At 64.5% G+C, this 228,694-nt stretch carries 215 protein-coding genes, 1 tRNA gene and 4 pseudogenes (2 of these 220 cut by a window edge); 111 read left to right on the top strand and 109 right to left on the bottom strand.

The features are described from left to right. The 13 genes from uvrA to ACQCSW_RS11375 all read left to right on the top strand — a co-directional run. Positions 1-804, top strand: the final stretch of a protein-coding gene (gene uvrA, locus ACQCSW_RS11435; protein ID WP_426985987.1) for an excinuclease ABC subunit UvrA. 2,124 nt of this gene lie to the left of the window's left edge; only the last 804 of its 2,928 coding nucleotides appear in the window; its start codon lies off the left edge, out of view; the stop codon is at positions 802-804. Positions 805-882: 78 nt separating this feature from the next. Beyond that, positions 883-1,596 (top strand): HAD hydrolase-like protein, encoded by a 714-nt coding sequence (locus ACQCSW_RS11430; RefSeq protein ID WP_426985985.1) that lies wholly within the window; start codon positions 883-885, stop codon positions 1,594-1,596. Next, on the top strand, positions 1,583-2,254 hold the full coding sequence (locus ACQCSW_RS11425) for a lysophospholipid acyltransferase family protein (protein WP_354251697.1): 672 nt from the start codon (positions 1,583-1,585) through the stop codon (positions 2,252-2,254). The genes ACQCSW_RS11430 and ACQCSW_RS11425 overlap by 14 nt, the downstream gene beginning before the upstream one ends. Positions 2,255-2,263: 9 nt before the next feature. Beyond that, positions 2,264-4,270, top strand: a complete 2,007-nt coding sequence (gene uvrC / locus ACQCSW_RS11420; protein ID WP_426985983.1) for an excinuclease ABC subunit UvrC — start codon at positions 2,264-2,266, stop codon at positions 4,268-4,270. Between the two features lie 71 nt (positions 4,271-4,341). Beyond that, positions 4,342-5,265 (top strand): RNase adapter RapZ, encoded by a 924-nt coding sequence (gene rapZ / locus ACQCSW_RS11415; RefSeq protein WP_426985981.1) that lies wholly within the window; start codon positions 4,342-4,344, stop codon positions 5,263-5,265. Beyond that, positions 5,265-6,284: a gluconeogenesis factor YvcK family protein gene (locus tag ACQCSW_RS11410; protein WP_426985979.1), complete on the top strand. Its 1,020-nt coding sequence runs from the start codon at positions 5,265-5,267 to the stop codon at positions 6,282-6,284. The genes rapZ and ACQCSW_RS11410 overlap by 1 nt, the downstream gene beginning before the upstream one ends. Positions 6,285-6,293: 9 nt before the next feature. After that, complete coding sequence (gene whiA / locus ACQCSW_RS11405; RefSeq protein ID WP_426985977.1) at positions 6,294-7,274, top strand: DNA-binding protein WhiA; 981 nt, start codon at positions 6,294-6,296, stop codon at positions 7,272-7,274. Between the two features lie 111 nt (positions 7,275-7,385). Continuing rightward, complete coding sequence (locus tag ACQCSW_RS11400) at positions 7,386-8,012, top strand: superoxide dismutase (protein WP_426985975.1); 627 nt, start codon at positions 7,386-7,388, stop codon at positions 8,010-8,012. Between the two features lie 264 nt (positions 8,013-8,276). Then, positions 8,277-9,287, top strand: a complete 1,011-nt coding sequence (gene gap / locus ACQCSW_RS11395; RefSeq protein ID WP_058932523.1) for a type I glyceraldehyde-3-phosphate dehydrogenase — start codon at positions 8,277-8,279, stop codon at positions 9,285-9,287. Between the two features lie 10 nt (positions 9,288-9,297). After that, positions 9,298-10,524: a phosphoglycerate kinase gene (locus ACQCSW_RS11390; RefSeq protein ID WP_426985972.1), complete on the top strand. Its 1,227-nt coding sequence runs from the start codon at positions 9,298-9,300 to the stop codon at positions 10,522-10,524. 87 nt (positions 10,525-10,611) lie between these two features. Beyond that, the gene (gene tpiA, locus ACQCSW_RS11385) at positions 10,612-11,427 is read left to right on the top strand and encodes a triose-phosphate isomerase (RefSeq protein WP_426985970.1); all 816 of its coding nucleotides are present in this window, start codon (positions 10,612-10,614) and stop codon (positions 11,425-11,427) included. A gap of 50 nt (positions 11,428-11,477) precedes the next feature. After that, on the top strand, positions 11,478-11,735 hold the full coding sequence (gene secG / locus ACQCSW_RS11380; protein ID WP_307075424.1) for a preprotein translocase subunit SecG: 258 nt from the start codon (positions 11,478-11,480) through the stop codon (positions 11,733-11,735). Positions 11,736-11,845: 110 nt separating this feature from the next. Then, positions 11,846-12,241: an RNA polymerase-binding protein RbpA gene (locus ACQCSW_RS11375; RefSeq protein WP_426985968.1), complete on the top strand. Its 396-nt coding sequence runs from the start codon at positions 11,846-11,848 to the stop codon at positions 12,239-12,241. Here ACQCSW_RS11375 and pgl read toward each other — a convergent pair. The 6 genes from pgl to tkt are packed head-to-tail and all read right to left on the bottom strand — an operon-like array spanning position 12,194 to position 20,424. After that, the gene (gene pgl, locus ACQCSW_RS11370) at positions 12,194-13,012 is read right to left on the bottom strand and encodes a 6-phosphogluconolactonase (RefSeq protein WP_426985966.1); all 819 of its coding nucleotides are present in this window, start codon (positions 13,010-13,012) and stop codon (positions 12,194-12,196) included. The two genes, ACQCSW_RS11375 and pgl, sit on opposite strands and share 48 nt — an antisense overlap. Next, a complete protein-coding gene (locus ACQCSW_RS11365) occupies positions 13,002-13,943 on the bottom strand; it encodes a glucose-6-phosphate dehydrogenase assembly protein OpcA (protein WP_426985964.1) in 942 nt (313 codons plus the stop codon). The genes pgl and ACQCSW_RS11365 overlap by 11 nt, the downstream gene beginning before the upstream one ends. Further along, positions 13,940-15,511: a glucose-6-phosphate dehydrogenase gene (gene zwf, locus ACQCSW_RS11360; protein ID WP_426985962.1), complete on the bottom strand. Its 1,572-nt coding sequence runs from the start codon at positions 15,509-15,511 to the stop codon at positions 13,940-13,942. The genes ACQCSW_RS11365 and zwf overlap by 4 nt, the downstream gene beginning before the upstream one ends. Positions 15,512-15,526: 15 nt before the next feature. Beyond that, complete coding sequence (locus tag ACQCSW_RS11355) at positions 15,527-17,161, bottom strand: glucose-6-phosphate isomerase (RefSeq protein ID WP_426985960.1); 1,635 nt, start codon at positions 17,159-17,161, stop codon at positions 15,527-15,529. A 6-nt stretch (positions 17,162-17,167) separates the two neighbouring features. Then, positions 17,168-18,283 (bottom strand): transaldolase, encoded by a 1,116-nt coding sequence (tal, locus tag ACQCSW_RS11350; RefSeq protein WP_426985958.1) that lies wholly within the window; start codon positions 18,281-18,283, stop codon positions 17,168-17,170. A gap of 23 nt (positions 18,284-18,306) precedes the next feature. Beyond that, positions 18,307-20,424: a transketolase gene (gene tkt, locus ACQCSW_RS11345; RefSeq protein ID WP_426990673.1), complete on the bottom strand. Its 2,118-nt coding sequence runs from the start codon at positions 20,422-20,424 to the stop codon at positions 18,307-18,309. 512 nt (positions 20,425-20,936) lie between these two features. On the opposite strand from tkt, the gene ACQCSW_RS11340 reads away from it, so the two are divergent. Further along, complete coding sequence (locus ACQCSW_RS11340; RefSeq protein ID WP_426985956.1) at positions 20,937-21,896, top strand: heme o synthase; 960 nt, start codon at positions 20,937-20,939, stop codon at positions 21,894-21,896. Between the two features lie 181 nt (positions 21,897-22,077). On the opposite strand, the gene ACQCSW_RS11335 is transcribed toward ACQCSW_RS11340, so the two are convergent. Genes ACQCSW_RS11335 through ACQCSW_RS11325 form a run of 3 tightly spaced genes read right to left on the bottom strand, consistent with a single transcriptional unit; the run spans position 22,078 to position 24,765 of the window. After that, entirely contained in the window at positions 22,078-23,022 is a 945-nt protein-coding gene (locus tag ACQCSW_RS11335; protein ID WP_426985954.1) for a COX15/CtaA family protein, read from the bottom strand. A 7-nt stretch (positions 23,023-23,029) separates the two neighbouring features. Then, positions 23,030-23,800, bottom strand: coding sequence for an ABC transporter permease (locus ACQCSW_RS11330; RefSeq protein ID WP_354251681.1), 771 nt, complete (start codon positions 23,798-23,800; stop codon positions 23,030-23,032). Then, on the bottom strand, positions 23,797-24,765 hold the full coding sequence (locus tag ACQCSW_RS11325) for an ABC transporter ATP-binding protein (protein ID WP_426985951.1): 969 nt from the start codon (positions 24,763-24,765) through the stop codon (positions 23,797-23,799). Before ACQCSW_RS11325 ends, ACQCSW_RS11330 begins: the two co-directional genes overlap by 4 nt. A 115-nt stretch (positions 24,766-24,880) precedes the next feature. Between ACQCSW_RS11325 and ACQCSW_RS11320 the strand changes: the two genes are divergently transcribed. The 6 genes from ACQCSW_RS11320 to ACQCSW_RS11295 all read left to right on the top strand — a co-directional run bounded on the left by ACQCSW_RS11320 (position 24,881) and on the right by ACQCSW_RS11295 (position 30,095). After that, a complete protein-coding gene (locus ACQCSW_RS11320; RefSeq protein WP_426985949.1) occupies positions 24,881-25,714 on the top strand; it encodes a helix-turn-helix transcriptional regulator in 834 nt (277 codons plus the stop codon). Beyond that, positions 25,714-27,177, top strand: coding sequence for a Fe-S cluster assembly protein SufB (sufB, locus tag ACQCSW_RS11315; protein WP_354251678.1), 1,464 nt, complete (start codon positions 25,714-25,716; stop codon positions 27,175-27,177). The genes ACQCSW_RS11320 and sufB overlap by 1 nt, the downstream gene beginning before the upstream one ends. 2 nt (positions 27,178-27,179) lie before the next feature. Further along, positions 27,180-28,466, top strand: a complete 1,287-nt coding sequence (gene sufD / locus ACQCSW_RS11310; protein WP_426985947.1) for a Fe-S cluster assembly protein SufD — start codon at positions 27,180-27,182, stop codon at positions 28,464-28,466. A 19-nt stretch (positions 28,467-28,485) separates the two neighbouring features. Continuing rightward, positions 28,486-28,845 carry a non-heme iron oxygenase ferredoxin subunit gene (locus ACQCSW_RS11305; protein WP_056339825.1) on the top strand — a complete coding sequence of 120 codons (360 nt, stop codon included), beginning with the start codon at positions 28,486-28,488 and terminating at the stop codon, positions 28,843-28,845. 113 nt (positions 28,846-28,958) lie between these two features. Further along, positions 28,959-29,750, top strand: coding sequence for a Fe-S cluster assembly ATPase SufC (gene sufC / locus ACQCSW_RS11300; protein ID WP_426985945.1), 792 nt, complete (start codon positions 28,959-28,961; stop codon positions 29,748-29,750). A gap of 12 nt (positions 29,751-29,762) precedes the next feature. Continuing rightward, positions 29,763-30,095, top strand: a complete 333-nt coding sequence (locus ACQCSW_RS11295) for a metal-sulfur cluster assembly factor (RefSeq protein ID WP_111908059.1) — start codon at positions 29,763-29,765, stop codon at positions 30,093-30,095. Between the two features lie 130 nt (positions 30,096-30,225). Here the strand turns inward: ACQCSW_RS11295 and ypfJ are convergent, their stop codons facing one another. Next, positions 30,226-31,107 carry a KPN_02809 family neutral zinc metallopeptidase gene (gene ypfJ / locus ACQCSW_RS11290; protein WP_426985942.1) on the bottom strand — a complete coding sequence of 294 codons (882 nt, stop codon included), beginning with the start codon at positions 31,105-31,107 and terminating at the stop codon, positions 30,226-30,228. A 61-nt stretch (positions 31,108-31,168) separates the two neighbouring features. Here ypfJ and ACQCSW_RS11285 point away from each other — a divergent pair, with 61 nt between their 5' ends. Together ACQCSW_RS11285 and ACQCSW_RS11280 are read left to right on the top strand one after the other, a co-directional pair. Then, the gene (locus tag ACQCSW_RS11285; RefSeq protein ID WP_426985940.1) at positions 31,169-32,575 is read left to right on the top strand and encodes a class I adenylate-forming enzyme family protein; all 1,407 of its coding nucleotides are present in this window, start codon (positions 31,169-31,171) and stop codon (positions 32,573-32,575) included. 19 nt (positions 32,576-32,594) lie between these two features. Then, positions 32,595-33,794: a thiolase family protein gene (locus ACQCSW_RS11280; protein WP_426990672.1), complete on the top strand. Its 1,200-nt coding sequence runs from the start codon at positions 32,595-32,597 to the stop codon at positions 33,792-33,794. Between the two features lie 26 nt (positions 33,795-33,820). Here the strand turns inward: ACQCSW_RS11280 and ACQCSW_RS11275 are convergent, their stop codons facing one another. The 3 genes from ACQCSW_RS11275 to ACQCSW_RS11265 are packed head-to-tail and all read right to left on the bottom strand — an operon-like array spanning position 33,821 to position 35,794. After that, positions 33,821-34,444, bottom strand: coding sequence for an energy-coupling factor transporter transmembrane component T family protein (locus ACQCSW_RS11275; RefSeq protein WP_426985938.1), 624 nt, complete (start codon positions 34,442-34,444; stop codon positions 33,821-33,823). After that, on the bottom strand, positions 34,441-35,157 hold the full coding sequence (locus ACQCSW_RS11270; protein ID WP_426985936.1) for an energy-coupling factor ABC transporter ATP-binding protein: 717 nt from the start codon (positions 35,155-35,157) through the stop codon (positions 34,441-34,443). The genes ACQCSW_RS11275 and ACQCSW_RS11270 overlap by 4 nt, the downstream gene beginning before the upstream one ends. Positions 35,158-35,164: 7 nt before the next feature. Beyond that, positions 35,165-35,794 (bottom strand): biotin transporter BioY, encoded by a 630-nt coding sequence (locus ACQCSW_RS11265; RefSeq protein WP_426985934.1) that lies wholly within the window; start codon positions 35,792-35,794, stop codon positions 35,165-35,167. A 282-nt stretch (positions 35,795-36,076) separates the two neighbouring features. Here ACQCSW_RS11265 and ACQCSW_RS11260 point away from each other — a divergent pair, with 282 nt between their 5' ends. Then, entirely contained in the window at positions 36,077-37,675 is a 1,599-nt protein-coding gene (locus ACQCSW_RS11260; RefSeq protein WP_056339851.1) for an ABC-F family ATP-binding cassette domain-containing protein, read from the top strand. A gap of 169 nt (positions 37,676-37,844) precedes the next feature. Here the strand turns inward: ACQCSW_RS11260 and ACQCSW_RS11255 are convergent, their stop codons facing one another. The 3 genes from ACQCSW_RS11255 to ACQCSW_RS11245 are packed head-to-tail and all read right to left on the bottom strand — an operon-like array spanning position 37,845 to position 39,445. Then, on the bottom strand, positions 37,845-38,738 hold the full coding sequence (locus ACQCSW_RS11255; RefSeq protein ID WP_426985932.1) for an SURF1 family protein: 894 nt from the start codon (positions 38,736-38,738) through the stop codon (positions 37,845-37,847). Then, a complete protein-coding gene (locus tag ACQCSW_RS11250) occupies positions 38,739-39,014 on the bottom strand; it encodes a hypothetical protein (protein ID WP_426985930.1) in 276 nt (91 codons plus the stop codon). Next, positions 39,011-39,445 carry a DUF3099 domain-containing protein gene (locus tag ACQCSW_RS11245; RefSeq protein ID WP_426985928.1) on the bottom strand — a complete coding sequence of 145 codons (435 nt, stop codon included), beginning with the start codon at positions 39,443-39,445 and terminating at the stop codon, positions 39,011-39,013. Before ACQCSW_RS11245 ends, ACQCSW_RS11250 begins: the two co-directional genes overlap by 4 nt. 143 nt (positions 39,446-39,588) lie before the next feature. Between ACQCSW_RS11245 and fabG the strand changes: the two genes are divergently transcribed. Then, positions 39,589-40,314, top strand: a complete 726-nt coding sequence (gene fabG / locus ACQCSW_RS11240) for a 3-oxoacyl-ACP reductase FabG (protein ID WP_426985926.1) — start codon at positions 39,589-39,591, stop codon at positions 40,312-40,314. 26 nt (positions 40,315-40,340) lie between these two features. On the opposite strand, the gene ACQCSW_RS11235 is transcribed toward fabG, so the two are convergent. Further along, entirely contained in the window at positions 40,341-40,514 is a 174-nt protein-coding gene (locus ACQCSW_RS11235) for a DUF5655 domain-containing protein (RefSeq protein ID WP_426985924.1), read from the bottom strand. A gap of 365 nt (positions 40,515-40,879) precedes the next feature. Here ACQCSW_RS11235 and ACQCSW_RS11230 point away from each other — a divergent pair, with 365 nt between their 5' ends. From ACQCSW_RS11230 to ACQCSW_RS11215, 4 genes and pseudogenes are all read left to right on the top strand, one after another. After that, positions 40,880-41,632: an SDR family oxidoreductase gene (locus ACQCSW_RS11230; protein ID WP_111908070.1), complete on the top strand. Its 753-nt coding sequence runs from the start codon at positions 40,880-40,882 to the stop codon at positions 41,630-41,632. A gap of 42 nt (positions 41,633-41,674) precedes the next feature. After that, positions 41,675-41,803 carry a ParB family protein gene (locus ACQCSW_RS11225; RefSeq protein ID WP_426985922.1) on the top strand — a complete coding sequence of 43 codons (129 nt, stop codon included), beginning with the start codon at positions 41,675-41,677 and terminating at the stop codon, positions 41,801-41,803. A 595-nt stretch (positions 41,804-42,398) separates the two neighbouring features. Beyond that, a pseudogene (locus ACQCSW_RS11220) lies at positions 42,399-42,626 on the top strand (Fic family protein); the annotation flags it as partial. Between the two features lie 239 nt (positions 42,627-42,865). Beyond that, positions 42,866-43,474 carry a Fic family protein gene (locus tag ACQCSW_RS11215; protein WP_426985920.1) on the top strand — a complete coding sequence of 203 codons (609 nt, stop codon included), beginning with the start codon at positions 42,866-42,868 and terminating at the stop codon, positions 43,472-43,474. 221 nt (positions 43,475-43,695) lie between these two features. Here the strand turns inward: ACQCSW_RS11215 and ACQCSW_RS11210 are convergent, their stop codons facing one another. Then, the gene (locus ACQCSW_RS11210) at positions 43,696-43,881 is read right to left on the bottom strand and encodes a hypothetical protein (protein ID WP_426985918.1); all 186 of its coding nucleotides are present in this window, start codon (positions 43,879-43,881) and stop codon (positions 43,696-43,698) included. A gap of 438 nt (positions 43,882-44,319) precedes the next feature. Here ACQCSW_RS11210 and ACQCSW_RS11205 point away from each other — a divergent pair, with 438 nt between their 5' ends. Further along, complete coding sequence (locus ACQCSW_RS11205; RefSeq protein WP_426985916.1) at positions 44,320-45,519, top strand: MFS transporter; 1,200 nt, start codon at positions 44,320-44,322, stop codon at positions 45,517-45,519. Between the two features lie 723 nt (positions 45,520-46,242). On the opposite strand, the gene ACQCSW_RS11200 is transcribed toward ACQCSW_RS11205, so the two are convergent. After that, positions 46,243-46,800: a TetR/AcrR family transcriptional regulator gene (locus ACQCSW_RS11200; RefSeq protein WP_426985914.1), complete on the bottom strand. Its 558-nt coding sequence runs from the start codon at positions 46,798-46,800 to the stop codon at positions 46,243-46,245. Positions 46,801-46,915: 115 nt separating this feature from the next. Between ACQCSW_RS11200 and ACQCSW_RS11195 the strand changes: the two genes are divergently transcribed. The 6 genes from ACQCSW_RS11195 to ACQCSW_RS11170 all read left to right on the top strand — a co-directional run bounded on the left by ACQCSW_RS11195 (position 46,916) and on the right by ACQCSW_RS11170 (position 50,607). Beyond that, positions 46,916-47,107, top strand: a complete 192-nt coding sequence (locus tag ACQCSW_RS11195) for a hypothetical protein (RefSeq protein WP_426985912.1) — start codon at positions 46,916-46,918, stop codon at positions 47,105-47,107. After that, positions 47,107-47,682: a DUF2269 domain-containing protein gene (locus tag ACQCSW_RS11190; RefSeq protein WP_426985910.1), complete on the top strand. Its 576-nt coding sequence runs from the start codon at positions 47,107-47,109 to the stop codon at positions 47,680-47,682. Before ACQCSW_RS11195 ends, ACQCSW_RS11190 begins: the two co-directional genes overlap by 1 nt. Beyond that, positions 47,679-48,092, top strand: a complete 414-nt coding sequence (locus ACQCSW_RS11185) for a hypothetical protein (RefSeq protein ID WP_426985908.1) — start codon at positions 47,679-47,681, stop codon at positions 48,090-48,092. Before ACQCSW_RS11190 ends, ACQCSW_RS11185 begins: the two co-directional genes overlap by 4 nt. A 260-nt stretch (positions 48,093-48,352) precedes the next feature. After that, positions 48,353-48,817, top strand: coding sequence for a hypothetical protein (locus ACQCSW_RS11180; protein WP_426985906.1), 465 nt, complete (start codon positions 48,353-48,355; stop codon positions 48,815-48,817). Positions 48,818-48,951: 134 nt separating this feature from the next. Continuing rightward, the gene (locus ACQCSW_RS11175) at positions 48,952-49,422 is read left to right on the top strand and encodes an N-acetyltransferase family protein (protein ID WP_426985904.1); all 471 of its coding nucleotides are present in this window, start codon (positions 48,952-48,954) and stop codon (positions 49,420-49,422) included. 399 nt (positions 49,423-49,821) lie between these two features. After that, positions 49,822-50,607, top strand: coding sequence for a VOC family protein (locus tag ACQCSW_RS11170; protein WP_426985902.1), 786 nt, complete (start codon positions 49,822-49,824; stop codon positions 50,605-50,607). 45 nt (positions 50,608-50,652) lie between these two features. On the opposite strand, the gene serB is transcribed toward ACQCSW_RS11170, so the two are convergent. Then, entirely contained in the window at positions 50,653-51,546 is an 894-nt protein-coding gene (gene serB / locus ACQCSW_RS11165; protein WP_426985900.1) for a phosphoserine phosphatase SerB, read from the bottom strand. A 167-nt stretch (positions 51,547-51,713) separates the two neighbouring features. Between serB and ACQCSW_RS11160 the strand changes: the two genes are divergently transcribed. The 5 genes from ACQCSW_RS11160 (at position 51,714) to ACQCSW_RS11140 (ending at position 55,705) form a co-directional block, all read left to right on the top strand. Further along, entirely contained in the window at positions 51,714-52,499 is a 786-nt protein-coding gene (locus tag ACQCSW_RS11160) for an ABC transporter ATP-binding protein (protein ID WP_426985898.1), read from the top strand. Between the two features lie 18 nt (positions 52,500-52,517). Continuing rightward, positions 52,518-53,303: a sulfite exporter TauE/SafE family protein gene (locus ACQCSW_RS11155; protein WP_426985896.1), complete on the top strand. Its 786-nt coding sequence runs from the start codon at positions 52,518-52,520 to the stop codon at positions 53,301-53,303. 7 nt (positions 53,304-53,310) lie between these two features. Then, positions 53,311-54,135, top strand: coding sequence for a TrmH family RNA methyltransferase (locus tag ACQCSW_RS11150; RefSeq protein WP_426985894.1), 825 nt, complete (start codon positions 53,311-53,313; stop codon positions 54,133-54,135). Between the two features lie 122 nt (positions 54,136-54,257). Then, positions 54,258-54,515: a type B 50S ribosomal protein L31 gene (locus ACQCSW_RS11145; RefSeq protein WP_111909496.1), complete on the top strand. Its 258-nt coding sequence runs from the start codon at positions 54,258-54,260 to the stop codon at positions 54,513-54,515. Between the two features lie 98 nt (positions 54,516-54,613). Continuing rightward, complete coding sequence (locus tag ACQCSW_RS11140; protein ID WP_426985892.1) at positions 54,614-55,705, top strand: lipoate--protein ligase family protein; 1,092 nt, start codon at positions 54,614-54,616, stop codon at positions 55,703-55,705. A 210-nt stretch (positions 55,706-55,915) separates the two neighbouring features. On the opposite strand, the gene ACQCSW_RS11135 is transcribed toward ACQCSW_RS11140, so the two are convergent. The 6 genes from ACQCSW_RS11135 to ACQCSW_RS11110 all read right to left on the bottom strand — a co-directional run bounded on the left by ACQCSW_RS11135 (position 55,916) and on the right by ACQCSW_RS11110 (position 63,530). After that, the gene (locus tag ACQCSW_RS11135) at positions 55,916-56,362 is read right to left on the bottom strand and encodes a hypothetical protein (RefSeq protein WP_426985890.1); all 447 of its coding nucleotides are present in this window, start codon (positions 56,360-56,362) and stop codon (positions 55,916-55,918) included. After that, positions 56,359-57,582 carry a signal peptidase I gene (locus ACQCSW_RS11130; protein ID WP_426985888.1) on the bottom strand — a complete coding sequence of 408 codons (1,224 nt, stop codon included), beginning with the start codon at positions 57,580-57,582 and terminating at the stop codon, positions 56,359-56,361. Before ACQCSW_RS11130 ends, ACQCSW_RS11135 begins: the two co-directional genes overlap by 4 nt. Positions 57,583-57,603: 21 nt before the next feature. After that, entirely contained in the window at positions 57,604-58,227 is a 624-nt protein-coding gene (locus ACQCSW_RS11125; protein ID WP_426985886.1) for a SipW-dependent-type signal peptide-containing protein, read from the bottom strand. A 5-nt stretch (positions 58,228-58,232) separates the two neighbouring features. Beyond that, positions 58,233-58,862, bottom strand: a complete 630-nt coding sequence (locus ACQCSW_RS11120; RefSeq protein ID WP_426985884.1) for a SipW-dependent-type signal peptide-containing protein — start codon at positions 58,860-58,862, stop codon at positions 58,233-58,235. A gap of 973 nt (positions 58,863-59,835) precedes the next feature. After that, positions 59,836-62,487 carry an aminopeptidase N gene (gene pepN, locus ACQCSW_RS11115; RefSeq protein ID WP_426985882.1) on the bottom strand — a complete coding sequence of 884 codons (2,652 nt, stop codon included), beginning with the start codon at positions 62,485-62,487 and terminating at the stop codon, positions 59,836-59,838. Between the two features lie 53 nt (positions 62,488-62,540). Further along, entirely contained in the window at positions 62,541-63,530 is a 990-nt protein-coding gene (locus tag ACQCSW_RS11110) for a putative sulfate exporter family transporter (RefSeq protein WP_354252727.1), read from the bottom strand. Positions 63,531-63,734: 204 nt separating this feature from the next. On the opposite strand from ACQCSW_RS11110, the gene ACQCSW_RS11105 reads away from it, so the two are divergent. The 3 genes from ACQCSW_RS11105 to ACQCSW_RS11095 all read left to right on the top strand — a co-directional run bounded on the left by ACQCSW_RS11105 (position 63,735) and on the right by ACQCSW_RS11095 (position 67,141). After that, positions 63,735-65,291 (top strand): circularly permuted type 2 ATP-grasp protein, encoded by a 1,557-nt coding sequence (locus ACQCSW_RS11105; protein ID WP_426985880.1) that lies wholly within the window; start codon positions 63,735-63,737, stop codon positions 65,289-65,291. 75 nt (positions 65,292-65,366) lie between these two features. Continuing rightward, the gene (locus tag ACQCSW_RS11100) at positions 65,367-66,293 is read left to right on the top strand and encodes an alpha-E domain-containing protein (protein WP_426985878.1); all 927 of its coding nucleotides are present in this window, start codon (positions 65,367-65,369) and stop codon (positions 66,291-66,293) included. Further along, the gene (locus tag ACQCSW_RS11095; protein ID WP_426985876.1) at positions 66,290-67,141 is read left to right on the top strand and encodes a transglutaminase family protein; all 852 of its coding nucleotides are present in this window, start codon (positions 66,290-66,292) and stop codon (positions 67,139-67,141) included. The genes ACQCSW_RS11100 and ACQCSW_RS11095 overlap by 4 nt, the downstream gene beginning before the upstream one ends. A 29-nt stretch (positions 67,142-67,170) precedes the next feature. Here the strand turns inward: ACQCSW_RS11095 and ACQCSW_RS11090 are convergent, their stop codons facing one another. The 3 genes and pseudogenes from ACQCSW_RS11090 to glgC form a co-directional block, all read right to left on the bottom strand. Next, complete coding sequence (locus ACQCSW_RS11090; RefSeq protein WP_426985874.1) at positions 67,171-67,713, bottom strand: pyridoxamine 5'-phosphate oxidase family protein; 543 nt, start codon at positions 67,711-67,713, stop codon at positions 67,171-67,173. Between the two features lie 45 nt (positions 67,714-67,758). Further along, a complete protein-coding gene (locus tag ACQCSW_RS11085; protein ID WP_426985872.1) occupies positions 67,759-69,222 on the bottom strand; it encodes an SDR family NAD(P)-dependent oxidoreductase in 1,464 nt (487 codons plus the stop codon). A gap of 61 nt (positions 69,223-69,283) precedes the next feature. Continuing rightward, positions 69,284-70,700 (bottom strand): annotated as a pseudogene (gene glgC, locus ACQCSW_RS11080) (glucose-1-phosphate adenylyltransferase). Between the two features lie 101 nt (positions 70,701-70,801). Here glgC and glgA point away from each other — a divergent pair. Next, the gene (gene glgA / locus ACQCSW_RS11075; RefSeq protein WP_426985870.1) at positions 70,802-71,998 is read left to right on the top strand and encodes a glycogen synthase; all 1,197 of its coding nucleotides are present in this window, start codon (positions 70,802-70,804) and stop codon (positions 71,996-71,998) included. A 116-nt stretch (positions 71,999-72,114) separates the two neighbouring features. On the opposite strand, the gene ACQCSW_RS11070 is transcribed toward glgA, so the two are convergent. Both ACQCSW_RS11070 and ACQCSW_RS11065 read right to left on the bottom strand, forming a co-directional pair. Next, positions 72,115-74,292 carry an acyl-CoA dehydrogenase gene (locus ACQCSW_RS11070; RefSeq protein ID WP_426985868.1) on the bottom strand — a complete coding sequence of 726 codons (2,178 nt, stop codon included), beginning with the start codon at positions 74,290-74,292 and terminating at the stop codon, positions 72,115-72,117. Positions 74,293-74,345: 53 nt separating this feature from the next. Beyond that, a complete protein-coding gene (locus ACQCSW_RS11065) occupies positions 74,346-75,038 on the bottom strand; it encodes a TetR/AcrR family transcriptional regulator (protein ID WP_426985866.1) in 693 nt (230 codons plus the stop codon). A gap of 61 nt (positions 75,039-75,099) precedes the next feature. On the opposite strand from ACQCSW_RS11065, the gene ACQCSW_RS11060 reads away from it, so the two are divergent. Genes ACQCSW_RS11060 through ACQCSW_RS11050 form a run of 3 tightly spaced genes read left to right on the top strand, consistent with a single transcriptional unit; the run spans position 75,100 to position 78,725 of the window. Then, a complete protein-coding gene (locus ACQCSW_RS11060) occupies positions 75,100-76,467 on the top strand; it encodes an acetyl-CoA C-acetyltransferase (protein WP_426985864.1) in 1,368 nt (455 codons plus the stop codon). A gap of 9 nt (positions 76,468-76,476) precedes the next feature. After that, positions 76,477-77,817 carry a 3-oxoacyl-ACP reductase gene (locus tag ACQCSW_RS11055; protein WP_426985862.1) on the top strand — a complete coding sequence of 447 codons (1,341 nt, stop codon included), beginning with the start codon at positions 76,477-76,479 and terminating at the stop codon, positions 77,815-77,817. Continuing rightward, positions 77,814-78,725, top strand: a complete 912-nt coding sequence (locus tag ACQCSW_RS11050) for a MaoC family dehydratase (protein ID WP_426985860.1) — start codon at positions 77,814-77,816, stop codon at positions 78,723-78,725. Before ACQCSW_RS11055 ends, ACQCSW_RS11050 begins: the two co-directional genes overlap by 4 nt. Here the strand turns inward: ACQCSW_RS11050 and ACQCSW_RS11045 are convergent. The 5 genes from ACQCSW_RS11045 to ACQCSW_RS11025 form a co-directional block, all read right to left on the bottom strand. Next, positions 78,722-79,234, bottom strand: a complete 513-nt coding sequence (locus ACQCSW_RS11045; protein WP_426985858.1) for a hypothetical protein — start codon at positions 79,232-79,234, stop codon at positions 78,722-78,724. The genes ACQCSW_RS11050 and ACQCSW_RS11045 overlap by 4 nt on opposite strands. Further along, positions 79,219-79,839 carry an FUSC family protein gene (locus ACQCSW_RS11040; RefSeq protein WP_426985856.1) on the bottom strand — a complete coding sequence of 207 codons (621 nt, stop codon included), beginning with the start codon at positions 79,837-79,839 and terminating at the stop codon, positions 79,219-79,221. The genes ACQCSW_RS11045 and ACQCSW_RS11040 overlap by 16 nt, the downstream gene beginning before the upstream one ends. A 27-nt stretch (positions 79,840-79,866) precedes the next feature. Continuing rightward, on the bottom strand, positions 79,867-80,976 hold the full coding sequence (locus tag ACQCSW_RS11035; protein WP_426985854.1) for a serine hydrolase domain-containing protein: 1,110 nt from the start codon (positions 80,974-80,976) through the stop codon (positions 79,867-79,869). A 270-nt stretch (positions 80,977-81,246) separates the two neighbouring features. After that, positions 81,247-82,509, bottom strand: a complete 1,263-nt coding sequence (locus tag ACQCSW_RS11030; protein ID WP_426985852.1) for an IS701 family transposase — start codon at positions 82,507-82,509, stop codon at positions 81,247-81,249. Between the two features lie 171 nt (positions 82,510-82,680). Continuing rightward, the gene (locus ACQCSW_RS11025; protein WP_426985850.1) at positions 82,681-83,424 is read right to left on the bottom strand and encodes a M50 family metallopeptidase; all 744 of its coding nucleotides are present in this window, start codon (positions 83,422-83,424) and stop codon (positions 82,681-82,683) included. Positions 83,425-83,554: 130 nt separating this feature from the next. Between ACQCSW_RS11025 and ACQCSW_RS11020 the strand changes: the two genes are divergently transcribed. Continuing rightward, the gene (locus tag ACQCSW_RS11020) at positions 83,555-84,019 is read left to right on the top strand and encodes a GatB/YqeY domain-containing protein (RefSeq protein ID WP_426985848.1); all 465 of its coding nucleotides are present in this window, start codon (positions 83,555-83,557) and stop codon (positions 84,017-84,019) included. Between the two features lie 111 nt (positions 84,020-84,130). On the opposite strand, the gene ACQCSW_RS11015 is transcribed toward ACQCSW_RS11020, so the two are convergent. The 3 genes from ACQCSW_RS11015 to ACQCSW_RS11005 form a co-directional block, all read right to left on the bottom strand. Next, a complete protein-coding gene (locus tag ACQCSW_RS11015) occupies positions 84,131-84,433 on the bottom strand; it encodes a DUF4193 domain-containing protein (protein ID WP_056339942.1) in 303 nt (100 codons plus the stop codon). 264 nt (positions 84,434-84,697) lie between these two features. Then, a complete protein-coding gene (locus ACQCSW_RS11010; protein ID WP_426985846.1) occupies positions 84,698-84,823 on the bottom strand; it encodes a hypothetical protein in 126 nt (41 codons plus the stop codon). Between the two features lie 74 nt (positions 84,824-84,897). Beyond that, positions 84,898-84,980, bottom strand: a tRNA-Leu gene (locus ACQCSW_RS11005). A 172-nt stretch (positions 84,981-85,152) separates the two neighbouring features. Here ACQCSW_RS11005 and ACQCSW_RS11000 point away from each other — a divergent pair. Together ACQCSW_RS11000 and ACQCSW_RS10995 are read left to right on the top strand one after the other, a co-directional pair. Further along, positions 85,153-86,457 carry a M20/M25/M40 family metallo-hydrolase gene (locus ACQCSW_RS11000; RefSeq protein WP_426985844.1) on the top strand — a complete coding sequence of 435 codons (1,305 nt, stop codon included), beginning with the start codon at positions 85,153-85,155 and terminating at the stop codon, positions 86,455-86,457. A 12-nt stretch (positions 86,458-86,469) separates the two neighbouring features. Then, the gene (locus ACQCSW_RS10995; RefSeq protein WP_426985842.1) at positions 86,470-87,630 is read left to right on the top strand and encodes an acyl-CoA dehydrogenase family protein; all 1,161 of its coding nucleotides are present in this window, start codon (positions 86,470-86,472) and stop codon (positions 87,628-87,630) included. A 23-nt stretch (positions 87,631-87,653) separates the two neighbouring features. Here the strand turns inward: ACQCSW_RS10995 and ACQCSW_RS10990 are convergent, their stop codons facing one another. After that, complete coding sequence (locus ACQCSW_RS10990; protein ID WP_426985840.1) at positions 87,654-87,887, bottom strand: DUF5703 family protein; 234 nt, start codon at positions 87,885-87,887, stop codon at positions 87,654-87,656. Positions 87,888-87,926: 39 nt separating this feature from the next. Here ACQCSW_RS10990 and ACQCSW_RS10985 point away from each other — a divergent pair, with 39 nt between their 5' ends. After that, entirely contained in the window at positions 87,927-88,193 is a 267-nt protein-coding gene (locus ACQCSW_RS10985; RefSeq protein WP_111907589.1) for a hypothetical protein, read from the top strand. A gap of 57 nt (positions 88,194-88,250) precedes the next feature. On the opposite strand, the gene ACQCSW_RS10980 is transcribed toward ACQCSW_RS10985, so the two are convergent. Then, positions 88,251-89,186, bottom strand: a complete 936-nt coding sequence (locus ACQCSW_RS10980) for an aldo/keto reductase (protein ID WP_426985837.1) — start codon at positions 89,184-89,186, stop codon at positions 88,251-88,253. 50 nt (positions 89,187-89,236) lie between these two features. Between ACQCSW_RS10980 and ACQCSW_RS10975 the strand changes: the two genes are divergently transcribed. After that, the gene (locus ACQCSW_RS10975; RefSeq protein WP_426985835.1) at positions 89,237-90,070 is read left to right on the top strand and encodes an undecaprenyl-diphosphate phosphatase; all 834 of its coding nucleotides are present in this window, start codon (positions 89,237-89,239) and stop codon (positions 90,068-90,070) included. A gap of 15 nt (positions 90,071-90,085) precedes the next feature. Then, entirely contained in the window at positions 90,086-91,363 is a 1,278-nt protein-coding gene (gene mshC / locus ACQCSW_RS10970; RefSeq protein WP_426985833.1) for a cysteine--1-D-myo-inosityl 2-amino-2-deoxy-alpha-D-glucopyranoside ligase, read from the top strand. On the opposite strand, the gene ACQCSW_RS10965 is transcribed toward mshC, so the two are convergent. Continuing rightward, positions 91,360-92,265 (bottom strand): PAC2 family protein, encoded by a 906-nt coding sequence (locus ACQCSW_RS10965; RefSeq protein ID WP_111907593.1) that lies wholly within the window; start codon positions 92,263-92,265, stop codon positions 91,360-91,362. The two genes, mshC and ACQCSW_RS10965, sit on opposite strands and share 4 nt — an antisense overlap. A 198-nt stretch (positions 92,266-92,463) precedes the next feature. Between ACQCSW_RS10965 and ACQCSW_RS10960 the strand changes: the two genes are divergently transcribed. The 18 genes from ACQCSW_RS10960 (at position 92,464) to ACQCSW_RS10875 (ending at position 112,865) form a co-directional block, all read left to right on the top strand. After that, positions 92,464-93,153 carry an HAD family hydrolase gene (locus ACQCSW_RS10960; protein WP_354250312.1) on the top strand — a complete coding sequence of 230 codons (690 nt, stop codon included), beginning with the start codon at positions 92,464-92,466 and terminating at the stop codon, positions 93,151-93,153. Next, positions 93,150-94,316, top strand: a complete 1,167-nt coding sequence (locus ACQCSW_RS10955) for a site-2 protease family protein (RefSeq protein WP_426985831.1) — start codon at positions 93,150-93,152, stop codon at positions 94,314-94,316. Before ACQCSW_RS10960 ends, ACQCSW_RS10955 begins: the two co-directional genes overlap by 4 nt. A 113-nt stretch (positions 94,317-94,429) precedes the next feature. Next, a complete protein-coding gene (locus tag ACQCSW_RS10950; protein ID WP_426985829.1) occupies positions 94,430-95,491 on the top strand; it encodes a tRNA (adenine-N1)-methyltransferase in 1,062 nt (353 codons plus the stop codon). An 82-nt stretch (positions 95,492-95,573) separates the two neighbouring features. Next, positions 95,574-97,325 carry a proteasome ATPase gene (gene arc / locus ACQCSW_RS10945; protein WP_426985827.1) on the top strand — a complete coding sequence of 584 codons (1,752 nt, stop codon included), beginning with the start codon at positions 95,574-95,576 and terminating at the stop codon, positions 97,323-97,325. After that, positions 97,322-98,995, top strand: a complete 1,674-nt coding sequence (gene dop / locus ACQCSW_RS10940) for a depupylase/deamidase Dop (RefSeq protein ID WP_426985825.1) — start codon at positions 97,322-97,324, stop codon at positions 98,993-98,995. Before arc ends, dop begins: the two co-directional genes overlap by 4 nt. An 85-nt stretch (positions 98,996-99,080) precedes the next feature. Beyond that, on the top strand, positions 99,081-99,284 hold the full coding sequence (locus ACQCSW_RS10935; protein ID WP_056339984.1) for a ubiquitin-like protein Pup: 204 nt from the start codon (positions 99,081-99,083) through the stop codon (positions 99,282-99,284). Between the two features lie 81 nt (positions 99,285-99,365). After that, positions 99,366-100,184: a proteasome subunit beta gene (gene prcB, locus ACQCSW_RS10930; protein WP_426985823.1), complete on the top strand. Its 819-nt coding sequence runs from the start codon at positions 99,366-99,368 to the stop codon at positions 100,182-100,184. Position 100,185: 1 nt separating this feature from the next. Beyond that, a complete protein-coding gene (gene prcA / locus ACQCSW_RS10925) occupies positions 100,186-100,917 on the top strand; it encodes a proteasome subunit alpha (RefSeq protein ID WP_111907599.1) in 732 nt (243 codons plus the stop codon). Between the two features lies 1 nt (position 100,918). Then, on the top strand, positions 100,919-102,283 hold the full coding sequence (gene pafA / locus ACQCSW_RS10920; protein ID WP_426985820.1) for a Pup--protein ligase: 1,365 nt from the start codon (positions 100,919-100,921) through the stop codon (positions 102,281-102,283). Between the two features lie 110 nt (positions 102,284-102,393). Beyond that, entirely contained in the window at positions 102,394-103,326 is a 933-nt protein-coding gene (locus ACQCSW_RS10915; RefSeq protein WP_426985818.1) for an FKBP-type peptidyl-prolyl cis-trans isomerase, read from the top strand. A gap of 41 nt (positions 103,327-103,367) precedes the next feature. Then, positions 103,368-103,763 carry an FKBP-type peptidyl-prolyl cis-trans isomerase gene (locus ACQCSW_RS10910; RefSeq protein WP_426985816.1) on the top strand — a complete coding sequence of 132 codons (396 nt, stop codon included), beginning with the start codon at positions 103,368-103,370 and terminating at the stop codon, positions 103,761-103,763. Positions 103,764-103,867: 104 nt separating this feature from the next. Next, positions 103,868-105,853 (top strand): helix-turn-helix transcriptional regulator, encoded by a 1,986-nt coding sequence (locus tag ACQCSW_RS10905; RefSeq protein ID WP_426985814.1) that lies wholly within the window; start codon positions 103,868-103,870, stop codon positions 105,851-105,853. Positions 105,854-105,863: 10 nt separating this feature from the next. Continuing rightward, a complete protein-coding gene (locus ACQCSW_RS10900; protein WP_426985812.1) occupies positions 105,864-106,217 on the top strand; it encodes a hypothetical protein in 354 nt (117 codons plus the stop codon). Between the two features lie 32 nt (positions 106,218-106,249). Then, on the top strand, positions 106,250-106,525 hold the full coding sequence (tatA, locus tag ACQCSW_RS10895) for a Sec-independent protein translocase subunit TatA (protein WP_426985810.1): 276 nt from the start codon (positions 106,250-106,252) through the stop codon (positions 106,523-106,525). 48 nt (positions 106,526-106,573) lie between these two features. Next, positions 106,574-107,368: a twin-arginine translocase subunit TatC gene (gene tatC / locus ACQCSW_RS10890; RefSeq protein WP_426985808.1), complete on the top strand. Its 795-nt coding sequence runs from the start codon at positions 106,574-106,576 to the stop codon at positions 107,366-107,368. Positions 107,369-107,392: 24 nt separating this feature from the next. Continuing rightward, on the top strand, positions 107,393-110,302 hold the full coding sequence (locus tag ACQCSW_RS10885) for a DEAD/DEAH box helicase (protein ID WP_426985806.1): 2,910 nt from the start codon (positions 107,393-107,395) through the stop codon (positions 110,300-110,302). A gap of 49 nt (positions 110,303-110,351) precedes the next feature. Continuing rightward, the gene (locus ACQCSW_RS10880) at positions 110,352-112,004 is read left to right on the top strand and encodes an amidohydrolase (protein ID WP_426985804.1); all 1,653 of its coding nucleotides are present in this window, start codon (positions 110,352-110,354) and stop codon (positions 112,002-112,004) included. 117 nt (positions 112,005-112,121) lie between these two features. Then, entirely contained in the window at positions 112,122-112,865 is a 744-nt protein-coding gene (locus tag ACQCSW_RS10875; protein ID WP_426985802.1) for a polyprenol monophosphomannose synthase, read from the top strand. Positions 112,866-112,997: 132 nt separating this feature from the next. On the opposite strand, the gene ACQCSW_RS10870 is transcribed toward ACQCSW_RS10875, so the two are convergent. The 4 genes from ACQCSW_RS10870 to ACQCSW_RS10855 form a co-directional block, all read right to left on the bottom strand. After that, the gene (locus ACQCSW_RS10870; RefSeq protein ID WP_056627246.1) at positions 112,998-113,345 is read right to left on the bottom strand and encodes an RNA polymerase-binding protein RbpA; all 348 of its coding nucleotides are present in this window, start codon (positions 113,343-113,345) and stop codon (positions 112,998-113,000) included. A 248-nt stretch (positions 113,346-113,593) separates the two neighbouring features. Continuing rightward, positions 113,594-114,544, bottom strand: coding sequence for an SPFH domain-containing protein (locus tag ACQCSW_RS10865; protein WP_426985799.1), 951 nt, complete (start codon positions 114,542-114,544; stop codon positions 113,594-113,596). 32 nt (positions 114,545-114,576) lie between these two features. Next, the gene (locus ACQCSW_RS10860; RefSeq protein ID WP_426985797.1) at positions 114,577-115,041 is read right to left on the bottom strand and encodes an NfeD family protein; all 465 of its coding nucleotides are present in this window, start codon (positions 115,039-115,041) and stop codon (positions 114,577-114,579) included. Positions 115,042-115,143: 102 nt separating this feature from the next. Next, positions 115,144-116,031, bottom strand: a complete 888-nt coding sequence (locus ACQCSW_RS10855) for a methyltransferase domain-containing protein (protein WP_426985795.1) — start codon at positions 116,029-116,031, stop codon at positions 115,144-115,146. A gap of 101 nt (positions 116,032-116,132) precedes the next feature. Between ACQCSW_RS10855 and ACQCSW_RS10850 the strand changes: the two genes are divergently transcribed. Next, complete coding sequence (locus tag ACQCSW_RS10850) at positions 116,133-118,130, top strand: S9 family peptidase (RefSeq protein WP_426985793.1); 1,998 nt, start codon at positions 116,133-116,135, stop codon at positions 118,128-118,130. A gap of 12 nt (positions 118,131-118,142) precedes the next feature. On the opposite strand, the gene ACQCSW_RS10845 is transcribed toward ACQCSW_RS10850, so the two are convergent. After that, entirely contained in the window at positions 118,143-118,808 is a 666-nt protein-coding gene (locus ACQCSW_RS10845; RefSeq protein ID WP_426985791.1) for a peptide deformylase, read from the bottom strand. A gap of 43 nt (positions 118,809-118,851) precedes the next feature. Between ACQCSW_RS10845 and ACQCSW_RS10840 the strand changes: the two genes are divergently transcribed. Beyond that, positions 118,852-119,271, top strand: a complete 420-nt coding sequence (locus ACQCSW_RS10840; protein WP_426985789.1) for a nuclear transport factor 2 family protein — start codon at positions 118,852-118,854, stop codon at positions 119,269-119,271. A gap of 26 nt (positions 119,272-119,297) precedes the next feature. Here ACQCSW_RS10840 and ACQCSW_RS10835 read toward each other — a convergent pair whose 3' ends face one another. From ACQCSW_RS10835 to ACQCSW_RS10820, 4 genes are all read right to left on the bottom strand, one after another. Continuing rightward, on the bottom strand, positions 119,298-120,440 hold the full coding sequence (locus ACQCSW_RS10835) for an FAD-dependent oxidoreductase (protein ID WP_426985787.1): 1,143 nt from the start codon (positions 120,438-120,440) through the stop codon (positions 119,298-119,300). Further along, positions 120,433-121,125 carry a class I SAM-dependent methyltransferase gene (locus tag ACQCSW_RS10830; RefSeq protein ID WP_426985785.1) on the bottom strand — a complete coding sequence of 231 codons (693 nt, stop codon included), beginning with the start codon at positions 121,123-121,125 and terminating at the stop codon, positions 120,433-120,435. The genes ACQCSW_RS10835 and ACQCSW_RS10830 overlap by 8 nt, the downstream gene beginning before the upstream one ends. Positions 121,126-121,137: 12 nt before the next feature. Continuing rightward, positions 121,138-122,319 (bottom strand): type III polyketide synthase, encoded by a 1,182-nt coding sequence (locus tag ACQCSW_RS10825; protein WP_426985784.1) that lies wholly within the window; start codon positions 122,317-122,319, stop codon positions 121,138-121,140. Between the two features lie 166 nt (positions 122,320-122,485). Continuing rightward, complete coding sequence (locus ACQCSW_RS10820) at positions 122,486-122,644, bottom strand: hypothetical protein (RefSeq protein WP_426985782.1); 159 nt, start codon at positions 122,642-122,644, stop codon at positions 122,486-122,488. Between the two features lie 621 nt (positions 122,645-123,265). Here ACQCSW_RS10820 and ACQCSW_RS10815 point away from each other — a divergent pair. The 10 genes from ACQCSW_RS10815 (at position 123,266) to ACQCSW_RS10770 (ending at position 132,225) form a co-directional block, all read left to right on the top strand. After that, on the top strand, positions 123,266-124,372 hold the full coding sequence (locus ACQCSW_RS10815; protein ID WP_426985780.1) for a tyrosine-type recombinase/integrase: 1,107 nt from the start codon (positions 123,266-123,268) through the stop codon (positions 124,370-124,372). Next, positions 124,369-124,710, top strand: a complete 342-nt coding sequence (locus ACQCSW_RS10810) for a helix-turn-helix domain-containing protein (RefSeq protein WP_426985778.1) — start codon at positions 124,369-124,371, stop codon at positions 124,708-124,710. The genes ACQCSW_RS10815 and ACQCSW_RS10810 overlap by 4 nt, the downstream gene beginning before the upstream one ends. Positions 124,711-124,771: 61 nt before the next feature. Continuing rightward, positions 124,772-126,184, top strand: coding sequence for a site-specific recombinase (locus ACQCSW_RS10805; protein WP_426985776.1), 1,413 nt, complete (start codon positions 124,772-124,774; stop codon positions 126,182-126,184). A gap of 331 nt (positions 126,185-126,515) precedes the next feature. Then, on the top strand, positions 126,516-127,280 hold the full coding sequence (locus ACQCSW_RS10800) for a TnsA-like heteromeric transposase endonuclease subunit (protein WP_426985774.1): 765 nt from the start codon (positions 126,516-126,518) through the stop codon (positions 127,278-127,280). Further along, positions 127,277-128,107: a hypothetical protein gene (locus tag ACQCSW_RS10795; RefSeq protein ID WP_426985772.1), complete on the top strand. Its 831-nt coding sequence runs from the start codon at positions 127,277-127,279 to the stop codon at positions 128,105-128,107. The genes ACQCSW_RS10800 and ACQCSW_RS10795 overlap by 4 nt, the downstream gene beginning before the upstream one ends. Further along, a complete protein-coding gene (locus ACQCSW_RS10790; protein WP_426985770.1) occupies positions 128,098-129,123 on the top strand; it encodes a TniB family NTP-binding protein in 1,026 nt (341 codons plus the stop codon). The genes ACQCSW_RS10795 and ACQCSW_RS10790 overlap by 10 nt, the downstream gene beginning before the upstream one ends. Next, the gene (locus ACQCSW_RS10785; RefSeq protein ID WP_426985768.1) at positions 129,120-130,007 is read left to right on the top strand and encodes a hypothetical protein; all 888 of its coding nucleotides are present in this window, start codon (positions 129,120-129,122) and stop codon (positions 130,005-130,007) included. The genes ACQCSW_RS10790 and ACQCSW_RS10785 overlap by 4 nt, the downstream gene beginning before the upstream one ends. Positions 130,008-130,265: 258 nt before the next feature. Continuing rightward, positions 130,266-130,925 carry a hypothetical protein gene (locus tag ACQCSW_RS10780; protein WP_426985766.1) on the top strand — a complete coding sequence of 220 codons (660 nt, stop codon included), beginning with the start codon at positions 130,266-130,268 and terminating at the stop codon, positions 130,923-130,925. A 128-nt stretch (positions 130,926-131,053) separates the two neighbouring features. Beyond that, positions 131,054-131,665, top strand: coding sequence for an RNA polymerase sigma factor (locus ACQCSW_RS10775; protein WP_426985764.1), 612 nt, complete (start codon positions 131,054-131,056; stop codon positions 131,663-131,665). Next, positions 131,662-132,225 (top strand): hypothetical protein, encoded by a 564-nt coding sequence (locus ACQCSW_RS10770; protein ID WP_426985762.1) that lies wholly within the window; start codon positions 131,662-131,664, stop codon positions 132,223-132,225. Before ACQCSW_RS10775 ends, ACQCSW_RS10770 begins: the two co-directional genes overlap by 4 nt. Positions 132,226-132,945: 720 nt before the next feature. Here the strand turns inward: ACQCSW_RS10770 and ACQCSW_RS10765 are convergent. The 3 genes from ACQCSW_RS10765 to ACQCSW_RS10755 form a co-directional block, all read right to left on the bottom strand. Then, the gene (locus tag ACQCSW_RS10765; RefSeq protein WP_426985760.1) at positions 132,946-133,677 is read right to left on the bottom strand and encodes a hypothetical protein; all 732 of its coding nucleotides are present in this window, start codon (positions 133,675-133,677) and stop codon (positions 132,946-132,948) included. A 133-nt stretch (positions 133,678-133,810) separates the two neighbouring features. Further along, on the bottom strand, positions 133,811-134,728 hold the full coding sequence (locus ACQCSW_RS10760; protein ID WP_426985758.1) for a peptidase M56 family protein: 918 nt from the start codon (positions 134,726-134,728) through the stop codon (positions 133,811-133,813). Further along, complete coding sequence (locus ACQCSW_RS10755; RefSeq protein WP_426985756.1) at positions 134,725-135,318, bottom strand: RNA polymerase sigma factor; 594 nt, start codon at positions 135,316-135,318, stop codon at positions 134,725-134,727. Before ACQCSW_RS10755 ends, ACQCSW_RS10760 begins: the two co-directional genes overlap by 4 nt. A gap of 150 nt (positions 135,319-135,468) precedes the next feature. On the opposite strand from ACQCSW_RS10755, the gene ACQCSW_RS10750 reads away from it, so the two are divergent. Continuing rightward, positions 135,469-135,804, top strand: coding sequence for a PadR family transcriptional regulator (locus tag ACQCSW_RS10750; RefSeq protein ID WP_426985754.1), 336 nt, complete (start codon positions 135,469-135,471; stop codon positions 135,802-135,804). Then, positions 135,801-136,343, top strand: a complete 543-nt coding sequence (locus ACQCSW_RS10745) for a hypothetical protein (protein ID WP_426985752.1) — start codon at positions 135,801-135,803, stop codon at positions 136,341-136,343. Before ACQCSW_RS10750 ends, ACQCSW_RS10745 begins: the two co-directional genes overlap by 4 nt. Before the next feature lie 228 nt (positions 136,344-136,571). Here the strand turns inward: ACQCSW_RS10745 and ACQCSW_RS10740 are convergent, their stop codons facing one another. Continuing rightward, positions 136,572-136,877, bottom strand: a complete 306-nt coding sequence (locus tag ACQCSW_RS10740) for a DUF2247 family protein (RefSeq protein ID WP_426990671.1) — start codon at positions 136,875-136,877, stop codon at positions 136,572-136,574. 22 nt (positions 136,878-136,899) lie between these two features. Between ACQCSW_RS10740 and ACQCSW_RS10735 the strand changes: the two genes are divergently transcribed. Next, positions 136,900-137,076, top strand: coding sequence for a hypothetical protein (locus ACQCSW_RS10735; RefSeq protein ID WP_426985750.1), 177 nt, complete (start codon positions 136,900-136,902; stop codon positions 137,074-137,076). 1,121 nt (positions 137,077-138,197) lie between these two features. Continuing rightward, complete coding sequence (gene bioB, locus ACQCSW_RS10730; RefSeq protein WP_426990670.1) at positions 138,198-139,184, top strand: biotin synthase BioB; 987 nt, start codon at positions 138,198-138,200, stop codon at positions 139,182-139,184. A 758-nt stretch (positions 139,185-139,942) separates the two neighbouring features. On the opposite strand, the gene ACQCSW_RS10725 is transcribed toward bioB, so the two are convergent. The 4 genes and pseudogenes from ACQCSW_RS10725 to ACQCSW_RS10710 form a co-directional block, all read right to left on the bottom strand. After that, positions 139,943-140,899 (bottom strand): ferritin-like domain-containing protein, encoded by a 957-nt coding sequence (locus tag ACQCSW_RS10725; RefSeq protein WP_426985748.1) that lies wholly within the window; start codon positions 140,897-140,899, stop codon positions 139,943-139,945. A 754-nt stretch (positions 140,900-141,653) separates the two neighbouring features. Beyond that, a pseudogene (locus ACQCSW_RS10720) lies at positions 141,654-142,431 on the bottom strand (type 1 glutamine amidotransferase domain-containing protein). 225 nt (positions 142,432-142,656) lie between these two features. Beyond that, positions 142,657-142,782: pseudogene (locus ACQCSW_RS10715) on the bottom strand (VOC family protein); the annotation flags it as partial. A gap of 23 nt (positions 142,783-142,805) precedes the next feature. After that, positions 142,806-143,201 carry a VOC family protein gene (locus tag ACQCSW_RS10710; RefSeq protein ID WP_426985746.1) on the bottom strand — a complete coding sequence of 132 codons (396 nt, stop codon included), beginning with the start codon at positions 143,199-143,201 and terminating at the stop codon, positions 142,806-142,808. Positions 143,202-143,334: 133 nt separating this feature from the next. Between ACQCSW_RS10710 and ACQCSW_RS10705 the strand changes: the two genes are divergently transcribed. Continuing rightward, positions 143,335-143,730 (top strand): DUF3054 domain-containing protein, encoded by a 396-nt coding sequence (locus ACQCSW_RS10705; RefSeq protein WP_426985744.1) that lies wholly within the window; start codon positions 143,335-143,337, stop codon positions 143,728-143,730. A 120-nt stretch (positions 143,731-143,850) separates the two neighbouring features. After that, positions 143,851-144,132, top strand: coding sequence for an Lrp/AsnC family transcriptional regulator (locus ACQCSW_RS10700; RefSeq protein ID WP_056340053.1), 282 nt, complete (start codon positions 143,851-143,853; stop codon positions 144,130-144,132). A 69-nt stretch (positions 144,133-144,201) separates the two neighbouring features. Here the strand turns inward: ACQCSW_RS10700 and trpD are convergent, their stop codons facing one another. After that, positions 144,202-145,260, bottom strand: a complete 1,059-nt coding sequence (gene trpD, locus ACQCSW_RS10695; protein WP_426985742.1) for an anthranilate phosphoribosyltransferase — start codon at positions 145,258-145,260, stop codon at positions 144,202-144,204. A 111-nt stretch (positions 145,261-145,371) separates the two neighbouring features. On the opposite strand from trpD, the gene ACQCSW_RS10690 reads away from it, so the two are divergent. From ACQCSW_RS10690 to ACQCSW_RS10675, 4 genes are all read left to right on the top strand, one after another. After that, complete coding sequence (locus ACQCSW_RS10690) at positions 145,372-146,046, top strand: cytochrome c oxidase subunit 3 (protein ID WP_426985740.1); 675 nt, start codon at positions 145,372-145,374, stop codon at positions 146,044-146,046. Positions 146,047-146,133: 87 nt separating this feature from the next. Beyond that, a complete protein-coding gene (locus tag ACQCSW_RS10685; protein WP_426985738.1) occupies positions 146,134-146,922 on the top strand; it encodes a c-type cytochrome in 789 nt (262 codons plus the stop codon). Between the two features lie 99 nt (positions 146,923-147,021). Next, a complete protein-coding gene (locus ACQCSW_RS10680) occupies positions 147,022-148,092 on the top strand; it encodes a Rieske 2Fe-2S domain-containing protein (protein WP_426985736.1) in 1,071 nt (356 codons plus the stop codon). Then, positions 148,070-149,743: a cytochrome b gene (locus ACQCSW_RS10675; RefSeq protein WP_426985734.1), complete on the top strand. Its 1,674-nt coding sequence runs from the start codon at positions 148,070-148,072 to the stop codon at positions 149,741-149,743. The genes ACQCSW_RS10680 and ACQCSW_RS10675 overlap by 23 nt, the downstream gene beginning before the upstream one ends. Positions 149,744-149,856: 113 nt before the next feature. On the opposite strand, the gene ACQCSW_RS10670 is transcribed toward ACQCSW_RS10675, so the two are convergent. Then, positions 149,857-150,597: a GntR family transcriptional regulator gene (locus ACQCSW_RS10670; protein WP_426990669.1), complete on the bottom strand. Its 741-nt coding sequence runs from the start codon at positions 150,595-150,597 to the stop codon at positions 149,857-149,859. Positions 150,598-150,834: 237 nt separating this feature from the next. Here ACQCSW_RS10670 and ACQCSW_RS10665 point away from each other — a divergent pair, with 237 nt between their 5' ends. Continuing rightward, a complete protein-coding gene (locus tag ACQCSW_RS10665; protein ID WP_426985732.1) occupies positions 150,835-151,128 on the top strand; it encodes an HPr family phosphocarrier protein in 294 nt (97 codons plus the stop codon). Positions 151,129-151,256: 128 nt separating this feature from the next. Here the strand turns inward: ACQCSW_RS10665 and ACQCSW_RS10660 are convergent, their stop codons facing one another. From ACQCSW_RS10660 to ACQCSW_RS10640, 5 genes are all read right to left on the bottom strand, one after another. After that, positions 151,257-151,658, bottom strand: a complete 402-nt coding sequence (locus tag ACQCSW_RS10660) for a cytochrome c oxidase subunit 4 (protein ID WP_111907625.1) — start codon at positions 151,656-151,658, stop codon at positions 151,257-151,259. Beyond that, positions 151,655-153,382 (bottom strand): cytochrome c oxidase subunit I, encoded by a 1,728-nt coding sequence (gene ctaD / locus ACQCSW_RS10655; protein WP_426985730.1) that lies wholly within the window; start codon positions 153,380-153,382, stop codon positions 151,655-151,657. The genes ACQCSW_RS10660 and ctaD overlap by 4 nt, the downstream gene beginning before the upstream one ends. A gap of 10 nt (positions 153,383-153,392) precedes the next feature. After that, the gene (coxB, locus tag ACQCSW_RS10650; protein ID WP_426985728.1) at positions 153,393-154,265 is read right to left on the bottom strand and encodes a cytochrome c oxidase subunit II; all 873 of its coding nucleotides are present in this window, start codon (positions 154,263-154,265) and stop codon (positions 153,393-153,395) included. A 187-nt stretch (positions 154,266-154,452) separates the two neighbouring features. Beyond that, on the bottom strand, positions 154,453-154,842 hold the full coding sequence (locus ACQCSW_RS10645; RefSeq protein WP_426985726.1) for a HesB/IscA family protein: 390 nt from the start codon (positions 154,840-154,842) through the stop codon (positions 154,453-154,455). A 184-nt stretch (positions 154,843-155,026) separates the two neighbouring features. Beyond that, positions 155,027-156,472 (bottom strand): dipeptidase, encoded by a 1,446-nt coding sequence (locus tag ACQCSW_RS10640; RefSeq protein WP_426985724.1) that lies wholly within the window; start codon positions 156,470-156,472, stop codon positions 155,027-155,029. Positions 156,473-156,526: 54 nt separating this feature from the next. Here ACQCSW_RS10640 and ACQCSW_RS10635 point away from each other — a divergent pair, with 54 nt between their 5' ends. Then, entirely contained in the window at positions 156,527-157,129 is a 603-nt protein-coding gene (locus ACQCSW_RS10635) for a DUF3043 domain-containing protein (protein WP_426985722.1), read from the top strand. 87 nt (positions 157,130-157,216) lie between these two features. Here the strand turns inward: ACQCSW_RS10635 and ACQCSW_RS10630 are convergent, their stop codons facing one another. Continuing rightward, the gene (locus ACQCSW_RS10630) at positions 157,217-158,290 is read right to left on the bottom strand and encodes a quinone-dependent dihydroorotate dehydrogenase (protein ID WP_426985720.1); all 1,074 of its coding nucleotides are present in this window, start codon (positions 158,288-158,290) and stop codon (positions 157,217-157,219) included. A 75-nt stretch (positions 158,291-158,365) separates the two neighbouring features. Here ACQCSW_RS10630 and ACQCSW_RS10625 point away from each other — a divergent pair, with 75 nt between their 5' ends. Further along, complete coding sequence (locus ACQCSW_RS10625) at positions 158,366-159,376, top strand: alpha/beta hydrolase (protein WP_426985718.1); 1,011 nt, start codon at positions 158,366-158,368, stop codon at positions 159,374-159,376. Here the strand turns inward: ACQCSW_RS10625 and ACQCSW_RS10620 are convergent. The 3 genes from ACQCSW_RS10620 to leuA all read right to left on the bottom strand — a co-directional run bounded on the left by ACQCSW_RS10620 (position 159,331) and on the right by leuA (position 162,740). After that, complete coding sequence (locus ACQCSW_RS10620) at positions 159,331-160,161, bottom strand: isoprenyl transferase (RefSeq protein WP_354250250.1); 831 nt, start codon at positions 160,159-160,161, stop codon at positions 159,331-159,333. The two genes, ACQCSW_RS10625 and ACQCSW_RS10620, sit on opposite strands and share 46 nt — an antisense overlap. A gap of 2 nt (positions 160,162-160,163) precedes the next feature. Then, the gene (gene recO / locus ACQCSW_RS10615) at positions 160,164-160,916 is read right to left on the bottom strand and encodes a DNA repair protein RecO (protein ID WP_111907633.1); all 753 of its coding nucleotides are present in this window, start codon (positions 160,914-160,916) and stop codon (positions 160,164-160,166) included. An 84-nt stretch (positions 160,917-161,000) separates the two neighbouring features. Further along, a complete protein-coding gene (gene leuA / locus ACQCSW_RS10610) occupies positions 161,001-162,740 on the bottom strand; it encodes a 2-isopropylmalate synthase (protein ID WP_426985716.1) in 1,740 nt (579 codons plus the stop codon). A 254-nt stretch (positions 162,741-162,994) separates the two neighbouring features. Here leuA and ACQCSW_RS10605 point away from each other — a divergent pair, with 254 nt between their 5' ends. Next, on the top strand, positions 162,995-164,947 hold the full coding sequence (locus ACQCSW_RS10605) for a M13 family metallopeptidase (protein ID WP_426985714.1): 1,953 nt from the start codon (positions 162,995-162,997) through the stop codon (positions 164,945-164,947). A 72-nt stretch (positions 164,948-165,019) separates the two neighbouring features. Here the strand turns inward: ACQCSW_RS10605 and ACQCSW_RS10600 are convergent, their stop codons facing one another. The 5 genes from ACQCSW_RS10600 to ACQCSW_RS10580 all read right to left on the bottom strand — a co-directional run bounded on the left by ACQCSW_RS10600 (position 165,020) and on the right by ACQCSW_RS10580 (position 170,538). Beyond that, a complete protein-coding gene (locus ACQCSW_RS10600; RefSeq protein ID WP_426985712.1) occupies positions 165,020-166,594 on the bottom strand; it encodes an LCP family protein in 1,575 nt (524 codons plus the stop codon). Between the two features lie 102 nt (positions 166,595-166,696). Then, positions 166,697-167,671: a GTPase Era gene (era, locus tag ACQCSW_RS10595; RefSeq protein ID WP_354250246.1), complete on the bottom strand. Its 975-nt coding sequence runs from the start codon at positions 167,669-167,671 to the stop codon at positions 166,697-166,699. Further along, positions 167,655-168,986 carry a hemolysin family protein gene (locus ACQCSW_RS10590; RefSeq protein WP_426985709.1) on the bottom strand — a complete coding sequence of 444 codons (1,332 nt, stop codon included), beginning with the start codon at positions 168,984-168,986 and terminating at the stop codon, positions 167,655-167,657. Before ACQCSW_RS10590 ends, era begins: the two co-directional genes overlap by 17 nt. Further along, positions 168,983-169,456: an rRNA maturation RNase YbeY gene (ybeY, locus tag ACQCSW_RS10585; protein WP_426985707.1), complete on the bottom strand. Its 474-nt coding sequence runs from the start codon at positions 169,454-169,456 to the stop codon at positions 168,983-168,985. Before ybeY ends, ACQCSW_RS10590 begins: the two co-directional genes overlap by 4 nt. Further along, the gene (locus ACQCSW_RS10580) at positions 169,453-170,538 is read right to left on the bottom strand and encodes a PhoH family protein (RefSeq protein WP_111907640.1); all 1,086 of its coding nucleotides are present in this window, start codon (positions 170,536-170,538) and stop codon (positions 169,453-169,455) included. Before ACQCSW_RS10580 ends, ybeY begins: the two co-directional genes overlap by 4 nt. Positions 170,539-170,912: 374 nt before the next feature. On the opposite strand from ACQCSW_RS10580, the gene ACQCSW_RS10575 reads away from it, so the two are divergent. Next, complete coding sequence (locus ACQCSW_RS10575; protein ID WP_426985705.1) at positions 170,913-171,869, top strand: GerMN domain-containing protein; 957 nt, start codon at positions 170,913-170,915, stop codon at positions 171,867-171,869. 21 nt (positions 171,870-171,890) lie between these two features. Here ACQCSW_RS10575 and ACQCSW_RS10570 read toward each other — a convergent pair whose 3' ends face one another. The 3 genes from ACQCSW_RS10570 to hrcA form a co-directional block, all read right to left on the bottom strand. After that, complete coding sequence (locus ACQCSW_RS10570; protein WP_426985703.1) at positions 171,891-172,673, bottom strand: 16S rRNA (uracil(1498)-N(3))-methyltransferase; 783 nt, start codon at positions 172,671-172,673, stop codon at positions 171,891-171,893. A gap of 2 nt (positions 172,674-172,675) precedes the next feature. Continuing rightward, positions 172,676-173,803 (bottom strand): molecular chaperone DnaJ, encoded by a 1,128-nt coding sequence (gene dnaJ, locus ACQCSW_RS10565; protein WP_426985701.1) that lies wholly within the window; start codon positions 173,801-173,803, stop codon positions 172,676-172,678. A gap of 77 nt (positions 173,804-173,880) precedes the next feature. Continuing rightward, a complete protein-coding gene (gene hrcA, locus ACQCSW_RS10560; protein WP_426985699.1) occupies positions 173,881-174,894 on the bottom strand; it encodes a heat-inducible transcriptional repressor HrcA in 1,014 nt (337 codons plus the stop codon). Positions 174,895-175,041: 147 nt separating this feature from the next. Between hrcA and ACQCSW_RS10555 the strand changes: the two genes are divergently transcribed. Continuing rightward, positions 175,042-175,890, top strand: coding sequence for a DUF3097 domain-containing protein (locus ACQCSW_RS10555; RefSeq protein WP_426985697.1), 849 nt, complete (start codon positions 175,042-175,044; stop codon positions 175,888-175,890). A gap of 128 nt (positions 175,891-176,018) precedes the next feature. Beyond that, positions 176,019-176,438 carry a DUF4870 domain-containing protein gene (locus tag ACQCSW_RS10550; RefSeq protein WP_426985695.1) on the top strand — a complete coding sequence of 140 codons (420 nt, stop codon included), beginning with the start codon at positions 176,019-176,021 and terminating at the stop codon, positions 176,436-176,438. Between the two features lie 71 nt (positions 176,439-176,509). On the opposite strand, the gene hemW is transcribed toward ACQCSW_RS10550, so the two are convergent. Beyond that, entirely contained in the window at positions 176,510-177,739 is a 1,230-nt protein-coding gene (hemW, locus tag ACQCSW_RS10545; RefSeq protein ID WP_426985693.1) for a radical SAM family heme chaperone HemW, read from the bottom strand. 36 nt (positions 177,740-177,775) lie between these two features. Continuing rightward, positions 177,776-179,629 carry a translation elongation factor 4 gene (gene lepA, locus ACQCSW_RS10540; RefSeq protein ID WP_426985691.1) on the bottom strand — a complete coding sequence of 618 codons (1,854 nt, stop codon included), beginning with the start codon at positions 179,627-179,629 and terminating at the stop codon, positions 177,776-177,778. Between the two features lie 161 nt (positions 179,630-179,790). Between lepA and ACQCSW_RS10535 the strand changes: the two genes are divergently transcribed. Then, a complete protein-coding gene (locus ACQCSW_RS10535) occupies positions 179,791-180,339 on the top strand; it encodes a type II toxin-antitoxin system PemK/MazF family toxin (RefSeq protein WP_426985689.1) in 549 nt (182 codons plus the stop codon). A 169-nt stretch (positions 180,340-180,508) separates the two neighbouring features. After that, positions 180,509-180,769, top strand: coding sequence for a 30S ribosomal protein S20 (gene rpsT, locus ACQCSW_RS10530; protein ID WP_056340153.1), 261 nt, complete (start codon positions 180,509-180,511; stop codon positions 180,767-180,769). 120 nt (positions 180,770-180,889) lie between these two features. Here the strand turns inward: rpsT and holA are convergent, their stop codons facing one another. The 5 genes from holA to leuS form a co-directional block, all read right to left on the bottom strand. Next, the gene (holA, locus tag ACQCSW_RS10525) at positions 180,890-181,906 is read right to left on the bottom strand and encodes a DNA polymerase III subunit delta (RefSeq protein ID WP_426985687.1); all 1,017 of its coding nucleotides are present in this window, start codon (positions 181,904-181,906) and stop codon (positions 180,890-180,892) included. After that, positions 181,840-183,852 carry a ComEC/Rec2 family competence protein gene (locus tag ACQCSW_RS10520; protein ID WP_426985685.1) on the bottom strand — a complete coding sequence of 671 codons (2,013 nt, stop codon included), beginning with the start codon at positions 183,850-183,852 and terminating at the stop codon, positions 181,840-181,842. The genes holA and ACQCSW_RS10520 overlap by 67 nt, the downstream gene beginning before the upstream one ends. A 1-nt stretch (position 183,853) precedes the next feature. Continuing rightward, on the bottom strand, positions 183,854-184,741 hold the full coding sequence (locus tag ACQCSW_RS10515) for a helix-hairpin-helix domain-containing protein (protein ID WP_426985683.1): 888 nt from the start codon (positions 184,739-184,741) through the stop codon (positions 183,854-183,856). Between the two features lie 77 nt (positions 184,742-184,818). Then, positions 184,819-185,838: a DegV family protein gene (locus ACQCSW_RS10510; RefSeq protein ID WP_426985681.1), complete on the bottom strand. Its 1,020-nt coding sequence runs from the start codon at positions 185,836-185,838 to the stop codon at positions 184,819-184,821. A gap of 57 nt (positions 185,839-185,895) precedes the next feature. Continuing rightward, a complete protein-coding gene (gene leuS, locus ACQCSW_RS10505) occupies positions 185,896-188,430 on the bottom strand; it encodes a leucine--tRNA ligase (protein ID WP_426985679.1) in 2,535 nt (844 codons plus the stop codon). A gap of 766 nt (positions 188,431-189,196) precedes the next feature. On the opposite strand from leuS, the gene ACQCSW_RS10500 reads away from it, so the two are divergent. The 4 genes from ACQCSW_RS10500 to ACQCSW_RS10485 are packed head-to-tail and all read left to right on the top strand — an operon-like array spanning position 189,197 to position 196,879. Next, complete coding sequence (locus ACQCSW_RS10500; RefSeq protein ID WP_426985677.1) at positions 189,197-192,346, top strand: efflux RND transporter permease subunit; 3,150 nt, start codon at positions 189,197-189,199, stop codon at positions 192,344-192,346. Continuing rightward, positions 192,343-192,798, top strand: a complete 456-nt coding sequence (locus tag ACQCSW_RS10495; RefSeq protein ID WP_426985675.1) for a hypothetical protein — start codon at positions 192,343-192,345, stop codon at positions 192,796-192,798. The genes ACQCSW_RS10500 and ACQCSW_RS10495 overlap by 4 nt, the downstream gene beginning before the upstream one ends. A gap of 1 nt (position 192,799) precedes the next feature. Continuing rightward, complete coding sequence (locus ACQCSW_RS10490; RefSeq protein WP_426985673.1) at positions 192,800-195,943, top strand: efflux RND transporter permease subunit; 3,144 nt, start codon at positions 192,800-192,802, stop codon at positions 195,941-195,943. Positions 195,944-195,976: 33 nt separating this feature from the next. Continuing rightward, entirely contained in the window at positions 195,977-196,879 is a 903-nt protein-coding gene (locus ACQCSW_RS10485) for a hypothetical protein (protein ID WP_426985671.1), read from the top strand. A 116-nt stretch (positions 196,880-196,995) separates the two neighbouring features. Here ACQCSW_RS10485 and glpK read toward each other — a convergent pair whose 3' ends face one another. The 3 genes from glpK to ACQCSW_RS10470 form a co-directional block, all read right to left on the bottom strand. Next, complete coding sequence (glpK, locus tag ACQCSW_RS10480; RefSeq protein WP_426985669.1) at positions 196,996-198,510, bottom strand: glycerol kinase GlpK; 1,515 nt, start codon at positions 198,508-198,510, stop codon at positions 196,996-196,998. Positions 198,511-198,553: 43 nt separating this feature from the next. Continuing rightward, the gene (locus ACQCSW_RS10475; protein ID WP_426985667.1) at positions 198,554-199,306 is read right to left on the bottom strand and encodes an MIP/aquaporin family protein; all 753 of its coding nucleotides are present in this window, start codon (positions 199,304-199,306) and stop codon (positions 198,554-198,556) included. Between the two features lie 94 nt (positions 199,307-199,400). Then, positions 199,401-201,212 carry a glycerol-3-phosphate dehydrogenase/oxidase gene (locus ACQCSW_RS10470; protein ID WP_426985665.1) on the bottom strand — a complete coding sequence of 604 codons (1,812 nt, stop codon included), beginning with the start codon at positions 201,210-201,212 and terminating at the stop codon, positions 199,401-199,403. 125 nt (positions 201,213-201,337) lie between these two features. Here ACQCSW_RS10470 and ACQCSW_RS10465 point away from each other — a divergent pair, with 125 nt between their 5' ends. From ACQCSW_RS10465 to ACQCSW_RS10450, 4 genes are read left to right on the top strand one after another with little or no spacing between them, the layout of a single operon-like run. After that, positions 201,338-202,312, top strand: a complete 975-nt coding sequence (locus tag ACQCSW_RS10465) for a sugar-binding domain-containing protein (RefSeq protein ID WP_354250223.1) — start codon at positions 201,338-201,340, stop codon at positions 202,310-202,312. 10 nt (positions 202,313-202,322) lie between these two features. Continuing rightward, positions 202,323-203,192 carry an aldo/keto reductase gene (locus ACQCSW_RS10460; RefSeq protein ID WP_426985663.1) on the top strand — a complete coding sequence of 290 codons (870 nt, stop codon included), beginning with the start codon at positions 202,323-202,325 and terminating at the stop codon, positions 203,190-203,192. Positions 203,193-203,203: 11 nt separating this feature from the next. Further along, complete coding sequence (locus ACQCSW_RS10455; protein ID WP_426985661.1) at positions 203,204-204,133, top strand: alpha/beta fold hydrolase; 930 nt, start codon at positions 203,204-203,206, stop codon at positions 204,131-204,133. Beyond that, complete coding sequence (locus ACQCSW_RS10450; protein ID WP_426985659.1) at positions 204,130-205,206, top strand: glycosyltransferase family 4 protein; 1,077 nt, start codon at positions 204,130-204,132, stop codon at positions 205,204-205,206. Before ACQCSW_RS10455 ends, ACQCSW_RS10450 begins: the two co-directional genes overlap by 4 nt. A 22-nt stretch (positions 205,207-205,228) precedes the next feature. Here ACQCSW_RS10450 and ACQCSW_RS10445 read toward each other — a convergent pair whose 3' ends face one another. From ACQCSW_RS10445 to pyrR, 13 genes are all read right to left on the bottom strand, one after another. After that, positions 205,229-207,370: a primosomal protein N' gene (locus tag ACQCSW_RS10445; RefSeq protein WP_426985657.1), complete on the bottom strand. Its 2,142-nt coding sequence runs from the start codon at positions 207,368-207,370 to the stop codon at positions 205,229-205,231. Between the two features lie 11 nt (positions 207,371-207,381). Beyond that, a complete protein-coding gene (gene metK / locus ACQCSW_RS10440) occupies positions 207,382-208,617 on the bottom strand; it encodes a methionine adenosyltransferase (protein WP_111907677.1) in 1,236 nt (411 codons plus the stop codon). Between the two features lie 78 nt (positions 208,618-208,695). Then, positions 208,696-209,946 (bottom strand): bifunctional phosphopantothenoylcysteine decarboxylase/phosphopantothenate--cysteine ligase CoaBC, encoded by a 1,251-nt coding sequence (coaBC, locus tag ACQCSW_RS10435; protein ID WP_426985654.1) that lies wholly within the window; start codon positions 209,944-209,946, stop codon positions 208,696-208,698. A gap of 28 nt (positions 209,947-209,974) precedes the next feature. Then, on the bottom strand, positions 209,975-210,235 hold the full coding sequence (gene rpoZ / locus ACQCSW_RS10430; protein WP_111907679.1) for a DNA-directed RNA polymerase subunit omega: 261 nt from the start codon (positions 210,233-210,235) through the stop codon (positions 209,975-209,977). Positions 210,236-210,274: 39 nt separating this feature from the next. Next, positions 210,275-210,847 carry a guanylate kinase gene (gene gmk, locus ACQCSW_RS10425; RefSeq protein ID WP_426985652.1) on the bottom strand — a complete coding sequence of 191 codons (573 nt, stop codon included), beginning with the start codon at positions 210,845-210,847 and terminating at the stop codon, positions 210,275-210,277. 47 nt (positions 210,848-210,894) lie between these two features. Then, positions 210,895-211,212, bottom strand: coding sequence for an integration host factor, actinobacterial type (gene mihF / locus ACQCSW_RS10420; RefSeq protein ID WP_426985650.1), 318 nt, complete (start codon positions 211,210-211,212; stop codon positions 210,895-210,897). A gap of 110 nt (positions 211,213-211,322) precedes the next feature. After that, positions 211,323-212,195 carry an orotidine-5'-phosphate decarboxylase gene (gene pyrF, locus ACQCSW_RS10415; protein ID WP_426985648.1) on the bottom strand — a complete coding sequence of 291 codons (873 nt, stop codon included), beginning with the start codon at positions 212,193-212,195 and terminating at the stop codon, positions 211,323-211,325. Continuing rightward, complete coding sequence (gene carB, locus ACQCSW_RS10410) at positions 212,188-215,532, bottom strand: carbamoyl-phosphate synthase large subunit (protein WP_426985646.1); 3,345 nt, start codon at positions 215,530-215,532, stop codon at positions 212,188-212,190. The genes pyrF and carB overlap by 8 nt, the downstream gene beginning before the upstream one ends. After that, on the bottom strand, positions 215,532-216,791 hold the full coding sequence (gene carA / locus ACQCSW_RS10405; protein WP_426990668.1) for a glutamine-hydrolyzing carbamoyl-phosphate synthase small subunit: 1,260 nt from the start codon (positions 216,789-216,791) through the stop codon (positions 215,532-215,534). Before carA ends, carB begins: the two co-directional genes overlap by 1 nt. Beyond that, positions 216,772-217,293 carry a hypothetical protein gene (locus tag ACQCSW_RS10400; protein ID WP_426985644.1) on the bottom strand — a complete coding sequence of 174 codons (522 nt, stop codon included), beginning with the start codon at positions 217,291-217,293 and terminating at the stop codon, positions 216,772-216,774. Before ACQCSW_RS10400 ends, carA begins: the two co-directional genes overlap by 20 nt. Next, the gene (locus ACQCSW_RS10395) at positions 217,293-218,639 is read right to left on the bottom strand and encodes a dihydroorotase (protein WP_426985642.1); all 1,347 of its coding nucleotides are present in this window, start codon (positions 218,637-218,639) and stop codon (positions 217,293-217,295) included. The genes ACQCSW_RS10400 and ACQCSW_RS10395 overlap by 1 nt, the downstream gene beginning before the upstream one ends. After that, positions 218,639-219,682 carry an aspartate carbamoyltransferase catalytic subunit gene (locus tag ACQCSW_RS10390; RefSeq protein ID WP_426985640.1) on the bottom strand — a complete coding sequence of 348 codons (1,044 nt, stop codon included), beginning with the start codon at positions 219,680-219,682 and terminating at the stop codon, positions 218,639-218,641. Before ACQCSW_RS10390 ends, ACQCSW_RS10395 begins: the two co-directional genes overlap by 1 nt. Continuing rightward, entirely contained in the window at positions 219,679-220,266 is a 588-nt protein-coding gene (pyrR, locus tag ACQCSW_RS10385) for a bifunctional pyr operon transcriptional regulator/uracil phosphoribosyltransferase PyrR (RefSeq protein ID WP_426985638.1), read from the bottom strand. Before pyrR ends, ACQCSW_RS10390 begins: the two co-directional genes overlap by 4 nt. A gap of 100 nt (positions 220,267-220,366) precedes the next feature. Here pyrR and ACQCSW_RS10380 point away from each other — a divergent pair, with 100 nt between their 5' ends. Beyond that, entirely contained in the window at positions 220,367-221,629 is a 1,263-nt protein-coding gene (locus tag ACQCSW_RS10380; protein WP_426985636.1) for a PrsW family intramembrane metalloprotease, read from the top strand. A gap of 77 nt (positions 221,630-221,706) precedes the next feature. Here ACQCSW_RS10380 and nusB read toward each other — a convergent pair whose 3' ends face one another. The 8 genes from nusB to mltG form a co-directional block, all read right to left on the bottom strand. Further along, positions 221,707-222,117 carry a transcription antitermination factor NusB gene (gene nusB, locus ACQCSW_RS10375; protein WP_056340263.1) on the bottom strand — a complete coding sequence of 137 codons (411 nt, stop codon included), beginning with the start codon at positions 222,115-222,117 and terminating at the stop codon, positions 221,707-221,709. Next, complete coding sequence (gene efp / locus ACQCSW_RS10370; protein ID WP_056340266.1) at positions 222,117-222,680, bottom strand: elongation factor P; 564 nt, start codon at positions 222,678-222,680, stop codon at positions 222,117-222,119. The genes nusB and efp overlap by 1 nt, the downstream gene beginning before the upstream one ends. A gap of 177 nt (positions 222,681-222,857) precedes the next feature. After that, positions 222,858-223,376 carry a tetratricopeptide repeat protein gene (locus ACQCSW_RS10365; protein WP_426985634.1) on the bottom strand — a complete coding sequence of 173 codons (519 nt, stop codon included), beginning with the start codon at positions 223,374-223,376 and terminating at the stop codon, positions 222,858-222,860. Next, positions 223,376-224,467, bottom strand: coding sequence for a 3-dehydroquinate synthase (aroB, locus tag ACQCSW_RS10360; protein ID WP_426985632.1), 1,092 nt, complete (start codon positions 224,465-224,467; stop codon positions 223,376-223,378). The genes ACQCSW_RS10365 and aroB overlap by 1 nt, the downstream gene beginning before the upstream one ends. Beyond that, positions 224,464-225,033 (bottom strand): shikimate kinase, encoded by a 570-nt coding sequence (locus tag ACQCSW_RS10355; RefSeq protein WP_426985630.1) that lies wholly within the window; start codon positions 225,031-225,033, stop codon positions 224,464-224,466. The genes aroB and ACQCSW_RS10355 overlap by 4 nt, the downstream gene beginning before the upstream one ends. Next, a complete protein-coding gene (aroC, locus tag ACQCSW_RS10350; protein ID WP_426985628.1) occupies positions 225,033-226,232 on the bottom strand; it encodes a chorismate synthase in 1,200 nt (399 codons plus the stop codon). The genes ACQCSW_RS10355 and aroC overlap by 1 nt, the downstream gene beginning before the upstream one ends. 26 nt (positions 226,233-226,258) lie before the next feature. Next, positions 226,259-227,119, bottom strand: a complete 861-nt coding sequence (locus ACQCSW_RS10345; RefSeq protein WP_426985626.1) for a shikimate dehydrogenase — start codon at positions 227,117-227,119, stop codon at positions 226,259-226,261. Further along, positions 227,116-228,694, bottom strand: the 3' portion of a protein-coding gene (gene mltG / locus ACQCSW_RS10340) for an endolytic transglycosylase MltG (RefSeq protein WP_426985624.1). Its footprint extends 134 nt past the window's final position; the window shows 1,579 of its 1,713 coding nt (coding positions 135-1,713); the start codon falls outside the window, past its right edge; the stop codon is at positions 227,116-227,118. The genes ACQCSW_RS10345 and mltG overlap by 4 nt, the downstream gene beginning before the upstream one ends.

Genomic DNA, 228,694 nt, shown 5'->3' with positions numbered 1-228,694 from the left:
AGCATCATGGGCCTGGAGCACCTGGACAAGGTGGTGCACGTGGACCAGAGCCCTATCGGGCGCACCCCACGGTCCAACCCGGCTACGTACACCGGTGTCTTTGACAACATCCGCAAGCTCTTCGCCGAAACCACCGAGGCAAAGGTCCGCGGCTACCTGCCAGGGCGGTTCTCGTTCAACGTTAAGGGCGGGCGCTGCGAAGCTTGCGCAGGTGACGGCACGCTGAAGATCGAAATGAACTTCCTGCCGGACGTCTACGTTCCCTGCGAGGTGTGCCACGGAGCACGGTACAATCGCGAGACCCTTGAAGTGCACTACAAGGGCAAGACCATCGCGGATGTACTCAACATGCCCATCGAAGAAGGTGCGGAGTTCTTCGCAGCCTTCTCGCCGATCGCCCGGCACTTGAACACCCTCGTGGACGTGGGCCTCGGCTACGTACGGCTGGGACAGCCGGCTACCACGCTGTCCGGCGGTGAGGCCCAGCGTGTCAAGCTTGCCGCGGAACTGCAGAAGCGCTCCAACGGACGCAGTGTGTATGTTCTCGACGAGCCCACCACGGGCCTGCACTTCGAGGACATCCGCAAGCTCCTGATGGTCCTTCAGGGGCTGGTGGACAAGGGCAACACGGTGATTACCATCGAACACAACCTGGACGTCATTAAGAGCGCCGACTGGATCGTGGATCTTGGCCCGGACGGCGGTTCGGGCGGCGGCCAGATCGTGGCCACCGGCACTCCAGAGCAGGTAGCGAAATCCACCAAGAGCCACACGGCGTCCTTCCTCGCGGAAATACTGAGCTAGGCGGTTGGCCTCCGAGGACGTATGCCGTGTCGGGCATGCGAGTTTCGGGCTTGCTCGGTGTCGTGAGAAACTAAGCCGGTGACTCAAACAACAGTGCCCGTGATCTTTGACCTGGACGGCACTCTTGTCGATCCGGCCGGCGGAATATCCGACGGAATCGCAGCAGCCCTTGCCGCCGCAGGTCTGCCGGTTCCTGGCCAGGACGTCCTGAACTCGATGATCGGCCCCAAACTCAGCGACGCACTCCTGAGTGTCTGCAAGGTTCCGGCCGAGATGCTCGACGAGGTCATCCGGACGTACCGGCAGTACTATCTGGCTACGGGGATAGCCCAGGGCCGGCTGTACCCCGGGATCAAGGCAGCGCTGGAGAGCTTCGCGGCGGAAGGCAGGCCAGTGGCCGTCGCCACGCAAAAGCCCGAGGGGCTGGCCCAGATCGTGCTGGGCCACCACGGCATCGCCGGCCTGTTCCAGTCCATCAGGGGTTCGGCAGACAACGAGTCGTCAACGGACGGTCCGGTGGGGAAGGCAGACATCATCGCCGCGGCACTGACTGACCTGTCCACCCAGCGTGCCGTCGTGGTGGGTGACCGTGCCCAGGATGTGGCGGGAGCCATCGCGAACGGGCTTGACTGCATCGGCGTGGGCTGGGGATTCGCTCCCGACGGCGAACTCGAGGAAGCCGGAGCCGTCACCGTGGTGGACACTACCGCGGGCATGGTTGCCGCCATCGGGCGCCTCGAGGCCATCCACACTGCCGCGATGAGTGAGGTGCGCAACGATGGCGCTGTTTGATGCAGTCCGCTGGACAACACGGGGACTGATCGCTGGCAGCTGCCGGCCCACCGTCGTCGGCCTTGAAAACGTCCCCAAGGACGGCCCGTTCATTGTGGCGCCGAACCACCTCTCCTTCTTTGACAGTGTCATCGTCCAGGCGCTCATGCCGCGGCCAGTGGCCTTCTTCGCCAAAGCCGAGTACTTCACCACCGGTGGTGTCAAGGGCAAAGTCATGAAGTCCTTTTTTCAGTCCGTGGGTTCCATCCCGGTGGAGCGGGGCGAGCAGGCAGCCAGCGTCCAGGCCCTCAAGACCCTCCTGGACATCCTTGAAGCGGGCAAAGGCATAGGCATCTACCCCGAGGGCACACGCTCACGGGACGGCATCCTCTACCGCGGCCGTACGGGCGTGGGCTGGCTCGCCCTGACCACCGGGGCGCCTGTGGTTCCGGTCGGCCTGATCGGCACGGAGAGCCTGCAGCCGGCCGGCGAGAAGGGCTTCAAGCCGCATCACTTCACCATGAAAGTGGGGGAGCCCCTGTATTTCGACAAGACCGGCCCGGATCATTCACTGCCGGCGCGGCGCCAGGTGACGGACCGCATCATGGATGTGATCGCCGAACTCAGCGGCCAGGAACGCTCCACCAGCTATAACCAGAGCAAGACCACGGATCAGTAGAATGAAGTAGTGGCAGATCCAGCAACTTACCGGCCCCAGGCGGGTGAAATTCCCACGAACCCCGGGGTGTACCGGTTCCGCGATCCCCACGGCCGGGTCATCTACGTCGGCAAAGCCAAAAGCCTTCGCTCCCGCCTGAACTCCTACTTCGCGAACCCGGCTGGCCTGCTGCCCAAAACCCACGCAATGGTTCACACGGCCAGCAGCGTCGAGTGGACAGTTGTTGGCAGCGAACTGGAATCGCTGCAGCTTGAATACACCTGGATCAAGGAATTCAAGCCACGCTTCAACGTGGTCTTCCGCGACGACAAAACCTATCCGTACTTGGCCCTCACCATGAGCGAGAAGCTCCCCCGGGTCCAGGTCATGCGGGGGGACCGCCGCAAAGGCACCCGGTACTTCGGTCCCTACACTGCCGGCGCGATCAGGGAAACCATGGACACCTTGTTGCGGGTTTTTCCCGTCCGCAGCTGCAGCGCTGGAGTCCTCAAACGGGCCCAGGCCAGCGGCCGTCCCTGCCTTCTGGGCTACATCGACAAATGCTCCGCCCCCTGCGTTGGCCGGGTGACCCCGGAAGAACATCGGGTCCTGGCGGAGGACTTCTGCGCGTTTATGGGCGGCGAGGCCAAGCGCTTCATCACCAAGCTCGAAAAGCAGATGGCCGACGCCGTTGGCACCCTCGACTACGAGCGTGCGGCGAGGCTCCGTGATGACATCTCCGCCCTACGGAAGGTCTTTGAGCGCAACGCCGTTGTGCTCGCCGATGATACCGACGCCGATGTCTTCGCACTGTACGAGGACGAGTTGGAGGCCGCCGTCCAGGTCTTCCACGTCAGGGGCGGCCGGATCCGTGGCCAGCGCGGCTGGGTGGTCGAAAAAGTGGAGGACGCCACCACCCCGGATCTGGTGGAACACCTGCTGCAGCAGGTGTATGGGGACGACGGCGACAGCCATGGCAGGCTGCCCCGTGAAGTCCTGGTGCCCGTCGAACCCAGCAACGCTGCGGAACTGACGGAATGGCTCGGCGGCCTGCGGGGAGCCAAAGTGGATATCAGGGTGCCGCAGCGCGGCGACAAGGCTGCCCTGATGTCCACCGTCCGTGAGAACGCCGAGCACGCGCTCAAACTGCATAAGACCCGCCGCGCCGGGGACCTCACCGTGCGTTCCCAGGCTCTGCAGGAGCTGCAGGAAGCCCTGGACCTGCCCGTGGCGCTCCTGCGGATTGAATGCTTCGACGTCTCCCACGTCCAGGGCACCAACGTTGTGGCATCCATGGTGGTGGTCGAAGACGGGCTGCCCAAGAAGTCCGATTACCGGAAATTCTCCGTCACCGGGGCCGCGGCTGCGGATGACACCGCCGCCATGCACGATGTCCTGACGCGGCGCTTCCGGCATTACCTGCAGGATAAGTCGGCGCAGGTCGAGGCGTCCGCCCTGCCAGGGCACCAAGCCGCATTGGAAGCGGCCGCCGACGCGGCGGTCCTGGACACCACTACTGCCGCGCCGCGGGCAAAATTCGCGTACCCGCCCAACCTGGTGGTGGTCGACGGCGGCAAGCCCCAGGTGAACGCCGCAGCCCGGGCGCTGGCGGACCTTGGTATTGAGGATGTGTACGTGGTGGGCCTGGCCAAACGGCTTGAGGAAGTCTGGCTGCCGGACAGCGACTTCCCCGTGATCCTGCCCAGGACGTCCCAGGGACTCTATCTGCTGCAGCGGATCCGCGACGAAGCCCACCGCTTCGCCATCACTTTCCACCGGCAGAAGCGCGGCAAGGCCATGACCGTCTCGGCGCTGGACGGAGTGCCTGGCCTTGGTGAGTCCAAACGCAAGGCCCTGCTCACCCACTTCGGGTCCGTCAAGGGTGTGAAAGCTGCCACCGCGGCCGAGCTCACGGCCGCCAAGGGCATTGGACCAGCCCTTGCCAACGCCATCGTGGCCCACTTCAGCGGCGAAGACGGGGCCGGCGATGCGGTTCCAGCCGTGAATATGGCGACCGGCGAAATCATTGAAACCTAGGTAGGGTAAGGAACGCAGGTTTCCGCTTTGCGGGTGCCTGCCTTCATCTGGACAGAAACGGGGCGGAACGAATGGCAGACTCTACGGCGGAATCCGGGACAGGGCAGGACGGGCTGACGCCGGTCAAGCCCCTCGAAGCGGAACTGCTGGTGGTCACCGGTATGTCAGGGGCGGGACGCAGCACCGCCGCTGACGCACTTGAGGACCATGGCTGGTATGTCGTGGAAAACCTGCCGCCGCAGATGCTCGGCACCCTGGCCGAGATTGTCTCCCACGCTCCGCAGTCCATTCCGCGGCTGGCCGTGGTGATGGATGTCCGCAGCAAAGGCCTCTTTGTCGACGTCCGTGCGGCCCTGGGGGCCCTCGCCGCCAGTGGTGTCACGTTCCGGGTCCTTTTCCTCGACGCCAAAGACGACGTCCTGGTCCGCCGGTTCGAGCAGGGCCGCAGGCCCCATCCGCTCCAGGAAGGCGGCCGCATCCTCGACGGCATTGCAGCCGAACGGGAGGTGCTCAAGGAACTGCGCGACAGCTCCGACGTCGTACTGGATACCTCGACCTACAACGTCCACGCCCTGGCTACCGCCATCACGGAACTCTTCAGCGAGACCGGCCCGGTGGCACTGCGGCTCAACGTCATGAGCTTTGGCTTCAAGTACGGCCTGCCGGTGGATTCCAACTACGTTGCTGACGTCCGATTCATCCCGAATCCGCACTGGGTCCCGCAGCTGCGCCCGCATACGGGCCTGGACAAGGACGTCAGCGATTACGTCCTCGAGGCGGAAGGTGTAAAGAACTTCGTGGACCGCTATGTCCTGGCGCTCGAGCCCGTCCTGGACGGCTACCGGCGCGAAAACAAGCACTACGCCACCATCGCCGTCGGCTGTACCGGCGGCAAGCACCGGTCCGTGGCAGTCGCCGTCGAGCTTTCCAAGAAACTGGCACAGTATCCCCGCGTGACCGTCACCACCACCCACCGGGATCTGGGCCGCGAATAATGGGGATGCTTACGGGGCCGCTGCCGTTGGTACCGGTTTCAGGCGGAACGGCAGCCGGCCAGCAGGACAAGGGCCCCAACGTCGTGGCGCTCGGCGGCGGGCACGGACTGTCCGCTTCGCTCTCGGCGCTGCGGCTGCTCACCTCCGAGCTGACCGCCATTGTCACTGTGGCGGACGACGGCGGGTCTTCAGGGCGTCTGCGCGACGAGTACGGCGTCCTCCCGCCCGGAGACCTGCGCATGGCGCTGTCCGCCTTGTGCGATGACACGGACTGGGGCCGCACGTGGCGCGACGTGATGCAGCACCGTTTCCGGCCCGGCCAAGGCCGCGGCGGATCGCTGGATGAGCATGCAATGGGTAACCTGCTCATCGTCACCCTTTGGGAGCTTCTGGGCGACACCGTGGCCGGACTGAAGTGGGCCGGCGCCCTGCTCGGTGCCCGTGGGCAGGTGCTGCCCATGTCCACCGTTCCGCTGACCATCGAAGGTGACATCCGCGTCACTGCACCTGACGGCACGTCTGCGCTCCAGACGATCCGCGGGCAGGCGCGGTGCGCCGTTGCGGGCTCGCTGGAACAGGTCCGCCTCCTGCCCGAACAGGCGCCGGCCTGTGTTGAGGCCCTGACAGCCATCGAACTGGCTGATTGGGTCATCCTGGGGCCGGGGTCCTGGTACACGTCCGTGCTGCCGCACCTGTTGCTCCCGGAAATGCGTGCCGCCCTGAGTGCCACGGCCGCAAAACGCTGCCTCACCATGAACCTGGCCACGGACACCAAGGAGACCACGGGCATGTCTGCGGCCGACCACCTCCACGCACTGCGCCGGTACGCGCCGGACTTCAGTGTCGACGTTGTCCTGGCGGATCCCGCGTCGGTGCAGGACCGGCAGGAGTTCGAGAAAGCCGCCGGGATGATCGGCGCCGAGGTTGTCTTGGGTAAAGTGGGGGCGTCGGGCCGCCGACCCGTCCATGACCCCCTGCGTCTGGCAGCGGCGTACCACGACATTTTTGGGAACAGTTAGGAAGGTGCCATGGCACTGACATCATCGGTCAAGGAAGAACTGTCCCGTCTGGACATCAAGAAATCGTCAGTCCGCAAGGCAGAGGTCTCGGCTATGCTGCGCTTCGCCGGCGGCCTGCACATCATCTCGGGGCGGATCGTGATCGAAGCCGAGGTTGACCTCGCATCCACGGCGCGCAGGCTCCGGGCTGCCATCGCCGAGGTTTACGGCCACCAGAGCGAGATCGTCGTTGTCTCCGGCGGGGGACTGCGCCGCGGCAGCCGGTACGTGGTGCGGGTAGTCCGCGACGGCGAGTCCCTGGCCCGGCAGACGGGGCTCCTGGACGGCCGCGGGCGGCCGGTGCGGGGGCTTCCCTCGGCCGTGGTCAACGGCTCGGCCGCTGACGCCGAGGCAGTGTGGCGTGGTGCTTTCCTGGCCCACGGTTCCCTCACCGAACCGGGCCGTTCGTCATCGCTGGAAGTCACCTGCCCGGGTCCCGAGTCCGCGCTTGCCCTCGTTGGCGCCGCCCGCCGTCTCGGCATCCAGGCCAAAGCCCGCGAAGTCAGGGGAGTGGACCGGGTAGTGATCCGCGACGGCGACACCATTGCCGCCCTGCTCATCCGCATGGGGGCCCATGACGCCCTGATGGTCTGGGAAGAGCGCAGGATGCGCAAGGAGGTCAGGGCCACGGCCAACCGGCTCGCCAACTTTGACGACGCCAACCTGCGGCGCTCCGCCCAGGCGGCCGTGGCCGCCGGTGCCAGGGTTGACCGGGCACTGGAGATCCTGGGCGACGACGTCCCGGACCACCTCAAATATGCCGGCGAACTCCGGGTGGCCCACAAACAGGCGAGCCTGGACGAGCTGGGGCGCCTGGCAGATCCGGTAATGACCAAGGACGCCATCGCCGGCCGCATCCGCCGGCTTCTGGCCATGGCGGATAAACGAGCCATCGGTTTGGGGATCCCCGGCACTGATGCCAATGTGACGCCTGAGATGCTGGACGAGTAGCGGCGACCCTAGAATCAGAGCGTTCACCCTGATCTTCCGGATGCCAGTCATCCGGATGCACAATCCGAGAGTTACAACCCGGACAGACCGTCCACGACATTGGAGGATTTTGTGACCGAGTACGCACTGCCAGAACTCAGCTACGACTACGCAGCGCTTGAGCCGCACATTTCGGCGCGCATCATGGAGCTGCACCACAGCAAGCACCACGCCGCGTACGTTGCAGGTGCCAACAACGCCCTTGCGCAGCTGGCAGAGGCCCGCGACAAGGGCGACTTCGCCAACATCAACCGCCTTTCCAAGGACCTCGCGTTCCACACCGGCGGCCACATCAACCACTCGGTGTTCTGGAATAACCTGTCCCCGGACGGCGGTGACAAGCCTGAGGGTGAGCTGGCAGCTGCCATCGACGACGCCTTCGGTTCCTTCGACGCCTTCCGTGCCCAGTTCTCCGCTGCAGCCCTTGGCCTGCAGGGATCGGGCTGGGGCTTCCTGGCCTACGAGCCGATCGGTGGCAACTTGGTCATCGAGCAGCTCTACGACCAGCAGGGCAACGTGGCTCTCGGCACCACGCCGCTGCTGATGCTGGACATGTGGGAGCACGCCTTCTACCTGGACTACGTCAACGTCAAGGCTGACTACGTCAAGGCCTTTTGGAACATCGTCAACTGGGCCGATGTCGCCAAGCGCTTCGATGCTGCACGCACCAACGCCACGGGCCTCATCACCCTGCCGTAGTGACCCGCAGTACATGAGCGTGTAACAAACTTCACATTTCGGCGTGATTTCGGCCGGAATGTGGAAGGTCCGCCCCCGCACTTGCGGGGGCGGACCTACTTAAACGTAAGATGGATCACGGAAGGCGGTCTGCCTTCAGCAATGTGGCTGGTCGCCCTCCGATCTGTTAATCATCTCTGCCCAATGGCGTGCGGGATCTGTTAGTTGGCTTCAACGCCCGCTCAACTAGTTTGTGCTTAATCAAGCACCAAGGAGACTGAACAAGTGACGACCCGTATTGGTATCAACGGCTTCGGCCGCATCGGCCGCAACTACTTCCGCGCAGCCCTCGCACAGGGCGCGGACCTGGAGATCGTTGCCGTCAACGACCTCACCAGCCCTGAGGCACTGGCCCACCTGCTCAAGTACGACTCCGTCGGCGGCCGCCTGAAGGAAACCGTTGAGGTCAAGGACGGCAACATTGTTGTCGACGGCAACGTCATCAAGGTTCTCGCCGAACGCGATCCCGCCAACCTGCCCTGGGGCGAGCTGGGCGTTGACATCGTCATCGAGTCCACCGGCTTCTTCACCAAGGCCGCTGCCGCGCAGAAGCACATCGACGCAGGCGCCAAGAAGGTCCTGATCTCCGCACCTGCCTCCGACGAGGACATCACCATCGTGATGGGCGTCAACGAGGGCCTGTACGACAACGCGGCGCACAACATCATTTCCAACGCGTCCTGCACCACCAACTGCCTGGGCCCGCTGGCCAAGGTCCTCAACGACACCTTCGGCATCGAGCGTGGCCTGATGACCACCATCCACGCCTACACGGCTGACCAGAACCTGCAGGACGGCCCGCACAACGACCTCCGCCGTGCCCGTGCCGCCGCCATCAACATGGTCCCCACCTCCACAGGTGCGGCCAAGGCGATCGGCCTGGTCCTGCCCGAGCTCAAGGGCAAGCTGGACGGCTTCGCCATCCGCGTGCCCGTCCCCACCGGCTCAGCCACCGACCTCACCGTCACCGTCTCCCGCGAGACCACCGTCGAGGAAGTCAACGCGGCGCTGAAGAAGGCTTCGGAGTCCGACGAGTTCCAAGGCATCCTGACCTACACGGACGCACCGATCGTGTCCTCGGACATCGTCGGGGACCCGGCGTCGTCGATCTTCGACTCGGGCCTGACCAAGGTCATCGGCAACCAGGTCAAGGTTGTTTCCTGGTATGACAACGAATGGGGCTACTCCAACCGCCTCGTGGACCTCACGGAGCTCGTCGCAGCCAAGCTGGGCTAGGGTTAGACACATGACATTCCACACCCTCAACGAACTGATCGCTGAAGGTGTCCGCGGGCGGTACATTCTTGTCAGAAGTGACCTGAATGTGCCGCTCGACGGCTCTACAGTGACTGACGACGGCCGTATTAAGGCCTCTCTGCCAGTACTGGGAAAGCTCACGGACGCCGGTGCCCGCGTGCTGGTAACAGCCCACCTCGGACGCCCGAAGGGCGCTCCGGAGGACAAGTACTCCCTTCAGCCTGCCGTAGCGCGGCTCGCAGAACTTGCCGCCTTCAAGGTCTCGCTCGCGCAGGACACTGTGGGCAGCTCCGCGAAGGAACTCGCTGCCTCGCTTCAAGACGGCGAAGTCCTCGTCCTGGAGAACGTGCGTTTCGACGCCCGGGAGACCAGCAAAGACGACGCCGAACGCGGCGCGTTCGCGGACGAACTGGTGGCCCTGTCAGGGGCCAACGGCGCCTACGTTGACGACGCCTTTGGTGCCGTACACCGCAAGCACGCCAGTGTCTACGACGTCGCCACCCGGCTCCCGTCCTACCAGGGCGATCTCGTACACACCGAGGTGGAGGTGCTGCGGAAGCTGACGGCTGACACGCAGCGGCCCTACGTGGTGGTGCTCGGCGGCTCCAAGGTCTCCGACAAACTGGCGGTCATTGACAACCTCATCGGCAAAGCCGACACCATCTTGGTGGGCGGCGGCATGCTCTTCACGTTCCTGGCGGCAGAGGGCCACAGCGTGGCCGGCAGCCTCCTGGAAGAAGACCAGATCCCGGTTGTCCAGGACTACCTGAAGCGGGCTGCCGGTGCCGGCACCGAATTCATCGTGCCCACCGACGTTGTGGTGGCCAGTAAGTTCGCGGCCAACGCAGACTACGAGACCGTCCCCGCGGACGGCATCGAGGCCAGCAGCTTCGGCGCCCAGGGCATCGGCCTGGACATCGGACCGGACTCTGCAGCCGCCTTTGCGGACCGCATCAAGGGCGCCAAAACGGTGTTCTGGAACGGACCCATGGGCGTCTTTGAATTCGAAGCATTCTCCGGCGGAACCCGCGCCGTGGCCAAGGCCCTGACTGAGGCCGATGCGTTCACCGTGGTAGGCGGCGGGGACTCCGCTGCCGCCGTGCGGACGCTCGGCTTCGCTGACGACCAGTTCGGGCACATTTCCACCGGCGGCGGCGCCAGCCTCGAATATCTCGAAGGCAAGGAACTCCCGGGACTCAGCGTCCTGGACCGTTAGGAACCTGGACTGCCAAGTCCTCCGGCCGGCAGGGTGCCCGCGGGCACCCTGCCGGCCGCACACATATCAAGTACTTTTGGAGAACACGTGACTACGTCAACGAACGGCGCTTTTGACCGCACGCCTCTCATTGCAGGCAACTGGAAGATGAACATGGACCATGTCCAGGGCATCACCCTCCTGCAGAAACTGGCCTGGACCCTGTCCGACGCCAAGCACGACTACAGCCGGGTTGAGGTGGCAGTCTTCCCGCCATTCACCGACCTCCGCGGCGTCCAGACCCTCGTCCAGGGCGATGAACTGGACATTGCCTACGGCGGCCAGGACCTCTCCCAGTTCGACTCGGGCGCTTACACCGGCGACACCTCCGGCCAGTTCCTGAACAAGCTGGGCTGCCGCTACGTCCTGGTGGGGCACAGCGAACGCCGCACTATCCACCAGGAATCCGACGAAGTGCTCAATGCCAAGGTCAAGGCAGCGTTCAAGCACAGCGTCACTCCGGTTCTTTGCGTAGGCGAAGGCCTCGAAATCCGCCAGGCCGGCACGCATGTCGAGCACACGCTGAAGCAGCTCCGGGCGAACGTCGCCGGACTGACGGCCGAGCAGGCGGCAGAGCTTGTGGTGGCCTACGAGCCCGTCTGGGCCATCGGCACCGGTGAAGTGGCCGGGCCGGAGGACGCCCAGGAAATGTGCGCCGCCATCCGCGCGGAACTGGCCACCCTCTTTGGCGACAATGTTGCGGCGAAGATCCGGCTGCTCTACGGCGGCTCGGTCAAGGCCAACAATGTCGCCGCGATCCTGAAGGAACGCGACGTCGACGGCGTGTTGGTCGGCGGGGCAAGCCTCGATCCCGCGGAGTTTGCTAATATTGTCAGGTTCGAGAGTCACCTGGTGACGGACTAGTCCGTCATCAGCTCCAGGCTCCCGCATTTCCAATCTTCTGAAAGGCCGTCGTGGACGTTCTTCATGTCATTCTGCAGATTCTCCTGGGCATCACCAGCCTTCTGCTGACCCTGCTTATCCTCCTCCACAAGGGACGGGGTGGCGGGCTGTCGGACATGTTCGGCGGCGGTATGAGTTCCGGCCTCAGCTCCTCCGGCGTCGCCGAGCGGAACCTGAACAGATTCACTGTGATCCTGGGCGTTACCTGGGGCATTGTGATCATCGCCCTTGGCCTGATCATGCGCTTCAGCGGCGCAGGGGACTCATAGCCCCTGAAACTGATCGTCGCCCGGCACTGCCGCGATGAGGATCTCCGAACTAAACTGTGGCTGTTGGCTTCCAACAGCCACAGTTTTTGTTTAAGCAGCCAGGAGACCCGATGGTACATAGTGCGTCAGCGTTCCGCGGCACCCGGGTGGGTGTGACAGAAGGAGCCGGTCCCAAGAACCAGTCAGAAGCTGCCTCGGGCGAAAGGGTGCCCCGCATCCGGTTTTCGTTTTGGTGCGCCAAGGGGCATGAGACCCAGCTTGTCTTCCTGCGGCTGCCGGACGAGCAGATTCCCGCCGTCTGGGACTGCCGGCGGTGCGGGGCTCCGGCATCACGGGACGGCAAGGAAGCCGACCTCCCCGACCCCCTGGACGAAGGCTTCAAAAGCCATCTTGAATACGTTAAAGAACGGCGCTCCGACCAGGACGCCGAAGCTGTCTTGGCCGGAGCGCTGGAAAAACTACGCGCCGGTGGCGTCCTTCCGGACGAGCTGCTGCGGGACACGTGACGCTGCGTTTTCATCGATAAGCCACAGGGTGCGTGATGTTCCGCGCGGGCCGGCCGCCGGAACCTGCACCGGGTTGGCGCCTGCCAGGGCCAGGCCAACCGCGCCGGCCTTGTCCTCGCCGGCCACCACCATCCAGACCTCGGCGGCAGTATTAATGGCGGGAAGCGTGAGGGAGATCCGCTGCGGCGGCGGCTTGGGGGAATTGCGGACGCCAACTACTGTCCGCTCCTTCTCCCGGATTCCGCCCTGCTCGGGGAAAAGCGAGGCCACGTGGGCGTCCGGGCCAACACCCAGCAGCACAACATCCAGCCGCGGCAGAACTCCCGGTTCGTCCGGACGGTCGTCGGACATGTCAGCAGCGTGCTCGGCCTGGGCTGCTTCCCGGAGCCTGCGCGCATAGTCCTCGGCGGCTTCCTCGGGCGTGTCGAAGTCATCCGAGGAGGCTGGCTGGTTGATCCTTGCAGGATCAACCGGAATGCTCGACAGGAGTGCATCAAAGGCCTGCCTGGTGTTCCGATCGGGATCATCCGCAGCAACAAAGCGCTCGTCACCCCACCAAAAATTCACCCTGGACCAGTCGACGGCGGGCGCCGCCGGCGAATCCGCAACAGCCTTCAGCGTTCCGATGCCTACTGTGCCGCCGGTCAGCACCACCGTGGCCTCACCGTGCTTGTCCTGCACATCCACCAGCTTGGTGATAAGGCGGGCCGCGATGGCGGCCATCAGGACGGAGGAATCAGGATGGATGCTAACTCTTGGCTCAACGCTCACTGGGTCGGACGCTCCTTAGATTGGTACGTGGCAGTCCAATAGTAATCACTTCGCCGAACACTTCGTCGGGGTCGAGGCGGCGGAGCTCTTCGGCGAGGCAGTCCTTGAGGCTGCGGCGTGGCAGCGAGATGCGTTGGGCGGGCTGTCCGGGCTGGGTGAGTTCCGCGACGGAGAGTCCGGGACGGAACAGCTGCACGTCGCCGCTGTGACGGGTGAGGCGGACACGGCGGATGCCGGTGCCCGCGGGATCCGCGACGATCGTCACGGGCGCGTCCAGGGCCAGGGTCAGCCAGGCCGCGAGCAGGATCGTGGATGGGGAGTCGGAGGCGCCTTCGACGGCCACGGCGGTGACGGGCGAGGAGTCCACCTGGTCCAGGACGGCGGCGAGCTGGATCCGCCAGTTGGTGAGCCGGGTCCAGGCGAGGTCGGTGTCCCCGGCCTTGTAGGTGGCCCGGATGTTTTCGAGCGCCGCCTGGGGGTCGGTTTCGTTGGCGGAGTCGGTGATGCGGCGGTGCGCGATCCGGCCCACGGAGGTTTCGCAGGCGTTCTCCGGCGCCCCGTGCGGCCACCAGGCCACGATCGGGGCGTCCGGCAGCAGCAGCGCCGCGACCAGGGATTCGCTTTCGTGTGCGAGCTCGCCGTAGCCGCGGAGCACAATGACCTCGGACGCGCCGGCGTCACCGCCCACCCGGATCTGCGCGTCCAGCCGGTTCGGGGCGGCCGCCCCGGCATCGGCGAGGACGATGATCCGGCAGGGGTGTTCCCGGCTGGCCTCGTTCGCGGCCTCGATCGCTTCTTCCTCGAGCCCGGACCGGGTGACAACCACCAGGGTCAGGACCCGGCCCAGCGCGATCACACCGCCCTGCTCACGCAGGGACATGATCTTTTTCGAGATCTTCGAGGTGGTGGTGTCCGGTAAATCTACAATCATGGCCTTCTCCAGGTTCGTCCGTCGCGGGCCAGCAGTTCGTCCGCCGAGGCCGGGCCCCAGCTGCCCGGAGCGTAAGGCTCCGGCTGCTCAGTCAGCCCGGCCCAGTAATCTTCAAAAGGATCCAGGATCTTCCAGGACAGCTCCACCTCCGCGTGCCGCGGGAACAGCGGCGGCTCGCCCAGGAGCACATCGAGGATGAGCCGCTCGTAGGCTTCGGGGCTGGACTCGGTAAAGGAATGCCCGTAGCCGAAGTCCATGGTCACGTCGCGGACCTCCATCTGCGTGCCCGGGACCTTGGACCCGAACCGGATCGTCGCACCCTCATCGGGCTGGACCCGGATCACCACGGCATTCTGCCCGAAGTCATCCTCACCATGGTCACGGAACAACAGGTTCGGGGCGCGCTTGAACACCACCGCGATCTCGGTCACCCGCCGGCCCAGGCGCTTGCCAGCACGCAGGTAGAACGGCACACCGGCCCAGCGGCGGGTGTGGATGTCCACCCGGATCGCCGCGAATGTCTCGGTCTTTGAATCGGCCGGGATACCTTCTTCTTCCAGGTAGCCCTGGACCTGTTCCCCGCCCTGCCAGCCGCCGGCGAACTGCCCGCGCGCCGAGTGGGTGGACAGATCCTCCGGGAGCTTGACTGCGGCGAGGACCTTTTCCTTCTCCGCGCGCAGGTCATCGGCGTTGAAGGAAATGGGCTCCTCCATCGCGGTCAGGGCCAGCAGCTGCAGCAGGTGGTTCTGGATCACGTCGCGGGCCGCGCCCACGCCGTCGTAGTACCCGGCCCGGCCGCCCGTGCCGATGTCCTCGGCCATGGTGATCTGGACGTGGTCCACATAATTCGCGTTCCACAACGGCTCGAACAACTGGTTCGCGAAACGCAACGCCAGGATGTTCTGCACCGTTTCCTTGCCCAGGTAGTGGTCGATCCGGAACACCGCATCCGGCGGGAACACCGACTCCACGATGTCGTTCAGCTGCCGGGCGGACTCCAGGTCATGCCCGAACGGCTTCTCGATCACCACCCGCCGCCACTTGTCCCCGTCAGCCTGCGCGAGGCCGTGCTTGGACAGCTGCCGGCAGACCTGCTCGAACGCCTTCGGCGGGATCGAGAGGTAGAACGCGTGATTACCCCGCGTTCCGCGCTGCTCATCGAGCTCAGCGATCGTGTCACCCAACCGCTCAAAGGCGTCATCGTCGTCGAACTCGCCCTGGACAAAGCGGATACCCTCAGCGAGCTGGTTCCACACCGCCTCATCAAACGGCGTCCGTGAGTACGCCTTCACCGACGCCTTCACCTCCGCGGCGAACTCCTCATCCGTCCACGGACGGCGACCGAAACCCACCAACGCGAAACTCGGCGGCAACAGGCCCCGGTTCGCGAGGTCATACACGGCCGGCATGAGCTTCTTGCGGGCAAGGTCACCGGTCACTCCAAAGAGCACCAACGAGGACGGACCGGCAATCCGGTTCAGGCGGCGGTCACGCGGATCCCGGAGCGGATTACGCCCTGACCGTCCTGAACGCGTCGCGGAATTCCTGCCGTTTTCAGTTTCTGGCATGTTTGCTGTTGAGCCTTAGTTTTCGGTGACGGAAGCTGACCGGGCTGCAAGTGCTGCAATGATCTCCTGCAGCTGTGCAACGCCGGCGGCGCGGTCGGTCAGGTGCAGTCGCAGGACGGGGCGGCCATGGCCGGCGAGGACCTGGGCATCGCCCGCGGCCTGGGCGGAGATCAGTTCCCCGAACGTGAATGGACGGTCCGGGATGGCCAGGTCTTCCGCAGGAGCGGCCGTGACCTGGAGAAAGACTCCAATGGCGGGTCCGCCCTTGTGGAACTGTCCGGTGGAGTGCAGGAACCGCGGCCCCCAGCCGAACGTGACGGGGCGGCCGCTGACGCCGGCAAGCGGGTCGCGGATGCCTTCCAGCTCTGCGAAGGCCAGCCGATCAAGGTAGGCCTGGACACTGAGGTAGCTGTCGTCGTCGAGCGTTCCCAGGAGGGCACCGACGGCTTCCTCCGCAGTGGCCGCACCACGGAGCCAGTCCCCGCCGCGGACCTCGATGGCGCCGTCCACGAAGGCGGCAGGGGTCGGTTCGGGCTGGGCGTCCAGCAGGCCGCGGGCGGCAACCTTGGCTGCCTCCACGTCCGGCTGATCATAGGGGTTGATGCCCAGCAGGCGTCCGGCCACGGCGGTGGCAAACTCCCACACCATCATCTGGGTGGCGAGGCCGCCTGCGATGGCTACCTCGTTGTCACCGAGTTCGACGTCGGCATCCGCGGCTACCAGCCGCACTACCAGGACGTCCGCGGCGCCGGAGGTGGCCTCCGGCGACGAGGGTCCGGCCACAACCGGCAGGACGCCAGTGCCGAGCTTCCCGGTGGATTCGGCGATGAGCTGTTCGGCCCAGTCGGCGAACCCCACAATGCCGGAGCCGTCCTCGGCGATGACAATCTTGTTGCGCAGCGGGTTGGTGCCGCCCAGGGCCGTTCCGAGGGCCAGCCCGATGTTCTCGGCGGCGTCCTCGTTCAGGATCTCGGCGGCTTCCTCGGCCTCGTCCAGGAATGCCTGGATGTCCACACCGGCCAGGCCCGACGGGACCAGACCGAAGGCGGTGAGGGCTGAGTAGCGGCCGCCCACGTTCGGATCCGCGTTGAAGACGGCGCGGTAGCCAGCCTCACGCGATGCCTTATCCAGCGGGGAACCGGGATCGGTGACAATGACGATCCGGCTCTTAGCATCGATGCCGGCCTCGGTGAAGGCGTGCTCGAAGATCCGGCGCTGGGAGTCTGTCTCCAGGGTTGAACCGGACTTGGACGAAACCACAATCGCGGTTTCGGCCAGCCGGTCTGCGAGGGCAGCACGGACCTGGTCGGGGTCGGTGCTGTCCAGCACTGTCAGCTCGACGCCAGCGGTGCCGGCGATGACCTCGGGAGCCAGTGAAGATCCGCCCATGCCGCAAAGCACGAAGCGGGTCACGCCGTCAGCCTTGAGGGCATCACGGAGTTCGAGGATGCCGGCCACGAGGGCCTGTGAGACGGTGGCCGCCTCAACCCAACCGAGGCGGACAGCGGACTCGGACTCGGCGTCGGGACCCCACAGGGTGTGGTCCTTGGCGAAGATCCGCGTGGCAATGCGGTCCGCCACGAGGGCGGGCAGGTGCTGCTCGAGCGCCTGCTGCGCGGCACCGGTGGCGTCGTAGCTGAGAGTGCTCATAGTGGGTTAGGAAGCCTTCCGTGCAGCGGAAAGGGCACCTTCGACGTCGCCCAGAAGTTCCTTCCAGCTGGCCACGAACTTGTCCAGGCCCTCTGATTCGAGGAGTGCGACAACCTCGTTGTAGGAGATGCCCAGCGCGTCCAGTGCGTCCAGCGTCGCGTTGGCCTCCGCGTAAGTGCCGGAGACGGTGTCACCGGTGACGACGCCGTGGTCGAACGTGGCATCCAGGGTCTTCTCCGGCATGGTGTTCACTACGCCGGAGGCTGCCAGTTCGGTGACGTACAGGGTGTCGGGGTATGCCGGGTCCTTGACCCCTGTGGAAGCCCAGAGCGGACGCTGGGGGAGCGCGCCGGCTTCAGCCAGCAGTGCCCAGCGCTCGGTGGCGAAGAGCTCCTCGTAGACCTGGTATGCCAGGCGTGCGTTGGCCACGCCGGCCTTGCCCTTGAGTGCTTTGGCCTCGTCGGTACCGATGGCGTCGAGGCGCTTGTCGATTTCGGAGTCCACGCGGGACACGAAGAACGAAGCGACCGAGTGGATCTTGGACAGGTCGTGGCCGTTATCCTTGGCCTGCTCCAGGCCGGACTGGAAAGCGTTGATGACGGCGCGGTAGCGCTCGAGCGAGAAGATCAGGGTCACGTTGACGCTGATGCCCTCGGCCAGCGTCGCGGTGATCGCTTCGAGGCCTTCAAGGGTTGCCGGGATCTTGATGTGGACGTTGTCCTTGTTGACCTTCTTGTACAGGTGCTTGGCTTCGGCAATGGTGCCGGCCGTGTCCCAGGCGAGGCGCGGGTCAACTTCGATGGACACCCGGCCGTCAACACCGTTGGTGGCTGCTGCCACCGGTGCGAAGAGGTCGCAGGCGTCGGCGACGTCGGTGGTGGTGATTTCGAAGATGGTCTCCACGACGCTGGCGCCGGCTGCGGCCTGGGCCGCGATGATGGCGTCATAGTCCGTGCCCGCCGTGATGGCGGCATGGAAGATGGACGGGTTGGTGGTCACGCCAACAACGTTCTTCTCGTCGATCAGCTTCTGCAGCGTGCCGGTTTCAAGGCGGCTGCGGGAAAGGTCATCGAGCCAGATGGAAACTCCGGCGTCGGAGAGCTGCTTGGTGGGGGTAGTCATGGTGATATCTCCTAAAATCTGGTTCAGGCCTGGAGGCCAGCGAGGGAGTCCTTGGCAGCGGCGGCGACAGCCTCCGCGGTGATGCCGAACTCCTGGAAAAGGCGCTTGTAGTCGGCGGAAGCGCCGTAGTGCTCGAGCGAGATGGAACGTCCGGCGTCGCCGACGAATTCCCTCCAGCCCAGGGCCAGCCCGGCCTCGACGGAGACGCGGGCCTTGACGGCAGCGGGGAGCACGGACTCGCGGTAGGCAGCGTCCTGCTTGTTGAACCACTCGACGCACGGCATGGAGACAACGCGGGCAGCGATGCCTTCAGCCTGGAGGGCTTCGCGGGCCTGGACGGCCAGCTGGACCTCGGAGCCGGTGCCGATCAGGATCACGTCGGCCGGCACGGTAGCGCCGTCCTTGGAAGCTTCAGCCAGGACGTAGCCGCCCTTGGCGACGCCGGCAACGGAACCGAACGTGTCGCCGTCGGCTTCGCTTTCACCACGGGCGTAGGTGGGGATGTTCTGGCGGGTCAGCACAATGCCGGCCGGGTTTTCGTGGTTCTCCAGCATGGTCTTCCATGCCACCGCGACCTCATTGGCATCGCCGGGGCGGACCACGTCCAGGCCCACGATGGCGCGCAGGGAAGCGAGCTGTTCCACCGGCTGGTGGGTGGGGCCGTCTTCGCCCAGACCGATGGAGTCGTGCGTCCAGACATACAGGGACGGAACACCCATCAGGGCGCCGAGCCTGATGGCGGGCCGCTGGTAGTCGCTGAAGATCAGGAAGGTGCCGGAGAATGCGCGGGTCCGCCCGTGCAGGGCGATGCCGTTTACGATCGATGCCGCGGCGTGCTCACGGATACCGAAGTGCAGGACCCGGCCGTAGGGGTTGCCGGACCAGGTATCGGTCTGCTTGGAAGCAGGCACGAACGACGGCGAGCCTTCGATGGTGGTGTTGTTGGACTCGGCGAGGTCGGCGGAGCCGCCCCAGAGTTCCGGCATGACCGGTCCGAGTGCGTTCAGCACCTTGCCGGAAGCCGCGCGGGTGGAGACGTCCTTGCCGGCCGGGAAGACCGGAAGCGCGGCCTCCAGGCCGTCGGGCAGTTCGCGGGCCTCGATGCGCTGCAGGAGTGCGGCGCCTTCGGGGTTGGCGGCCTGCCATGCGTTGAAGGACTCTTCCCACTCCTTCTTGGCAGCGGCACCGCGGTCCACGACCGAGCGGGCGTGGGCCAGGACTTCCTGGTCAACGTCGAAGGACTTGGCGGGATCGAAGCCCAGGACCTCCTTGAGGGCTGCGACTTCCTCTTTACCCAGTGCGGAACCGTGGATCTTGCCCGTGTTCTGCTTCTTGGGCGCCGGGTAGCCGATGATGGTGCGCAGCGAGATGATGGAGGGCTTGGACGTCTCGGCCTTGGCCGCGAGCAGTGCAGAGTAAAGCTCCTGCACGTCCTCTTTGTATTCGCCGGTCTTGGTCCAGTCGACGCGCTGGGTGTGCCAGCCGTAAGCCTCGTAGCGCTTGAGGACATCCTCGGTGAAGGAGATGTCGGTGTCATCTTCGATGGAGATGTGGTTCTCATCGTAGACAACTACGAGGTTGCCCAGTTCCTGGTGGCCGGCCAGCGAGGAAGCCTCGGAGGTGACGCCCTCCTGGAGGTCGCCGTCGGAGGCGATGACCCAGATGGTGTGGTCGAAGGGGCTGGTGCCGGCGGCAGCATCGGCGTCGAACAGGCCGCGTTGGCGGCGCTGGGAGTAAGCGAACCCGACCGACGAGGCCAGGCCCTGGCCCAGCGGCCCGGTGGTGATTTCCACACCGGCAGTGTGCTTGTACTCCGGGTGGCCCGGCGTCAGGGAATCCCAGGTGCGGAGCGCCTCGAGGTCCTTCAGTTCCAGGCCGTAGCCGGACAGGAACAGCTGGATGTAAAGGGTCAGTGACGTGTGGCCGGGAGACAGGATGAAACGGTCGCGTCCCAGCCAGTCCGGGTTGCGGGGGTCGTGGCGCATGAGCTTCTGGAAGAGAAGGTATGCGGCGGGCGCCAAGCTCATGGCGGTGCCGGGGTGGCCGTTACCGACCTTCTCCACGGCATCCGCGGCCAGAACGCGGATGGTGTCCACCGCGCGCTGGTCCAAGCTGGTCCATGACAGTTCTTGCTCTTCCAAATGTGGCACGAAAACCGGGCCCCTCTCTGTGCTGATGGTGGGCGGTACACGGGATCCGTTCCGGGGCACGCTGTGGCGCCCGCTGCGGTGTGTACCAGCCGTTCACCATCGAAACGTTGATCTATGCATTCAGCAGGGCTGTGGGAACGCGTTTTCCAACGCTTTTCTGCCGCGTGCTGATCTGGTGACAGCTTAGCTCCATTCCACTCTTCGGTCAGCGCAAATCTCACCTTTTGGACGCAATTTCCCCTTATGTGAATCGCCATTTCGTGAGGGTGAGTTAATCTGCTCGAATCACCCTGCGCGCAATCATCAGGGCCTAATCATGGGGCATCTGTTACAAATGCGCACGGTATGATATTTGGAGGCCGACGCCGGTAGCCGAGCCCTTTAAGGGCGGCGGCATACCCCGGGCGTTGCCGGGACCTTCTTCTGATGACCATTGGCAGGCTGCCCGGCGAACGGCCGCAAGACTCAGCTGCACCGCCAGACAGAACTGCCAACCAGAACGGGTGACTGCCACCGTGAGCACAACAGATACGCCGCTTAATGCTTCCCGCACCGGAGGGGGAGCCGGGTTCGCCCGTAAGGCCAAGGCGTATTTCGCCCTCACCAAGCCGCGTGTCATCGAGTTGCTGTTGGTCAGCACCCTGCCCACCATGATCTACGCCGAGCGCGGGTTCCCGCCGATCGGGCTGATCCTGGCCACGCTGGTGGGCGGCGCCTTTGCTGCCGGCAGTGCCGGTGCCTTCAACTGCTACCTTGACCGCGACATCGACAAACTGATGCACCGGACCGAGAACCGTCCGCTCGTCACCGGCGAGGTGACGCCTCGCGAGGCGCTGGTTTTCTCCTGGCTGCTCGGGGCGGCCGCCATCGTTATTCTCTGGTTCGGCGCCAACCCGCTGGCCGCGTGGCTCGGCTTGGCCGCGATTTTCTTCTATGTGGTTATCTACACCATTATCCTCAAGCGCCGCACCGCACAGAACATTGTGTGGGGTGGAGCCGCGGGCTGTTTCCCGGTGCTGATTGCCTGGGCTGCCGTGACCAACACTGTCGAGTGGCCGGCCGTCATCCTGTTTATGGTCATCTTCCTGTGGACGCCGCCGCACTACTGGCCGCTTTCCATGCGTTACGGCGAGGACTACCGCAACGCCAACGTGCCCATGCTGGGCGCCATTGCCGGCGCCAAGGTGGTTTCCGTCCAGGTAGTCCTCTACGCCTGGGCCATGGTGGCCTGCTCGCTGCTGATGGTCCCGGCCGGTGGTGCGGGCTGGGTCTACACGGCCACCGCAGTGCTGGCGGGGGCCTGGTTCCTGTACGAGTCGCACTCCCTGTACAACCGGGCGCAGCGCGAGGACATCTCGGACAAGCGCGCCATGAAAGTCTTCCACGGCTCCATCAGCTACCTGACGCTGCTGTTCATCGCACTGGCCGTGGATCCGTTCGTCGGATCAGCGATCATCGGTTAGCAGCACCCCCACCCAACGCTCTCGCAGTTCCTGCAGGTTTTCCAAGGACCCTCTCTTGCTCAGGTGAGAGTGGGTCCTTCATTTGTATGCCGGAAGTGAGAGAAGTCCTTAAATGCGGAGTGCCACGGTTCGCCTTGAACCGTGGCACTGCGTCGTTGGGTAAGGCCGGTGGCGGTGGAAGCTATGTGACCGGGCTCGAGCGGGCGAGGTCGGCGGTGTTTGTTGCCGCGATCATCAGCAACGCCGCGCCGAGCATGTGGGCGCCCACCAGCAACGCGGGGATGCCGTTGTAGTACTGGGTGAAGCCGATGACGGCCTGCAGCACGGTCACAGCTAGGAGCAGCAGGACGGACGTGCGGAACGGGCCCTGGATTCGGCGGACAATTACCAGCACGAGTGCGAACAGTGTTCCGGCCGTGATCACGTACGCCGGAACGGCATGGATGTGGGAGAACAGGTCCCAGTCGAGGCCGTTGCGGGGAGCATCGGCGTCACCGGCGTGGGGACCGGAGCCGGTCACCACTACACCGAGCATCACGGCGAGTGCGGAGAAAAGCCCGACGGCGGCAGCCGCCGGACGCAGGACGCCCGGCAACGCGGGGAGCTGGATGCTGGCATGGCGGCCCGTCCTGCCGTAGGCCCGGTTGACGAGCAGTGTGGCGATTACCACGAGGGCCATGGAAACGAGGAAGTGCAGGCCCACCACCCACGGATTGAGGTTGGTCAGCACGGTGATGCCACCGATCACCGCCTGTGCCGGAATGCTGGCCAGCAGGCCCAGCGCCAACAGGAAGAGGTCCCGGCGCTCCTTGCGAAGGTTCCACAAGTACACGAGCATGGCCAGCGCAACCGCTGCCAGAGCAAACGTCAGGAGCCGGTTGCCGAACTCAATGAAGCCGTGGATCCCCATTTCGGGAGTGTTCACCAGGGAGGTGTTCGTGCAGCGCGGCCAGGTGGGGCAGCCCAGGCCCGACGCGGTCAGCCGCACGGCGCCGCCGGTCACCACCAGCAGCGTCTGGCCAACCAGGGACGCCACCGCGAGGCGGCGGACGCTGGCGTCCACGGTACGGGGCAGCCTCGCGATGAGGCGGCCGGCGATTTGGGGGAGGCGTGAAGCCGTGCTCACGGATATCTCAATTCCACTTGAACCAACGGATGGCTGCTGCTCCGGCAAGAACTGTCCAAAGCAGCAGGATAAGCGCGGCGCCGCCGTTCAGCGAGCCGTGCAGGAAAGCTTCGCGCATGGCCTCGCCGAGTGCGCCGGAGGGCAGGTAGTGGACCGCTCCCTGCGCAAGTGCGGGCAGCCGTTCCGCGGGAATAACTATCCCTCCCAGGGCGCCCAGCAGGATCCACAGCAGGTTGGTGATAGCGAGGGTTGCCTCGGGCCGCACGGTGCCGGCCACCAGGAGCCCCAGCGCGGTGAACGCAACGGCGCCCAGGGCTAGCAGCGACAGCCCGGGGAGCCAGCCGGAGGCAGGCGGCTGCCAGCCCAAAGGAAGCGCCACCAGTGTCACCACTGCGACCTGGAGGCAGAGCACCGCCAGGACTGCCAGCACCTTACCCGCGATGAGGCCTTCGCGGCCCAGGGGTGTGGTGGACAGGAACCGGAGAACCCCGTACCGCCGATCGAAGCCGGTGGCGATGCCCTGCCCGGTAAAGGCCGTGGACATCGCGCACAAAGCCAGGATGCCGGGGACCGCCACATTGATGCGGCTGGCTCCGAAGCCGTCCAGGAAGGGAGTGACAGTGAGCCCCACCAGCGCAAGCAGCGGCAGGACGACTGCGAGGATCAGCTGCTCGCCGTTCCTGAGCATGGTCAGTGATTCGTACCGGCCCTGCAGCAGGATGCGGCGCAGCAGCGTGGCAGGTGCTCCCTGGGTGGCAGTGGCTGCAGGAGCCGTCATCGGATGTCCTTTCCCGAGATGTCCAGGAAGACATCTTCCAGGCTTCGTGCCGCCAGGCTCATGGAACCGGGCATAACGTCGTGGGCTGCCCACCATGCGGTCAACGACGCGAGATCGCGGGGTGTCAGTGCACCCGAAGCCACGTAACTTCCGGCCCGTGTTTCAGAGATGGCGATGGCATCGGGCAGCACGCCGGTGAAATCCAGCCCGGGGGGCGCCTCGAACACCAGCGTGCGGACATGGTCCGTGCCGGCCTCCACCGCCGGGTCCCGCTGCAGCAGCTGGGGAACTGTTCCCTCGGCGACGTTCCTGCCGGCGTCGATGATGTACACGTAGTCCGCCAACCGCTGGGCGTCGTCCATCAGGTGCGTTGTCAGGATAATGCCCATCCCGGCTGCCCGCAGTTCCGAGATCAGCTCGAAGACCAGCTGCCGGGACTGGGGATCCAGGCCGGCGCTGGGCTCGTCCAGGAAAAGGACTTCCGGATTGCCGATCAGGGCCGCTGCGAGTGCCAGGCGTTGCTTCTGCCCACCGGAGAGTCTGCGGACGGTGGTCCTGGCGAAAGTATGAATACCGAGCCGTTCCACCAGTGCGTCAACGGAGCGCGGCCTCGCGTACATTCCGGCGATGTGCCGCAGGAGCGGGATGGGACGGGCCGACGGCGGGAGGCCGCCGTCCTGAAGCATCACGCCTACGCGGGACCGCAGGTCAGCGCCTGAACGGCCCGGGTCCTGGCCGAGCAGCGAGATGCTGCCGCCGCTGCGCTTCTGCAGGCCCTGGGCGCATTCGAGGGTGGTGGTCTTTCCGGCTCCATTGGCGCCCAGGAGGGCCGTGACCTGGCCGCGTTCGGCCATAAGGGATACGCCGTTGACCACCCGCAGCATTTTTCCGTCCAGGCTGGCCAGCGGACCAACATCCTTGATTAACCCGCTGATGGACAGGACCGGGGATTCGGGGGATCGCACCCCAGCATTCTACGCGATGTAGTACTGGCGGGGCCGCAGGGGACTCCGGCCGCAGGTCAGCCTGACCTTACTAGAACGTTGGACTAAATTAGGACATGATTGTGTTGTGTATTCCATGACCAATGCTACTGCTGTGCCGTTTGCCGGGCACGGAGCGCCGCGTACTGTCGCTGACCGCGGCCACGTGGCCGCTGTGCCGGTAGCGGACTCGGACGAGCGTACCCGGGACCGGGTCCTTGGTGCCGTGCTGGAGCATGGCCCCATCAGTGCGGCCGAACTCGGCGACATGCTCGGTTTCACACCAGCCGCTGTCCGGAGGCATCTTGATCATCTGGCCCGCAGCGGGGTTATTGAAGTCAAGCGCGTGGCCAAGGCCGGTGCCGGCGCGGGGCGTCCCGCCCGTCGCTACGTCCTGAGCTCGCAAGGCCAGTCCACTCTTGGCAACGACTACCTCGACATCGCCACCCTCGCGCTCAAGCAGATCCAGGCAGTGGCGGGAGACGACGCCGTCCGCGCGTTCGCCGTCGAACGTTTTGCCGACATGGAGCGCCGGTACGCACCGGAGGTCGAACAGGCCGGACCGGACATCACCGCCAGGGCGCAGGCGCTCTCTGCGGCGCTGAGCCGGGATGGCTTCGTGGCGTCGGCCGCCTCGATCGAGGCCAAGGCCCCGCTGCCGGCAGCACTGTCCAGCGTCCAGCTGTGCCAGGGGCACTGCCCCATCCAGCAGCTCGCAGCCCAGTTCCCTGTCTTCTGCGACGTGGAGACCGAAGTGTTCTCCCGGCTGGTAGGCGTTGACGTACGCCGCCTGTCCACGCTGGCGCGCGGTGGACACGTCTGCACCACCCACATACCCACAGGCCGGCTGGCCGCCCGGGGACCCCAGGTCCCGCAGGCAGCCCCCGCCAGCCTGGATGAAGTAACCAACCATCAGCAAGAAAGGCCGTGATGACGGACCAACTATCAGAGAAAGCGGTAGCCGAAGACACTGTGATCTCGGAGATTCTGGAAAAGAATCCCGAGCTCCACGGCATCGGCACGTACGAGTACGGCTGGTCCGACAAGAACGACGTCGGCGCCAACGCCCGCCGTGGGATCAATGACGAGGTCGTCCGTGACATTTCGGCCAAGAAGAACGAGCCGGAATGGATGCTCGACCTTCGGCTCAAGGGCCTGAAGTACTTCGACCGCAAGCCCATGCCCACGTGGGGTGCGGACCTCTCCGGCATCGACTTCGACAACATCAAGTACTTCGTGCGGTCCACCGAGAAGCAGGCCGCAACCTGGGAAGACCTCCCCGAGGACATCCGGAACACCTACGAGAAGCTGGGCATCCCGGAAGCTGAGCGCAGCCGCCTCGTCTCCGGTGTCGCAGCCCAGTACGAGTCCGAGGTTGTGTACCACCAGATCCGTGAGGACCTGGAACAGCAGGGCGTCATCTTCCTGGACACCGACACCGCGCTGCGCGAACACCCGGAGATCTTCCAGGAGTACTTCGGCACCATCATTCCCGTGGGCGACAACAAGTTCGCGTCGCTGAACACGGCCGTCTGGTCCGGCGGTTCCTTTGTGTACGTCCCCAAAGGCGTCCACGTGGACATCCCGCTGCAGGCATACTTCCGCATCAACACGGAAAACATGGGCCAGTTCGAGCGCACCCTGATCATCGCCGACGAGGACTCCTACGTCCACTACATCGAAGGCTGCACCGCGCCGATCTACACTTCGGACTCGCTGCACTCCGCCGTGGTGGAAATCATCGTCAAGAAGGGCGCCCGCGTCCGCTACACCACCATCCAGAACTGGTCCACCAACGTGTACAACCTGGTGACCAAGCGTGCCATCTGCGAAGAAGGCGCCACCATGGAATGGGTTGACGGCAACATCGGCTCCAAGGTCACCATGAAGTACCCGGCCGTCTACCTGGTAGGCGAGCACGCCAAGGGCGAGACTCTGTCCATCGCCTTCGCCGGCGCCGGCCAGCACCAGGACACCGGCTCGAAGATGGTGCACATCGCGCCGAACACGAAGAGTTCCATCATTTCCAAGTCCGTGGCCCGCGGCGGCGGGCGTGCTGCCTACCGCGGCCTGGTCCAGGTCCGTGAAGGTGCGAAGCACTCGGCGAACACCGTCCGTTGCGACGCGCTGCTGGTGGATACCATCAGCCGTTCGGACACCTACCCGTACATCGACATCCGTGAGGATGACGTGGTGATGGGCCATGAAGCAACTGTTTCCCGGGTCAGCGAAGAGCAGCTCTTCTATCTGATGTCCCGCGGCATGCGCGAAGACGAGGCCATGGCGATGATCGTCCGTGGCTTCATCGAGCCCATCGCCCGCGAACTTCCGATGGAGTACGCACTTGAGCTGAACCGCCTGATTGAACTGCAGATGGAAGGGTCCGTCGGATAACGATGACTGAAATCACTACTGAAAAGGCCCGCATCGGCGCGCCCTCGGCCCAGCCGTTTATTAACGGTTTCACGGAAGAAGGCGAAAGCCTGTCTCCGATCAATTCGGCCACTTCCAAGGCCCCATTGGCCGGCGAAGCGGTCAAGCGCCACTCGCACGGCGGCGGCGTCGGCATTCCGGACAGCTCACGCGCCGGCCGGCTGACCTCGTACAACCTGGCGGACTTCAAGCCGCTCACCGGGCTTGAGGAAGACTGGCGCTTCACCCCGCTCAAGCGCCTGCGCGGCCTGCACAGCGAAGTCCTGTCGGGAGCGGCTCCCACCGTGACCGTCAGCGGCCCGGAGCAGGTCACGGTTGAGACCGTGGCACGCGGCGATATGCGCATCGGTTCCGCCGGCATCCCGGAGGACCGCGTGTCCGCCAACGCTTGGGAGAACTTCACCGAAGCCACCGTCGTCACCATCCCGGCCGAGTTTGAAGCCGACACCGAGATCACCGTCGTGATCGAAGGCACCTCCACGGAGGCAGCTGCCCAGCACCTGGTGATCGTCGCGGAGAAGTTCTCCAAGGCCATTGTGGTCCTGGGCCACCAAGGTTCGGCTGTTGTGTCCGAAAACATCGAAATCGTTGTTGAAGACGGCGCCAACCTCACGGTTGTTTCGCTCCAGGAATGGAACGACGACGCCGTCCACGCCTCCTCCCAGCAGGCAAAGATCGGCCGGGACGCCAAGCTCAAGCACGTGGTGGTCAGCCTCGGCGGGGACCTGGTCCGCGTCACGCCGTCGGCCCGTTTCACCGCCCCGGGCGGCGAAGTGGAAATGTTCGGCCTGTACTTCGCCGACGCCGGCCAGCACCTTGAGCAGCGGCTCTTCGTTGACCACGCGGTGGCCAACTGCAAGTCCAACGTGCTGTACAAGGGCGCGCTGCAGGGCCGAAACGCCCACGCCGTTTGGGTAGGCGACGTCCTGATCCGCAAGGAAGCCGAAGGCACCGACAGCTACGAGGCCAACCGCAACCTGCTGCTCACGGACGGCGCCCGCGCCGACTCCGTGCCGAACCTCGAGATCGAAACCGGCCTGATCAAGGGAGCCGGCCACGCTAGCGCCACCGGACGGCTGGACGACGAGCACCTGTTCTACCTCATGGCCCGCGGCATCCCCGAGGATGTTGCCCGCCGCCTGGTGGTCCGCGGCTTCCTGCACGAGATCATCCAGCAGATCAAGGTACCGGCCCTCGACGAGCGCCTGACCGAGGCTGTTGAGCGCGAACTCGCCGTGACGAACAACTAGACGGCGCGTGAATACTCAGATGACTGACCAGCCAAAGGGCGAATTTGTCTGCAAGACGGATGAAATCCAGCTCAAGCAGGCGCTGCGGATCCTGATCGATGACTACCCCGTAGCCATCGTGAAGGACTCCATGGGAGATATCCACGCCATCGGGGACACCTGCTCGCACGCGGACATCTCACTGTCCGAGGGCGAAGTGGAAGGGTGCATGATCGAATGCTGGGGCCACGGCTCCCAGTTCGACCTGCGCAGCGGCGAGCCGCTCCAGCTGCCCGCCTACGATCCCGTCCCGGTGTTCGCCGTCGAGATCGTCGGCGACGAGGTCTATGTGGACTTCACCAACGTGCTCAACGGAGCGGAAGCCCCGAACTTCAGCTAGCAGCATCAGCCGGACAGATCAGCCGCCAGCGGCAATACCAAGCAACAGAACCAAACTTCCAGATACAGACCGCACCACCGCCGGAGGGCGCGGTGCAGAGGAGAACAAGACCTATGTCTACTCTTGAGATCAAGGACCTGCACGTCAGCATTGACACGGAGCAGGGCACCAAGGAGATCCTGAAGGGCGTCAGCCTGACCATCAAGACCGGTCAGACCCACGCCATCATGGGCCCCAACGGTTCGGGCAAGTCCACCCTGGCATCCACCATTGCCGGGCACCCGCGCTACAAGGTCACCAGCGGAACCATCACGCTCGACGGCGAAGATGTCCTGGCGATGAGCGTCGACGCGCGCGCCCGGGCCGGCCTCTTCCTGGCCATGCAGTACCCCGTGGAGGTCCCCGGCGTGAGCATGACCAACTTCCTGCGCACCGCCAAGACTGCCATCGACGGCGAAGCACCCAAGCTGCGTACGTGGACCAAGGAAGTCAAAGCCGCCATGGCCCAGCTGCGCATCGACGCCGACTTCGCCGAGCGCAACGTCAACGAAGGCTTCTCCGGCGGCGAGAAGAAGCGTGTCGAGATCCTCCAGCTGGAACTCTTCAAGCCGAAGTTCGCCATCCTTGACGAGACCGACTCGGGCCTGGACGTTGACGCCCTCAAGGTTGTCTCCGAAGGCGTCAACCGTGCACACGAAGCGGGCAACATGGGCACGCTGCTGATCACGCACTACACCCGCATCCTGCGCTACATCAAGCCTGACTTCGTCCACGTATTCGTTGACGGACAGGTTGTCGAAGAGGGCGGCCCGGAGCTCGCTGACCGCCTCGAAGAAGAAGGCTACGACCGCTACGCCACGGGCTCCGGCGCAGCCACCATCGCCGCCGCCGCCGCACAGGCCTAGTTAGGACTTGCCATGACCGAAATCAATACGGCCCGCACGGGCCTCGAGGATGTCGAAGAGGCACTCAAGGACGTCATCGACCCGGAGCTCGGCGTGAACATCGTGGACCTCGGGCTGCTGTACGGCCTGAAGTACTCCGACGACGACGGCGCGCTGCTGATCGACATGACGCTCACCACGGCCGCCTGCCCGCTCACCGATGTCATCGAGGAGCAGGTAGGCAAGTCCCTTGACGGTGTCGTCGACGACTGGCGCCTGAACTGGGTGTGGATGCCGCCATGGGGTCCGGAGCGGATCACCGACGACGGCAAGGACCAGATGCGTGCCCTCGGCTTCAACATCTGATTTAGCCTTACCGCATAAGTACGACGACGGCCGGTTACCTCCCCAGCGGAGGTAGCTGGCCGTCGTCGTTCCCCACCGGCCCCCTAACCTCGCATGCTCGGCCAGGGAACCCTGCCGGCGTGGGCCCAGCTCAGAGGTTGGGTGCGGAGAACGTGTCGCACTGGTTGATGTCGCCGGTGGTGTAGCCCTGGGAGAACCACTTTTGGCGCTGTTCGCTGGAGCCGTGCGTCCAGGCCTCGGGCGAGACCCGGCCGGTGGCGGCTTCCTGGATTCGGTCATCGCCCACGGCTGAAGCTGCGGACAGGGCGTCGTTCAGGTCCTGCTGGGTGATCGGTTCAAGGAACGGCTGGCCGTTGGGTCCGGGCTGGGTTGAGGCGTGCTTCACCCAGAGGCCGGCATAGCAGTCGGCCTGGAGCTCCACTCTGACGGCACCGGACTCCGGCCCCTGCGGATCCTGCTGCGCACGGTCGAGGTATCCCAGCACGTTCTGGATATGATGGCCGAATTCGTGGGCCACCACATACTCCTGTGCCAAGGGACCTCCCGAGGATCCGAAGCGGTCCACGAGATCCTGGAAGAAACCGGGATCGAAGTAGGCAGTTGTGTCGGTGGGGCAGTAGAACGGTCCCACCGCGCTGGAAGCCGTCCCGCAACCAGTGCTGACGGCTCCATCGAAGATCACCGTTTCCGGCTGGGGGTACTGGACGTTGTAGTCCTGGAGATATACCGGCCAGAACGCGTTCAGGCTGTTGACCGTGCCGGTGATCCGGCAGTCCAGCCGTGCGTCAGCGTCGGCCCCCGTGGCGCAGGCCGGTGACGTGCCCTGGCTCTGTTCAGCCGTGCCCGCCCCTCCGGACAGGCCTTCGAGGAAGGCGGGGTTGACGCCAAGGAGGACTGCAATGAGCACGATGATCCCGCCCCCGATGCCGCCGCCGACTTTGGCGCCACGGCCCATACCGCGCCTATCCTGGACCTGGGAAGGGTCCAGCTGGACGTTGTCATTGAAGCTCATGAAGTCACAATAGCCCTCACCGGCACCACCGAAGCGGAGTCCGCCCGGTAAAGTTGGGACGATGCCTTTTCTCGACAGAATCCAGCGCTGGGCCGAAGAACGCCCCCATGACACCGCCGTTGTGGTGGCGGGCCGGCGCCTGCGCTGGGCTGAGCTCCGGGACGCCGCCGCGGCCGCACTTCCAGAGACGGCAGGTGTCACAGTCCTTGCGGAGGCCAACTCCGTAGACTTCGCAGTGAGGTTCGCCGCAGCCGTTGCCGGCGGGCGGCAATGCGCCGTCCTGGATCCGACCTGGCCGGCGTCCCTGCACCAGGAGATCGTTCAGCGGCTGGCGGAATCAGCCAAGCCGGGCAGAGTTTCCGCAGCGGATGCCTTGGCGGACGGGCCGCCGGACTCGACGTTCCTGATCGGACTCACGTCCGGCACCACCTCCGTGCCCAAGGCGTTTACCCGGTCGAGGCAGTCCTGGCGGCAGTCCTTCGACGCGTCCATTGACTTCTTCGGCCTCGCCCAGGACGATGTCACGCTCGCGCCCGGACCCCTCGCCGCCAGCCTTAACCTCTACGCCCTCGCTGAGTGCCTCTACGCGGGCTCGGAATTCCAGACGCTGGAGAGTTTCGACGTCGGTGATGTCCACGCCGCCATGACGCACGACGGCGTGACCCGGCTGATCCTCGTGCCCACCATGCTGCGGCTGCTGAGTGAGCGCGGCCTGACCGGCGGCGTCGATGCCTCCGGCATCCGGACCATCATCTGCGCCGGCTCGAAGCTGGACGCACGCACGCTTGAAGCGGCCCGGCGCTGGGCGCCGAACGCCACCATCTTCGAGTACTACGGCGCATCCGAATTGAGCTTTGTCTCGGGTGTGGGGCTGGCGGCGGGGAAGCTGCTGGACGCCGGGGGAACAGGCATCGGACACCCGTTCCCGGGCGTGGACGTCAGAATCCTGGACGATGACGGTTCCGAACTGCGGGACGGCGCAGCCGGCAATATCTGCGTGCGCAGCGGCATGGTCAGCAACGGCTACCTGTGGGGTGACGACGGCCAGGCGCTGCGCTCCTTCAACGGCTGGTTCACGGTGGGGGACCAGGGCTACCTCGCCGATGGCGAACTGCACATCCTGGGCCGGCGCGCCGACATGATTCTGACCTCGGGAAAGAACGTGTATCCGCACGAGGTGGAACTTGCCCTGGCGGCCGTGCCGGGAGTGGCTGCTGCGGTGGCTGCCGGAATCGCCGATGATCTCCGGGGCCAACGGGTGGTTGCAGGCGTGGTTCCGTCGCATGGCGGAGTCACGGCCATGCAGCTGAAGGCCGGACTCGAGAACATCCTGCCGCGGGACAAGCGGCCCCACCAGTACTTCGCGCTCTCCGAACTTCCAACCACGGACCGCGGCAAGGTCAGCCGGAACATCCTGCTGGACTGGATCGGCTCGCATGACCCAAGGGCGCGGCACCTTGACCGCTGACCTGCAGCCCCATGGCTTGATGTCCGGCGACCTGTTGCCCGCGGACCGGCAGCCCGTGATCATCGCGGCGCGGCGTACCGCGGTCCGGCGCGCGAACGGTGCGCTGAAGAAACTGCGTGCGCACCAGCTTCTCGCGCCGTGCCTGGTCGACCTCCTGGCAGACACTCAGGTGCCGGCCGAAGCGGTCACGGATGTGGTGATCGGCAACGCCGTGGGCGGTGGCGGCAACGTGGCCCGCCTGGCCCTTCTTGAGGCGGGCCTGCCGGTCAGTGTGCCGGGACTGACCATCGACCGCCAGTGCGGGTCAGGCCTCGATGCGATTGTCCTGGCCGCCCGGCTGGTGGCCGCTGGCGGCAACCCCGTGTATCTCGCCGGGGGAGTGGAGAGCATCAGCACGGCTCCGCTGCGGGCCTACCGGGACGACGACGGCGAGCCAGACTTTTTTGCCCGGGCCCAGTTTGTGCCGCACAGCTTCGGCGACCCGGATATGGGGGTCGCGGCCGAGAACGTGGCTGCCCGGTTCAGGGTCAGCCGGAAGCGGCAGGATGCCTCCGCGCTGCGCAGCCACCAGCGGGCACTGGCCGCCGCTAAAGCAGGATATTTCGCCGCAGAAATCACCACGCTGGAAACGCCGGCTGGACCCATCAGCGCCGACGACGGCCCCCGCGCCGGCCTGAACGCCGCCGTCCTGAACCGGTTCCCGCCCGCTTTTGTGCCAGGGGGGACCGTCACCGCCGGGAACTCATGCTTCGACGCGGACGCCGCTTCCGCCGTCGTCGTCACTTCATTGCAGCGGGCCCGGGAACTGGGAGCCACAGACGGGCTCCTGGTGCTGGCCACGGACACTGCAGGCGTGGATCCCGGGCAGTTGGGGATCGGCGCAGCGGTTGCCGCGGAGCGGCTCCTGCAGGCGAGGGGACTATCCGCGGCCAGTGTTGACCTGGTGGAGTTCAACGAAGCCTTCGCGTCCCAGACACTGGCCTGTCTGGACCAGTTGGGCATCGATCCGGAGCGGGTCAACCTTGATGGCGGGGCGCTGGCATTGGGCCACGCCTACGGGGCGTCCGGGGCGGTACTGGTGACCCGGCTTCTCGCGCAGGCTCGGCGTGCCGGGCATCATGGCTCCCTGGGGCTGGCCCTGATCAGTATTGCTGGCGGCATGGGCACGGCGGCGCTGCTGCGTTATGAGTTGCTGACCGGCAACCAACAGGTCCCCTAAGCCACGCAAGGAAGACGAACGGCCCGTCAGTCCTCCGCATCGCCCAGCCCGCGTGCGGCCAGCGCTTCGCCGGTCTGGCGGGCGAAGGCCACGGTGGTGATGAAGACGGGCAGCACGAGGGCACGCGGGTTGCGCTCAAGCCCGCGGGCCCGGGCGGAATCCCTGACGTCTGCGAAGGCGCCGGCGATATACGGGATGCTGCGGAGCATGATGGCGATGGTCAGCGCAAAGCGCTCAGGGTCCGCGCCAAAGCGGCGGAACGGAGTGGCGAGCGACACCACGCCGTCCAATATCCGCTGCATGGGCGTGGTGGCCGTCAGCAGGGACGCCGCCACCACGCAGACCAGGATGTTCATGACAATCCGGGCAGCCGTGGGTCCACCCAGCTGCCACCACTGGAACAGGCCGATGACCACCAGTACCAGGCCAACAGGACGGACAGCACTCACGAGCCGCTGGGGTCCGGCGCCCGTCAGGAGAAACAGTGCGCCGAGCGCGGCCAGCACCGCGGCGGAGACCAGCCAGTCGACCACCAGGAAAGACACCAGGCCGCAGCCCACCACCAGCAGGAACTTGCATGCCAGCGGCGTGCGGTGGATGACGGAATTCCCCGGGACGTAGTTGGCCAGCAGGAAGCCGTGCCCTCTCACGGCGCGGCCAGGCCGTTGGTGACCAGCGCCCGGTATGCGTCGACGGCCGCGGCAGGGCCGCCGTCGAACATCACGCGTCCCGCCTCCACCACCAGCACGCGGTCCATCTCCAGGGCGAGGTCGAGGTCGTGCGTGGACATCACGATCTGCTGGTCGAGGCCGGAAAGGGTGCGGCGCAGGAGTTCACGGTTCCGGAGGTCCAGGAGGGTGGACGGTTCATCCAGCACCAGCACAGCTGGGTTCACGGCCAGTACAGCGGCGAGGGCCATCAGCTGGCGTTCACCGCCGGAGAGTTCGTAGATGCTTTGGTCCGCGAGCGGCAGCAGGCCGAGGCGCTCCAGGGCCGATTCAGCCAACCTGCGCCGCTCCGCCCCGTTGCGCACCGGGCGGCGCAGCGAAAGCTCCACGTCCTCGCGCCCCGTAGGCATCACCAGCTGCGACAAGGGATCCGTGAAGACGAACCCCACCTGCCTGCGGACCGCCCGCACGGCTCGGACAGTATCGGCTCCCTCCACCGACACGGTGCCGGAACTTGGCTGGACCAGGCCGTTAATCAGCCGCAACAGCGTGGACTTGCCGGATCCGTTGGCCCCGATCACGCCGATGCGCTGTTCGGTCAGCTCAAGCGTGACGTCCTGGAGCAGGGGCTTCGGTTCCGGGCGGTTGTCAACGGCAACGGCCACTGAGGCCTGCCGGAAAGAAATAGTTGCCATAGCCGGACTAGTTGTTGATCCGCTTCACCCGGCGGACCAGGACGTCGGGAAACGCCCGGTGCAGTGCCACGGCGATCGCCGCGGCGAGGATGTTCTTAATCACGTCGCCGGGGTAGAAGATCAGGTCTGCAAGGAAGGCGTCACCCAGTGACGCTTTGGTGTTCAGGGCGATCCCGGCAACTCCGAGCGTGTGCACGACGGCGATGCTGGTGACCATCGCCGACGCGAAGAACCACAACGCCCGGGCACGTGAGGTGCGCCGGATCACTACGGTCGCGAGCCACCCGACCACGGCTGCTGCGATGGGGAAAGCAATGATGTAACCGGCCGACGGTCCGGCCAGAATGCCCAGGCCGCTGCGGCCCTGGCTGAAGATCGGCAGGCCGGCAAGGCCCAGGAGGGTGTACAGGCCGACGGCGGCGAAACCGCGGCCGGGGCCCAGCATCAGTCCGGTGAGCATCACCGCAAGGGTCTGGAAAGTGATGGGGACGCCGAACACGTTCGCCGCGATGCCGGGCACCATGGCGGAGCCCGCAACGAGCGCAGCGAAGACGGCGATCAGGCCCAGGTCGGTGGCGTTCCAGCGGCTCCGGAGGCGGGAAGCGGTGCCGGTCACGGCGGTGTCAGTCTGGCTCATGGGGTGTTCCTGTCGTGGTTGTACAAGCGAAGCATGGGGGTGATCCCGACGATACCGGCCGCCGTCGGGCGCCATTTTGTAGGGGACCTACTAAGCGGGACACCCGGGACTGACGGCAGGGCACAAACGTGGAGCCAACGCACGACGGCGGTGCAGCGGTTATGGCGTCAAGCTGGGGCCGGTAGACTTGGATAGGCCGTTCTGTCGGCCATTCTGCCGGCTGCTTCCAGACATCATCCGTTGAGCTGCGGCGTTTCCCTGTTGTGAAAGGCCTTACCTGCTGTGATTACTGTCCAGGATCTTGAACTGCGCGCCGGCGCCCGGCTCCTGATGGACCAGGTGAGCTTCCGCATCGACAAGGGCGACAAGATCGGCCTCGTCGGCCGTAACGGCGCAGGCAAGACTACCCTGACCCGGGTGCTCGCGGGCGAAGGCCAGCCCGCCGGCGGCAAGGTTACCCGCAGCGGCGAGATCGGCTACCTGCCGCAGGATCCCCGGACCCCGGACATGGAACAGCTGGCCCGCGACCGCATCCTCTCCGCCCGCGGCCTGGACATCGCCGTCAACAAGCTCAAGCAGACGCATGAGGACATGGCCAGCGAGGACACCGAGATCCAGCGCAAGGCGATGAACCGCTATGACCGGCTGGAATCCGAGTTCCTGGCCGCCGGCGGATACGCGGCCGAGGCCGAGGCCGCCGCGATCTGCTCCAACCTGGCCCTCCCGGACCGGCTGCTGAACCAGCCGCTCAAGACTCTGTCCGGCGGCCAGCGCCGTCGTGTGGAACTCGCCCGGATCCTGTACTCGGACGCCGAAACGATGCTCCTCGATGAGCCCACCAACCACCTCGACGCGGATTCCATCACCTGGCTCCGCGAGTTCCTGAAGAACCACCAGGGCGGCCTGATCGTGATCAGCCACGACACCGAGCTGCTCGAAGCCACCGTCAACAAAGTGTTCCTGCTGGATCCCAACCGCGCCAAGGTCGACTTCTACAACATGAACTGGAAGCGCTACCTGCTCCAGCGCGAAACGGATGAGCGCGCCCGCAAGCGTGAGCGCGCCAACGCTGAGAAGAAAGCCCAGGTCCTCATCGACCAGGCCAACAAAATGCGAGCCAAGGCCACCAAGGCCGTCGCAGCGCAGAACATGGCCAAGCGTGCCGAACGTCTCCTGGGCGGCCTCGAAGCCGTCCGCGCGACCGACCGCGTGGCAGCCCTGCGCTTCCCGGATCCGTCACCCTGCGGCAAGACCCCGCTAACCGCGGACGGACTCAGCAAGTCCTACGGCTCTCTGGAGATCTTCACCGACGTGGACCTGGCCATCGACCGCGGCTCCAAGGTGGTTATCCTGGGCCTCAACGGCGCCGGCAAGACCACGCTCCTGCGGATGCTTGCCGGCGTCGACAAGCCGGACACCGGCGAGGTCGTGGCGGGCCACGGCCTGAAGGTGGGCTACTACGCCCAGGAGCACGAGACGCTCGACGTGGACCGCACCGTCCTGCAGAACATGCGCTCCTCCGCCCCGGACATGAACGACGCGGAGGTCCGCAACATCCTGGGCTCGTTCCTGTTCTCCGGAGACGACGTCGACAAGCCTGCCGGTGTGCTCTCCGGCGGCGAGAAGACCCGGCTGGCCCTGGCCACCATCGTGGCCTCAAGCGCGAACGTGCTGCTCCTTGACGAGCCCACTAACAACCTGGACCCGGCCAGCCGCGCCGAAATCCTCGGGGCCCTGAGCAACTACACCGGCGCCGTCGTCCTCGTAAGCCACGATGAAGGTGCCGTCGAAGCGCTGAACCCCGAGCGCGTTGTGCTGCTGCCCGACGGCATCGAGGACCACTGGAACGAAGACTACCTGGACCTGATTACGCTCGCCTGAGTTTTCGTTCTCTGTTGAGCCCGCGCCGAAGGCGGGTGATTTGCCGCTTGCTGGCTCGTTCCTCGCCTCTGACGCGCGCTACACAAATCACCCGCCTTCGGCGCTTTTGCGTTAGTCGCCGATCAGCTCGGCCCAGTCGTCAGCGCACCTTGAGGTCCTCTTTCGAGCGTCAGTAGCCCTGGGCGTCCAGGAGGGCGTCTTCCTCTTCTTCTGCGGTCGCCTTCTTGCGCTTGCGGGCAACGGGCGGACGACGTCGGGCTGCCGCAGCGGCGGAGTGCATCGGGCTGCCCGAGTCGCGCGACCCGTCCTCACCCTCAAGCTCATCCTCGGCGTCGATCGCGGCATTCCTGGCCTGCTGCCGTGCGGCGTACCCGAAGCCCACAAACATCAGCACGCCGAACGCGAACCACTGCAAGGAATAGGACAGGTGCGTGCCTTCTTCGGTGGCCGGCTTCGGGAACGGGAACGGCATGTCAGCGGGGGCGGGAGATTCAGACGCGAGCTGTCCGTAGGCGCCAGTGAGCACGGGATATCCCAGTTGGTCCGCGTAGGTGGGGAGATCGATGGAAGCAAGCTGGCCGGCGGGGGCGCCACGGTCCAGTTGGGGTTCCCCGTGCTTGAGGCGGACGACGGCGGTCACGGGGCCGGCGGGAGGCGCCGGGACGGAATCGGGGCTGCCCGGGTTCTTGTTGCCGATGGGCAGCCAGCCGCGGTCAATCACCACGGTTTCGCCGGTCTCCAGCTTGAACGGGACAACCACCTCATACCCTGGCTGCCCGTTCAGCGGACGGTTGCGGACAATGCGCTGGCCGTCGGGATCGTAGGTGCCTTGGAGTTCCACCTGGGTCCATTCCTTCGACGGGTCCAGCGCAGAGAACTCGTCCCTTGCCTGGCCGAAGGAGATGGGTGTGGCGGAATAGTTGGTGACAACGCGGTTGATCTCCGCGAGGGTCTCTGCGCGGCGATCCATCTGCCAGCGGCCAAGGAAGACGCAGGCAGCGGCAAAGATGGCGGCCAGCAGGAGGTATCCCAGCCACTTGCTGGAAAAGAGGAAGCGGTACATTCAGCCGTCCTGCCCGACCGGCGCCTGGCCGGCGTCCTGCCCCGAATCCAAGATCAGGGTTTCCTTCCAGAGCCCGCGGGTCTGGAGGTAGTCTTCCAGCCAGTCACGGTGGTCGTCGCAGGCAAGCCAGGTTTTGCGGCGTTCCGGCGTATGGAGTTTGGGGTTGTTCCAGAGCAGTTGCCAGGAAGCTTCCGCGCGGCAGGCCTTGCGGGAGCACATGGCAGCCATGGCCGGCGGGGGACCAGCGGTCCCTGCAGCCAGGTCAAAAATGTTCATGAGGCGCGCCGTTCCTGTCCTTGCGTGGGGTCGTCGTCGTCATCAATGAGCTCGCCCTGGATGACCGCGGACGTGGAGCTGTCCTGTTCCGGCGGCCCGGACGGGCTTTCCAGCTCGGAAAGCGGAGCCGAGTCCAGCAGCAAGTCGCTGTGGACCTCCGCCTGGTCGCTGCCGTTCGCGATCACCACCGCGATCCACGGGAGCAAGACTGCACCGGCGACCATGACGAGCTTGAGCCAGCCGTCCACCACAAAAATGAGGATGAGGCAGACCATGCGGATTCCCATGGCAAGCGCGTACTTGATCATGCGCTGGCGCATGTCCTCCGAGTGGGCAGCCGCCGCGTCCGTAATGCTGTGGACCCCGGCATCCCCAGAGAACCTTTCGGGATCTCCGGGCACGGACTGTCCAGCATGGTTTTCAAGGGTCACGGCTGATTGATCACGCTCCAAAGGCTTGCCTCAATTCTCTCACCATCGGCAGTGGCGCCCAAACGCGGGCTAAGATCGGAGGCAGCAAAATCACACCCCGTCCTACCCGCGGCTGCACATGCCGCAGAATCCCGGAGCGTTTAATGTCTGAAGCAGCTACAGCGGCCCGCAGTGTCCTGATCACCGGTGGAAACCGCGGCATCGGCCTGGCCATCGCGCAGGCATTTGTGGCCAACGGGGACAAGGTGGCCGTGACTTACCGGAGCGCGTCGGAGCTGCCGGCCGGGATTCTTGGCGTGAAGGCCGATGTGACTGACGAGGCCTCTGTGGATGCGGCCTTCGCCGAGGTGGAAGCTGCGCACGGTCCCGTTGAGGTCTTGGTGGCAAACGCGGGAATCACCAAGGACACGCTCCTGATGCGTATGAGTGAAGATGACTTCACCTCGGTGATCGACACCAACCTTACTGGCGCCTTCCGCGTCATCAAGCGCGCCTCGAAGGGCATGATCCGGATGCGCAAGGGCCGCGTGGTCCTCATTTCCTCGGTCTCCGGCCTCTATGGCGCGCCGGGTCAGATCAACTACTCCGCCTCCAAGGCCGGTCTTGTGGGCATCGCCCGGTCCCTGACCCGCGAGCTGGGTTCACGCGGAATCACAGCAAACGTTGTGGCCCCCGGATTCATTAACACGGACATGACGGCGGAACTGCCCGAGGCCACACAGAAAAGTTACCTCGCCGGTATTCCTGCCGGCCGGTTTGCCGAGGCTTCGGAAGTGGCGAACGTGGTCCGTTGGATTTCCAGCGACGAGGCGGCCTACATTTCCGGCGCCGTCATTCCCGTTGACGGCGGACTTGGCATGGGCCACTGACCACGGAACACTAACCAAGAGGGTGCTCAGGCGGCGTCGTCGAACGCTTCCCTGAGCCAGGCAGTGACCCCGGCGTCGACGTCCCCAGGGGTGTTCAGTTCCAGGTGGTGCATCCACACGCCGTGGGACGGATGGGCCACTTCCTTGAACCGGGACGACTCAACCTGCCGGGAGAGTGCGATGGAGAGAACCGCCGGCACCCTGGTCTTGAGGTGCCGGCGTGGATTCCAGACGCATGCGAAGCCGCGCCGGTTCTCCGGAAGGCCACCTGGCTGGTTGTGGTGCGCACGGTGGCCGCCACGGCGTTCATGACGGCGTCGTGGGCTGACTGGCAGAGTGGAAGTCCGACAGGTGAGTCGCTGAAGACCTTCTCCGGTGTGGACGCCGTGCCGGCTCTGCCCGTCATAGTGGGAGCATACGCCGGGCGGAACGCCGCCGGGAGGCTTCGCGGAACTAGCGTGAACTGCCTTCTTTGTGGGGGTCACACAAGCGAATGCGGGGCAGTCGCTGGCATGATGGACTCCAGACCTCAAGCGATTTAGACGTTTCAAACAAAGGAGCCCATATGGGACTGCTGGACAACAAAACCGCCATCGTGACCGGATCCTCACGGGGAATCGGCGCGGAAGTGGCCAAGAACCTCGCTGCTGAGGGCGCCGCCGTCGTAGTTAATTACCGCCAGAAGGCGCCGCGCGCCAACAAGGTTGTCGCAGGAATTGAAGCTGCCGGCGGCCGCGCCACGGCCGTAGGTGCGGACCTCACCAGCCAGGAAGGCGTGCAGGCACTGGCCAGCGCGGCCATGGAGAACTTCGGTTCGCTGGACGTCCTGGTGCTCAACGCTTCCGGCGGCATGGAGTCCGGCATGGAAGATGACTACGCCCTGAAGCTGAACCGCGATGCGCAGGTCAACATGCTCAACGCTGCCGTGCCCCTGATGAAGGAAGGCTCACGCGTGGTCTTCGTGACCAGCCACCAGGCCCACTTCATCAACTCCGTGCCCACCATGCCCGAATACGAGCCCGTGGCCCGCAGCAAGCGTGCCGGCGAGGACGCCCTGCGTGAGCTCCTGCCGAACCTGGCGGAAAAGGGCATCTCGCTGGTGGTTGTGTCCGGCGACATGATCGAAGGCACCGTCACGGCGACGCTGCTGGACCGCTCGAACCCGGGCGCCATCGAAGCCCGCCGCGCCGAGGCCGGAAAGCTTTACTCCGTGGAGGAGTTCGCTGAAGTTGTGGCCAGCATGGCTACGGCCGACGTCGAATCCGGCCACACGGAGTACGCCGGCGGCGCCGACTACTTCGGCAAGGGCGCCGAGTAGCGCTTCCGGGCATCCCATAAAGGGCCAGTTGTCCACGCGGCAATGGATCGGAGCTGGTCCGACTTCATCTCCCGGGCTGTCCTTATGGAAATGGAACGACGCGAACGCCTCTATAACGGGGGCAGGGCGGCTGCACAGTCTTTTGTGCGTGGGCCGCGTCTTAACATGTGAGACGAACGGGGTCGTGGCTGTTAAAAGATGAGAACCCCTGTGAATCCAGATGGTGTCTAAGCCGCTGGATTGCCAGGAGTTCTCGCCTGTCATCGTCTCATCCTTGCCCTTTTCATTGACGAATTCGCTGCGGTAGGTGTGGCGGGGGTTGATCCGGGCAAGGTTCTTGCTGCTTTGTGTGGTTTGTACGCTAAGGCCGCGTCGAGGCAGGTAACCACTGGGCCGCAGCTTGTCGATGGAAGCTGGCCATGGTGTGGTCCGAGTGCGTCGTTGATCTCTCCACGGCGCCACTTTTGCTGCACGCTCGTAAGTCGGATCTCAGCGGCCATTGCCCTTTTTCGCTTCTCTGGTCGCCGAGGTCTCGCCAGCTTTGGAAGGTGCTTTTCGCGAGATCCGGGAGCCGGCGTTTGGAATAACGCAGAAGACCGAGAAGTCATAACAATGGATAAGTGAATAAGCATTGGTAAACTCGATCCATGTCCAGGTTTGAGGAGAAGTCGCCCTGGCCGTCGCTTGGCTATGAAGAACGGCCCTGGCACAGCGTCCAGACGAGTATGGCTCACGAACGCAAAAGGGTCTGGCCGCGGGTCCGTACTTGGCGGCGGTCCCCGCATTCATCGCCGATCAGTCAATCTCGCTCGATAGCGAGCTGCACGCGCTGACTGAAGAGGCCGCGAGCGAGCTGGCCCGTTTCGATGCAGAAGTAGGTCAAATTGCGGCACCATTCGCGTCCGTTCTCCTGCGCACCGAGAGCGCCTCCAGCTCGGAAATCGAGAACCTCACGAGCGGCGCACGGCAGATCGCCTTGGCGGAGCTCGGTGAGCACGCCTCGAAGAATGCGCAGCTCATCGTCGGCAACGTCCGAGCCATGCAGGCAGCTCTTTCCCTGTCCGAGTCCATCGACGGCCACGCCATCCTGGAAATGCATCGCGCACTGCTTGAGCAAAGCAATCCAGACATCGTCGGCCATTGGCGTGACCAGCAGGTCTGGATTGGTGGCGGGAGCCTCGGACCGCACACCGCGCAGTTTGTCCCTCCCCATCAGGATCGGGTCCCGCGCTCATGGACGACCTCTTCGCCTTCGTTAATCGCGTCGACCTTCCCGTTCTCGTTCACACCGCGATCGCTCACGCCCAATTCGAGACAATCCACCCGTTCCTCGATGGCAACGGGAGGGTCGGTCGCGCCCTCATCCAGTCGATGCTGCGCGGCGGGCAGCTCACTCGAAACGTTGCCGTTCCTGTCTCCGCAGGTTTGCTCCACAACACCAGCCAATACTTTGATTCCCTGGGTTCGTACCGGTCCGGCGACATCGCCCCGGTTGTTCGTTCAATCGCCGAGGCATCCTTCGCGGCGGTGCACAACGGCCGTATCCTCGTCGACGACCTGGAAATCGTGCAGGTCGAATGGCGCGGGCGCATCAGCGCGAGACGAGACTCGGCAGCCCACCGGCTCGTGGACGTTCTCCTTCGCCAACCCGTGATGGGCGCAGCCGCAGCCGCAGCTCAGCTTGGCATATCGACCGTCAACGCTCAGGTCGCTATCGACCGCCTCGTTGACGCCAACATTCTGACCCAAATCACAGACGGACGACGAAACCGAATTTGGCTAGCGAAGGACGTCGTTCAGGTCCTTGACGAGTTCGCCGCCCGAGCAAAGCGGCGCCGATAGTCGGACGGTGAACGGACGCACTCTGAGCCGACCGAGCGCTGCCCGGTTTGGAGTACAGCTCCTGCCCGCAACGGAACCTTAACCGGGCACCTTCCACAGCCCAAAGCGGACGTCTCATTCCAAGGAACTGGGAGGCCGTTAGGAAGCCTCAGCTCAGAGGAAGCGGATTGCCGGGTGAAGCAGGGCAAAAAGCCAGCGCCCTGCCTCACCCGATGAGCAGGTTAGGAAACCTTGCGGAAATGATCTACTTCCACATCGTTCTCTGCGACACCGAAGCCCGAGAACATGCGCAGGTGGTGCTTGCCGAGGTAGATGTCTTTCTTCTCTTCGAAGAAGTCCATGTCGTACCAGACGACGCCGAAGTCTACTTTTCCGCCTTTCGACGCCCTGCTTCGTTTCTGCTTCAACGAAGGTCCAGTCGTATGCTGCCGGCGTCTCGGCCAGACGGTCATCAGAGGCGGCCAATTCGGCCAGGCACTTCTCCATGGCGGCATCGGACGGAAGGGTGATCGAGATCTTTGAGTGTGCGACAGCCTTGCGGCCGCGGATCCGGCTAGGTACCGAACCTCCCCATAGCCACGATTTCGCGCTTCACGCCGGTGTAATCGATCACGTCTGTCATTTGGGTCCTTTTCCCTTGGATGAAGAGTGAGCCAGCCGGCCCCCTGTCGAAGGCCAGGAGAACCCACATATCGGTTCGTCAATGGAATGGACAAACATTCGATATGACAGTTTCGTTTGCACAAAAGCATGTAAAGTTCGGCTCGACGGCGGCCCCTTTAGGAAGTTGAGAGTGCGTGGAAACCCAGAAATCTAGGACCGGCAGCGGTGCGAAGTTGAACCTCTTGGCTTTTAGCCAGGGCCTGTCCAGCCTCGGGGGATCCATGACGACAGTGGCGTTGATGCTGGCCTTCCAGACAGTTGGCGCCTCGACCTGGGCAGTGACGTTGCTTCAGGTACTGAGCCTGCTCCCGAGCGTGGTTCTTGGCCCCTTGGTGGCCCCATGGCTGGATCGAATTGAAATCACGAAGATCCTGACGGCGACTCTGACGCTAAGAGGGTGTATCGGAATTGCCATCGCTTTCACCACCGACGTCACAGCCCTGCTCGTGCTGCTCGGAACCGCCTCCGTCGTCTCCGTCATAGATGGACCGGCCATGACTCTGCTGGTGCCTAAAGTTCAAAAGCCAGGCCTCGAACCAGTCACCGCCTATGCCCGTATGGAGACGTTCCGCAGCATGGGCATAGTCTTGGGCCCTTTGCTGGCAGGCCTGCTCGTGGACCAGCTGGGAAGCCGTATCGTGTTACTGCTCGACGCCGGATCGTTCCTGCTGGTCGCTGCAGTCATTGTCTTGCTTGGTGTGCGCCGGTACCCGCCAGAGAACAAACGGCCAACCCAACCCTCCTGGTTCGCGCAGGTCGCCGCCGGCCCGCAATCAGTTGGCAAAGATGCCCTTGTTCGGACCGCGACGCTTTCCTTGGCTGGAGCGATCATCTTCACCGCGCTCTTGACTGTCGCGCAGCTCTACTTTGTCCGTACCGACCTTCAAGCCTCGGCAACCATCTACGGAGGCATCGTAGCGGTGCACGCGCTAGGACGTTTCCTGGCCGCCACGTTCATCGCTCCAAAGATTCCGGTGGTCCACCAGCCCAAGATGCTCTTCTACTCAGGAATGCTGATGGGTGCTGCTCTGCTCACCGTAGCCCTTGGCCACAGCATCATCTTGGCCTTCGTCGGATTCCTCCTCACCGGCGCTGCCAACTCCCTTCAAGCCCTGGCCATCCGGAGCATCGTCCATGACCGCCTCGATCACTCAACGCTGGGCAGGGCCTTCTCCTCCATAGGAGCACTGAACAACGGGGCGACACTCCTCGGAGCAACCGCAGGTGCCCCACTAGTAGCCATCCTGGGCGGCGCAGGAACCCTCGCGATCGCAGGTCTAGGAACGATGGCAGCAACCCTCGCAGCCGGGCCGCGCCTCATCCGCAAACCAGCACAGAAGAAAACAGATGCAGGAGAGCGAGATCCTCAACCTGTTGGCTAGGGGTGCGGGGTGTCCCGCCAAAAAAATGTTCCGGTTCCAAGGAACTGGGACGGTGCGCGGCGGCTACTCCCCGGCGGCGCTCTGATCGGTCGGTGGCGGGTGTCATGCCCGATAGACGATCGGCTTACAGGCAGGTCCTGCTCACGTGATGCTATTTCAGAGCGCAGTGACATTCCTACTTTCTTTGTGATCCAGAGTTTATGCAGCGGTTCCCGTTCGCTTCCCTGGGAAGTGGTGATCCCGTGCGCCCTCAGAGGGGACTCCTCAGCGAGTTCCCCGAGCACCCGGCCCCTCACCGAACTCACCCAGAGAAGATCACATGCCCTTCACATCACAAGACTCCACTGCGCCCTCTTCACCCGTACTGAACAGAGAGTCGTTGCGCCCTGATTGCAGCAACTGCTTCGCACTCTGCTGCACGGCCCTTGGCTTCTCCCGCACAGCGGACTTCGCCCTCGACAAGCCCGCAGGAACTCCCTGCCAGAACGACAGTCTGCGGCCACGGGGTTTCCGAGGATGTACAGTCTTCGACTGCTTCGGAGCCGGCCAGAACGTCTCCCAAAACCTCTTCCAAGGGACCAGTTGGAAAGCAAGCCCAGAAACAGCAAAGGAGATGTTTCCGGCGTTCAAGATCGTGGGCAACCCGACCCTGCTGGAGCGCTGGGGGCAGCGGCTGAACCATTTCTCGACGCCGGGCATGCCGATGAGGATCAGGGTGGCGGCTCAGGACCTCGGCCGCAGGCTGTCCAGCGTAAGTTGGACGAGTCGATTCACGGCTGCCCTCGACGGCGACTCTGCGGCCGCTGTGAGGGCGTGGAGACAGTAGCTTGCGAGTTCCTGTGGTGCCATGTCGTCGCGGATAGCCCCGGATTCGGCGGCGCGACGCACTACGTCCTGCATGAATATATCTTGTCGTTGCCGGACACCGTCGTGGTGCATGATCGCGGCCATGGCCGAATTGTGGTGCTCGTAGGTCATCAGGGCGTGAATGTGGAGCACTGCCTCCAACTGGTGGCCCGCATCGCCTCCCGCCTGCGTGACCGCGGAGAGGTGTTCGAGGTGGCCGGCAACCTGGCGGTCGTGCCGGGCGAGAAGTATTGCTTCGACATTCGGGAAGTACTTGTAGAGGGTCGCGCGCCCGATACCGGCTTCCTGGGCGACCTGCGACATGGTCACCGACAGCAGCCCATGTTCGGACACCAGGGCCGCCGCGGCGTCTAGGATCGCCTCCCGCACCGCACCGCGGTGCGCCTCGATTGTCTCGTTCCACAGCTTCGGCACCACCCCAGTATACGAGACGGCGACGGCGTGACACTCTGTCTTGATTGAGACAAAGTGTCGCGATAAAGTAGTGCCAGCGCAGTAAAAACCGCGCATGGCAGAAGAGGATACCTCCATGGCTGACTTGCCCCCTGACTCCGACACCAGTGATGGCTCCAACCCCGACACCGGAGTGAGGCGCCATCGCGGACCGGTCGCCGGCGCACCACGCTGGGTGAAGGTGTTTGGAATCATCGCCATCGTCCTGGTTCTGTTGTTTGTCATCAGTCACCTCGCCGGCGGCGGAATGGGCGGCCACACGCCGTGATGACCATGACACCCCGCCTCCGCAAGGTCGCGCTCACCGCGCATGTCCTTTCCTCAGTCGGCTGGTTCGGCGGGGTCGCTGCCTTCCTGGCTCTCGCCGTCGCCGGCCTGACCAGCCCGGATGCTCAGGTCGTGCGGGCCGCCTATCTCGCGATGGGGCTGACAGGCTGGTTTGTCCTTGTCCCGTTGGCACTCGCATCGTTGTTCACCGGGGTTGTCTCTTCCCTGGGCACCACCTGGGGCTTGTTCCGGTACTACTGGGTCTTGATTAAACTCCTGATAACCGTCCTGGCTACGGTCGTTTTGCTGGTGCACATGGGACCAATTAGCGGTCTTGCAGACGCTGCGGCAGAAACGACATTGTCCGGTGCCAATCTCCGCGGGCTGAGAATCCAGGTCGTGGTCCAGGCCGGTGCCGCCCTGATGGTTTTGCTCGTGGCAACGGCGCTGTCGATATACAAACCGCGTGGCATGACCCGGTACGGGCAACGAAAGCAGCGTGGAGTACTCCAGCCCGCAACCGATGCCGACCAGGCAATGCAGAAGCACCACAACCCCAAAAGGAGAATCCAATGACCCTCAACAGCAATCCAGGCGAAACCGCCACCCAAGTTGTCGGCATGATCGCCGCCCTCTCCCACATCGACAGCGCTGGCTTCCATGGCATCGACACGGAGCTCCGGGGAGAATCGCCCACCATCGACGAGTTTTGGTCCAGCCGCGCACGGGCCGCCCAGATCGCGGCCGCCTCCATTTCCTGGCCAGACGAACTCCGGCCGCAGGCGAAATCGTTCAGTGACGCCGCCGGGCGGCTGGCCGCGGCGCTCAGTGCGGGCGATGCCAAAGCTGCCGCTCACCCCGCAAGGGAAGCCCACGCTGCCTGGCACACCCTGAACACCCCGGCCTGGAGCTACCTTGCGAAGACCGCCGGCCTTCAGAAGGCAGGCGACACGAACCAACACCAGCATCAACATCAGGCGCCGTAAGTGATCGAACCGTTCCCCACGCGTGCTTTGTAAGGCTGGTCCAGTCGGCTGAAGTTTCATCGTCTCGGACCCAAATCGCCCGTTTCCGCTACAAACCCGCCAGCTCGTTGAAGAGATTTGTGAATCGCAGAGGTATTTGGCGTGGGCGCCGCGTGTTCGTGGATGCGAGGTGGAGGAGTGTTCATCGCATGGGGCATGGCAGCCGTTGGATCATGGGGGCAGACCGCATTCCCTCGCGCCGGACTCTGTAGTCTGTGCACATGTCGACTGTGTATGTGGTGGGGCTCGCCGTCGTTGTCCTGTCGTTGTTACTCTCGCGGCTTCTGGTGCCGGGACTGCCCCCGAAAAGGCTGGCAACCCAGCTCACCCCCGTGGAGCTGGGCCTGACAGCGGCAGGTCTGGCGGGTCTGATTCTCCATTGCGCTTCGATGTTCTTCGAGCCGCTGGTTAGCGTGATTCCGGGAAGCGCAGCCGTGATCACCCAGATCAATGCGATGGGCCCGGCAAGCGTGGCCTGGTACGCCGTTCCGTCACTGCTGCTTCTTTCCGGCCTTCGGCGAGAAAACAAGGCGGTCACCGCGCTCTTTGCGGCCGCGCTGCTGACAGTCGGTATGACCATGTACAACGGTGCGGCACTGTGGATTCACTTGGCCGCCGTCTTTGCGGCCGTTGTCGTGACTTCGGCGATCCTGCTGCTCCTCACCAGGCCTCCGCGGCGGGCCTGAGCTACGGAAGCGTCAGCAGAGGTCGGTGCGGGGCCGGTCCCGGTGTGGGAAACGAGCCGCGTTACCATCATCGAAACGGGAACCGGGGACGGTCCAGAACGTTGTCAAAGGGCGGTAGTGTCGGCTTCGTGGGCGTGAACGAACCGGCATATCTGCTGCGCGAGGCTCGGACCGATGACCTCGCCGGCGTGGTTGGGATCTGCCGGGACAGCGGAGGATCGACATGGACTGCCGAGATGATCGCCCGGGAGCCGATCAGGACGGTCGTCGTTGCCACCGTAGGCGGGGACCTGGCCGGCGTTGCGAAGACTCATCATCATCCCGAGGCCGACGGAGCGGCTCCCGAGGGGCACTACCTCGGAGGGATCCTTGTGGCACGCCAGTGGCGTCGCCGGGGTATCGGAACCATCCTCACCAAAGCGAGGCTCGACTGGATCTGGGAACGGTCGGACATGGCTTTCTACTTCGCCAACAAGCACAACACCGCTTCGATCCAGCTCCACAAGACGCTGGGCTTCCAGCCGATCGCCACGGCCCCGACCTTCCACGGAGTCACCGCCGATGGGCAATCACACCTGATCCTCTTCTCGGCCAAAAGACACTGAGGGTTCCCCCGGTGAGAAGATCCCTCAACGCAACGCCTCGCCGTGCAGCGGCCGATTGGCGCTGCGAAAAGCGCGCCAAATAGCTCTGTAAGTCACAACCAACCTCCGACGCACCGGCCGTCCCGTCTTGAACAGGATCCTTTGCTGAGATGGCATTGGACGAGTGGCCGGGGTCCGTCAGCTCCTAAATCGCAACTGACTACCAGCCAGGGAAGACCAAAACCCATCATCACGACGAGCTCCGGGCAGCACTTCCTGCCCGGAGCCCTTGTCTGTCGCGAAGCCCAAACTGTGCGTTTTGAGGGCGTTGTCTACGGGGGCAAGGCCGCCTGGAGTTTTATGCATGACACAGCAACGAGAGGTGACGGGCCGTAGCTATCCGGCGGGTTTTCCCTGTGGGTGGGCACCCAGCAGCCTGGCGTGGAGGCCGCCATGCACTTCTACGGCGGACTCTTCGGGTGGGTGTTCGAGGACACCGCCCCGTCCGGCGCCACTGGCAGGTATGAACTAGCCACCCTTGACGGCCAGGAGGCCGGCGCGATCACGGGCCCCGGAACCGGTGTCGCCGCATGGAACACCTACGTCTCCGTCGACGAAGCGGATGCTGCCACGCGCCACCTGCTCTCTGTCGGCGCAACACTGAAATCGGCTCCTGCCCATACGGGCTCAGGAGGCGTGCCGGCGGTGCTGGCGGATCCCGAAGGCGCCGAGTACCGTATTTGGCAGGCCCGCGGGCGACCCGGTGCCCAGGCGGTCAACCTTCCCGGCGGATGGAACTTCAGTGACCTCCACACAACAGACACCGAGGCAGCGGCCGCCTTCTACACGAAGGCATTCGACTGGCAGTTCGACAACCTCGACTTCGGAACGATGATCCGCCGCCGCGGATACGGTGATCACCTCGAGGCCACCGTCGACCCCAACATCAGGGTTCGCCAGTCGGGCGACCTCGTCCCCGCGGCTTCGAGGACGCTGTTGCCTGGCTTGTCTCGGCGGCGCCCGGTGAGCGACCGCACTGGCACGTGCCGTTTACTGTCGCAGACCGGGACCGTACGGCCAGGGATGCGGAGCGCCTCGGCGCCGTCATTCTGGGGCAGGACGATACCGAGGACACGCACCGTCCTGATCCGGGATCCCGGCGGAGCCGTATTCACCGCGAGCCAGTACACGCCGCCGACAGGCTGAGCGGACCCGGTTCGTGGACCCGGCCGGCGGGACGGAGCCTGAGGCTCAAACGCCGGCGATGTGGCGCACGGCGTCGAGATACGGCATGTTGATCGCAGAGTCCGCAACTGCCCGGACCGCAGGTTTGGCATTGAACGCCACTCCCATCCCGGCGGCCCCGAGCATGTCCAGGTCGTTGGCGCCGTCGCCCACGGCAATGGTGTGTTCCATCGCGATTCCTTCTGCGGCCGCCCACTCGCGCAGGTACTTTTCCTTCGCCGCACGGTCGATGACGGCACCGAGCACCTTGCCGGTCAGGGCGCCGTCCACAATCTCAAGTTCGTTCGCCAGCCAGTAGTCCAGGCCCAGATCCTCCGCGATGGGACCCAGGATCTGGTTGAACCCGCCGGACACCACGGCCACCACGTGGCCTGCAGCCTTGAACGCCGCAACCAGCTCAACGGCACCTTCGCTCAGCTTCACTTCCGCCCGGACGGAATCGACGACGGCGGCCGGCAACCCTGCGAGCACGGCCACCCGCGCGTGGAGGCTCTGCGCGAAGTCCAGTTCACCGCGCATCGCCGCTTCGGTGACTGCCGCCACCTCCTCCCGCTTGCCCGCATAGGCCGCCAGGAGCTCGATGACTTCCTGCTGGATCAGCGTCGAATCAACGTCCATGATCAACAGCTTCCGCGGAGCCGCACGCAGGCCAGCGGGAACGATGGCGGTGTCCAGGCCATCCTGCGCCGCCTCGGCCACCGCCCTGCGGAGGGCGGAAATGCCGGCGTCCGTGCCATCCGCGACGGCGAGTTCGGCAGTGTGGACCTCAAACCGGCTGTCCCCGCCCCTTGATTCGGATTGGAGCGTGGCACCACTGCCCGTCAGGGCGGAGCGCAGTTTGTCGAGCCCGGAGGCAGTCAGTTTTGGGCCATAGCTGACCGCAGTCACGTTCGAAGTCATGGCTGCAATCTTAGCCAGCGGGGGAGAGCCGCCCGAATTGATTGCGCCACGTTGATGGCGAACCCGTGGGCCAGCCAGCAGACGGGCCGTGGCCGGGACTGTGACAAGCGTCGCTGTCCACGTTTCAGTTATCAGTCCGTCCCTGTTTTGTCCTAGTGTCTACTCCTATGAGTGATGTTCTTGAATTGGCCGCCGTCAGCGTTGTCCGTGGGTCTAAGACGCTCCTGAACAAGGTGGACTGGCAGGTCAAGGAGGGCGAGCGCTGGGTCATCCTGGGACCCAACGGCGCGGGCAAGACCACTCTCCTTCAGATTGCTGCAGCCCGTCTTCACCCCACCAGCGGCATGGCCGGCATCCTGGAGGAAATCCTCGGCTCCGTGGACGTGTTTGAACTCCGTCCCCGTATTGGACTGTCTTCCGCCGCACTGGCCAATCAGATCCCCGGGCACGAAACGGTCCTCAACGTCGTTGTCACCGCGGCGTACGGCGTTACGGGGCGCTGGCGTGAGGGCTACGAAAAAGCTGACGAACGCCGGGCCTTCCGACTGCTGAATGACTGGGGCATGGGTCCGTTCCTGAACAGGGCTTTCGCGTCCCTGTCCGAGGGTGAGCGCAAGCGCGTCCAGATTGCCCGTGCCCTGATGACTGACCCGGAACTCCTCCTGCTGGACGAACCTGCCGCCGGCCTGGACCTGGGTGGGCGCGAGGACCTGGTGCACCGCCTCACCGAACTGGCCCGTGATGACGCCGCTCCGGCCATTGTCCTGGTCACCCACCACCTCGAAGAAGTGCCGCCCGGCTTCACCCACGCGATGTTGCTCCGTGAGTCCAACGTGGTGGCGGCCGGACCCCTTGAGGGTGTGCTTACGGCGGAGCACCTCAGCAAGACCTTCGGCGTGGAACTCGACGTCACCGTCAACGCTGGCCGCTACACCGCCACCGCCCGCCGCTAGGCCCCGGCGCCGCCCACCGTGGATCTTCTCAGCAGCATCTTTGTGTTTTTTGCCGGCCTGTGGGCCGGCACCATCAACGCCGTTGTAGGCTCCGGCACCCTGGTCACCTTCCCGGTCCTGATCGCCCTCGGCGTCACTCCGGTGGTCGCTTCCATGAGCAACGCGATGGGCCTTGTGGCCGGCACCGCAGCGGGGGCGTGGGGCTACCGCCGCGAGCTCAAGGGCCGCGGCTTGCAGCTGCTGAAGCTCCTCCCGGCGTCGCTGCTGGGCGGCATCACCGGAGCCTGGCTGCTGCTGCACCTGCCGGAGAAGGTCTTCCACTACGTCGCGCCGGTCCTCCTGGTCCTTGCCCTGCTGATGGTGGTGTTCCAGCCGCGGCTGCAGGCCTGGGTCCGCAATCGCGAGGAGAACCCCGAGCATGCCGTGCGTGACAAAAGGCACGGCGTCCTCCTGATTGTGCTGGTGTACCTGGCCGGCGTCTACGGGGGCTACTTCGTGGCCGCCCAGGGCATCCTCCTGGTGGGCATCCTGGGCGTGTTCCTTACCGGCACCATCCAGAACGCCAACGCCATGAAGAACATCCTGGTCCTCGGCGTGAACCTCGTGGCCGCGGTTTCCTACCTTCTCTTCGCCTTTGACCGGATCAACTGGCTGGTGGTGCTCCTGATTGCCGTGAGCTCCACGATCGGCGGCCTCCTGGGATCCAAGGTGGGACGGCGGCTGTCCCCGGCTGTGCTGCGGACTGTCATCTTTGCCCTCGGCCTGATGGCGCTGGGCTTTATGATCGCCAACCTGATGAAATAATCAGCCCGTGACAATCCACTACCTTCAATCGGCCGAGGATCCCCGGGTCTCCGACTACACGCAGCTGACGGACGTTCACCTGCGGAAGCTCCGTGAACCGGCTGAAGGAATGTACATCGCCGAATCCTCTCGGGTCCTGCGCCGGGCGTTGGCGGCCGGCCACCGGCCAAGGTCGTTCTTCCTGGCGCAGAAATGGCTGGCTGACCTGGAGGATGTCCTCAGTGCCTATCCGGACGTTCCCGCATTCATTGGCAGCGCCGCCCTGCTCGAAGAGATCACCGGATTCCACCTCCACCGCGGCGCCATGGCAGCCATGCAGCGGCCGGAACCGGTGCCGCTCCACGATCTGCTTGCCGGCGCACGCCGGGTCGCGGTCCTGGAGGACATCGTGGACCACACCAACGTGGGCGCCATCTTCCGGTCGGCCGCGGCCCTGGACATCGATGCCGTCCTGATTTCGCCGCGCTGCGGCGATCCGCTCTACCGCCGCAGCGTCCGGGTCAGCATGGGAACGGTCTTCCAGGTGCCCTGGGCGCGGCTGGAGTCCTGGCCGCAGGACCTGTCGCTGCTCAAGGAAGCCGGCTTCACGGTGGCCGCGCTGGAACTCACCGAAGACGCCGTGGACGTGGACGGGCTCGCCGCGCGCAATCCGGACCGGCTGGCCCTGGTGCTCGGCACCGAAGGCGCAGGCATGAGCGCAGAGACGCTTGCCGCCGTCGATCTCGCCGTGAAAATCCCTATGCGCACCGGCGTGGACTCCCTCAATGTAGCGGCGGCCTCCGCCGTGGCGTTCTGGGAACTCCGGCCCCGCGGTTCGCAGGGTCCGGATTGATCAGCTATTATTAACAGCTGGCTGTCCTGCGCTTCTTGCCTTGCGGCATTGAAGCAGACACCAGCCATCCCATTCATACCTGGCAGCTGGCAAAATCCAGTTGTGCGAACAAAGGCCCCATTATGAAGTCTGATATCCACCCGAAGTACGAAGCTGTTGTTTTCAACGACCTGGCTTCCGGCGTCAGTTTCCTGACCAAGTCCACCGTGTCTTCCAAGAAGACCATCGAGTGGGAAGACGGAAACACCTACCCGGTTATCGACGTCGAAATCTCCTCCGAGTCCCACCCGTTCTACACGGGCAAGCAGCGCATCATGGACTCTGCAGGCCGCGTCGAGCGCTTCAACGCTCGCTTCAAGGGCTTCGGCGGCGCGAAGTAATTCACTTCACCCCCCAGGTTCTTTGGAAAGCCCGCACCGGCAACGGTGCGGGCTTTTTGCGTTTCGGGAGGCGCTGATCGTGGGGCAGGATGGATGCCATGACTGCCTCACCATTTGCCGCAGAAGACCGCCCCCGCAGCCGCCACGGTGAGTACAAAGTCCCGGGCGGCAAACTTGTGGTGGTGGACTTCGACGTCGTGGACGGCGTCCTCGCCGACGTCTCCCTCAGCGGCGACTTCTTCCTCGAACCCGATGAGGCGCTGCCGGCTATCAACCGGGCGCTCACCGGCCTCCCGGAAAGCGCGACGGCGGCGGAGCTTTCCGCGGCCGTCACCGGTTCGCTGCCTTCCGGCGCTGTCCTGTTCGGCTTTTCGGCCGATGCCGTGGCCGTCACTGTCCGCCGTGCCTTGGCGAGGGCAACGTCCTGGACTGATCACCACTGGAACATCATTGCCCCCAGGGTGCTGCCTACGTACGTCAACGTGGCCCTGGACGAGGTACTGACCGAAGAGGTGGGCGCAGGCCGTCGCAACCCCACCCTGCGGTTCTGGGACTGGGAGGAGCCCTCTGTGGTGATCGGCAGCTTCCAGTCCTTTCGGAACGAGTTGGATCCCGACGGCGTGGCCCGGCACGGCATCAGTGTGGTCCGCCGGATCAGCGGCGGCGGAGCGATGTTCATGGAGGCCGGCAACTGCATCACCTACTCCTTGTACCTGCCGCAGACGCTGGTGGACGGGATCAGCTTCGCGGACTCGTATGCGTTCCTGGACGCCTGGGTGATGGCCGCCCTCGAGAAAATCGGGGTGACGGCGTTTTACGTACCCCTGAACGACATCGCCACGGACCAGGGCAAGATCGGCGGAGCTGCGCAGAAGCGCCTCGCCAACGGGGGCATGCTGCACCACGTCACCATGAGTTACGACATCGACGCCGACAAGATGGTGGAGGTGCTGCGCATCGGTAGGGAGAAACTCTCGGACAAGGGGACGCGCAGCGCCAAGAAGCGGGTTGATCCGCTGCGCAGGCAGACCGGGCTGGCCCGCACGGAGATCATCGCGGCCATGATGGACGTGTTCAGCGAACGGTACGCCGCCACCCCGTCGGAACTCACCGCCGCCGAACTCACTGCCGCCAGGGACCGGGTGGCCACCAAGTTCGGCACCGAGCAGTGGCTACACCGTGTCCCTTGACGCGGGTTTGTGCGGGCACGCCATGCTGGATCTGCCAAGAGGGCGCGGCTTGTGAATTCGTGAAATATCCGACGCTAAGGGCGGGTGGGCGTCGGAGCGGGGCAGTCCCAAACCAACCGACTGTCTGACATCCGTGACACACCTCAAACGCGACGCCCGCCAAATATGGGGCAGCACGCTGGAGACCCGGACACGGGCATGACGGAGGTGTCAGGGCACGCTGCAGCTGTATACAAGTCCGGTGAATGCAGAGACGGTTCCGGTTACGGGGATTGATGTCCAGCCGCCGGGCCCGGTGGCGGTGAGTGAGAAGGTGCCTGAACCGATGCTGAGGATGCCGGAGGGCAACGTCACGGACGTCGCGCTCGGGGCGAGGGTTCCGTTGCCGGAGGGGCCTCCTGTCGTTGTCGCCGTCACGGTCCAGGCGTATCCGCCCCTGGTGAGTCCGCCCGTAGGGGCGGTCCAGGTGAACTTGGGGGGCGATAGGACTCCGGCCGTGCAGGCGAGTGAGGTTGCCGGGGCGACCGTTCCGGCGGTGAACGACCCGGAGCCGTATTGCGGGTAGGTCCACGAGGCGAGGCTCTGCCGGGGAGGAGCGATTGTCAGTGCGGCGGCCATGACCAGCAGTCCGGCTCCGACAAGGTACCGGCGTTTCATGGCGTCACCCTGGCTCTCCGGCGCTGCCGGGCGCCGGGGAGCCGGGCGGATGAGGCGAGTATGAGCCCGGTGGTGACTGCGCCCAGGGCCGCGAGGAGTGGTGGCCACAGGTCGGCGCCCGTTGATGCGAGGGAGCTGACACTTCCGCCGGTCGATAGTTCGTCGCCGACGCCGCTGGCCGTGAGGTTGAAGGTGGCCGATCCGGTCGGAAGGATTCCCGTGTTGGCGGGCAGGGCCGCGTCGATGAGGATCCAGCGTTGCTGGCCGGAGGGCATCGACGTCAGCACGAGAGGGCCGGGGATCAGGGTGGAGGCCGGGCCGGGCCCAAGAAGTACGGTCCCGCCGCTCTGGCATCTGCCGCCGGCCCAGCGTACCTCGCACATGCTCACGGTGAGCTGGAGCCCGTTCGGATCCGCGGCGAGGCCACCCTGCGCCGTCAGCGAGATACTGACGACGCCGGGGTCGTCCGGGTGCGCTGCGACTCCGATCTGCCACGGCACGGGCGCCGCAGGCACCAGTTGGGCCATGAGTGTCTTGTCCCCGACCGATGTCAGTGTCAGGACCGGGCCCTGGATCACCTCGTCCGTGACGGCCGCATTCGCGGGAGCCGCCGCGTTGACGACGGGTGCGGATAGCGTGAGGAGCACGATCAGGGCGAGTCCGCCGGTCCCGGCGGCGTGGCTTCGGGTACTGCGGCGCCGGGCGCCGCGCCGCGGGCGGGGTGCCGGGTCACCGTGTGGCCAGAACGCCCAGGTTACGAGTCCGGCGGCACCGATGGTGATCCCGCCGAGGGCGAGGGGATTGGAGACGGCATTCACGGCGTAGGCGAGTTGCGGGACGGAGAAGAGCACGATCCTCACGTTGCTCACGACATATGGCGCGGGGTCCTCCGCGGGGTTCGCGTCCCCGCGCAGGGTGATGATCCTGGTGTCGCCGGCTGCCGGGGATACGGAGGTGACGCGGTGTGTCACGGGCAGGGCAGGGCTCCGGTCGACGGTGACGACGTCGCCGACGCGGATGTCGGAGGCGGGAATCTGTTTGACGATCGCGAGTGAGCCGGCGGGGATCGTCGGGCTCATCGATCCGGTCTTGAACATGATGAGTGTGATGTCGAAGAAGAACGCGATGAGTACCAGAACGATGCAGACGGCGCCGCCGATCGCGGCGACGGTCAGCAGGGCGTTGCCGGCGCGGCCCCCAAAGCCGCCCCGATCGGTCACGTGCGAGTCCATCTCCGGGCCCTAGGAGGAGATTCCCGAGAAGAGCCAGGTGACCGTGCCCGTCCCGCCCTGGTAGGTGTTGGCGGCTCCGGACTGGATCCTCACGTCGTAGCAGTAACGCAGTTCCCCGCCCGGGGATGTGATCGCGGACGCGACGGGTGTGGCCGGAACGGTTGTCACCGCAAGGTAGGTCGATGCCGAGCCCGCGATGTAGGTGGGCGTTCCGGAAAAAGCGGTGGAGTCGCACGTTGTGCCGGTTCCCGACGTGCGTACCGCCCGGTATTCGAGCACCGGTACGAGGGTCCCCGACGTGGTCGAGCCCGCGAGCGTGATCGTTCCGCCGGCCGTCGAGGCGGCCGTCGTGCGGATGTTCACCCAGGCGTACTGCGAAACGGTCGGTGACATCGCCGTGGCGTTGAACACGAGCGAAGCCCCAGGGGGAGAGATGTTGCCCGCCCACACCCCACCCACGGTGCTGGACTCAGTGTTGAAGATGCTCGCCGTGAACGACCCCGTCGCGTACTCGGAGTCGGTCCAGGCCGCGAGGGTCACGGTGGCGCCCGCGCCCAGGACAAGGGCACCGGCGAGAACGGCGCGCACCCGGGTGAGGGCGCGGCCCCTCACCCGTGCGAGATGCCTGGGCACGGTGATTACGGAGTTGAGGTCGCGAGGAATTCCCAGGTTCCGACGGCCGAGGTGTCCTGTACCAGCGATGTGCTCGAGGTGACCTGGATGCACAGGAACACGTCAGCTCCGGTGAGCGTGCCGAGACTGGTCGACCTGGCCAGGCTGAAGGTCGAAGCGCCGGCCACCGAGTTCAGTGCAGTGCCCGCCGGAACGATCGTGGCCGTACCCGTTGCCGTTGGCGTGCACCCCGCGACCGAGGCGACCTTAATGATCTTGTAGGTGAGCTGGCCCGCAGCCGTGCCGGACGATGCGGCCGAGTTCATCGATACCGTTGCGTCGAAGTTCGTGGTCGTGTCCAGCTGAAGGACATAGGGTGCAGCGACGGTCTCGCTGGGGCTCAGGTTGTTGAAGCCGGTCGTGAAGCTCAGCGCCGCGGGCGAGCCGGCAGCGTGGTCACCGAACGTCGTACCGTCCGCGCTGCCCAGCACATTGAAGTGACCAACGCCGAACGTGCCCGTCACGAACTCCGAGTCGTTCCAGGCCGCGAGCGTGACCGCAGCCCCAAGGCCAAGGACGAGACCACCGGCCAGGATGGCTTTGACTTTCCGGTTCTTCGAACGATCAACAGTCTGCGTGGTTTCCGAATTGGACATCTGATTCCCCCATGATCTGACCCGTACCCGGGGCCGTGTGCCAGCGCCGGAACAGCACACCGGTAAAACAAACACAGGGGGCCTCGCGGAACGTAGCCCCTCCACCGCGACTGTACGCCCCAATCCGTCTCTTAAGTGCGGTTCAATGGCACTGCGGCCGATTCCATGCCTGGAATCGTCGATCGGATGTCAGATTCGGGGACCTCGGCAACAAAGGCTATGACCGCCTGCGTCTTCCAGCGTCTTTAAAATCGGCAGGACAATGCATGGAGTCGATTCAGCGCATTCAGGCCGGCAGAGGACCGCTCACAACCGACGAGACGGGCCTTCCCCGGGTTTCGTTTGACTCTCGGGGTTTAGTGTTGCGCGGCGGCTTTGAGGCCGGGTTCGGGGGTCGGGTCCAATTTGCCGGAAACTGGCGCCAAGGCATTTCCAGAGTGTCGGGTAACGATCGTTCCCAAGACACCGTTTGAGATCCCTCCGGGCCCAAGGAATACAAGGGCCCGCCGTGTAACGGTTGCCGCGTACACACCATCGCAACGGATACCTCCCTTCGCGATACACCAAATCCGCGAAGGGCTTCTTGGCTAAGAACCGGGCCGGTCGCCACGGCCCACGGCTGATTTCTGGTGAAATATTCGCGCTAACGTCGGATATTTCACTTTTTCACAAGCCACCCCAATAGGATCGTGAGAGTGAATCGGCAACCATGGCACCGTTTGCTTGCCTGGGTGATCGACTGGACTTGCATACTCGCCTTCGTACCGACGTGCGCTCGTCCGCAACACGCTGAAGATAGCCGTTCTTTGGACGATAGGACGTGCAGCCGTCTTCGCTATTGTTGCGTCGAACGCGGAAGGTGCCGTGCCTCCCGGGATCTGGGTGGCCACGGCGTTCGCCTGCGTATTGCCGGTCGCTTACGTCGCGTCACTATTTTCCGGCACATCCGTCACCCTGCATTCCCCGTAGCGGTTTACAGGACCGGGAGGCCAGCTTCCGGCGCCGGAACGGACTGCTGCTGTGCGGTGAGCGCCCGCAGCAGGTGGCTCCGCTGTTCCACAATGATCCGGCGCAGCGCCCGGGGTGCGTCAGTGTTGCCCGTCAGCCAGGCATCCGTGCGGAGCATCACGGGGTGCCCCGCAGGCAGCGTCCCCGCCGGCAGATCCTGCGCCAAGGGATACAGCCCCCGGACGATCCGGCTGGCGATTTCAATGCTCCGGTTGTCCCAGACACCGCGGAGGCACTCGAAATACGGCTCCACATAGGGTTCCAGGAGGGCAGCGGGAGCGGTGGTAAATCCAACGATGGTGGCGCTGAGAAGCTGGTTCGACAGCTCCGTCCCCTCCACGGCGTTCTGCCAGGCGGCGGCCTTGACATCAGGCTCCGGACGGGCGGCCAGCGCCGTGGCGTGGCCCGCCCGGCCCGAGGCGGTGGTGTCCCGTTCGAGCTCTGCGTCCAGCTCTTCGGAGGTGGCCTGCCCGTTGGCCGCCAGAGCGTGCCAGAGGCTCCAGCGCAGCTCGGCGTCCACGGCCAGGCCATCCACCACCACCGTGCCGTCCAGAAGGCCCCTGAGCCGGGGGAGGAGGGCAGCGTCGTGACGGCTGACAGCGGAGAGCGTCCGCGCCCAGGCCAGCTGGTGGTCCGAGCCCGGCGCTGCCTTACCCAGCTGGGCGTCGGCCGCCGCCAGGAAGGAGCCACGCACCGCGTCGCGTCGGGCCAAGGGGGTGTAGCGCTCGACGGCGGTGGAGGCGTTCTCGAGGATGTTCAGCAGCACGCCGACTCCCGTTTCGGACGGTCCGAACGACGTCACGGCCGCCACATAGCGGGAGGCCGGGCTTTCCCCGTCGCGGGCGGAGTTCCACAGCGCCGTCCAGCAGAGGGCGCGGGCCATGGGATCGGTGATCCGGTCCAGGGATGCCAACACCGTCGCCTCCGACACCGCGTCCAGCCGCACTTTGGCGTAGGTGAGGTCATCATCGTTAACGAGCAGCAGGGCGGGCCGCGGCTGGCCGGCCAGCTCCGGGACGTCCGTCCGCGCTCCGGCAACGTCCGTTTCGACACTCCCGGTGCGGACCAGCGCGCCGTCGGCGTCGAAGTTGTAGGAGCCCACGTGCAGCCGGTGCGGGCGCAGTTCCTCCCGTCCGGTAACGGGGTCCACGGCATCCTGGACGATCGTCGCGGCGCCGAGGACGCCGTCGTGCGTGTCGGTCTCCAGGGACAGTGTGGAGATGCCGGAGGTCTGCAGCCAGGCGGCAGCCCAGCCGGCAAGGTCGCGGCCAGAGGCAGCACGGAGCGCCTTCAGGAGGTCCGCCAGGGTGGTGTTTCCATAGGCGTGGTCGCGGAAGTACTGCCGTGAGCCGGCGATGAACGCGTCAAACCCCACGTACGCCACCAGCTGCTTCAGCACGGAAGCCCCCTTGGCGTAGGTGATGCCGTCGAAGTTCTGTTTGGCCGCCTCGAGGTCCGGGATGTCGGCAACGATCGGATGGGTGGTGGGCAGCTGGTCCTGGATATAGGCCCACGCCTTGCGCTTGTTGGCGAAGTTGACCCAGGCTGTCTCCCAGTCCGTGGCGCGGTCCACCCCGAGGGTGCCCATGTAGTCCGCGAAGGACTCCTTCAGCCACAGGTCGTCCCACCACTGCATCGTGACCAGGTCGCCGAACCACATGTGCGCCATCTCGTGCATCAGCGTGTTCGCGCGGGCCTGGTACTGCGCGTCGGTGGCGCGGGATGTGAACACATAGCTTTCGGTGAACGTGACCAGCCCCGGGTTTTCCATCGCGCCCAGGTTGTATTCGGGGACAAAGGCCTGGTCGTATTTCCCCCAGGGGTACGGGAAGTCGAAAAGCCGGTTGAAGAAGTCCAGCCCGTTTTTGGTCAGGCGAAAGAGCTCCGCAGCATCGAACGATTCCGCCATGGAAGCCCTGCAGTACAGGGCCAGTGGCACCTCCAGCGGCGTGCCGTCGTTGAGCGTTGCGCTCCAGTGGTCCTGGGCTTTGAAGTACGGCCCGGCAAGCACTGTGGTGATGTATGTGGACATAGGGCAGGTGGCGGCGAAGTCCCAGCGGCTGGTGGCCGGATCGCTGGTCAGCTGCGTGCGGGCAGCTTCAACTCCGTTGGAGGCGACCTCCCAGTCTGACGGTGCCATGACGTGGAACGTGTACTCGGCTTTGAGGTCAGGCTGTTCAAAGTTGGCGAACACGCGCCGGGCGTCGGCGGGCTCGTACTGCGTGTAGAGGTAGCACTGGCCGTCGGCCGGATCCACAAAGCGGTGCATGCCCTCACCGGACCGGCTGTACAGGGCGGTGCCGGTGACCGTTACCTGGTTCTCTGCCTGCAGGTTGTCCAGGCGGATCCGGGAACCATCCACAACGTCGGCCACGGGAAGCCCTTTGCCGTTGAGGAACACACTGTGGACTTCGCCGGCGATGAAATCCAGAAATGTAGACGGTACCTGCCCCTGGCCCGGCTCGGCGGCGGAGAAGTTGATAACGCTGCGGCTGGTGTAGCCCGCTACGTCCGGGTCCGCTGCCTGCCGCACATCCAGCGAGACGTCGTAACTGTGGGTGCTTATCAGGGCTGACCGTTGAGCGGCTTCATCGCGCTGCAGATTCTCATGTGACACTCAGCTATCTAATCACGGGACCCGGGCCCGCAGCGCACCATCCCCGCCTCGGCCTAGGCGGTCATCAGCAGGGCCGCTGCCAGGCCCAGCAGCGCGATCAGCAGCCACGCCGCCAGCGCCGCGAGAAGTGCCCTCGCTCCGGTGTGCAGCAGGGTGCGGATCCGCACGGCGGACCCGAGCCCGAACAGCGCCGCCCCCAGGAGAATGTCCTGCAGTCCGGCGCCGGCGTCGAGCCAACCTTCGGAGAGCCAGCCCGTGGACCGAAGCGCCACCATGGCCACAAATCCCACTACAAACAGGGGCACCAACGGCGGCAGTGCGTGTTGTCCTGAAGTGCTCATGCGGTGGTGCACGCCCGCCACAGCAACCACCGGTGCCAGGAGCAGCACTCGGGTGAGCTTGACGACGACGGCGATGCCCAGTGCCGCGGTGCCGGCAGTTTGCGCCGTGGCCACCACCTGGCCGACGTCGTGCACCGACGCACCTGTCCAGGCGCCGAAAGCGAGGGGGCTCAATTGCAGGGGATGCATCAGCAGCGGCAGGATGCCGATCGCCAAGGTGCCGCACAGTGTCACCAGCGCCACCGGCAGCACGGTATCCGCATGCCGGATCCGGCGCACTGCCGCCATGGCTCCGATGGCGGACGCCCCGCAGATCGAAAAGCCGGTTGCCACCAACAGCGCGGTCTCACGCGGCAGCCGGAACAGCCGCACCAGCATGTACGTGCCGCCGAAACTCAGAAGCACCACGCCAGTGATCAGGACCATGGCCAGCCAGCCCAGGCCCAGGATGTCCATGATGCTTACTTTGAGGCCCAGCAGGACGATGCCGCCCCGCATCAGGTGCTTGCCCGCGAAGTCCAGGCCCGGACGCGCCCGGCCAGCGATCCAGACGGCCGTGCCCGGCAGGTTTGCGGCGAGCAGGCCCAGCGCAACCGCAATGGTCATGGCCGGCAGTGCCGGCACCACGGCATGTACAGCGAAGGCAACGGCCAGGGCGGGGGTGGCCGTCAGGAGGCCGGGCAGGAGCCTGCGGGAACGCATTGTCACACCACGAAGGCGGGCCCGCAGTCCGCTGCGGCGGCCGCTGTTCCCGCCGTCTCCGGAGCTCCCGGGATTACTTGTCTCTGGCACTCACTAACCTTGCCGGATAGAACACGGATTCAACGAACCGCCGTTGCCTCCGGCAACACGCCACAATGGACGGCAGTAATGATTTCGAAACAAAAAGATGGTTGGCTAAAGGACATGTCAGACCTATTTCAGGAGTACTCCGAGGCCGCCGGGCGCACCGGCGCCTACGACGAGATGTTCACCCCCGGCCAGGAGGCCCGCGATTCGTACGCGGAGGTGGCGGACGCGCTACGCAAGCTCTCCCTCGCCGACGTCAGCGCCCGGGCGGATTCCATGGCACGGACCTTCCTGGACCGCGGTGTGACCTTTGACTTCGCGGGGGAGGAGCGGCCGTTTCCGCTCGACATCGTCCCCCGCGTTATCCCCGCTGATGAGTGGACCGTGCTGGAAAAGGGCGTGGCGCAGCGCGTCCGGGCCCTGGAAGCCTTCCTCAACGATGTCTACGACAAAATGAACGTGGTGGCCGACGGCGTCATCCCGCGCCAACTCGTCACCACCAGCGCCCACTTCCACCGCCAGGTGCACGGCTTCGAGCCGGCCGGCGGAGTCCGCGTCCACATCTCCGGCATCGATGTGGTGCGCGACGCAGCGGGCACCTTCCGTGTCCTGGAAGACAATGTGCGGGTGCCGTCCGGCGTCAGCTACGTTCTGGAAAACCGGCGGGCCATGGCCAAGGGCCTGCCCGAAGCATTTGGCCAGCAGCTCATTCGGCCCGTGGAAGAGTACCCCCGCCGGCTGCTGTCCGCCCTGCGCAAAACGGCGCCCGCCGGCGTCGACGATCCCACGGTAGTGGTGCTGACCCCCGGCGTCTTCAACAGCGCCTACTTTGAACACACCCTGCTGGCCGGCCTGATGGGCGTGGAGCTTGTGGAAGGCCGCGACCTCATCTGCCGCGGCAACCGCGTCTATATGCGCACCACGGCCGGTGAGCAGCGCGTGGACGTGATCTACAAACGCATCGACGACGAGTTCCTGGATCCCCTGCAGTTCCGCTCGGATTCCATGCTCGGCTGCCCGGGGCTGGTCAACGCCGCCAGGGCCGGCGGCGTGACCATCGCCAACGCCGTGGGTAACGGCGTGGCCGACGACAAACTTGTCTACAGTTACGTTCCGGACCTCATCCGCTACTACCTCAGCGAGGAGCCCGTCATCGCGAACGTGGACACGTTCCGGCTTGAGGAGAAGGAAGCCCGGGAATATGTCCTGGATAACCTGGCGGAGCTCGTGGTGAAGCCCGTGGACGGCTCCGGCGGCAAGGGCCTGGTTATCGGGCCGGACGCCTCCAAGGATGAACTCGAGGCCCTGCGCCAGCGGGTCGTCGCTGACCCGCGGGGCTGGATCGCGCAGCCGGTCCTGCAGCTTTCCACGGTGCCTACCCTCGGCGGGGATAAATTCGGCCCGCGGCACGTGGACCTGCGCCCCTTTGCTGTCAACGACGGCGACGACGTCTGGGTACTTCCCGGCGGACTCACCAGGGTGGCCCTCAAGGAAGGCTCCCTCATTGTGAACTCCAGCCAGGGCGGCGGCTCCAAGGACACCTGGGTGCTGGCAGACTCACCCCAGGTGCCGGTGGAAACTGTTCCTCGGCCCACCATTTCCATCCGTGAGCGGGTATCGGTCTGGCCAGTGGAGAGCAACTGGCGCGACCGCCAGTCGGAGCAGCAGCAGTGAGCCGGACCATCGAACCGGCACAATTGTTCACGGGTTCATGCCCACAGATTTCGGACGCGCAGGAGGTCACCGCGAATGCTTAGCCGTATTGCTGAGTCCCTATTTTGGATCGGACGCTATGTGGAACGGGCCGACGGCACCGCCCGCATCCTGGACGTGCACCTGGAACGCCTGAACCACCTCCCCATGGACGAACGCCGCAGGGTGGCCCAGGAACTGCTCGCAGTGATGGGCGCCCGGCCGCAGAGCGAAGACTTCGGCCTGCCCGAACTCCTGCACGCCCTGGCGTACGACAAAACCAGTGCAACGTCCATCGCCGGGTCGCTGGGAGCTGCGCGTGAGAATGCCCGCCGCGCCCGAGAGACCGTGTCCTCGGGCCTATGGGAGAGCCTCAACACCACGTACTACGGGCTGAGCCAGCACCGCAAGGACGTGGTGGGGACGTACCGCTTCTGCAACTGGACGCTGGAACGTACGGCCATGGTCAGCGGTCTGGCCGACACCACCGTGAGCCATGATGAAAGCTGGCTGTTCCTGGTATTGGGCCGGTCGCTGGAGCGCGCCGACATGACCGCGCGTATGCTTTCCACCCGGGATGTCCTCTCCGCAGGCATGTCCTGGGTCAACATGCTGCGCTGCGCGGGAGCTTATGAGTCGTTCCTGCGTACCCGTCGTGCTGCCTTCGGGGACCAGCACGCCGCCGAGTTCCTCCTGCTCGACCGGTTGTTCCCGCGGTCCATCGTCTATGCCCTGAGTGACGCCGATGAGTGCCTCGCCAAGCTGGACCCGTCGGCACAGCGCGTGGGCTTCATCAACGATGCCCGACGGATCGTGGGCCAGGCCCGCACCTTCCTCGAGTTCCACCGGACGGACGATCTGATGTCCGAACTGCCCGAGCACATGGAACGCGTGCAGAAGGCCGTCTCGCAGGCCTCGGACGCCATTTCCCGTAAATACTTCAATCAGGCAGACGAACTGGCCTGGGTGGGAGAAGTTTCATGACCCGGCTGAGCATCATCCACACCACGGCATACAAGTACAATAAACGCGTCACGCTTTCGTACAACGAGGCCCGCATGACGCCCCTGACCGATCCCCAGCAAGTGGTCCTTGAATCCGTGCTCAAGGTCTCACCTTCGCAGGCGGCCGTGAGCAACTACCGGGACTACTGGGGCACACGGGTCACCGCCTTCGACATGCAGATGCCGCACGACCACCTCGAGGTCGTCTCCAACATCACTGTTGAAGTTCACCGGGCTGAAAAAATCCCCGCTGACGCTGACATCGCGGGCTGGGACGTCCTCGCATCGAAGGAGTCGCTGAATACGTTCAGCGACTGGCTGCCGCAGTCCCAGCTGAGCGGTCCCGGTCCCGAGGTGCTGGGCATCATTCCAGGCGTGGTCGAAGGCAAGAACCCGCACGAGGCTGCGATGGCCATTTTCGAATGGATGCGCGGCGAGATGACGTACATGTCCGGTTCCACCGCGGTGACCACCAACGCCGAGGAAGCCTGGGGCCAGCGGCAGGGCGTCTGCCAGGACCTCGCACACCTCGCCATCGGCGCACTGCGCAGCTGCGGCATTCCCGCCCGCTACGTGTCCGGTTACCTGCACCCACGGTCGACGGCGGCCATCGGCGAGACAGTCGCCGGCCAGTCGCATGCGTGGCTGGAGTTCTGGGACGGCGAGTGGCGTAGCTGGGATCCCACGAACCACAAACCAGCAGGGGACTACCACGTCACCGTCGCCCGGGGACGGGATTACCGGGATGTTCCCCCGCTAAAGGGCATCCTGTCCGGTGGTGGCGGGTCGGCGCTGAGCGTAAGCGTGGAAATCACCCGACTCGCCTAGGCGGGGGCGTTTCCCCGTCCTGCCCAGCGCTACTCCGGGGCTGTCTTGGCCGCTCCGCTGAGCTGGGTCCACCAGGTCATGGGCGCGGTGACTTTGAACCGGCGCCCGGTCACAGTGCCCGGGCTCACCCGGACAAACGTGTCCTTCCGCCCGGCCTGCCAAGGGAAGAGGTACAGGGCCGCGGAGTCCAGGATGTTCTCGGTTCCTGTGATGGCCTTTGCCGGTCCTTTGACTACCACGCTCCAGGCGAGGCCACTGACGGCATCCACGCCGTCGGCCTCCAACGCCACAGCGGCACCACCGGAGGCGGCGGCCAGCTTGGTTCCTGCGCCGGTGCGGAAGACTAATGTTCCGCCATCCACCGTGTAGTTGATGGGGAAGATGTCGGGCTGGCCGTCTACGAGGACGGCCAGCCTGCCTACCGAAACCGTCCGCAACAGGGCCCAGCATTCGTGGTGTTCCAGGTTCTCGACCTGGGACGTTGACTCGCCGGAGTTGGACTCTCGGGACGTTGACTCGTTGGACGCTGGGTCACCGGACAGTGGTTCACCGGACATTGGCTCGCTGCTCATGCCGCCGAGCCTACGCCCAACACCCCGGCCAGGACAGTGTCCGTCCTACCAGGGGCTGGGCTTGTAGTCCTTCAGGAAGACCCCGTACTGGTCCTCGCCGTTTTCGCCCATCACGATCGGATCGTAGACGCGGGCGGCGCCGTCCACCAGGTCCAGGGGTGCGTGGAAGCCCTCCTCCATGAGCCGGACCTTGGTGAAGTGCGGGCGTTCGTCGGTGATCCAGCCGGTGTCCACCGCGGTCATCAGGATCCCGTCGGCGTCCAGCATTTCCTGGGCGCTGGTCCGGGTCATCATGTTCAGGGCTGCCTTGGCCATGTTGGTGTGCGGATGTCCGGGGCCTTTGTAGGCGCGGGAGAACTGGCCTTCCATGGCGGAGACGTTGACAATGTACTTCCGGTGCGCCGTGGAGCGTTTCATGGCGTCCCGGAGCCTGCTGACCAGCAGGAACGGGGCCGTGACGTTGCAGAGTTGGACTTCCAGCATTTCCAGGGGGTCAACCTCGTCCACCACCTGGGTCCAGCTGTTGATGTCGGCCAGGTCCGGAACGAGCCCGCCGGCGTCGATCGCAGTACCGGAGGCGATCCGCTCCAGCGAGGCCGAGCCGGTGGAGAGCGCCAGTGAGGTGATGGCGTCGCCGGCCAGCACCGGGTGATCGGTGACACTGCTCGCCAGGGCGAGGGGGTGTTTGTCGTGGGCGTGGCCGAACGTCACCAGTTCCGGTCCGCCGTTGGCCGGCTCCAGCGCGGCGGGCAACGGCTCGTCCTCGGCGTCCACCAGGGGTTTGTAGGCGTTGCCGGATCGGCGCACGGTCTGGGCGGCGTTGTTGATAATGATGTCCAGGGGGCCCGCGGCGTTGAGCGAATCCGTCAGGGCCATCACCTGTGACGGGTCGCGCAGGTCGATGCCCACAATCCGGAGCCGGTGCAGCCAGTCGCCGCTGTCTTCCATGGCCGCGAAACGGCGCGCGGCGTCTTTGGGGAACCGGGTGGTGATGGTGGTGTGGGCGCCGTCCCGGAGCAGGCGCAGCGCGATGTACATGCCGATTTTGGCGCGCCCGCCGGTGAGCAGCGCACTCCGGCCTGTCAGGTCGGTGCGGGCATCCCGCTTGCTGTGGCTGAAGGCGGCGCATTCCGGGCAGAGCTGATGATAAAAAGCGTCCACCTGCGTGTAATGCTTCTTGCAGATATAGCAGGGGCGGGAACGGATCAGGTGCCCGGCCACCTTGCCCGTCGCCGAGGTCTCCAGCTTGTTGCCGCGCGTCTCGTCGTCGATGCGGTCCGGTGCTGCGGTGGCCGTCTGGGCCAGGACCGCCCGGTCGGCTTCGGAGATCAGGTCGCGTTTGGTGACACGGCGGTGACGCTTCACGGCCTTGAACATTTTTCCAGTGGCACGGCGCACCGAAACATAGTCCGGGTGTTCCTCGTCGTAGACGTGGATGGTGTTCAGAACCTTGAGGCAGGCCTGGATTTCCTCAGGCGTCAGTCCGGCTGGCAGATCGGGGGAGCTCATTGCCCCAATTTTACAGCCTACGGGGAGCCCGGCCCGACGGCGCCGGGCGCCCGGCCGGGCGCTACGCCTTGGTTGACCGTGAGCCCGGGATTGTCACGCCGACGGCGGCGGCCTGGACTTCGGCAACCTTGTCTACCGACTCCTGCAACTCGGGCCACATTTCAGTGGCGGCCCTGACTGCATCCGGCACAAGGATGAGGTTGGCAGCCGACAGGGCGCGCTCGGCGTCCTCCGGTTCGGGGACTACCTGCCCCTTCGACAGTACGGTGATGCCTGAGTCGGTGACCTTGAAGCCGCGGGACCGGTCAAGCTCAGCATCGAGGCCGATCGCGGCGCCCGGCGGGATTTTTACGTATTTGTCGATGATGGCGCGCTTTACGACGGCACCTTCGCCGATGTTGACCTTGTCCATCAGCACTGAGTCGAGCACGCGGCTGGACCTGCCGACAAAGACGTCATTGGAGAGGACGGAACCCTCCACTATGCCTCCGGAGATCACGGTCCCGCTCGCCACGATCGAATCCAATGCCGAGCCGACTGTGTTGCCCTCGCCGCGGACGAACTTAGCAGGCGGCGAGATGCTCTGCCGCGTGTAGATGGGCCATTCCGAGTTGTACAGATTAAAAATCGGCACGGGCGAGATCAGGTCCATGTGTGCGTCGTAGAACGAGTCGATGGTGCCGACATCGCGCCAGTAGGTGCGGTCACGTTCGGTGGAACCGGGGATGTCGTTGAGGGTGAAGTCGTAGACTCCCGCCTCACCCTGGCTGACGAAGTAGGGGATGATGTCCCCACCCATGTCGTGCTTGGTGTCGAGCCGTTCGGCGTCAACGTGAAGGGCATCCACCAACGCGTCAGCGTCAAAAACGTAGTTGCCCATGGAGGCGAGGAACTGGGTGGGATCAGCGGCGAGCCCAGGAGTGGTGGCGGGCTTCTCCACAAACGCGGCGATCTTCTGCGGGTCCTCCTGGTCCACCTCGATCACACCGAACTGGTTGGCCATGTTCAACGGTTGGCGCACTGCGGCCACTGTGGCCTTGGCGCCGCTGAGCACGTGCTGCTCCACCATCTGGGCGAAGTCCATGCGGTACACGTGGTCCGCGCCAACAACGACGACGATGTCGGGGTTGGCGTCATGGATCAGGTTCAGGGACTGGTAGATGGCATTGGCGCTGCCGAGGAACCAACTCTTGCCAACGCGCTGCTGCGCCGGCACGGACGCCACATAATTGCCCAGCTGTGTGGACATCCGCCAGGTCTCGGAAATATGGCGGTCAAGGCTGTTGGGACTTGTACTGGGTCAGGACCACGATCTGCAAGTAGCGTGAATTCACCAGGTTGGACAGCGCAAAGTCGATCAGCCGGTAACTGCCGGCAAAAGGCACTGCAGGTTTCGCCCGGTCTGCCGTCAGTGGCATTAGCCGGTTTCCCTCGCCGCCTGCGAGGACAATGGCCAGGACTCTTTTATTCAACGGCATGGTAGTAGCTCCTGTACGCCTTCGTAACTCCCCAAACAGTCCGGCACGCCCGGACTCCTTCACACTAGAACAGATAGTGCGGAAGGACTACCTTGGGTAACGTGCGAATAGACATTGTGACTAAAGAGTTCCCGCCGGAGATTTACGGAGGCGCCGGAGTCCACGTGGCCGAATTGAGCAGGGTGCTTAGTAAGCATGTTGACCTGCAGGTTCGTGCCTTCGGGGCACCACGCGACGCCGATTACCACGGTGCCGGGGTGACCTCCTACTCAGTTCCCGAAGACCTGGCCTCGGCCAACGCCGCCGTCCAGACGCTCGGGGTGGACCTGCGCATCGTGCCGGACGTGGCAGGCGCCGACCTGGTCCATTCGCACACCTGGTATGCGAACATGGCCGGCCATTTGGCGTCCCTGCTCCACGGCATCCCGCACGTATTGAGCGCCCACAGCCTGGAGCCCTTGAGGCCGTGGAAGGCCGAGCAGCTTGGCGGCGGCTACGCATTGTCCTCCTGGGTTGAGAAGACTGCCTATGAGGCAGCAGCGGCGATCATCGCCGTTTCGGAAGGCATGCGCCAGGACATCCTCCGCAGCTACCCCGACGTTGACCCTGCCAAGGTCAGGGTGGTCCACAACGGCATCGACGTCGAACTGTGGCAGCGGGATGAAAACCAGGACGCCGTTCGCGCCCTGGGCATTGACCCGGACAAGCCCAGCGTGGTGTTTGTCGGTCGCAACACGCGTCAGAAGGGTGTGCCGTACCTTCTGCGTGCCGCTGCGAAGCTTCCGGCCGATGTCCAGCTGGTGCTGTGCCTTGGGGCGGCGGATACCCCCGAGCTCGCAGCCGAGACTGCACGCCTGATCGAGGAGTTGCAGAGCCAGCGGACCGGCGTCGTCCTGATTGAACGGATGCTGCCGCGGAACGAACTCATCCAGGTCCTCAGCCACGCCACAGCGTTCGCCTGCCCGTCCATCTATGAACCGCTGGGCATCGTCAACCTCGAGGCGATGGCCTGCGGTGCTGCCGTGGTGGCCAGCGCTACGGGTGGCATTCCTGAGGTGGTCCAGCACGGCGAGACGGGGCTGCTGGTGGACCTTGAGCAGGTCACCGACGGCACCGGCACACCGCTTGATCCGGAGAAGTTCGTCACGGAATTTGCCGCCGCACTCACGGAGGTGGTGTCCGATCCCGAACGGGCGCGTGCCATGGGACAGGCCGGCCGCCGCCGCGCGGAAGAGCACTTCTCCTGGGATTCCATTACCGAGACCACTCTTGAGGTCTACCGCTCAGTGCTTGCCTGACGGACGGCAGGAACATCAGCACTTCTGACCAAACGACGCACGACGGCGCCGCTCCCCACCGAGGGGGAGCGGCGCCGTCGTGCGTTTACCTCGCCAGAGGAACGCGGGGCGGGCGGTCAGTTCCGCTGGGTGCGGCCGCCGGCTGAGGTGCGCGCCAGCAGCGATTTTTCGTCGACGGGTGCGCTGCCGCTGGCCCGCTGTGCCCTGCCGTACGCACGGGCCTCGTCCTGCCGGGTCTTCTCGGCACCGGTGGCGATCGCTGCCCGCACGTGGTCATCGCCATACCCGAAGGCGTCGACAAGATCCAGGGCGTGTGGCCTGATCTTGACCAGGAGCCGGTTGATGTAATCACCCACAGTGCGTGCCCGTTGCATGGAGAGCCGGCCGTTCATCAGGTACCAGGACAGGTTATTTTCGATCAGCGAAAGGCCGAAAAGGTCGCGCAGCCATGTCAGGACCCGTTTAGTGCCGGGGTCCGTGGCATCTTCCAGGGCCTCCGTGAACGCCTCCCATTGCAGGAGCTCGGCGTGGGCCTGGGCAGCATCGATCAGCTCGTTCTGATGCTGGTTGAAGAGGGCCGCTCCCTTTTCGACGGGCAGCTTGTTGGCGCCTTTCAGGGCCGCCCCGACGTCGGCCACCATGGTCTGGACGCGGTCCGTGAGGAGGGCGCGCTGGCCTTCCTCGTCCCGGAGGGCTATGGCAGCCTTCTGGACCGATCCGGTATCGGCCACAAACTGTGCCACCTGCCGCAGGCCGGTGCGATGGATCGCGACGCCCGTTGCCTGGGCCACGACGTAGCGGGCCAGGACGCCGAAATCGACATTCCTGAACTCCTTGGCGTAGTCGGCCAGTAGGCGCTTGGCCACCAGCTGGAGCAGGACGGTGTTGTCGCCTTCAAAGGTGACGTAGACGTCCAGGTCCGCCCGGAGGGAGGCGAAGCGGTTTTCGATCAGGAAGCCGGCGCCGCCGCACGCCTCACGGCATTCCTGCAGGGTGTCCAGGGCGTGCCACGTGCTCAGCGGCTTCAGGGCTGCGGCGAGCGTCTCAAGGTCCTGCCGGTCCTCATCGGTATCGTGGGCACCGGAAAAGACGTCGTCGAATTTCTGGAGGAGCTGCTCGTGCGCGAAGCCCGCGGCATACGTCGTGGCCAGCCGGGTAAACAAGCGCCGCTGGTGGCGCTGGTAATCGAGCAGGACCTCTTCGTCCGTGTGGGACGACGCGTTGAACTGGCGGCGTTCGGTGGCGTAGCGGATGGCTGCCGTCAGGGCGATCTTCGACGCCGCCACTGCCGCGCCGTCCAGCGAAACGCGGCCCTGGACGAGGGTTCCGAGCATGGTGAAAAAGCGGCGGCCGGGGCTGGCAATGGACGACGTGTACGTCCCGTCCGGTGCCACATCGCCGTAGCGGTTCAGGAGGTTTGTGCGGGGGATGCGGACGTTGTCGAAATGCAGCCGGCCGTTGTCAATCCCGTTAAGGCCCCCCTTGACGCCGTCGTCCTCACCACCGATCCCGGGCATGAACTCCTTGGTCTGGGGGTCCCGGAGGTCAACGTAGAACGCATGCACGCCATGGTTAACGCCCCGGGTCACGAGCTGGGCGAAGACGACAGCGCCGAGGCCGTCGATGGCTGCGTTGCCGATGTAGTCCTTCCACGCAGCACGGAACGGTGTGTGGACCACAAATTCCTGGGTTTCGGCGTTGTACGTCGCCGTGGTGGCAATGCTGGCCACATCGGAACCGTGGCCGGTCTCCGTCATGGCGAAGCAGCCGGGGATCTCCAGGCTCATGATGCCTGGCAGCCACTTGGTGTGGTGCTCCTGCGTGCCCAGGTGCATCACGGCCGAGCCGAACAGGCCCCACTGGACACCGGCCTTGATCTGCAGGGACGGGTCGGCGGTGACCAGTTCCTCGAACCCGGCCACGTTGCCGCCATGATCATCGGCACCGCCCAGTGCCGCCGGGAAGGCCCGGTGCACGGCGCTGTTGTCCACGAGGAACTTCAACTGGCCGAAGGTCCGCGTCCGGTGTTCGGTGTGCGTCAGGCCCTCGGTCTTGTGCAGTGCAGGGCTGCTAGCCAGTGCGCGCGCGTGCCGGCGGGCGTCCGCCCATTTGCCCAGGAGCTGCTCGCCGAGGGCGGCAACGTCGACGGCGGGCTGCGCAGCCGTTCCGTGGTTGGCGCTGGGGCTGGTGACAGCTGGGCTGGTCACTGTTGTGTTAGTGGCGGCTGTATTGGTTATGGCTGTATTGGTTATGGCTGCGTTCTCGCCGGTGGGGCGGTCCACTACTTCGGTCATGTCAATGTCCTTCGTTGGTTCTGACAGGAGGGTCTGAGGTTGTTTTGGCGGAGTCATGGCGCGCTGGCAGGGTCAAGCTCGGGGGCGATTCCCACGCATAACCATGCCGTGATCTGGCGGGCCATGGCTGCCTGGTCCGGCTTCGCTGCCGAATCCGGCGTGCTGAGCCACTGTTCGCCCGCATTCCGGACCAGGCCGATGGCCGCCGTGGGCCAGTAGCCGATCACCGCTTCCTTGCCATCGCCCAGGTGGGTCCGCATTGGTGCGGCAATCATCTCCGCGATGGAATCGAAGAAGTGGCCCAGGGCTCCGGAAATGGCCGCCGATCCCTGGGGGCCATCCGCGTCCACTGGCGCATAGCGGGTGACGAAGCTGTAGACGTTGGGGCTGGTTTCCGCCATCTGGAGATACGCCGAGATCATGGCCAGCAGCCCTTCCCGAGGCGTCTGGGCACCCTGGGCCGCTTCGCGGATCTTGCGCTGCATCTGGCTCAGGACAACTTCCCCGACAGCGTGCTGCAGTCCTGCCTTATCGCCGAAATAGCGATAAAAGACTGACTTTGATGTGCCGGCGGCCGCCGCAATATCCTCCATTGAGGCATCGCTGCCCAGTGCGTGGACCGCCCGACGTGCGGACTTGATGAGCTCCCGACGTCGTTCCTCCCGGTGGGTCTGCCAGCGGGCCGAACGGCCGTCGGCATTTCCGCCGGCAGCCGGCGTCGGGGCTTCTGAGAGGAGGATGTTCACGATACTCAGCGTATCAGGTACGCTGGGTATCGGTAACCGTCGCAGATCAGAGGAGTCACCCATGTCCGTCAATGGACAGTCCGGCACCGGACCCCACGAATTCGCCAGCCAGTCGACTTCCGGCGCAGCGCGTCCAGTCCGCCGGGCCGTGATTGTGGGTGGTAACCGGATCCCGTTTGCCCGGTCCGGCGGGGCCTACACAAAGTCTTCGAACCAGGACATGCTCACCGCCGCACTGGACGGTCTTATCGCCAGGTTTGGCCTCCAGGATGAGCGGATCGGCGAGGTTGCGGCGGGGGCCGTGCTCAAGCACTCCAGGGACTTCAACCTCACCCGCGAGGCAGTCCTGGGTTCAGCGTTGTCGGCGGAGACCCCCGCCTACGACCTGCAGCAGGCGTGTGCCACCGGCCTGGAGACGGTCCTGGGCCTGGCCAACAAGATCAAGCTGGGCCAGATCGATTCCGCGATCGCGGGCGGGGTGGACTCAGCGTCGGATGCTCCCATTGCTGTCAGTGAAGGTCTCCGCGAGGTGCTCCTGGACCTCAACCGCGCCAAGACCCTTCCCCAGCGCCTGCAGGTGCTCAGCCGGCTGCGGCCCAAGGACCTGGCCCCCGATGCTCCGAACACGGGGGAGCCACGCACCGGCCTGTCCATGGGTGAGCACCAGGCGCTGACCACCGCGCAGTGGAACATTTCACGCGAGGCGCAGGATGAACTGGCTTTCAACAGCCACCGCAACCTTTCCGCCGCGTATGACGCGGGTTTCTTCGATGACCTCCTGACGCCGTACCGCGGCCTCGCCAAGGACTCCAATCTGAGGGCGGACACCACGCTGGAGAAGTTGGCTACACTCAAGCCCGTCTTCGGAAAGAACCTGGGCGCCGAGGCCACCATGACGGCGGGAAACTCCACGCCGCTGACCGACGGGGCGTCCACGGTCCTGCTCGCGTCCGAAGATTGGGCTGATGCCCATGACTTGCCGAAGCTCGCCACCGTAGTTGATGGAGAAGCTGCCGCCGTGGACTTCGTCCACGGCAAGGACGGCCTGCTCATGGCCCCGGCGTTCGCGGTCCCGAGGCTGCTGGCCCGCAACGGACTGACGCTGGATGACTTCGACTTCTTTGAGATCCATGAGGCCTTCGCCGGGACTGTCCTGAGCACACTGGCCGCCTGGGAAGATGAGGAGTTCGGCCGCACCCGGCTGGGACTGGACGGTGCCTTCGGCAGCATCGACCGCACCAAGCTGAACGTCAACGGCTCCTCCCTGGCCGCAGGCCACCCGTTTGCAGCCACCGGCGGACGCATCGTCGCCTCGCTGGCCAAGATGCTGCAGGCCAAAGGCACCGTCGACGGAAGGCCGGCACGTGGTCTCATTTCCATCTGCGCCGCCGGCGGCCAGGGCGTCGTCGCAATTCTCGAAGCACTCTAGGGGCACCGGATGACGGATAAATACACCACCCTGGTCAACCAGGGTGTGGGCAGGAACATCGCTAAGCGCCTGGGCCTGCCCCAGCCTGCGCTGCTGCGCCGCTACAAGCCGGGCCAGCCCCTGGCCGCCGGTCCCGTCCTGGTCCAGGGCAACACCGCCGGAGCCGACGAACTGGCTGCCACGCTGCTCTCTTGGGACCTGGACGTGCGGCGTCACGCCGTGCCCCGCGAAAAGCTGGGCGCAATCATTCTGGTCCTGGATGAGCTGTCCCGGCCCGAGGACCTTGAAAAGCCTGTGCTGTCCGCGGCGTCCTCCCTGCGTGATCTCGGACCGAGCGCCCGCGTCGTCACCATCTCCCGGCCTGCCCCCGAAACCGGGTCCCCTGCACAGTCGGCTGCCCGGCAAGGCGTGGATGGCTTCCTGCGGTCCCTGGCCAAAGAACTCCGGGCCGGCGCAACAGCGAACGGCATCCTCCTGGCAGAGGGGGTCCAGAGCACCAGCCCCAGCGCTCTTGCCGCCCTGCGGTTCTTTTTGTCCGGCCGGTCGGCATTTGTGGACGGCCAGTTCCTTACTGTCGCATCCGAGCAGGGCCATCTGCCCCCTGACTTCGAGAAGCCGCTCGCCGGCAAGGTTGCCGTGGTCACCGGCGCCGCCCGCGGCATCGGTGCGGCTATTGCCCGGACGCTCCACCGGGACGGGGCCACCCTGGTCCTCGTTGACATCCCGGCAGCCGGGGACCATTTGGCTGCTGTTGCCAACGAAGTCCGCGGCACGGCGCTTCAACTGGATATCAGCAGCGCAGATGCCGGCCAGCGGATCATCGACCACGCCGTTCAGCGTCACGGCCGGCTGGACATCGTCATCCACAACGCCGGCATTACCCGGGACAAGCTGCTGGCCAACATGGACCACGCCCGCTGGAACTCCGTCCTCAACATCAACATTGCCGCCCAGCTCAGGATCAACGAAGCGCTCCTCGCCTCTGAACACTTCCGCAACGAACCACGGATTGTGTCGGTTGCGTCCACCAGCGGCATAGCGGGCAACCGCGGCCAGACCAACTACGCTGCGTCCAAGGGCGGGGTGATGGGTATGGTGCGCGCGTCTGCACCCCTTCTGGCGGCGAACGGAGGGACCATCAACGCGGTGGCGCCCGGCTTCATCGAAACAGACATGACAGCGCGGATTCCGTTTGCCGTCCGCGAAGTGGGCAGGCGGCTGAACTCCCTGCAGCAGGGCGGCCAGCCGTCCGACGTCGCGGAGGCCATCGCCTTCCTGGCGAGCGACGCCGCCGGGGGCATCAACGGCGACGTTCTCCGGGTCTGCGGACAGAACCTGGTGGGGGCATGAATACGGTCCAGCCGGTCATCCTGGGGGAGATGCCGTCCCTGTCCAAGCTGTACGTCAACGCCGCCGCGCAGGCGGCTCGACGCCGCGTGCTGGGGACCCACAACGGATCCAGCCTTCCGGCGACCGGCCACGAAGTGCGCGGGGTAACGGCCGACGTCGGCAACCTCACCGCGTACCAGCACCTCATCGGGCTGACTGCCAGGGACACCCTGCCGGCCGGCTACCTCCACGCACTGGCATTCCCGCTGGCCATGAGCGTGATGAACCGCGACGATTTCCCGCTGCCGCTCCTGGGCATGATCCACCTCAGCAACCATGTGGAACAGAGGGCGCCGGTGCTCTTCACCGAAGCCCTGGACATCCAGGCCAGGGTGGAGAACCTCCAGGGCCATCGGGCCGGCACACAACTCGACGTGGTCGCCGAGGTCCGTGGCGCCGGTACGCCCGACATCAAATGGACCGGGCGCTCCTCCTACCTGGCCAAGGGTGTATTCCTCCCCGGCATCGACAAGCCGACGCCCCACAACGGCCAGGCCGAATTCACGCCTCCGGACCCCACAGCGATATGGCATTTGGGGGTCGATACCGGCCGGGCCTATGCCGCCGTTTCAGGCGACTTCAACCCGATCCACCTGAGCGTACTCTCGGCCAAAGCCCTGGGCATGCGACGCTCCATCGCGCACGGGATGTACCTTGCATCGAGGGCCCTCGCGGAAGTCGGGCCGGCCAAGGGCGAAACGTTCACATGGGAGGTCACGTTCGAAGCGCCAGTCTTCCTGCCGGCCCGCGTTGCCCTGGATATCTCCACTGGGCAGACGCCTGGCGAAGGCTGGCAGCGGTCCGAATTTGTGGCGTGGAACCACCGCTCTGGCCGCCGCCACTTCAGCGGCTCCGTGGCACCGCTCTAGGACGCCGGCCGCACAGCGCGGAGAACCCGGTGGAGGCTCAGAAGGATGGACTCGGACGCTGTCACGGCCGAATCTGTCTGGGCCCGCTCCGCAACCGCTGCCATGCCGGCCTCCACCGCTGACTTCGCGGCAGCGAAGAGCCGCCGCTGCTCTGCTTCATCCCCGCCGTCGAACGAGGCCAGGAGTTCACCAGTGGCGGTCATGGCTGCTGCCAGCGGTGAACTTTCTTTGAAAGGCACCGTGTAAGGTGCGTCGTCTGTCCAGATCACATCGGCCAGGACTTCTGTCATGTCCTGGATGTGGAACGTCACCCGCTCCAGATCACGAAGGTTGCGGTAGTCGAGATCCACATCGCGAGGATGGAACCGCCGGCGCGGATTGGCGCGGCGGCTCGCGTCAGCCTCTTGGACCCGATGACGGACGGTGCTTGCTGCTTCGGCCAGCTCGGTGGACCGGCGGGACCAGTCCTCATGCTCGGGAGGCCACTTTTCAGTCAGGGCCGTTCCCATGTCAGATAGTTGCCGCCCGAGGGCCAGCGTAGTTTGCCCAGGCTGGTGGCTGCCGCATTGAAGTGCAGCGGAGGAAAGACCAGGAAGTTGACGGCGATGCCCACCGCGACGCCGACGCCCATCTGAATGAGGTAGCCAAAGGAAAAATCGTCCCGGTTGCTTCCACCCACCAGCAGTACCAGCAGCGCCGCCGTCGGAATCCAATCGCTGCCGGAGCCGATCCGGGGAAGGCCGCCGAGCAGCACACCGATTCCCATAAAGACCGCGACAGCCAGCGGTGACGGATCACCGATACTGACCAGTGCGAAGGCGAGTCCGATGCCCAGGGCGAGACCGACCAGCGCCTGGAGACCCTGACGAACGGATCCGACCACGTTGTGGTACATGGACACCAATGCGCCCAGCGGTGCATAATACGGATACTCTGCAGCGGATCCCGGCATCCGGGGAGCAATAGCAAAAGCGAGGCCGGCGGCTAAAGCTGCCTTCGCCGCCAGTTGCAGGCGATGTACCGTGAATGCCGACGAGAGACCGGCCACCGAATTCCTCAGGAGGCGGGTTCCAACGGCTGGCCGGCGCTGCGGCTGCGCGTGAGTGTCACCCATCCGCCCCACACTAAGTGCAGCCGTCTGCTAGGACAAGGCGGACGCGGCCCGCCGGACTTCCGCAGCCAGCCGATGCGCTTTGCCCTGCGTACGTCCGTCTTCCGCCCGCTGCGGAATGTATCCGAAACCGAGACCGTAGGCGGGATCGGCGAAACCCAGGGCAGCGTTTGCTCCTTCGTGGCCGAAGGCGCGGTGGCTGCCGAAATTCCGCGACACGTGTGGCTTCATAAAGACCACGGCGAAGGCGTTGTCCAGTCCGGACATGCGGTCCAGACCCCACACCTGCTCCTGGGACATGGCGCTGGCAGTCTCAGGGGTCAACAAGGGGGACCGTCCGTCCACGCCGGTGATGGCCGTGGCGTACAGCCTGGCCAGGCCCTCCGCCGTACCCACACCGCCGGCGGCACTCATCCCCGCGGCGCGCACGGCCCGTTGATTGGGAAGTTCCATGATTGAGCTGACTGCCGCGTTGCTGTTAAGCCCTTCCAGACTTAGTGGATCCAGCCACGGCTGCAGGGGATCGACGTCGTAGAGGACGTCGCGGTAGCGCGGTTCCAGCTCTTCGGGCAGTCCCAGGAAGAAATCGATGCCATAGGCCGTGCGGATGCGGTGGTCAAAGAGGCTCTGCAGGCTGGTTCCCGTTACCCGCCGGCAGAGTTCCTCCATGATGATTCCGATGGTAAGGGCGTGGTAGCCGAAGCAACTGCCGGGACGCCATGCCGGACTCGCCGCTGCCAATCTTGCCGCGGCCCTGGAAGTGGTGAATTCGGCCAAGGCGAATCCACCCACGACGCCGATCAGACCCGCCTGATGGGACAGGGCTTCACGCACCAGCAACCGGTCCTTGCCGTGGACTCCGAACTCGGGCCAGTAGTAGGCCACTGCCCGGTCAAGGTCCAGCAGCCCGTCCTGGACGAGTAGGGAAATTACCAGGGCCGCCGCGCCCTTGGAGACTGAGTACGCCCCGGTGATGGAGTCGGCTGTGATGTGGGGCCCGCCAGCCAGGTCCAGTATCTTCACGCCGTCCCGGTAGGCGGCCAGTTGGGCGCTATATTGCGGATCGGCGGCGAGCAGGGCCTCAAACAGATCCGAAACACCTTCGTAGCCGGGCGCCGCAAAGCCATGAGATTTCTGCATGGACCTAGCCTACCCTGTCGGAAAGCGCTTTCCTGATGTGTGGCCGCTCCGTGCCCGGGGGCAACGTCTTCGCCAGGGCGCTCGCCATTGACGCCGGGGCGGCCGTCGTGGGTGATCCGGTCCTTAATGTAACTGGTGTCCCGGTTGAATTCGGCACCGCCGGTCACCTAGTAGTACTTAGTTAGGTTGGGGATCGTGGCTGGCAGTAGGGGCAGTATCCGGTCCGGACGGCGACGAGGTGTTGGAGCTCGCCGAGGATGCCGTAGAGACTCAGGCCGCCCCAGGCGCTTTTGGGCGTGTCAGGCGCAGTGTGGTGATGAATAAATGGGCCGCGGTGACGAGCGTGGCGTGGTGGTGCCAGCCGAGCCAGGTGCGGCCTTCGAAGTGGTCGAGCCCGAGCCCGGTTTTCAGTTCGCGGTAGTCGTGCTCGATGCGCCACCGGATTTTGGCGATCCGGACGAGTTCCTTCAGCGGTGTCGTCTCCGGCAATGTGGAGAGCCAGTAGTCGGTGGGTGCGGGTGCGCCTTTGGGCCATTCGGCGAGCAGCCACTCGGCGGGGAGGGAACCGTCCTCGGCGCGGGGGATGTCGCGGTTGGCTGCCCGGACCCGTTGTGCGATGAACCGGGAGGTCATCGAGGCGTGTTTGTTGCTGGTGGTGGACTTGGTGCCGTGCCTCCAGGTGACCTGATGTAGCTTCCGGCGGCCGGCGTCCATGACGAGGTCTTTCAGTGATGTGGGGGCGTCCAGGTAGCGGCGCTGGTGTGAGCGGGGGCCTTTGCCGGCGTACTCGGCCACGCCGATGGGAGTGTCTTGGAGGTGCGCGGTCGTCGAGTGCTTGACGGCGACCATGTAGGGGATCGCCCGTTCGCTGAGCCCGGACCGGAACGCGGTGATCTCCCCATAGCCGGCGTCCCCGACCATGATCGGGGGCCGGTAGCCCCAGGCGCCGAGTTCGTCGATCATCTCCAACGCCATCGCCCACTTCGTACGATGGCGTTGGCCCTCGGGGATCTGCGCCTTGGCCCGGCGGGCGGCGATCATTTCGGCGTGGGCGTTCGTGTCTGCGGACGTGTCATCCCAGGCTTCCGGCACATAGAGGCGCCAGTCCAACGGGCAGGACGCCTGGTCGGTGGCCGCGTGGATGCTGACGGCGATCTGGCAGTTGCCGATCTTGCCCAACGTACCCGAATACTGCCGCGCAACACAGGGAGAGGAGCTGCCGTCCTTCTTGAACCCGGTATCGTCGACAACCCACGCGTCGGGGCCGATCACCTCGACGGCCCTGCGCACCAGGACCCGGCGTACCGGCTCGAGCTTCCACTGCGAGGACGAGACGAACTGCTGCAGCTGCTGGTAATCGACCCCGAGCCGGCCGCCCATCGGCTGCATCGATTTCCGCCGCCCGTCCAGCATCAGACCGTGCAGATACAGGTTCCCCTTGTTCCGCTGATCCTTACGCGGAAGCGACGCCAACACATCCTGAACGAACGCTTCCAGTTCCGCTTTGGTCTCGGCAAGCTCATCCGGTTTCATGCCTCGAAAATTAACAGGATCGGTCAGGGATTAAAAGCCGCCACGCCGACCTAACTAAGTACTACTAGGCGCGCCGCGGGTGTTGTGTTCGGTACTGGTGTCCGTGGTGTCGGCAACGGTGGCGTCATGGCCTGCGGCCCGCTGGAAGATTCCCGGCTCATGCGGACCAGCCTAGGCTCCGGCGGCCAGGATTGCCGAGACGGGCTGCCAGGCGACCAGCCAGGACCCGGCAATAACGGCGGCAAAGAGCGAGATCCAAATGCCGGAGGGTATGGACGTTGCGCGGTACAGCAGATAGGCGTCGGAACTGGCCAGCCCGTCACGGCGCCGCAGGTGCACATTGGTGAGCTTCGCGAGGTCCCGGACGGCGGCCACCAGCAGTGCCACGCCAAGAACGATTGCAACGTGGCCAGTGAAGTTGCTCGGCACAACGAGGACCAGCAACCCGCCCCCTGCGACGGCAAGGCCGGTGATCAGCAGCCCCGCGAAGTTCCTGATGAACAAGAGTGAAGCCAGGAGGATAAGGGTTCCCGTGGCCAAGGCAGCCGGACCCCAGCCGGCAAAACCGGAGGTGACCAGGGCGGCGCCGGTCAGGGCAGGAACAGGATAGCCCCAGAATCCCGACCAGACGGCGGCAGCCCGGCCACGGCTGTAACTGGTGGTTGTGCCTGAGTGGTCCAACCGGAGCCGGATCCCGCTCAGTCGTTGGCCGCTCATGACGGCGGCGAAGGCATGGCCTAGTTCGTGTGTGGCGGTGGCCAGGAGTCCAAAGTACTTCCAGGTGGCCCGGGGGATGGAGAGTGCCGTTGCCAGCGCCAGTACCACAGCCAGTTCGGCCACCGTGACATGGGGGATGGCGGCATGGCTGAAGGCTTCAATGATCCGTTGCCACAATTGATCGGGAATCACGGTCATTCCCCGCCGGACCCGGAGTAGTGCCCGGAGTAGTGATTGTCAGCCATAGCCCTCTACGGTACTAGAGGGATGGTTCACCGCTGTCCTGCTGCCCTGCCGGCTTGGGGCGCTCAACGAATCGAGGAATGCCGTGACCACTTTGAAGGAACGCCTGCACGCCGATGTTGTGATGCACATGAAGGAGCGGAACAAAACCGCCCTGACAACGGTGCGCAATGTCCTGGGCGAGATCGAGACACGGGAGAAGTCGGGAAAGGCGCCCATTGTCCTGGACGACGCCCAGGTGACGTCGCTGTTGCAGAAGGAGGCCGCCAAGCGTCGCGATACAGCAAGGATCTACACTGACGCCGGCGAACCCGAGCGGGCGGCGGCTGAGATCGCCGAGGCGGAAATTATTGAAGCCTACCTGCCGCAGCCGTTGACAGCCGCTGAAGTCGAGGAGATTGTTGACGAGACGATCGCCGGGCTGAGGAATGAAGGCGTGGAGCCCGGCATCCGTCAGCTGGGTGCCGTGATGAAGCCTGTTACGGCCAAGGTCGCCGGGCGCTTCGACGGTAAGGCGGTCAGCGAGATCGTCCGCAGCCGTCTAGCCTGAGCCGTCAGATGAAGCCTGTTAGCAGGAAAGGCACGCCTACTGAATGTGGGCGTGCCTTAACTTCCTGTTGGCGGAACCGGCCCGCCACGGAATAGTTCCGGTGTTCTTGAATCAGCCTTCGCAGTCAGTGCAGTAGCTGTGTCCGTCTTTCTGCCGCGCAATCTGGGAGCGGTGCCGGACCAGGAAGCAGGAGTAGCACGTGAACTCGTCCTCAGCCTGCGGGATAACCTGCACGACCAATTCCTCGGCAACGAATTCGCCCCCGGGAACGCCGGCGCCATCCAGCCCGTCGGCCTCATCGAGCTCGAGGACGACACTGCGGGCGTCCGGTGCATTGGCGGACTGCAGTGCCTCGAGTGAGTTGTCCTGCGACTCCTTGACGTCGGAGCGAAGTTCGTCGTAATCGGTTGCCACTTAGGTGTATCTCTTTTCTTTGGTTCGTCTGTCGCGTATGCAACGTACAGCATCCGGCGGGTATTCCCCAATAGTCTGGCAAGAAAATTTCTCTGCGTCGCCTATATTTCCGTGCGGACACCTGCTGGGATCGGCGTCGGGTGACATTGGGCACGCTGGTGCCCAGGATTGAAAAAGACCAGCGAACAGCCGCTGCCAGTTGGGGCTCAGATGGGTTCCTTAGCCAACGTTTTGGTCTGCGGCGGAGTAACCCGTCCTAGGCGCTCATCGAGCGTCACGCGCAGCGATCAGGACAGCCAAGGGTCCAAGCCCGGCAAGGATCACCCACCAGTCGGCCGGCCCGGAGTGGACGACGACTTCAAGCGGGCCAGGCGGCGGGGTTGGATTCACGGCTCCAGCTTGGGCCGCGGATGGAACCAGAAAAAACCCCTGAAATCCATGGATTTCAGGGGTTTTCCCATTTGTGCGCGGAGGGGGACTTGAACCCCCACCCCCTTTCGAGGACTAGCACCTCAAGCTAGCGCGTCTGCCATTCCGCCACCCGCGCAGGTGGTAATTCGGACAACGTCTACGCCTTTCAGCGTTTCGCTTTTCTCCGAAGCAGCGAGAAAAACTCTAACACGAACTTTCCGGAAACATGGAATCGGGGCGGATGGGTAGGCTGAAGGCACACGAGAACGCAGGTTGTTTGCAGCCTTCCCACTGCCCAAGGAGTTTCTATGTCTAACATCCGTGCCGAGGATGAAGTTGTCCGGATCTGCCAGGAACTCATCCGGATAGATACCTCGAACTACGGTGACGGTTCGGGGCCGGGGGAGCGGGTGGCCGCCGAATACACAGCCGGGCTGATCGAGGAAGTAGGCCTCTCTGCCGAGATCTTCGAGTCCGCGCCCGGCCGGGCAAGTGTTGTCACCCGGATGGCCGGTGAAGATCCGTCCGCCAGCGCGTTGGTGGTGCACGGGCACCTTGATGTTGTTCCCGCCCTGCGTGAACAGTGGTCGGTGGATCCTTTTGGTGCTGAACTCAAGGATGGACTCATCTGGGGCCGCGGAGCCGTGGACATGAAGGACATGGACGCCATGATCCTTGCCGTGATGCGGGATTTGGCCAGATCCGGGCGCAAGCCCAAGCGCGACATTATCTTTGCCTTCTTCGCCGACGAGGAAGCCGGTGGTGAGTACGGTGCCCGCTACGCCGTCGACAAGCGGCCCGAGCTCTTCGAAGGCGCAACCGAAGCCATCTCCGAGGTAGGCGGCTTCTCGGCAACCATCGGCGGGCAGCGCACGTACCTCCTCCAGACGGCTGAGAAGGGCATCTCCTGGCTCCGCCTGGTGGCGCACGGCCGGGCTGGCCACGGCTCCCAGATCAATACGGAGAACGCCGTCACCCGGCTGGCTGCTGCGGTAACCCGGATCGGCGAATACAAGTGGCCAATTGAGCTGACGCCCACCACGCGGCAGTTCCTGGACGGCGTGACCGAACTCACAGGGGTGGAATTCGATCCGGACAATCCGGACCGCCTGCTGGACCAGCTCGGCACCGTGGCGCGTTTTGTGGGGGCAACCCTGCAGAACACCACCAACCCCACGCTGCTCAAGGGCGGCTACAAGCACAACGTCATCCCGGAATCGGCTGAGGCCCTTGTGGACTGCCGGACGCTCCCGGGCCAGCAGGACCACGTGCTGGAGGTTGTGCGGGAGCTTGCCGGTTCCGGTGTCGAAGTCAGCTACGTGCACAGCGACGTCTCGCTCGAGGTCCCGTTCGCCGGAAACCTGGTGGATTCCATGATTGACGCCCTGCACACCGAGGACCCTGGGGCGAAAGTACTTCCCTATACGCTCTCCGGCGGCACGGACAACAAATCACTGAGCCGGCTGGGTATCACCGGCTACGGCTTCGCTCCCCTCCAGCTGCCCGACGATCTCGATTTCACCGGGATGTTCCACGGCGTGGACGAGCGGGTCCCGGTGGACTCGCTGAAGTTCGGCGCCCGGGTGCTCAACACGCTCCTCACGAATTACTGAGCCGGCCCGGACATGACTCCCGAGGAAGTCCTGCCGGAGCCCTTGCTCGAGGCCATCCGCGGCCGTGCTGCGGGCTATGACCGGGACAACAGCTTCTTCTTTGAAGACCTTGCGGAGCTGTCCGCCGCCCGCTACCTCAAGCTCTTTGTGCCAGCGTCCGACGGCGGCCTGGGGCTTGGGCTCGAGGCGGCAGCGCAGTGCCAGCGGCGGCTGGCAACGGCGGCCCCGGCCACCGCCTTGGCCATCAACATGCATCTGGTCTGGACCGGCGTCGCCCACGTCCTCGCCGCAAGGGGGGACCATTCCCTTGACTTCGTCCTGCAGGAGACTGCCCACGGCGAGATCTTTGCCTTCGGCAATTCCGAAGCCGGCAACGATTCGGTCCTCTTCGATTCAAAAACGGCAGCCGTCCCCCTGCCGGGCGGAGCGTACAGCTTCACGGGTACCAAGATCTTCACGAGTCTTTCGCCCGCCTGGACCCGCCTGGGAATCTTCGGCAAGGACGCCCAGGCCAGGGGAAGCGAAGGGGAATTGGTGCACGGCTTCATTATCCGGGAGGCCGCGGGCTACTCCATCCTGGATGACTGGAACGCCTTGGGCATGCGTGCCAGCCAGTCAAGCACCACCGTCCTGGACGGCGTCGAGGTCCCGCCGGAGCGGATCTTCCGCAAACTCCCGGTGGGACCCAACGCCGATCCGTTCATTTTCGCCATTTTCGCTTGCTTCGAGTCGTTGCTGGCTGCCGTGTACACCGGCATCGGAGAGCGTGCCCTGAACCTCGGTGTTGAGGCTGTCAAGCGCCGGACGTCGTTCAAGTATGCCGGCCGAAGCTATGCGCAGGATCCGGACATCCGCTGGAAGATCGCGGAAGGCGCCATGGCCATGGATATCCTCTACCCCCAGCTGCTGACCGTAACCCGCGATGTCGATGCGCTCGTTGAGCACGGGCCGCAGTGGTTTCCCAAACTTGTGGGGCTGAAGGTTAACGCAACTGAAACGGCCCGCCGCGTTGTGGACCTGGCCATCAGGGTCAGCGGCGGGTCTAGCTACTTTCGTGGGTCGGAACTTGAACGCCTGTACCGGGATGTGCTGGCGGGGATGTTCCACCCGTCAGACGATGAGTCGGCGCACAACACCGTGGCGAACGCCTGGCTGGGTCCGTTCGAGGCTTGAACGGGCCGCTGGCCGGTGAATCCCTACACGGTCCGATGGACCTGCATGACCCGGCGGCGGAGCCAGAAGCGCCTGCCCCCGCCCAAATACAGCTTGCTGCGTTCCAGCTCCCACTTGCCGTACTCGGAGTGCTCCACGAGCCGGCGCCTGGCGTCGGGCAGTGAATCGTCAGGGCTGACCGTCAGAACGAGGTACTCGTACTGCCTCAGAATGTCCCGTTCCCGCTGGACCGAGCTGGTGAGAAAATGTTCCTTCATTGCTCTCCATTTTCGTCCTTTTCCGGCTAACGTGAAGTCATGAGCATCGATCCGCGTGTCGCGCTTCAGTCCTTGACAACCGCCTTGGAAGAACACCTTATAGCAGCATCCAACCGGCGTGGCGATGGCGATCCCGCGGTGGAAGCGGCTTTTTTTGCGGTCGCGGATGCGTTCGAGGTTTATGAAGACGCACTCTACGAGGCTTACAGCGAAGTTACACCCCTTCAGGTCTTCGATGATGAAGAAGATGACGACGATGAAGCCAGCATCGACGACGACGAAGACCTGGAAATCCTCAAGGACTGAGAACTCCACGCCACCAGCGCCGGGCAACGCCCTAACGCGGCGGCCCTGAACGGCGTGTCAGCCGGGCAGGGAAACGTCCTCAAGCGCGCCGGCAATTTCAGGCGGCAGCCGGGTTAGTTGGGCGGCCATGATTTCTTTAGCCTGCACGGGAGTCCTGGGCCCGATGATGGCCGTGGCCACGCCATGCTGGGACAAAAGCCAGCTCAGCGAAACGTCCAGCGGTGTGCGGCCCAGACCCTTGGCAGCCATCGACACGGCTTCCACAACGCTGGACGGCTGCGCCGCCAGGTACGGCTCTACGTAGGGTGCGGAGTCTGTTCTTGCCGCACGGGAATCGGCCGGGATGGCGCCACGGTACTTGCCGGTCAGGACGCCGCGTCCCAACGGCGCCCAGGCCATCAGCCCCAGACCGGCATCTTCGACGGCGGGAACCAGTTCCGCTTCAGCTTTTCGCTGCAGCAGTGAATATTCAGCCTGCGCGGCTACGAGCGGAAACCCGGCCACTGCCGCGGCTTTGGCGCTTTGCCACCCGTTGAAGTTGGAGATGCCCGCATAGCGGGCGCGGCCGCTCCGGAGCGCGAATTCAAGCGCAGACAGGGTCTCGTCCAGCGGGACATTGCCGTCCCATGCCTGGGCAAACCAGATATCCACGTAGTCAGTCCCCAGTCTCGCCAGGCTGGCGTCCAGGCCGGAGAGCATCGCATTGCGCGACGTGTCCACCGTGCGCCGGCCGTCCGACGTCGACATCCCCGCTTTGGTGGAAATGCAGACTTCAGTGCGGGAGACAACGTCACCCAGGAGGGAACCGATCATCGCCTCTGCGCGGCCGTCGGCGTATGACGCCGCGGTATCTATGAGTTTTCCGCCACCATCGATAAATGTCCGCAATATTTCCGAGGCGTCCTGTTCGTCGGTATCGCTGGACCAGGACATGGTGCCGAGGGAAAGGGCGGAGACTCGCAATCCACTGTTGCCGACGTAACGCTGCTGCATAGCTGCAAGCTTACGGGGAATCTACAGGGTCAATGACGTAGGGTCTTAGCGTGAACTGGTTTGAGGCGGCCCTGCTGGGCCTAGTGCAGGGACTGACCGAATTTCTACCGATTTCATCGAGCGCGCACCTGCGGATTGTGGGGCAGTTCCTTCCCAAAGCGTCCGATCCCGGGGCCGCGTTTACCGCCATCACGCAGCTTGGTACCGAAACGGCGGTGGTGATCTATTTCTGGCGCGACATCGTGCGGATCGTCAGGGCGTGGGCGGGATCGCTGGCCGGAAAGGTCTCCCGGCAGGACCCGGATGCCCGCATGGGCTGGCTGGTGATCCTGGGCAGCCTCCCCATCATCGTGCTGGGTCTGCTGTTCCAGGACCAGATTGAGTCGGTGCTGAGGAGCCTTTGGCTCGTGGCGACGATGCTGATTGTTTTCGGTCTCATCCTGGCAGTGGCTGACGCTATAGGAAAGCAGGAGCGTGATCTGTCCGGGCTGACGTACAAGCACGGAATCCTGTATGGCTTTGCGCAGGCGCTGGCTCTTATTCCTGGGGTTTCGCGATCCGGCGGCACCATCACCGCGGGTCTCCTTATGGGCTACACACGCGAAGCCGCCGCGCGGTATTCGTTCCTGCTGGCTATCCCGGCGGTCTTCGGCAGCGGCCTTTACCAGCTGTACAAGGTGGTCTCCAAGGATGGCATCACCGGCCCTTACGGTCTTCCGGAGACGGCGCTGGCCACCGTCATCGCCCTTGTGGTGGGTTACATGATCATCGGTTGGTTCCTCAAATTCATTTCCACCCGAAGCTACCGGCTCTTTGTCTGGTACCGGATCTTCCTGGGCCTGGCCCTGTATCTTTTGCTCGGTTTCAATGTCATCAGCGCCTAGCCGTAGGCTTAGGCTGTGAAATCCTGGACCTCCCGCCCTGTCCCTGCGCTGCCCGGCGCCATGCCTGCCATCCGGCTGTTCGACACCGCCAAGGGGAGTGAGGTCACGCTCCGGGCCGGGGGAGAGCAATCCATGTACGTCTGCGGGATAACTCCCTATGACGCGACGCACATGGGCCATGCGGCCAGCTACGTAGCGTTTGACCTCCTGAACAGGGCCTGGCGTGACGCCGGCCAGCAGGTTTCCTACGTCCAAAACGTCACCGACGTAGACGACCCCCTGCTGGAGCGCGCGACTGCCACCGGTGTGGACTGGCGGGACCTGGCCGCGAGCCAGATTGAACTCTTCCAGACCGACATGGAGGCCCTGAACGTCCTCTCGCCGGACCACTACGTGGGTGCCGTCGAGTCAGTTGACATCATTGTTCCGGCCATCGAACGGCTGGTCCGTGTGGGTCTGGCCTACCGCGTGCCGGGAGCGGCAGGGGAGCCCGACGGCGACGTCTACTACGACGTCGAAGCTGCCGGAAAGCAGACGGTCGCCCCTGACGCCTGGACCCTGGGCTCCATCTCCCGCCTCGGTGAAGCCGAAATGCTTGAACTGTTCGCCGAACGCGGCGGCGACCCAGGCCGGGCCGGCAAGCGGCAGGCGCTGGACCCCCTGCTCTGGCGGGTTGCCCGCGACGGCGAGCCCAGCTGGCCGGGCGGCGAGCTGGGCCAGGGCAGGCCTGGCTGGCACATCGAGTGCACGGTCATCGCGCAGCACTACCTGCCGGCTCCCTTCACTGTCCAGGGCGGCGGCTCAGACCTCATCTTCCCCCATCACGAGATGGGCGCCGGTCACGCATATTCCCTCGCCGAAGTGCCGCTGGCCCACCACTATGCCCATGCCGGCATGGTGGGCCTGGACGGCGAAAAGATGAGCAAGTCCAAGGGCAACCTGGTCCTGGTGTCGAAACTTCGGGCCGCGGGTGAAGATCCAGCAGCCATCCGCCTGGCCATCCTGGCCCACCACTACCGTTCAGACTGGTCCTGGACCGCGGACGGGTTTGCGGCTGCGAAGGACCGGCTGGCTGCGTGGCGCCGCGCACTCGCCACTGCGCCGGAAGGATCGGCGTCCGGCCTGATCGCGGAAATGCGGTCCGCCCTTGCGGCTGACCTGAACGCCCCGGCCGCACTGGAAGCTGTTGACCGCTGGGCCGCCTCGGCAGACGCCGCCGCGGCAGCGGGCTGCCAGCATGATCAGGCGCTGGTCAGTGACACGCTGGACGCCTTGCTCGGCGTCGTGCTTTAGGGTTTGTCCCGGCCACGACGCTTGAGGTAGCGCTCGAACTCCCGTGCGATGGATTCACCGCTCGCCTCCGGGAGGTCGGCGGTGTCCTTTGCCTCTTCCAGTTGCCGGACGTAAGCGGCGATCTCCGGGTCCTCGGTAGCCAACTCATCGACGCCACGCTCCCACGCGGCGGCCTCTTCGGCCAGTTCGTGGGTGTCCAGCGGGACCTGGATCAGCTCCTCGACCCGGTGGAGGAGAGCCAGTTGCGCCTTGGGTGACGGGGCTTGGGCCACGTAATGCGGGACTGCGGCCCAGAGGGAAACAGTGGGAAGGCCTGCCAGGAGTGACACTTCGGACAGTACTCCCACGATGCCGACGGGACCTTCATACTGGGAGGCTTCAAGGTTGAGGCGCTCCCGCAACACGGCGTCGTCCGAGGATGTGCTGACCGGAATCGGTCTGCTGTGCGGAATGTCTGCCAGAAGGGCCCCCACCAGGACCACGTAGTCCACCTTCAGCGCTTCTGCGTGGACCAGCAGCTCCGCCGTATAGGCCCGCCACTTGTAGGACGGCTCAATGCCCTGGACGAAAATGACGTCCACATTCGAATCCGGCGCACTGGCCTTGTAGATCCGCGTGGATGGCCACTTGATCTTGCGTTCACCCGAGGCGTTCCTGCGGACCGTGGGACGGGTGAACTGGAAATCGTAGTATTCGTCGGCGTCAATGGACGCGACCTTCTTGCCGCCCCAAATCCTGTTCAGATAGCGCAACGAGTCACTGGCGGCTTCGCCGGCATCGTTCCAGCCTTCAAATGCGGCCAGCATCACAGTAATGCGCTCCCCGTCCGCCACTGGCAGCAGGAACTGCTCCGTTTCAGGTGCGGCACCCGGTTCCGTGGTGTCTCCGTCGAAGCTATTCATCCCATTACCCTACGTCCAAGAACCGGCGGGACGCATCGAATGAAGGGCCAAAAGGCGCGCCGGGGCTCATGGGCGCCCGAACGCAATGCTGATATTCGCCGAGGGCGTACCGCACGGCCTGCGTTCAGGTGCGCCCCGTAGACTGAATCCATGCGATCCTCACCCCCCGTTTCCCCGCTCAAAGCCGTTCTTTGGGATATGGACGGCACCATTGTGGACACGGAACGCTATTGGATTGCGGCAGAGCACGCCCTCGTGGAAGCCCATGGCGGCACCTGGTCGCACGGGCAGGCCATGCAGCTCGTGGGACAGTCACTGACATATTCGGCCGGAATCCTGCAAGCGGCCGGCGTCAGGCTGGAGCGCCGGGAGATCATCGACACCCTGACCGCTGAGGTCATCAGGAGCGTCCAGCGCGCTGTTCCCTGGCGTCCCGGGGCGAGGGAACTGCTGGATGACCTGCACCGCGCCGGTGTGCGGTGTGCGCTGGTGACCATGTCAGAGGAGCCGTTGGCCCGCGAAATTGTGGAAAGCCTGCCCAAGCCCTACTTCGAATTCCTGGTCACGGGGGACACCGTCGCCCAGGGCAAGCCGCACCCGGAAGCGTACCTGAAGGCTGTGGAGCTGCTTCAGGAGGCGGACCCGGACCTGACCGTAGAACACTGCGTCGCACTGGAGGATTCGGCACCGGGAGTGGCCTCGGCTGTGGCATCTGGCGTCGCCACTGTGGCCATTCCGCACATTGTCCCGATCCCAGAAGATCCCAGGCACACCATCTGGGAATCCCTGGCCGGCCGCACCGTGTCCGAACTGGAGGCCATCGCAGCGGGCAGCCTGGCCGCCGCGGCGACTGGACCTGCCGTGCCCGTGTCGGGGAGCCCGTCATGAGTTCCGCGCCGGCCCCCGCCCGCCGCGAAGGAATACCGCTCGGCCGGATCGCCGGAATCCCGGTCATTCTGGCTTACTCGTGGTTTGTGATTGCCGCCTTTACCGTCATTGTCTACGGGCCCCTGCTGTTGGAGCAGAATCCGGCACTGGGCATCTCCGCGTACTACATGGCGTTCGCGTACGCCTTGCTGCTCCTGATCTCCGTCCTGGTCCACGAACTGGCGCACGCCCTCACGGCCAAGATCTACGGCTGGCCCACGCAGAAGATCGTGTTGAATCTCTGGGGCGGCCACACCCAGTTTGAGAATTTCACGGCGACGCCGGCGCGCTCGGTCATCGTGGCCCTGGCAGGCCCGGCGGCCAACCTGGTCCTCGCCGGCTGTGCCTGGGTGGCCCTCTCCACCACCAGCATGGGCACCGTGGCCGAGATCCTCACGAACATCTTTATGTGGGCCAACTTCGTCATCGGCGTCTTCAATGTCCTGCCCGGACTCCCGCTGGACGGCGGCAGGATCGTGGAATCGGCCGTGTGGAAAGCAACCGGGAGCCAGGCCAAAGGCACCGTCGCCGCCGGCTGGGCGGGCCGAGTCATCGTGGTGACGCTGGGCTTATGGTTCATTGCCCGGCCGCTGCTGGCCGGTGAGACACCTGACTTCAGCCTTCTGATGATCACTATCCTCGTCGGCGGCTTCCTCTGGATGGGTGCCAGTACGTCAATCCAGCAGGGCACACTGCGCGGAAGGATGCACCTGGTCAGCGCCGCTGCCCTGGCGGCTCCCGCCGTCGGAATTCCAGCCACCGCCACCGTGGCGGACATCCGCAGGCTGTCACCAGACGGCTCACGGGCCGTTGTGGTCTGCGGGCCGGAGGGACGCCCGCAGGGTGTTGTGGACGCCGGGGCCCTCGCCGCCGTTCCTGACGACGCTGCCGGTTCCACGCCTGCCACGGCAGTGTCCTATGCTCTCGCGGCGGGAGCCTATGTGCCTGAGTCGTCTCAGGGGCAGGAGCTGATCCAGTACATTTCCCAGCTTGACGGTCACGAATATGCAGTGGTGGACCCTCGTGGATCGGTGACCGGCCTTCTCGCGCAGAACGCAGTGGTGGCCGCGATCACCGGCAAGGCTGACCGGTCAAATAGGCATCCGCAGGGTCAAAGCCGGTAGAGTTACGTGCCGGCCGTGCATTGCCGCCGCGTGGCCGCCCGGAGGCCTCAGCCGCACCGGACGGACCTATTTCGATGCGTGGCCCCACAGTTTTACAGGAGCGAGGAAAATCCATGAGCAGCGAATCTGTCGCCGAAGCCGCAGCACCATCCACCACCGGTGTTGCCGCCAAAGGCACCCAGCCGGTGGGAGCCGCCCGCCGCCGCGGACCTTTCCGTGAAGGGGAACGGGTCCAGCTGACCGACGAGCGGGGCCGCATGAACACCATCACCCTCGAAAGCGGCGGCGCCTTCCACACGCACCGCGGCTTCCTGAACCACGACGAGATCATCGGAAAAGCTGACGGCTCAGTCGTCGTGAACAACGTCGGCCAGCAGTACCAGACGCTGCGCCCGCTCCTCTCGGATTTTGTCCTCTCCATGCCGCGTGGCGCCGCAGTGGTCTACCCGAAGGACGCCGGCCAGATCGTCACCATGGCTGATATCTTCCCCGGCGCCAGGGTTGTTGAGGCAGGCGTTGGCTCGGGAGCGCTGTCCATCTCGCTGCTCCGGGCCGTTGGCGACAACGGCTACCTGCACTCCTTCGAGCGCCGTGAGGAATTTGCGGACATTGCCCGGGGGAACGTGGAAACCATCTTTGGCGGCCCGCACCCGGCATGGAAGATTTCCCTCGGCGACTTCCAGGAGGAAGTGGTCCGCAGCGAGGCGCCCGGGTCCGTGGACCGTGTAGTGCTGGACATGCTGGCACCCTGGGAATGCCTCGACGCCGTCGCCACCGTCCTCGCTCCCGGCGGCGTCTGGATCAATTACGTGGCCACGGTCACCCAGCTGTCCCGGACGGCGGAGGCCATCAGGGCTGACGGCCGCTTCACCGAGCCCGACGCCTGGGAGTCCATGGTCCGCGGCTGGCACCTCGAGGGCCTGGCCGTCCGTCCGGACCACCGCATGGTTGCCCACACCGGCTTCCTGCTGGTTACCCGCCGGCTTGCCGACGGCGTCACCGGCATCTCCGTCAAGCGCCGTCCCTCGAAGACTGGCTTCAACGAAGACGACGTCAACGCGTGGACACCCGGTGCCGTCGGCGAACGCCTGGTCTCCGACAAAAAGCTCCGCCGAGCCGCGCGCGATGCCATTGCCGGCACCAACGTCAAGGACGAACCGGAGATCACGAACTAGTCCACATTTCGGGAGTCTCCAGCAGTACCTGCCAACTTGGGGCTAAGGTCTAAGAAGACGAGCAGGAAGGGGCTGATGCACCATGGAGACGCCGAATCAGGACTCCGGACGCACACCGGCGGAGCAGTCGGCCGCCAGCGAACTGTCGGCTGTGGACCGGCAGGCCAATGTCCTCCGCGACAAACTCAGGCACATTGACCGCCAGCTGGCAGCCGCCACGCAGAACAATGCCAAGCTGGTCAGCATGCTGGAAGCGGCCAAGGCCGAGATCCTGCGGCTGAAAAATGCCCTGGACCAGGAGGGCCAGCCCCCGTACAGCTTCGGCACCGTCCTCCAGCTCAATCCCAGGCGGCTGTCGTCACCGGGCAACAGCGGCCAGGCTGCCACCGAGGAATCGGTGGACATTTTCAACGCCGGCAGGAAGATGCGGGTAGGCATCAGCCCCCTGGTCAATATCAACCAGCTGGCGGTCGGCCAGGAGGTCCTCCTTAACGAGGCACTGCTGATTGTGGCCGGCCTCGGCTATGAACGCGCCGGCGAACTCGCAACCCTCAAGGAAATGCTCGGAACGGACCGCGCATTGGTGGTGGGGCGGGCCGACGAGGAACGCGTCATCAGGCTCTCCGGAGCCCTGCTCACCGAAAAGCTCAGGGTGGGGGACGCACTGTCCATCGACTCGCGTACCGGTTACGCCCTCGAAAAAGTGCCCCGCTCCGAAGTGGAGAACCTGGTCCTCGAAGAAGTCCCCGATATCACGTACGAGGACATCGGGGGCCTTGGTCCGCAGATCGAGCAGATCCGGGACGCCGTGGAACTGCCGTTCCTGCACCCGGACCTCTACCGCGAGCATGGGCTGAAAGCTCCGAAGGGCATTCTGTTGTACGGCCCGCCAGGTTGCGGCAAGACCCTGATCGCGAAGGCTGTTGCCAACTCCCTCGCCGCCCGTGCGGCGGAGCGGTCCGGCAATGTGGACCTGAAGAGCTACTTCCTCAACATCAAGGGTCCGGAGCTTCTGGACAAGTACGTGGGCGAGACGGAGCGCCACATCCGCCTGATCTTCTCCCGGGCGCGCGAGAAGGCGTCTGACGGCAGCCCCGTGGTGGTTTTCTTTGATGAAATGGATTCTCTGTTCCGTACGCGCGGAACCGGGATCTCCTCCGACGTCGAGACCACCATAGTCCCGCAGCTGCTGAGTGAGATCGACGGCGTGGAGCGGCTGGACAACGTTATTGTGATCGGCGCATCCAACCGGGAGGACATGATCGACCCCGCCATCCTCCGTCCCGGCCGCCTGGACGTGAAAGTCAAGATCCAGCGCCCGGATGCCGAGGCCGCGGCTGACATCTTCAACAAATACATCACCACGGACCTGCCGTTCCACGAGTCCGACCTCGCCGAACACAGCGGCGACGTCCAGGCGACGGTGGACGCCATGGTCCAGCGCACGGTTGAAGCCATGTACTCCACGGAGAAGTCCAACGAGTACCTGGAGGTCACCTACGCCAACGGCGATACGGAGATGCTCTACTTCAAGGACTTCAACTCAGGCGCCGTGGTCCAAAACGTCGTGGACCGGGCCAAGAAGTACGCCATCAAGGATCTCCTGACCCTGCACCAGAAAGGTCTCCGGATCGAGCACCTGCTGCGTGCCGTGGTGGATGAATTCCGCGAGCACGAGGACATGCCCAACACCACCAACCCGGACGACTGGGCCCGGATCTCGGGCAAAAAGGGGGAGCGGATCACCTACATCCGCACGATCGTGCAGGGTAAGGCAGGCCAGGAGCCCGGCAAGTCCATCGAAACGATGCCGAACACGGGACAGTACCTGTGACGGCAGGCCCGGAACGCGCCGGCGGGGGAGCGCTCCCGGCCGGCGGGGCCATGCGCGTCATGGGGGCGGAAACGGAATACGGCATCCACGCCCCGTCCGCGCCCGGAGCTAACGCGACCATGATGTCCGCCCGCGTTGTCCAGGCTTATGCGCAGGTAACGCGGCAAAGGGCAGCGGGAGGGGCGGAGACCCGGTGGGACTACACGGACGAGGAGCCCCTCCACGACGCCCGTGGCTGGACCTTGGAGCGGGCCTCGGCCCACCCCAGCCAGCTGACTGACCAGCCGCCGGTACTCGACGCTGAAGCGGTGGCGCTGGCCTACGGCCGCGAGGAATTGGAACTGGACGGCGAGGATGAGTCCGGCAGTCTCCTGATGAACATGGTCTTGGGCAACGGAGCCCGTTTGTACGTAGATCATGCCCACCCGGAGTATTCCAGTGCCGAGGTGACCAACCCCCGCGATGCGGTGATCTGGGATGCCGCCGGGGACCTCGTCGCGCTGGCGGCCGTCCGCCGCCTGGCCGCGGATCCCGGGCTGCCCCCGGTCAACCTGTACAAAAACAATACGGACAACAAGTCCGTCTCCTACGGCTCCCACGAGAACTACCTCATGCCGCGCTCGGTGCCCTTCGGGGACATTGTTCGCGGGCTGACGCCATTCTTCGTCACGCGGCAGATCATATGCGGCGCCGGGCGGGTGGGCCTGGGGCAGGACAGCTCAACGCCCGGGTACCAGATCAGCCAGCGCGCAGACTTCTTCGAGGCGGAGGTGGGCCTGGAAACCACCATCCGGCGTCCGATCATCAATACCCGGGATGAGCCGCACGCCACCGCCGACAAATACCGGCGCCTGCATGTGATCATCGGTGACGCCAACCTGAGCCAGTCCTCTAACTACCTCAAGTTCGGCACCACGGCCATGGTCCTGAGCCTGATCGAGGCCGGGCTGGCGCCCAAGGTGGAGGTCCACGAACCCGTCGCAGCCCTCCAGACAGTCAGCCACGATACGTCGCTGACAGCCAAACTCAGGCTGCTGGACGGGCGCCGCGTGACGGCCCTGGACCTGCAATGGATGTACTACGAGGCGGCCGCAAAACTGGCGCAGGACACCGGCGTTGCCGATGCCGTGGACGGGGACGGCCATACACATGAGGTGCTGGAGCGCTGGGCTGCCACGTTGACCCAGCTCGATTCCGACAGGAGCGCGGCGGCCACCTCCGTGGAGTGGCTGGCCAAACTCTCCCTTCTCGACGGTTACCGGAACCGCGACAACCTTGCCTGGGGTGACGCAAGGCTCGGCCTCGTGGACCTCCAGTGGGCAGACATCAGGCCGGAGAAGGGACTGTATTACCGGTTCCTGGCAAGGAACCGCATGCAGCGGATCGTCGACGACGTTGCCATCGCCGCGGCGATGACCGAACCGCCGTCGGACACGCGTGCTTTCTTCCGCGGACGGTGCATCAGCAGCTTCGGCAAAGACGTGGTGGGGGCCAGCTGGGACTCTGTCATCTTCGATGTGCCGGGCTACGGCCGGCTTCAGCGCGTGCCAACCCGGGAACCACTGCGCGGTACGAAGGCCCTCACGGGAGGGCTCTTTGCCCGCCACCGGACGGCAGGTCCGTTCCTCGCCGAACTTTTGGGGCATAACACCGCTCCGCCTGCGGCGTAAACCGCGCCGTCGGGCGGACAGCGTGGCAATATGGGCGTATCAGCAGATCCGCCCGGATCCGAGGATTTTTAGAGGAGAGATCACCATGGCAGGCCAGGAGCAACAGAAGCCACAATCACACGACAGCCAGGTCGAGGACGAGATCCCGGAGGCACCGCCGGCGGCCCCGGAGGCCCAGGCATCGGCTGCCACCCAAGGCGTCGACGACCTTCTTGATGAAATCGACGGCGTCCTGGAGTCCAATGCCGAGGAGTTCGTGCGCGCCTTCGTCCAAAAGGGCGGCCAGTAACCGGATCCGGATGGGTGGCGGAAGCCGCGGCCGGCCGGAATCTGTACCGACGTTGAAGGACCACGTACAAGGAGTGCATCAGTGCAGGAAACAACCGCCAACCAGGTAGCCGGCAACGCGACATCCTCATTCACCGAGCATTTGCAGCGCGACCGACCGGACCTGCTTCCGTACAACCGTGCCATGCCTACTGCAGCGGCGGCAGCTCCATTGCAGGTTCCCCATGCCACGACGATCGTGGCGATGAGTTATGGTGGCGGCGTCCTGATGGCCGGTGACCGGCGGGCCACCATGGGCAACGTCATTGCCAGCCGGCACATCGAAAAGGTGTTCCCGGCCGACAGGTATTCGGTGCTCGGGATCGCGGGCACCGCCGGCATCGCCATTGACCTGACGCGGCTCTTCCAGGTGGAGCTGGAGCACTACGAAAAGATCGAGGGCACCCTGCTGAGCCTCGACGGCAAAGCCAACCGGCTGGGGGCCATGATCCGCGGGAACCTGCCGATGGCCCTGCAGGGACTCGCTGTCGTGCCGCTGTTTGCCGGCTTCGATACGACTGCTGGCGTGGGCCGGCTCTTCTCCTACGACGTCACCGGCGGCAGGTACGAGGAACGCGAGCACCACACTGTCGGCTCCGGGTCCGTGTTTGCCCGCGGCGCGCTGAAGAAGCTCTGGCGGCCCAACCTGGCCGAAGCCGAGGCAGTCTCCGTGGCGGTCGAATCCCTTTACGACGCGGCCGACGACGACTCCGCCACGGGTGGTCCGGATCCCGTCCGCCAATTGTGGCCGGTGGTGTACACCGTGAACAGGGATGGCGCACGGCGTATCCCAGAATCCGAGCTCGCCGCTGTGGCGGGCAGGATTATCGAAGCCCGGTCCGCTGAGCGGCGGGAGGCCTGAGATGACGCAGCAGTTTTATGTCTCGCCTGAACAACTGATGAAGGACCGTGCGGACTTCGCACGGAAAGGCATCGCCCGCGGCAGGTCCGTGGTGGTCATCAGCTGCCAGGACGGCATCGCCCTGGTAGCTGAAAACCCTTCCCCCTCACTGCACAAGATCGGTGAGATCTATGACAAAATCGCCTTTGCTGCCGTCGGCAAGTACAACGAATTCGAGAGCCTGCGCCAGGCCGGGGTGCGCTACGCAGATGTCCGTGGTTACTCTTACGACCGCGAGGATGTCACAGCGCGGGGGCTCGCCAGCGTCTATGCGCAAAGCCTTGGCGCCGTTTTCACCGCCGAACAGAAACCCTTTGAAGTGGAACTGGCGGTCGCCGAAGTTGGCCCCACGCCGGAACTGGACCACCTCTACCGGCTCACATTCGACGGGTCCATCGCTGACGAGCACGGCTTCATTGTGATGGGCGGCCAGGCGGAGCGTGTGTCTGCGGTCATCGCCGAGGGCTGGCGACCGTCGCTGCGGTTTGCCGGCGCTGTCCGCCTGGCTACCAGCGGCCTGTCCAGCGGCCCTGACCAGGCCGCTGACCAGGGGGAAGCGGGAGGAACCCTTCCTGCCAAGGCCGTGGAGGTTGCCGTCCTGGACAGGCAGTCGGAGACCTCCCGGGGTTTCCGCAGGGCCTTCCGGCGGCTCAACGATGTTGATATCACTGCGCTGCTTGCTGAGGAGGACTGAGATGGACAAGAGAATCTTCGGTATCGAGACCGAGTTCGGAATCTCGTATTCAAGCCCTGATTCGAGGCCGTTGGCCCCGGAAGAGGTGGCCCGCTACCTGTTTCGCAAGGTGGTCAGCTGGGGACGGTCATCCAACGTGTTCCTGACCAACGGTTCCCGGCTGTACCTCGACGTCGGCTCACACCCTGAGTACGCCACGGCCGAATGCGATGACCTGGCCCAGCTCATTGCGCACGACCGCGCTGGCGAGCTGATCCTGGACGACCTCGTTGATGAAGCACAGGCAAGGCTGGCGGCGGAGGGATTCAACGGCACTGTCTACCTGTTCAAGAACAACACCGATTCGGCCGGCAACTCCTACGGCAGCCATGAAAACTACCTCATCCCGCGCCGCGGCGAATTCTCCCGGCTCGCGGAGATCCTGATCCCCTTCCTGGTGACCCGCCAGTTGATCGCCGGCGCAGGAAAGATCCTGAAGACTCCGCACGGGGCCACGTATGCGTTTTCCCAGCGGGCAGACCACATCTGGGAGGGCGTTTCCTCCGCCACCACCCGCTCACGGCCCATTATCAACACCCGCGATGAACCGCACGCCGACGCCGAGTTCTTCCGCCGGCTCCATGTCATTGTGGGCGACTCCAACATGTCCGAAACCACGGCCTTGCTCAAGGTCGGAACCGTGGACCTTATCCTGCGCATGATCGAGGCGGGGGTGATCATGCGCGACATGAGGATGGAAAATCCCATCCGCAGCATACGCGAGATTTCCCACGACCTCAGTGGAAGGGCTCTGGTTCGTCTGGCCAACGGCCGCCAGCTCACAGCCCTGGAGATCCAGCAGGAGTACCTCACCAAGGTCACGGCCTTTGTCCAGGAGCATGGGGCCCACAATGCCCATGTTCCGTTCATCCTTGATCTTTGGCAACGGACCCTGAACGCGATCGAAAGCGGTGACACCAGCACCATCGACACGGAAATCGACTGGGCCATCAAGAAAAAACTGATGGACAACTACCGACAGCGACACGGCTTGGGGCTGGACGCACCCAGGATTGCCCAGCTGGATCTTACGTACCATGACATTTCGCGGAGCCGCGGGCTTTACTACATCCTGCAGTCCAGGGGTGCGGTTCGGCGGGTTGTGGACGACACCGTGATCAAAGACGCCGTGGACGTGCCGCCGCAATCCACCCGGGCCAAGCTGAGGGGCGATTTCGTCCGGCGCGCCCAGGAACTGGGCAGGGACTACACGGTTGACTGGGTGCACCTGAAACTGAACGACCGCGCCCACCAGACCATCCTGTGCAAGGATCCCTTCCGGAGCGTCGATGAGCGGGTGGATGCCCTTCTGGGCTCTATGGGCTGACGTTCAGGTTCACGGGCTATCCTTGATGGGGCCGTTCCTTGGCCTTGAAGCGGTGCCGAGCGCCTGATTCCGGTACCGCGTCCACCCTGCCCCGACGAAAGTTCTCTTACGTGCGCCGACTCCTAGCAATCCTGATCCCCGGCCTGCTGCTGCTTACCGCTTGTGGCGGTTCGCCCGCAGCACCGGAACCCACCAGCCAGTCTGCCGGTGACACTGCCAAGTTCGACTCCCTGAAACTGACGGACAACGGGGACAAGAAGGGTCCCGGTGTCGAGTTCTCCAAGCCCCTCGAGGTCACCGAACCCACCATCAAGGTGGTCACCGAAGGTGACGGGGACCGGGTCAAAGACAACCAGATCGCAAATATCTCCATCCTCGCGCTCAGCGGTGCGGACGGATCCACGCTGGAGGACACCTTCCCCGGCGAGCCCGAAGCGCTGGAGCTGAACGAGAAACTGAAGACCCAGAGCCCGGTCATCTATAGCGCGTTTGTTGGCTCCAAGATCGGCTCAAGCCTTGCCCTAGCCATCCCGGGCCAGGCCGCAACCGCTGAAGGCGCCGCCGCCCAGCCCACGCAGCTTCTCCTGATCAAGGTGCTCTCCACCAAGGACGTCGAGCAGCCCCTCGAAAAGCCTGAAGGCGAGACGGTCACCCCGCCGGCCGGCCTGCCGACCGTGAAGGAAAATGACCAGGGAATCCCTGAGATCTCCATCGACGGCGCCCCGGCACCGACCGCCCTGGTGGCCCAGGACCTGATCAAGGGCAAGGGCGCGGAGGTTAAGGAAACCGACACGTTGACCGTCAACTATGTGGGCGTGAACCTCGCGGGCGGCACCAAATTCGATTCAAGCTTTGACCGCGGCGAGCCGGCCAGCTTCCCGTTGACCGGCGTCATTCCGGGCTGGACCCAGGGACTGGCGGGCAAAACGGTGGGCTCCCGGGTCCTCCTGGTTGTTCCCAAGGACCTCGCGTACGGTGATGCCGGCCAGGGCGAAGCCAAGGGTGACCTTGTCTTCGTTGTGGACATCCTCGGCGTCAAATAACTTCCAACACATCACCCACCCAATAAACAAGAGGAGCAACCATGTCATTTGGTCAGCGCGATCTCGACCGCCAGAAGCCGGAAATTGACTTCCCGCAAGGCGATGTCCCCGCCGAACTGGTCATCACCGACCTCATCGAGGGTGACGGTGCCGAGGCCAAAAAGGGCGACACCGTCTCCACCCACTACGTCGGGGTGGCCTGGTCCACCGGCGAAGAGTTCGACGCTTCCTGGGGCCGCGGCGCCCCGCTGGACTTCCGCGTGGGCGTGGGCCAGGTCATCCAGGGCTGGGACCAGGGCCTGCTGGGCATGAAGGTGGGCGGCCGCCGTCGTCTGGAGATTCCTTCCGAACTGGCATACGGCTCCCGCGGCGCCGGCGGAGCCATCGGCCCCAACGAAGCGCTGATCTTCGTGGTGGACCTCCTGGGCGTCCGCTGACCGAAGCACTTTAGGGCCGGAAGGCGCGGTAACAATCAGGTTCTGTTTTCCTGTTGTTGCCGCGCTTTCGGCTTTCCGCGGAGGAGTTTAGTAACGTAGCCAACGTGTCCGTCTCCCGTACTGAACGCCTGCTGAACCTCCTGATCGCCCTGCTGAACACCAAATACGGCTTGCGCCGCGCCGAGTTGCGGGCGAAGGTCTACCACGACACGTCCGGCAACGACGTGGCCTTCGGCAGGATGTTTGAGCGGGACAAGAATGACCTCCGTCAGTTCGGGTTCGATGTGGAAACCGTGACCGACCACGGCTGGAGCGAAGATGACCCGGCCACCACCCGCTACCGCATCGGCAAGGAATCGAACCGCCTGCCCGATGTGCAGCTCAGCCCGGGGGAGTGGACCGTCCTCCTGCTGGCGTCCCAGCTCTGGGAGCGTGCCGCCCTGGGAACCGCCGCCGCCAACGCCCTCCGCAAGCTCCAGGCCTCCGGTACCCTGTCCGACGTCGAACTTCCCGTCGGTGTGCAGCCGCGGATCCGGCCGGCCGGCCAGGCCTTTGATGATGTTGTGGCAGCCATGCACGCCCAACACCCCGTCAGCTTCCCCTACCTGGCGGGCACCACCGGCAAGGAAGTACAACGGACGGTGGAGCCGTGGGGCCTCGGCAGCCGCTTTGGCCAGTGGTATCTGACCGGCTACGACCGCTCGCGCAAGGCACCGCGCCACTTCAGGCTTTCCCGGTTCACGGGCCCCGTCACGGTGTTGGAGAAGGAAACGTATTCGGCGCCGCCAAACTTCAATGTCCGCGCAGAACTGGACCGGCTTCCGGAACTCCCGCTCCGGACCGCCGTCGTGGACGTCCGGGAACGCCGCGTCCTTGGCCTCCGCCAGCGCACCACGCCGGTTCCCGCCGGGAGTGCGGGAACGCCCGACGCCGGCTACGAACGGCTGCAGGTCAACTTCAGGGACGCTGAGGTGCTGGCCGAGGAGCTTGCGTCCTACGGCCCGGACGCTGTGGCTCATGCTCCCGAAGAGCTGGCGGCAGCCGTGCGGCACCGGCTGCGCAACGCGGCCGCTTTCTGCGCCGCTCCCAGCCCTGCCTATCTGTTTGCGGACGCACCGCGGGGCCGCCCCGTCCGCAAACGCACCTCTGAGGACCAGCTCAAGCGCATGCTGCAGCTGGTTCCGTTCCTGGTCCATAACCAGGGCCTCCACATCCAGGACGTCGCGGCCCGCTTTGGTGTGACGCCAGGGGAGCTGGAAAGCGACCTGCGGATCCTCATCTGCTCCGGACTTCCCGAGGGATACCCTGACGACCTCCTGGACATCCATTGGGAAGAGGGCCACGTTTACATCACCCAGGACCTGGATCTCAAGAGGCCGGTCCGGTTCACTGTGGACGAGGCGTGTGCGCTGCTGACCGGGCTTGAGACGCTCAATGGGCTTCCCGAACTTGCCGAGGGTGGCGCTTTGGAGTCTGTGACCCTCAAGCTGATGGCAGCGGCCGGCGAAGAAGGGCTGCGGGCCGGTTCTCTTGCCGGTCCGGAGGTGGGACCCGCGGATTCGGCCGTCCTTGACGTTGTCCGCGATGCCATCCAGGAGCGGTCGCAACTGCGGCTCGTGTACTTTTCCGCCCAGCGCGACCAGGTTTCAGAACGCGACGTGGACCCGCTCCGCCTGTATTCCCTGGACAACACCTGGTACTTCGAGGCTTACTGCCATTCGGCTCAAGGGCTTCGGAACTTCAGGCTGGACAGGGTGCAGGAGGTCCACCCGAACGGAAATCCCGCATCTAGGCAGGCCCGGGCCGGGGAAGGCTTCCCGGCCAAGCTGTTCACACCCAACGACGACGACACCACGGTCCTCGTGCAGCTCACCAGGCAGGGCGCCGGCTTGGCGGACGACTACTACGCCGAACGAGTGGCACCTCTTCCCGATGGCGGCCTCGTAGCCGAGATCCGGTTCGGCAGCACGGCCTGGCTGCCTATGTTCGTGGCCCAGCACGGCGGGGCCGCCCGGATCCTCGAACCGTCCGAGCTTGGGGCGGCAGCGTTGGACTGGATCGAGGCGGCCCTGGCCCGGTACGGCGGCTAGACTCGTCAGCATGCCTTGGTGGTCCTGGATTCTGATCTGGATTGCGCTTATTGCGCTCTCCCTGCTCTTTTATGTCCTCCTGGGCATCCGGCTGTACCGCCAGTTCATGACGGTCATGAAGGACCTAGGCGCCGCCGGAGCCAAAGTGGCACACTTGGCACCGGCAGCGGCCATCGTCGATGACGGCTTACAGCCGCCAGGATCGTCTCAGCCCGGTACGGCTGTTTTTGCCTCACCGGCGCAGATGCGTCATGATTACGACGCATCCAAGTCATCCCGCCGGGAGGACCGCCGCCAGAGGCGGGTCCAGCGGAGGCACGACCGGGGCCAGCCCCAGTCACTTCGCGATCTCAATCTCAGTTAGACGTAGGATGTTGTAAGAGGAAAGGATTTCCCGTGGGAAGACTCTTTGAAGGCCCTTGGCCAATTGTCATTATCATCGTCGTTGCGCTGCTGCTTTTCGCCGCGCCCAAACTCCCTGCCATGGCGCGCAGCCTTGGCCAGTCCATGCGGATCATCAAGTCCGAGGTCAAGGAGATGAAGAACGACGGCAAGACCGACTCCGCCGACACGGCCTCCGGCCCGGTGGAAGGCAAGATCGTAAACCACCCGCCCGCGAAGCCCGGTGAGCCGACGGACGGCACTGACGTTCCGCCGTCGACCCGCGCTTAACCCGAAGTGGCACTGACGCGGGGCCGTAAGTCCAACCCTGAGGGGCGGATGGCTCTTTGGGACCACCTCAAGGAGCTCAAGAACCGGCTGATCAAATCGGCAATTGCTGTGCTGCTTGCCGGCGTGGGTGGCTGGTTCCTTTACGACCCCGTTGTCGTCAACCTGTCGGACCCGCTGATTTCCATTGCCCGGGATACGGGGCGCACCGCAGTCCTGAACTTTGCGACCATCGCAGATCCTTTTGCCTTCAAGATTCAGATTGCCATCCAGATAGGGCTGGTTATCTCCAGCCCTGTCTGGATCTATCAGGTGTGGGCTTTTATCACGCCGGGGCTGACCAAGAAGGAACGCGGCTACACGCTGGGCTTTATGGCAGCCGCTGTGCCCCTGTTCCTGGCCGGCGTGTTTGTAGCCTGGCTCGTATTCCCCACCGTGGTCAGGGCGCTACTGCAGTTCACGCCCGCCACCGGCGCCAACAACATCTCGGCCACCGACTACCTGACATTCGCTACCCAGATGTTGCTTATCCTCGGGATCTCTTTCCTGGTCCCCGTGATCCTGGTCGGCATCAACATGGCTGGTGTGGTCAGGGGCCGGACCATCCTTAAAGCGTGGCGGATTATCGTCTTCCTGGTCTTTGTCCTGGCAGCGCTGGCCGCCCCAGGCACGGACGCGTTGTCCATGTTCCTGCTTGCTGCGCCGCTGTTGATTCTGTTCTTCGCGGCGATCGGGCTCTGCATCTTCAACGACAAGCGCCGTGACAAGCGCGTGGCGAAACAGGCTGCTGAGACGGACGCGACGGCCGACATCGCGACGCCCGGCAGCGAACTGAAGAACCTGTAGCGCTCGGCGCACTAGGCTTGACGCATGTCCTCTATTTCCGGGCCACTCTCGCCCTCTGAAAGCTACCGGGCCAGCGCGGAACGCACGGCCGAAGCGGGCACCTACCTCGGCGGGTTCCTCCGCACGCTTGATTTCGAACTTGACGAATTCCAGCGTCTCGCCTGCCGCTCCCTCCAGGAGGGCAAAGGAGTGCTAGTGGCTGCCCCCACAGGTGCCGGCAAGACCATCGTGGGCGAATTTGCCATCTACCTCGCTTTGGAACGACACCTTAAGGCCTTCTACACCACCCCGATCAAGGCACTGAGCAATCAGAAATTCACGGAGCTTTCCGAAAAGTACGGGGCGGAAAACGTCGGTCTACTGACCGGGGACACCAGCATCAATGGCGACGCCCCCGTGGTGGTCATGACCACGGAAGTCCTCCGGAACATGCTCTACGCAGACTCGGACACCCTGGATGACCTCGGCTTTGTGGTCATGGACGAAGTCCACTACCTCGCGGACCGCTTCCGTGGTGCCGTCTGGGAGGAAGTCATCATCCACCTCCCCAGTGAAGTCCAGGTAGCTTCGCTCAGCGCCACAGTTTCCAACGCAGAAGAATTCGGCGCCTGGCTGGATACCGTGCGCGGTGACACCGACATCATCGTCTCCGAGCACCGTCCGGTTCCCCTGTGGCAGCACGTCATGGTGGGCCGGGACATCGTGGACCTGTTCGCCGGAGAAACCACCTTCGACGAAATCGCGCCGCCCGCGGATGCGGAGACCGGAGCTCCGATACCGGTCCAAGAGCGGCTCACCGCACCCACCAATGACGCCGACCGCCAAGGGTTCGAGGTCAATCCGGACCTGCTCAAGATGGCCCGCACTGAAGGCCAGCAAAGTTTCGCCGGACGCTTCGGCCACGGCGGACGGAGCCAGCGCCGGCAGCACCGGCAACGGACAGAGGAACGCCCCAGACAGGGAGCCCAGCCCGGCGCTGTCAGGAAGGCCAGCCGGCCCCAGGTGGTCGCGAGCCTCGACCGGCAGGACCTGCTGCCCGCCATCACGTTTATCTTTTCCCGGGCCGGCTGCGATGCCGCCGTTGCCCAGTGTGTCTCTTCCGGACTCTGGCTGACCACTGAGAAGGAGCAACGGATCATTGCCCAGCGCGTTGACGAGGCCGGGCAGGACATCCCGTCGGAGGACCTGGACGTCCTCGGCTTCTGGACGTGGCGGGACGGCCTGCTGCGTGGTTTCGCGGCCCATCATGCCGGCATGCTTCCCACCTTCAAGGAAGTGGTGGAGAAACTTTTCGTCGAGGGCTTGGTCAAGGCTGTGTTCGCCACCGAAACCTTGGCCCTTGGCGTCAACATGCCCGCCCGCTCCGTGGTCCTGGAAAAGCTCGACAAGTTTAATGGCGAAGCCCATGTGGACATCACCGCGGGGGAGTACACGCAGCTGACCGGCCGCGCCGGCCGCCGTGGCATAGACGTCGAAGGCCACGCCGTTGTCCTCTGGCAACCCGGCACGGATCCTGCTGCCGTTGCCGGCCTCGCCTCGCGGCGTACGTATCCGCTGAACTCAAGCTTCCGGCCGACGTACAACATGAGCATCAACCTGTTGGCGCAGTTTGGCCGCGCCCGTGCGCGGGAAATCCTTGAATCCTCCTTCGCGCAGTTCCAGGCGGACCGGTCCGTTGTTGGTCTTGCGAAGCAGGTGCGCAGCCGCGAAGAGTCCCTCGCGGGATACGCGAAATCCATGACCTGCCACCTCGGAGACTTCACCGAGTATGCCCGGTTGCGCCGTGAACTGTCCGACGCCGAGAATGTCACCTCGCGCAGCAAGTCCCGGGCTCACAAGTCCCTGAATGAAGACTCCCTGGCGCGGCTGATGCCCGGCGACGTGGTGGACGTCCCGGGAGGGCGGGCGCCCGGGCCGGCGATTGTGCTGAGCTCGGACCACAGCGGCAGGGAGCCACGGCCCGCCATCCTGACGCTCGATAACCAGCTCAGGCGAATCGGCACGGAGGACCTTGAAGGCCCCATTACGCCCCTGACGCGGATCCGGATTCCGAAGTCGTTCAACGCAAAAGTCCCGAAGTCCCGGCGCGACCTCGCATCGTCGGCCCGGAATGCGCTGCGGGAGAACCGCCCGCCGGCACCCGGCCGCAGCACCGACTTTGGCCTGGGATCCGTGTTGCCCCATCAGGAGAAACGCATCACGGAGCTTCGCAGGGCACTCCGCGCCCACCCCTGCCACGGCTGCAGTGAGCGTGAAGACCATGCGCGCTGGTCTGAGCGGTGGTGGAAACTGCGGCGGGAGACGGATGCCCTGGTCCGACAGATCCAGGGCCGGACCAACACCATTGCCAAGACCTTCGATCGTGTCTGCGATGTCCTTTCCGCCTACGGCTACCTGGAAGCGGGAGCTGACGGGCGCTTGGCCATCAGCTCAGACGGCCAGCGACTCCGCCGGATCTATGGCGAGAAGGACCTGCTGATTTCGCAGTCCCTGCGGCTGGGCGCGCTTAACGACCTGGACGCCGTCGAAGTAGCAGCCTTGGCCAGCGTCCTGGTCTACCAGGCCAAACGCGAGGACAGGGGCCTCCGCCCCCGGATGCCCAGCGTCTCGCTTGAATCGTCCGTGGATGTGGTGATCCGGGAATGGTCGGCCCTGGAGGACGTGGAAGAGGCGAACAAACTTCCGCTCACCGCCGAGCCGGAGCTGGGTCTCGTCTGGCCCATGTACAAATGGGCCAAGGGACGCCACCTCCAGGAAGTCCTGAACGGCACTGAGCTGGCAGCAGGCGACTTCGTCCGCTGGGTCAAGCAGGTCATCGACCTCCTGGACCAGCTCGCCAAGATTCCTGGCCTGGACCCGCGATTGGCCAGGCTTTGCGCAGAAGCAATATCGCTCATCCGCCGCGGCGTCGTGGCCTACTCTTCCGTACTTTGATGTACCGGCAGCCTGCCTTCTTCCCCCTAGCCCCAGGAGCTTCACTCGCATGACCATTGAACGTTCCACCACGCCCGCGCCGCACGAGGGGAAGGTGGTCCTGTACCGCAACGGCTCGGTCTACACGGCAGCGGACCCCTTTGCCACCGCCATGCTGGTGGACGGAGACACCGTTGCCTGGGTCGGCTCCGAGCAGGCGGCATCCTCCATTGCCGACAGCTCCATGGAGATCATCGATCTCCATGGAGCCCTCGTAGCGCCGGGGTTTGTTGACTCCCACGTCCACCTCACGGAAACCGGCATCGCGATGGGTTCCCTCCAGCTGGGCGGGATCCGTTCCGCCCGGCAGTTGCTCGACGCCGTCGCTGCATCCAAAGGCGACGGCCCGTTGCTGGGTCACGGCTGGGATGAATCCACGTGGGAGGACCCTGCCCTGCCGGCGGCCGAGGAACTTGAGCAGGCGGCCGGGGGCAGGCCCGTGTTCCTGGCCAGGGTGGATGCTCATTCGGCGTTGGTCTCGTCCTCCCTGGCTGCCGCCGCCGGGCTTGGCGGTCTCGACGGCTACACCGCCGGGTCACAGGTGAAGCGGGCCGCCCACACAGCGGCCCGTCAGGAAGCGCGGCGGCTCCCGGAGGCCAGCCTGCTGGCCTATCAGCGGTGCGCTCTGACCGAGGCGGCCGAGAACGGTTACGTGGCACTGGCGGAGATGGCCGCGCCGCATATCGGCGGAGTCTCCGATCTTCGCCTTGCCGCCGCGTGGAACACAGCCGGCGAGGCTGTGCCGGAGATCCTGCCGTACTGGGGCGAGCTGGCCACCTCGGAGGAGCAGGCCCGGGCGCTGCTGGACGAACTGGGCGTATCTGTGCGCGGCCTGGCAGGTGATCTGAACATTGACGGTTCCATCGGCTCCAGGACAGCAGCGCTGAGGTCCGGCTACAGCGACGCGGCAGGGGAGCGGGGGAGCCTCTATCTCTCGGCAGAGCAGGCCGGCGCCCACCTGGCGGCCTGCTCACTGCTGGGCATCCAGGGCGGCTTCCACGTCATCGGCGACGCGGGACTTGATGCCGCGCTGGAGGCGCTGGAACTCGCGGCCGCCGAAGTGGGTGAGCAACGGATCCGTGCCGCCGGCCACCGCTTCGAGCATGTGGAAGTCGCAGACGCCAACGCAGTGCAACAGCTGGCCCGATACGCCGTCACCGTCAGCGCCCAGCCACGCTTCGACGCTGCATGGGGGAACGAAAGCGGCATGTATGAGCAGCGCCTGGGAAGCCGGAGCCGGCCAATGAACCCGTTTGCCTCGTTCTACGCTGCCGGTGTTCCTATCTGCTTCGGCAGCGACAGCCCGGTGACACCGCTTCGGCCGTGGTCCAGCGTGCGCGCCTGCCTGGAACACCACAACCACGCTGAACGGATCTCAGCCCGGGCAGCGTTCCTGGGCCACACGCGCGCGGGGTGGCGGGCGGCTAAATACCACAACCCCATGGCCGGGCAACTGGTTCCGGGCGCACCGGCCAGTTTCGCCATCTGGGATGTTGAGGAGCTGATGGTCCAGGTGGCTGACGGACGTGTCCAGTCCTGGAGCACGGATCCGCGCGCCCGCACACCCCTTCTCCCGGCACTGGACACCGGCGTGGACCCGGTGTGCCTGCAGACCGTGAAGGACGGCACAGAGCTGTTTTCCAGTCCGGCACTGCGATCCTGACCGGACACATCGGCCAGCACCCCTATAAAGCGCCCTATACTAGGTAGTTGCGCCTGACCGCCAGCTATTCCGCTGCAGTTCAGCCGCCCCGACCGCTCCCGTCCAGGAAGGCCCTTTGTGCGCGTCCTCACCATTATTCCTACTTACAACGAGCTGGAATCGCTGCCCAAGACTCTTCAACGCCTCCGGGCAGCCGTACCGGCCTCGGACGTACTGGTGGTGGACGACAACAGCCCGGACGGCACCGGACAGCTCGCGGACGGCTTTGCCGCCGAGGATCCGCAGGTCCACGTCCTGCACCGCAAAGGCAAGGCAGGCCTGGGAGCCGCCTACATCGCCGGGTTCAAATGGGGACTCGAGGCAGGCTACGACGTCCTGGTGGAAATGGATGCGGACGGCTCGCACCAGCCCGAACAACTTCCCCAGTTGCTGGAAGCCGTTGAACAGGGGGCAGACCTTGCCATGGGATCCCGTTGGGTTCCCGGTGGCAGCGTGGTCAACTGGCCGCTCTACCGGCAGGCGATTTCACGCGTTGGCAGCACCTACGCCCGGCTGATGCTGGGCCTGAAGATCAAGGACGTCACCGGCGGCTACCGCGCATTCCGGCGGACCACTCTGGAAAAATTGAACCTCGACCTGGTCGATTCAGTGGGCTACGGCTTCCAGGTTGACTTGGCATGGCGTGTAGCCAAGCTGGGCCTCCGGATCGAGGAACGCCCCATTACGTTTGTGGAGCGGGAGCTCGGAGCGTCAAAGATGAGCGGCCACATTGTTGTTGAGGCCATGGTCAACGTCACCAGGTGGGGCCTGCAGGCACGCTGGAACAAGCTCACGGGCAAGAAGGATCCGGCACAGGGCTAACACCCGCCGCGAGGGCAGCGGAAGTAAGCGCTTATGACAAGGGCCGGCCCGGTAACGTAATCACGTTGCCGGGCCGGCCCTTATCAATTGGTTCAGAAAACCTCAGTCAGCCAGGCTCTGGCCGCCAGTGGATCAGGCAGTGCGGCGTTCGCCACGGCGTTCGCGCAGGATGGTCAGCCGGTCTTCGAGGATCTGCTCCAGTTCCGGAAGGGAACGGCGCTCCAAGAGCATGTCCCAGTGGGTACGGACAGCCTTTTCGTTGCTGGTGTCCGGACGTTCGCCATCAACGAGGAGCGCTTCCTTGCCGGTCTTGGAAACCCACACAGGAGGAATTTCAGCCTCTGAAGAGAACGTCACGAAGACCTGCTCGCCGTCCTCGCACCGGTATTCGACACGCTGGCGCGGAGCCGGCTCAACGCCGGACTCGGTCTCCATGCTCTGCGCGCCAAGACGCATACCCCGCAGGCTGCGATCGCTCATGTTTTCTCCCTCTGGTCGGTTCGCGGAGCAGGACTCCACGCAAGCCGGAACGGCATAACCGCCCCGAACTACTGTGTGCACTGTGCTGCATCATAAGATTCAACGCATTGCGAAGCATTCTTGTTCCAGCGGATCTGGTCCGACCGGACAAACACTCAATTATACCGGCGTGGGGCCTAGCCGCAAAACGGGAGGGGACCCGCGACGAAGCGCGAATCCCCTCCCGGCCCGAATGCGGCAGATCCGTGTCAGGACCCAGGCTGTTTTGCGGGTTCCTCGTCGAACAGCCCGCCGCCGCCCGCGCTCTGATCAGGATGGGTGCCGCCAAGTGCCTGGCCGATGCCCTTGAGTGCCTCACCAATTTCGCTGGGAATGATCCACAGCTTGTTCGATGATCCCTCCGCGATTTTCGGAAGCGTCTGCAGGTACTGGTACGCCAACAGCTTCTGGTCGGGGTTGCCCTTGTGAATAGCGTCAAAGACCTTTTGGATGGCCTGTGCCTCACCGTCCGCACGGAGGATGGCCGCCTTGGCGTCGCCCTCAGCCGCCAGGATCGATGCTTGCCGCTGGCCCTCGGCCGTGAGGATGGCGGACTGCTTGGTGCCTTCGGCCGTGAGGATCGCAGCGCGGCGATCGCGCTCGGCCCGCATCTGCTTCTCCATCGAGTCCTGGATCGAGTGGGGCGGGTCAATGGCCTTGAGCTCCACGCGCGAGACGCGGATGCCCCAGCGGCCGGTTGCCTCGTCCAAGACGCCGCGCAGCTGGCCGTTGATCTGGTCGCGCGATGTGAGCGCCTCTTCCAGGTTCAGGCCGCCCACGACGTTACGCAGGGTGGTGGTGGTCAGCTGCTCCACGGCCTGGATGTAATTGGCGATTTCATAGGTGGCGGCGCGCGGGTCAGTGACCTGGAAATACACCACCGTGTCGATGGACACCACCAGGTTGTCTTCGGTGATGACCGGCTGCGGTGGAAAGGACACCACCTGCTCCCTCAGGTCCAGGAGCGGCAGGAGCCGGTCCACAAACGGGATCAGGATGGTCAGTCCCGGGTTGAGGGTCCGCTGGTATTTGCCGAGCCGTTCAACGACTCCGGCCCTCGCCTGCGGGATGATCCGCACTGAGCGGACCAAAACAATAATCACGAACACGATCAGGACCACCAGCACAATGGCCAAGGCGGCTCCTCCTGCGTTATCCATACGTCTCCTATTCCCCAATTGTTAGGCTGTACTTAGGACTGAGTGGCCTGCTCCGGCGGGGCGGAGACAACTGCCGTGGCCCCGTCGATGGCGGAGACCACTGCCTTCTGGCCGGCAGGCAGGACGCCGCCGGATGACCGGGCGCTCCAGACATCGCCCCCGATCTTGACGAGGCCGCCGGTGGAGCTGACTGCTTCCATAACAAGGGCCTGCTCGCCAATGAGCCGGTCTATGTTTGTGCGCTGGTCGGCGGGTCCCTTTTTCAGGTGGCTTAGTGCCACCGGGCGGACAAAGGCGATCATCAGCAGTGAGACGACGCAGAAGACCACAATCTGTAGCCACAGGTCAGCGCCGACAAAATCTGCGACGAGGGCGGCAAGTGTTCCGCCGCCGAGCATGATGAAGAACAGGTCAAGCGTGATCATTTCGATCACTGCGAACGCGAGGAAGGCTGTAAGCCACAGGGCCCACCAGTTTTCGCCGAGCCATTCAAACATTCCGTCCCCCTTGACCTTCCGGTAGTTGTCTATTTATCCTAGTCCGCCGGAATGCAGGACGGCAGGTTGCGTGAAGGGCAGCGGTTGAACGTGGCCAAGTCGTTACGGTGCGGACGGTGCCAGGCGGAAGACTGTGATCCGGAATCGTGCCTCCACCTCGGTGGACATCTCGCCGCTTCCGATTTTGGCCGCAATGGCCGTGCGGTCCAGGTGGTGCCCGGCCGGACCCATGAAGGCAAGGTCAGCCAGCTCGCTGGGCGTTAGCATCATCCGCACATCCAGGTCCCGAGTGGACTCGGCGACGAAGTGCGGCGAGAGGGATTCTGCGAGCCGTGCGTCCTTGTCGTCCTCTATGGACAGCATCCCTGCCTGGGCGGCGACGGCGGCCAAATGTCCGGCGCGCGGCGTCACCACCACCAGTCTTCCGCCGGGGCGGAGGACCCTGGCGAATTCGGCGGCATTGCGGGGGGCGAAGATCACCGTAATGGCGTCGACGGCTGCGTCGGCCACCGGAAGCGGCTGCCACACATCGCAGGCGAGGCTGACGGCCTCGGGGTTGAGGCGCGCGGCGCGCCGGAGCGCGAACTTGGAGATGTCGAGTGCGACGGCGGTGCAACTGTCGGTAGTCCGCTGCACCTCATCCAGCACCACCCTGAGATAGTGGCCGGTCCCCGTGCCCGAATCGAGGACAGTGAATGGTTCGCCGGGGGTTATCCCGGGCACGACGGCGGCCGCGACGGCGTCTGCCAAGGGGCGGTAATGCCCGCCGTCGAGGAAAGCGAAGCGGGCCGCCACCATCTCGGCGGTGTCGGCTTCAAAGACTGTCCCCCTGCCCACCAGCAGGTTGAAGTAGCCCTGCTTCGCAGCGTCGAAGCTGTGCCCGGATCCGCAGACCAGTGCCATGCGGGCCGCGTCAGCTGGCCCGCCCTGGGGATTCAGTGCGGCGCCGCACAACGGGCAGCGAAGCGGAGGGCGAGGGCTTGATGGCATACGGACCATCTTAGGGCGGGGAGCGCGCCGGTGCGGGCGCCCGGGCCGGTGTTCTGGCCGGGTGTTCGCCTGGGGGAAAGCCGCACGTTAGGCTCACGTGGGTGAAGCCAGAACACCTCCCGCTGCTCAATTCCGTCTCCGCGCCGGCCGTTCACCCGGACGGCAGCCGTGCTGTTGTGTCGGTAACCAGGCCGGATTTCAATGCTGATTCCTACGTGGGCCAGTTGTGGACCATTCCGTTGAACCAGGAGCAGTTGCCGCGGCGAATTACCAGGGGCTTTCGTGACACCGACGCTGCCTTCTCTCCTGATGGACTGGTCCTCGCCTTCCTCCGGACGGGCGGACCGTCGTCGAAAGCGCAGCTCGCCGTCGTGGAGGCCGGCGGCGGCGAACCCCAAATCATAACCGACAGGCTGCTCGGAGTGGAGTCCTTCGCTTGGTCTCCTGATTCGCACCGGATAGTCTTCAGCTCCCGCGAGCCCGAGGCCGGACGGTACGGCAGCAGCGAAGCCGTCACCGCGGAGGCGGAGGAACCACGGCTGATCTCCTCCTACCAGTACCGCCTGAACGGTGTTGGCTACACGCGCGACAAGCCACAGCAGCTGTTCATCGTGGACGTCCCTGAACTTGGCGGCGAGCCGCTGACATTGCCGGCGGCTCCGTCAATGCCGGCAGCCCGGCAGCTGACATCGCTCGCCACGGACGCCAGCTCCGGGGTTTTCAGTGCAGACGGATCAGCCGTCTACTTTGTGGCGGCACCGCCAGAGAACGACGACGACCTGGCCACCTTGATCTACAGGGTGCCGGTCTCGGGCGGGGACCCCGTCCCGGTGGATCGGGGAGTAGCCGCATCTCAAAGCGTCACGGAGGTCCGGCAGTCCCGGGACGGCAAATGGCTGTTCTACATTGCCACGGACCTGGGCGACTCGGGCCGGGACTTCGTGGCGCGTAACGCCGTGCTGCACTGCGTCGCGGCCGACGGCGGAGTGCCGGTTGCGCTGACCGACCCTGAACTGATGGACGTTGCCGCCCCTGGTGCACGAATTGAGCTCCGCGGCCCGGACCGGGCCCTGGTCCTGAACAATGCGCAGGGCTCCGTTGAGCTCCTCGAGCTGGGGGCGACGGGCGGGCATGCCCTGCTGGTGCACGGTGACAAGGTGGTGACCGGGGCTGCCTGGGCGGGCGGTTCGCTGCTTGTAGTATTCAGCGATCCATCCACCCACGGGGACGTTGCAGTGCTCGACGACGGGCAGTTGCGGCTGCTGACAGACTTTTCGGCCGTTCTGCGGACGCAGACGGACATTGTGGTTCCGCAGGAACTGACGTTTGAGGCGTCCGATGGTTATTCCGTCCATGGCTGGCTGGTCAGGCCTGCGGGCAAGGGTCCGCACCCGGTCTTGTTGAACATCCATGGCGGGCCGTTTGCCCAGTTCACCGTTGCCCTGTTCGACGAAGCCCAGGTCTACGCGGCTGCCGGGTACGCCGTGCTGATGTGCAATCCACGCGGCTCTGCAGGCTATGGCAGGGAACACGGGCTGGCCATCAAGGGCCGCTTTGGCACCGACGACATGGAGGATGTCCTCGCGTTCCTGGACGGCGCCCTGGCCAAGTTTCCGGCGCTGGACGCGGGCCGGCTGGGCATCATGGGCGGCTCGTACGGCGGATATCTGACCGCCTGGACCATAGCGCACCACCACAGGTTCAAGGGTGCCATTGTGGAGCGTGGATTCCTGGACCCTGTCAGTTTCGAGGGCTCGGCCGACATTGGCTGGTACTTCGGCCTGGAATATCTCGGCGGCTCAGCGGTGGAGGTCGCCGCCCAAAGCCCGCTCGAACATGTGGGCAACGTGCAGACTCCGACGCTGGTCATCCACAGCGAAAACGATCTCAGGTGTCCGCTGGAACAGGGCCAGCGGTATTTCACGGCCCTGAAGCGGCGGGGCGTGGAAGCCCGGCTGCTGGTGTTCCCGGGTGAGGACCATGAACTTTCCCGGTCAGGCAGGCCGCGGCACCGGCGGCAGAGATTCGAACACATCCTGCGATGGTGGGCCAGGCTCCTCCCGACCGGTGCGAATCCGGCAGCCGCACCGCCGGAGTGACGCGCGGGCGCTTCAGGGATTGTCGGCCAGGAATCCCAAACCGGCACGGGCCTTTCCTATCCCCGGCTCGGCCCAGTTGGCGGCGTACTCGGCGTTGGAGCTCAAGGACCTCAACTCGGCGCGGTCAACGTACAGGGTGCCATGGAGGTGATCGGTTTCGTGTTGCACAATCCTCGCCTGCCACCCACTTAATTCCCGTTCCGACCCCAGACCTGCGGCGGTGTCAAACCGGAGCAGCACCCGTTCAGGGCGTACCACCACTGCCTGCAGGCCGCTCAGCGAGAGGCACCCCTCAAAGAACGCCGCCACTTCCGTTCCGACGGCGGTGTAGCGCGGGTTGATGATGGTGAGGAATTCCAGCGGGGTACGTTGCCGCACTGCAGCGGCCTCCGGGTCGACGTCGTACTGGTCCTCAAGGACTGCCAGCTGCAACGGGATTCCGAGTTGCGGGGCGGCCAGCCCCACGCCAGGGGCCTCGTGCATCACTTCGCGCATGAGGGCAATCAACTGGTCCAGCTCGCCGGCGCTGATCTGGCCGTCGAAGGCCGCGGCCCGCTGGCGGAGTACAGGATTCCCGGCCTGCACGATGGGCGGCAGCGATCCTGCGGACAGCATTTCCTGTACCCGTTCCCTCAGGTGCGCAGGAGTGAATGAAGTGGGCGGAGATATGGCGGTCATGCGGAAAAGCCTAGCGGCGGACGCGTCGGCTAATGTCATTCCCATGGCTGAACTGATTGCGTCCGAACCCAACGCACTGGAACTTGTCCTGGACTTTATCCGGACCCTGGAAGCCGGCGGCGACGGCGGGGCCATCGGACCTTTCCTTGCTGCGGACTTCGTGCTGGTCGAGGCGCCGCATCTGCTCGCGGCTGAAGGCTTCACTCGCACGCGGGGCCAGGCGATGGCCGGCGTCGATCAAAGCGGCGAGGTAGTGGCGGACCAGAAGTTTGAGATCCGGCGCACTACCTGCGAAGGCGGTCGCGTGGTTGTGGAAGCCGACTGGTCGGCGAGGACACTGATGGACCTGCGGTACTGGGACGCCGGGGAGACCATTCGCGCCCGAACGTCGTCGGTCTTTGAAGTCCGGGACGGCCTGATTATCAGCCAAGACAGTTACGACTGCTACTTCGTGAACTCCTGACCCGGCGGTGCCCTCCGGCGCGGCGGTCACTGCATGGTGAACCGACGGGCCACCAGCCTGTTGACCGGCGGAATGCCCGACACCGCGGTGACTACGCGGTTCCTCAACGCCAGGAACGGCGGCGCCAGCGGGCGCCCCAGCGTCATATTCACTTCGGACTGCCTTCGAGCCACCGAGGCGGCCTTCCGACGCCGGGTGGAATAGGCGCGCAGGCGCTGGTCAACCCGTTTCCCCGCCAGGGCATCACAGATGATCGGCGCGAGTTCGGCCGCGTCCAGCCATCCAAGGTTCATGCCTTGGCCGCCGATGGGGCTTATTTCGTGGGCAGCATCACCGATCAGGACCGCCCGTTCCGCGGCTAATCGACACGCCACCGTGGACCGGGCGGTGAAGGTACTGAGCATGGTGTTGGTGGCCGGATCCGGCCGGATCCCCGTCCGCTGGTGAACCATCCGCGCCAGTTCGACGGCGTCCGGTGCCGGTGCGGGCCGGCGAATCCTCACCACCCAGCGGCGGAGACCGCCCGGCAGCGGAAAGGATTCCACTATCCCTTCGGCCTCGAGGTACAGGACGGCTTCGTGCAGGTTTTCGCCGGAACCTGCGAAATCACCCATCACATAGTGGTCGGGATAAATTCGGGACGTGGCCTGGATGCCCAGCAGGCTGCGCATCCGGGACCGCGAGCCGTCGGCGGCGACCAAAAGGCGTGAGGTGATCCGGGTGCCGGCACCGCCCGCCTTGGTGGCCTCAGCGTGGACGGTGACCCGTCCGCCGTCGTCCGCTAGTTCCGTCACCCTGGCGCCCCTGACGAGCGCCGCGCCGTCGAGTTCGTGTACACGCTGCTCCAGCAGGGATTCCGTTGTGAACTGGGGGAGGGACAGGACAAACGGGAAGTGCTCCGAGACCGAAGCGAAAGACATTGACCCCACGGTCTTCCCGCCGCTGGCTGCAATGCCGCCGCGGATCTGCACGCCGGAACCGACCATGGCGCTGGCCACGCCTACTCTGTCCAGGGCCGCGAGGGCGGGCGGATGGATGCCGATGGCCCGCGAGTGAGGTTCCCGGTGGAGCCGCTGTTCAAGGACCCGCACCGCGACGCCTTCCTGCAGCAGCAGGGCGGCGAGATACAGACCCACGGGTCCGCCGCCGACGATCACCACGTCAACCATCGGGATGGTCCGGGCGGCGCATGAGGACTTGGTGGAAAGGGGAGTGGCGCGCCACCTGCCAGCCCGGGGGAGCGGCTGCGGTGAGTTCTGGCGGGGTGTAGCTGCGCCTGATCGAGGTCAGGCCGTCCGAACGGATGAACGAGCCGCGGAAGGGGAGTGCCGCTAGGGAGAAAAGTGCATAGGCCGCGATGTTCCGGCGCAGGTCATTGTGCAGGGAAAGCCGGCGCGCCAGGGCTTGCGAATCTGTCAGGAGCTGAGCCAGGTCCGCTGGTAGGAGGTGGTGGATGACGTGGTTAGAGATCACGACGTCGAACCGGCGGCCTTCGCGGACCAGGTCGGCGCTGTCCGCCTGGCGGAACCGGACCGAGACGTGGTGCGGGCGGCCTGACGAGTAGCTGTATGCCCTGGCGTCCGGGTCAATGCCGGTGACGTCGAGCAGCAGTTTGTCCCGGGCGGCCCAGAGGGCGAGCTGCCGTGCCAGATCACCTCCGCCGCATCCTATGTCGAGGAGGGTGGTTGCAGACTCCTGGGAGAGCAGAGGGCGAAGCTCGCGGCAATACAGCCGCCGCCAGCCGGAGAAGAGCAGGTTCACCAGTCCGAACTGCCGGTACGTGAGCTCCAGTTTTGTGGGATCACAGTCCGGCAAGTCCATCATTTCCACTGCGTCCACAGCCCGTTGCCGCATCAGGGACACAGTTCAGACCAGTGACGAGGCCGCCTCAGGCTGCACCGCCCGTTTCCCGGTGGCGGCCTGGCGGAGTTTCGTGAAGAGCCCGGTTTCCACCGTGAGTCCGGGGCCGAACGCCATGGAGCAGATGCGTTCCTCACCCTCCACCGGTGGCTGCTCCAGGATGTGCCTGAGGACAAACAGCACAGTGGCGCTGCTCATATTGCCGTAGTCCCGCAGCGTATCCCGTGCCGGAACGAGCTGCTGGTCCGTGAGTTCGAGGCGCGTCTGGACCTTGTCCAGGATGCTCCGGCCGCCGGGATGGATGGCCCAATGGCGGATGTCCCGGTAGGGGAGTCCACGCAACGAGGGATCCCGGGCCAGCAGCGGTGTAAGGGCGCCGATGATGTGATCGTCGATGATGTGGGGGACGTAGTTGCCGAGCACCATCTCAAAGCCGTGGTCGCCGATGTTCCACGCCATGGATTCCTCGCCCACCGGTGTGAGGACGGTTTCGAAGTGGTCCAGCTGCATCAAGGCAGGCGCGTCCGGATCGTTCCGGGCCGTAATGATGGCTGCCGCCGCCCCATCGGCGAACAGGGCCGAACCCATGATGGTGTCCGGATCGTTCGAGGTCCGCACGTGCAGCGAGCACAGCTCGGCACAGACCACCAGGACAACGGCCTGCGGGTCTGCTTCGCAGAAGGACTTGGCGGCCCGCAGTGCCGGAAAGGCGGCATAGCAGCCCATGAATCCCAGGTGATATCGCTGGACGGCCGGGTCCAACCCCAACGCGCGGACGATCTTATAGTCAGGACCGGGGTTGAAGAACCCTGTGCAGGAGACGGTAATGACGTGGGTTATGTCAAGTAAGGAGAGATCCGGGCAGGCATCCACGGCAGCTCGGGCGGATTCGATGAAAAGTTTGGTGACCTCCCGGGCGAAGATCTCGTTGCGCACCTTGGTGGTGGGGTTCAGGAGCAGGCCCGTGGCGGGATCAAAGAACTGCGGATCGTCCGAGCGGAACGCCATGGTCATTTCTTCGACGGCGGTATGGCGCGTATCGATGGCGGCGGAATCGAAGCACGTGTTCACCAGCCGCGAGCCCAACCTGGTCAGGCCCGGCTGGGCTGCAAAAACATCACGGGCTTCGGCCTGGACCAGTACAGTCGGCGGAACAGCAGTTTCAAGTGAACGCAGGTAGACCGTCATTGGTTCATTCTTGGCGAGCACGCGGGATTAGACAATGCCTGGGTTGGCCGGGGCAGCCGGTTTTTGTGCCGCCGCAGGTGTTCCGGACACAAAAGCGGGGGGCCGGCGAATTCTCGCCAGCCCCCGCTGAAGCCTCTAGTTGGATGCGGGGCCAATCCCTTGTTATCTACTGCTTCACGAGCGTGCTGCCATAGCCGGCAACGCACTTGCCGTCATGGTTGACACCTGCGCCCGGTGCCACTACATAGTTGCTTGCCGGGTTGAAGACGGCGGTGTGGACGTTGGTAACCTTGCTGGCGCAGTCGTCGGCACCGTCGGCGCTCATGCTCTGGCCGCCGATCCACATGTCGATCCAGATGGTGGAGTTGGTGCCGTTTGCGTTAACGCCCTGGTGGCACGGGCCGCCCTAAGGATCGTTGCCGTCGCCACATGTATTTTGGGCGGTCTTTTCGGCGCGTGCGCCGACCGGTGACCTAAATGTCACCTTGCGCGGCGCGGAACAGGCCAATCACTGGCGTGTCGTCTCCATGCGGCTTGAATCAGGGTTTGGGCGTCCGTGAGACACTCTGGTCCTGACCTGCGGCAACGTCGGGCGGACGCCCGGATGCGACCGCTTGACGTCGACTTAACGTAGGCCACTTCCCCTCTCAGATAACGCCGATAATCTACATTATGTCAAGTAGAAGTAATCCGATTGCAGAATTTGCAGATTAGGACCCGGTGATACGCCCTTCCCCGGCTTCGGGTAATTTCGCGCTGAAGCCGCGCCGTTACAGGGATCTCGGCCCATTCGAAGCCGCGCCGAGCATCATGCCGGCCCGTGGAAAGATCGACCGGTTTGAGGTGCCGCGCAGGTAGATAATTCGCGAATTTCCGGGGTTTCCTTGACACGGGTTCGCATTTTATGCACTCTGAGAGCATTATTTGCAGACGCATCGGAGGCGTGATGGACCCCTTGGAGGGTCGGCTGATCAGGCTTCCGATGCGTCAAGGAGCGTTGTCCGCGGATGCCGTGTTTGAAGACATGCTCACGGGCTGGAAACAGCAGCAGCTGGCACGGAACTTCACGGCCGGCACGATCCGTGGACGTGAAAGCCTGGTCCGCCGGTTTGTGGATCATACCGGGCATTTTCCGTGGGACTGGACCGTCGGTGACGCCGATGAGTTTTTCGCCCATGAGCGATCGATCCTGAATCTGGCGTTCGCCACCATCCGCGCCTACCAGACCCATCTGAAGGTGTTCTGCGACTTCCTGACCGACCCTGCCTATGAGTGGGACCGGATCTGCACCCAGGGGTTCGGCCGCTCCCCCGCGCAGATCATCACCGAATTCAACCGGGCACGGCATGCCCAGAACAACGAACAGGCTCCCACCAAGCGGCCCTTCACCCGGGCCGAGCTGCAGGGATTCTTCGACCTGGCCGACCTCGAGGTCGAACGGGTCCTGGCCTCCGGACGCAAGGGCGCCGTCGCCGCCTACAGGGACGCCACCGTGTTCAAAGCCGCCTATGCCTGGGGTCTGCGGGCCAACGAGGTCACGCACCTGCAGACCGTGGACTTTTCCCGGAACCGCAGGGCCCCGCAGTTCGGCGAGTTCGGTGTCCTGCAGGTCAGATACGGCAAGGCACAGCGCGGCTCCCCGCCGAAGAGACGCTCGGTGCTGACGGTCTTCGACTGGTCCCCCGCTGTCCTGGAGACCTGGATCCGGACCGGACTGCCGTGGCTGGCCCCTGCAGTGTCGGAAGTCTTCCCCACGGCCAACGGGCTGCCGGTTCCCAAGTCCAACCTGCACCGCCGTTTCCGGGACTACATCGATGAACTCGGCTATCCGCCGGGCCTGGACATCCATTCCCTGCGCCGGTCCTACGTCACCCACCTCTTCGAGCATTTCGGCTTCGACCACACCTTCGTCCAGCGCCAGGTCGGACACGAACACGCCTCGACCACTTCCCTTTACACGGCGGTCTCCAGCGATTACCAGACCAGCGAGCTCAACCGCGTGCTCGAGGGCATGATTGACAGGGCCGTCAGGCCGAAGGAGGAAAGACAATGAAACGAGACATCGAATACCGGTGGCGGGCCCGGGAACTCATGGCACGGCACGGGATGCGCAACACCCGCGAGCTCGTCGGACCGCTGCGCGAACGCGGGATCACCCTTTCCGAGTCACAGATCTACCGCATGGTCAGCCAGAACCCCGAACGGATCTCCTTCCAACTTCTGGCCGCCCTCTGCGACATCTTCGGCGTCGAGGCAAACGAACTGTTCACCTTCACCGCTGCCGACGCCAGGTCCAAACGCCAGAAACAGGCCGCCGCCTCCGGGGAAAACGTCGTCCGGTTCGCCGACGCCTACAAACCCGTCAGGGCCCGGATCCTTGACGACGACTAAGCCCGGGAACCGCGGCCGGCCCCGGTCCGCAGGCGGACACCGGTGCGCCCGCTGCGGACGCATGGCAGCGAAAATCCGCGTGACCTGGCCCGACGGGCCCGTCTGCGGGATCTGCTTCACCACCGCACTGCGCACCCGCGGATCATGCCCCAACTGCGGGCAGGACAGGCTGCTCCCGGGCAAAAACTCCGATGGGTACGACATCTGCCGGGACTGCGCCGGCATCACCACCAACATGACCTGCGAGGGCTGCGGCGCCGAAACCGAACGATTCCGCGCCGGCCACTGCATCCGCTGCGTCCTCAGGGCCGACCTGGACGCCCTGCTCCACCCCCATACTCCCCCGGATCTAAGCCTCAAACGCCTGATCGGAGTGCTCGCCGGCGCGGGCAGGCCCGAGAGCGTCTACACCTGGATGCGCGGGGCCAACACCAAGGAACTCCTCATCAGGCTTGGCACCCGCAGCATCGCGCTCACTCACGAGTCTTTTGACGCTCTTCCAGGGTCACGGTCCGTGGAATACCTCCGGGAAATGCTCGTCCATCACGGCATGCTCCCGGACCGGGACCGCCAACTCGCCGCCTTCGAACGATGGCTGGCCACCCGCATCCAGGACCTCGCCGCAACGCCCCCTATCCAGGCTCCGATCGAACGGTTCGCCCGCTGGCACCACCTCAAACGCCTCCGCCAACTGGCCAGCCCAGGAAAGTCGCTGAACACGGCAGTCCGCTCCGCGAAACAAGAAATCACCGAGTCCGGGAAGTTCCTCGGCTGGCTTCTGGCAGAGCACGGACTCACCATCCACGGCCTGAAGCAGGCGCACCTGAACCAATACCTGAGCGAGGGGCCCTCGACCCGATACGCCATCCGCACCTTCATCGTCTGGCTCATCAAGAACAAGGAGGTCGCCCGGCTCGACATGCCGCACCGTTACGCCGCCACCAAGCCGCTCATCACCCAACAGCAACGCCTCGCCCTGATCCGGCATTGCATTGAATCGACGGCATCACCCGTGGGATTCCGGGTCGCTGGGCTGATCCTGCTGCTCTTTGGCCAGCCGGTCGGCAAGATCGCCGCCTTGAAATGCCTGGACCTGCAGCCCCTGCCCGAAGGGCTGCACCTGAGCCTGGGAAACGTCCCCGTCCTGGTTCCTGCGCAGATCGCTCCTATGTTCTGGGACTACCTTCACGACCGGCCCAACCAACAGACCGGCAACGGCGCCAGCCGATGGCTCTTCCCCGGCACCATGCCCGGCCAGCACATCCACGCCGACGCCATGATGGGCCAACTCCGCGCCCTTGGGATCGACCTCGGCGGAGCCCGGAACACCGCCCTGCGCAGCCTCGTCCAGGAACTGCCGCCAACCCTGGTCGCAAACGCACTCGGCTACAGCTACCAAATCATCCACAAACACGGCGCCGACGCCGGCGTCCCCATGGCCGGCTATGCAGGGAAAGGCGCCCTGCCCCGCTGAAGCCGATCAGAACACGTTCCTCGACACCAACCGCCCGAACCGGAATAGGACTCAGAGCGATAAGTTTCGTTCCCGCTTATGTCGTAATTACTGCATCTGATTCAGGATCGCCCCTCGCATCGTACTGTCCTGTCTCACCTAAAGTGACGCAATCTCAAGATAGATGGAGCATTAGCCCGGTTCGTCTCAAGTTAGGTGAACCATTGGCGTGACACGTCTCACCTTAGGTGACGCATCCGGCTGGCCGGTCTCAGGTTAGTTGGAGCATTGGCCCGGCGTGTCTCACTTTAGGTGAAGTATCCTGGTCGCTGGGATGGTTAGAATCTGGGCTATGGGACGCTCGACGGCGGCGTCCGACACTCTTGCCGGGCAGCACGATCCAGCAGGCACCCTGACATTCAGGGGGCAATTCAACAGCGCCCCAACAACCGCATATCTGGCGGATTGCTGGATGGTTCCGTTTGAGCTTGTCCGGCCCATCCGTTCGCCGGCAGCATTCAAGGGCCAACGCAACTTCGCCGGCCTGTGGTGGTGCGGGACGAACGGGCGCCATGTCGGGTTCGAATCCTGGTGCGAACGTGATCACCTGATGTCCCTGGACTTTGACCCGGACGTCATCGGTATCTCATCCCAGCCCTTCCGCATCGCCTTGCCTGCACCGCTCCCCCAGCATTCGCACGTCCCGGACTATTTCGTCCGCCGTGGCGACGGGTCCGCTGTTGTGCTCGACGTCCGCCCGGACACCCGGGTGAAGCCAGCAGACCAGGACGTTTTCCAGGCAACCGAGGGCCTTTGCACAGGAGTCGGCTGGAGCTATCAACGACTCGGGGCACTACCTTCCGTCTATCTGGCGAATCTGCGCTGGCTGGCCGGCTACCGGCATCCACGGTGTTCCCGGGAACCTGTGGCCACGCTTTTGACAGACATCCTCTCGAACGGCCCGGCAACGCTACGCGACCTCACGGCCGCAGCGGGTGACCCTGTCACCACCGTGCCGACCCTGTTCCATCTGCTGTGGAGACACAAAATCTGTACGGATCTGCACGACCGGCCCTTGGGCAAAGACACCCTCGTGTCGTTGCAGGTGACACCATGACGGGCGGACGCGGCCTGCTCAGGCTCGGAGGCGACGTTGAGTTCCACGGGCTCACGTATCGGCTCACCGGCCTCGACGGCGACGTCGCCATCCTCGCCGTCGGCGGCGAGTCCCCGGTGGCCATCAAACTCGGGTCCCTTTTCGCCGATGCCAGCTTCAAAATCCTGGACCCATCACCGTTACGGCGCAGGATCACCGGACCATCCATGTTGTTCGAATCGCTGCCCCAAGAGGTCCAAAACAGGGCTCGGTGGCTGGAAGGACACATCACCGAGGTCCTGGACGGCGTCCCCTGCGACGCCGAACCAAACCATGTGGCCAACCGAATCTACAACCCCCGGCTGACGTCTGCCCGGCAGCGGGACCTGGCCAAGCTGGCGGAACTGGACGAACTGGGAGAACACTTCAGTCTCAGCAAGCTCCAGCGCCTGCGGCGCGCCTACGAGCAGCAGGGCCTGCTGGGACTGGTTGATCAGCGGCTCATCCGCCGCGACACGGTGGCCGGCCAGACCGACCAGCGCGTTGTTGACGCCGTCGTGAAGGTGTTGGAACACAACACCCACCAATCCACCGGCACCATGGACCGGCTGATGCGCCAGGTCCGTGAGCAACTCGAATCCGAGCACGGCATTGTTCCGTTTCCTTCCCGGGCGACGGAACGGCCACGCCCACACCTGGATCGGCAGCAGCCGGAACAGGCGCCGGCCCCGAAGCCCGATGCAGCAGGTGAACCATCCGCGGAACAAGAAGAGGATGCGCCGAAGCTGGCCAAGATCATCCCGCTGAAGATCTATGACCCCCACAAGGAGGCCGAGACATGGTGGTGACGGCCGAACTCCCCAGCAACAGCAGGGCCCCGACCACCACCTTGCAGGGCTGGCGGAGCTTCGTCACGTCCGTCGCGCCGAGGATCGACATGCCCGATTCCGCAGCGCTAACGGCGATGGGAGCTTCCACACGTGAACACCACGACGAGCAGCGCATCAGTTACCACTCCGAGCTCGTCATCGTGGAAACCTCAACGGTCCGCTCCATCACCAACCAGGGCCGGCTGTTGATGATGCTCAACCAGCGCGAGATCAGCGCCCGCCGCGGCCTGGTCGTTTCCGGCCCCTGGGCCTCCGGGAAGACCACGGCGATCAAGCTCCTGGGCAAAACCCACGAACTCCTCATCAAGCGCAAGTACCCCAACCAAAACCGGATCCCCGTCGTCTACATCACCACCCCACCGAAGGGCTCCCCACGGAAACTGGCCAGCGAATTCGCCAACTTCCTCGGCCTGCCCCAACGCCCCAGACAGAACGTCACCGACATCGCCGACGCCGTCTGCCAAGTCCTCACGAACGCCAGAACAGACCTCGTCATCGTCGATGAGATCCACAACCTGAACCTGGCCACCAGCGCCGGCGAAGACATGTCAGACCACCTCAAATACTTCACCGAGCACATGCCCGCCACCTTCGTCTACGCGGGTATCAACGTCGAAAACTCCGGACTATTCACCGGACTGCGGGGCCGGCAAATCTCCGCCCGGTCCGTGATGATGACCACCGGCCCCTTCCCGCTCACCAAGGAATGGGACGCCCTCGTCGCCACCCTCGAAAACGGCCTGCGCCTCCATGACCACGCCCCGAACACCCTCACCGCCCAGGCCCAATACCTGCACCACCGCACCGGCGGAAGCATCAGCAGCCTCTCCCACCTCATCCGCGAAGCAGCCATCATGGCCATCCTCAACGGCACCGAGAAAATTGACCGCGACCTGCTGGATGACATCAACCTCGACCATGCCGCGGAATCCATCGCTCCCCGGCCACCGGCCACGAACCATTCCATCCAATGACGCCACACCAGCCGTCCCAGGGACTGACCCGCCCCCTGCCCATGCCGGTGCGCCCCTACGAGGACGAGACAACACGCTCGTACATCCGGCGCATCAACACCGCGAATGCACTCCACCACGGCGAGCTGATGAAGGTGTTGAAGCGGGCCCGACGGCCATGGGTCTACAGTCTCTCAGTCTGGATGGAGACCCAGCCGGATACCCTCGTGCTGGCAATGCCACAACTGGGCAAACACCGTTCGGAGCCAGCATTCCGACAAAAACTCGTCGGCAGACCAATCCGCACAACCCACAGTCCCGCCTGCCATCGCTGCACCCTAACCCGAGACGCCGGCCCCTACATAGAGATCTACACCACCCACGAACGCGTCATCTGCCCCGACCACAGTCTCTGGATCGGTGAGGGTATCGCCGGGTTCACCGACCAATTCACCGTCCACGCCTGCCCGGAAATCACCACCGCCTGGCACCACCACAAAAACCTCATCACCCGGCACGGACACTCACAGGTCCGCAGGGCCTTCCACATCGCCAGCGTCATCAACTGGAGCTGGTACGACCAATTCCAACACTTCACCGCCGCCATGGACATCTACGACACCCTGGCAGGCGAACACCCCCGGCAAGCGAACAGCAAAGCCCTACTCGCCGCGGCCCTCTACCCTTCCATCGTCACACTCACCGCAGTCATCGCTCACCCTATTGGTTGGCGTACGCCCGCTCGTCCCGTCCCGACGTTTTCCTCGAACGGGTCAGCCACGAAATCACCGACGGATGGCAACCACAGGGAGCCTTCGACCCCCTGCGACACTGGATGGAAACCAACTGGCCACCCGGATTCCGCGGATCCGACACGATTCTCCCGCGCAAACCCCAACGATTGACGCCCATCACGAAATGAGCCTGAACCGGCTCCAAATCCTGTCCCATATATGGCCCGGGCATTTTCTCGGGCCGGTCCTATTGCCCACGGCCAGCCGCGGAAACACGGCGATCGAAATCTGAAACCATTGAGTGGCGCTTGCGCCGCTGAACGACCCTCTTTCGGGATGCCACCCGGACCAGGGTGAACGGGACGAACTGGGCCCCACCGCTTAAGTTGCGGGACCAAAATGTAGTGTGACGTCAAAGAAAGGCTCTATATGTTTTCTCTGCGCCATGAATCGGATCGGCAGCTCGCCGCACGAATTGCTGCGTCACTCGATCGCGTTGGTCATCGAGTCTCTTCGCTCGTACCGCCGGGCTACCAGCGGTACGTACGCATACTCAATCCCGTCGAGATTGAAATCGGCTCCGTGGTCAGGTGGTCGGACATCGTAGAAAATGGCGGCCGGGAAACGAGTCCGTGGATGCAATGGGACGAATTGGCGGCCCACTCCGACGCCGTGCCTGGTAACAACGCGCAACCCGAGATGGGTAACCCGCACCCCACTGTTGCCGAAGCGTTGATACGCGTGCTTGACGTTGACTCGAGGCGCTACAACTTCGCAAGCTGGGAAGGTTACTCCGGGGAAGACGGTGAATCGGCGATCGAGTTCTCCCCAATGGGCCGAGAAATGGTTTTGTATTCGGGAAGGATGATCGATGAAGAGGGCACTTCCGTCATTCCGATTACCGCCAGTGGGCGTGTTCCCATGTACTGGTGGCCGGATGATTTGCACTGGTGCATCGGCCAAGATATTTATGCTCGAAGCCTCATTATCGGTTGTGATCTCGCCACTGCCGGCAAGATTCTCGCGGATCCAGACCTGGACGCCTACCTCATCCGCGAAACAGATGCCGTGCCGCCCGAAGATTTTTGAAGACAAGAAAATTCGACCCAGTGGGGGTTCCTGAATGGACCCCTCACGAGACGGTCTGAGACCTCTATAGGAAGTTCTCTTATTCCCCATGGATGGAACCGGAACGGGGTTGCCGGACACTTATGGGTATGGGGAACCAAGGGAAGGCACATACGGACAGCGAACTGTGGTTGCGCGTCCTGGAAGGTGACGGTTCCGCGTTCGCTTCACTCTTCGTTCTCCACCGGGACAGGGTCTTCGGCCACAGCCTGCGCCTGGTCAGAACGCCCCATGAGGCTGAAGACGTTACTGCCATGGTGTTCCTCGAAGCCTGGCGCTGCAGATCAAAGGTCCGCCTCGTCAACGATTCGCTAATCGGCTGGCTGCTGGTCACCACCACCAACGTTGCCAGGAACCGCATAAGGTCCACTTTTCGGTATGAGCAGCTCATCCGGAAACTGCCGCAGCCAGAGATGGCACCGGATCACGGGGACTATGTAGCCGACGCTGTTGACCAGGACCGGCGGTCCCAACTCCTGCACCGGGCCTACCGCTCACTTGGCCGAAAAGACCAGGAGATTATCGCCCTCTGCGTTCTGGAGGAGATGAGTACCGCCGACGTGAGCCAGTTGCTGAACATCCCGCCGGGCACCGTGAAGTCCCGGCTCTCGCGCGCCAAACACAAGCTGTCGCAGCTGCTCAATCCACAAGCTGGCCTGTTGCCGGCAACTCCACTGACCTCTGAAGAGGGCACACCATGAATGACACCACCCGTCCACAGCACTTCAATGAGGAACGCAGCAAAGCCATCGAACAGCTCCTCGCCAACGTTGCCCGGGACGGAACCCCGGAAAACCGTCGCTTCCAAGACACCAAGGGTAAGAAGATTCTGCTGTCGGGCGTCGCGGTCGCCTTGGCAGTATCCGGAGCTGCCGTAGTGCTGCAAATGCCAGTCACGGATAAGAGTTCAATTGCTTGCTTCGCACGTGCCGAGCTCAACGGCAACGAGTTTCCCGGGACCACAGCTGTCTTGGGGGAAGGCACCAGGGTCGGTGAACCATCAACTCAACGCAACCCGATTCCTATCGAGGACGCGTTGGCTCTCTGTCGAGACCTGTGGGCTCAGCACGCGTTGGATCCCAAGAGCCCGAACGGCATGGCGCATCCCAGCCTCTATGACCGGAGCTTCTCCTACCCGATCCCGAATCCACTGACGGTATGTGTTCTGAGCGACGGCCGCGCAGCGGTAATCCCCGGTGATGAAGCCGTCTGCGCCTCCCTTGGCCTTGCCTTGAAAGCCGACGAGCCGCCCAAACGCTAATCGTCAGCAGCTTTGCTTCCGCGACTATCTGGGATGGCGGCATTTCGTACGGTCAAGGTTCGGCCCAGGACCAGGCAGCCCAGTGACGGTTTGATCCAAGTCTGTAATCGGTCAGCGGTTGGGGTGGCCCAGTGAAGGCGAAGCAATCGCTTTACCCACTGCCGAGCATTCCTACGACCTCGGCCGGCGGCATAGGCGTGGGTCGGCCCTCGGGGACGGCCACCCAAACGATGCCGTGCTGATCTTGCCGACTCCTGGCAGTACCAATCGGCTCGGCGAGGTTCACAGCCACGTCACGGGCGAAGCCCTCAATGGTGCCGTCTGCTGAGTCTGCGTGAAACTCTAACCTGCAACCGAGGGTCATCATGGGGTCGATAGTTCGGCGGTATACGACGCCTGCGGCATCCGATCCGTCCTGCCATACGCCGAGTATTTGCACGTCCTCAGCCCAGTAGAGGTTGACTGCGTGGATGATGTATCGAGCTAGGTCCCCACCGGGATCGTTAGGATCAGCTCGGTGGTTAGGCATGGGTTGAGCCTACGTGCCAGGACGAATCTGGTGAAAGCCCTCCGAGTCAGCCAGAAGGCTATTCAATGTCGCGATAAGGGTTCCTCTATGACATACCGCAGTGGGACGGCTGACGCCCATGCCGGCCGTGCAAAGAGCAGCGGAAAGAGGCTGTCTTAGTTGCAGGTAGCCGCCGTCATGAAAGACCGAGGCTAAGGTAGCTTTACAAGACTGCCGAGACTCTCCCACTCTTTGGTCTCATTGTTTAGAACGCTCGTCTCAGCGCCGGAGCCTTTCGCCTCTCTGAGCCCGAACTGAAACCCGTCCATGAAATATTCGTGGAGTTTTCCGTCTTTGGAGGACTGCGGCGAGAGGAAGACGACGTATTCTTTGCCGACCTCGATGTCGACATCGTCGAGGACCTTCTTTTGGATGTACTTCTTCGCAGTCGGCCTCTGGCCGTTATTCAGATGGAGCCTCTTATCTCTCTGCTGCTGATTGAGGCTGTTCCAGTACTCATCGAAGGTGACGGTTCCACCGAGCCGTGAATAGTTCAGCTGGTCACCAGGCTTTATGTCACCCTTGTAGACTTCGCGGACCGTCATCTTCCCGATGGTCTGCGGGAATACGTATTGATCAGAGATTGGGCTGAAAGCCCGTCCGCCGTCGATGGAGTCGATGTGCACGCGGGCTACGACGGGAGCCCTGTTGTATCCGTAGTACGGGTCCTTCGCGTCCCAAATAAACTCAACCTCGGTTACGGCGTGCTGAATTTCGTCACTTGGGATAGTGGCGTAGGAATCATTGGAACTGGCTGTTTCAGCCTGTTTCACCTGCTGATTTGACGCATGATCGGCGAGCTTGGGTGCGTCGGATGCGCAAGAAGACACCCCGGCAACTAGCAGCACGGCCGCAACCATGAAAGACACTCTCAGCTTGTTCATTTCTGTTGACCTCCTTTGAGATAGATAAGTGGCTGGGCATCCACCAAAGGCGGGATCCCAGGCGCCCGTGGAATCGACTAGCCTCGGGACAGACTCTCTATCGCGTAACTCTGGCACCTTGACGATGGCCAGGTCAGTTGGGAGGGACGGGGATGGCGGGGTATCCGGTTTCTATTGGCGACAAGCCGGGGCAAGGGTATGTCTCACCAGGACCCAGTGTCGGCAGAACTCCCACGCACTCCACTGCCGGTTCTCCGCCGACCCCGGAGTTCCCGGCCGCATAGCTGATAACGAATTCACCTACGACTGTTTTGCCGGTCACATCGTAAACGGGAATGGCAAAGTCCTTGCCGAGCCGCGCTTCCTGCCATGCGAGGGCTTCTGCGGGGCTTTTGAAGGTCTTTATCGCTGCAGTTCCGTCGGCGTCCTCAAGCTGGGTCCGGTAGACGTAGCCACGGATTCCGTTGGTCGCAACGACGGAAATCATGTCGGGTACCCCGTTTTCGTTTTGCATGCCATAGGAGTTGCCGTCGGGGTTCAAAGCCCAATCCGTTGTTTCCTGGTTCACGTACTTAGCCGTAAGCTGCCAGCGCGTTTCCGCGTCGGTTGTGATCGTCACGGTATCTTCCCCCGGGACCCACGGGCTGATGCCCCAGGTGGTATGCGGGCCTGAGGCGAGATCGGCACTGGTGCAGGAGGTACCTGCCCCGCGTTCGCCAATCTTGAGAAATCCAGGGGTCAGGCAGGTGAGTTCGATCTCAATACCTGTAGTGCCCTCGGGCGGCTCACCGAGCTCGATCGTTGCTGTTCCCTCATATGTTCCGGCAACGGGCGAGGACAACGGCGTGACCTGCTGGCCGCCGGGGGTTACGAATAATCCGGCAGCGGCCGCACCAACGCCACCCAAGATTCCGGCACCCGCCAGGGCACCAGCCCCGAGCCACAACCGGACGCGCTTGCGTTTACGGGCAGGTGACGCCTTTTGCACTCGCGTTACCAGCTCGGCTCGCAGGGCATTGCTGAACTGATCATCGACTCGGACCTGATTCATGACCGCTCTCCTTCCAGTACCCGGGACGGGGCCGTTACGGTGTCCCCACGTATCGCAGCTTTCATACGCTGCCGCGCACGATGCATCCTGGTCTTGGCAGCGCCAGGCGTGAGGTTGAGGACCGCTGCAGCGGCAGCAAGGCTGTACTCCTCAAACACCACCAAGCTCACCAGTTGCAGGTCAGTCGCATTCAGGATGCCAAGGGCCCGGGACACATCCTTGTCCAGGGCATCCTGGGAGAAAGGCGATGCCTCATCCTCGTCGGCTGCATGCCCTGCGCGAGGGAGATTTTTGAGGAGGTTGCGGTAGCGGGACGCTGCCCGTCCGCGGTTGCGGGCCACATTGGTCGTGGTCACGAGTAGCCAGGGAAGAACCGAGTTCTCCACCAGCCGCACCGTCAGCCGTTTCCGCCAGAGCTCAAGGAACGCTGTCGCCATGATGTCCTCGGCATCATGGCGGTCAGCGCACAACCGGTACGCATGGCGGAAAACGCGGTCACGATGCCGATCGAACAACACCGCGAAAGCGTCACCCTCGCCCTGGAGGCTGCGCAACCACAAGTCACCATCGCCAGATTCAACGTTCCCCATGCCCTGTATTGTCCGGGAACATCAAAAAGGTTACATAAGTTCAGAAAAACTTCGAGAACTTATTCAGGCACCGTCCCGTTCAGCGTTTCCCAAAGGGGCGAAAGAGATGATTGCACTTGACATCTAAATCTATATAGCTAGATTTACTTCATGGAGAACCTCGGACGCGTTACGCCGGCCACAGCGCTGGTCCTTGAAGCCCTGCTGGCGGCCGAAAGCGTATGGGGACTCCAGATCGTTAAAGACGTCGGCAAGAAGCCTGGGACTGTCTATCCGATTCTCGATCGGCTTGAGGCGGCAGGCTGGGTCCAGGGGGAATGGGATTCTACGGAGGAGCGCAGGGGACCCCGCAGGCGCTACTACCGCTTGGTGGCGGAGGCCCGTCCGTTGGCGAACGAGTACGTCAAGGTGCAACTGGCAAAGGTTTCGCCCCCTGCGTCGCGGCCGTCGCCGGCCATGAGCGATGGCCAGTGGTGCGGGGCGTGAGATCAATTGAAATCCTCCTGGCCATATGCGTGGCGCTGACGCCTCGGCACCTCCGGGCCGTTCGAGAGGAGCAGTGGAGAGCTGATCTGCGGGACAGCCCGGGGATGGGCATCTCGCCGTCATCTCTGATCTTTGGGGCAGTCTGTTCATCCGTGATCGCAAGGTATTACGAGTCGCTATACCGGGGCAGCATGCTGCTGTCGCGTCGCACAAAGGGGGAGAATATGAAGCTGGTACTAGGCATGATGGGCGCAGCCGTGGTCCTTGTGGGGGGTGCGTTCGCGGGTATTCAAGCGAAGACGGAGCAGGCGGGGGCGCCTTTGAGTAGGGCGGACACAAGTCATCCCGAATGCTACGACGCGGCAAAAATGAACGACCCCAACGACTACTGCTATCAGACCATCGGTCCTTGGAACAGCAGGCTGCTCAGCGACGATGAGGTCCGTTCGGCTGTGAGCCTGGAACAGATGATAAGCAACGGCATGCCAACGGACCACATTCTCCGCTACTTCCCTGCGTACCAGCCAAACTCCAAGTAAGGTCTACAAACAGAGCTTCTCAGCGGTCGAACGCGTTGGGGCCCAACGTTATTTCGTTGCCCCACGCGTTTTGCCTGCGTCGGCACCTTCCAATTGGTGAGTGTCCCGCTGGAGGTTCCGCAAACGGGGCCCGTCATGGTGGCAGCCTGACCCGTTCTAATCCCAAAGGAATCGGGACAACGCCTGGGTGCAGATTCTTCTGGTTGGTCCTACGTGGTTCGGTGCGGATCATTTTGGTTTCGTAAGTGCGCGGTGCTCGTCATAGAGGAAGCGCGCCCATCGCCGCATTAGTCCCCCCTCGCCGACTTCGTCACCCGGCGCAGAAGAGGGCATATATCGGAGGAGTCGAGAAATCGCCGGTGGGTGATCGAAGTCTGCGTAGATCTGTTCGACAACCCTTAGGGGATCGTTTAGTTGCCCGCGCTGGAGGTAGGCCGCCTTGAGTTGCAGGTAGAGCCATTTCCGCGAGGACTCGCGTGGATCGTCCGGGATTCTCAAGGTCACTGAAAATCTCGGGGAGCCGTTCGACTTCATCGCGTAGTAGCGTCGCAAGATCGTGAAGCAGGATGTCGGAAGTCCCTCGACGGACCTCGCCGACCGCAATGTCGATGACGGCCCGCTCTTTGATGAAGAAGCGTTCCAATCCATATCGCAGGTCCCCCGCTACAAAGGGGATTTGTTCAGCGAGTACGAACTCCGGATCGAGTTCAAAGATGACGGTCATGGCACTTGATTCTCGAAGCCAGGGATGCAATCGCCCGGGACGAAGCGTGATAAGTGATCACTGGAGTGCCTCCCCATTGCCGTCAATAATCCATTTCAATATGGCGAGCTTATCGTTTAGCACCTCACCCTTGAGCTACCAAATCATCTCCAGCAAGCTCTCCAGGGTGTCCCATAGACCGTTCCCCTTACGGGACACTTTGCGGCGACGGGCACGCGGGCGCAGACAATGTCGAAGGTCGCCAACTGTGGCTTGGAGCATAACCCAGGCAGGATTCTGCGATTTGGGTCAACTGTAGTGAGACAAGGGCAGTCATTCTGTCTCACTACAGTTGACCCAACCGCGTAAATTCAGGCCCTGATGGTTCAAGTTAATTGAGACAGGACACGTACTGTCGCTTCGCTGCGGTGCCGAAAGCGCACCGCCCTTCATTCCGCCAGCACTTCAGTGCGCATGCTGGCACCAGTAGGATGCGGTCATGGGAGAAAAGGTTCGGTCAGCTAAGCAGCAGCCGTCTTGCTGCTTGCGTTATCCTCGTGTGCGACTGGACCACCAGCGGCCGTTACAGCGACAGGCCGGAGCGCCACGCCGTGCCATGGCCCGTTTGTCGCAGATGTCGACACAAGTGTCCCCGGCGAGGCCACGCCTGAGGCAGCTGCCGTGGCATGGTCCAAGTCCAATTCGACATTCAAGCCTTCCGGCTCTCCCCGCGATGGATGGAAATCCACCGACGAGCGGACCCTCCGGAGTGGTGACTGGGTCGTCGGTGTAAGCCGCACTATTTCCGGAGGCTGGATTGTTTCCGGGTCAGGGTGCGGAGCCGCCCAGGACTAGCGCTTCTCCGTCCTTATCGAGGACATTAGCCCCTCAGGCATGAAGGCATGCGTGTCCATTCTGTCGCAGGGAGCCCCTGGACGAGGAGCGATGGGCGGACACCTACGGTCGCGGTATGGTTTCAGACCGAATATGCACATTCTTGATAAGTAGGCGTGCCGGTAGTTTGTATTTGGACCCTTCCCCCATGGACAAACACAACCCCGGGCGGCCATCCAACGCATGGATGAACTTGTTGTCCACCCCCCACAAAACCCCGCCTCAAACCGGTCACTAGCGTCAGGACGGACTACGCAATCCTCGACGCCGCCCGGGAACAGGTGCTCGATCACGGACGCGGACTCCGGGAAAATCAACTCCTGGAGATATTGCAGCTCCCGGACGAGGCGGTACCCGCAGCGCTGCAGCTCGCCCACGAAGTGCGCCTCAGGCACTGCGGCGCGGATGTCGAGGTGGAAGGCATCATCTCCATCAAAACCGGCGGCTGCCCCGAGGACCGCCATTTCTGTAGCCAATCCGGCCTGTTCGACTCCCCTGTCCGCGGCATCTGGCTCGACATCCCGGAGCTGGTCAAAGCCGCGAAGGAAACAGCAGCAACCGGAGCTACCGAGTTCTGCATCGTCGCCGCCGTCCGCGGCCCCGACATCAAACTCATGAACCAGATCAAGTTCGCGATTGACCGCATCAACGAAGAAGTGGACATCAACATCGCCTGCTCCCTGGGCATGCTCACCCAGGGCCAGGTGGACCAGCTCGCCGGCTGGGGCGTCCACCGTTACAACCACAACCTTGAAACGGCCCGCAGCTTCTTCCCCGAGGTGGTCACAACGCACAGCTATGACGAACGGCTCGAGACCTGCCACATGGTCAAGGCCGCCGGCATGGAACTGTGCTGCGGCGCCCTGATCGGCATGGGCGAATCGTTGGAGCAGAGGGCAGAGCTGGCCGCCCAGCTTGCAGCGCTCGAACCGCATGAGGTCCCGCTCAACTTCCTGAATCCCAGGCCGGGGACGCCCCTCCAAGACCAGGGCGTCATGGACGGGAAGGACGCCTTGCGCGCCATTGCGGCATTCCGGCTGGCCATGCCCCGGACCGTGCTGCGCTACGCCGGCGGCCGCGAACTGACCCTCGGCGACCTCGGCACCAGGGAAGGCCTCCAGGGTGGCATCAACGCCGTCATCGTTGGAAACTACCTGACGGCACTCGGCCGACCCGCCGACACGGATCTGAACCTGCTGGTCGAGCTGAACATGCCCATCAAGGAATTCCAGAAGACACTATGAACCGGGTTTCGGCAGGCCCAACCGCCGCGCCTTCGTTCACCAACCGCTCCCCCGGCTCAACGACCGATCCGGCGCAGTTTTGCGGGCATTGCGGCGGGGCGGACGACGGCGGCCTCCCGCCGTCGGACGTTCACCAGCGGTGCGTCGAGCGGTTGTCGCTGGAACCGCCGCGCTATTGCACCTCCTGCCGCAGGCGGATGAAGGTACAGGTCACGCCCACGGGCTGGAGCGCAGAATGCTCCCGCCACGGCGTGCTCAGGCGCTGACATCGGGTCATTCCCTATACCGATCCATTTGACGCTTACCCTCGACATTCTGCGAGTTTCCTTGCCGCGCTCGCAGCCGCATACAGCTGACACGAATCGAGAAGGCGTCAGCTCAGGCTCCGCAAACGGAATGACAAAACCGCCCTTTCAAGCTGCGATTTAACCGCCAAATCAAGTTAACAGTCACACTCGGCCCAAGGAATACAAGGGCTCGCCATTTAACGGTTGCCGCGTACGCACCATCGCGACGGGCATCTCACTTCGCGATACACCAAATCCGCGAAGGGCAGCGCTTCTTGGCTACCAACCGGCCCGGTCGCCACGGCCCACCGCTGATTTCTCCGGAAAATATTCGCGCTAACGTCGGATATTTCGCTTTTTCACAAGCAACCCCCTCGTTGAGGATTCAGTGCTTGACTGCCCGGGTTTGGATTGGTCCGGGACAGTTAGGCACTGCCTACAACCCTGAGGAGGCGTTGAGGAACTAGCCTCTCAGTCCACGTCGTTGTCGCCGCTGGTGTTGATGGTGCCGTTAACGCCGGCCGGGAAGAACCCGCCGGAGGTGACCTGCTCGGAATCCAGGTAGACGATGTTCAGGACCTGCGCGGCTGTGCGGCTGAAGGCCAGCCCGTTGGCATCTGTGGGAACGAGGTTGGCCACAGCGGCGGTGCCGATGCCCTGATCCAGATCCGTCGTTCCGGCCAGGCTGTCACGGGCGTCCGAAATCTTCTGCACAGTGGTGTAAATCGACGGCGTCTGGACCCCCAAAGCGTAAAGGGTCGTGCGGATAATACCGGCGTGGTAGGCCTCCACGGCCAGAAGCCCCGCGGCTGCTTCCAGATAGGTCTTGTTGCTGATCAGCGGCGCCGCGCCCTTGTACGCTGTGACGCCGACGTCTTCGAAGATAAACGCGCCGAAGAGGAAGTTGACCTCGTTGGCGTAGACATCGAACTTGTCGTGTGGACCGATCAGCCCGGCGGCGCGGGCCGCTGCGGTGAAGCTGTCGTCAAGACTGATCCGCGGCCTGGACACCGCAGCGCTTCCCAGGGCACTGCGCAGGAAGGCGACATGGGTTTTTTCGTCACCGGCGATCTCCTCGGCATACTTCCTGATCAGGGGCGTCTTAAAGGACACTGCCCGGCCGCCGATCACCGGGCCCCGCTTGCCTGTTCCGGTGGTCATGTTATCCGGCAGACCGATGCCGGTGACGGCGCGGATATAGAACTCGGCCTCGAGGTATTCGAGGTTCAGGGCAAAGTTCAGGATCGCCGCGTCACTGGGCGCCCCGCTCTCCTCCGCAGCTGCAGGTGACGCTGCCGCGCCTGCAGCGACAAACGCCGCACCGGCCGTGAGCCCGCTCAGCCCGGCCGCGCGGAAAAAGCGACGACGGTCCACCGCGTTCTCAGCACTCCGGGACATAGCGTCAAAAATGAAGCGTTGTTCAAACATGGACATTCTCCTGCCATTCATAACGAAATGGCGGGGGCAGGACTTACTCCTTTAGCGCACCCAGCGCTGCGACCACCCTCGTCGCCACAGCCAAACCGGCCATGATAACCGCCACAGTACTCCGGCGAACAAGGACTAGGAAAGAGCAGGACCCTAACTCCCGACAGGACGCGGATCAGCAATGGGAGGATGCCGACAAATGCGGAACCAAGGCGAGGCGGTGAAAGAAAAGCGGAAGTAGCACCGACGTAGAATATGCGGCATGCGGCATGGCCGGGTCGGGCTGATCAGTCTGCGTCTTCGCGGGGAGGATCAGGGCATCCAGGAGTGTCTTGTATCCGGTTCTGCGGGCGAAACATCCTGCGGCCCACGCAGTCGTCCTGCAGGAACCAGATGAGGGAACCGTCCAGCGAAATGGCGTCGACGGTGCCGGAGATCCGGGATTCTCCCTCGCCTGGGCTTAACAGCACGACGTTATCGCCAGGGATGAGTTCACGCCAGACGGACACGATTGAACGCCGGTATCCGTGAGGGCGCCGTCCAGGCGAACCCGGCACCGGAGGGAGGAACCGGTGCGACCGATAGGAGCCGGTGCGTGCTGGCGCGCCGCCTCGGTGAATATGACAGTTTGCCCCGTTCCGGCAAGGCCGGCCAGGTCGGCGATGCGTTGGACAGTGTGGTTGCCGGCGCACGTACGCCGACTGGCGGCCACCCCGTTGTCGGGGTGGCCGCCAGTTTCAGTGCGCTGTTGGTGTTAGTGCTCCGCTTCTGCGGCAGCCTTCTTCTTGGCGTTTTTCTCGGCGTCCTTCTCGGCGCGCAGAGCCTCCGTCTCGTGCTGCTCCTCGGCTTTTTCCTGGTGGATGACCTCTGCGAAGAGCTTCTCCATCTCCTTGGCCACGCCGGCGGCTGAAGCCGGGTTCTGGCCGGTCACCAGCCGGTCGTCAACCACGACCTTCACCTCAAAGACATCAGCGGAGACGTGGGTCGCGCCCTGTTCCTCAAGTCGGTCTGCCAAAAAGAACGGGATGACCTTGTCCTTCCCTGCGGCAACCTCCTCGTCGTTGCTGAAGGCGGCCACCTTCCGGCCCTCGACGAGGCGAAGCCCGTTGGCCAGTTCTACGTTCAGCAGGCCGGCCGGTCCGTGGCAGACCGCGCCCACCAAGCCGCCGGCGTTGTAGACGCTGGCCACCAGATGCTGCAAGCCTTCGCTGTCCGGGAAGTCCCACATGGCGCCGTGGCCGCCCACGAGGAAGACTCCGTCGTACTGGTCGGGATCAACGACGTCGACGCGGGCAGTGTTGTAGAGACCGGCGCGCGTGGTCTCGTCCTCCGTGAAGGCAACCTGGATGGGATCTTCTGAGTCCACCCCGTCGCGCGGGGGCTGGCCGCCCTGGATGGACGCAAAGTCGACGAAATGCCCGGAATCCTTGAAGACCTTCGGGATGTGCAGCTTCGGCCACGTTGTAGCCGGTCTTCTCACCCGTATCGCCGATCTCGGAAACGCTGGTCAGTACCATGAGGATTTTCTTCATGAAGTGCTCCTATCGTCTAAATCCCACCCTACGCCCAGCCCAAATTCAGGTCCTCCCTCCCCGTCTTAGACGGTGGTCGACGTCTGCGCCTCGAATCGCCCGTACGAGGCCTCCTCGGCCGCAGTCAGATATTTATGTTTAGCCATACAGGCTCAACGAACCGAGGCACCCATCGTTACCACGCGGGATCGGCATAGCGTGACTTTCCCGAGCATTGGTCCTCAAGCCCCGACCACCCTCGCCGAACCGCGAGACGTCCAGAATCCTGGAATCGCCGAAGACTGACACATAGAACTCGGCGGCCTCCTCGGCCTGGTTCTCAAACCACAGGCAAGTGGAAATCTTTTGCATGGGTGCTCCCTTCCGGCTAGAGACTAGTCCGGGGCCGCATCCGGCACAACGGCCGGAGGATGCCGGCTGACCAGCCCCACCGTATTGCCTTCCGAGTCACGGATGAAGGCCATCCACTCATCGGTTCCTGCCGGACCCAGGGTGGCGTCGCCATGGTGAAAGATCACATGCGGCAGCGCCACCACTTCCACTCCTTTGACCTGCAGGACGCTGATGCTGCTCCGGACGTCCTCGACCTCCAAATAGAGGACCGACGACGGCGCCCCGCGCTCCAGCAGGAGCCGGACGCCGTCGAGATCGAAAAACAGCAGCCCTGGCGGGTCGTAGACTGCCGATGGCTGTGCTCCGAGCAGTTGTGAATAGAACTCTGCGGCCCGCCGGAGGTCATGTGCCTGCTGGGCCACCTGGATCAGGCGCACTGTGCCTCCCGCTTGATGAGCGCCGCTGTTGTCCACCCATCTTCCATAATCCCCCCTAGCCGGGCAAGCAACACGACCAGCCCCACAGTGTTCCGTTCGGCGTCGCCGATGCCACGGCGCTAGGCTCGAAGCCATGACCTGGACCCAGCAGCAATCCGTAACCGGCGGCAGGCGCGCGATCACCGCCGCGGCACTGTCCGACGCCGTCCTCATCCTCGTTTTCGCGGCGATCGGCAGGGACGCCCACCAGCGCGGCGACATCGTCACCGGCGTGTTCCTCACCGCGTGGCCGTTCCTGGCTGGGGCCGCTATCGCCTGGGTTGTGGGGCGGGCGTGGCGGCGTCCGCTGTCCATGGCAACCGGCGCCGTAATCTGGCTTGGCGCCGTCGCCGGCGGCATGATCCTGAGGGCGGTGACGGGACAGAGCGTGGTAGTGGCCTTCGTGATTGTTGCGCTCTTGAGCCTGGCGCTGTTCCTGGTGGGCTACCGGGCACTTCTTGCGCTGGTACGCAGGCTTAGAAAGACGTGAAAGCGCTGCTGGCCACGCGTCCGGGCCACGCCTAATGAACACCGCCCATGTAATAGGCTGGCAGCACCACAGAGTCTTGCCGGGCACAGCTACGGCCAACAGATCCGGAAGGATTGAACAGTGATCACCGCATTCGTTCTGATCAAGACCGACGCCGCGCGCATCCCGGAAACCGCCGAGGAAATCTCCGCTATCCCAGGCATCAGCGAGGTCTATTCCGTAACAGGCGAATGGGACCTCATCGCCGTTGCCCGCGTCGCCCGGCACGAGGACCTGGCTGACGTCATTGCCGACAAGCTGTCAAAGGTACCCGCGGTGGTTCACACCACTACACACATTGCGTTCCGTGCCTACTCGCAACACGATCTCGACGCGGCATTCGCGCTCGGCTTCGAACAGTAGGCCGCTTCCCCGGAAAAGACGCGGGCCCGGCTTTACAGCCGGGCCCGCGCCTTTTCCTCTACAGATGTGTCACGGCCGCGTCAGCGACACCCACTTATCGAGGACCGCAGCGGCGGCGCCCGTATCAATCGACTCTGCGGCCCGGGCCAGCGCCGAACGCATACGCTCCAGGAACGGGCCCTCGGACGATTCATCGAAGGCAACCAGTCCAGCGGCCGCGTTAAGCAGCACGGCATCCCGTGCTGCGCCGGACTTGCCGGCAAGGACATCACGGACGACGGCGGCGTTCGCCTGGGCGTCCCCGCCGCGGAGTTCCTCGACAGTCGCGGCACGGATGCCCAGTTCGCCGGGCTCAAAATTTAGCTCAGAGACAGAGCCGTCGCGGATTTCCCACACGGTGGAGGGGCCCGTAGTAGTCAGCTCGTCCAGACCGTCATTGCCACGGAAAACCAGGCCACGGCTTCCCCGCTTCGCCAGGACGCCTGCAACCAGCGGAGCCATCCGGGCATTCGCCACTCCCACGGCTGAGGCCTGCACCAGAGCAGGGTTGGTCAGCGGGCCCAGGAAATTGAAGGCGGTGGGGATGGCGAGTTCCCGGCGGGGCACGGCGGTGTGACGGAAAGACGGGTGGAATACCTGCGCGAAGCAGAAAGTGATTCCAGCCTCCCCCGCGTTGCGTGCCACCTGAGCCACCGGGAGGTCGAGCCTGACCCCCAGCGCTTCAAGCACGTCAGCCGATCCGGAGGACGAAGACGCTGCACGGTTGCCGTGCTTTACGACTTTCGCGCCAGCGCCCGCAGCGACGAGGGCGGACATGGTGGAAATGTTGACAGTATTGAGCTGGTCACCGCCAGTGCCAACGATGTCCAGCTTCTCGCCGGGGATATCGATCGGTGTTGCATGGCGCAGCATCGCGTCCACCAGGCCCGAGATTTCGTCGACGGTTTCACCCTTGGCGCTGAGGGCAACCAGGAATCCGGCGATCTGGGAAGGGGTGGCCTCCCCGGACATGATTCTGTCCATCGCCCAAGCGGTATTGTCCGCTGTGAGGTCAGTACCGTTGATAAGAGCCGATATGAGCCGCGGCCAGGTGTTGCTGTCCGCCGGCGCGGTTTCCTGAGAAGTCACCTTCTGATGCTATCGAGCCACCTCGGACCTGACCAATGTGAACGCCGCCGGGAACTTTTCGCAGTGATTTCGCGTCTTTGTAGAAAAAGTCCCCCGAAAAGGCGGTTCGCGTTGGGAAGTACGGACTTTTATAGACATAATGTCTATGTGACATCTGCGACCCATGCCCCCAGTACCCCGGCGCACCCCACGCTGAACCGCCCCAATATGGTTTCTGTTGGAACCGTAGTCTGGCTGGCCAGTGAGTTGATGTTCTTCGCCGGTCTCTTCGCCATGTACTTCACGCTGCGCTCCACGAGCGGACAGATGTGGGCGGAAGAGACAGCCAAGCTCAACTTCCCCTTTGCGCTAGTTAACACGATCGTCCTCGTGGCCAGTTCCTTTACTTGCCAGATGGGCGTCTTCGCCGCCGAACGGCTGCAGCCTCGCAAAACAGGCGGCCCGTTCCAGTTCTCCCGCTGGGGCATGAACGAATGGTTCACGCTGACCTTCGTTATGGGCGCGTTCTTCGTCGCCGGCCAGGCAACGGAATACGCGATGCTGGTTTCAGAGCACGTTTCGCTCTCTTCCAACGCCTACGGCTCAGCGTTCTATATGACCACCGGCTTCCACGGCCTGCACGTCATCGGCGGCCTCATAGCTTTCCTCTTCATCATCGGACGCTCGTTCGTAGCAAAAAAGTTCGGCCACTTCGAAGCAACCTCTGCGATCGTCACGTCTTACTACTGGCACTTTGTGGACGTTGTCTGGATCGGCCTCTTCCTGGTCATCTACGTACTGAAGTAGTCAAGCTTTGATTTCTTTTCTACAAGAGGCAGAATTTCAAGAAGCGGCTCACGGAGCCGGCGCACGATCGAATAAAGGAACCACCACGTGAAGGCTCTCTCGCAAAAGCGGCGTCACCCACTCGCAGTAATCGCGCTGCTACTGATGGGACTCCTCGTCACTGGTGGGCTGTACGCCGTTGCCACCACCGTCAACGAGGCCAAGGCATCCACCACCAGCTACAGCGCCAATGACACCGCCGAGGGCGAAAAGCTCTTCGCCGCCAACTGCGCCACCTGCCACGGAATGGGTGCCAGCGGAACACAGGCCGGCCCGTCCCTGGTCGGCGTCGGTGCAGCCGCTGTCGACTTCCAGGTGGGAACCGGCCGCATGCCGATGCAGATGAACGGACCGCAGGCCTACAAAAAGCCTGCCCAGTTTAACGACGCGCAGACCAACCAGCTTGCAGCCTACGTCGCTTCCCTGGGAGCTGGCCCCGCAGTACCTGAAGAAGCCCTGTTGGATGGAAAGGGCGACGCCGCCAAGGGTGGCGAGCTCTTCCGCACCAACTGTGCCATGTGCCACAATGCCGCTGCTGCCGGCGGCGCGCTAACCCGCGGCAAGTTCGCTCCAGCACTCGCTGACGTTTCTGGAAAGCACGTCTACGAAGCGATGGTTTCAGGTCCTCAGAACATGCCGGTCTTCAGTGACACGAATGTTTCCCCGGAAGGCAAGCGGGACATCATCACCTTCCTGCAGCAGATCGAAAGCAATGGTTCCCCGGGCGGTGCTGACCTCGGCGCCCTCGGTCCCGTATCAGAAGGCCTCTTCGTCTGGATTGCAGGCTTGGGTGTCATCATCGCCTTCACCATCTGGCTTACTTCCCGCACGTCCTAGGCGTAACGGGAATCTTAAGAACTTCTGCTGCCCAGTCAGCAGTTTGACATTGAAAACTAACCCGGCAGACGCCGGGACGAGAGAAGGATGAGGCGAATTATGGGCAACCATAGTGACGGCAGTCCGAACCACTCGGGCACCGTAGCTACGGCTGGTCAGAATGAGGTGGAGAAATTCCAGGATCCTGGAATTCCCCCGCACCGTTTGCGCCTGGCCGACACGGACCCGAAGGCCGCAAAGCGTGCAGAACGGCAGGTCGCCATACTTTTCGGCGCGTCAGTTGTCGGCACCCTGATCTTCCTGGTGGCGTACTTCGCCATCGACTTGGGCGATGGCACAAGCATCGCCACCATCCGGCTGCAGAACGCACTGTTGGGCGTGGGCACAGCGTTTGCGATGCTCGGCATCGGAACCGGTATTGTGCACTGGGCCAAGGCCCTGATGCCGGACCATGAAGTCTCCGAAGAACGCCATCCCATCCGCACCGAAGAAGACCGCCTGGCGGCAGTCCGGATTGTGGATGACATCGTGGAAGAGACCGGCATCAAGCGCCGCCCGCTCATCCGCAACACGCTGCTCGGTGCTGTAGCCCTGGCCCCGCTTCCCGCCATTGCGGTTTTCGGTGACCTCGGCCCCCGCCCCGACCGGGCTCTGGCCCACACCATGTGGGCTCCGCAGGAGGGCAAGCTCAAGCGCCTCACCCGCGACCCCGACGGCACGCCCATCAAGGCTTCTGACGTCACCATCGGCTCGGCTTTCCACGTAATTCCCGAGGGCCTGAACGAACTGCATGAAGGCAAGCTCAACGAGAAGGCCAAGGCAGTTGTCCTGCTGATGCGTCTGGATCCCGCCTCGCTGAACCCCTCAAAGGGCCGGGAAAACTGGAGCTACAATGGCATCGTTGCCTACTCCAAGATCTGCACCCACGTCGGTTGCCCTGTTGCTCTGTACGAGCAGCAGACGCACCACCTGCTGTGCCCGTGCCACCAGTCCACCTTCGACCTCACGAACGAGTGCAAGGTGATCTTTGGCCCGGCCAGCCGGCCCCTCCCCCAACTGCCGATTGCAGTGGATGCCGAGGGCTACCTGGTCGCAACCAGCGACTTCCTTGAACCTGTAGGACCGAGTTACTGGGAGCGTGATGAGCATGAGCGCAGCATCAAGAGCTGAAGCCCCCGCCTTTGTCGCCACGACTAAAGCCGGGCGCATCACTGATTTTGTTGACGCGCGAGTCGGTGGATCAGGAATCCTGCGTGAATTTGGACGCAAGGTCTTCCCTGACCATTGGTCGTTCATGTTTGGCGAAGTCGCACTCTACTCCTTCGTTATCCTCTTGCTCTCGGGCACCTTCCTGACGTTCTTTTTCGATCCGTCCATGGCGGAAACGCACTACGACGGGTCCTACCTGCCGTTGAAAAACGTCGAGATGTCGGTGGCCTACAGCTCTTCGCTGGATATTTCCTTCGACATCCGCGGTGGCCTGTTTATGCGCCAGGTGCACCACTGGGCTGCACTGCTTTTCGTCGCGTCGATCGGCGTCCACATGCTCCGGGTTTTCTTCACGGGCGCGTTCCGTAAACCCCGTGAAATGAACTGGGTTGTCGGCAGCGTGCTGCTGATCCTCGCCATGGCTGCCGGCTTCACCGGCTACTCGCTCCCCGACGACCTCCTCTCCGGTAACGGCCTGCGGATCATCGACGGTGTTATCAAGTCGATTCCGGTGATCGGCACGTACATTTCGTTCTTCCTGTTCGGCGGCGAGTTCCCGGGTACGGCCATCATCGGCCGTTTGTACATGCTGCACATCCTGCTGGTGCCTGCACTGATCCTGCTGATGATCGTCCTGCACCTCTTTATGGTGGTTGTCCACAAGCACACCCAGTACCCCGGTCCCGGCCGCAATGATGGCAACGTCGTAGGCTACCCTCTGGGACCTGTCTATGCGGCGAAGGCCGGTGGCTTCTTCTTCATTGTGTTCGGTGTGGTGGCGCTCATGGCAGCGTTCTTTACCATCAACCCCATCTGGAACTACGGCCCCTACGATCCTTCACCGGTGTCGGCGGGAACGCAGCCTGACTGGTACATCGGCTTCGTCGACGGCGCGTTGAGGCTCATGCCCGGTGTGATCGGAAACTTCCACTTCGAGTATGTGATCTTCGGCCAGGTCCTCACCCTGAACGTCCTGCTTCCGGCCCTGGTGCCTGCGGGTATCCTGTTCACGGTCATGTTCATGTACCCGTGGATCGAAAGCTGGGTCACCAAGGACAACCGCGAACACCACGTCCTGGACCGTCCGAGGAATGCCCCGACACGCACCGCTATTGGTGTCGCCGGCTTCGTTTGGTACTGCGTGATGTGGGCAGCTGCTGGTTCGGACCTTATCGCTACGCACTTCCACGTGTCCCTGAACGATGTGACGTACTGGCTCCGCGCACTGTTCTTTATCGGCCCTGTCATCGCATTTGTTGTCGCCAAGCGGGTAGCCCTGGCCCTTCAGCGCAAGGACCGGGAAATCGCGCTCCATGGCCGGGAGACCGGACGCATTGTCCGCCTTCCGCATGGCGAATTCATTGAAGTGCATGCGCCTCTTGACGAATACAAGCGCTACAAGCTCGTGGGATTTGAGTCCCCCGCACCGCTGCCGGCGGTCCCCAACGAACACGGCATAGTGACGGGTAAGGAAAAGCGACGCGCATTCCTGTCCAAGTGGTTCTTCGAGGACCGCGTGGCACCGGCCACGCCTGCTGAGCTGGAGGCCGCGCATGGCCACCACGCCCCCGCCGTGGAGGCGGCAAAGGAAAGCAAGAGCCTCAGCCACTGATTCACTGCAGTTCTGCTCCAACGGGAAAGGCCCGGCCCAATCGGACCGGGCCTTTCCCGTTGCTGCCAGTAGCCGTGGTTGGCGACGGCGTGGCTGTGATGGCACTCTTCTAGCTAGTGGTTGCGGTAGCCCAGGGTTTGATTCCGGGCCGGCCTCGCCCCCGGCCGCTGCAGCGGTACCCATAGTTTGTAGCGATCGGCACGGTAGTAAGAAACTGAGTAGTCCACCATCGCCCGGGCAACAAAGGCGTGCCTCTGGATTTTGAGCAAGGGGGCGCCGACGTCAACGTTGAGCAGGCGCGCCGTAGAGGGCGAGGCAGCTGTCGCTTCGATCATGTCTTCCCCCCACTCCATCACGAGGCCGAACTGCTCACTCAGCACGTTGTAGAGCGATGTTGGGGGCTCGCCGTCCAGGAGACCCGGGACTCGCTGCGCCGGGATAAAGTTCTCGTCCACGCTCATGGGCTCTCCGTCCGCCAGCAGCAGCCGACGGAAACGAACCAAGGGCGTCCCCTCCTCCACCTGCAGTTCGCGGGCCAGGAAGGCGCTGGCGCCGATCTGTTCAAAGCTCAGGACCTTGGCGGCCGGGACCATGCCGCGGCGTTGCATCTCTTCGCTGTACGAGGTGAGTTTCACCTGAAGGTCGAGTTTGGGCTTCCGCACGAAGGTGCCGAGGCCGACAACCCGCTCGAGGACTTCCTCGCCGACGAGGGCATCTATGGCCTGCCGTACGGTCATCCTGGCCAGGCCGAACCGCACGGCGAGATCCCGTTCCGACGGCAAGGCGGACCCCGGCGGACAGGAATCGCTGATGTAGGCCCGGAGGATCTCCCTGAGCTGGATGTAGATGGCCATCCCGCTGCTGCGGTCAATCTCACCGGCAACGCCGCGGGCATCAGCAGCCACGGAGGTACGTCCTTGCTTCAGTTTTCACTGTCCAAGCTTAAGGCAAGCAGCGCCGCTGGACTAGACCAGTTCAGCAAATGAGCGACCCCTACTCCCCCCGTTTGGTCGTGCAGCCGTCCAGCCGGATATATTGGACAGGAAATTTAGCGATTACGGTTTGGGGGCCGTCAGGAAATGGGAGACCCCTTGCCAGTGCATAAGGCCGTTGTGTCAGCGTCAGTCGGCTTGCATGCCCGTCCCGCCGCGATGTTCGTCAGGGCAGTGACCGAAACGGGACTTCCTGTCAGCATCCGGAAGGCCGGCATCCACGGTGTCGACGCACGCTCCCTTCTGGAAGTCATGACTGCCGACTTCCCCTTCGGCTGCGAAGTAGAGCTTTCAGTCCCCGACGGCGCCCTCAGCGGCCCTGACACGCACCGCAACGCCGAGGCAGCCCTCCGGATGCTGGCAGGGCTCCTGGAGTCACAGGGAGCCAGCTAGCTCCTCCCAGGGGGATTAGCGCGTGACTCCCCGTACGAAATCGAACGGCCAAGAACGACGTCGGGCCCCACCAGAAGGTGGGGCCCGACGTCGTTCTTTGCAAAATCTCTGCTGAAGCTCAGCGGCTTCTAGTGAGCGTGGTCCCCTCGGCTGTACTCGAAGACCCAACCGACGAGTGCGACGACTGCAAGGCCGGCCGCAATGAACACAATCCAGAAGCCAACAGCCAGCCCGAGGAAACCGCCTGCGCACGCCAGGCCCAGAACCAGCGGCCACCAGCTCCAAGGGCTGAAGTGCCCCTGTTCGCCTGCGCCCTCGTGGATCTCGGCGTCATTGCGGTCCTCGGGACGCATCCCGACACGCTTGCCGGTGAAGCCAAGGTAGCCGCCGATCATTCCGGAGAGCCCGCCCACCAGGAGGATCCCGAGGGTTCCGACCCACTCATGCCAGTTGGTCAGGAAACCGTAGACCAGGGAAACCGGCACGAAGAAGAAGACTCCGGCTCCAAATATCCATGATTCGATTTTCACTTGGCAGTGTCCTTCTGGTCGGCGATACCGAGCACCGCTGCTGCGGCTGCAGGCGATTCAACGGTGTGTACCTGCGAGAGCTCCGGGTGGTGGAGGTCCAAGGCGGGACGTTCTGAACGGATTCGGGGCAGGGACGTGAAGTTGTGGCGCGGCGGCGGGCAGGACGTAGCCCACTCAAGCGAGGCGCCAAAGCCCCACGGGTCATCTACTTCGACGCGCTCGGAGCTGCGCCAGGTGATGTAGACGTTCCAGAAGAACGGAATCAGGGACGCACCCAGCACAAACGAGGAGATCGTCGAGAACTGGTTCATCCAGGTGAAGTTGTCCTCAGGGAGGTAGTCGGCATAGCGGCGCGGCATGCCCATGACGCCGAGCCAGTGCTGGATCAGGAACGTTCCATGGAATCCCAGGAACAGCAGCCAGAAATGGATCTTGCCGAGGCGTTCGTTGAGCATTTTGCCGGTGAACTTGGGCCACCAGAAGTAGAAGCCTGCGAACATCGCGAAAACCACTGTGCCAAACACCACGTAGTGGAAGTGCGCCACAACGAAGTAGGAATCGGAGACGTGGAAGTCCAGCGGCGGCGAAGCCAGGATGATGCCGGTCAGGCCTCCGAAGAGGAACGTGATGAGGAAGCCGAGGCTCCACAGCATGGGAGTTTCGAACGTCAACGAGCCTCGCCACATGGTGCCGATCCAGTTGAAGAACTTCACCCCGGTCGGGACCGCAATGAGCATGGTCATGAAGGCGAAGAACGGCAGCAGGACCGAGCCGGTGACGTACATGTGGTGGGCCCACACGGTGACGGACAGGGCTGCGATGGCGATGGTCGCGTAGACAAGGCCCTTGTAGCCGAAGATCGGCTTGCGGCTGAAGACCGGGAAGATCTCAGAAACAATGCCAAAGAACGGCAGGGCGATGATGTACACCTCGGGGTGTCCGAAGAACCAGAACAGGTGCTGCCAGAGTACGGCGCCGCCGTTTTCCGGATCGAAGATGTGTGCGCCGAAGCGGCGGTCGGCGCCGAGCGCGAACAGGGCGGCAGCAAGGGGCGGGAAGGCCATCAGCACAAGGATGGACGTCACCAGTGCGTTCCAGGTGAAGATCGGCATCCGCCACATGGTCATGCCCGGGGCGCGCATGCAGATGATGGTGGTGATGAAGTTGACCGCGCCCAGGATGGTGCCGAAGCCGGACAGCGCCAGGCCGAAGACCCACAGGTCACCGCCGATGCCAGGGCTGAACGTCGTGTTGGACAGCGGCGCGTAGGCGAACCAGCCGAACGACGCCGCGCCCTGGGGGGTGATGAAGCCGGACACCGCGATGGTGGAGCCGAAGAGGAAGAACCAGAAGGCCAGTGCGTTCAGTCGCGGGAAGGCGACGTCGGGGGCACCGATCTGCAGCGGCATGATGACGTTGGTGAAGCCGGCGAAAAGCGGCGTCGCGAACATCAGCAGCATGACGGTGCCATGCATCGTGAACAGCTGGTTGTACTGCTCCTTGGTCTGCAGGATCTGCATGCCGGGTTCGAACAGTTCAGCTCGGATGAGCAGTGCCATGACGCCACCGAAGCAGAAGAACACAAACGATGCGATCAGGTACATGTACCCGATGGTCTTGTGGTCGGTGGAGGTGATCCAGTTGACGACGATGCGTCCCTTGGACCTAGGAACTACGGGAGCCTCAAGGGTTCCGGCAGGTGCGGTTTGGGTGTAAGTAGCCACGTCGCTCCCCTTACTTAATTTCGTTCAGGTTCGGGTTGCGGTCGTACTCTTCGCCGATGAGTCCCGTGTTGCCATCTGCCTTGAGCTTGTCCATGTGAGCCTGGAAGTCGGCTTCAGAGACAACCTTGACGCGGAACAGCATTTCGGAGTGGTACTCACCGCAGAGTTCGGCGCACTTGCCGTCGTAGGTTCCCTCTTTAGTGGGCGTGAACCTGATGTAGTTGGTCTTGCCGGGGATCATGTCGCGCTTCTGCAGGAAGGCGGGAACCCAGAAAGAGTGAATGACATCGCGGGAGTTCAGTTCGAGGTCAACTGACTTTCCAACCGGCAGGTAGAGCGTCGGAAGCGCTTCCTTGTCGATGGTGTTGCCCGTCAGGTGCGCCTGCACGCCTGCTTCGTGGACGTCCTCAGTGACGACGTCGCCGGACTTGTAGTTGAAGTCCCAGGCCCACTGCTTGCCACGGACGTCAACAACGACGTCAGCCGGCTTGGAGCGGTCATCGATGGCCTGCTGGTCGCGGTCGGTGAAGTAGAAGAACACCAGGACCATGAACAGCGGGATGGTCAGGTAGAAGACCTCCAGCGGGAGATTAAAGCTGGTCTGCCGAGGGAAACCCGTGGTGCCCTTGCGGCGGCGATAGGCGACAAGGCACCAAACGATCAAACCCCACGTGATGATGCCCACAACAAGGGCTGCAATCCATGAGTTGACCCAGAGGTCCATGATCCGGTCAGTGTGATTGGTGGTGCCACGCTCGGTGGGCAGCCACCCCTTCTCTACCTCTGGCGAACATCCAGTCAAAACCAACGCGCCGGCAACTGCCAAGCCTGAGATCGTAGTGATCGTTTTGCGTCGGCTGCCGGTTCGGTTCTGCGAACTCACAGACGGCCCTTCCTACTTGTTGCTGTTGCCCGGCCACCCAAGGGGCCTTCCGGGCACACTAAAAGTTTTACTACTCGGTGTAGAGCTTACCGCTCTGCCGGGCGTTTCGCCCACATGTCGGCGCCGTGCCTCCGTGCCGTTTTTGGCTGACGGAAAGCAGGCGCCGGCATCGGGCGAAAGAACCGGGTCAGTGGAACGAATCACCACAGGCGCAGGAGCCACCAGCGTTGGGGTTGTCAATGGTGAAGCCCTGCTTGGAGATGGTGTCCTCGAAGTCGATGCTGGCACCGCTGAGGTACGGCACGCTCATCTTGTCCACCACAACTTCGACGCCGTCATAGTCACGGACGGCATCTCCGTCGAGGAGGCGCTCGTCGAAGTACAGCTGGTAGATGAGGCCGGAGCAGCCGCCGGGCTGGACGGCAACGCGGAGGCGGAGATCGGTCCGGCCTTCCTGCTCCAGGAGGCTGCGGACCTTGCCTGCTGCGACGTCGGTCAGTTTGACCTCGTGTACGGCCAGTTCAGCGCTGGCAGCGCCGGTGGTCTCGGTGATGTTCTCGTTGGTTGCGGTGCTCATTTGGCCTACCTTAGGACGGTCCTGGCGGCCCCGCGTCAGCGGTGCCTGCCCCTACGGATACGTTACGGGCTATAGCTACATGCTACTTCGGTCAGCCGTGTAGCTCTAACTCCTGACGTAACCAAGCTTGCCCGATGGTTGTTCCCGACGGTGGAGGGATGCCGGCATCAGAGAGGCGTCGGGTTCAGGCCAGGCCTTCGGAGTTCAGCCGGGCGAGAAGCAGCGCCTCGGCGACCACAGCGTTCTTGAAATCACCGATATGAAGGGACTCGTTGGCACTGTGGGCGCGGGAATCGGGATCCTCAACACCGGTCACGAGGATCTGTACGTCCGGGTAGACGTCCATCAGGTCGGCGATGAAGGGAATCGACCCGCCTATCCCCGTCTCCACCGCCGGAACACCCCACGCCTCCCCCAGTGCCCACATTGCGAACGTCGCGGCCTTGGAGGACGTGTCAGCGAGGAACGACTTTCCGCTCTCCCCGGGAGTGAACACCACCTTTGCTCCAAAGGGCGCATTGGCCTGGACGTGCCGTTCTACGGCTGCCATCGCTGCCGCTGGATCCTGGCCCGGCGCCAGGCGCAGGCTGAACTTGGCACGTGCCCGCGGCAGGAGCGTATTTGATGCCACGTCTACGGCGGGTGCGTCGAAGCCGATGATGGACAGGGCAGGCTTGGTCCACAATCGGGCGGCGATGCTTCCCGTACCGGCGAGCCGGACGCTGTCGAGAACGGACGAATCGGCACGGTACTCCGCTTCGGTCAGCTCCACGCCGACGTTGTCGTTCGACACCAGGCCTTCGATGGCCACGTTGCCCTCTGCGTCGTGCAGGGTGGCAATCAATCGGGACAGCAGGGTTGGCGCGTCCAGTACGGGTCCACCGAACATGCCCGAGTGGACAGCATGATCCAGCACCTGAACTTCAATGGTTCCGTCCACAAGCCCGCGCAGGCTGGTGGTCAGGGCGGGAATGCCCACCTTCCAGTTGCTGGAGTCGGCCACCACGATTACATCGGCCCTCAGCAGTTCCCGGTGCGTTTCCAGGAAGGAACGGAAGGTGGGAGAACCAGCTTCCTCCTCCCCTTCGAAAAAGAACGTCACTCCAAGGTCGAATTCTGCGCGCAGAACCTCGGTCGCTGCAGCATAGGCGGCCACATGGGCCATGATCCCGGCCTTGTCGTCAGCAGCGCCGCGGCCGTACAGCCTGCCGTCCCGTTCGACGGCGACGAAAGGCTCTGTTTCCCACAGCGCCGGGTCCCCGGGCGGTTGGACGTCGTGGTGGGCGTACAGCAGGATGGTCGGCTTCCCTTCTGCCGCCTGGCGGCGTGCGACGACGGCAGGGCCGCCGGGGGTGCCGTCGTCCTTGTTACTGCGCAGAACCTGGACATCCTCGATTCCGGCGGCGCGCAACAGTTCCGCTACGGCCTGCGCGCTGGCTTCCAAGGGGGCAGGATCGAAACTCGGCCAGGCGATGCCGGGAATGGCCACAAGTTCCCTGAGCCGGTCGAGTGTGGTGTCGAAGGAACCTGCGACGGAGAGCCTGAGTCCGTCCGCGTCGATGGCCGGTGCAGGGTGCCCGGAGCCGGGGGTGCTGGCGTCGGACGGATTGGCTGCTGGAGTGGGAGTCATGGCGAACACAATACCCGCGCCGAATCTCCGCAGGCCGCAAGGTATTCTGTTCAAGTGTTCGGACGTAAAAAGGAAGCGCCAACGGCGCAGCAATCAATAGACCAGCAGGCCGCTGAAGCGGCAGCCCGGCAGGATGCCGCGTTGGGCAAGGGTGGGCCCACGCCCAAACGCAAAGCCCAGGAAGCTGCCCGCAAACGGCCCCTGGTGCCAGAGGACCGTAAGGCGTCCAAGGCGGCTGAGCGCCAAGCCATCCAGGATCAGCGGACGAAAATGCGCCAGGCCCTCGATACAGGTGATGAGAAGTTCCTGCCCTTGCGCGACAAGGGTCCGCAGAAGCGTTATGCCCGCGACTACGTGGATGCGCGCTTCAGCCTGGGCGAATACCTGATGTTCGGCGCCCTCGTATTTGTCATCATTTCCCTGATCGTGCCGGCTTCCAGTGGGCAGATGGTTTATGTCCTGGGCGGTTTCTGGGTGATGTTCCTGGCCGTCTTTGTGGATGTGTTCATTCTGTCCCGGCAGCTCCGCAAGAAGCTCACCGGGAAGTTCGGCGAGGTTGAGCGTGGCGCCGTCTGGTACGGCTCCATGCGTTCCCTGCAGTTCCGCAAACTGCGCCTGCCCAAGCCGCTCGTGAAGCGCGGGCAATACCCGTCCTGATATGCGCGCCGGACCAAGCGCCGGCAGCGCATCCCTTCGTTGACAGCAAAACCCCGGCAGCCAGACCGCCGGGGTTTTGTTGTTTAATCAGCTGTTGCGTCGGGCTTTCGCCAGGTCGCGATTGATCCGTGCCGCCCAGAAAGGCCCCTCGTACAGGAAGGCCGTGTAGCCCTGGACCAGCGTTGCCCCGGCATCCAAACGGTCCTGGACGTCTTTCGCCGTCTCGACGCCGCCGACGGCCACCAGCGTGATCGCACCCCCGGTGGCCTCCTTGAGCCGGCGAAGGACTTCCAATGAACGCTGCTTCAGCGGTGCCCCGGACAGGCCCCCGGCACCGCATTCGTCCACTTTCACAGCCGGCGACGCCAGCCCCTCACGCCCGATAGTGGTATTGGTGGCGATAATGCCGTCCAGCTTAAGGTCCAGGGCCAGCTTGGCGACGTCGTCGATGTCATCATCGCTGAGGTCCGGTGCGATCTTCACGAGCAGTGGGACATGCCGGCCGGCCGCCTTGTCCGCCTCTGCCCCTACTGCGGTCAGCAGCGGGCGGAGCGTCTGGACATCCTGCAGAAGGCGGAGCCCGGGCGTGTTGGGCGAGCTGACATTGACCACCAGGTAGTCCGCGGCCGGCGCCAGGCTCCGGGCGCTGATGAGGTAATCGTCCACGGCGTCGTCGAGCTCCACTACCTTGCTCTTGCCGATGTTCACTCCGATCACGGGGCGAACGTTGGGGTGCCTGCGCTGCAAGGCGGCGCGTGCTGCTTTGAGGCGCGGTTCGACAGCGGCCGCGCCATCGTTGTTGAACCCCATCCGGTTAATGACAGCCCGGTCCTCGATCAGCCTGAAAAGCCGCGGTTTCTCGTTGCCCGGTTGTGCCTGCCCCGTGATGGTCCCTACTTCGACATGGCCAAAGCCAAGTTCGGTGAGGGCCTCGATGCCGAATCCCTCCTTGTCGAATCCGGCCGCAAGGCCGAACGGGGACGGGAAGGTCAGCCCAAAGGCAGAAATCTGCAGTGAGGCCGCCGGCGCCGTGAACCGCTGCAGCAGCCGTCCTGCGCCGGAAGTATGGGCGAGCTTGATTCCCTTGAATCCGATCTTGTGGGCGCGTTCCGCGTCCATCCACGAAAAGGCCAGCCTGAAGAATGTCGGATATACGCGCATGGCTCTAGTTTTCCGTCTCGGACGGTCCAGACCAAACCGGGCCGCCATAGACTCGACCCCGGCTAGCATAAAGCCATGAGGTGGCAGCCAGATATCCTCGGTGCTGGCTTCGAAGCCTGCACATTCGAGGCCGCGGGCGACGACGGCGTCCAGCGCACTGCCACGCTGGTGCGCTTCCGTCCGGCGAAGGAGCTGGCGGCCACAGGCCGGCGGCGGACAGTGCTGTTCCTCCACGGCTGGAGCGACTACTTCTTCAATGTGGACCTTGCACAGTTCTGGACGGGCCGGGACTACGAGTTCTACGCCCTGGACATGCACAACCACGGCCGCAGCCTGCGCCCGGAAACGCCGGGCGGCTACGTCGCGAACCTGGCGGACTATGACGCCGAGATCGCGGCGGCCATCGCCATCATTCGGACCGACACGAACTCAACGGAACTGGAACCCGAGGTCTCCCTCACGCTGATGGGCCACTCCACCGGCGGCCTGGTGGCCGCCCTCTGGGTCAGCAACCACCCCGGAGCAGCCTCCCAGCTGGTCCTAAACAGTCCCTGGCTGGAGATGCACGGCAGCTCGCTGGTGCGCCGTGCTGCGTCCACGATGGTGGGACCCGTGGCGCGCTTCCGGCCGGAGGCTGTCCTGCGACTGCCCGAGCGGGGGTTCTATTGGCGGACCATCAGCAGTTCAGCCGAGGGCGAGTGGCCGCTTGACGACAAGTTCCGGCCGCCCATGGCATTTCCGCTCCGCGTGGGCTGGCTCAGTGCCATCCTGGCCGGCCACACTAAGGTGGCCCGTGGCCTGGGCATCGACATACCCATCCTGGTGCTGCTGTCCCGGGGTAGCGCCACCGGCCCGTTCTGGTCCGAGGAAATGCGGCGCACCGACGCCGTACTGGACGTCAACATCATCGCCCTCCGCGCCCTGACACTGGGGCGCAGCGTCACGGTCGAACGGATCGACGGCGCGCTCCACGACGTCTTCCTCTCCCCTGCCAAAGTGCGGGCCGACGCCTATGCGCGGCTCGCCCGCTGGCTGCGGGGTTACGGTACGGCTGAACCGGGCGCGGCGTCGACCGCGCCGCCGTAGCGCCGGTCCCGTTGGGCATAGATTTCGACGGCGTCCCATAGGGTCCTGCGGTCGACGTCCGGCCACAGCGTGTCCATAAAAACGAACTCAGCGTACGCCGACTGCCACAGCAGGAAATTTGAGAGCCGCTGCTCCCCCGAGCTCCGCAGGAACAGGTCCACGTCCGGCAGGTCCGGCTCGTCCAGGAACTTCTGGATGGTTTTCTCAGTGATGGCACCGGGCCTGAGCCGACCTGCGGCAACCTCGGCGGCAATAGCCGATACGGCGTCTGTGATTTCCGCCCTGCCGCCGTAATTAACACACATGGTCAATGTGCAGGTGCTATTGCCCGCGGTAAATTCCTCAGCCTCTTCAAGTTCGCGGATCACAGAGCCCCACAGCTTGGGACGCCGGCCGGACCACCGCACACGGACACCCCACTCGTCCAGCTGGTTTCGCTGCCTTCGTAGCACGTCCTTGTTAAAACCCATCAGGAAGCGGACTTCTTCGGGTGAGCGGCGCCAGTTTTCGGTGGAAAACGCATAGACGCTCACGTATTCGATGCCTAGTTCGATAGCGCCCGCCACCACGTCCAGCAGCGCGGGCTCGCCGGCTTTGTGACCCTCGATCCGAGGCAGGCCCCGCTGGTTGGCCCAACGGCCGTTACCGTCCATCACAATAGCGACATGGCGGGGGACGAATTCGGCGGGGATCGCCGGGGCAACCGCGCCGGACGGGTGGGGATACGGTGCCACCACAGGGGTGGTCCGCTGCCGTGAAGGACTCTTCTTTTTTCCCAAGGCCACTGTCAGCCACGCTCCACATGTTTGAGGGATTTCAGGACACGTTCAAGGTGCCATTGCAGGTATACGGCCACCAGCCCCGCGGCTTCCCGGCGGTGCGGCACCTGCGAACCATCCGCCGTCGTCCAGTCCCCGGTCAGCAGGGCGCCCAGCAGAACGACGGTCTCCGCCGCCGGCGCAGGCGAACCGGGTGGCCTGCAGTCAGCGCAGACCATGCCGCCGAGCGGAGCCGAAAACGCCGTATGGGGGCCGGGCCGGCCGCAGCGGGCGCAGTCGGTAAAACTCGGCGCCCAGCCGCCGGTGGCGAGGGCCCGCAAAAGATACGAATCGAGGATCAGTCCGGGCGCGTGTTCGGCCCGGCTCAGCGAGGCCAGCGCCCCCACCAGCAGGTTGTACTGGGCGGTGCCGGCTTCGCCGTCGACGTCGGTCAGTTTTTCCGCAGTTTCGGTCATGGCAGCGGCAACTGTGTAGCGGCCATAGTCTGCGGCGATGTTGCTGCCGTAGGCGCCCTTGGCAACAGCCTGGGTGACAATGTCCAGCGACTTTCCGGAGACCAACTGCAGGTCCGCTACCATAAACGGCTCCAGCCGCGCTCCAAACTTGCTGCTGGTCCGCCGCACTCCCTTGGCGACGGCGCGGATCTGGCCGTGGTGCTTGGTCAGCAGCGTGATGATGCGGTCAGCCTCGCCCAGTTTGTGGGTACGGAGCACCACGGCGTCATCCCGGTAGGACCGGGCAGCAAAGGATTGTTGGACCACGGTTAATCTTCGCACTGAGTTCCGGAAAGCCGGCAATGCCGGTGCGTTGCGCGCCGGGAATCCCGGCACGCAACGTATTCCGAATCAGGCGCGGGAATCCCGGATGGCACGGTTGACTGCGGAAATGACGGCCTTGAGGGAGGACATGCTGGTGTTGGCATCAATTCCGACGCCCCACAGGACCCGCTCACCTACGGCACACTCGACGTAGGCTGCGGCCATGGCGCTGCCGCCTTCCGAAAGGGCGTGCTCGCTGTAGTCCAGCACCCGGACGTCCATGCCGTCCTCGCGCAGGATGCTCAACAGCGCGGCGATGGGCCCGTTTCCGGTGCCCGTGCGACGGCCCTGGACACCGTCAACGGTGAGCGATGCGTGCAGGGTCATCCCGCCGTCGTCATCAGTTTCGGTGCTGACGGAACCTAGTGAGTAGCGGCCCCACTGGCCGTCCGCCTGGCTGGAGGGCAGGTACTCGTCCTGGAAGTGCTGCCACAACTGGGCGCCGCTGACTTCGCCGCCCACGGTGTCAGTCCGTTTCTGGATGACGCCGGAGAATTCCATCTGGGCGCGGCGCGGCAGGTCCAGACTGTGTTCGTTCTTGAGCAGGTAGGCCACGCCACCCTTGCCGGACTGCGAGTTGACGCGGATCACGGCCTCGTAGCTGCGGCCCAGGTCCTTGGGGTCAACGGGCAGGTACGGGACCTGCCAGGTGAAGTCCGCAACGTCTTTGCCGGCGGCGGCAGCGTCCTTCTCGAGCGCCTCGAAGCCCTTCTTGATGGCGTCCTGGTGCGAGCCTGAGAAAGCGGTGAACACGAGGTCGCCGCCGTAGGGGGAACGCTCGGCGACCGGCAACTGGTTGCAGTACTCCACGGTGCGCCGGATCTCGTCGATGTCGGAGAAATCGATCATGGGATCGATGCCCTGGACGAACATGTTCAGGCCCAGGGTGACGAGGTCCACGTTGCCGGTACGCTCGCCGTTGCCGAACAGGCAGCCCTCAATCCGGTCCGCGCCGGCCAGGTACCCCAGCTCGGCGGCGGCCACGCCGGTGCCCCGGTCATTGTGCGGGTGCAAGGACAGGATGATGCCTTCACGCGGGTGCAGGTTCCGGCTCATCCACTCAATGGAATCGGCGTAAACGTTCGGGGTGGCCATTTCCACCGTGGCGGGAAGGTTGATGATGACCTGGCTGTCGGCGGATGCTTCGAAGACGTCTGCGATGGCGTTGCAGACCCGGACGGCATAGTCCAGTTCGGTTCCCGTGAACGACTCCGGGGAGTATTCATAGGTGATGTGCGTGTCAACGAGGGTTTCCTCGTACTTCTTGCACAGCCGGGCGCCCTGGAGCGCTATGTCCAGGATGCCGTCCTGGTCCTGGTTGAACACCACGCGGCGCTGCAGGACGGACGTTGAGTTGTACAGGTGGACAATCGCCTGCTTTGCGCCGACCAGGGACTCATAGGTCCGCTCGATCAGGTGCTCGCGGGCCTGGGTGAGGACCTGGATGGTGACGTCGTCCGGGATGTGATTACCGACGATGAGCTGGCGGACGAAGTCGAAATCCGTCTGCGAAGCAGACGGGAAGCCAACTTCAATTTCCTTGTAGCCCATGCGGACCAGCAGATCGAACATCTTCATCTTGCGGGCCGGGCTCATCGGGTCGATCAACGCCTGGTTGCCATCACGCAGGTCCACGGCGCACCAGCGCGGGGCCTTGGTGATGACCTTGTCCGGCCACGTGCGGTCAGGCAGTTCAACGGTGATCTGATCCTGGAACGGACGGTAGCGGTGGGCTGGCATTCCGGAGGTCTTCTGTGCGTTTCGCATTACTATCGGGGCCTTTTCTGTGGTTCATATCTGAAAGGTGGCCGGGCAACACAAACTCCGCGACGAGGATGGGCCTTGCGCTAAATCGCGTCTGAGGCCTCGCCGCGGCAGCTAAGAAGAAGGAGCTCTGCGCGCACCATTTGAGGGTAGCACGCGTGCGTAAGATGTGAGAGCACCACCGTCCTTATCGTCCAACATGCAGACGCCGCGCCGGTGCCAGCGCCGGCCGCGGCACGTCACACGAAGGAGCATCTGTGCCCATCTCGGGGATCGATCTGTCCAACATTGACCACACCGTCAGGCCGCAGGATGACCTGTACCAGCACGTGAACGGGTCCTGGCTCAAGGCCACGGAAATTCCGGATGACCGGCCACTTGAGGGAACTTTCACCGCACTGCGCGACGGAGCGGAGATCGCGGTCCGGGACATCATCGAGGAAGCAGCCGCCAAGGGTGACGCCGCCAGCGGGATAGAACGGAAAGTCGGCGAGCTCTACAACAGCTTCATGGACGAAGCCACTGTGGAGGCCAAGGGCAGGGAGCCCATCCAGGGGCGGCTTTCCGACGTTTTTGCCGTCACCACGGTTGCCGACCTTGTGGCCCTGGCCGGGCGGCTGTTCCGGTCAGACGTGTCCGGGCTCTTCTACATTTACCCGGCTCCGGACGCGGGCAACCCGGACCGCATCCTGCTCTACACCGGCCAGGGCGGCCTGGGACTGCCGGACGAGTCCTACTACCGGGAAGAGAAGTTCGCCCCGATGGTCAAGGCCTATGAGGAGCATGTCAGGACCATGTTCACCCTGGCAGGAGTGGCAGATCCGGAGTCTGCGGCCGCGCGCGTCGTTGCCCTCGAAACCAGCCTGGCTTCCCACCACTGGGACAATGTCACTCTGCGCGACCCGCAGAAGACCTACAACCTCAAGTCCGCTGAGGAAGCAGGCACCCTGTTCCCGCTCCTTAACACCTGGTTCGAAGCTGCCGGGATCGACGCCGACAAACGCAACGAGATAGTGGTGAGCACCCCGGACTTCTTCAGTGGGGCCGCAGGCCTGCTGGAGTCCGAACCGCTCTCCGTGTGGCAGGAGTGGCTGGCCCTGCGCGTCGTCAACGGCGCCGCGCCCTACCTGTCCTCCGAGTTCGTGGACGCCAATTTTGCCTTCTACGGAACAACCATCAGCGGCACACCCCGAAACAAGGACCGCTGGAAGCGGGCCGTCGCCGTCGTGGAAGCTGCACTCGGTGAGGCCGTTGGGCAGATCTATGTCTCGAAGCACTTCCCCGAAACCCACAAAGCCCGCATGCAGACCTTGGTGGCCAACCTGATCGAGGCCTACCGGCAGTCCATCACCGGCCTTGCCTGGATGGGCGAGGAAACCAAGGCTGAGGCCCTACGGAAACTGGAGGCATTCCGCGCCAAGATCGGCTACCCCGACAAGTGGATCGATTACTCCGCCGTGGAAATCGACCCCACGGACCTCCTCGGGAACATCGAGCGGGCCCACAATGCCGACGTCGACCGCCACCTGGATGAGGTGGGCAAGCCGGTGGACCTCAACAAGTGGCTCATGACACCGCAGACGGTGAACGCGTATTACCACCCGATGCTCAACGAGATCGTCTTCCCGGCCGCTATCCTGCAGCCACCGTTCTTCACAGCCGACGCCGACGACGCCGTCAACTACGGCGGCATCGGAGCGGTGATCGGCCACGAGATCGGCCACGGTTTTGATGACCAGGGGTCGCAGTTCGACGGCGGCGGTGCCCTTCGGAACTGGTGGACCGAGGATGACCGGAAGGCCTTTGAGGAACTCACGGCCAAGCTGGTGGCACAGTACGACGCGTTGTCGCCGTACGCGGCACCAGGGCACAACGTCAACGGCAAGCTGACCCTCGGGGAAAACATCGGCGACCTCGGTGGCCTGACCATCGCCTACAAGGCTTACCTCCTCAGCCTCGACGGCAGGGAACCCGAGGTGCTGGACGGACTGACGGGGCAGCAGCGGTTCTTCGCGTCCTGGGCAGCCGGCTGGCGGCAGGTGATTCGGTCAGAAGAAGCCATCAGGAGGCTCGCCACGGATCCCCACTCCCCCAACGAGTTCAGGACGAATGCCATCGCCAAGAACCTGGACGCCTTCCACGAGGCCTTTGGCGTGACCGAGCAGGACGGCATGTGGATGCCGCAGGACGCCCGCGTCAGCATCTGGTAATCACCCTCCGGTAGACACCCCGAGAGGCGGGGCCGACTGGCCCCGCCTCTCTGTGTCTACTCGGTTCTGCCGTCAGTCCTGGACGATCAGCACCGGGTTGGCCTGCTGGCACACGGTATCGCCGGCCGTCTGGTTGACGATGTCCTCAGGCAGGGCAGCTCCCGCGCCGGCGCCGTAGGTTGCCCCGGTGGTGAAGTCGGTCCCAAGGTACACCTGGACTCCGGCGACGCGAGGTGCAAGCTGGACTTGCGCGGCCGGGATCCCCAGCAGCGTAGCCACGTCGGCTGCGACGTCGGCGAATTCCGTGCCGTAATAGACAACGCTCTGCGCAACCGGCGTGGCTTCAAACGGCCCGGCCTGCGTGAAGCCGCCAGCGACCAGGGCCTGCACCATTTCCCGGGCACGTCCCGGGACACCGCTGCCGTTGGCCACGGTGATTGGTTGCAGCGCCTTCTCATACGCTGGCACCGCCGGGGCTGTTTCTGTCGGCGGGGCTGTCGTTTCCGTCGGCGCCGGGGACGGCGTGGTGGGTGCAGTTGGATCCGTGAGGTCCACGTCCTCACGGAGGGCCGCAAACAGCTGGGACCCTGCGGGCTCGGCAATCTGCAGGCGGTTGATGTCCGTGACTGCCGGTGTGGTGGGCACGGCCACAAACGCCACCTTGCTGATATCGATGTCCTTAAGCCGGCTTCCGATACTCACGAGCGACGGCACGGAGGCCAGCCCCTCATCCACCGTGAGGTTCTTGGTCACAACATCGGCAATGGTCAGCATTTTAGAGGGGTCGGACAGTGTGCCGTCGTCCTTGATCTTTCGGGTAAGGGAGGACAGGAACCCCTGCTGTGCCCTGATCCGGCCCAGGTCGCCGCCGTCGGCAAAGGCATGCCGGGTCCGCAGGAAGGCAAGGGCCATGTCGCCCTTAACGGCGGACGTGCCCTTCGGCAGGCGCAGCCGGGAGTCAGGATCATAGACGGCATCACTGATGCACACGTCAACGCCGCCGACAGTGTTGGAAAGCTCCTTCACGGCGGTGAAGTCCGCCATCATGAAGTGATCGATCTCCAGGCCAGTCAGCTTGTTGACTGTGTCGACGGCGCAGCCGATGCCGGCTTCATTCATGGCCTCGTTGATCATGACACCGCTGCGGGCAGGATACGTCCGCTTGCTCTTCTGGTCGGTGCACTCCGGAATATCGACCAGCAGGTCACGGGGGAAGCTGATGACGCTGACGCGCTTGTTGTCGGCCGATACATCCATCAGCATCATGACGTCGGACTTGCCGTAACCTGTTGAATCCTCCACGGCGCCGTACTCCGCGTTTGCGCCGTCCCTGGTATCGGAGCCGAGGATCAGGATCTGCATCCGGTCCGATTTGTCGCCCCCTGGGTTAGCCGTGCTACCGGCGTTCAGCGGCGCCGTGGTGATGTTCGACTGAAACCGCAAATACCAGTACCCGGCAAAGCCAAGACCGCCGATCACCAGGATGGTGACCACTGCGGTAGTCACTTTCAGCCAGGCCGGCATCCGGCTCCGGGATCCGAGATGCCTGGCAACGCCGACGGCGGTGGCATCAGCGTGGCGGGACACCGGACCGGTCCCGGCTGACGCGTCAGCTCCGTACTCGCGATTGTCGCGGCCTCGCCCCATGTGTGATGTACCTTCCTCGAAAAAAAATTGAATCCGGCCTATTTTAGTTGCCCATTCTGGGAACTTCCCGACGACCGACCGGGGTAAGGCGAAAGGGCAGCGTCAGAAGCCCAGCTTGACCAGCTGCTTCGGGTCGCGCTGCCAGTCCTTGGCCACCTTCACATGCAGGTCAAGGTAGATGCGCGCGCCGAGCAGCGCCTCGATCCCCTTGCGTGCGTTAGTGCCGACTTCGCGGAGCCGTGCACCGCCCTTGCCGATGATGATGGCCTTCTGGGACGGACGTTCCACGTAGAGATTAACCCGGACGTCGAGGAAGGGCCGGTCTTCGGGCCGGCCTTCACGCGGAACGATCTCATCGACGACGACGGCCAGGGAGTGCGGCAATTCGTCGCGGACGCCTTCGAGGGCCGCTTCCCGGATGAGTTCGGCGATCATCACAGCTTCGGGTTCGTCCGTCAGGTGCCCGTCCGGATACAGGGGCGGGGACGCCGGCATGTGGCTGATCAGGACGTCCGCGAGGGTGTCGACCTGGAACCCGTCGGTGGCGGACACAGGGACGATGTCCTTCCAACCGTCTTCGCCGATGACATCCCGGCCCAGTGCTGCGACGGCGAGCAACTGCTCGGTGAGCGCCTGCCGGTCCACCGTGTCTGCCTTGGTGACGATCGCGATGACAGGCTTGTTGCCGATGGCGGCGAGCTGGGCGGCGATGTACTTGTCGCCCGGGCCGATCTTCTCGTTGGCGGGGAGGCAGAAGCCGATCGCGTCGACCTCGGCGAGGGTGTCGGCGACGAGTTCGTTCAACCGTTTTCCCAGCAGCGTGCGGGGGCGGTGGAGGCCCGGGGTATCCACCAGGATCAGCTGGGCGTCATCGCGGTGCACGATCCCCCGGATGGTGTGGCGCGTGGTCTGCGGCTTGGCGGAAGTGATGGCCACCTTCTGACCCACCAGGGCGTTCGTCAGGGTTGATTTGCCCGCGTTCGGCCGCCCAACGAGGACCGCAAAGCCTGCCCTGTAGCCGCCGAAGTCTTTTGCGGCTGAATCCGGGTTGGCCGGACGATTATTTTTCTTGCTCACGTGGAACTCCCTGCTGGGTTGCTTCCGCCTCGTCGAGAAGGTCTTCAAGGTCAGTGTCTACTTTTGGTACTGCTGCCGCAATGATGTGGCTGACGCGGTTGCGGCGGCCCTCGAGCCGTTCGGCGAGCAGCGAGATGCCGCCCACCTCCACGCGGCTGCCCACAATGGGAACGCGGCCCAGGGCCTTGGCCAGCAGCCCGCCCACGGTGTCAACCTCGTCGTCGTCGAGCTCTATGTCGAACAGTTCTCCGAGGTCGTCGATGCTCATCCGGGCACTCACTCGGTAGGAACCGCCGCCTACGGCCACGGCCTCGGCGCTTTCGGTGTCATACTCGTCCACGATTTCGCCGACGATTTCCTCGATGAGGTCCTCGAGGGTGACAAGGCCAGCCGTGCCGCCGTATTCGTCGATCACGATGGCAACGTGTGTTGACTCCTTCTGCAGTTCCCGCAGCAGGTCGCTCACCGGTTTGGACTCCGGGACGTACCGGACCTCGCGGGCCAGGGCTTCGACCGGGGGCTGTTCGTCGTCGGGTCCCAGCTCGTGAAGCGTCGCCGCGACGTCCTTGAGGTAGACGATTCCGAGGATCTGGTCCGTGTTGTCGCCGATCACGGGGATCCGTGAATAGCCCGAACGCAGGAACATCGACATGGCACGCCTGAGGCTGGAGCCGGCGTCGATGCTGAGGATATCCGTCCGGGGCACCATCACGGCGCGCACCAGGGTATCGCCGAAGTCAAAGACTGATTGGATCATTTCCGCTTCGGTGTCTTCGATCATGTCGGATTCAGATGCGCGGTCCACGAGTTCGCGGAATTCCTGTTCGCTGAAGAACGCGTCATCACCCGCCGGGGCGCCGTGAGCGGCGGCACTGCCCAGCGCCACGAGCCACCCGGGGATGGGACCGAGGACCCACGTCAGGAACCTGATCAGCGATGCCGTGTACCGGACCACTGCGGCCGAATGGAGCCTGCCGATCTGCCGCGGGGAAACTCCGACGATTACGAAACCGAGCAGGGCCATAATCCCGGTGGCGGCCAGCCCGGCCAGCCAGACATTGTCCAGCAGGCTGTGGAGCAGGACGGCCACCGCCACGGCTGAAGCCATCTCGAACCAGACCCGCCAGAACCGCAAGGCCCGGATATGGGCCACCGGCTGGGCCAGGATGCGCTTCATGGCGTTTCCGCGGCTTTTCAGCAGGGCGTCTTCGGCGTTATGCCGGGGAAGAAACGTGAACGCGGCCTCGGCTGCTGTCAGGAGTGCTGCTGTACTGAGGAACGCCAGGGCCATGCCGACAAGGAGCAGGGGCGTCACTGAGTAGTCTCGGCGGGTGCGTCTTTGCCGGTGAAGCCGGAGAGCAGCTGGCGCTGGAGGCCGAACATCTCTTCCTTTTCCTCGGGCTCTGCGTGGTCATAGCCCAGCAGGTGGAGGATCCCGTGGGTGGTCAGGAGCAGCATCTCATCCTGCAGGGAGTGCCCGGCGTCGACGGCCTGAACCTGCGCTACCTGGGGGCACACGGCAATGTCACCCAGCATCCCTTGCGGAGTGGGCCGGTCCGGCGTGCCTGGGGTCAGTTCGTCCATGGGGACCGAGAGCACGTCTGTGGATCCCGGCTCGTCCATGAGCTCGATGTGGAGCTTTTCCATGGCCGGTTCATCCACCAGGAGAATGGAGAGTTCAGCCTGGGGGTGGATGTACAGCTGTTCGAAAACGTACCGGGACAGTGCCACGAGCTCCGCTTCATCAACCTGGATGCCGGATTCGTTGTTTACCTCGATGCTCATGCGTTTTCCCCCCGCTTTTCCCGGCTTACCGAGTGCTGCACTTTGTTCCGCTGGACATCATCCCAGAGACTGTAGGCGCGCACGATGTCACCCACAAGACGGTGGCGGACCACGTCTGTGGAATCCAGGACGGTGAAGTTCACGTCCTCGATCCCCTGCAGGATCCCTTCCACGATCCGCAGCCCGGAGCGGGTGCTGAAGGGAAGGTCCACCTGGGTGACGTCTCCGGTGACCACCATTTTGGACCCGAAGCCCAAACGCGTGAGGAACATCTTCATCTGTTCCGGTGTTGTGTTCTGCGCTTCGTCCAGGATGATAAAGGCGTCATTGAGCGTGCGCCCACGCATGTAAGCCAGCGGCGCCACTTCGATGGTCCCGGCAGCCATCAGGCGCGGGATGGACTCGGGGTCCATCATGTCGTGCAGCGCGTCGTACAGCGGGCGCAGGTAGGGATCGATCTTGTCGCTCAGGGTGCCCGGCAGGAACCCCAGCCGTTCGCCGGCTTCGACTGCGGGCCTGGTCAGGATAATGCGGCTGACTTCCTTCTGCTGCAGTGCCTGGACAGCCTTGGCCATCGCAAGGTACGTCTTGCCCGTGCCTGCAGGGCCAATCCCGAAGATCACGGTGTTCGCGTCAATCGCGTCCACGTAGTTCTTCTGGTTCAGGGTTTTTGGCCGGATGGTCTTCCCCCGGCTGGAGAGGATGTTGTGGGTGAGGACGTCCACAGGGTTCTGCAGGGACTGGCTGCGGAGCAACGCGACGAGCTGCTGCAACACCGCGGGGCTGATGACCGTGCCACGGGCCACGAGGCCGCGCACTTCATGCAGCAGCCGCATGATGCGGGGAACTTCGTTGGCGGGACCGCTGATGGACAGCTCGTTTCCGCGGACGTGGAAGTTTACGGCCGGGAACTGTTCTTCGATGTAACGCAAGGCCTCATCATGGCTGCCGAGCGATTGGACCATCTGATCGGAGTTGTCAAAGAGAACCACCTCCGTCCGGACACCGGGAAGTGAATGGGGAAATTCTCCGGCGGCACGGTCAGTGTTGAGCCGGCGCTTTCCGTTCGCTGATTCAGTCATGGTGCTGGCCCGCAGGCCCGTGGTCTCCTCCAGTTCGAAACTTAAGTGCCACCGGCAGCTGCGTGGGCGGGCTGTTGCCGAGCACGCAGGAGCCAGCGGAGTCCTTCCATCTTACGCCAGGAGGCACCTCCCGGCAGCGCCCGGCGTTGTCCGGCAAGGGCTCCCGTCACCGGCTTGCTGCGGGATGGTTGGCGTCATTAGGTATCAACTTCATATCAGGCTCATATCGTTCCCGTTGCAGTTGTGCCGGCGGCCCGGATCCGGTCCTTTTGCCGGGGCTGGCTATGCGATGCTGGAAATCAGGGCCGTCCGGGGACCGGCTCACGAGGCCCACGCCTCACCATTTCACAGCCAGGAAGGACAGGGCCACGAGAGTGCCGGAAACAGCGACCCCCCTCACTGCCGTACGCGCCGCGCCGCGTTTCCGCCCGCAACGCCTCCTGTGTCTCCTGCCAGCCTTCCTCCTCCTCACCGGTTGTATCGCGGACCCCAGCCCTGAGCCCAACCTCACGGCAAACTCCAGCCCTGCCGCCACCGCCTCCCCCGGGGCACCCTCCACCAGCGCGCCCCTGGAAACCACGCAGTCTTCGAATAAGGCACCGGTCTACTGGATTGGCCGGAGCAACAGCAACGTGTTCCTGTACCGGGAATTCCGGGACGTTCCGGAGCAGGAGAATCCGGTGACCCGTGCCTTGCGGGCCATGATGTCCGAGAAGCCGCTGGACCCGGACTTCTTCACGCCCTGGCAGAATCCCGAGAAACTCGCCTCGTCCATCTCCGGCAAGAATGTCATCACCGTCGACGTCTCGGAGGATGCCTTTAACAGCAATCTCGACGCCGACATGGCCGGCCGCGCCATCCAACAACTGGTCTTCACGGCTACGGCAGCGGCAGCGAGTTCCGGCCTGATCGATTCCGGCCAGCAGATCCAGGTCAGGATCCTGGTGGACAGCCACACCGATTACGTTGCCTTCGACCACGTCCAGCTTGGCGCTCCCATGTCCCGCGCCGTCGGGATGGTGGCGCCCGTATGGATCATCGATCCGCAGGAAGGGACGGACATGGCCGGCGGAAGCGTCAAGATCACCGGCCGCAGCACCGTACCCGGCGGTAAGCTCCGCTGGCAGATCCAGCGGGCCGAAGCGAACGGGGACAAGACGCCCTACCTGACCGGGGAGACCACTGCAGCCGCCGAGGCGGCACAGACCGGACTGTTCACCCTTGCCCTTAGCCTCTCCTCGGGAAATTACGAGCTCCGCGTTTCGCAGGTGGATGCGGCCGGCAGTGGCCAGGAGCTGAATGTGGATACACGGAACTTCAACGTCCGGTAGCAGACCGCGCAGCAGGCGGCCTCAGGATACAGGGGCAGTCCAGCGTCCCAGTACATCGCTCGCCAAAACAACCGCTGCCGGCCCGGCCGTGGATGACCTCAGGACGTGGTGTCCCAGGAGCGCCGTCACGGCCCCGGCGTCGCAAAGCCGGGTGACTTCGCGGGGACTGATGCCGCCTTCCGGGCCAACAATGAGCAGAATTTCCAGGGGCCCGGCGGCAGCCTGGGTGGCCTGCCATGATTCCAGGACAGAACGGAGCGGCCGGACCGCGTCTTCGTGCAGGATTACAGCCAGATCCGCTGCCGCCACGGCCGCCGCAAGGCCAGGCGTTTCGACGGCGGCCCGCACCTCGGGGATCCAGGCGCGGCGTGCCTGTTTGGCGGCAGCAGTGACCACGGATTGCCATTTCGCGTGGGCCTTGGCGGCGCGCTCACCCTTCCAGCGGACAATTGATCGCTCGGACTGCCAAGGGACTACGGCGTCGATCCCCAGTTCAGTTGCCGTTTCCACGGCCAGTTCGTCGCGGTCCCCCTTGGCCAGGGCCTGGACCAGCACGAGCCGGATATCGGACTGGTCCTCCACGACGAGTGCGGAGCATTCAACGGTGAGCTCTGCGGGTGACGCCGAAACGACAGTTCCCGTCAGCCGCTTTCCGGCGCCATCAGCAATGTCCACCGCCTCTCCGGGAGTGATCCGCTTCACGGTCACGGCGTGGCGTGCCTCCGGCCCTTGAAGGACAAAACGGGCACCGGGCACTAGCTCGTCCAGCGACCCGGCACCGCTGAAGAAAACGGGATTGCTCACCGCTACAGGTTACCGAACCGGTCCCGCAGCTTGGCAAAGACGCCGCCGCTGGCAGCCAGCTTGCCTTCCGTGAACTGCTCGCCCCGCAGCTTCGCCAACTGCCGCAGGAGATCCTCCTGCGCGGCATCCAGCTTGGCCGGCGTCTCCACCTGCAGATGGACCATCAGGTCCCCCCGGCCGTAACCGCGCAGGTGCGTCACCCCGAGTCCACGGAGCGTGATGATCTCCCCGGACTGCGTCCCCGCCTTGACGTCGATCTCCTGCAGCCCGTCAAAGGTGTCCAGTGACAGCTCAGTGCCCAGGGCGGCGGCAGTCATCGGGATGTGCAGCGTTGCGTGCAAGTCGTCACCATCACGGGCGTAGGTGGCGTCATTGTTGACCCGCAGTTCCACGTACAGGTCCCCGGAAGGTCCTCCGGCCGGGCCTGCTTCGCCCTGTCCGGAGAGCTGGATTCGGGTGCCTGTGGCAACACCGGCCGGCACCTTGATGGTGAGGGACCGTCGGCTGCGGATGCGGCCTTGGCCGCTGCATTCGTTGCAGGGGTCCTTGATGACTGTTCCGAAGCCTTCGCAGCTGCCACACGGGGCCGCCGTCATGACCTGGCCCAGGATGGAGCGCACCGCGCGCTGGACCTGGCCGCTACCGCCGCAGATATCGCAGCGGACAGGGTGGCTTCCTTCGCGGCAGCATGAGCCGTTGCAGGTGGGGCAGGTGACGGCGGTGTCCACTTCGAGTTTCCGGTTGACGCCGAACACCGCATCGCGGAGTTCTATCCGGACACTGATCAGCGCGTCCTGGCCGCGGCGGACCCGGGACGCGGGGCCGGAGGAGCCGCCGGCACCGAAGAACGTGTCAAAGATGTCCTGGAACGCGAAGCCCTGGCCGGAGTATCCGGCGCCGCCGAACCCGTTGTCGGTGCCGTTCTCATTGCCGGTGGTGTCATAGATCCGGCGCTTCTGCGGGTCCGAAAGTACCTCATAGGCGTGGGTCACGGCCTTGAAGCGGTCCGATGCATCGTCCCCGGGGTTTACGTCCGGGTGCAGAGTGCGGGCCAGCTTGCGGTAGGCCTTCTTAATCTCTTCCCCGGTGGCTTCCGGCGAGACTCCGAGGACGTCGTAGTGGCTGCTCAAAGTTCGTATCTCTTCCTTGTTGTACTGCCGGCAGCCTGGCTGCCGGCACTGCTCTTCGTGCCTGGACCGTGGTGCTGTTACGGACCCAGAATTCTTGAAAGGTAACGGGCTACTGCCCTGACGGCGGCCATGGTGGTGGGATAGTCCATCCGGGTGGGGCCCAGCACACCGATCTTGGCAGTGCTGTCAGGTCCGTAGCCCGTGGCAACCACGGAGGCTTCCGCGAGTCCGTCGTAAGGGTTTTCACGCCCGATACTTACTGCCACGCCCCTCGGATCCTGCGCCATGTCGCTCAGGAGGCGCAGCAGGACAACCTGCTCCTCGAGGGCTTCCAGGACTGGTCCGATACTGAGCGGAAAATCCACATTGGAGCGGGCGAGGTTCGCCGTTCCGGCCATGACCATGCGTTCCTCACGGCTGTTGTGGGCGAGCGTTTCCAGCACATGGGCCAAAGCCTGGGCAGCTGCGCGCTGGCCCGGACTGACGGACGAAACGACTCCCGGCAGCGACGGCGTCAGACGGCTCAGCGAAATGCCCGCCAGTGATCCGAGGAAGTGTGTCCGCAAGGCGGCGATAGCGTCGTCGCCGAGGTCCTGGCCGACGTCGATCACGCGCTGTTCGACTTTGCCGGTGGTGGCGATGAGGACCACCAGGACCTGCCGGGGCGCGAGCAGGACGAATTCGATGTGGCGGATGGTGGCGCGGCTCAGATGGGGATACTGCACCACGGCGACCTGGTTGGTCAGCTGTGACAGCATCCTGACGGTCCTGTCCAGGACGTCGTCCAGATCGTCTGAGCCCTCCAGCAGCGATTGGATGGCACGCCGTTCCGCCTGGGAAAGCGGCTTTACTGCTGAAATCTGGTCCACAAACAGCCGATAGCCTTTGTCGGTGGGGATCCGTCCGGCGCTGGTGTGCGGGGCTGTGATCAGGCCGTCGTCTTCCAGTGCCGCCATGTCGTTGCGGATGGTGGCACTGGACACGCCGAGGTGATGGCGTTCCACGAGTGCCTTGGAACCCACCGGCTCGCGGGAGTGCACATAGTCCTCCACTATGGCGCGCAGTACTTCGAGTTTGCGCGGCTCGCTCATACTCCACCTCCATCCGTGATTACTGCAGGGTTAGCACTCGACATACCTAAGTGCTAACAGTCTAATATGAGTCACCCCGTTGTTAGCATTGGTACCGCTCCGGGCGAAATTCCGGGTCAGGATCTAGCGGCAAGGCGGAATCAATCCATGCAATACCAGAACTGGGGTCCGCAGGAGATCACCGCACCCGTCAGAAGCGAACTCCCTGAAGTTCCCGTGGAACGCGGCATGGTTCTCGAAGACGCCCAGTCAGGCTGGGTGGGAGCGGTGACCCGGGTGGAGAAGTCCGGCGGCATGCATGTAGTTGCCCTCGAAGACCGGCGCGGAAAGTCCCGGTCCTTCCGGCTCGGCTTCGGGTTCCTCCTGGAGGGACAGCCCATCCGGCTCGTTCCCCCGGCGCCCAGGCAGCCCGCCGCCGTGGTGGCCGGCCGGACGGCGTCGGGCTCAGTCCGGGTGGCCGGCCAGCGTGCCCAGGTGGCCAAGGCAAGCAGAATCTGGGTTGAAGGAAAACACGACGCCGAACTGGTGGAAAAGGTCTGGGGTGACGATCTCCGCGTAGAGGGCATCGTCGTCGAGCCTTTGCACGGCATTGATGACCTGGCTGGGGCGGTGGCCGCGTTCGGTCCCGGTCCGGGCCGCCGGCTGGGGGTCCTGGTGGACCACCTGGTGCCGGACTCGAAGGAGTCGCGCATCGCTGCCGCCGTGATGGCCTCGCCCGGCGCGGCCGGGAATGTCCTGATCGTCGGGCACCCTTACGTTGACGTGTGGCAGGCGATCCGGCCCGCTGTACTGGGCATCGAAAAATGGCCGGTGGTACCCCGCGGGCAGGAGTGGAAGACCGGCATCCTGGAAGCGTTCGGCTGGCCGCACTCCACCAAGGAAGACATCGGGCTTGGCTGGCAAAAGCTGCTGGGCGCCGTCCGCAGCTACGCGGACCTGGAAGCATCACTGCTCGGGAGAGTGGAGGAAGTCATCGACTTCCTGACGGTGCCGTAACCCCGGATCCGAGCGCTGGCGGCGGCATTTGGTGGCCGAACCAGTATTCTTGGTACGGCGGAGGCTGCAGTTGCTTCAGTCCGGCATTCTCCAACCCAGCACCATTGCACTTTCGAAGGAAGAAAACCGTGGCACAAAACGCACGCGAGCACCGGGACGACCACGGCGGCCAGGGCCGTTCCGAGTACCAGGGCGTTCCGGCAAATGCGCTGCCCCTGACGGCCAGTGAAGACCGCCAGTGGGCCATGCTGGCACACTTCGGCGGGATCCTCGGCTGTGTTCCCTCACTGCTGATCTACCTGATTTTCCGTGAGCGCGGGCCGTTCACCGCCCAGGAATCCAAGGAAGCGCTGAACTTCAGCCTGCCGCCCACCATTGCGGCGCTGGTGGCCAACCTCCTGGTTTTCATTCCAGTGGTGGGAAACATCTTCGCCGTCATCGCCACCCTGATTTGGATTGCCCTGACCTGCTTCTCCGTGGCCGCGGGCATCCATGTCAACAAGGGCCAGCCCCACCGCTACCAGTACAACCTGCGCTGGATCAAGTAGTCCCCACCCGCACCCTAACCTCGCAAGCTCGGCCAGGGAACCCTGCGGGCGTGGGCCCACGATTGTAGGGCCTAGTCCGGCAGTATCCTGCGGACCACAGCGTCGGCCAGCAGGCGGCCCCTCAGCGTCAATACCAGCTTGCCATGGAAGGCGGCCGGCGCTTCGACCAAGCCGTCGGCGATGAGCCCGGCCACGGCATAACGGCCGTGTTCGCCCAGCGTTGACGTTGCCAGCCCCGACACGAGCCGCGCCTCGAGCATCACGCGCTCCACGTCGCGGGTTTCGGCGTCGAGCGTTTCCCGCCCGGCGGCCGGTGACAGGCCCTGCGCAAGCCGTCCTGCGTAGGCAGTAGGGTGCTTGACGTTCCACCACCGCACTCCGCCGACGTGTGAGTGTGCGCCCGGTCCGATGCCCCACCAGTCGTCACCCCGCCAGTACGCAAGGTTGTGCCGGCATGCCTGCTCCGGCGTCCGGGACCAGTTGCTGACCTCATACCAGCTGAGGCCCGCAGCGCCGATCAGCTGGTCGGCGAGTTCGTACTTGTCGGCGTGGTCGTCGTCGTCGATTCCCGGGACTTCGCCACGGCGGATCTGGGCGGCCAGCTTGGTGCCGTCCTCCACGATCAGCGCGTAGGCGCTGATGTGGTCCGGCTGGTAGGACAGCGCCGTCTCCAGCGAGAACCGCCAGTCCTCCAGGGACTCCCCCGGCGTCCCGTAGATAAGATCCAGGCTCACGGCCAGTCCGGCATCGCGCGCCCATTGCACCACCTGCGGCACGCGGCTGGGCGTGTGCGTGCGGTCAAGGACCTTCAGGACATGGGGAACAGCAGACTGCATGCCAAAGGAAACCCGGGTGAAACCGGCATCGGCCAGCACCTGCAGGGAGGCAGGCGTGACCGAGTCCGGGTTTGCTTCGGTGGTCACTTCGGCACCGGGTTCCAGGCCCCAGTGCCCGACGGCGGCCGCCAGGATCCGGGCGAGGTCTTCCGCGGGGAGCAGCGTGGGGGTGCCGCCGCCGAAGAAGACTGTGCTCAGCGGTCGGTCCGGAAGACCCGAGTCCCGCAGGACCGTGGCTGCCAAATCCACTTCGGACACGGCTGTGGTGGCGTAGGCGTCCTGGGACGCTCCGCCGCCCAGCTCGGTGGCCGTGTAAGTGTTGAAGTCGCAGTATCCGCAGCGCACCGCGCAGAACGGGATATGCACGTACAGCCCGAAGGCCCGGTCCACCGCACCGTCCACTGACTGCACGGGCAGCAGACCGTCCGACGGCGCCGGGTCGCCGAGGGGAAGAATGCTAGGCATTGCAGGGGCGTCCGGTGTTGCCGGCCACTGTCATCACTACTTCTTGGCCTTGTCCTTGGACTCGTCGGTGGTCAGCGCAGCGATGAAGGCTTCCTGGGGGACCTCAACGCGGCCCACCATCTTCATGCGCTTTTTGCCTTCCTTCTGCTTCTCCAGCAGTTTTCGCTTCCGGGAAATGTCGCCGCCGTAGCACTTGGCCAGAACGTCCTTGCGGATGGCGCGGATGCTTTCCCGGGCGATGATCCTGGAGCCGATGGCAGCCTGGATGGGCACTTCGAACTGCTGGCGGGGAATGAGCTCGCGCAGTTTGCCGGTCATCATCACACCGTAGGCGTAGGCCTTCTCGCGGTGCGTGATGGCGGAGAAGGCATCCACCTGTTCGCCCTGGAGCATGATGTCCACCTTGACCAGATCAGCCACCTGCTCGCCGTCGGCCTTCCAGTCCAGTGAGCCGTAGCCCCGGGTCTTGGATTTGAGGATGTCAAAGAAATCGAACACGATCTCAGCGAGCGGCAGCCGGTAGCGGATTTCGACCCTGTCCTCGGACAGGTAGTCCATGCCGCCTATAACCCCGCGGCGGCTCTGGCAGAGCTCCATGATGGCGCCAACAAACTCATTCGGTGCCAGGATGGTGGCAGACACCATCGGCTCACGGACCTCTGCGATCTTGCCGGAAGGGTATTCGCTGGGGTTGGTCACATGGACCACCTTCTTGTCCTCCAAGGTCACCTCGTACTCCACGTTGGGGGCAGTGGAGATCAGGTCAAGGTTGTATTCGCGTTCGAGCCGCTCCCTGGTGATTTCCAAGTGGAGCAGGCCGAGGAAGCCCACGCGGAAGCCGAATCCCAGCGCGGCCGACGTTTCCGGCTCATAGACCAGCGCGGCGTCGTTAAGCATCAGCTTCTCCAGCGCATCGCGAAGTACCGGATAGTCCGTGCCATCCAGCGGATACAGGCCGGAGAAGACCATCGGCTTGGCATCGGCATAGCCGGGAAGGGACTTAGTGGCAGGCTTGGCAAGGTTGGTGACGGTGTCGCCGACCTTGGACAGGCGGACGTCCTTCACCCCGGTGATGAGGTAGCCCACTTCGCCCACGCCGAGGCCTTTGGAGGGGGTGGGCTCCGGGGAGCTCACCCCGATCTCGAGGAGTTCGTGGGTGGCACGGGTGGACATCATCTGGATGCGTTCACGGGGGTGAAGCATGCCGTCAACGACGCGGACGTAGGTGACCACACCGCGGTACGTGTCGTAGACCGAGTCGAAAATCATGGCGCGCGCGGGGGCATTCGGGTCACCCACGGGCGCCGGCAGGTCGCGGACGATTTTGTCCAGCAGGACCTCGACGCCCATGCCGGTCTTGCCGGAGACGCGGAGCACGTCGTCGGGGTCGCCGCCGATCAGGCTGGCGAGTTCGGCCGCGTATTTCTCAGGCTGGGCCGCCGGGAGGTCGATCTTGTTCAGCACCGGGATGATGGTGAGGTTGTTTTCCATCGCCAGGTACAGGTTCGCGAGGGTCTGGGCCTCGATGCCCTGCGCCGCGTCAACGAGCAGCACTGCGCCTTCGCAGGCGGCCAGCGAGCGGGACACTTCGTAGGTGAAGTCCACGTGGCCGGGGGTGTCGATCATGTTCAGCGCGTAGCTGGTGCCGTCGAGTTCCCAGGGCATACGCACCGCCTGGGATTTAATCGTGATGCCGCGTTCGCGCTCAATGTCCATGCGATCCAGGTACTGGGCCTTCATATCGCGGGACTTAACCACCCCGGTGTACTGCAGCATGCGGTCGGCCAGGGTGGACTTGCCGTGGTCAATGTGCGCGATGATGCAGAAATTCCGAATGATGGCCGGATCTGTCGCGGCGGGCACCGGGGCGGTGCGGGCCATGGGAGACACGCAGGGTCCTTACTGTTGGCATTCGCGCGACCGCCGCCAGGACGCACCGAAGGCACCCTGCGGCTGGACCGCACATTTGGAACTTCCAGTCTCCCACGTCCGGGCGCATCGTATTGCATTCAGGTCAAACCAGTACAGGGGCCCGGCGATAGTCTTGCCCCATGCGTATCAACCTCCGCTCCTTGGCCAACGTCGTCCGGATGTCCGCCAGGGTCCTGCAGAAGTTCCGTTCCAGCCCAACCGGATCTGCCGGACCGATCACGCCCACGCCGGCCCACCGGGCGCCGGCGGCCAGGCCGGCCCCGCCAGGCGCCTATCCTGGCGACTTTGGCGGCACGGCGGCCATCCGGTACGCCCCGCAGCCCGACGGCAGTCCCGACCCCGGCGAGATTGTGTGGACTTGGGTTCCGTATGAAGAGGACCACAGCCGGGGTAAAGACCGTCCTGTTCTGCTGGTAGGCAAGAACGGGCGGTACCTGCTGGGGGTAATGCTCACCAGCAAGGACCACGACCATGCCGGCAACGGGTCCGGAGAGTACGTGGACATCGGAACCGGCAGTTGGGACCGCCAGCAGCGGCCCAGCGAGGCGAACCTCGGGCGGATCCTGCAGGTCAGCCCGGACGCCATCCGGCGCGAAGGTGCTGTTCTGGACCGGAAACGCTTCGATCTGGTGGCTGCAGGTATCCGGCGGCGACACGGCTGGAAGTAGCCCGCCAAAATGGCCAGCTTCCGGGGGGTCTGCTATTCTTTATAGCTGTGTGTCCGTGCAGGTCGACGGCCACTGATGGTTGGCCGCCATAGGTATCCCCACGCCGCTCAGTCAATGGCCAATCTGAAAGCCCTCTAGACCATTTCCGCATTAAAAAGAGAGTTCACACGTGGCTAATATCAAGTCCCAGAAGAAGCGCATCCTTACCAACGAAAAGGCCCGCCTGCGCAACAACGCAGTCAAGTCTGAGCTGAAGACGGCCATCCGCGCCGTCAACACGGCCGTTGAGTCCACCGACAAGGATGCAGCTGCCGCTGCCCTGCTTGTTGCCGGCCGCAAGCTGGACAAGGCTGTCAGCAAGGGTGTTCTGCACAAGAACAACGCAGCAAACCGCAAGTCGGCCATCTCCAAGAAGGTCAACGCGCTGTAAGGTTTCCAGTTCACCTGAACTGATGATTGTGGCCGGCACCCGATGGGTGCCGGCCACACGTCTTTAAGCCGTCAGGGCCTCTCCGTCAGACCCACCAACCGCAGCCGCAATCGGCTGAATTCAGTGCCCGCGCACAGAGGTTGCAATGACGGTCACCGCGTGTTCAACGGCATAGACGGGATCACGCGAAAGGCCCTTGACCTGGGCATCGGCCTCCGCGGTGGCCTGGATGGAGCGGACCAGGCCCTCCGGGGTCCAGCGGCGCACATCGCGCTGGGCCTGCTCCACGAGCCAGGGCTGCATGCCCAGTTCCCGGGCGATCTGCGCCGGGGATCCATGGGCGCCGGCAACTTTGGCCACTGTCCGCAGCTTGGCTGCCAGCGCCGCAACCAGCGGAACGGGATCAGCCCCGGTGGCCAGCGCGTGGCGAAGGGTGGACAGCGCCACTGGACCGTTTCCGGCCATGGCAGCGTCCGCGACCTTGAAGGCCGTGGCCTCAATCCGGCCACCGTAGTAGCGGTCCACCAACTCCGGGGTCACTGCTCCGGTGGCATCCGCGATCAGCTGGCTGCACGCCGCCGCGAGCTCCGAAAGGTTGGCGCCGACGGCATTAACCAGGGTCTGCACGGCGTCCGAGCTGATCTTGCGTCCGGCGGCCCTGAATTCCGTTGCCACGAAAGTGGCCTTATCCGCATCCTTCTTCAGGGGCTGGCAGTCAACTACCGGCCAACCGCCGGCTTTGACGGCATCGAGGAGCTTCTTGCCGCGGACTCCCCCGGCGTGGCGCAGGACGAGCACCGCCTCCGGCTCCGGGCGGGCCAGATAGGTCAGTGCGTCGGCCAGGAAGGCATCGTTCATGCCTTCAACGCCTTCGACTTCGATCAGTTTGCGCTCACCGAAGAGTGAGGGACTGACTTGCATGGCGAGGGTCCCGGCTTCGTACGTTCCGGCCATGAGGCGGCTGACTTCCACGTCGGGAAACGCCGTCCGCACCTGGGCGCGGACATGGTCCATGGCACGGATGCCGAGGTATTCCTCCGGTCCGCCCACCAGGACGATTTCGGCAGGCGTCACGTCCCGCCAGGTGGCCGTGTTGGACGCCGGAGTCCTGGTACGTGTGGTCTGGGCTGCGGCCATGGTGGATTCCTCCCGGAAATTCTGGTGCAGTGTCTAAGCCTGCCACGGTGGGCCGCCGCCACCAAGCCGGGGCCACGCTGGCCTGGCCCGCGCCGGTCCGGCCAGCACCGGGCCAACGTGGCCCCCAGGTGCCGTTCCAGGAGGTCCAACACCGATTCCGTCCGGGCGTGCAGTGCCAGTACCCGCGGCAACACCTGACGCGGCCGGATGGTCAGCCACACGCCGGCGAAGGTCAGCAGGGAGAGCAGCACCATGGTCAGGAGTCCGAACGGGCCCTCGGGCCAGGGCAGCGCAGCCCCCGGCAATCCGGCCGTGATCCGCGCGGTTCCTGCCACTCCGGCGCTGAAAGTGCCTGCCACGGCGATCAGGACGGTGGCCAGCCACGGCGCGGCCACCACCAGCGGGACGGCTGCCGTTCCCAGCAATGTCACCGGTGCTACCAGCGGGGCTGCCATCAGGTTTGCAAGCAGCGAGTAGGTGGAAAACTGGGGCTGCAGGAGCACAATCACCGGGCCGCACAGCAACTGCGCGGAGAGCGGGACGGCCCAGGCGGCGGCTGCCCAGCGTGGAATAACTGGCGGGGTCCAGTCAATCATCCGTCGGCCCAGGACGATGATGCCCAGGGTTGCGAGTACTGACAACAGGAAGCCAAAGCTGGTACCGAGGCCGGGGTCGATCAGGAGCAGGCCCATCACCGCGAGGCAGAGGAAACTGAGTCCGCGGCCCGTCCGGCCGCCTGCCAGCGATGCCACGGCGATTGAACCCATAAGCGCGGCGCGCAGGACGCTGGCGTCCGGGCCCACGAGCACCACAAACATTGCCAGGCCGGTCAGCGCCAGTCCTGCCGCGGCGAGCCGGGGCAGGCGAAGGCTTCGTGCAGCGATCAGCAATGCGCCCAGGACCAGGCTGCAGTTGGCTCCGCTGACCGCGGTCAGGTGGGTCATGCCCACCGTTTTCATTGCCGCATTGAGTCCTTCGTCCAGGGCGCTGGTATCTCCGGTGACCATACCCGGCAGAAGGCCGGCCGGATCGGCGGCAAGGAAGAACGAAGCGGAAACGTACCGGCCGCGCAGGTCCTTCGCTACGAGCTGCCAGCCCGGGGCGTCGGCATCATCGACTCCGGCGCCGCTGCCGGCCCCGGAGCCGGCACGGGGTGGCAAGGAGGCCAACAGGACAGCGGCTTCCTGCTGGCCTGCGTCCGGTGGCTTCAGCTTGCCGGCGGTCCGGACCACCTGGCCAGGTATCAGGTCTCCCCAGCCCTTGCCGCCCATGACCACCATCGGAGCACGGGTGCGGATGACCCGGCCGCCGACGGTGACCTCCTCCGTTTGCGCCGTTACCGACCACCGCTCGGGCGGCCCCGCGCTTCCCGGGACGGTCATGGCACGCGGGGATCCGGTGACTTCCAGGATGGCCACCACGGAGTTGCCGGCGGCGACAGCTTCGGCAAGGGCCCCATCGTGGCGTTGCGACGAGGAGACGGCCGAATGCGCAGCGGCTGCCGCAGCGAGCACCAAGGCAACCGCGGTGGTCATCAGAAAGCTCCGCCGGCCGGACACTGGCCCCCTGCCGCGGGCGGCCCCGGTAAACAGGAACGCAGCGAGCAGCACCAAACCGCAGCACAGCCCTACCAGCGCTACAGGGGTAAGCCAGACGCCGGCTATGGCAGCACTCCAGACGAGGCAGGCGGGCAGCGCCAGCCTGACGTCGGTACGCCGGCGCGGCGCATCCGTTGGTGGGTTCGCTAGCTCCTGGCCCCGGAGCTTCGCCCCGACGCGTATACCCAGCCTGCGGACCTTCAGCCCTCTGGCTTTGACCCCGGCGGCCTTTAGCCCTCCGGCCTGGACCCCGGCGGGTGTAGCCACGGGAACTGCGAGGGCTGCGGGAGCCCCCTGGCCCTGTACGGCTGAGTCAACAAAGCGGCTCCACGGACTGCGCCCGGCCATCTCAGATGCCTACCAAGGGAAGGAGTGTTTCGAGCATCTTGGGACCCACGCCGTCCACGGCGTCGAGCTCCTCGACCGACTTGAAGGGGCCGTGTTCCTTGCGCCAGTCCACGATCCGCTGCGCCAGCACCGGTCCAACCTTCGGGAGGGAGTCGAGTTCTTCGACGCCTGCTGTGTTGAGGTTGACCTTTCCTCCTGCTGACGTGGTCCCGCCGCCGCTAGTCCCCTCCCCCGCTTCCCCGGGTGAGGCGGACGAACCGGCGGGGATTTCTTCGCCGGCCTGGGGAACGTAGAGCTTTTGTCCGTCCGTCAGCACGGCAGCAAGGTTGAGGCGGTTCAGGTCGGCGGAGGGTGTGCCGCCGCCAGCCGCGGCGACTGCCTGGTGAACCCGGCTGCCGGCGGGCAACTGCACAACCCCGGGCACGGCGACAGCCCCGGCCACATGGATGATGACTGTGCCGGCCTGCGGAGTTTCCGATGGCAGTTCAGGCGGCCCGGCCCCGTGGGGCTCCTCTTCCTGGGTTCCTTCCCCCGCGGGCAGGCTGCCCTGGGCGGAGATGTCACTCAGCGGCATGACTTCGGGCTGACCGGCGGCTACCTGTGACCAGAACCAGGCGCCGCCCAGCACCGCGAGTGCGGCGATGAGCAGGGCGACCCGCAGGCCCACCCGCCATCTCAGGGCCGGTCCCGTCTTATCTGTACCGGGAGGGGACTCATCAGCAGCCCCGGAAGCGGCGTCGTCACCGGGAACGCGCGAACCGCCGTCGTACTCAAAGACCTTTTCGCCGTCGGACAGCAGAAGCCCCGGGCCGGCGCCCAGCGTGGACTGTAGCCGGTCCCGGGCATGCCGGGCCCCCTGGCGTGCTGCTCCACAGTCCCGGCGTGACATGCACCCAACGCTAGGGAAGCATGGCCGCCGGTGACAGTCCCGGCTACACCTATGTGGAAACCGCTATGTGGAAACCGCTATGTGGAAACTGCGGGGAGCTCCGGCTCCGGGCTCCGCACAGTTGGGCTGGTCTCCCCCACGATCACCGCGAGCACGCCAAGTCCGGCGTGGGCTGCCAGGACAGCGGGCAGGCAGCTGATCTGAGCTGGTGGACAGCCTGGCAGGGCCGCGGACAGCCTGGCTGCCAAAGCTTCCGCCTCGGCCGGATTCCCGAAGTGGTGGACGGCGAGGCGGGCCTGGCCATAGGGCCGCGACGCGGCGTCCGCGGCGGCTATCTCCTCGAGCCTGGCCACGGCTTTTGCCGCTGATCTGACCTTCTCCAGCGGAACGATCTTTCCGTCGTCGACGGCCAGGATGGGTTTGATGGCGAACATCGTCCCCAGCAGCGACGCGGCCGCGCCGATCCGCCCGCCCCGGCGGAGCTGCTCAAGGCTGGGCACGTAGAAGTAGACCTTGGTTCGCGCGAACTGCTCCGCCGCCGCGGCGGCTGCAGCAGTGGTGTCGCTCCCTGCCGCGGCTGCTGCTACCGCGGCCTGCACACCCATGCCCAGCGCCATGCCCACAGTGCCCGAGTCGAGGACTTCCACGGGGATGGTCACCCGGCTGGCTGCGAGCCGCGCCGCATCCGCCGTCCCGGACAAGCCGCCGGAAATGTGGATGGAGACCACGCCTTCGTAGCCGCGGCGTTCGGCGGCCAGGAAGGCCTGTTCAAACTGTCCGGGTGACGGCCGGGATGTCTTGACCGACTTGCCACTGGCGAGTGCCAGCGCAATGGTTTCGGTGATGTCGTCTTCGCCCTCGCCGTAGATTTCCGCCCCCACCATGACAGGCATCGGAATGACCGTCAGGCGTCCGTCACCGGCACAGGCGTGAACCCAGTCAGCCGGGAGTGCGGAGGCGGAATCGGTCACCACCGCGGTACGGACGACGACGGCGGGCGGGGTGGAGGGTGCCGGCGCGCCGGGGCGCGGTGCGGGGCGGAGGGCTGCCAGACGCTCCCGGAGCCAGAGCCACGCAGCGGCGTCACGGTCGGGCAAAAGTGCCTCCTGGTTTAGGGCCGGCCGCCGGTTGGGCCCGGCGGCCGGTGCCCCGGACTAGGCCGGGACGATGTTGACCAGTTTAGGTGCTCGCACGATCACCGTGCGGATGCCGCGGCCGTCGAGCGCGCGCTGGACGTTTTCGCTGGCCAGCGCCAGTTCCCGGAGTTCGGCTTCGTCGATCCCGGGCGAAACTTCGAGGCGGTCACGGACCTTGCCCTGGACCTGGACTACCGCAGTGACGGTCTCCTGGACCAGCAGGGCTTCGTCGTGTACCGGCCAGCCGGCGTTCGCGACGGATGCCGGATGACCCAGGACGTTCCACATGTCCTCCGCGGTGTACGGCGCGAAGAGGCTCAGGATGACGGCAACGGCTTCCGCCGCCTCCCGGACGGCGGGATCCGACCCGCCGGCGCCGGCGGCTGCATCTATGGTTTTGCGGGTCGCGTTGACCAGCTCCATCAGCTTGGCCACCACCACGTTGAACTTGTTGGCGTCCAGCAGCGCGGCGGCGTCAGCGATGGTGCGGTGCGTGACGGAACGCAAGGCACGGTCACCGGCGGTCACATCGGCATCAGGCTCGCTGGTGACGTCCTGCGCCAGGCGCCAGGCACGGGCCAGGAACTTCGCGGAGCCCGACGGCGAAACGTCCGCCCAGTCGACGTCGTCCTCCGGCGGGGACGCGAAGATCATGGTCAGGCGCACGGCGTCCACGCCGTACTTGTCCAGCTGCTCGCTGAGGTCAACGCCGTTGCCCAGCGACTTGCTCATGGCCTTGCCCCCGTTGAGGACCTGGCCCTGGTTCAGCAGCGCGCTGAAGGGCTCGTCGGCGTCGATCATGCCTAGATCGTGGATGACCTTGGTAAAGAACCGGGCGTACAGCAGGTGCAGGATGGCGTGCTCCACGCCGCCCACATACTGGCCCACGGGCATCCACTCGTTGATCTTCGCCGGATCGAACGGGCCCTCGGTGTACTGCGGCGAGACAAACCGCAGGAAGTACCAGGATGAATCCACGAAGGTGTCCATGGTGTCGGTATCGCGCTTCGCCGGCCCGTGGCAGTTGGGGCAGTCAACGTTGACCCAGGCCTCGGCGGCGGCCAGCGGCGACGTGCCCTTCGGGGACAGGTCCTCGCCGCGCAGGTCCGCCGGCAGCCTGACAGGCAGCTGCTCGTCGGGGACGGGAACCTCGCCGCAGGCAGGGCAGTGGATGATCGGGATGGGCGTGCCCCAGAAACGCTGGCGGCTCAGCAGCCAGTCACGCAGGCGGAAGTTGACGAACTTCTCGCCGGTGCCCTGCTTTTCCAGGATGTCGATGGCAGCCGGGATGGCCTCTGCCTTCGGCAACCCATCGAGGATGCCTGAGTTGATCAGTGTGCCCTCACCCGAGGTGGCCTTACCGGAAACCGCGGGATCGTCCTCGCCGGTGTCCAGCACGGCGCGGACGGGCAGGTCGAACGTCTTGGCGAAGTCGAGGTCGCGCTGGTCGTGTGCCGGGACGGCCATGATGGCGCCAGTGCCGTAGTCGGCCAGGACGTAGTCTGCTGCCCAGACCGGCAATTTCTCACCGTTCAGCGGGTTGACGGCGTAGCGGCCGGTGAAGACGCCCGTCTTTTCGCGTTCGGTGGACTGGCGTTCGATTTCCGTGAGTGCCTTGACCTGCTCGCGGTAGGCGTCCAGGGCAGCGGCATGCTCCTCCGTGACCAGTTCGACGGCGATCGGCGCGTCGGCTGCGACAACGAAGAACGTGGCACCGTACAGGGTGTCCGGGCGGGTGGTAAAGACGGTGACGTCCTTGGCAGGCTTGCCGCCGTCGGCCTCGATCACAAAGTTGACGTGGGCACCTTCGGAGCGACCGATCCAGTTCTTCTGCATCGCCAGCACACGCTCGGGCCAGTGGCCGCGCAGCTCGTCCATGTCATCGAGCAGCCGGTCAGCGTACTCGGTGATCTTGAAGTACCACTGGTTCAGGGACTTCTTGGTGACGGGGGTGCCGCAGCGCTCGCAGGCACCGTTGACCACCTGTTCATTGGCCAGAACCGTCTGGTCCTTGGGGCACCAGTTAACCGGGGAGTTCTTGCGGTACGCCAGGCCCCGCTCGTAGAACCGCTTGAACAGCCACTGGGTCCAGCGGTAGTACTCGGGGTCCGACGTGTGCACCCGCCGGGACCAGTCCGCAGAGATGGCGTATCGCTTGAACGACGCCGCCTGGGTTTCGATGTTGGCGTAGGTCCACTCGCTCGGGTGGGCGTTACGCTTGATGGCGGCGTTCTCCGCCGGCAGGCCGAAGGAGTCCCAGCCGATCGGGTGCAGGACATCGAAGCCCTTTTGCCGCAGGTACCGGGCCACAACGTCGCCCATGGCAAAGGCTTCGGCATGGCCCATGTGCAGGTCACCCGAGGGGTACGGGAACATGTCCAACACGTAACGGCGCTCGCGGGAACCATCATCCACGGGGGTGAAGACCTTGAGGTCTTCCCATACCTGCGGCCACTTGGCCTCCATCGCCGCGAAGCTGTAGGCACCCTCTTCGGGTGTTTCCGCCGCCGCCACTGCTGCTGTTCCGGTCTCTGTCTCCGGCTGAACGCTCACTGCTGCCCTCTTCTGTTCTGTTGCGGCATCGGTGCTGCCACAACGGTCTGATCCCCCTGCTGCCGGCCCGGAAACAAGCCCGGACACACAAAAGCCCCTCTCCATGGAGGGGCAGCCGCGCGGCATTCCGGTTGTTTCCGGACACCGGGCGGCTAGCTAAGCAGAAGGATCGCACGCATAGGACTACTTTAGCGTACCCACTGCAGGTGGGCAGGCTCAGGCGGCGGGGCCCTGTGGCGGATGGCGGAGGGCCCCGCCGCGGCCCTGCATGCTGGGCATGGGTCCTCCTGGGACGTGCACCATGCTGCGCCTGGACTGAAGCCGCGGCGCAGTCCCGGGAGACTGCCGGCCGCATGGCGGCAGCCCTTTCAGCCCTCGCCGCTGCGGGCTTCCGGGTGGCCGCAGGGTTTGTGGTAACAAGGGCCGCGCTGACGAACTGTGCGGCAGTGCCGGAGCTGGCGGCCGGCTCTGACGGCTGCGGCCGCCACCGGCCCGCATTAGGTAGCCCTGATCTCTTCGCCAAAGAAAACCCTAGAACGGGGTGGCTCAAAGAGGTAGCTTCCACCCTTGCCAAACCGGGGTCGGCCGGTCCACAGTAATGTCAAGTCTGTGGGGAAACTAGACGGTCTCAGGTCGAGGAGCCTGAAAATGTATTCTTGGCGTTTATGTCCAGCACAACGATGTGATGGACTGAAAATTCCGTCCATCACCCTTGCGAAGAGCTAGCGAGGGACTGACCGTGTTTGGCTGGGTTACCCGGTTCAGCATGCAGTTCCGTATTCTGGTTCTCGCCCTCGCGGCGGGGCTCATTACTTTTGGCGTCGTTAACGTTCCACATATGGCTGTGGACACCATGCCGGAGTTCGCCCCCGCACAGGTAGAGATCCAAACTGAGGCCCTAGGGCTCTCCGCTGTTGAAGTTGAACAGCTCATCACCGCACCCATGGAGGCAGACCTCCTCAACGGGGTGGCCTGGCTGGACGAGATCCGCTCGAAATCCGTCCCCGGGCTGTCTTCCATTGAACTGGTCTTCGAGCCTGGCACGGACCTCCTGCGCGCCCGCCAGTTGGTCGCGGAAAGAATGACTCAGGCGCACGCACTGCCTAACGTCTCATCCCCCCCACTGATCATGCAGCCATTGTCTTCCACCAGCCGTGTGCTGATGGTCAGGATGGACTCCAAAGAGCTCTCCGGCATTGAGATGTCCGTGCTGGCCCGGTGGAAGATCAAGCCGAGGCTGATCGGTATCCCGGGCGTGGCCAACGTGTCCATCTGGGGCCAGCGCGAACAGCAGCTGCAGGTGGAGGTCACTCCGACGCAGCTGCGTGACAAGGGCATTACCCTGGAGCAGCTTGTCAAGACCACCGGTAACGCCGTCTGGGTTTCGCCGTTGAGCTTCCTCGAGGCTTCGACGCCCGGGACCGGGGGTTTCGTGGAGTCGCCGAACCAGCGCCTTGGCATCCAGCACGTCCTTCCCATCCGCACCCCGGCCGACCTGGCCAAGGTGAGCGTGGAGGAAACGGACCCGCCGTTGCTCCTGGGCGACATTGCCCAGGTCAAGGAAGATCATCAGCCGCTGATCGGCGACGCCGTTGTGGGAGCCGACGCCGGCCTGATGCTGGTGATCGAGAAGTTCCCTGGCACCAGCGCCCTGGAGGTCACCCGTAATGTTGAGGCGACCCTCAAGGACATGGAGCCGGGCCTCACGGGGGTCCAGATCGATACGTCCGTCTTCCGGCCTGCGACCGGTGTTCAGGACTCCGTCAACAGCCTCGGCCTGGCGCTCCTGATCAGCCTGCTGATTGCGGTAGCACTGTTCTGGCTGCTGTTCCGGTCCTGGCGGGTCGCCGTGATCGCACTCGTGGCCATCGCCACGACGGTTACGGCGGCGGCCGTTGTGCTGACCGCCCAAAACGCAACACTTAACATCACCGTCCTGATGGGAGTTCTGCTCGGCACTTCCGTGATGGTGGGCGACATCGTCGAAGACCTCCAGGCCTACCGACGACAGTCCAGGGATCTGGATGCGATGGAGCGCGAAACTCCCACGAGGTCGCTGGCCAGCCACATCGTCAGGGGGGTCCGCACCCCGCTGTTCCACGCATCCCTGATCATGGTGGTTGTCCTCGTTCCAACGCTCTTCCTCACCGGCGTCGGCGGCTCGTTCTTTGCGCCGCTTTTCTGGTCGCTGGCGCTGACCTTGGCCGCCGCCCTGATCGTCGGACTGTCCGTCACGCCGGTGCTGGCGTACTTCCTGCTTCCGTCCAAGACGGCAACATACACGGAATTCCCCGTCGTCGGGCGTGGGAAGGCGTCCTACGACCGCGCGGTGGGCGGGATCAACTCACGGAAGCCGCTGGCCATTGTGGCTGTTGTGGTCGTGGGGATCCTTGGCGTCGCTTCCGGCTCGCAACTGGCAGGAACCCGGCCCCTCGTTCCCACCATGCCCGACCGGACCCTGTTGGTCCAGTGGGACACCATGGCCGGGACGTCCAATGACGAAGTCCGGCGCATCGCCGCCCGGGCCTCCGATGAACTCAGGGCCCTCCCGGGAGTTTCGGGAGTCGGCGGGCATGTGGGACGCGCCATCTCTGCGGATCAGGTGGTCGGCAACAGCTCTGCTGAGCTGTGGGTGTCGATCGCACCGGACGCGAACTTCGGCGAGACGGAGCAGGCAGTACGGGACGTGGTGCAGGGCTACCCCGGCATCGCGCACAACGTGCTGAACTACTCGCAACAGACCGTCGGCGACACGCGCTCCAGCCTGGAACCGGGCTTCGCGGTCCGGGTCTACGGAACGGAAATGCCGGTGCTGCGTGAAAAGGCAGAAGAGGTCCGCCAGGCCCTTCAGAAGATTGACGGTGTGAACAACCCGACGATCGCCGCCACAGCCATGACCCCGATCGTAGAGGTCGAAGTCAATCTCGAAGCTGCCCAAAAGTTCGGCATCAAGCCCGGTGATGCAAGGCGCGCCGCTGCGACACTTATGCAGGGCATCGTCGTCGGGAACCTCTTCGAGGAGCAGAAGGTGTTCGAAGTGGTTGTGCGTGGCGCGGTTGGCGTCCGGGATGACCTGACCAGCATCCGTGAGCTGCTCCTGGATGCTCCCAACGGCGGCCACGTCCAACTGGGGCAGATCGCCGAGGTCCGCATGGTCCCCAACGAAGTTGTCATCCAGCACGATGACACCTCACGGCGGATCGACGTTGTGGCTGACGTGAGCGGACGCCCGCTAGCAGATATCCAGCGGGATATCGAGGCGGCTCTCCAACAGATCCAGTTCCCGGTCGAGTACCACGCCGAGATCCCGACGAAATACAGCCAGCTGCAGGCGGCGGACACCCTGGTTCATGGCCTCGGAATCGCGGCCAGCCTGGCTGTGCTGCTTCTGCTCCAGACCGCAGTGAGGAGCTGGAAGCTGGCCCTCGCCGTGTTCCTGGCGCTTCCCGCGGCGATGGCCGGAGCGGCGATCGCCACATGGATCGGGTCGGCGTCCCTGTCCTGGTTGTCGCTGACAGCGTTTGCGGCCGTCCTGGCCATTGCCGCACGCAACGCGGCACTGCTGTGCGCGCGTGTCGATGAACTCTGGCGGGAGTCTACGGAGCTGTCACGCACTGATGTCGTCATGACGGCGGCCCGGGACCGGATATCGCCGATCCTGAAATCGGCCCTCATGACGCTCCTCGTGCTGATACCGCCCGCCGTCCTCGGCGGCACCGTGGGCGAGGCCTTGATGGTACCGATGCTGCTGATCATAGCCAGCGGCCTCGTGACCACGACGCTCGTTGGCCTCTTTGTGCTCCCGCTGCTCACTCTCTGGTTCGGTCCACGCAGTGAACCGGAAGAGTGGTCAGAGGTCTACGAATCGGAAGTTCCAGTCACCCCCGTTATCCCGGAAAAGGTGGAAGTATCATGACCAGCAAAAGGAGCATGCGGCGCCTGCCGGTGGCGGCGGCCGTTTGTGCAGCACTGCTGATTTCACTGCCCGCCTGCGCTCAACCCTCAGCCGTGGCAGTATCCGCATCCGAAGCGCCTGCCACGGTGGAAAAGAACGCCACCACCGGCATAGCACGAATCACACTGAGCCAGCGAGCCATTGACCGGCTGGAACTGCAAACTGACACGGTCAAAGCGGCTCCGGGGGGCGCAGGCCTCCTGCTCCCCTACACAGCGCTGTTGTACGACGCGCAGGGGAAGACCTGGGTCTACATCAACGCCGAGCCACGGGTGTACGAGCGCCAGGCCGTCACCGTCACCAAGGTGGAAGCGGGCGCGGTCATGGCCAGCGCCGGCCCAGCCGTGGGAACGCCAGTGGTGACCGTAGCCGCGGCTGAGTTGTTCGGCGCAGAGTTCGTTACGGGCAAATGACATGCGCCGGATAGTCGCGGCCAGTCTAAGGTTCAGATCGATCATCATTGCGATGGCGGCGGCGCTGATGATGGTGGGCGGCGCCCAGCTCAGCAGTGCCTCGGTGGACGTGTTCCCCGAATTTGCGCCACCGAAGGTCGAGGTCCAGACAGCCTGCCTGGGACTTACTGCCGCTGAGGTCGAAGCGCTGGTATCGGTTCCCATGGAAGAGGCCTTCAACGGCATCGACGGCCTCCACCAAATGCGGTCCAAGTCGGTACCGCAGCTGTCCTCGATTGTGATGGAATTCGAGAACGGCACGGATCTGCTCACCGCCAGGCAACTGGTGTCCGAGCGGATGGCGACGGTCATTCCAACCCTGCCCACGTGGGCAGCGCCGCCGCTGATGCTGCAGCCCCTGTCCTCCACCAGCCGTGTCATGAAGATCGGGCTGTCCTCTACCACCCGGTCACTGATCGAGATGTCAATGATTTCCTACTGGAACATCAGGGCTCATCTGCTCCGCGTTCCGGGCGTGGCGAACGTAGCAATCTGGGGCGAACGCCTCCAGATGCTGCAGGTACAGGCTGATCCGGCCAAGCTGGCAGCCAACAATGTCACTCTGGAAGACGTCATGAGTTCCACCGCCGACGCTCTCGACGCAGGACTCCTCAAGTACTCACCCGGTGCCCTGATCGGCACCGGCGGTTCCCTCGAGACGCCCAGCCAGGCAATCGGCATCAGGCATGTACAGCCCATCACCACACCCGCGGACCTCGCGCAGGTGGCACTGGAAGATCGTGAGGGACTACCTCCCCTCCGGCTGGGTGACGTGGCAAATGTGGTGGAGGATCACCAGCAACTGATCGGGGACGCAGTCATTAACGGCGGTCCGGGTCTGATGCTGATCGTCGAGAAGCTGCCGTGGGGCAACACCCTCGAGGTGACGCGGGGCGTGGAGGAGGCCTTGAAGCAACTGGAGCCCGGCCTGACCGGAATCGCCGTGGACACCACTCTCTTCCGGCCGGCAACCTTCATTGAGGAATCCCTCGGCAACCTGAGCGTAGCCCTGCTGCTCGGATGTCTGCTGGTCATCCTGGTTTTGAGCGTCTTCCTCTTCCAGTGGCGGACGGCCCTGGTCAGCGTGATGGCCATCCCTTTGTCACTAGTGGCGGCGGCCCTCGTTTTATATTGGACCGGTGGCACGATCAACACCATGGTGCTTGCGGGGTTGGTGATTGCCGTCGGAGTAGTGGTGGACGATGCCATCATCGACGTCGAGAATATCGTCAGACGGCTCCGGCACCACCGGGCAAGTGGCGGGACCGGAAGCACCGCCAGGGTAGTGGTGAACGCGTCGCTTGAGGTCCGCGGACCGATTGTCTACGCCACCCTGATCATCGTCGCCGCCACGGTGCCGATTTTCTTCCTGGACGGGCTGACAGGGGCGTTCTTCCGGCCGCTGGCCACCTCCTACACCCTCGCGGTGATCGCGTCCATGCTCGTGGCGCTGACGGTCACCCCGGCAATGGCCTACGTCTTCCTGCGCAATGCCAAGCTGGAGGACCGGGATCCGCCAGTGGTCAGGGTTCTGAAGCGCTGGTACGCCACCGCGCTCCGTCCCGTTGTGCGCCGGCCGGTCCCCGGCTACCTCACCCTGGCCGCCTTCGGCGTCGTCGGCATCGTGGCTGCCCCGCTGCTGGGCCAGTCGCTGCTTCCGTCCTTTAAGGAGCGTGACTTCCTGATGCACTGGATCACGCAGCCTGGCACGTCCAACTCCGAGGAAGTCCGTGTCAGCCAGCTGGCCTGCAACGAACTCATGACGATTCCGGGCGTGAACAATTGCGGGTCCCACATCGGGCAGGCTTTCGCCGCCGATGAAGTGGTGGGCGTTAACTTCGGTGAGAACTGGATCAGCGTTGACCCCTCTGTCGACTATGGCAAAACCCTGGCATCGATCCAAGGTGTAGTGGACGGGTACCCGGGAATCCAACGGGACGTCCAGACCTACCTCAAGGAACGCATCCGCGAGGTACTTACAGGAACTGGTTACGCCGTAGTCGTCCGCGTGTACGGCGACGACCTTGCGACGCTGCGCCAGGAGGCTGACAAGATCAAGGAAATCCTGGGCGGCATTGAAGGCGCCATCGGTGCGAAGGTTGCGCTTCAGGCCAACATTCCGCAGATCGATGTGGAAGTGAACCTGGAAGCCGCGAACCGCTACGGGCTGAAGCCGGGCGATGTACGTCGCGCCGCAGCCACCCTGGTCGCCGGCGAAGAAGTGGGCGACATCTACCGGGACGGGAAGGCCTACGACGTCCAGGTGTGGAGCCCGCCGGAAGTCCGGACAAGTGTCACGAGCATTGAGAACCTCCCGCTCGACACGCCGAGGGGGCAAAAGATCCGGATGGCTGATGTCGCCAAGATCTCAGTCAAGCCCACGCCCAATGTCATTGAGCGTTCGGAAGGATCCAGGCGCATCGATGTCAGTGCCAACGTCAAGGAAGGGGATCTGGCGAAAGTCGCGGAGCAGTTGCAGGCCGGGATGGAGTCTGTTGAATTCCCGGTCGGCTACAACGCGGTTGTCCTCGGCGAATACGCAGAACGCCAGGCCGCCTCCCAACGCCTGCTGCTCTTCTCGATCGGTGCAATCATCGTTGTCTACCTGCTGCTCCAGGCTGCTTTCAGAAGCTGGCGGCTGGCCACCCTGGCCATCCTGACCCTGCCGGTGGCCCTCGTGGGCGGGGTGATCGCCGCCCACCTCAGCGGCGGAATCCTGTCCCTCGGCTCGCTGGTCGGCTTCCTGACGCTGATGGGGATCGCGGCCCGCAATGGCATCCTGCTTATCAACCACTGCCAGCACCTGGAACAGTTCGAGGGCATGCCCTTCGGACCTGCGCTGGTGCTGCGCGGAGCTGCAGAGCGCTTGTCGCCGATCCTCATGACCACGCTCGCTACCGCCTTGGCTCTGGTACCACTGGTGGTCATGGGGAACATCCCGGGCCACGAGATCGAGCATCCCATGGCCGTGGTGATCCTGGGCGGTTTGGTCACGTCGACGCTGGTCAACCTCTTCATCGTCCCCTCGCTGTACCTGCGTTTCGCGAAAGGCGGCCGAGGCCGCCGGTACAGGGCACACGAGCTGGAACCCGCGCCTGCTGTTTAGGCGGATCCCCCACAACTATGAAAGGCACGTGAGATGGCATTTCGAGCACATCGGTTTACGGCATACGGGTCCGCATTACTGCTGGCCTTCGGATCGCTGACTGTGATGTCGGCAGGGACGGCGGCTGCCGCGCCGCCGTCCCCGGAGCTCTGCGGGCCCGGGTCCGCGATCAATTTTGACCGAACGGATTTCCAGGCAGCCCCGCGGATCGACAACAAGTGGTTCCCGCTCAAGCCCGGCATGCAGTACACGACAACGGGGACCGTGACCTCTGCCGAAGGGACCAGCACACGCACTGTCGTCCATACTGTCACCGGGCTGACCAAGGTAATTGACGGCGTCAAGACCCGTGTCCTGTGGGACCGCGACTACGCGGACGGCGAACTGGTCGAATCCGAGCTGGCCTTCTTTGCGCAGACTGGAAAGGGAACGGTCTGGCTCTTCGGCGAGTATCCGGAGGAATACGAAAACGGCGGGTTCGTTGGTGCGCCCAGCACGTTCATCAGCGGGCTTGCCAAGGCCCAGGCCGGCATCGCCATGCAGGCCAGGCCCCGGACCGGCACGCCGGACTATGTCCAGGCCTATGCTCCCAAGGTTGACTTCCTTGACTGCGGGACAGTGTTCCAGAAAGACCAGCATGTCTGCGTCCCGACTGGCTGCTACGACGATGTACTGGTGATCGATGAATACAACCCGCTGGAACCGCCCGAGGCAGGCCACCAGCGGAAGTTCTACTCAGCCGGAACGGGACTGGTGAAAGTCACGGCCGTCGGCGGCGCTGACCAGGAATTCATGGACCTGGTGAAAGTGAAGAAGTTGGGCGCCGCGCAGTTTGCGGCCATCAACGCGGGGGCGCTGGAACAGGACGAGAGGGGTTACACCGTCAGCAGGAGCGTCTACGCCAAGACGCCGCGGGCCCAACTCGACGGACCATGACCACCGTGCTGATGGAGGCTCGGTGACCGAGGGTTCCTGACCCGCACAAGACCAGGGAAGGCGGCACTCGTGCCGCCTTCCCTGGTCATTGCTACCCGCCGTCCGGTGGGGGCGCCTTAGCGGACGTCCTCGTCCACCCAGTCCATTGACTTGGTGACTGCCTTCTTCCACAGGCGCATCTGGCGTTCCTGCTCCTCGGCCGGCATCTGGGGCTCCCAGCGCTTGTCCTCGCCCCAGTTGGCGCTGAGCTCGCCCAGGTCCTTCCAGAAGCCGACTGCGAGGCCCGCTGCGTAGGCTGCACCGAGGGCCGTCGTCTCCACGACCTTCGGACGGACAACAGCAACGCCCAGGATGTCCGCCTGGAACTGCATGAGCGCGTCGTTGGCCACCATGCCGCCGTCGACCTTCAGCTCTGTCAATGGAACGCCGGAGTCCGCATTGACCGCGTCGAGCACCTCGCGGGTCTGGAACGCCGTGGCCTCTAGCGCTGCCCGGGCGATGTGGTTCTTGTTGACGAACCGGGTCAGGCCGACAATGGCGCCGCGGGCATCCGAACGCCAGTACGGGGCAAAGAGTCCCGAGAACGCCGGAACAATGTAGACGCCGCCGTTGTCCGGCACGGCCGCCGCCAGCGTTTCGACTTCCGGCGCGCTGCTGATCAAGCCGAGATTGTCCCGCAGCCACTGGATCAGGGAACCGGTGACGGCGATGGAACCTTCCAGGGCGTAGTGCGTTGCCGCATCGCCGAGCTTGTACCCGACGGTGGTCAACAGTCCGTTCTTCGAGTGGACGATTTCCTCGCCGGTGTTGAAGATCAGGAAGCAGCCGGTGCCGTAGGTGTTTTTGGCTTCACCGGTCTGGAACGCCGCCTGGCCGAACGTGGCCGCCTGCTGGTCGCCGAGGATGCCCGAAACGGGGACTTCGCGCAGCAGCTGGGAGGTGTGCACGGTGCCGTAGACCTCGGAGGAGGACTTGATGGCCGGCATCATGCTCAGCGGCACACCGAAGATGCCCAGGATCTCCTCATCCCAGGTCAGGGTTTCGAGGTCCATGAACAGCGTACGCGACGCGTTGGTGACGTCTGTGACGTGCACGCCGCCGTCAACGCCGCCGGTCAGGTTCCAGAGAACCCACGCATCGGTATTGCCGAAGACCAGGTCACCGGCTTCCGCCTTGGCCCGGGCGCCCTCGACGTTGTCCAGGATCCATTTGATCTTGGTGCCGGAAAAATAGGTGGCCAGGGGCAGGCCCACCTTCTGCTTGAACCGCTCCGGGCCGCCGTCCTTGGACAGCTCATCAACGATGTCCTGGGTCCGGGTGTCCTGCCAGACAATCGCGTTATAGACGGCCTCGCCGGTGGTCTTGTCCCAGACAACGGCTGTCTCGCGCTGGTTGGTAATCCCGACGGCGGCGATGTCGTGCCGGGTCAGGTTCGCCTTGGAAAGGGCGGATGCGATCACCTCGCGGGTGTTGTTCCAGATCTCGGCAGGGTTGTGCTCCACCCAGCCCGCCTGCGGGAAGATCTGCTCGTGCTCCATCTGGCCCGACGAAACGATGTTGCCGCTGTGGTCGAAGATGATGGCGCGGGAGCTGGTGGTGCCCTGGTCGATGGCGATGACGTATTGGTTCATGGTGACGTCCTTGTCTGTATTTTGTGTGAGCTTGAAATGGTTACTAGCCGGCGAGGGCAGGCATGATCATGGGAACCCAGAGGGCCACCAGACCGGCCAGCGTTCCGCCAACCAGCGGCCCCACCACGGGGATCCAGGAGTAGGCCCAGTCACTTGAACCCTTGCCCTTGATGGGCAGGAGAGCGTGTGCGATGCGGGGCCCAAGGTCACGTGCCGGGTTAATTGCGTAGCCTGTGGGTCCACCCAGTGACACACCGATGCCCACCACGAGCAGGGCCACGGCCAGCGGCCCCAGGCCCGAGGGCGTTCCGCCAAGTGTCAGGATGACGAAGACCAGGACGAATGTGCCGATGATCTCCGTGACGAGGTTCCACGGCGTGGAGCGGATGGCCGGACCGGTGGAGAAGGTGGCCAGCTTGTTGGCTGCCACGGGTTCGGCATCGAAGTGCTGCTTGTACGCGGCCCAGCAAACGACCGCGCCCAGGAAAGCGCCGACCAGTTCACCACCGAAGTAGGTGAACGTGGACGCGACATCGACCGGGACGTCCTTGGCATACTCCTTGCCGCCCTTGACCAGTAGGCCCAGCGTGACGGCAGGATTGAGGTGGGCGCCGGACTTGGCGGCAACGAAGACACCGCAGAAGACGGCGATGCCCCACCCCCAGGTGACCATCAGGAACCCGCCGCTGTTGCCTTTTGTGCCCTTCAGGGCAACGTTGGCCACGACACCGCAACCCAGCAGGGTGAGCATCGCTGTTCCGAAGACTTCGGAAAGGAAAACAATTCCAAGAGACATCTTTGACTCCTCTATTTTCTGTTGTCAGTCCTTCGCGGGTTGAAGGACTGTTGAGCCGGGGCGCGTTGACGCCCCGGCTGCCAGCCGGGTCTGCTTACTCGACCAGGCTGTGGATCTGTACTCGGTGGAAACGCTCCAGCACGTGCTGTGCCAGGCGGATCTCCGCAGTTCTTGCCGCAGCGTCCCAGCCCAGCGGAACGGCGAGCACCGAGGCTACCTCGTTGAGGAGTTCTCCGGTGACCAGCCCCCGGAAGGCGAGGGACGTCCGCCGGATGAGGACATCGGCGAGGTGCCCGATCTGCTCATGTTCAGCCATGAATTCCAGTTCGCGGACGCTGAGTTCGCGGGTGGAGTGCAGGAGCCGGTCCGGGCCGCGGTCGAGATAGCCGATGACGTCTTGCGCCCGGGTGCCGTAGCGCGTGAGCAGGGCCGCGGTGCGTTCCGCATCCCGGCCGGCGGACATGTGCGCCTTGATCCATTTCTGGATACCGGCTTCGTCTTCAGGGAAACCGGCGCCGCCGCCGATGGCGAGCTTCGCCGTCGAGACCTTCCGTTCCATCCCCAGCTCGGCAAGCACATCATTTGCCATGTGCTCGGCCAGTGCCCGGAAAGTGGTCCACTTACCGCCCACCAGGCTGAGTACGACGGCGGTTCCTGCGCCGGGTGCCCCGGCAGCCGGGGTGCGCCGTTCAATCCGGTAGTCGCGCGAGACAAACCCCGGCTGGGTGGCGTCGTGACGTGGCAGTGGGCGGACACCGGAGAATGTGTAGACGATCTGTTCACGCTGCACTGTGATGTCCGGGAAGACGTGGCCGATCAGGTTGAAGAAGTACTCGATCTCCTCATCCGTGCACACAGCGTCCTGCGTCATGTCAGCATCGACATCAGTGGTTCCCACCAGGACCCGGTCGCCCATGGGATAGATGAGGACGATCCGGCCGTCCGTGTGCTCAAAGAAGATCTCCCGGCCTTTGCAGGCCTCGAGCAGGACCGGGTGGTCCAGCACAATGTGCGATCCCTTCGTGCCGCCCATAAAGGCCGACGCCGCCCCCATGGCTTCGTTGGTCAGGTCCACCCAGGCGCCGGTGGTGTTGACGATGACGTCCGCGGTGAAATCAAACAGCTCGCCAGTGAGTTCGTCGCGGAGCTGGACCGTGGTGCCAGACTGTGTGGCAGCCCCGCCGAGAGAATGAAGTGCGAGGTAGTTGCTGGCCCGGGCGGTTGCGCTGGCCGGTTGGCCACTGCCCCGCCCGGCCTTTTCTCCGTCCTGGAGGACATCGAGCGTGAGCCGTTCGGGATTGTGTACGGAGGCGTCGAAGTAGGTGGCGGCGTATTTGATGCCGGGGTGCAGGTGCGGCAGCTCGGCGAGGGCCCGCTTGCGCCCGCGGAACTGGTGGCGCGGCACGGTGCCGCCGTCGCGGGAGAACGAGTCGTACATGCTCAGGCCAAGTTTGATCAGGAAGGCGCCGCGCTCCTTGGGCTTGCCCTGCTGCTTGTGCGTCAGGAACCGCAAGGGCGCAGACAGGACGCCGGAAAACGTACTGAAGATGGGGATGGTGGTCTGGAGCGGCTTCACATAGTGCGGTGCGATCCGCAGGAGGCGGTTGCGTTCCACCACGGATTCCCGGACAAGGCGGAATTCTCCGTTTTCCAGGTAACGGATGCCGCCATGGATCATGTGGGATGACGCCCCACTGGCGCCCTGGCAGTAATCGCCGCGCTCCACCAGGGCCACGTCCACTCCCTGCAGGGCAAGGTCCCGGAAGGTTCCTACGCCGTTGATGCCACCGCCGATGATCAGCACCTTGGCGTGCGGACGATCCCGCAGACCCTGCACCGATGCCCGCAGCACGGGGCTGTGGGCGGGCGTGGCTCCGCTATGGCCGAATGAATCTTTGAGTCCCAACACTGCTCCTTGGGTTTTGTTGGCGTGCGGGCATCCGCCGGATGCACCGCCGTTCTTCAACTATTGTTTGGACTAATGGAAAATGGAGTCAAGCACTATGCACAAACGTGCAGGATGGAGTCCCAATGACACCCTCACGGCACTCAGATGCCCTTCGGGCTGCACAGATGTACTACCTCCAGGACCTGACGATGGACGCGATCGCCAGGGAACTCCGGACGTCCCGGTCCACTGTTTCCAGGCTTCTTTCCGCCGCCCGGGATACGGGCCTGGTCCAGATCCAGATCCGCAATCCGCTGGACACCGGCCCCGAGCTGGAAAGTATGATCCGGCGCGAGTACAACGTGGACGTGCACGTTGTTCCGGTGCTGGAGTCCTTGAACGAAGCCGAAACCCTGGACCGGGTGGCGATCCAGGCTGCACGCACCATCGGCCCGCTGGTGGATTCCAATGCGATCATTGGCATCGCGTGGGGTTCCACGCTCAGCGCCGTCAGCAGGCACCTCACTCGCAAGATCACCCACGACACCGTGGTGGTGCAGCTGAATGGCGCCGGAAATATGCACACCACCGGCATCACCTACGCCAGTGACATCATGCGCCGCTTCGGGAGTGCCTACGGAGCCCGGGTGGAGCAGTTCCCCGTTCCGGCGTTCTTTGACCACGCCGCCACCAAGACCGCCATGTGGAATGAGCGCAGCGTGCAGCGGATCCTGGACCTGCAGGCCAGGATGAGCATCGCCATCTTCGGGGTCGGATCGGTGGACGCCGACTACCCCAGCCACGTCTACGCCGGTGGCTACCTGGACGAAACCGACCTGAAGAACCTGGCCCGCTCGGATGTGGTGGGTGACGTAGCCACGGTCTTTTTCCGGCGTGACGGATCTTCTGACGGCATCGTCCTGAATGAACGCTCCACGGGTCCGGCACTCTCGCAGCTGCGGCAGGTCCGGCGTCGGATCTGCGTGGTATCCGGGGCCTCAAAAATCAACGGCCTGCGCGGCGCCCTGACTGCAGGCCTCGCAACCGACCTGATCCTGGATGAAGCCACCGCGCGCCGACTGGTCAGGTTTGGCGGCGGCGTCTGGCCAACTGGGTAGAGTCATTGCTATGAAAACCTCACCCCGACTCAGTCTCAACAACGGCGTCCTGATCGACCAGTTGGGATTCGGTCTCTACAAGGTTCCGGCGGCGGATGCATCAAGCCTCGTGGCCATGGCCCTGGGCACCGGGTACCGCCACTTCGACACAGCAGCCATGTACGGCAACGAAACCGGCGTGGCCAGGGGCCTCAGCTCTGCTGTCGATTCCGACGGCGGGAGCGGCGGTTCCGGGGAGTCCGCGCCCGGCCTGCGGCGGGAAGACGTGTTCATCACTACAAAAGTCTGGAACGATGACCAGGGGTACGACGCAACGCTGCGCGCCTTCGATACCTCAATGGTCAACCTCGGCCTGGACTATGTGGATATGTACCTGATCCATTGGCCATGTGCCCGGCGCGGGCTGTTCAGCCAAACGTACCGCGCCCTTGAAACGCTGTACCGCGAAGGGAAGGTCCGGGCCATCGGTGTCTGCAACTTCCTGCCGGCGCACCTGGACCGCCTGCTCGAGACCGCGGAAGTGGTGCCGGCGGTGAACCAGATTGAACTGCACCCGTGGCTCCAGCAGGCTGAGCTCAGGGAGAAGCACACCGCTCTGGGCATCCGGACGGAAGCCTGGAGCCCGCTGGGGCGCGGACACGTGCTGGCTGATCCCGTGGTCCTTGCCCTGGCGGCCGAACAGGGTAGGACACCGGCCCAGGTCATCCTGCGGTGGCACGTCCAGCTGGGCAACATCGCCATCCCGAAGGCCAGCTCCGAGGCCCGTATCAGGGAAAACCTGGACATCTTCGGCTTCGAACTTTCAGACCGCGACATGGCAGCCCTTGCCGAGCTTGACCGCGGGCAGCGCACCGGCTCCCACCCCGACAACGTCAACTAGGACCGAGGGTCATGAAAACAGCCGATCAACAGCCATCCCCTGCGCCCTCCTTCTTCAGCGCCGGGCTGGCGGCCCGTACCCGGGCCGCAGACATCGTGATTAACGGCAGCGCCGTGGCGTATTGGACCTACGAACCCGTCCAGGCCTCACCGGATACCCGCACCATCCTGGTCATACACGGCTTCCGCGGCGATCACCACGGCCTGCTCCGGGTGGCAGACCAGTTGCCGGAAATGCGCATCATCATGCCGGACCTGCCAGGGTTCGGTAGCTCCGCCGCGTTCGCCGCCGGGAAACATTCGGTGGAGCAGTACGGCACCTTTGTCACCGACTTCATGGCAGCGCTCGGCCTTGGCCCGGATACCGTGCTGCTGGGGCACTCGTTCGGCTCGATCGTCGCCGCCCATTTTGTCGCGACCCACCCGGGAGCCGTCACACCGCTGATCCTGGTCAATCCCATCGCCGCGCCCGCCCTGGAAGGCCCCAAGGGGATCATGACCAAGCTGGCCGTGCTCTACTATCGGCTGGCGGCCCGGCTCCCCCGCGCGCTGGGCCTGGCCCTTCTGCGCAGTCCGCTGATCGTCCGGGTGATGAGTGAAGCCATGTCCAAGACCGGCGACAAGGATCTGCGCCGCTTTATCCACGGCCAGCACCATGCCTACTTCAGTGCGTTCGCGGACCGGGAAAGCCTGCTCGAATCGTTTACGGCGTCGGTGAGCGGCCATGTGGCCGAAGTTGCCGGCAAGCTGACCCTGCCGGTGCTCCTGGTCGCCGGCGAAAAAGACGAGATCGCCACCCTCCCGGACCAGCACCGCCTCGCCGCGCTTCTTCCGGACGGCGTCCTCAAAGTCATTCCCGGCGTCGGCCACCTCATCCACTACGAAACGCCCGGACCCGCCGCCGGCTTCATCCGCAGCTTCCTTAAGGACCACCCCGCGTGAAGATTGTCATCGATGCACGATTCACCCGGACCGACCACCACGACGGCATCAGCCGTTACGGGGCCAGCCTCATCGCCGCCACGGCGAAGGTTGCTGACGTTTCCATGCTCATCAGCGACACGCGCCAACTGGCGCTGCTCCCGGATGTTCCGTACACGTTGATCAACAGTCCGCTGTCCCCGCTGGAGCTGTTCGTGGCCCGCAGGATCAACCCACTTGGGGCCGACGTTGTGGTGTGCCCAATGCAGACCATGGGCAGCTGGGGGCGCAAGTACGGCCTGGTCCTGACCCTGCACGACCTTATTTACTACGAGCATCCCGCTCCCCCGGGATTCCTGCCGGCACCGGTCCGTGTCCTGTGGCGCCTGTACCACAAGGCGTTCTGGCCGCAGCGCGTCCTCCTCAACCGCGCGGACACCGTGGCCACCATCAGCCGGACCACAGAAGCGCTGATGGCCAAGTACCGGCTGACCAAAAGGCCCGTACGGATCATCAGCAACGCCCCGCAGCCCGCGCAGGAACCGCGCGATCCTGCCGCCGGGGCGGACCATTCGCTGGTGTACATGGGCTCGTTTATGCCCTATAAGAACGTTGAAACGATGGTGGCCGGAATGTCTGAGCTGCCTGATTTCACCCTGCACCTGCTAAGCAGGATCACCGCGGAGCGCCGGGCCGAGCTGGAGATCATGGTGCCGCCCGGCGCCAAGGTGGTCTTCCACAACGGGGTCACCGACGACGAATATGCTGTCCTGCTCAAGCGCGCCACCGCACTGGTGAGCCTCTCCCGCGCCGAAGGATACGGTCTTCCGCTCGTGGAGGCCATGGCGCTTGGCACCCCGGTCATCGGCAGCGACATACCGATATTCCGCGAGGTGGGCGGCGACGCGGCAACCTACGTTGATCCCGCGTCCCCGGCAGACTTCGCCGCGGCAGTGCAGAGACTGCGCGACGACGCCCACTGGCAGCAGGTGTCCCGCCATTCCGTGGCGCGTGCGCAGGAGTTCAGCTGGGACGAGTCGGCGCAGCAATTGGTGGACGTGGTCCACGACATCATGGCCCGGCGCGGCCGATGACTGACGCCGACAGAGGAAGCCGTTAGAGGACGTCCACGCCGTCCAGCCTGACCTGGACCGGTTCCGTGCTCCTCTTGGCGGCGGCCGCAGCCTTTGTTGCGCGCAACACGCGGGTGACAGCGGCCGCCTGCCCGTACGCGAAGAACAGCAGGGTCCGGGCGTCGTCACCGGCACTCCCGGCCCCCCCGGCGGCGGGACCGGTGAGGACCAGCGGCGCCGGTCCTGCGGTCCGCAGCGCCACGCCGGCGGTGGCCAGCTCCCTCTCCACGGTCCCGGAAAAATGCACGACGGCGGCCCGGGGGCCGGTGACCGAGGCAATCCGGACGGCCGGCGGCAGTTGGAGTTCCATCCGGAGTTCCAGCTCGCGCCGGGCGTACCCGGCCGGGTCCCACCGCAGCAACGCGCCAACAGCAACACTTTCCGTCGCGGTGATGACCACCAGTCCGCCTTCGGACGCCGGGCGCACCAGGGCTGCGGCGTTGAACCAGCGGCGCACCGTGTCCTCACCGGCTCGGAGGTTCTCCCGGCGCAGCAGGGAGTCGCCGTCGAGGAGCAGAGCCGCAGCGTAACCGCCCTCCGCTACGGGTTCGGCCCCGACTGTGGCCACCACCAGGGCCTTGGCGCTGCCAACGCCGGCCTTGACGTTGCCGCCCGAGGACGTAATGACGGCTTTTCCGGGGAATGCCCGGCCCAGCTCTTCGGCTGTCCGCAGGACTCCGGTGGCGCCCTTGCGGAGTTTGCGTCCAGTGCAGTGGGCACACTGCCATTCCGGTGCCGGCGTGGAACACCAGCGGCACTGCGGGATCGCAGAGCTGCCGCTGGCTCCTGCCAGGGCAAGGGGACCCTGGCAGGCCTGGCATCGGGCAGGTTCGCGGCAGGTTTCACATACGAGCGACGGAGCGTAGCCGGCGCGGGCCACCTGCACCAGGACGGGTCCACGTTCCAGTCCTTCCTTGGCGGCGCGCCAGGCGGCACCGGGAAGCCTAGCAACCAGGGCCAAGGGGTCGCGCTCCTGCTCGAAGCTGTCCGCCGTGTTCAGCACCCGGGGCACGGTCAGTCGTGCGAACGCCCGATCGGCCTCGACGGGCATGGCCCAGCCGGCCTCCACCAGCCGCTGGAGTTCCGTGCTCCTGGAATGACCCGCCATAAGGCAGGCGGTTCCTTCCTGGTCCGCGCGCAGCAACAGCACGTCGCGGGTATGGGCGTACGGAGCACGCTGTTCAATGTGGAGGTCATCGCCGTCGTCCCAGCAGGCGACAAGGCCCAGATTCCGAACCGGGGCAAACGCTGCAGAACGCGTGCCGATGGCTACGCGTGCCGACCCGGCCAGGAGGCGCAGGAAATTCCGGTAGCGGGGGGTGGGCCCGTCGTCGGCCGTCAGTCGGGCGATATCATCGGCAGGCAGCACTGCCAGGAGAGCCTTTTCGAGCTGGTCCAGGTCACGGTAGTCCGGCACCACCACCACGGCGCCGCGACCGGAGGCACGCACAGCCGCCACAGCCGTTGCGATCAGGTGCGGCCATGCTGCCGGGCCGAATCCCTGAAGCGGACTGACGACCGCCCGTGGAGATCCGCCGTCCCGCAGATGGCGGACAAATGCCGGGCCGTTGCGGTACCCGGCCCACTGGGCCTCGGTCCCGGAATTTACTTCCTGGCCGATAACGGCCCCGGCGTCGGCGAGCGGATCCGGTGCAGCAGGCTCAGCTGCGGGTGGCGAAAGGAAGTCCTTCTCGAGCCTCGCCATGCGCGGAGGCACCGCAACGCGAAGCACGTCGCTGACCGTGCCCGCATACCGGGCCGCGACGGCGGACACCAGATCCCGGACAGCCGGCGTCAGGACGACGACGGGAGAGACCACTTTCTGCAGGGGCACCAGGGTGTGGCCGGCGTCGGACTCGGCCGTCCGTTCAATGATGAACCCGGACAGGTCCTGGCCGTTGAAGCTGACTTTTACCCGGACGCCAGCCTGTGCGGCCTCGTCCAGTTCGGCCGGCACGCTGTAGTCGAAGGGCCGGTCCAAATGCGGCAGCGGCGTCTCGACGAGGACCCTGGCCACCGGAAGGTGCGCGGCCAGCGGAGGTCCGGACGGCCTGGCCTTCGCCGGGAAACCCTGCAGCAGCGACAACTGGACAGCGCCGGGAGGGACAGACTCATCAGAGGCCATGGCGGACTGGCCTACGCGTTGAAGAAGGCCTTCAGGTCCTCCACCCGGTCCAGGCGCTCCCAGGTGAAGTCGGGATCGTCACGGCCGAAGTGTCCGTGCGCGGCGGTCTTGGCGTAGATGGGACGCTTGAGGTCCAGGGCATCGATGATGGCACGCGGGCGGAGGTCGAAGATCTCCGCGATGGCGGCGCTGATCCGGGCAGGGTCCACTGTCTCCGTGCCGAAGGTTTCCACGTACGTGCCCACGGGGCGGGCCTGGCCGATGGCGTAGGCAATCTGGATCTCGGCACGCTTTGCCAGTCCGGCCGCCACTACGTTCTTGGCAACCCAGCGCATCGCGTAGGCAGCGGAACGGTCCACCTTGGACGGGTCTTTGCCCGAGAAGGCGCCGCCGCCGTGGCGGGCCATGCCGCCGTAGGTGTCCACAATGATCTTGCGTCCGGTCAGCCCGGCGTCACCGACGGGTCCGCCGATGACAAACTCGCCGGCCGGGTTGAGGATGTGGGCCGCCCGGGAGATGTCCAGGTTGGCTGCAGCCAAGACGGGCTCAATCACAAAGGAGGCGAGGTCCGCGCGCAGGCGGTCCAGGCTGGTTCCTTCGGCGTGCTGGCTGGAGATGACGACGGTTTCCACGGAAACCGGCACGTCCTTGTCGTAGCCGATGGTGACCTGGGTCTTGCCGTCGGGGCGGAGGTAAGAGAGCTCGCCGGACTTGCGCACCTCGGTGAGGCGTTCGGACAGGCGGTGCGCGATCCAGATCGGCGTCGGCATGTAGGACGGGGTTTCGTCGCTGGCGTAGCCGAACATCAGGCCCTGGTCGCCGGCACCCTGGAGGTCGTAGTCGTCCTCCTGGCGGCCTTCGCGGGCTTCGAGGGAGTTGAACACACCGCCGGCGATGTCGCTGGACTGCTGGCCGATGGAGACGGACACGCCGCAGCGGGCACCATCAAAGCCGTTGGCCGAGGAGTCGTAGCCGATGCCGAGGATGGTTTCCCGGACGATCTGCGGGATTTCGACGTAGGCGTCGGTGGTGACCTCACCGGCAACATGGACCAGGCCGGTGGTGGCCATGGTCTCGACGGCGACGCGGGACTCGGGATCCGCGGCGAGCAGCGCATCCAGGATGGCGTCACTGATCTGGTCGCAGATCTTGTCCGGGTGGCCTTCAGTGACCGACTCGGACGTGAAGAGCCGGAGGGCGGAGGGCGTGGCCCCGTGGGTGTGGGGAATGTGCAGCGGTAAAGTCACTCAACTACCTTACTGGTTGGGAATCGGACGTCCGGCGGCGTGTGTCCCCGTGCTAAGGAAACCGTGCGTGGCTTTCGGTCAGGCGCGTGGCGAAACGTGGTTCAGCTCATAGCCGACCCGGGTGATGACGGCGGCCGAAACCTCTGTTTTGGTTCCGGCGGCCAGTTGTGGTTCGGCGCCGGAGCGGGCAAGGATGACTACCGAGTTGCTGTCCTGGCCAAAGACCTTGTCCGTTCCCACATGGTTGACCACCAGGAGGTCGCAGCCCTTGCGCTTGAGCTTTGCCTCCGCGTAGGACATGACGTCGCCCTGGCCGTCACCGGTTTCCGCTGCGAAGCCCACAATCAGCTGGGCGCGGCGGGCTGCCTGGTTTTCGGGAGCGTGGTCCCGGACCTCAACCAGTTCCTGGAGGATGTCCGGGTTCCGGACCAAGGAGATAACGGGGTCAGCGGTGTCATCACGTTTTTTGATCTTGGTGCCGGAGATCTCCGCGGGGCGGAAGTCCGCCACGGCGGCAGCCATGATCACGACGTCGGAATCCGCTGCGGCTGCCAGCATGGCCTCGCGCAACTCCAGGGCGGTCTCAACCTCCACCACGCCGACGCCGGCCGGCGACGGGACCTCCATATGGGCGGCGACCAGCCGCACCGTGGCGCCGGCGTTGCGGGCAGCCACGGCCAGCGCCACGCCCTGTTTACCGGAGGACCGGTTGCCCAGGAATCGGACGGGGTCCAGCGGTTCCCGGGTTCCGCCGGCACTGACGGTGACCGTCCGGCCGGCCAGCGGAAGCTGGTAATCGGACTGACCGTGGGCAAGTGCCATGGCGGCGTCGAAGATGGCCTCCGGCTCAGGCAGGCGGCCGGGACCGGAGTCGGTGCCCGTGAGCCGGCCGCTGGCCGGTTCCAGGACGGCCACGCCCCGGCTCCTCAGCGTTTCAACGTTGGCGCGGGTGGCGGCGTGCTGCCACATCTCCGTGTGCATGGCGGGGGCAAAAAGCACCGGGCCCCGTGCCATCAGCAGGGTGTTGGTGAGAAGGTCATTGGCCTGACCGGTGGCAGCGCGCGCCAGCAGGTCCGCCGTCGCCGGTGCCACCACCATGAGGTCGGCCTCATGGCCGAGCCTGACGTGGTTGACCTGGTGGACCTCGTCGAAGACACTGTTGCTGACCGGGTTCCCGGACAGGGCCTCCCACGTGGCTACCCCCACAAAGCGGGTGGCTGCCTCGGTGGGTATTACCGTGACGTTGTGGCCGGCTTCAGTAAAAAGCCGGAGGAGCGATGCGACCTTGTAGGCCGCAATCCCTCCCCCGACTCCGAGGACTATGCGCACGTGACCTCCGTCAACAGGCAGTCTGAACTTACTCTGCGGGTTCGATCGGCGTGGAAACGAGCTTGCCTTCGTTGATCTCGCGCAGGGCGATGGACAGCGACTTCTCGTTCAGCTTGGTGTCGACCAGGGGGCCGACGTACTCGAACAGGCCCTCGTGCAGCTGGGCGTAGTAAGCGTTGATCTGACGTGCACGCTTGGCACCGAAGATCACCAGGCCGTACTTGGAATCAGCTGCCTCAAGCAGTGAGTCGATCGGCGGGTTGATGATGCCTTCAAGGTTCGTGGACACGAATTCTCCAAATTCTAACGGGCAGACTGGTACCGGCTACTAGTGCGGGTGCGGGGTCAGCCCCATGAGTGAAACAAGCTCGTCCGCTGCCCGGCGAACGTCATCATTGATGACGGTGTGGTTAAACTCCGGTTCAGCGGCAAGTTCCAGTTTAGCTGTTTCCAGCCGCTGCTGCTGCTCCTGCTCAGTTTCCGTGCCGCGACCCACCAAGCGGCGGACCATTTCGTCCCAGGTGGGCGGTGCCAGGAACACAAACTGGGCGTCCGGAACGGCCTGTTTGACCTGGCGTGCACCCTGCAGATCGATCTCCAGCAGAACGGACCTGCCGGCGGCGATGGCCTCGTCCACGGAACTCCGCAGGGTGCCGTAGGTGTTCTGGCCGTGGACTACGGCCCACTCCAGGAACTCGCCGGCCGCAACGAGCGACTCGAACTCTGCCTTGGACTTGAAGAAGTAGTGGACGCCATCCTGCTCACCGGGCCGCGGGGCGCGGGTGGTGGCCGATACGGAAAGCCAGACTTCGGGGTAGTTATCCCGAATGTAGGTGGACACGGTGCCTTTGCCAACAGCCGTCGGACCAGCGAGGACTGTCAGTCCCGGTTTCTTGCTCACGTATTCCTTTGCGGCGGAGTTTGGGTTCGGGCGACGCTATGAACGCCCTATTTCTCGTCTATAAAATCTACCAGCGCCTGGCGCTGGTGAATGCCCAGGCCGCGGAGCCGGCGGGACGCCGCGATGCCCAGCTGCTCCATAATGGCGGCAGCCCTGACTTTTCCAATGCCCGGGAGGGCCTCCAACAGCTCCACCACCCGCATCCGGGCCAGGGCGTCATCCGCGGCGGAGGCGTCAAGGAGGTCCGCTGCCGACGTCTTGCCGTTCTTGAGGCGATCTTTCGCGGCCGCCCGGGAGGCCCGCGCGGCGGCCGCCTTGTTCAGGGCGGCCGCGCGTTCCGAAGCGGATAAGGGTCGCAGGCTCATGGAGGACACCTCCGGATTCATCGGCTGAGTCCAAGGCGACCGCCATTGGACTTGTCCTGAAACCTACCCCTTGGTGGGCGGTGAATCAATGGATGCCACCATTGGGGCACCTATTCGCCGCGGAGACCAACCAGTGTGCGCAACGCTGCCTCACGGAGACCCTGGGTCCCTGGACCGGCAGCCAGGATATCCCGGCTGGACGTGCCCAGGACCTGCGGGTACGCGGCCCCGAAGGTCCGGCGCAGGTCTGCCGGGGTGGCACCCTGGGCGCCCAGTCCCGGGGCCAGGATGGGTCCGCGGACCGCCGGCAGGTCCAAGTGCAGGTCAGTCAGCGCTGACCCCACGGTGGCGCCGACGACGAGTCCAACGGACCCCAGGGTGCCGGCATAACGCCTGTTCTCCGCCGCTGCCGCCTCGATGATCCGCCGAGCCACAGAGTCCGCTCCGCCCACATGCTGCACGGAAGCCCCCTCCGGATTGGAGGTCAGCGCCAGGACAAAAACGCCGCGGCCGTTGTCCGCCGCCAGGTCAAGGGCCGGGCGGAGCGACTCAAACCCCAGGTACGGACTGAGGGTCACGGAGTCGGCAGCCAGGGACGAGCCATCCCGCAGCCAGGCGTCCGCGTAGGCAGCCATCGTCGAGCCGATATCCCCCCGCTTGGCGTCGGCAATGGTGAGGACCTGTGCCTGCGATGCCGCTGCGAGGACTTCTTCAAGGACTGCCATCCCGGCCGACCCGTGGCGCTCGTAAAGCGCCACCTGCGGCTTCACCGCGGCAGCGAGGGAACCGACAGCCTCCAGGACCGTCAGCGAAAACCGCCTCAGCCCTGCGGCGTCGTCGGCCAGTCCCCAGTCCTTCAGGAGTGCCGGGTGCGGGTCAATGCCCACGCACAGCGGCCCGCGGGCCGCCATGGCCGCCCCGAGCCGGGAGCCGAAGGACTCCCGGCCGGCGGGGCCTGATGAGCTGGATCCGGCCTCAGGCATTCTGCGAAACCGCAGATTCGGCCGCCGCATTCTCTGCAGCTGCCTTCTGGGACGCCACCAGGGCGGCGGCGTGCTCCTGCAGGCTGGTCACTGACCACTCGTAGGTGCGCATCGCCTCGATGGCCTGCACCGCCGCGTTGAACTCGGCCACCGTGGTGATGCAAGGGATGCCGATGGACGTCGCGGCGGCACGCAGGGCGTAGCCGTCGCTGCGGGCTTCGCCGCCGGAGGGGGTGTTGAAGACCATGTCGATCTCGCCGGCGATGACGAGGTCTGCGATGGTGCCCTCACCTTCGGCACTGCTGCCCTCGGCGACCTTGCGTACCGTGCTGGCCTGGATGCCGTTGCGGCGCAGGACGTCGGCGGTGCCGCCGGTGGAGACGATCTCAAAGCCGAGGTCCGAGAGGCGCTTGACGGCCATGATGACCGCACGCTTGTCGCGGTTGGCCACGGAGACGAAGATCTTGCCTTCAGTGGGCAGGGCGTTGTTGGCGGCCGCCTGGCTCTTGGCGAAGGCGGTGTCGAAGTGCTTGTCGATGCCCATGACTTCGCCGGTGGACCGCATTTCCGGGCCGAGCAGCGAGTCCACTACCTTGCCTTCCGGGGTACGGAAGCGGCTGAACGGAAGTACGGCTTCCTTGACCGAAACGGGAGCGTCAAGCGGCAGCGTGGAGCCGTCGCCGGTTTCCGGCAGCATCTTGTAGGCGGTCCGGAGCTGGTGGATCGTGACGCCAGTGCCGATCAGGGCGGCGGCCTTGGCCATCTGGACGCCCGTGGCCTTGGACACGAACGGCACCGTGCGGGAGGCGCGCGGGTTGGCTTCGAGCACGTAGAGAACGTCTGACGCCAGGGCGAACTGGATGTTGATCAGGCCGCGGACGCCCACGCCCTCGGCGATGGCGCGGGTTGCCGTGCGGACACGCTCGATTACGTTGTTGCCCAGGGTGATGGGGGGCAGGACACACGCGGAGTCGCCGGAGTGGATGCCAGCCTCCTCGATGTGTTCCATGATGCCACCCAGGTACATGTCGGTGCCGTCGAAGAGCGCGTCGACGTCGATTTCGACTGCGTCCTCCAGGAAGCGGTCGATCAGCACCGGGTGGTCCGGGGTGATTTCGGTCGCATTGGCGATGTACCGGGAGAGGTTCGGCTCGTCATATACGATTTCCATGCCGCGGCCGCCGAGCACGTAGGACGGGCGGACCAGGACGGGGTAGCCGATCTCGTCGGCGATCTTCTTGGCGTCGTCGAAGGACACCGCCGTGCCGTTCTTCGGGGCGATCAGCCCGGCGTTGTCGAGTACGCGGGAAAACTCGCCGCGGTGCTCGGCGAGGTCGATCGCTTCCGGGGACGTGCCCAGGATGGGGACGCCGGCGTCGGCCAGCTGCTGTGCCAGCTTCAGCGGCGTCTGCCCACCGAGCTGCACAAAGACGCCCATCACGCCGCCGGTGCGTTCCTCGGCGGCGATGACCTCCAGGACGTCTTCAAGGGTCAGCGGCTCGAAGTACAGGCGGGTGGAGACGTCGTAGTCCGTGGAGACGGTCTCCGGGTTGCAGTTGACCATAACGGTCTCGTAGCCGGCCTTGCGCAGCGCCATGGAGGCGTGGACGCAGGAGTAGTCGAACTCGATGCCCTGGCCGATGCGGTTGGGGCCGGAGCCGAGGATCAAAATGGACGGCTTGGAGTGCAGCGCAATCTCGTCCTCCTCGTCGTAGGACGAGTAGTGGTACGGGGTGTAGGCGGCGAACTCGGCGGCGCAGGTATCCACCGTCTTGTAGACCGGACGGATCCCGAGGGCCTGCCGGACGCCGCGGACCACGGCTTCGGAGTTGTGCGTGAGGGAGCCGATCTGCTCGTCCGAGAAGCCGTGGCGCTTGGCGCGTTTGAGCATCTCCACGGTCAGCGCTCCCGCCTGGCGGATCTCGTGGGAGATCTCGTTGAGCAACTGGAGCTGGTCCAGGTACCAGGGGTCGATCTTGGTGGCTTCGAACAGCTGTTCCACGGTGGCGCCGCCGAGCAGGGCACGCTGGACCTGGTGCAGGCGTTCCGTGGTGGGCCGCTTGGCCTTCTCGATCAGCTCCGGGACTTCCCACTCGGGGACGGAGGTGAAGTCCAGCTGCGAGCCCTTCTGCTCCAGGGAGCGGAGGGCCTTTTGCAGCGCTTCGGTGAAGTTACGGCCCATGGCCATGGCTTCGCCCACAGACTTCATGGTGGTGGTGAGGGTGTCATCTGCAGCCGGGAACTTCTCGAATGCGAAGCGTGGAACCTTGACCACCACGTAGTCCAGGGTGGGTTCGAACGACGCCGGGGTCTTCTGCGTGATGTCGTTCGGGATCTCGTCCAGCGTGTAGCCGAGGGAGAGCTTGGTGGCGATCTTGGCGATGGCGAAGCCCGTGGCCTTTGACGCCAGGGCGGAGGACCGGGACACGCGCGGGTTCATCTCGATGACCACTACACGGCCGGTGTCCGGCTCGATGGCGAACTGGATATTGCAGCCGCCGGTGTCCACGCCCACCTCACGGATGACGGCGATGGAGATATCGCGCAGCCGCTGGTATTCGCGGTCCGTCAGGGTCAGCGCAGGTGCCACGGTGATGGAGTCGCCGGTGTGCACGCCCACGGGGTCGAAGTTCTCGATGGAGCAGACCACAACGACGTTGTCGTTTTTGTCGCGCATCATCTCAAGCTCGTATTCCTTCCAGCCGAGGATGCTCTCTTCGAGCAGCACCTCGCTGGTGGGGCTGTACTGCAGGCCCTGGCCCACGATGCGGCGGAGGTCAGTTTCGTTGTACGCCAGGCCGGAGCCGAGGCCGCCCATGGTGAACGAGGGCCGGACCACCATCGGGTAGCCGAGGTCCTCGGCGGCGGTGAAGGCTTCGTCCATGGTGTGGATGATGTGGCTGCGGGCCGATTCGGCGCCGCAGCGTTCCACCACGCCCTTGAACTTTTCGCGGTCCTCGCCGAGCTCGATGGCCGCGATGTTCGCGCCGATGAGCTCCACGTTGTACTTTGCCAGCACGCCATTCTTATCCAGCGCGATGGCCGTGTTCAGTGCGGTCTGCCCGCCGAGGGTAGGCAGGATGGCGTCCGGGCGCTCCTTGGCGATGATCTTCTCCACCACCTCGGGAGTGATGGGCTCGATGTAGGTGGCATCGGCGAACTCGGGGTCCGTCATGATGGTGGCTGGGTTCGAGTTCACCAGGATGACCCGCAGGCCCTCCTCCTTGAGGACACGAAGTGCCTGCGTGCCGGAGTAGTCGAACTCCGCGGCCTGGCCGATGACGATCGGGCCGGAACCGATGACCAGGACGCTCTTAAGGTCAGTTCTCTTGGGCATTACTTCTTGTCCTCAGTCTTGGAATCGGTGGTGTTCTCTGAGCCGGTTTTGGTGACGGCCATCAGGTCGATGAAACGGTCAAACAGGTAGGCGGCGTCGTGCGGGCCGGCTGCGGCTTCCGGGTGGTACTGCACCGAGAAGGCGGGGATGTCCAGGCACGCGAGGCCTTCGACGACGTCGTCGTTGAGGCTGATGTGGCTGACCTCGACGCGGCCGTAACGCTCCTCGGGAGCCTGCGTGGCGCCGTCGAGCGGTGCGTCCACAGCGAAACCGTGGTTCTGCGAGGTGATCTCCACTTTGCCGGTGCGGCGGTCCAGGACGGGCTGGTTGATGCCGCGGTGGCCGTAGCGCAGCTTGTAGGTGCCAAAGCCCAGGGCGCGTCCCAGGATCTGGTTGCCGAAGCAGATGCCAAAGTACGGCAGCTTCTCGTCCAGGACGGAGCGCAGCAGCTTGACCTGGGTGTCAGCTGTGGCGGGGTCGCCGGGGCCGTTGGACATAAAGAAGCCGTCCGGGTTGACGGCCTTGACGTCCTCGAGGGTGGAGGTTGCCGGCAGGACATGGACCCGGACGCCGCGCTCGGCGAACCGGACGGGGGTCATGGCCTTGATGCCGAGGTCGATCGCGGCAATGCTGAAGCGCGGCTCGCCGTCCCAGCCGTGGTCCTGGGGGTCCACCACATAGGCTTCGCTGACGCTGACTTCCTCGGCCAGGCGGGCGCCTTCCATCGGGGCGCTGGCCAGGACCGCGTCAAGGAGTTCCTTGTCCGTGGCCCTGGCGGCCTCACCCGAGAAGATGCCGGCGCGCATGGTCTTGTGCTCGCGCAGGTGCCGGGTAATGGCACGCGTGTCCACGCCCTGGATACCCACGATCCCCTGCTCAACGAGCTCCTCGTCGAGGGATCGTTCGGAGCGCCAGTTGGAGGGGCGGCGGGCGGCGTCGCGGACGATGTAGCCGGCCACCCAGATACGCCGGGACTCGGCGTCGTCGCTATTCACACCCGTGTTGCCGATGTGCGGCGCCGTCTGCACCACCAGCTGGCGGGCGTAGGAAGGATCGGTGATGGTTTCCTGGTAGCCGGTCATGCCGGTGGCGAACACTGCCTCGCCCAGGGCAGTGCCCTGCGCGCCGTAGCTGGTGCCGCGGAACATGCGGCCGTCCTCCAGGACGAATACTGCCGGGGTGAAAAGGGCTGCTGGTGCCGCAGTCTCTGCTTTTGCTGTCGCTGTTTCTGTCACTGTCTTACTTTCCACTCTGGGGATCTGCCTGGGGGGCTGCGGCGATCAATTGCTGAAGGGAGTCATAGAGGGCGTCTTTGTCGGCGGCCCGGCGGGTCCGGAAGCCCGTGTCGAGTTCGTGGGTCCCGAGGTCCCAGGTGAGGACCAGGAGGCCGTCCTTTTCAACGAACTTGCCGGCCATTCCGCTTTCCTGCCGGACGGCGGAGAGGCTTCCAGCGGGGATGTAGAGCGCCGGCGCACCGGTTCTGTCGAAGAGGACGCCATGCGGGTACACGCTGAGAACGGCATTGGTCCGGATACCGAGGCGGTGTACCGCGATCCGGTCCAGCCAGTCTCCGGCGGTGGTGGACGCAACGTACTGGCCGTCGGCCCCGGCGAGCGGCACCCCGGGCGCTTCGGGTACGTCGGGCAACTGCCCGACGTCGGCCTGCCGCCTGAGGCGGTTACGCCAGCCTGCCCAGATCATCAGCAGGACGACGGCGATGAGCACCGTCGTGATGAGGCCGGTGAGGAGTTTGGTGTCCATCAGGAGGCGCCTGCTGCAGCCGGTTCCCGGTACGGGGTGTTGAGCTTGCCGTCCAGGACGGTGGGGTGGCCCTTGTAGAAGGTGGCCACCACCTGGCCCGGCAACTCCAGGCCGGCGAAGGGCGAATTGCGGCCCATGGTCGCCATCTTGGCCGGGTCAACCGTCCAGCGGGCCGCGGGGTCCACCAGGATGATGTTGGCGGGCTCGCCGGCGTCCAGGGGACGGCCCTGGTCCGTCACTCGGCCGATCTGCGCCGCCGCGGTGGAGGTCACCCGGGCGAAATCGGCCCAGGTCATGAGGCCGGTTTCGATCATGGTGTGCTGGACCACGGACAGTGCGGTTTCCAGCCCGGTCATGCCCATCGCGGCCTGCGCCCACTCGCATTCCTTGTGCTCGCTCGGGTGCGGGGCGTGGTCGGTGCCCACCACGTCGATGGTCCCGTCAGCCAGGCCTGCGCGCAGTGCCTGCACATCTGCATCCGTCCGCAGCGGCGGGTTTACCTTGTAGACAGGGTTGTAGCTGCGGACCAGGTCGTCAGTGAGCAGGAGGTGGTGCGGGGTGACCTCGGCGGTGACGTTGATGCCGCGTTCCTTGGCCCAGCGGATAATGTCCACGGAGCCGGCGGTGGAGACGTGGCAGACGTGCAGGCGGGAGTTCACGTGCTGCGCCAGCAGGACGTCACGCGCGATGATGCTCTCCTCGGCGACCGCCGGCCAGCCGGTGAGTCCCAGGACGGCGGAGACGGCGCCCTCGTTCATCTGGGCCCCGGCTGTAAGGCGGGGTTCCTGCGCGTGCTGGGCCACCACGCCGTCGAACGCTTTGACGTACTCCAGGGCGCGGCGCATCAGCACGGGATCGTGGACGCAGAGGCCGTCGTCGGAGAACATGCGAACCTGGGCGCGGGAATCGGCCATGGCGCCGAGTTCGGCGAGCTGCTCGCCGGCCAGGCCAACGGTCACGGCGCCGACGGGACGGACGTCCACCCAGCCGGCCGCGCGGCCCAGGCTGTGGACCTGTTCCACCACACCGGCGGTATCCGCCACCGGGTTGCTGTTGGCCATGGCATGGACCGCGGTGAAGCCGCCCAAGGCGGCGGCGCGGGTGCCGGTCTCTACGGTTTCGGCATCTTCGCGGCCGGGTTCGCGCAGGTGCGTGTGCACATCCACCATGCCGGGCAGGGCTACCAGTCCGGCGGCTTCGATGACGGTGGCTCCGTGCGCGTCTTTGTGGGCGGCAGCGGCTGCGCCCCGGGCGGCGATGACGCCGTCACTGATGAGCAGGTCCTCGGCCCCGGAGCCCAGGATCGACGCACCGCGGATCAGGTAGGTTGCGTTGTTCTCTGCCATCAGTTGCTCTCCTTGGTGGAATGGGCGGCGTTTGAACGCGCTGCATTGGTGCGGGCTGCGCCCGCTGTGGCGGCTGGTTCGCGGGTATCCCCGGAGAGCAGCAGATAGAGGGTGGCCATCCGGACCGAGACGCCGTTGCGCACCTGCGCAAGCACGGTGGAGCGGGGCGAGTCGGCGGCGGCGGAAGAAATCTCCAGGCCACGGTTCATGGGTCCGGGATGCATGATGATGGTGTCCTTCAGGCCCAGGGTGTCGAGGGCCCGGAGCCGGTTGTCATCGAAGCCCCAGCGGCGCGAGTATTCGCGGGTGGAGGGGAAGAACGAGGCGTTCATCCGCTCGCCCTGCACGCGCAGCATCATCACGGCGTCCACACCCTGTGCCAGCGTGTCATCCATGTTGTAGCTGACCTTGCACGGCCAGTGTTCGACGCCGATGGGCAGCAGTGTGGGAGGCGCCACGAGAGTGACTTGGGCGCCGAGCGTGCGGAGCAGCCAGACGTTGGAGCGGGCAACACGGGAGTGCAGGACGTCCCCGGCGATGGCTACGCGCATGCCTTTGAGGTCCGCCCCGGTCGAGGCGGAGCCCGCCAGCTTTGACCAGTGCCGGCGCATGGTGAAGGCGTCCAGGAGGGCCTGCGTGGGGTGTTCGTGGGTGCCGTCGCCGGCATTGATGACGGCGGCGTCGATCCAGTCCGTAGCGGCGAGCCGGTGCGGGGCACCCGAGGCCCAGTGGCGGATCACGACGGCGTCCGCGCCCATGGCTGCCAGCGTCTGGGCTGTGTCCTTGAGGGATTCGCCCTTGGAGACGGACGAGCCCTTCGCAGCGAAGTTGATGACGTCGGCGGACAACCTCTTGGCGGCCGCTTCGAAGGAAATCCGGGTGCGGGTTGAGTCTTCGAAAAAGAGGTTCACTACGGTGCGGCCGCGGAGGGCCGGGAGCTTCTTGACTTCGCGGTCCCCTACGGCAGCCATTTCTTCGGCGGTGTCGAGGATGCGGATGGCGTTGGACAGGCTGAGATCTTCAGTGGAGAGGAGGTGTTTCACGCGCCGCCCTCGATAACCACTTCGTTGACTACGGAACCGTCGGCGGCGGTGTCTGTTTCCTCAAGGCGGACCCGGACCTTCTCGGCGGACGAGGTGGGCAGGTTCTTGCCCACGTGGTCGGCCCGGATGGGCAGCTCACGGTGGCCGCGGTCGATCAGCACAGCGAGCCGGACGATCCGCGGACGGCCGAGGTCGATGATGGCGTCAAGGGCGGCACGGATGGTGCGTCCGGAGTACAGGACATCATCGATCAGCACCACAACCTTGTTATCGATTCCCGTGCGTGGGAGCTGTGTGGGGTACGGCGGCCTGGTGGGCTGGAGGGAAAGGTCATCGCGGAACATTGTGACGTCCAACTGCCCGACAATGGCGGTGGCGTCCACCGTGGGGTCCGCGGCTGCAATCTTGTGTGCGAGGCGAACGGCCAGCGGATAGCCGCGGCGCGGGATGCCCAACAGGACCAGGTCCTTGGACCCTTTGTTGGCCTCAAGGATCTCATGGGCGATACGAGTGAGTGCACGGTCAATGTCCGCCTGGTTGAGGACAACCCTGGCTGGAACCGGTGCGTTTGTGACAGAAGTCAAACTCTCGTCTCCCCTTTCCCCGCCTCACGGGACGGAATTAAAAAAGGATCATTTGCGTTTCAAAATTACCACACTGGCGGGGGCATCATAGGCTTCCAGTATGTCCATGCATCCTCATCAGCCGGGTTCCGGCCAGGCCGGTGGGCCGGCCGGCCCACCGGATCCCTTCCCCACGCAGGCCAACCCCAGCTGGATGGGCCGGATTGAACCGGAGTACTATCGCCCCGCGCCCGGAACCAACGCAGCTCAGCTGCCGCGTCTGGGACCTTCTCCTGCAACCCTGGCAGGCAGGCGGCCCGTAGGCCTCCTGGCACTCACGGTAGGCGGCGCCGCCCTTGTCTTCCTGAGCCTGTTCCTGGTGGTGCCGTTCCTGCTGGCCAACACCGGCGTGGGCGGGTTCCTGGTGGGCTTTGTGTTGTCACTGATCCCGCTGTCCGCGGTGCTCCTTGCTGTCTACCTGATCGACCGGTGGGAACCGGAACCCAAGCGGCTCCTGTTCTTCGCGTTCACTTGGGGCGCGGCGGTTTCCATCGCCGTCACGCTGCTCATCCAGCCGTTCTTTGCCCTGACTTTCCAGTTCAGCGACGTGGCTGACTTCCAGACGTTTATGGCTACCGTCCAGGCGCCCGTGGTGGAGGAGTTCGCAAAGTCCCTGGGCCTGCTGCTGATCCTGCTGCTGGCGCGCAAACACTTCGACGGGCCGGTGGACGGTGTGGTGTTCGCCTTCACCATCGCCGGCGGCTTCGCGTTCACCGAAAACATCCTCTACTTTGGACGGGCCATCGCCGAATCCGCCAACCCGGGAACGGATCTGGCCCAGATCTTCCTCCTCCGCGGGGTGATGTCCCCGTTCGCCCACGCCATCTTCACGGGAACCACCGGACTCATCATGGGTTTCGCTGCCCGCCGCTGGCACGCCGGGGCCTCGGTGCTGGCCTTTGTCATAGGACTGATCCCGGCGATGCTGCTGCATAACCGGTGGAACAGCATGGGCGCGGGGTTCCTGGCGGAGTACATCCTGGTCCAGGTGCCCATTTTTGTGCTGGCCGTTGTAGGGATCATCCTGCTCCGCGTCGCTGAAAACCGGCTCACCCGCCAACGGCTGATGGAATATTCCGCGGCTGGCTGGTTCAGCCCCGCCGAGGTTGAACTGTTGGCCACTCCGCGCGGCCGGCGGACCGCGCTGCAGTGGGCAGCCGGCTATAACCGCCGCCCGCAGATGAAGTCGTTCCTGCACTCTGCCACCCAGCTCGCCTTCATCAGGCAGCGCATCCTCAGCGGCCGCGACGTCCGGCTTCACCAGATGGAGGAACATCAGCAACTGCAGCGGATTCTGTCGCTGCGCGCCGCCGTCGCGGGCTGACGCAGACGGGACCGGCACCACCCGTATGGGTGGTGCCGGTCCCTTCCGTCACGAAGTGCTGTTCAGAGAAGTGCTGCTCAGGCGAGCAGCGAGGGCTTCAGCTGCTGCAACCGGCCCAGGAGGCCGTTAATGAACGACGGCGATTCATCCGTTGAGAGCGTCTTGGACAGTGCCACCGCCTCACTGACCGCGACACCGTCGGGAACGTCGTCGTTGTACAGCAGTTCCCACGTGCCGATCCGCAGGATGATCCGGTCCACCGAAGGCATACGTTCCAGGGTCCAGCCCTGGGAATAGGTCTCGAGGAACTCGTCGATGGCCGTCTGCTGTGAGACGACGCCCTCCACGATTTCCAAGGTGTACGGGTTCACGATCTGGTCGGTCAGTTCGCGCCGGGACCTGAGTACGTCAAAAGCGGAAACCGAACGCTGCTCAGCTTCGAAGAGGACATCCAGTGCCCTGTTACGGGCCTTACCGCGTGCGCTCACTACTCGCTGACCCGGCCGAGGTAGCTGCCGTCGCGAGTATCGACCTTGACCTTGGTGTTGTTCTCGACGAACAACGGAACCTGGATCTCGTAGCCGGTTTCCAGGGTTGCGGGCTTGGTGCCGGCCGAGGAGCGGTCGCCCTGCAGGCCCGGCTCAGTGTAGGTAATCTCCAGGACAACGCTGGGCGGAAGTTCGATGTACAGTGGGTTGCCTTCGTGGATGGCGATGTTCACCATCTGGTTCTCCAGCATGAAGTTGGTGGCGTCACCAACAGTGGCGCCGGAGACGGTGAGCTGGTCGAAGTCCGAGGTGTCCATAAACACGAAGTCGGCACCGTCCTGGTACAGGTACTGGTAGTCGCGGCGGTCAACCGTGGCGGTCTCGATCTTAAGGCCGGCGTTGAACGTCTTGTCTACAACTTTGCCAGACATCACGTTCCGCATCTTGGTCCGCACAAACGCGCCACCTTTGCCGGGCTTGACGTGCTGGAATTCAATGATGTTCCAGAGCTGGCCCTCGAGCTTAAGGACCGTTCCGTTCTTGATGTCGTTAGTGGTTGCCACTGGTATCCTCTGGTTTCTATCTGTCTGGTCAGTTGTCAGACGTTCTATGCCGGCCAGGCATGCCGAACGGCCCGCCAGCGCGTGTTTATCAAAAATCCAAGAACTATTCTACCGGTAAAACCAGGGCGGCTTGTGTCCGGGCCTCCCGGCCACCCACCCCAGAACCTGACAGGCGTGTCAGCAGGCGAGATCCAGGACGTCGCGGGCCCGCTGAAGCGCCATGGTGGACGAGTAGATCAGCGCGGCATCGGCCGATTGCGCAACACGAAGGTCCAGGGCACGGGCAAAGGCTTCCACCGCGGCGGACGTGTGTCCGGCGGCGTACTGGGTCTTGCCCAGGTATTGCAGGACCAAGGCTTCACGGTCAGTGCCCTGGAACTCCGAGAGCAACTGCCGGAACAGTTCAAGGGCGCGGTCCGTGCGGTGTGAGACACGCAGCACCTCGGCCTCAAACGTGCGGAGGCGGAAGGACTCAGGGTCCTTGAAGCGGGCCTCCGCGAGCAGTTCGGCCGCCTCCGCAGCATGCCCCTCCACGATCAGGACGAAGATCTGGTCCGACGGGTCCGTGGACGCCGCCAGGGCCGCGCGGCAGGCATCCTCGTTGACGATCTCCGGCAGCAGGGAGACCGGGTTGATGCGAATTCCGGGGAAGCCAGCCTCGGGCCAGTCACTGGTGCCCGCCGCGTCGCCCTGCATCAGGAGGCGATTTCCTGGTAGGCGGCGAAGAGCAGCGACGTGTCCGGGACATCCAGGATGCCCGGCTTTGCGATGCCGTCCAGAACCACAAAGCGCAGGAGGTCCCCGCGTGATTTCTTGTCGCGCCGCATGCCGTCCAGCAGCCCCTGCCAGCGGTCCCGCCGGTACGTGACCGGAAGTCCCAGTGTTTCCAGGATGCTGCGGTGGCGGTCGGCGTCGGCGTCGCTGAGCCGTCCTACGCTGCGGGCAAGTTCAGCGGCGAACATCATGCCCACGGATACTGCCGCGCCGTGCCGCCAGGAGTACCGCTCCACCAGTTCAATGGCGTGGGCCAAGGTGTGGCCGTAGTTCAGGATTTCGCGCAGCCCGGATTCCTTGAGGTCTTCCGAGACCACTTTTGCTTTGACCGCGATGGCGCGTTCAATGAGTTCGCGCAGGGCGTCCGATCCGGGGTCGGTGGCCGCAGCCGGGTCCTTTTCCACCAGGTCAAGGATGGCCGGATCTGCGATGAAGCCGCACTTGATGACTTCAGCCATGCCGGAAATGATTTCGTTCCTGGGCAACGTGTTCAGGGTGTCCAGGTCCACCAGCACTCCGGCCGGCGGGTGGAAGGAGCCCACCAGGTTCTTGCCCTCAGCCGTATTGATGCCGGTCTTTCCGCCCACGGAAGCATCCACCATGCCCAGCAGGCTGGTGGGCATGTGGATGACCTTCACGCCGCGGAGCCAGGTAGCCGCCACAAAACCGGCCAGGTCGGTGACGGCCCCGCCGCCCACTGCCACGATGGCGTCGGAGCGCGTGAAGTCGTTCTGGCCCAGGACCTGCCAACAGAACGCGGCGACCTGGATGTGTTTGCCTTCTTCGGCGTCCGGGATTTCCGCTGTCAGCGAGGTGAAACCCGCGGCAGCGAGCTCATCGCGGACGGTGTCACCGGTGAGCCGCAGCGCACGGGGATGGATGACCAGCACACGCCGGACCCGCTCCCCCAGCAACGAGGGAAGGTTCCCCAGCAGACCGCGGCCAACTACGACGTCGTAGTTCTGCCCTGCGGATTCGCCGGTGACCTTGATGACTGTTGAATCGACGCTCAATTTTCAACTTCCTGTTTGGCGGCCGCGTAGTCACGCAGCGCAACTTCGAGCCGGTGTCCCAGCTCGCTGACCGAGCCATGGCGGACATCCACCACTAGGTCGGCCAGCCGTTCGTAAACGGGTTTCCTGGTCATAAAAAGTGCGGTCCACCGGGCCATGGCATCGCCGGCGAGCAGCGGCCGGCCCGAGTTCCGGGCGATGCGAACGGCCACGGTTTCCTCATCACATTCGAGGTAGACCACCGTGCAGCGGCCCAGGAGCTGTTGCGTTCCGGAATCCAGCACGGCACCGCCACCCAAGGAAATCACGCAGGCCGAGCCTTCTGCATGCTCCACCGCACTGGCTACGGTCCGGGCCTCGATCTCCCGGAACGCGTGCTCGCCGCGGCCGGCAAAGATGGAAGCGATACTGCCGTGCGCGTCCACGATCAGATTGTCCGTGTCGACGAACGGCACGTCCAGCAGCTTGGCGAGCTCGTGGCCGATGGCGGACTTTCCCACCGCCATGGGTCCGATGAGGACAATGGGCCGGTTGCCAAGCACACCGGCCTTACGGCTCCCGGGCACTAGTGGCCGATCGAGTCCAGGGATGCCGGAATGCTGTCCAGGTAACCCTTGATGTTGCGGGCGGTCTCCGCCACGGAGTCACCGCCGAACTTTTCGGTGACGGCTTCGGCCAGAACCAGCGCGACCATAGCCTCGGCCACCACGCCGGCAGCCGGCACTGCACAGACGTCCGAGCGCTGGTGGTGTGCCTTCGCAGGCTCCCCTGTGCTGACGTCAACCGTGCGCAGGGCGCGGGGCACAGTGGCGATGGGCTTCATGGCCGCACGCACGCGCAGGACGTCGCCAATGCTCATGCCGCCCTCGATGCCGCCGGCCCGGTTGCTGGTCCGGATAATTTTGCCGTCCGCGTCCTTGACGATTTCGTCGTGGGCAGCCGAACCGCGGCGTGCGGCGGTCCGGAACCCGTCGCCGACTTCGACGCCCTTGATGGCCTGGATGCCCATCAGGGCGGCGGCGAGCCGGGAGTCGAGCCTGCGGTCCCAGTGGACGTAGCTTCCCAGTCCGGGCGGCAGCCCGTACGCGAGGACCTCCACCACACCGCCGAGGGTTTCGCCTTCTTTGTGTGCGGCGTCAACCTCGGCCACCATGGCATCGGACGTCTCGCGGTCAAAGCAGCGCAACGGATCGGCGTCGAGCGCCATCACGTTGGCCGGAACGGGCAGCGGACGGCCCTCGGGCACCGTCACGCTGGCAATGGACACTGTATGGCTGACCAATTCGATGCCGAGCGCCTTGAGGAACTGTGACGCGACGGTGCCCATGGCAACCCGGGTGGCAGTCTCCCGGGCGCTGGCACGTTCCAGGACGGGTCGGGCTTCGGAGAATCCGTACTTCTGCATCCCGGTGAAATCTGCGTGTCCCGGTCGGGGCCGGGTCAGGGGCGCGTTGCGGGCCTGGTCGGCCAGGATTTCCGGATCCACCGGATCGGCAGCCATGATCTGCTCCCACTTGGGCCATTCGGTGTTGGCGACCTGGACGGCCACCGGACCGCCCTGGGTCAGGCCATGGCGGACGCCACCGAGAATGGTGACGACGTCCTGCTCGAACTTCATACGCGCGCCCCGGCCATAGCCAAGGCGGCGGCGAGCCAATGAATCGGCGATCTGCCCGCTGGTGAGTTCAACACCGGCGGGGACGCCTTCAATAATTCCCATCAGGGCCGGACCATGGGATTCACCGGCAGTCAACCAACGCAACATAATTTCCATCCTCCCACGTATGGCGGTCAGAACGCCCGTCGGGGAAGGCCGACTGCGTCACACATCACATCTATGACAGCTGCATTAACGTCATCACCGCGGCCGGTGAACAGGCGTACCTGTTCCACTGCCTGGTACAACAACATCTCGAGTCCGGGCACCACGGCGCCGCCGCCGGACTGCCACACCGACGCGATCCGGCTCGGCCAGGGATCGTAGGCCACATCCAGGAGGACACCGGGCGTTCCGGTTCCCAACGCAGCGATCTCCGCCGCCAGGCCGTCCGCTGCGCGCGGCGGTAGCGTGGAAATCACGACGTCGGCACTTGCCGTGGGAACGGCGGCTTCGGTCAGCGGCCGGACGACGATGGAAAGGCCAACGCCGGCCGCGGCGGCGCGCGCTTCGTCGGCCCGGGATGGATTCCGGACGAACACCTGTGCGTGCTGCGTGCCCAGATCCTTCAGCGCGGCCACAGCGGCAGCAGCTGTTCCGCCTCCGCCCAGGACGACGGCGGCGGGGCTGGCCGCCACTCCGGCGTTACGGACAGCGTTGACGATGCCGGCGACGTCGGTGTTGTAGCCGATGCGCCTGACGGAGCCGACGTCTTCCTCGAAGACGACTGTGTTGACCACGCCCAGTGTCCGTGCCACGCCGCGGACTTCGTCCACTTCGGCAAACATGCCAGATTTCAGGGGCATGGTGACTGAGAGTCCACGCCAGCCCTGCTGCGTCCTGACCTGTTCCATAAAGGCGGGCAGTGCCTGCTCGGTCAGGTCAAGGGCCGTGTAGCCAATATCCAGCCCGAGTTTGCCGTAGGCCGCCAAGTGCAGGGCCGGGGACTTGGAGTGGCTGATCGGATGGCCCAGGACGGCGGCCCGGAGACTCATGAGCAGCGGCCCTCGTTGGCCTGGCACCAGGCGTTGTACTGGTTGACGTAGATGTTGTGCTCGTCGAGCGTCTTGGAGAACTTTGTCTCCTTCGTGTCCAGGTTGATGGTTACCCAGTACAGGTAGTCGTTCGTTTTCGGCTTCGCCGCCGCATCGATGGCGGTCTTGCCCGGAGAGCCGATGGGGCCCGGCGGCAGGCCTGGGTTGGCGTAGGTGTTGTAAAGGTTGGACTTGTCCTGGCGCTCTTCATCGGTGAAGTTGAAGCTCTTGGTGCCCAGTCCGTACGTCACAGCCGAATCCACCTGCAGGTATCCGTAGGTCTGGTCATTCGGCTTGAGGCGGTTGTAGATGGCTCCGGCAACGTCGCCGTACTCAGCCTGTCCGCCTTCGGCCTGCACAATGCTCGCCACGATCACAGCTTCATACTGCTTCGCCGGATCGGTGATGCCCTGTGCCACAAGTTCGTCAGTGGTTCCCTTGACCAGCGACTGGAGGATGTCCTTGGCCGGTGTACCGAGCGGGAAGCGGTACTCCCCCGGAGCCAGGAAGCCCTCCAGGTTTTTGGCGTTTGCCGGAAGGCCAGACTGAGCGGGAGCGTTGCTGATTTCCTTCAGTTGCTGCAGCGACACACCGGAGCCCTCGGAGATGGCCTGCAGCGACTCGCCGATCCTGAGACCGGCGCTCAAGGCGAAGTAGATGACCTTGCTCTTATCGGTGCCGAGCAGGACGCTGACGGCGTCGGAGTTCTTCATCTCCATCTTGAACGTGTAATCCCCCGGCGACAGCGTTCCGCCGGAAGAAGAAAATGCATGCAGGAAAGTGTCAGCGTTGGCCACGACTTTCCCGCTTTCCAGTTTGGTGGCCACGGAGCGCGTACCTTCACCGGGCTGGACCGAAACCATGACTTCACCCGTGCCGGGACCGGCGTAGTCGGCCGGTTTGTCGTTTCCAAGCAGGGGCTTGAGGAACTGCGCACCCACCGCAATGGCAGCCACGAAGACCACAAGAGTCAGGAAAAGGGCCAGGAGGCGGCGCCGGCGCCGCACCTTTTTTGAGGGTTTCGCCACTACGGAAACCCCGGCCGCCCCGGCGAACAGGCCAGGGTCCGGGTCCGGGTCCGGGTGCTCATCATCGGGATGGTGGTCATGGTGCCCTGCATCGTGGTGTGCTTCGTCCGGATAGTGGTTCCCGGCTTCATGGACCGCTTCGCCCGGATAGTGGTTCCCGGCTTCATGGACCGCTTCGCCCGGATAGTGGTTCCCGGCTCCATGGACCGCTTCGCCCGGATAGTGGTTCCCGGCTTCATGGACCGCTTCGCCCGGATAGTGGTTCCCGGCGTCGTGCGCTTCATAAAAGTGCTCGTCAGCGGGGTGGTATTCGTGCACCTGGGTCTCATCCGGATGGTGGTCTGCGGCGGGACCGGCGTCCTGGATGGAAGGCAGGGTATCCGGGGCTGTGGGAATGACCGGCTGCGGCTCAGGATCCGGTTCGGGCGCCTGATCCGGTTCAGGCGCAAGCGCCGGAGCGGGTGCAACTTCGGGAACAGGAGCCGTGGCAGGTGCATCCTGCCCCGTT

This window comes from Pseudarthrobacter sp. Y6 (assembly GCF_050156205.1).
In the GTDB taxonomy this organism is placed as follows: domain Bacteria; phylum Actinomycetota; class Actinomycetes; order Actinomycetales; family Micrococcaceae; genus Arthrobacter.
Note: the sequence above shows the minus strand (reverse complement) of the source record. Positions and strands in the feature narration are given on the sequence as shown.

What these genes read in the sequence shown, in the direction of transcription:
- ACQCSW_RS11425 (WP_354251697.1), top strand. Translation starts at nt 1,583, where the DNA reads ATGGCGCTGTTTGATGCAGTCCGCTGGACAACACGGGGACTGATCGCT.
- rapZ (WP_426985981.1), top strand. Translation starts at nt 4,342, where the DNA reads ATGGCAGACTCTACGGCGGAATCCGGGACAGGGCAGGACGGGCTGACG.
- ACQCSW_RS11410 (WP_426985979.1), top strand. Translation starts at nt 5,265, where the DNA reads ATGGGGATGCTTACGGGGCCGCTGCCGTTGGTACCGGTTTCAGGCGGA.
- whiA (WP_426985977.1), top strand. Translation starts at nt 6,294, where the DNA reads ATGGCACTGACATCATCGGTCAAGGAAGAACTGTCCCGTCTGGACATC.
- ACQCSW_RS11390 (WP_426985972.1), top strand. Translation starts at nt 9,298, where the DNA reads ATGACATTCCACACCCTCAACGAACTGATCGCTGAAGGTGTCCGCGGG.
- ACQCSW_RS11375 (WP_426985968.1), top strand. Translation starts at nt 11,846, where the DNA reads ATGGTACATAGTGCGTCAGCGTTCCGCGGCACCCGGGTGGGTGTGACA.
- ACQCSW_RS11365 (WP_426985964.1), bottom strand. Translation starts at nt 13,943, where the DNA reads ATGATTGTAGATTTACCGGACACCACCACCTCGAAGATCTCGAAAAAG.
- zwf (WP_426985962.1), bottom strand. Translation starts at nt 15,511, where the DNA reads ATGCCAGAAACTGAAAACGGCAGGAATTCCGCGACGCGTTCAGGACGG.
- ACQCSW_RS11355 (WP_426985960.1), bottom strand. Translation starts at nt 17,161, where the DNA reads ATGAGCACTCTCAGCTACGACGCCACCGGTGCCGCGCAGCAGGCGCTC.
- tal (WP_426985958.1), bottom strand. Translation starts at nt 18,283, where the DNA reads ATGACTACCCCCACCAAGCAGCTCTCCGACGCCGGAGTTTCCATCTGG.
- ACQCSW_RS11330 (WP_354251681.1), bottom strand. Translation starts at nt 23,800, where the DNA reads ATGACGGCTCCTGCAGCCACTGCCACCCAGGGAGCACCTGCCACGCTG.
- ACQCSW_RS11320 (WP_426985949.1), top strand. Translation starts at nt 24,881, where the DNA reads ATGACCAATGCTACTGCTGTGCCGTTTGCCGGGCACGGAGCGCCGCGT.
- sufB (WP_354251678.1), top strand. Translation starts at nt 25,714, where the DNA reads ATGACGGACCAACTATCAGAGAAAGCGGTAGCCGAAGACACTGTGATC.
- sufD (WP_426985947.1), top strand. Translation starts at nt 27,180, where the DNA reads ATGACTGAAATCACTACTGAAAAGGCCCGCATCGGCGCGCCCTCGGCC.
- ACQCSW_RS11305 (WP_056339825.1), top strand. Translation starts at nt 28,486, where the DNA reads ATGACTGACCAGCCAAAGGGCGAATTTGTCTGCAAGACGGATGAAATC.
- sufC (WP_426985945.1), top strand. Translation starts at nt 28,959, where the DNA reads ATGTCTACTCTTGAGATCAAGGACCTGCACGTCAGCATTGACACGGAG.
- ACQCSW_RS11295 (WP_111908059.1), top strand. Translation starts at nt 29,763, where the DNA reads ATGACCGAAATCAATACGGCCCGCACGGGCCTCGAGGATGTCGAAGAG.
- ypfJ (WP_426985942.1), bottom strand. Translation starts at nt 31,107, where the DNA reads ATGAGCTTCAATGACAACGTCCAGCTGGACCCTTCCCAGGTCCAGGAT.
- ACQCSW_RS11285 (WP_426985940.1), top strand. Translation starts at nt 31,169, where the DNA reads ATGCCTTTTCTCGACAGAATCCAGCGCTGGGCCGAAGAACGCCCCCAT.
- ACQCSW_RS11280 (WP_426990672.1), top strand. Translation starts at nt 32,595, where the DNA reads ATGTCCGGCGACCTGTTGCCCGCGGACCGGCAGCCCGTGATCATCGCG.
- ACQCSW_RS11270 (WP_426985936.1), bottom strand. Translation starts at nt 35,157, where the DNA reads ATGGCAACTATTTCTTTCCGGCAGGCCTCAGTGGCCGTTGCCGTTGAC.
- ACQCSW_RS11265 (WP_426985934.1), bottom strand. Translation starts at nt 35,794, where the DNA reads ATGAGCCAGACTGACACCGCCGTGACCGGCACCGCTTCCCGCCTCCGG.
- ACQCSW_RS11255 (WP_426985932.1), bottom strand. Translation starts at nt 38,738, where the DNA reads ATGTACCGCTTCCTCTTTTCCAGCAAGTGGCTGGGATACCTCCTGCTG.
- ACQCSW_RS11250 (WP_426985930.1), bottom strand. Translation starts at nt 39,014, where the DNA reads ATGAACATTTTTGACCTGGCTGCAGGGACCGCTGGTCCCCCGCCGGCC.
- fabG (WP_426985926.1), top strand. Translation starts at nt 39,589, where the DNA reads ATGTCTGAAGCAGCTACAGCGGCCCGCAGTGTCCTGATCACCGGTGGA.
- ACQCSW_RS11230 (WP_111908070.1), top strand. Translation starts at nt 40,880, where the DNA reads ATGGGACTGCTGGACAACAAAACCGCCATCGTGACCGGATCCTCACGG.
- ACQCSW_RS11225 (WP_426985922.1), top strand. Translation starts at nt 41,675, where the DNA reads ATGGATCGGAGCTGGTCCGACTTCATCTCCCGGGCTGTCCTTATGGAA.
- ACQCSW_RS11215 (WP_426985920.1), top strand. Translation starts at nt 42,866, where the DNA reads ATGGACGACCTCTTCGCCTTCGTTAATCGCGTCGACCTTCCCGTTCTC.
- ACQCSW_RS11195 (WP_426985912.1), top strand. Translation starts at nt 46,916, where the DNA reads ATGGCTGACTTGCCCCCTGACTCCGACACCAGTGATGGCTCCAACCCC.
- ACQCSW_RS11190 (WP_426985910.1), top strand. Translation starts at nt 47,107, where the DNA reads ATGACCATGACACCCCGCCTCCGCAAGGTCGCGCTCACCGCGCATGTC.
- ACQCSW_RS11185 (WP_426985908.1), top strand. Translation starts at nt 47,679, where the DNA reads ATGACCCTCAACAGCAATCCAGGCGAAACCGCCACCCAAGTTGTCGGC.
- ACQCSW_RS11180 (WP_426985906.1), top strand. Translation starts at nt 48,353, where the DNA reads ATGTCGACTGTGTATGTGGTGGGGCTCGCCGTCGTTGTCCTGTCGTTG.
- serB (WP_426985900.1), bottom strand. Translation starts at nt 51,546, where the DNA reads ATGACTTCGAACGTGACTGCGGTCAGCTATGGCCCAAAACTGACTGCC.
- ACQCSW_RS11160 (WP_426985898.1), top strand. Translation starts at nt 51,714, where the DNA reads ATGAGTGATGTTCTTGAATTGGCCGCCGTCAGCGTTGTCCGTGGGTCT.
- ACQCSW_RS11145 (WP_111909496.1), top strand. Translation starts at nt 54,258, where the DNA reads ATGAAGTCTGATATCCACCCGAAGTACGAAGCTGTTGTTTTCAACGAC.
- ACQCSW_RS11140 (WP_426985892.1), top strand. Translation starts at nt 54,614, where the DNA reads ATGACTGCCTCACCATTTGCCGCAGAAGACCGCCCCCGCAGCCGCCAC.
- ACQCSW_RS11135 (WP_426985890.1), bottom strand. Translation starts at nt 56,362, where the DNA reads ATGAAACGCCGGTACCTTGTCGGAGCCGGACTGCTGGTCATGGCCGCC.
- ACQCSW_RS11120 (WP_426985884.1), bottom strand. Translation starts at nt 58,862, where the DNA reads ATGTCCAATTCGGAAACCACGCAGACTGTTGATCGTTCGAAGAACCGG.
- ACQCSW_RS11110 (WP_354252727.1), bottom strand. Translation starts at nt 63,530, where the DNA reads ATGCGTTCCCGCAGGCTCCTGCCCGGCCTCCTGACGGCCACCCCCGCC.
- ACQCSW_RS11105 (WP_426985880.1), top strand. Translation starts at nt 63,735, where the DNA reads ATGTCAGACCTATTTCAGGAGTACTCCGAGGCCGCCGGGCGCACCGGC.
- ACQCSW_RS11100 (WP_426985878.1), top strand. Translation starts at nt 65,367, where the DNA reads ATGCTTAGCCGTATTGCTGAGTCCCTATTTTGGATCGGACGCTATGTG.
- ACQCSW_RS11095 (WP_426985876.1), top strand. Translation starts at nt 66,290, where the DNA reads ATGACCCGGCTGAGCATCATCCACACCACGGCATACAAGTACAATAAA.
- ACQCSW_RS11090 (WP_426985874.1), bottom strand. Translation starts at nt 67,713, where the DNA reads ATGAGCAGCGAGCCAATGTCCGGTGAACCACTGTCCGGTGACCCAGCG.
- ACQCSW_RS11085 (WP_426985872.1), bottom strand. Translation starts at nt 69,222, where the DNA reads ATGAGCTCCCCCGATCTGCCAGCCGGACTGACGCCTGAGGAAATCCAG.
- ACQCSW_RS11070 (WP_426985868.1), bottom strand. Translation starts at nt 74,292, where the DNA reads ATGACCGAAGTAGTGGACCGCCCCACCGGCGAGAACGCAGCCATAACC.
- ACQCSW_RS11060 (WP_426985864.1), top strand. Translation starts at nt 75,100, where the DNA reads ATGTCCGTCAATGGACAGTCCGGCACCGGACCCCACGAATTCGCCAGC.
- ACQCSW_RS11055 (WP_426985862.1), top strand. Translation starts at nt 76,477, where the DNA reads ATGACGGATAAATACACCACCCTGGTCAACCAGGGTGTGGGCAGGAAC.
- ACQCSW_RS11050 (WP_426985860.1), top strand. Translation starts at nt 77,814, where the DNA reads ATGAATACGGTCCAGCCGGTCATCCTGGGGGAGATGCCGTCCCTGTCC.
- ACQCSW_RS11045 (WP_426985858.1), bottom strand. Translation starts at nt 79,234, where the DNA reads ATGGGAACGGCCCTGACTGAAAAGTGGCCTCCCGAGCATGAGGACTGG.
- ACQCSW_RS11040 (WP_426985856.1), bottom strand. Translation starts at nt 79,839, where the DNA reads ATGGGTGACACTCACGCGCAGCCGCAGCGCCGGCCAGCCGTTGGAACC.
- ACQCSW_RS11035 (WP_426985854.1), bottom strand. Translation starts at nt 80,976, where the DNA reads ATGCAGAAATCTCATGGCTTTGCGGCGCCCGGCTACGAAGGTGTTTCG.
- ACQCSW_RS11030 (WP_426985852.1), bottom strand. Translation starts at nt 82,509, where the DNA reads ATGAAACCGGATGAGCTTGCCGAGACCAAAGCGGAACTGGAAGCGTTC.
- ACQCSW_RS11025 (WP_426985850.1), bottom strand. Translation starts at nt 83,424, where the DNA reads ATGACCGTGATTCCCGATCAATTGTGGCAACGGATCATTGAAGCCTTC.
- ACQCSW_RS11000 (WP_426985844.1), top strand. Translation starts at nt 85,153, where the DNA reads ATGTCTAACATCCGTGCCGAGGATGAAGTTGTCCGGATCTGCCAGGAA.
- ACQCSW_RS10995 (WP_426985842.1), top strand. Translation starts at nt 86,470, where the DNA reads ATGACTCCCGAGGAAGTCCTGCCGGAGCCCTTGCTCGAGGCCATCCGC.
- ACQCSW_RS10990 (WP_426985840.1), bottom strand. Translation starts at nt 87,887, where the DNA reads ATGAAGGAACATTTTCTCACCAGCTCGGTCCAGCGGGAACGGGACATT.
- ACQCSW_RS10985 (WP_111907589.1), top strand. Translation starts at nt 87,927, where the DNA reads ATGAGCATCGATCCGCGTGTCGCGCTTCAGTCCTTGACAACCGCCTTG.
- ACQCSW_RS10980 (WP_426985837.1), bottom strand. Translation starts at nt 89,186, where the DNA reads ATGCAGCAGCGTTACGTCGGCAACAGTGGATTGCGAGTCTCCGCCCTT.
- ACQCSW_RS10965 (WP_111907593.1), bottom strand. Translation starts at nt 92,265, where the DNA reads ATGAATAGCTTCGACGGAGACACCACGGAACCGGGTGCCGCACCTGAA.
- ACQCSW_RS10960 (WP_354250312.1), top strand. Translation starts at nt 92,464, where the DNA reads ATGGACGGCACCATTGTGGACACGGAACGCTATTGGATTGCGGCAGAG.
- ACQCSW_RS10955 (WP_426985831.1), top strand. Translation starts at nt 93,150, where the DNA reads ATGAGTTCCGCGCCGGCCCCCGCCCGCCGCGAAGGAATACCGCTCGGC.
- ACQCSW_RS10950 (WP_426985829.1), top strand. Translation starts at nt 94,430, where the DNA reads ATGAGCAGCGAATCTGTCGCCGAAGCCGCAGCACCATCCACCACCGGT.
- arc (WP_426985827.1), top strand. Translation starts at nt 95,574, where the DNA reads ATGGAGACGCCGAATCAGGACTCCGGACGCACACCGGCGGAGCAGTCG.
- ACQCSW_RS10935 (WP_056339984.1), top strand. Translation starts at nt 99,081, where the DNA reads ATGGCAGGCCAGGAGCAACAGAAGCCACAATCACACGACAGCCAGGTC.
- prcA (WP_111907599.1), top strand. Translation starts at nt 100,186, where the DNA reads ATGACGCAGCAGTTTTATGTCTCGCCTGAACAACTGATGAAGGACCGT.
- pafA (WP_426985820.1), top strand. Translation starts at nt 100,919, where the DNA reads ATGGACAAGAGAATCTTCGGTATCGAGACCGAGTTCGGAATCTCGTAT.
- ACQCSW_RS10910 (WP_426985816.1), top strand. Translation starts at nt 103,368, where the DNA reads ATGTCATTTGGTCAGCGCGATCTCGACCGCCAGAAGCCGGAAATTGAC.
- ACQCSW_RS10900 (WP_426985812.1), top strand. Translation starts at nt 105,864, where the DNA reads ATGCCTTGGTGGTCCTGGATTCTGATCTGGATTGCGCTTATTGCGCTC.
- tatC (WP_426985808.1), top strand. Translation starts at nt 106,574, where the DNA reads ATGGCTCTTTGGGACCACCTCAAGGAGCTCAAGAACCGGCTGATCAAA.
- ACQCSW_RS10885 (WP_426985806.1), top strand. Translation starts at nt 107,393, where the DNA reads ATGTCCTCTATTTCCGGGCCACTCTCGCCCTCTGAAAGCTACCGGGCC.
- ACQCSW_RS10880 (WP_426985804.1), top strand. Translation starts at nt 110,352, where the DNA reads ATGACCATTGAACGTTCCACCACGCCCGCGCCGCACGAGGGGAAGGTG.
- ACQCSW_RS10870 (WP_056627246.1), bottom strand. Translation starts at nt 113,345, where the DNA reads ATGAGCGATCGCAGCCTGCGGGGTATGCGTCTTGGCGCGCAGAGCATG.
- ACQCSW_RS10865 (WP_426985799.1), bottom strand. Translation starts at nt 114,544, where the DNA reads ATGGATAACGCAGGAGGAGCCGCCTTGGCCATTGTGCTGGTGGTCCTG.
- ACQCSW_RS10860 (WP_426985797.1), bottom strand. Translation starts at nt 115,041, where the DNA reads ATGTTTGAATGGCTCGGCGAAAACTGGTGGGCCCTGTGGCTTACAGCC.
- ACQCSW_RS10855 (WP_426985795.1), bottom strand. Translation starts at nt 116,031, where the DNA reads ATGCCATCAAGCCCTCGCCCTCCGCTTCGCTGCCCGTTGTGCGGCGCC.
- ACQCSW_RS10845 (WP_426985791.1), bottom strand. Translation starts at nt 118,808, where the DNA reads ATGACCGCCATATCTCCGCCCACTTCATTCACTCCTGCGCACCTGAGG.
- ACQCSW_RS10840 (WP_426985789.1), top strand. Translation starts at nt 118,852, where the DNA reads ATGGCTGAACTGATTGCGTCCGAACCCAACGCACTGGAACTTGTCCTG.
- ACQCSW_RS10835 (WP_426985787.1), bottom strand. Translation starts at nt 120,440, where the DNA reads ATGGTTGACGTGGTGATCGTCGGCGGCGGACCCGTGGGTCTGTATCTC.
- ACQCSW_RS10830 (WP_426985785.1), bottom strand. Translation starts at nt 121,125, where the DNA reads ATGCGGCAACGGGCTGTGGACGCAGTGGAAATGATGGACTTGCCGGAC.
- ACQCSW_RS10825 (WP_426985784.1), bottom strand. Translation starts at nt 122,319, where the DNA reads ATGACGGTCTACCTGCGTTCACTTGAAACTGCTGTTCCGCCGACTGTA.
- ACQCSW_RS10820 (WP_426985782.1), bottom strand. Translation starts at nt 122,644, where the DNA reads ATGAGCGCCGACGGTGCCGACGACTGCGCCAGCAAGGTTACCAACGTC.
- ACQCSW_RS10815 (WP_426985780.1), top strand. Translation starts at nt 123,266, where the DNA reads ATGGACCCCTTGGAGGGTCGGCTGATCAGGCTTCCGATGCGTCAAGGA.
- ACQCSW_RS10810 (WP_426985778.1), top strand. Translation starts at nt 124,369, where the DNA reads ATGAAACGAGACATCGAATACCGGTGGCGGGCCCGGGAACTCATGGCA.
- ACQCSW_RS10805 (WP_426985776.1), top strand. Translation starts at nt 124,772, where the DNA reads ATGGCAGCGAAAATCCGCGTGACCTGGCCCGACGGGCCCGTCTGCGGG.
- ACQCSW_RS10800 (WP_426985774.1), top strand. Translation starts at nt 126,516, where the DNA reads ATGGGACGCTCGACGGCGGCGTCCGACACTCTTGCCGGGCAGCACGAT.
- ACQCSW_RS10795 (WP_426985772.1), top strand. Translation starts at nt 127,277, where the DNA reads ATGACGGGCGGACGCGGCCTGCTCAGGCTCGGAGGCGACGTTGAGTTC.
- ACQCSW_RS10790 (WP_426985770.1), top strand. Translation starts at nt 128,098, where the DNA reads ATGGTGGTGACGGCCGAACTCCCCAGCAACAGCAGGGCCCCGACCACC.
- ACQCSW_RS10785 (WP_426985768.1), top strand. Translation starts at nt 129,120, where the DNA reads ATGACGCCACACCAGCCGTCCCAGGGACTGACCCGCCCCCTGCCCATG.
- ACQCSW_RS10780 (WP_426985766.1), top strand. Translation starts at nt 130,266, where the DNA reads ATGTTTTCTCTGCGCCATGAATCGGATCGGCAGCTCGCCGCACGAATT.
- ACQCSW_RS10775 (WP_426985764.1), top strand. Translation starts at nt 131,054, where the DNA reads ATGGGGAACCAAGGGAAGGCACATACGGACAGCGAACTGTGGTTGCGC.
- ACQCSW_RS10770 (WP_426985762.1), top strand. Translation starts at nt 131,662, where the DNA reads ATGAATGACACCACCCGTCCACAGCACTTCAATGAGGAACGCAGCAAA.
- ACQCSW_RS10765 (WP_426985760.1), bottom strand. Translation starts at nt 133,677, where the DNA reads ATGAACAAGCTGAGAGTGTCTTTCATGGTTGCGGCCGTGCTGCTAGTT.
- ACQCSW_RS10760 (WP_426985758.1), bottom strand. Translation starts at nt 134,728, where the DNA reads ATGAATCAGGTCCGAGTCGATGATCAGTTCAGCAATGCCCTGCGAGCC.
- ACQCSW_RS10755 (WP_426985756.1), bottom strand. Translation starts at nt 135,318, where the DNA reads ATGGGGAACGTTGAATCTGGCGATGGTGACTTGTGGTTGCGCAGCCTC.
- ACQCSW_RS10750 (WP_426985754.1), top strand. Translation starts at nt 135,469, where the DNA reads ATGGAGAACCTCGGACGCGTTACGCCGGCCACAGCGCTGGTCCTTGAA.
- ACQCSW_RS10740 (WP_426990671.1), bottom strand. Translation starts at nt 136,877, where the DNA reads ATGAAGTCGAACGGCTCCCCGAGATTTTCAGTGACCTTGAGAATCCCG.
- ACQCSW_RS10725 (WP_426985748.1), bottom strand. Translation starts at nt 140,899, where the DNA reads ATGTTTGAACAACGCTTCATTTTTGACGCTATGTCCCGGAGTGCTGAG.
- ACQCSW_RS10705 (WP_426985744.1), top strand. Translation starts at nt 143,335, where the DNA reads ATGACCTGGACCCAGCAGCAATCCGTAACCGGCGGCAGGCGCGCGATC.
- ACQCSW_RS10680 (WP_426985736.1), top strand. Translation starts at nt 147,022, where the DNA reads ATGGGCAACCATAGTGACGGCAGTCCGAACCACTCGGGCACCGTAGCT.
- ACQCSW_RS10675 (WP_426985734.1), top strand. Translation starts at nt 148,070, where the DNA reads ATGAGCGCAGCATCAAGAGCTGAAGCCCCCGCCTTTGTCGCCACGACT.
- ACQCSW_RS10670 (WP_426990669.1), bottom strand. Translation starts at nt 150,597, where the DNA reads ATGGCCATCTACATCCAGCTCAGGGAGATCCTCCGGGCCTACATCAGC.
- ACQCSW_RS10645 (WP_426985726.1), bottom strand. Translation starts at nt 154,842, where the DNA reads ATGAGCACCGCAACCAACGAGAACATCACCGAGACCACCGGCGCTGCC.
- ACQCSW_RS10640 (WP_426985724.1), bottom strand. Translation starts at nt 156,472, where the DNA reads ATGACTCCCACTCCAGCAGCCAATCCGTCCGACGCCAGCACCCCCGGC.
- ACQCSW_RS10630 (WP_426985720.1), bottom strand. Translation starts at nt 158,290, where the DNA reads ATGCGCGTATATCCGACATTCTTCAGGCTGGCCTTTTCGTGGATGGAC.
- ACQCSW_RS10625 (WP_426985718.1), top strand. Translation starts at nt 158,366, where the DNA reads ATGAGGTGGCAGCCAGATATCCTCGGTGCTGGCTTCGAAGCCTGCACA.
- leuA (WP_426985716.1), bottom strand. Translation starts at nt 162,740, where the DNA reads ATGCGAAACGCACAGAAGACCTCCGGAATGCCAGCCCACCGCTACCGT.
- ACQCSW_RS10600 (WP_426985712.1), bottom strand. Translation starts at nt 166,594, where the DNA reads ATGGGGCGAGGCCGCGACAATCGCGAGTACGGAGCTGACGCGTCAGCC.
- ybeY (WP_426985707.1), bottom strand. Translation starts at nt 169,456, where the DNA reads ATGAGCATCGAGGTAAACAACGAATCCGGCATCCAGGTTGATGAAGCG.
- ACQCSW_RS10580 (WP_111907640.1), bottom strand. Translation starts at nt 170,538, where the DNA reads ATGACTGAATCAGCGAACGGAAAGCGCCGGCTCAACACTGACCGTGCC.
- hrcA (WP_426985699.1), bottom strand. Translation starts at nt 174,894, where the DNA reads ATGAGCGAGCCGCGCAAACTCGAAGTACTGCGCGCCATAGTGGAGGAC.
- ACQCSW_RS10555 (WP_426985697.1), top strand. Translation starts at nt 175,042, where the DNA reads ATGCAATACCAGAACTGGGGTCCGCAGGAGATCACCGCACCCGTCAGA.
- hemW (WP_426985693.1), bottom strand. Translation starts at nt 177,739, where the DNA reads ATGCCTAGCATTCTTCCCCTCGGCGACCCGGCGCCGTCGGACGGTCTG.
- ACQCSW_RS10535 (WP_426985689.1), top strand. Translation starts at nt 179,791, where the DNA reads ATGCGTATCAACCTCCGCTCCTTGGCCAACGTCGTCCGGATGTCCGCC.
- holA (WP_426985687.1), bottom strand. Translation starts at nt 181,906, where the DNA reads ATGGCCGCAGCCCAGACCACACGTACCAGGACTCCGGCGTCCAACACG.
- ACQCSW_RS10520 (WP_426985685.1), bottom strand. Translation starts at nt 183,852, where the DNA reads ATGGCCGGGCGCAGTCCGTGGAGCCGCTTTGTTGACTCAGCCGTACAG.
- ACQCSW_RS10515 (WP_426985683.1), bottom strand. Translation starts at nt 184,741, where the DNA reads ATGTCACGCCGGGACTGTGGAGCAGCACGCCAGGGGGCCCGGCATGCC.
- ACQCSW_RS10500 (WP_426985677.1), top strand. Translation starts at nt 189,197, where the DNA reads ATGCAGTTCCGTATTCTGGTTCTCGCCCTCGCGGCGGGGCTCATTACT.
- ACQCSW_RS10495 (WP_426985675.1), top strand. Translation starts at nt 192,343, where the DNA reads ATGACCAGCAAAAGGAGCATGCGGCGCCTGCCGGTGGCGGCGGCCGTT.
- ACQCSW_RS10490 (WP_426985673.1), top strand. Translation starts at nt 192,800, where the DNA reads ATGCGCCGGATAGTCGCGGCCAGTCTAAGGTTCAGATCGATCATCATT.
- ACQCSW_RS10485 (WP_426985671.1), top strand. Translation starts at nt 195,977, where the DNA reads ATGGCATTTCGAGCACATCGGTTTACGGCATACGGGTCCGCATTACTG.
- glpK (WP_426985669.1), bottom strand. Translation starts at nt 198,510, where the DNA reads ATGAACCAATACGTCATCGCCATCGACCAGGGCACCACCAGCTCCCGC.
- ACQCSW_RS10475 (WP_426985667.1), bottom strand. Translation starts at nt 199,306, where the DNA reads ATGTCTCTTGGAATTGTTTTCCTTTCCGAAGTCTTCGGAACAGCGATG.
- ACQCSW_RS10465 (WP_354250223.1), top strand. Translation starts at nt 201,338, where the DNA reads ATGACACCCTCACGGCACTCAGATGCCCTTCGGGCTGCACAGATGTAC.
- ACQCSW_RS10460 (WP_426985663.1), top strand. Translation starts at nt 202,323, where the DNA reads ATGAAAACCTCACCCCGACTCAGTCTCAACAACGGCGTCCTGATCGAC.
- ACQCSW_RS10455 (WP_426985661.1), top strand. Translation starts at nt 203,204, where the DNA reads ATGAAAACAGCCGATCAACAGCCATCCCCTGCGCCCTCCTTCTTCAGC.
- ACQCSW_RS10445 (WP_426985657.1), bottom strand. Translation starts at nt 207,370, where the DNA reads ATGGCCTCTGATGAGTCTGTCCCTCCCGGCGCTGTCCAGTTGTCGCTG.
- mihF (WP_426985650.1), bottom strand. Translation starts at nt 211,212, where the DNA reads ATGAGCCTGCGACCCTTATCCGCTTCGGAACGCGCGGCCGCCCTGAAC.
- pyrF (WP_426985648.1), bottom strand. Translation starts at nt 212,195, where the DNA reads ATGCCTGAGGCCGGATCCAGCTCATCAGGCCCCGCCGGCCGGGAGTCC.
- carB (WP_426985646.1), bottom strand. Translation starts at nt 215,532, where the DNA reads ATGCCCAAGAGAACTGACCTTAAGAGCGTCCTGGTCATCGGTTCCGGC.
- ACQCSW_RS10400 (WP_426985644.1), bottom strand. Translation starts at nt 217,293, where the DNA reads ATGGACACCAAACTCCTCACCGGCCTCATCACGACGGTGCTCATCGCC.
- ACQCSW_RS10395 (WP_426985642.1), bottom strand. Translation starts at nt 218,639, where the DNA reads ATGGCAGAGAACAACGCAACCTACCTGATCCGCGGTGCGTCGATCCTG.
- ACQCSW_RS10380 (WP_426985636.1), top strand. Translation starts at nt 220,367, where the DNA reads ATGTCCATGCATCCTCATCAGCCGGGTTCCGGCCAGGCCGGTGGGCCG.
- ACQCSW_RS10365 (WP_426985634.1), bottom strand. Translation starts at nt 223,376, where the DNA reads ATGCAGGGCGACGCGGCGGGCACCAGTGACTGGCCCGAGGCTGGCTTC.
- aroC (WP_426985628.1), bottom strand. Translation starts at nt 226,232, where the DNA reads ATGTTGCGTTGGTTGACTGCCGGTGAATCCCATGGTCCGGCCCTGATG.
- ACQCSW_RS10345 (WP_426985626.1), bottom strand. Translation starts at nt 227,119, where the DNA reads ATGAGTCTCCGGGCCGCCGTCCTGGGCCATCCGATCAGCCACTCCAAG.